This is a genomic window from Bordetella sp. 2513F2 (assembly GCF_054642735.1).
Genome location: NZ_CM137755.1, coordinates 1,111,724 through 1,333,494 on the forward strand (window position 1 = coordinate 1,111,724; position 221,771 = coordinate 1,333,494).

Consider the following 221,771-nt stretch of genomic DNA (forward strand, 5'->3'; position numbering starts at 1 on the left):
GCAAGCAAGCGCGGGCTGGCGATGATCCATCCCTACGACGACGAGGCGGTGATGGCGGGGCAGGGGACGGTGGCGCTGGAAATGCTGGAAGACCAGCCCGACCTCGACGCCATGGTCGTGGCGATCGGGGGCGGCGGGCTGATCTCGGGCATGGCCATCGCGGCCAAGGCGCTCAAGCCCGGCATCGAGATCATCGGCGTACAGACCGAGCGCTTTCCTTCCATGTATGCGGCCATGCACGGCCAGCCCATGGCGAGCGGGCAGTACACCATTGCCGAAGGCATCGCGGTCAAGTCGCCCGGCACGCTCACCGAGCAGGTGGTGCGGCGCCTGGTCCGGCGCATCGAGCTGGTGAGCGAGGCCGACATCGAGCACGCCATCGTGGTGCTGCTGGAGATCGAGAAGACCGTGGTCGAAGGCGCCGGCGCCGCGGGCCTGGCAGCGCTGCTGCATGCGCGATCCCAGGGCCGCGACGATTTCCGGGGCAAGCGGCTGGGCCTGGTGCTCACCGGCGGCAACATCGATCCGCTGATGCTGGGCGAGCTGATCGAACGCGGCATGGTGCGCGCCGGCCGGCTGGCGCGCATCCGCGTGGACCTGCGCGACCTGCCCGGCGCGCTGGCGCATGCCACCAAGCTCATTGCCGATGCCCATGCCAACATCACCGAGGTGCATCACCAGCGCGCGTTCACCTCCCTGCCGGTGCGCAACGTCGAGGTGGACTTCGTGCTGCAGACCCGCGGCCCGGAGCACATCGAGGAAGTCATCCGGGCCTTGAACGCGGCGGGCTTTGCCGCCAGCAACCACGATCACTAGCTGGCCCGCGCCAGCCGGGGCTCAGGCGCAGGCCAGCGCCTTCAGCCGGTATAGCCGTTCGCGGTGCAGGGTGGCCGCCAGCGGTTCCGCCTCGCGTCCCAGGGCCAGGTAGTCTGCGGATACCGCCTCCACCGCCGGGCGCAGCGTGCCGGCATCCCGCTCCCACCATTGCGCCAGCAACCTGTCGGGCGTGAGCGCGTCCAGGCCCTGGCGGCGCAGCTCGGAACGGTTGAAGTCCTTCAGGTTCCAGGTGGCCACCTGGACCACCGGCGGCAGCTGGCGGCCGCAGCGGGCGCGCCGCGCCAGGCCGGCCGCGATCACGTGGAAGTCCTTCGGGTCGCTGTAGCGCAGCACGGCCTCATAGGCCTGCGTGTCGCGTTCGCATGCCTGCGGGAAGCGCGCGTTCATCTCGTCCCACTGCGCCTGCAGCACGTCCTGCGGAATGGCCCACAGCCGGCCGGCGTTGCGTCGCCATTCCTCTCCGATGCGCTCCGTCCAGACCGGCAGGAACACGCCGCCTTCGGCCAGGCGCAGCATCAGCCGGCGCACGATCCCCGACATCAGGACGCATGCGTCGAGCACCACGTACGGCTGGGTATCTTCAGGGGCAGGCACGGGAGAAACAGGGAAATCGACCGGCCGACACTGTAGCAGGCGCGGGACGCGGACGTCTCAAGGTAACAAGACGTAGCCTCGGATCGGCAGGTTTCGCCCCGGTCTCATAGATTGTTTCATATGCTGGGGGAAACCGCGTTGTGCCGGGCGCCGCGTTCAAGTTAGCGTTCAAACGCGACTGGCGCTCAACCTTCATACGATACCGGCAGTGCATGACACCTGTATGAACGCCAGCAGGTGTCCGATGCCCACAAGTGCCATGCCAGCCGGCCTGGGAGTAACAACGCGTGGACATCCCCAGCCTCATCCAGAACCGACTCATAGTCGCGCACACGCCCATGGAGGGCGTGCTGGGCTTCAAGCAGATGACCGGCCATGAAGGGCTGTCGCAGTTGTTCGAGTACGAAGTCGAGCTGGTCGCGCCCAGCTTCAGCCTGGACCTCAAGTCGCTGCTGGGCAAGCCTCTCACGCTGGAAATCGCCACGCTCGGAGGGGGGCGCCATCTCAGCGGCCACATCGTGCGCTGCATACTGGTGGGCCGCGAGAGCGCCACGTCGCGCCACTATGTGTACCGCGCCACGGTGCGTCCGTGGCTCTGGTACCTGACGCAGACTTCCGACAACAAGATATTCCAGCGCAAGTCGGTGCCGGACGTGATCAAGGAGGTCCTGTCCGACTACGGATTCCCCTACGAGATGAAGCTGACCGGCTCGTATCGCCAGTGGGAATATTGCGTGCAATACCAGGAAACCGATTTCGCCTTCATCAGCCGCCTGATGGAGCACGAGGGCATCTACTATTACTTCCGCCACGACAAGGGGCAGCACACCCTGGTCATGACGGACGACATCGCCTCGCACGGCGAGATGCCCGGCTATGCCGCCATTCCGTACTACGGGCCCGACCGCGTCACGCGGCCGCGCGAGGAATATATCTCCGCCTGGGAAATCGGCGCCCAGATCACGCCCGACGGCTACGCCACCACCGACTACGACTTCACCAAGCCCGGGGCCGGCCTGGACGCGGTATCGCGGCGCACCGGCGGCTCCGAGATCGGCAATCTCGAGGTATTCGAATGGCAGGGCGGCTTCCAGGAGCCGGAACACGGCGAGCAGTACGCGCGTATCCGTCTCGAGGAACTGCAGAGCGTGCAGGAGCGGGTCGTGGGCATGAGCAACGCCCGCGGGCTGGCGCCGGGCTACACCTTCACACTGCGCAATCACCCGCGCAAGGCCGAGAACCGCGAGTATCTCGTGGTGGGCGTCAACTACCGCATGAGCGTGAGCGGCTATGCCTCCGATTCGGGCACCGAAGACCTGTTCGAGGAATCCTTCTTCGCGCTGCCCTCCAGCATCCAGTACCGGGCGCCGCGCGTCACGCCCATACCGCGCACCCACGGGCCGCAGACTGCCCGCGTGGTCGGCCCGGCCGGCAAGGAGCTCTGGACCGACAAGTACGGGCGCATCAAGGTGCAGTTCCACTGGGACCGCTACGGCCAGCGCAACGAGAGCAGCTCATGCTGGGTGCGTGTCTCCAGCCCGTGGGCCGGCGGAGGCTTCGGCGGCCTGCAGCTGCCCCGCGTCAACGACGAGGTGGTGGTGGACTTCATCGGGGGCTGCCCCGACCGCCCCATCGTGCTCGGCCGCGTCTACAACGCCAACAACATGCCGCCGGTGGAGCTGCCCGGCAAGGCCACGCAGAGCGGTTTCCGCAGCCAGTCGGTGTACGGCGACCCGACCATGTGCAACATGATGATCTTCGAAGACCAGCTCGGCTGCGAGCGGGTGCACATGCGCGCGCAGAAAGACATGTGCGACGAAGTCGTGAACGACCACAGCCATCTGGTGGGGAACGACTACACGCTGCAGGTCTGCGGGCATTACAGCATCAAGGCGAAGTCGCTCAGCGTCGAGGTCGCCGAAACGACCGATCTCACCCACAACGGGCAGACCACGGTCAACATGAAGGCGTACCAGCGCACGATCGAGGGGCCCGTCATCACCAACACCACGGGGGACGTCAACGCCAGCACCAAAGGCGTATTGACCGCCTTTCACGAAGGCGACAAATCGATAACCGACAAGGGCAATGTCTCTCATTCGCTAGAAGGAAACTACGGCTCGATCCAGCATGGCGACTTCAAGAAGATCATCTACGGCAACGTAGGATGAGCCGTCATGGCTTCCGCCTGAAAGGCGCGCGTTCCCGGAACACCGGCATGGGCAGTCCGCATGAGCACATCTGATCTGGAGAAACTCACCGAGGAGTTGCAGGGGCTGCAGGGGCCGCCAGGCCCCGACGGGCCGGACAACCCCACGGTCGAGCAGGCCACCACGCTGGCTGCGAACCATGGCGTGAACCTTTCCGAGCCGGAAACGGAATCGCTGGCCAACCTGGTGTCGGCCTTCAAGGGCAGCAAGGGCGGGCAGTTCTTCGGGCTCGTCACCGGCAACATGGATCCGCCCGTGGGGCCGGACCTGGCCGCACAAGCCTTGGCCGCCAACATCAACGCGGCCGCCAATGGCACGCTCATCGCGCCCGGGCTGGAGTTCAAGCAGAAGCTCACTGCCACCGTGCACGACACGGTCAACCTCGATTTCAAGAGCTCCTACTTCAAGACCACGAAAGGCGAGACCACGTACGAGCACAAGGGCAATGTGTACATCGACGCGACCGATGTGCGCCTGACTGCCTCCAACATCAGGATTTACGCCTGGGAGGAAAGGAATACGGTCTCGGATCGCAAGGAATCCTACCGGTATATCAGCAACATCGGCGTAGGCTCGGCTTCCGGCTTGTTTACGTCGGGTTCGAACAACAACGCGACGGCCGTGGGCGGGGATTTCTCGTTCCTCAACATGAGCATAGGGGGCCTGCGGCTGGGCTTCGCGGGGGTCATGTCCCACTACGGCGATGTCCGCAAGGGCAAGAAGCTGCTGGAAATCGACAGCACCAAGTCCAAGTGGGACAAGGGAGCAAATATTTTCCTCACCGCTGCCATGGCATACATAATCATCTGAGTCCGCTTCATGTCTCCTCCCAAGGTTCCTCCCGGTTCTGATGCCGCCAAGGCAGCAGCCGAAGTCGGCCAGTACATTGCAGCCCAGGGTTCAGGCCTGGAATTGCCGGCGCTGGAAAGCTATGCGAAGGCACGCATGGAGGCCTATGGGGTGGACCCAGTGACCTCGGCAGCCTCGGCACGCACGGTCACGGTGATGGCCGAGCGCGATCCCGGGAATACGCGCCTGCTTGCCGAAAGCATCGTGGCAAAGACGGTATCTGACCCAGCCACCATCGGAGAGCGCATCCAGGACAATGTCAGGCGGCAGGTGGCGGAGCGCGGCGGCCTTGCCAGCATCGGCAAGAGCCAGCAAAAGGCCCTGGCCTACGACGAGGCCGAGGACGCCCTGCGGCGGGCAGGCGTGACGGATACGCAGTCATATGCCGATCTGCGGACGCGCGTGCATGAGTACATCGACGCTGGCGCCAGCCCGGACGTCGCGGCTTCGGCGGCGGCCGCGCCCGCCCTGGCGCAGGCCGGACCCCAGGCAGACTCCTTGTCGATCTTCGGATACCTGGTGATGCTGGTGCATGGCGATGTCAAGTATGTCTTCAAGAACACGGAGAGGCTCGACGTTGTCGGCAGTGTCATCCATACACACATGAAGAGCACGAAATACGACATGAGCGACTACAACTTCCATGTCAAGTGCGACACCATACAGACCACGTCGACCAACGAGTTCCTGAATGTCCGGCCGCACTTCGGCTATGGCATAGGCAACTATCCCGGCGAGTACAAATCCATCGCCACCTCGTCGGTCAGCGCATATCTCCTGGCAGGGAAAGCCGGCATGCAGTGGCTCACGTATGGGCTTTACAGCCTTTCCGGAACGAAGCAGCGTGTGTACCTCGCGGGAATAGACAACGATGTCGTCATGTACAACCGGGGGATCAAGATTACCAATGGCGACGCCGCTGATCAGCGAAAGACCGTCCTCACGATCGAGAAGATCGGGAAAGGCATAGAGCGCGCCATAACGAGGATGTTCAAGTAATGACGCTCCCCTTCAATGTCTTGCCTGGTTCCGATGCGGCCAGCGCGGTCGAAGCGGTTCGACAGCTGGATTTGCGGTCCGATATGCTGGACCAGCAGCTCGCTCCCATCCTGCAGCGCTACAACGTCGACCCGGTCACCACGGCGGCCGTGGGGGAAACGGCACGGCGGATAACGGCCAACAATCCGAATATTGCATTGCAGCCGCTGGCAGAAAGCCTGGTCGGCACGGCGGTCGCGGATCCCCGCGTGGCCGGCAACAACGCACGCCAGGCCGTGCTGGCCGGCGGGAGCGATCTCAGCCGGCCCGAGCAGGAGCAACTGGCCATCCAGGCTGCGGGCATCGAAGCGGAGAAGGCGGGCGCGGACAAGGCCGTGGCAGAGGCCAAGGCCAGGGAGGCGTTGAGCCAGGGAGCGAGCCCCGAGATGGCCGCACAATCGGCTGCGGCGGCTGCGGCGTCGGCTGCCGTGGCGAACAATCCCAGCGCATCGGGGCTGGAGATATTCGGCTATCTGAAGGCCATGGTCCAGGGCGTGGTGATCGAGACCAACCTGAGCAATGAGCGGCACGAGGTAACCGGGAACACCGACTGGATAATCAGGGGCGCGTTCGTCCAGAATACGGCTCAGACCCTGGAGATCAACTGCAATGAATACCATGCGCAGGCGCAGCACGATATCAGCCGGCGGAGTTTCGCGGCCAACATCTATCTGCTGGGCTACTACATGACTTCGCCCGACCCATGGACGATAACCGGGTTGTCGGTCTCGTTTTCGGGCGCCACGACTGCAGGCTATGCGAAGATCCTGTCTCCGGGCTTGATCAAGACGATGAAGATCAAGAAGGATCTCTACCTGTCCGGCATCACGGTCGGGGAAGCAAAGGATACCTTCCACCGCACCCATAAAGTGATCGACAAGGCGCTGGTCACGGTACGGCTGAAGAACAAGCTGCTCTACCTGGGAGGAAATCCCTCCATGGGCAGCATTCCTTCCAAGCTCAAAGGCATCCCGGCCAAGCTCACCAGCATCGTCACGCGCAAGCCATGAAGATCATCAAGCCCCTGCGGTTGACGGTCATGCCGCGGCCCTATCGCTGGCGCGGGCAGTCATACCTTTCAGTTGCCGTGGCAGCGCTGGTGAAGCAGGAAGCCGACGGCATACGCATCCAGGCAGAGCACACCCTGATGAACGAGGTGCTGCCGGAGCTCGACGCTGACGAAGTGCTCGACTTCGTCATGCCGAAGCCGCATCCCGAATACCTGGTGAGCGGCCATGCCTACACCAACCATCAGCAGGACAAGACCCGCTGCATGGTCAGCGTGCGCGTGGGAGACAAGCGCAAGGATTGTCTGGTGTTCGGGGACCGCTACTGGATCGGCGACCGGATCTCCACGCCGGAGCCGTTCGTTGCCAAGCCCCTGACCTGGAGCAACTCCTTTGGCGGCTCCATGGTGGCCGAGAATCCCCTCGGTACCGGCCTGGACGAGATCGAGGCGAACGGTACGACTGCAGTCCGGCTGCCCAACTTGGAATCACCTACGGAGCGTATACACACACGCGGACAGTGGGTGGCACCCTGCAATTTCGGGCAGGTCCGGATCGACTGGGCGCCTCGCCTGGCCAGATTGGGTTCCTGCGACGAGAAGTGGGTCAATACCGTGGGAGCGGGGTTCTTCGATGATCTGCAATGGTCGGCCTTCAACGCTGCGCCGGAAGACCAGGTCTGGCATGACCGCGACGCGCTTGCCATGGACGAGCCTTTCGAATTCTGGAACATGCATCCGGAACTGCATTGCTGGGCCGGCACGTTGCCGGCCCTGCGGGCGCGCTGCTTCGTCAAACGCAAGGATGCCGATGAACTGGACGAGGTGCCGCTGCGTCCGACCACGGTGTGGTTCCTGCCTCATCGCGTCAGCTACATACTGATCTTTCATGGGCATGTGCCCATCGTCGAGGACGATGCCATCGACATCAATGCCGTCATGGCAGCAATGGAGCATGCCGGCCAGCCGCGCTCCCTGGACCACTATACGCAGATCTACGCGAGGCGGACGAGCTTCGACACGGCAGCGATGGATACGCTGCGTGACGCCGACCTGATGCCCGCGGATATTCTTGCTCCCTGGCTGGAACAGGTTTCGCTGGAAAAGCGGGCCCTGATGTCCAAGCTGACGGACAGGCTGCGGCGCGATACGGGCGCCTATCCCCCGGGCGGTTTCGTGGGGCCGGTCAGGCCCGTGACGCTGGCCGACCTGCCTGAAATGGCCGAGCAGTACCAGAAGATGCACGGGGAAGCCATGGAGCGTCAGGAGCGGGAGCGGCAGAGGGTGCTCGAAGAGACTCAGCGTGATATTGAACGGGCGGGGTCCGAGCGGGATGCCGAACTATTGCGCACCGTCGCCGGCGCCCTCTTGCCCCAACCCGGGGCGACAACCCTGCCTCAGAGCGGCCCTCCGAACCTGGACGCAATATTCGAATCCGTCCGGACTTCGCAGTCCCGGCAGGCATTGCGCGCGGCGTTTTCCGGAGACGAGGCCGCAGGCCGTACGTCCCGCGAGTTCTACGACCACGGCAAGCAGTCTTTGAAGCATATATATCTGTATTCCGTCCACTACCAGCAGGGGGTAGCCCGGGTCGGCCCTCACCGGGCGCAGCAGATCAGGCAGCAGGTCCTGAAGAAGTATCGTCTCGGCAAGAAGCTGTCCGACATGGACCTCACCGGCGCCGACCTGTCGGGCCTGGACCTTTCCGGCGCGGATTTTTCCCGTACCTGGCTTGAAAAAGCCGACTTCACCGGCTCGAACCTCGCGGACGCAAAGTTCGAGGAAACGGTACTGGCGCGTGCCACGTTTGTTGATAGCGTGCTCGACGGCGCGATATTCACACGGTCCAATATCAGCGAGGCCACCTTTCATAACGTTTCCTTCGGCGGTGCACGTTTCGATGAGGTGATCTGCGAAACGCGAAGTGTGTTCGAGTCCTGCACCTTCGAGTCCGGGGTGATGGCGGGCTTCATCATGAAGCATGTGGAATGGCGCCATTGCGCGATGCGCGACATGGAACTGCAGGACATCACTTTCGAGGACGCCGACTTCTCCGGTCTGGCCATTGACGCCTCGCGCCTCGACAAGGTGAGTTTCGAACGTTCGCGCCTCGACAACCTGCACATCGCGAACAGTGTGATCGGCGCCTGCGCTGCGCTCGAGACGGCGTTCCTCGGATGGCGCCTGACCGGGTCGCTGGTTGGTAAATGCGTCTTCATGGAAGACGTCGTCTTTGTTGATTGCGCACTGTGCGACAACCATTTCCGGCAGACCTTGTTTCGCGAAATCCGTTTCGAGAATGCCAGTTTCCAGGGGTCGACGTTCGAGCAGTGTGACTTCTCGCAGGCCTGCCTCACCGGATGCGACCTGCGTCGGATCGAAACGCCGCAATCGCTGTTCGTGAGGGCGAATCTCGACATGGCGGACCTGTCCGGAAGCAACCTGATGCAGGGGAACTTCCAGAAGGCAAGCTTCGTGGGCGCCAATCTCTCCGGTTGCAATCTTTTCCGGGCCGACATGTCCGAGACCTTGCTGGACGGCTCGACGCGCACGGGTGGCGCCTATGTGCGCCGTACTCGCCTGGCTCCCTATCGCCAGGGGCCACGGCTGGGCAATCTGGGGGATCGCGCATGAGCAAGAAGGCCTACGTTCTGGAGAATGCACATACGCTGGAGCGGCTTGGGAACCTCGATCTGCGCGGTGAGGCATTTGATCAGGACACGCTCACCGGCCTTATATTCGACCGGACCGATTTTTCAGGAGCCCGATTCCACAACTGCATCATGCATGAATGCGTGTTTGTGGACTGCACTTTTGTGGGAACGGCATTCACAGGGTCGGATCTGGCCCACAGTGATTTCTCGTCATGCAAACTCGACCGGGCGGTCTTTGATGATTGCGACCTGTCGGAAACCAGCTTTGGCGAATCCAGTCTGGCTGGCACTGTGATACGCACATGCCGGCTCGAGAACATTGGCATTTCGAACTGCGATGCCACAGACGCCGTATTGAGGGGCCTCGTGCTGCGCGACGCTGATGTGTTGGGCACGTCCCTGAAGCGTGCCGATTTCACCGGTACGGATCTGTCCAAGTCGATCTTTCACGAGTTGGACTTGCGCAGCACGATTTTCACTCGGGCGACGATGCGGGACATGGCGCTGTCGGCCTGCGACTTGTCGGGCCAGGATTTCTCGGGCCAGGACTTGTCGGGCACCCAGTTCAACGAGGCGGTGCTCAAGCAGGTGGGGTTTGCGGAGTGCCGGCTCGCAATGTGCAATTTCAGCGATGCGCAGATCGCGGCCGTCACTTTCGTGAAGGCCGATTTGCGCAACAGCCTGTTCATCAACGCCTCGGTCGAGAATGTGCTGTTCAATGGCGCGATGCTGAAGCAAAGCCTCTGGAACGGGGCGTCGGTGGGTGGCAGCGACTTCAGCGGCGCCGACCTGGCGATGAGCGTCTTCAACCGCACCGCCTTTGAGCGGTGCCGCTTTCGCGGCAGCGGCCTGCAGTTTGCCGATTTCTCGTATGCCGGACTCGAGAAGTGCGATTTCGAGGGCGTGGCCCTCAGCGGTACCCGGTTCCACCGGGCCGTTGTCGACTCGGACGAGATCAAGCGTCGTCCCGGCGCCATCGAGCGCGACGACGAACTGTTCGAAGCCGAATTGTGGAGTGCTTGAGTTTTTCAGGAGAACATCATGCCATTCTGGGGGTGCATGGGTAGTGGACGCAGCATCGGGCTGGGGCCCTACATAACCGGTGTGTCGAAGAACGACATGCTCAGCTGCATGAAATTGCCGACCACCAACATCTTCATTCAGAACAAGCCAGCCCATAATATTTTCTCGGTCGCGCCGCTGACCATCGACCTGCCCTCCGGCATTCTTGGCGTGGCGACGGGCACATTGTTCATGTTGGGTGCCACCATTGCGCTGTTCTCATTCACAGTGATTGCGTGCGGTGGATTCGTGATTCGCTGGCTTTGCCTGGCCTTGCAGAATTTCTGGAATACCCTGGGCATGTACCTGAAGATGGACCAGAAGAAGGTGCTCGTCCTTGCTGCTTGAGCCCGGGGAGGGCTGCGCGCTGTTGCGGAGGTGCCGACGGTGATCTATTACCGGCTTGCGACGGTGTTCGGCTATCTATTGATGGGCATGGCGGCGGTGTCTTTTGTCGTCTACCTGGCGCTGCTCGTCGGGATCGCCAGCTATATGGGAGACGGGATTCCATTCAAGGTCACGGCGGGATGTTTCGTCGGAGGCGTCCTGTTGTTCCAGACCCGCTCATTGATCGTCGATTTTCTTGCGGAGAGGGTAGCCAAACACGGCCTGCACACCAGCGGTCGAGTCGTGGCCCTGGAACACTGCGGAGAGCTCGACATGGATGAGAAGGGCTTTGGAGATTGGTACCAGCTCATTGTGCACGTCGCGCCGGTTCCCGGCATGGCAAGAGGGCGAGACGCCTATATCGAACAACTTTTCAAGAAAAGCGCCGCAGCGTGGTTGGCCGTAGGGGCAACGGTGCCCATCAGATACGCGCCCGAGCTTGAGCTGGCGATGGTGGAACACGCCGATGCCTATCCGCGCTTGCATAGCGGGCCGCAGTTCGGGTGGCGGCGCAATCGGGAATGACGTCTCTGCGAAGGCGCAAGGGTGCTCACTGCATCGACGACGATGCCTACGCCAGCCTCAAATAGCGCCGGAAAAGAATGGGCCCGGTCGTGCCGGGCCCCATTCTCCTTGTTGTCATTCCCCTGGCGCTAGGCGGCCTTCTTTTCTTCGTCGGCCCGGTTCAACCGGCCCAGCACATTCTGGTACAGACGCACGGCATAGACCGCATCGAGCGAGGCGCGCTCGTTGGCGGCTTTCGTGGCCGATTCGGTTTCCTTGGCGGCGCTGTGGCGCAGCGCGCCGCCAAGAAGCGCAGCCTTGACGATTTCCAACGCAACTTCCTGGTTCGTCGGCGCCGTGCTGCGGGTCGTTTTGAGTGCCATGCGTAAGCTCCCTTCTCAAGAGTGACGGTGGAGCAAAGCCTAGCATGCCGAGAGCGCATCCTGCGTGAATATCCCACGGGCAGAATGCAAAGCAAGGGAAATTCCCAGGCGGGTTACGGCATGGGCGCAGAGCGGGCTGCTATCCTGGGTTGTGCCGCCAGGCTGTCTGTCATCTTTCTGCATCGAGGAGGCTGTATCCATGGCTACGATCCGTCCACGTGTCATCGTTTTCGTCACGGCAATGCTCTGTTCCACGCTGGCCCAGGCCCAGTTGCTGGATTCGGTCAAGGGAGCGCTGGGTGGCGGTGCGTCCGCCCAGGCCGGCGGCGCTGCCGCGGGGCCGGGCGCCGTGCCTGCGTTGAACTCGGTGGGCACCGGCAACATCGCCGGCGTGGTGGAGTACTGCGCGAAGAACAACTACCTGGGTGGCGATGCCGGCACAGTCAAGGACAAGCTCCTGGGCCGGCTGGGCGGCCCGAGCCAGGCGCAGTCGGACAGCGGCTACCGCGAAGGGGCCAGCGGGGTGCTGGGCGGCAACAGCGGCACCAAGCTCGATTTCCGTGGCGGCGGCCTGAAGGCCCAACTCACCGAGAAGGTCTGCGACCAGGTGCTCGACTACGCCAAGTCCTCGCTGTAGCGGCGGCAAGGGGCTTCTGCGCGGGGTCCGTACTTCCCGATGATTCTAAAGATTCGTCAGGAAATGGCGTTTTGATGCCCGGCGGATACGTTTTTGTGGCTTGAAAGCCCCATCGGGCATTATCTGATTTCATTTGGATGCTTATTCGTGCCGTGCCGTCTGTAGACTGAAAGTGTCGTGGTTACCCTTGTAAAGACCATGAAAATCCTGAACGACGTTACTTTCATACAAACTCTGCGCCCACGCGTCATCGAGCTGGAATACGGCATTTTCCGCGGCTATGTGGATATCCTGGAGCGCCGGCCCGGCGCAGCGGCCAGCAAAGTCCGCTATTGTCAGAATGTCTGCATGTCCCGCGACCTGGCCGAGCGCCAGGCGCTGGAACTGGCCACGCACCTGAATCTTTCCGCCCGCGGGGCCGGGGCATATTCCCGCTTGCTGTGCGACAGCCTGAGCGACACCTTCGCAGGCCGCAGCGAACTGGATTCGGTGCCGTCCAGCCTGCTGCGGCGTGATACCGCCACGACCCCGGTGGTGCGGCGGCATCTGCGTGTGGTCGCCTGAGGGCGGCCGGGGAAACACATGTTTCCCGCGGTCAGTTGATGTCCCTGGCGTGCCCGGGGGCATAGGGCGTCGCAGCCGTCGAATGGGACGGCAGGCGCGCGCCGACCTGCCCGACCTTGGTGCAAAGTCAAAGTTCGGATTTCAGGGTGTCGAAGGCCTCGCGCAGGAACTGGGCTGCCGGCTTTCGCTGGCCGGTCTGTTCCCGCCATGCCTGAAGCGCGACTCTCATCGCACCGATGGACACCATCGCCACCATCCGTAGCGCCGAGCGGCGCTCGGGCTGCCGCCAGACCTCGCATAGTGCCTTGAAGAGCACCTGCTCCTGTTCCGCGTAGTACGCCTGCTTGCGCACAAGCAGCGACTCGCTCGACAGCACGAGATTGTCGATGGCGGTCATCTGTTCCGTCGTGTTGCTCGCGATGTGCTTCACCATGACGTCGCGAACGGCCTCGAGCGGCGGTACGTCGGGGGACGTCTTCAGCAGATCTGCAATCAGGCTGGCTGAACCGGCCTCCATCCAGAACAGGATGATGTCGTCCTTCGACTTGAAGTACGAAAAAAAACTGCGGCGCGAGATCCCGGCTTCCGCCGCGATGGCGTCCAGCGTCGTGCTCTCGTAACCCTTGGTAAGGAACAGGCGCTGGCCGACCTCGGCGATGCGTTGCTGGGTCTCGCGGCGCTTGCGTTCCCGCAGGCCTGCTGTGGGCGCGATGCCCATATGGGGAAGCATTTCCGACATTTTCGAACAGCGATTGCTGACCTTGCATCAAGTGCAGCAATTTGAGTACTAAGTGCGATTATTCGTGCACCTAGCTTACCTTCTTTCACCTGCACGGCAAAGCGCGGGGTCGACCTGCGGCTTGCTGCCGACAGCCGCGGGCAACCGGATCTCGACGCCAAAGCCGCGGCCGTCGAGGCCGGCACCGCAGCGCAACCGTCCGCCATGCGAGGCGACCACCCGTTCGACCAGCGACAGTCCCATGCCGATGCCTTGCGTGCGATGACCGTTGGCGGCGCGGTAGAACCGCTCGAACACCCTTTCTCTCTCTCCATCCGGAATGCCCGGACCATCGTCGGCAACGACCAGGGTTGCCATCCGCGCGTGCCCCTCGCCCTCGACGCGGGTCTCCAGTCGCACGCGCGTGCCGGGCCCTCCGTGACGCAGGGCGTTGTCGAGCAGGTTGCGGACCACGATTCCGAGGTCGTCGAAGTCGCCGCGCACCAGCGCATGCCCGCCTTCGACTTCGATCGACTGGCCGCCACGCAGCGCGAGCAGCGCGAACTCGTCGACCACCATACCAGTCACCAACGCCAGATCGACGTCCCCCGCGCGGATGACGGCTCCCGCAGCATCCACCCGTGCAGCGTCGAGCAATTGCTGCGCCAGCCGCGAGGTGCGCTCGATCCCGGCAATGAGGTAATCGAGCGCCTCGCGTGCCTCCTCGCGGTCGCCCGCGTGCTGCAGCACCTGAGCCTGGGCCAGCAGCGCTGCCAGCGGCGTGCGCAATTCATGCGCTGCCTCGCCGAGGAACTCGCGCTCGTGCTGCAACGCCTGCGCCAGCCGCGCCATCAACTGGTTGAACGAGCGCACCAGCGGCGTGAACTCATCCGGCAACCCGCGTTCCGGCAACGGCCGCAGGTCCAGCGGCGCGCGTGTAGCGAGCGACTCGCTGACCCGCAGCACCGGCCGCAGCGACCAATGGATCACCAGCCAGATCGCGATGCCGATGCCGACTAGGAGCGACACTGCCGTGCCGAGGCTCGCGCCAAGCCAACGCCGCAGTTCCGCCCGCAGGGCGGCCTGCGGCACGCCGACTTGCACCTGCACGCGCCCGTCCGCATCGCTGAGCGCGAATACACGCCAGGGTGCGCCGGCGATGCTCGCGTCCGAGAAGCCGTCCGCGAAGTCCGGTGCCATCGCATGCGGTGGTGCCGGTCGCGACGACATCAGCCGTCGCCCGGTGCCGTGCTCCCAGACCTGGAAACCGAGCGCGGCGAACTTGCCGCTCGTCGGCGATGTCTCACCGCCGAGCGCGAACTGGCGCTGCTGGCCCGCGGTGGTGATGTCCGCCGGCAGCGAATACAGAATCTGTTCGGCGACATTGCGCAACATGCCGTTGGCCTCTCCACCTTGTCGCGCTGTCATGTCCAGGTACTGGATCGTGAACCAGCTGCTCCAGGCGGCGAGCAGCACCGCGGCCAGCGCCACCAACAGCCGCGTGCGTAGCGCGCGCATTCAGTCCTCGTCCCCGATGCGGTAACCGAAGCCGATCTCAGTCACGATTATTCCGTCGCCGAGCTTGCGCCGCAGTTGGTGCACGTAGACCGCAACGGTGTTGCTGCCGATCTCCGTGTCGTCGCCGTAGAGCCGATCCTGCAACTGGTCGCGGCTGAGCGCCCGGCCGCGCGACTCGAACAGCGCCTGCAGGATGCGGAACTCGTTCGCGCTGAGACCGACGCGCTTGCCGCCACGGGTCACGATCCGCGCGCCCGGATCGATCTCGACGTCACGCCTGCGCAGCACGGGCGTCACCGCGCCGCGGCTGCGGCGCAGCACTGCACGCAGCCGCGCCAGCATCTCGTCGCGCTGGAACGGCTTGACGATGTAGTCGTCGGCTCCGGCGTCGAGCCCGCGGACACGATCGCTCAGTTGGTCGCGCGCAGTGATGATCAGTACTGGCGTCGGGTCGTAGCGGCCGCGCATCGTCGCCAGCACCTCCAGTCCGGAGCCACCCGGAAGCCCGAGGTCGAGCAGCACCGCGACGAAGGCGTGGTCGACTAATGCCACCTGCGCGGATCCCGCGTTCTCGCAATGGACGACGCCCCAGCCTTCCTGGCCCAGCGCGGCGGTCAGCGCGCGACCGAGCATGTGGTCGTCTTCGACGAGGAGGATCACATCCATGGCTCGGCAGGCGAAAAGGAAAGTTATCGCGATGTTCCAGTACCGGCATTAATACCGGATTAAGCCCGGTACACAAGGCCCTCTCCAGCCGTCGCAACCGTTGATCGCCATCGCGCGCTGCGGCCACGCCTGCGCGCCGGTCACCTTAAATCCAACTTAATCGCCTCCGCAAACACTGCAGCCTGCCACTCCTAACGCGCCGATTCATGCGCCCAGCCGACTTTCCTTCTCTCCGCGAGGCACAGATCATGACCAACGAGACAGTCTCCGATGTCCCCTCCCGGCCCGGCCGCAATGGCGTTGCCACCTCGGAGTCCATCACGCGCCCTATGTCCTACCGCTGGCGAGCCTGCGTCGCCACCTTTGGTGCGCTGTTCTTCTCCGCATGCGCCGTGGGCGGTGCGATAGGGCAGGGCCAGCCCAAGCCGGATTGGAGCCTGGACGACATTCCCCCCCAGGACGGGCGCATCTTTGTGGTCACGGGCGGAACGAGCGGCATCGGATATGAGAGCGCGAAGGCCCTGGCGGCCGCAGGCGCGCACGTCGTGATCGCGTCGCGCAGCAGTCCGGAGCGGGGCGAAGAAGTGCTCGCCAGCATCCGGCAGGAAACGCCAGACGCACAAGTGCAGTACGAGAGGTTCGACCTCGCCGATCTCGCTTCGGTCCGCGCGTTGGCCCAACGCCTCGACGCGACGCTGCCCCGCCTCGACGGGCTGATCAACAATGCGGGGATCATGGAACCGCCGGAGCGAGGCACGTCGAAGGACGGTGTCGAGATGCAATTCGCCGTCAACTACCTGGGTCACTTCGTCCTGACCAAAGAATTGCTCCCGTTGTTGCAGGAGTCGGATTCGCCGCGTGTCGTCACCCTGTCCAGCATCGCCGCGCGCCTGGGCGCGGCGATTCACTTCGACGATCTCCAGTTCGAACGGGACTACGATCCTGGCGACGCCTATCAGCAGTCGAAGCTGGCCTGCCTGATGTTTGCCCTCGAACTGCAGCGCCGCAGCGATGCCGCCGGCTGGGGCATCCAGAGCATCGCGTCCCACCCGGGGGTTTCCCGCACCAACCTGCAGGTCAACAACGGTTTTGTCCGCCGCAACCTGGGGAGATTCATCCTGCAGCCGGCCGCGCGCGGCGCGCTGCCGACGTTGTATGCCGCGACCGCGCCCGACGCGCGCGGCGGAAGCTACTACGGGCCAACCGGCGTGATGGAACTGCGGGGACCGCTCGGTTTCGCGCGCGTGCCCGGCGCCGCAATGGATACCGAGGCAGCCGCCCGCCTGTGGGCCATCAGCGAAGAACTCAGCGGCACACGCTATCCGGCTGGCGTCACCGATTGAGTATCACTCTCCGCCCTCTTGCGACATCCCCCAAGCCAGGATCCCTTCCCCATGAGAGCCACGAGACCGATACCGCGTCGTTCCCGCCTGCTGCAGACTCTGTTCAACCTGCGCCGCGAAGAGGTCGGGCCGGTGTTGATCGCGGCGCTGTTCTTCTTCTGCGTGCTGACTGCGCTGATGCTGTTGCGGCCTGCACGTGACGCGCTGGGCATGGAGCGCGGCATCGAGAGCATCCGTTGGCTGTTCATCGGCACCGCGGTGGTGACGCTGGCCGTGAACCCGTTGTTCGGTTGGCTGGTCAGTCGCCTGCAGAGGCTGCAGTTCATCGGTGCAACGTACGGATTTTTCGTCGCCAGCCTTGCCGGCTTCTGGGCATTGTTGATGTTCGCCCCAGAGGCCATCGGCGCGCGTAGCGGCCAGGTGTTCTACGTCTGGTTCAGCGTGTTCAACCTGTTCGTGACCATGGTGTTCTGGGCGCTGCTGGCAGATCGCTTCACCAGCGAACAGGGAAAGCGCTTCTTCGCCTTGATCTCGGTGGGCGGCACCCTAGGTGCGATCTTCGGACCCTGGCTTACGTCGCAGTTGGCCGGACCGCTGGGCACACCCAACCTGCTCCTGGTCGCGGGCGGGTTCCTGCTGATTGCGTTGGCCGCTGCCTGGCTGCTCGTGTGCGTGGCGCCGGACCGGCCCGGCCCTGAGGCGCCGGACGCCGCGGCCGGATCCGCAAGTGAGACCGAGCCCATCGGCGGGAGTGCCTGGGCGGGTTTGCGCGCGGTTTTCCGCTCGCGCTATCTGGCCGGCATCGCAGGCTACATCCTGCTGATGACCGTGCTCGCGACGTTCATCTACTTCACTCGCCTGCAGATGGTTGCAGCGGTGTCGGCCAGCCTGGATGCGCGCGCGGCGATCTTTGGCAGTATCGACATGTGGACGCAGGTCGCGGTGCTGGTCCTGCAACTCACCCTGACCGGGAAGCTCATCCAGCGTTTCGGCCTCGGCGTGGCGCTGGCGATCCTGCCGGTCGCGACTGCGCTCGGCTTCATCGGGCTCGCGATCTACGGCTCGTTCGTGGTGCTGATCCTGCTTGACGCCGCCAACCGCGCCGTACAACGCGGCATCACCCGGCCGTCCCGTGAAGCGCTGTTCACCGTGGTCACCCGCGAGGAGAAGTACAAGGCCAAGGCCTTCGTCGACACCTTCATGTATCGCACTGGCGATGTCATCGGTGCCCAGACCGAAGGTGCGCTCGGGCGGCTCGGGCTGGCGATGGGTGGACTGGTCAGCGTGGTCGTCCCGCTGGCGCTGGTCTGGGCCGCACTGGGCATCTGGCTGGGACGCACGCAGGCCCAACGCATGGCGCCGCCATCGGCGGGCGCCACGCCAGCTGCCTCCGACAGCGCACACGACAGCCTTGGCAAACCGAATAGGCCGCGCGCGGCCTCCCATGATGCACATCTCCAACCAACCGTGAGGACGGAAACATGATCGACGTACTGCAAATGAAGAGCACGGGTGTGACGCGTGCCGGATGGCGAAGCCGTCTAGCCGCCTGCGGCGTGCTGTTGAGCTGCGCATTCACCGTGGGAAACGCTCTGGCGCAGAGCGCGCCCAAACCCGATTGGAGCGTGGCCGATATGCCTGCCCAGACGGGGCGCATCTTCCTGGTCACCGGCGGGACCAGCGGCATGGGGTTCGAGGACGCCAAGGCACTGGCTGCTGCGGGCGCCGGGGTGGTGATCGCCGCCCGCAACCCCCAGCGGGGCCAGGAAGCGATCGATCGGATAAAGCAGGAAGTACCTGACGCCAAGGTGCAGTTCGAACGCGTCGATCTTGCCGATCTATCCTCGGTTCGCGCGCTCGGCCAACGTCTCGGCAGCACGTTGCCCAGGCTCGATGGCCTGATCAACAACGCGGCAATCATGGCTCCGCCGGAGCGCGGTACGTCCGCCGATGGCTTCGAGATGCAGTTCGCCACGAACTATCTCGGCCACTTCGTCCTGACCGCCGAGCTGTTGCCGCTGTTGCGCAAGAGCGATTCTCCTCGCGTCGTCACCCTGTCCAGCATCGCCGTCCATCGAGGACGCATCAACTTCGACGACCTGCAGTCCGCGCAGGCTTACGCGCCGATGGCCACTTATGCCCAGTCGAAACTGGCGGGCCTGATGTTCGCGTTCGAACTGCAACGGCGCAGCGATGCCGCAGGCTGGAGCATCCGGAGCCTGGCTGCACATCCCGGCGTCGCGGTAACCGAACTGGTTGCGCGCGGCCCCGGCCTGGACAGCGCACAGGGGCGTCAGTGGTCCGCCATGCGCGAGCACCTCCAGACCGCGGCCCAGGGCGCCGTGCCTACCTTGTATGCCGCCACCGCACCCGAAGCGCGAGGCGGGGCCTACTACGGACCGACTGGCCCGAACGAGATGGGGGGACCGCTTGGCCTCGCGACCGTTCCCCCGCCGGCCACCGATGCCGCGGCCGCTGCCCGCCTGTGGGCGATCACCGAAGAGATCACCGGCACGCGGTTCCCCGCGGGCAACCGTTGATCGCCAACGAGCCGATCCATCATCCGTTTACTGGGTCCCGCCGCACCCGGGAAGCTCCATGAGTCGATCCGAAATGCCTACAGCATCGCGCCGCCCACGCATGTGGGAGATCCTGTTCAACCTGCGCCGCGAAGAGATCGGGCCGGTGCTGATCGCAGCGTTGTCCATTTTCTTCATACTGACTGCGCTGATGCTGCTGCGGCCGGCGCGCGACGCCTTGGGACTGGAGCGCGGGATCGAGAACGTGCGTTCGCTGATCGTCGCGACCGCGGTGGTGACGTTGGCGATGAACCCGATCTTCGGCTGGATGGTCAGCCGCCTGAAACGAGTGCAGTTCATTGGCGCGACCTACGGCTTCCTCGTGCTGAGCCTGGTCGGCTTCTGGGGCCTGCTGACCTTCGCGCCGGGCGCGGTGAGGCAGGCCACCAGCCAGGTGTTCTACGTCTGGTTCAACGTTTTCAACTTATTTGCAACGATGGTGTTCTGGGCACTGCTGGCCGACCGCTTCACCAGCGACCAGGGCAAGCGCTTCTTCTCGTTGATCTCGGTGGGCGGCACCCTCGGCGCGATTTTCGGACCCTGGCTCACGTCGCAACTGGCCCAATCGCTGGGCACTTCCAGCCTGCTGCTGGTGGCCGGCGGCTTTCTGCTCCTGGGCATGCTCGCCGCCTGGCTGCTGCTGTGGATGGCGCCCGACCGTGCGGTCGGCACCGGCATCGCACCGGCGTCGCGTACAGACGAGATGGGGCGCATCGGCGGCAGCGCCTGGTCCGGCATCCGCGCGGTGTTCCGGTCTCGCTACCTGGGCGGCGTCGCCGGCTATGTGATGCTGACGGCAGTGATGGTGACTTTCGCCTACTTCACCCGTCTGCAGATGGTTGCAGCGATCGCCGACAACCTCGACACGCGAGCTGCAATCCTGGGCAAGATCGACATGTGGACGTATGTCGCGGTGCTGGCGCTGCAGCTCACCCTGGTCGGGCGGATCATCCGACGCTTCGGCCTGGGCATCACGCTGGCGATGCTGCCCGTGACCACCGCCTTCGGCTTCCTCGGGCTGGCGATCTACGGTTCCTTCCTGGGGCTGGTGCTGCTGGAGGTCGGTACTCGCGCGGTGCAGCGCGGCATCAGCCAGCCGGCGCGCGAGGCGCTTTCTACCGTGGTCGACCGTGAGGCCAAGTACAAGGCCAAGGCCTTCATCGACACCTTCGTCTATCGCGTCGGCGACGTGATCGGTGCGCAGGCCGAGGGAGCACTGGGTCGGCTCGGACTGGCAATGGGCGGCCTGACCGGCATGGTGCTGCCTCTGGCAGTGGTTTGGGTGGTGCTCGCCCTGTGGTTGGGGCGCGCGCAGGCCCGACGCTCGGCACGGCTGCCGTCGAGCGCCGCGGCTGCGGGCCAGGCTCGCCAGTATCCCGGAACGCTTCAGGCGCCTGGCACCCTGCTTGGCGCTCCGGCGCATAGGCCGATCCCATGACCCGGTGCGCGCTCGAACCAGCCGTATTGGGCTGCGGAATTCGTGCCCGGAAGAAAAGTTGTACCTGTTCAAAGCTGTCATTGAAAAACTGCATTTAGTGCATTAGTATTAGCACTAAGTGCAATATGAAATATACTTAGTGCAAATTAAACTTATCCGCAGGGCAACCATCATGGCTAACTGGACAGCTTCCGACATTCCTGCTCAAAACGGCCGTACCGCGGTCGTCACCGGAACAGGCGGACTTGGGTTCGAAGACGCATTGGCGCTGGCCCGTGCCGGTGCGCACGTCATCCTTGCAGGCCGAAGTCCATTGAAAGGAGCGGCCGCTGTCGATCGAATTCGCCAAAGTGCTCCTGGCGCGGCGGTCAGATTCGCGGCGTTGGACCTCGCCAGCCTCGATTCCATCCAGGCATTCGGCGAACGGCTGCGCTCCTCCATCGGTAGCCTGGATCTGCTGATCAACAATGCGGGTGTGATGATGCCACCGGAACGCCGGGTGACTGCCAGCGGATTCGAGTTGCAGCTCGGTACCAACTACCTGGGCCACTTCGCATTGACCACCCAGCTGCTGCCGCTGCTGCGCAAGGGCAATCAGCCGCGCGTCATCTCCCTCTCGAGCTTGGCTGCTCGAGACGGCGCCATCGAGTTCGACAATTTGCAGTCCGAGCACAGCTACAAACCGATGGTCGCCTATAGCCAATCGAAACTGGCCTGCCTGCTGTTCGCCCTCGAACTGCAGCGCCGCAGCGATGCGGCTGGCTGGGGCATCCAGAGCATCGCTGCTCATCCAGGCATTTCGCGTACCGATCTGTTGCCCAACGGTGCCGGCGCGTGGAGCATTCAGGGCATGGCTCGCCGCTACCTGTGGTTCCTGTTCCAGCCGGCTGCACAGGGGGCATTGCCGACGCTCTACGCCGCGACCTCGCCGCAGGCGCAAGGCGGTGCCTACTACGGTCCAGACAAGTTCAGCGAAGCCCGCGGCTACCCCACCGTCGCCAGGATTCCTCCGCAGGCACTGGATGCGGGCACCGCCGCAAGGTTGTGGATCGAATCGGAACGGCTGACTGGCGTGCGCTTTCCCGTGGATAGGGCACGGGACTCCAACGTCGCCGCCATCCGGAAAATGAATCCCCGTTGATCCTCTGACCTGTTTTCACCCGATGACTTCATTGAAGCCGGCGCATCGCGACGACTCTTCACGAACCATGAGGTCAATTGTTTACCTTACGACTTATGCGGAAAGCTCATGGATCTAGACCCGGTGGGTACAGTCATGGCGTGGATCAGCGCTTACGGCCTCATAGGCCTCTTCGCCGTGGCCCTGACGGAGCGCTTCGTGCCCTTGGTGCCTTCATACGGGCTGCTCCTGGCAGTCGGCATCGCTGCGGCGGACGGCTCGTGGTCGCTGCCGGTCGCATTCCTCGCGACTACCGCCGGCAGTGTTTTCGGCTGCGCCGCCTGCTTTTACGCAGTCAGGCGACTGGACGACGCGCGCTCCCTGCGTTTCCTCAACAGGACAGGCCAAATCTTCGGCATGTCCGCCGATCGCATCGGGCGCTGGATCGCCTCCTTCCGTCGAAATCAGACTGTGTTGGCTTTCTCGCTCCAGCTCGTACCGACCGCCAGGCTCTTCGCCCCGGCTTTTGCGGGCCTGCTTCGCGGAAGATCGCGAAGCTTCCTGGCCGCTTCGGCCACCGGCATTGCGATTTGGAATGGCCTGTTCATCGGCATCGGATACCAGGCTTCGCGCTCGATCGAGGCGGCGAACACGACGATCCTATCCCTGGCAGCTCTCAGCAGCCTAGTTGCTGTGGAAGCAGCCTTGCTCTGGGTCGTACGACGGTTTCGCGCACGCCGGGGGAAGGCGAGTCTGGTGGCGCCTCGCGGCGGTACTCAACCGGCAGCGTCGACCTTCCCGCGCAGACTGTGTTCGGAATCGATTCCCATGACGCGCCAGCGTATGCCTGAGGCGCTTGGCTTCTTCCATGCGTGGATCGAGGACCCTCTACGCGTTGCCGCCATCGTGCCGTCAGGACGCGCGCTGGCCAAGCTCATCACCTCCGAAATCTCATGCGACACCGGGCCGGTCATCGAGCTGGGGCCGGGCACCGGCGCGTTTACGCGCGCCCTTATCGCCCGCGGCGCCATTCAGGAGGACCTCGCGCTGATCGAGTTCGGGCCCGAGTTTGCCGCCGTGCTCCAGTGCCACTATCCGCAAGCGCGAACGCTCTGCATGGACGCCGCCCGATTGCGGACGGTCGATCTCTTTGACGGAAGGTTGGCTGGCGCTGTCGTCAGCGGACTGCCGCTCCTGTCGATGCCGCCGCGCAAGGTGTTCGCGATCCTGAGCGGTGCGTTCCGCAAGATGCGAGCGGACGGTGCCCTCTACCAGTTCACCTATGGTCCAAGTTGCCCGGTTCCGCGCAGATTGCTGGATCGTCTCGGACTGCAGGCGGAACGGATAGGCGGAACGCTCGCCAACCTTCCCCCCGCGGCAGTCTATCGGCTCCGCCGGAATATTCCCGAAACGCTTCTCTACGCAACGCGCGAACCGGCGCACCAGACCTTTCGTCAGGCTGCCTTTCCAATGGCGGCAGGAGACGGCACGCCCGCTGCTGACGCCCGGCGATGTGTGCAGCTTTCGCCCGATGACGCCGTGATGGTGCCCGAGACCGGAATCGAACCGGTACGCCTTGCGGCGAGGGATTTTAAGTCCCTTGTGTCTACCAATTCCACCACTCGGGCCTGACGCAATCCAGCGTGCGGGGCGAACGGCCCATGCCGGCACCGCCGGCGGCATGTGCCGGAAGCCGGCAACTATACCATCGCCTTCGGCGCCGTCCGGATCGCGCGCTACAGGCCCAGATCCGACAGCCCGGGATGATCGTCGGGCCGGCGTCCGAGGGGCCAACGGAACTTGCGGTCGGCTTCGCGGATGGGCAGGTCGTTGATGCTGGCATGGCGCCGCGCCATGCGCCCGTCGGCTGCGAATTCCCAGTTCTCGTTGCCGTACGAGCGGAACCAGTTGCCCGCGTCGTCGTGCCATTCGTAGGCGAAGCGCACGGCGATGCGGTTGCCGTCGTGGGCCCAGATTTCCTTGATCAGTCGATAGTCCAGCTCCCGGGCCCATTTGCGGGCCAGGAAGGCACGCACCTCGTCCCTGCCGTGGATGAATTCGGCGCGGTTGCGCCATTGCGTGTCGGGGGTGTAGGCCAGCGATACCCTGTCGGGGTCGCGGCTGTTCCAGGCATCCTCGGCCTGGCGCACCTTCTGGATGGCGGTTTCGCGGCTGTAGGGCGGCAGGGGCGGGCGGACATCGGCGTCGGCAGACATGGCGAAGATCCTGGGCGGGCTGGGGGAAGGCGATAGCCTGGTGGCGGAAGCGGTGGGATTCGAACCCACGAAGGGCGCAAACCCTTGCCGGTTTTCAAGACCGGTGCCTTCAACCGCTCGGCCACGCTTCCGTTTCGGGATTCCCTCGAAGGGCAGCATAATAATCCACTTTAGACCCTATCGGAGACGAGTGATGCGCGCAATCGAGATATCCAAGCCGGGCGGTCCGGAGGTGCTGGTGCCGGTGGAGCGCCCCATGCCCGAACCCGGTCCGGGCGAGGTGCTCATCAAGGTCGCTGCAGCCGGCGTCAACCGTCCGGATGTGTTCCAGCGCAAGGGCAACTATCCCGCGCCGCCTGGCGCCTCGGACCTGCCGGGCCTCGAGGTGGCAGGCGAAATCGTGGGCGGCGATGCCGCGGCGGGCGGCCTGGCCGTGGGCGACAAGGTCTGCGCGCTGATGGCCGGAGGCGGCTACGCCGAATACGCCGTGGCGCCGGCCGAACAATGCATGCCCATCCCCAAAGGGCTCACCGACATCGAGGCCGCGGGCCTGCCCGAAACCTACTTCACCGTCTGGAGCAATGTGTTCGACCGGGGCCGGCTGGCCGACGGCGAGGCGCTCCTGGTGCACGGCGGTGCCAGCGGCATCGGCACCACGGCCATCCAGATCGCCCGCGCCATGGGCCACCGGGTGTACGCCACGGTGGGAAGCGACGAGCGGGTGCGGGCCGTCGAGGCGCTGGGCGCCACCAAGGGCATCAACTACAAGACGCAGGACTTCGTGAAGGAAGTGCTCGAGGCAACCGGCGGAACCGGCGTCGACGTGATCCTGGACATGGTGGCCGGCGACTATATCGAGCGCGACATCAAGTGCCTGGCCGACGACGGCCGCATCGTGATCATTGCGCTGCTGGGCGGGCCCAAGGGAACTGCCGACTGCAACCACATCATGCGCCGTCGCCTCACCATCACGGGGTCCACGCTGCGCCCGCGACCCGTGGCGTTCAAGGGGGCCATCGCGCGGGCCCTGAAGGCGCAGGTGTGGCCGCTGCTGGAACAGGGCGCCATCAAGCCGGTGGTGCATGCCACCTTTCCGCTGGAACAGGCATCCGCCGCGCACGCCATGATGGAGGCGGGCGAGAACATCGGCAAGATCATCCTGACCGTATAACGGCACCCCTGGGCGCGCGGGGCGGGCGCAACGCCCGCCAACAGGATACAATCTTGGGTTTGACCGGGCTTTGCGCCCGGCATCCTCGAACCGATCCGACCCGCGCCATGACCACTGTAGAAACCCGCGCCCGCCTCGTGCTGGGCAACTGGAAGATGCACGGCAGCCTGGCTGAGAATGCCGCGCTGCTCGACGCACTGCGCAAGGCCGACGCGGCCGCGCACTGCGAGTTCGGCGTCTGCGTGCCGTTTCCCTACCTCGCGCAGGCCGAGCAGGCGCTGGCCGGCAGCCGAATTTCCTGGGGTGCGCAGGACGTCAGCGCACACGAGAAGGGCGCCTACACCGGCGAGGTCTCGGCCGGCATGCTGCGCGAATTCGGCTGCCGGTGGGCCCTGGCCGGGCACTCCGAGCGCCGCTCGCTGCACGGGGAGTCCGACCAGGTCGTGGCCGACAAGGCTGCCGCCGCCCTCGAGGCCGGGCTTGTGCCGGTGGTCTGCGTGGGCGAATCCCTGGCCGAACGCGAAGCCGGGGAAACCCTGGCCGTGATCCGCCGCCAGCTGGCGCCGGTGCTGGCGCTGGGTGCCCAAGCCGTGGCTGGCATGGTGCTGGCCTACGAGCCCGTGTGGGCCATCGGCACCGGCCGCACCGCCACGCCCGAGCAGGCCCAGGAAGTGCACGGCGCCATCCGCGCGGCCCTGCAGGAGCTGGGCGCCGGACAGGTGCGCGTGCTCTACGGCGGCAGCGTCAAGGCCGCCAATGCGGCCAGCCTGTTTGCCATGCCCGACATCGATGGCGCCCTCGTGGGCGGCGCGTCGTTGGTGGCCGAAGAATTCCTGCGCATCGCCGCAGTCTAGTTTCCGATCCGGAGTTTCCTTCAATGTCATTCATCACTGTCCTGTTGATCGTCCAGGTTCTTTCGGCCCTGGCGATCATCGTGCTGGTCCTGCTGCAGCAAGGCAAAGGCGCCGACATGGGTTCCGCCTTCGGCACGGGGTCGGCCGGCAGCCTGTTCGGCGCTTCCGGCGCCGCCAATTTCCTGTCCCGTTCCACCAAGTGGGCGGCCGTCGTGTTCTTCGTCGCCACGGCGGGCCTGGCCTACCTGACCCACCGCAGCACCGGTGGCGGTGGCGTGGATTCCGGCGTCATGCAGGATTACCAGGATCGCTCCGTGCCGCAGCTTCCCGGCAGCAGCGCGCCGTCCGGAAATGCGGTGCCTTCGGTGCCGGCCGCTCCGGATGCCTCGGTGCCCCAGGCGCCTGCGGCTCCTGCCGCACCGACTCCTGCCGCGCCGGCAACGCCCGCGGAAGAACCCAAGCCTGCCGCCCCGGCAGCGCCCGCCGACGAACCCAAGCCTGCAGAGCCGGCGCAGCCGGCGGCCCCCGCTGCCACGCCTGCCCCCGCAGACGACGCAGGCGCCAAGCCGGCCCAGTAAATCCGGTGTGGTTCCAGAAGGCGAAGCCGTTGCTTCGCCTTTTTGTTTTTCATGCACCGTGCGGCGCTGCCATCCGCCGCCTTTCCGGTTTGGATCCGGAAAAAATACATGCTAGAATGCTCAGCTTTCCAGCTATCTGATAGTCTTGGAAAGCGGCTGCGGAAACGCAGCAGGAATCTAGCCGTCGTGGTGGAATTGGTAGACACGCTATCTTGAGGGGGTAGTGGCGAAAGCTGTGCGAGTTCGAGTCTCGCCGACGGCACCATACAACTCCGGGCCCGGCCTGGAATGAACTCCGGGCCCAGCCTGGAATGCCAAGTGGCCCGTGATCTTGCCGAGACACGGGCTTTTTTGCGTCTGGGGCTGGGGCCTGCCGGACTGGCGACGCGGTATGCTAGGCGTCAGTCCTTCTCTTCGGCACCATGACTGACTCCACTCCCACCCATTCCTCCCCTGCCAACGCCAGCCCTGCCTCGCCGGATCCCGTCGCGCCCGCCGGTTTCGTTCCTTGGCAGCCCAGCAGCCCCTTCATGTCGAACCTTGCCAGCCTTGGCCGGTTCTATCGGCGCGAGGCCGACGACGGGCTGGCGCTGCGGGTGGATGAGGCGCATACCAACATGCACCGGATCGCGCATGGCGGGTTGCTCGCCACGCTGGCCGATACCGCGCTGGGATTTCGCATCGCGAAGCTGGCCAATGCCTCCATCGTCACCGTGCAGATGTCCGTGGAATACCTGGATCCGGTCAGGCCCGGCGACTGGCTCGAGGCGCGGGTGCAGATAGACAAGCAGGGGCGCCGCCTGATCTACGCCACCTGTCTGTTGCAGGTGGGGGAGCGCACGGTGCTCAAGGCCAATGCCGTGTTCGCCGTGCGCGCTGCGCAGGTTCCGGCTTCCGACGGCTAGGGTTGACGTGCGGTCACGCCGGCCCGTGCTGCCGCGGCCAGCACGGTCACTCGATCAACCAACAGGAGGCCCGTCCATGAGCCCATCGCTGCCTACCGTATACCTGCCGGACGGAACCGCCGTGCCTGCCCTGGGGCAGGGCACCTGGTTCATGGGAGAACGGCCCGACATGGCCGAAGCCGAGATACGGGCGTTGCAACTCGGCCTGGATCTGGGCATGAGCCTGATCGATACGGCAGAGATGTATGCCGACGGAGGCGCGGAGTCCATCGTGGGGCGTGCCGTGGCGGGCCGCAGGGACGAGGTGTTCCTGGTTTCCAAGGTCTATCCCTATCGCGCCGGGCGCAGCAGTGCCGTTGCCGCCTGCGAGGCCAGCCTGCGCCGGCTGGCGACGGACCGGCTCGATCTTTACTTGCTGCACTGGCCCGGCAGCGTGCCGCTGGCCGAGACCATCGAGGCCATGACGCGCCTGCAGCGCGACGGCAAGATCCTGCGGTGGGGCGTATCCAACTTCGACACCGATCTGCTCGACGATCTGGTGGCGCTCGATGGCGGCGAGGCCTGTGCCGTCAACCAGGTGCTCTATCACCTGGCGTCGCGCGGCATCGAGTACAGCCTGTTGCCGCGCATGCGCGAGCTGGGCATGCCGGCAATGGCCTATTGCCCCCTGGCCCAGGGAGGCCAGCTGGACGGCAGGCTGCTGTCGCACCCCGTGCTCCAGCAGGTGGCCGGACGCCATGGCGCCACGCCGGCCCAGGTGGCCCTGGCATGGACGCTGCGCGGGACAAACGTGATCGCGATTCCCAAGGCGGTGTCCCCGGCGCACGTGCGCGACAACGCGGCTGCCGGGGCCATCGTGCTCCAGGCGGAAGACCTTGCCGCGCTGGACGCCGCCTTTCCGCCGCCCCGGCGCAAGCTGCCGCTGGATGTCGTGTGAGCCGGGCTGCAGCGTGTACGGCCCTAGCCCAGTTTTCCCAGCAGCGCGATCAGCCTTTCCCTTTCTTCCTGCGTCAGGCCCGCGCTGATGCGCCGGTCGTGCTCGCGTACTGCCCGGGTGATGGCGGCCAGCGCCCGCCGGCCGCTTGCGGTGGCGGCCAGGGCATAGGCGCGCCGGTCGTGCTCCGCGTCCCGACGCTGCACGTATCCCATTTCCTGCAACTGGTCCACGAGCTGCACGGCGCCCGAGCGGGCGATGCCCAGGATGCGGGCAAGATCCGTGAGCTTCAATCCGGGATTGGCGGCGATCAAGGTCAGGGCTGAGTAGCGCTGTGGCGTGATGTCCCAGCTTGCCAGCGCTTCGAGGAAATCCTCGTAGATGCGGATCTGGGCCCGGCGGATGGCATAGCCGACCAGTTCGTCCAGCGCTCCGTAGTCGATGCCGGAGACATGGGGATCGAAGCGTTCGCCACGCGCGGCGGGCCGGCGGGGCCTCAGAGGGGTGTGGGGCATGGCAGGGCAGGAGACTCGGGAAGCCAACACTAACGCAGTACAAACAGGGACGCTACTGGTTCCGGGTAAACCCCTGTGCAGGCGCCGCAGCTATTTTGTTATGTTGCATAACAAAAGAAAAGGAGGAGTCATGCACGTGACGATTGCCGGTGCGGGCATCGGCGGGCTGGCGCTGGCGCTCATGCTGCATCAGCGCGGCATTGCCTGCCGCGTCTACGAAAGCGCCCAGGCGCTTCGGCCGCTGGGTGTGGGCATCAATCTGCTGCCGCACGCCGTCAACGAGCTCGACCAGATCGGGTTGCTGGAGCCGCTTGCCGCGATGGGAGTGGCCACGTCGGCGCTGCACTACTACAACAAGTTCGGCCAGCCCATATGGCAGGAACCGCGCGGTTTGGCGGCCGGCTATCCGGTGCCGCAATTCTCCGTGCACCGGGGCGAATTCCAGATGCTGCTCGCGCGCATGGTGCGCGAGCGCCTGGGAGACGATGCGCTGGTCACCGGCATGGCGCTGGAGGAAGCCGGGCCGCCGGGCGGCGAGGCAGTGGCGCATCTGCGCAGTCGCGCAGACGGCACCCTCCATACGGTCCGCTCCGACGTGCTGGTAGGGGCCGACGGCATCCACTCGGCATTGCGCCGGCAATGGCATCCCGCCGGAGACGAGCCGCGCTTCTCGGGTCGCATGCTGTGGCGGGCGGTGACCGAGGCGCCTCCGTATCTCGACGGCAGCACCATGTTCATGGCCGGGCACCAGGACCAGAAGTTCGTGTGCTATCCGATTTCGGAGAGCGTGCGGCGCCAGGGGCGTTCACTGATCAACTGGATCGCCGAGCTGGCAGTGCCCGGGGCTCACCTGCCCGCCACCGACTGGAACCGGCGCGTCGACAAGTCGGTGTTTGCCCATCGCTTCGCCGGCTGGCGCTGGGACTGGATCGATGTCCCGGCCATCATCGACGGCGCCCAGGCCATCTACGAGTTCCCGCTGGTGGACCGAGATCCGCTGCCGCGCTGGACGCGTGGCCGCATGACGCTGCTCGGGGATGCCGCCCATCCGATGTATCCCATCGGGTCCAACGGCTCGGCCCAGGCGATCCTGGATGCGCGCTGCCTGGCCGACTGCCTGCAGCAGGCCGTGCGATCGCGGGGGCCGCGGGCCGTCGAGACCGCGCTGCTCGAGTATGAGGCCGAGCGCCTGCCCCGCACCGCCGGCATCGTGCTGCGCAACCGGCTCAATGGCCCGGAACAGGTGATGCAGATGGCCGAGGAGCGCGCGCCGGAAGGTTTTGTCGATATCCACGACGTGATCCCGCGCCAGGAGCTCGAAGCCGTGTCGCTGCGCTACAAGCAGCTCGCGGGCTTCGATCCGCAGGCGTTGCGCCATGCCGGCGGGGGCTCGCCATGACCGGCGCAGCGCTGCCTGCCGGGATGCCGCCTGCGCTGGAGTTCGTGGCGGCAGTCGTGGTGGAGGTCGGGGCGCCCCAGGAAGTGGGCGAGACGCCGCAGGGCTGCAGGCGGATCATTCCGATTCTCGGGGGCGTCGTGGAGGGGCCCGGCCTGCGCGGCACGGTATTGCCCGGCGGAGCGGACTTCCAGCTGATCCGGTCGCCTTCCCATACCGAGATCCAGGCCCGTTACGTGATCGAGACGCCGCAAGGCGAGCGCGTGTATGTGGAGAACACCGGCATACGCACCGGCAGCCCGGAGGATATCCAGCGCCTGATGCGCGGCGAGGCGGTGGATCCGGCGCGCATCTATTTCCGCACCTATCCGCGCTTCGAGACAGCCGCGCCCGCGCTGGACTGGCTGAACCGGCATCTGTTCGTGGGCACCGGCGCACGCCACCCGGACCGCGTGGAGCTGCGCTTCTATCGGATTTGCTGAAACCGGCGCCGTGCGCCGCATCACCAGAACGTAAAACGAGGAGACAATCATGAGATCGCGACTGAGCCGGCTGCTGGGCGGCCTGCTGCTGTGCATGCCGTTGCTGGCCGCCGCCGGGCAGTATCCCAACGGCGCGGTACGGCTGAACGTGGGTTTCCCGCCCGGAACCGGACCCGACATCGTGGCGCGCACGCTGGCACAGCACCTGGGCCCCCGCCTGGGAGCAAGCGTGGTGGTGGAGAACAAGGTAGGCGCGGGCGGGCAGATCGCCGCCCAGGCGGTAGCGCGCAGCCCCGCGGATGGTCAGACCCTGTTGCTGGGGGAAGTGGGATCCATCAGCATATCGCCGGCAACCTATCGCAACCTCAACTACGATCCGTCGCGGGATTTCGCACCGATTTCCGAAGTGGTACGGGCCGATTTCGTGCTCGTCGTGCCGGCCGGGGCGGGCTCCCGGGACCTTGCCGGATTCATTGCACAGGCCAGGAACGCCCCCGACCGTCCCAATTTCGCCACCTTCGGCGCAGGCACGCCGGGGCATTTCGGCGCGGAACTGTTCGCCCGGGAGGCGGGGATCCGTATCGAGCCGATCCACTACCGTTCCACCGGAGACGCCGTGTCGGCGCTCGTGTCGGGCAGCGTGCAGGCGGCATTCGTCACCACCGCGCTGGCGGTGCCGCAGGTGCAGGCGGGCGCATTGCGCGCCTTGGCGATTACCGGGGCGCAGCGTTCGCCAGCCCTGCCGGACGTTCCGACATTCGGTGAAAGCGGGCTGCCTGCCGTCGATTTCGGTGCCTGGTTCGCGCTGTTCGCCCCTGCCGGCACGCCGCCGGCCGTGCTCGACCGGCTCCAGGCCGAGAGCGCGGCGGCGTTGCAGCAGCCCGACGCCGCACGCGCCCTTGCCGGTGCGGGGTTCGTGGTGGTGGGCTCCGGGCGTCAGGCGCTGGCTGGCCTGCTGGGGAGCGAGGCGAAGCGGTGGGAGGAAGTGGTCCGGGCCACGGGATTTCGCGCGGATTGATCCCGGGCATGGGGATTGCGGCAGCAGCCCCGCAGCGGGAGGCCCGCTGCGGCCGGCGCGCCGGGGTTTCCGGCCGGTGCGCAGGGCGCCGTACCATTCAGGGGAGACTCATGAGCTACGATCCCGACGCCGTTGCCGACCGAACCTGCGTGCGCTTTACCATGCACTTTCCCGATGGCCCCCGCCAGGCCGCCATCAGCGCCAAGGCGTTGGTGGAGTATTACGGGGCGGACATGAACGAAGCCAGCCTGATCGACAGTTACCGGGCCAATTTCCGCACAATTCATGCTGTAGCGCAACAATTGGGGGCCCGCACGCTGGACAACGGCATCCTCGTCACGGAGGCGGACCTGGCCCATGCCGGCGACGAGGCGAGGCTGCAGGAGGCGGGCGACGCGCCGGCTTCCTCCGGGTGAGGCAGGTTTTACGCCAGACTGCAGCATTTACGCAGCGGCGGCGCCACGGCGGCCATGGTAGGTGACTCGGGCGATGCTAAAGTAATCGGATGTCTGCATCCGCAGAGGCCTGCCGGATCGCCGACATGTATTGCCGGCCCGCCATGGAGATGCCACAGATGACCGCGTCCCGACAGCGCGCGGAACGCGCACACAGTCTGCTCGCCGACTATCGCTACCAGTTGCTGGTCGAAGCAGTGATGGACTACGCCATCTATCTGCTCGACGCGGACGGCTACGTCAGCAGCTGGAATGCGGGGGCGCAACGCTTCAAGGGCTACACCGCCGACGAGATCATCGGCCGGCATTTCTCGCTGTTCTACACGCCCGAAGACCGCGATGCAGGCATGCCGCGGCGGGCGCTCGAAACCGCCCGCCGCGAGGGCCGCTTCGAGGCGGAAGGCTGGCGCGTGCGCAAGGACGGCTCCCGCTTCTGGAGCAGCGTGGTCATCGATCCGGTCCGCGACGATACCGGCGAGATCATCGGCTATGCCAAGATCACGCGCGACATCACCGACAAGAAGCAGGCCCAGGAAGACGTGCAGCGCGCCCGCGATGCACTGAATCACGCCCAGAAGATGGAGGCCATCGGCCACCTCACGGGCGGGGTGGCACATGATTTCAACAACCTTCTTACCGTGATCCAGGGGTCGGTCGAACTGCTGCGCCGGCCGGGCCTGCCGGAAGAGCGCCGCCGGCGCTACATCGATGCCATCGCCGAAACGACGGAACGCGCCGCGCACCTGACGCGTCAACTGTTGGCGTATGCGCGACGCCAGCCCTTGCAGCCGCGCAACTTCGATGCGCGGGCCTGTGTCGAATCCATGCGTACCCTGATGGATACCACGGTGGGCAGCGCGGCCGACGTCCGCTACCACTACCATCCCGGGCCTTGCGCGGTCTATGCCGATCCCCAGCAGTTCGAAACCGCATTGCTCAATATCGTGATCAACGCCCGCGATGCCATGAGCAGGGAGGGCAACATCACCATTTCGGTGGCCCGCGTGCCGAGGCGGCCGGCGATCCGGCAGCGCCCGGCGGTCGAAGAGCCCCATGTGGCCGTGTCCGTGCGTGATGAGGGCAGCGGTATTCCACCCGAACTGATGGAGCGCATCTTCGAGCCCTTCTTTTCCACCAAGGCGGTCAACCAGGGCACGGGTCTGGGCCTGAGCCAGGTGATCGGGTTCACGGGCCAGTCCGGTGGCGACGTGGAGGTGCGCAGCGAGGTCGGCATAGGATCCACGTTCACCATCTACCTGCCCGAAGTCCCGCTTCCGGCGCAGCTTGAGGTGGTGGAGCCGGGCTTGTCCCGCCCCGGCGCCGAATCGCCCGCGCGGCGCACGGTCTTGCTGGTGGAAGACAACACGGCCGTCGGGGAAGTGGTGCGCAATCTCCTGCAGGATCTCGGCCAGGAAGCCATCTGGGTCACCGACGGCGTCAGCGCGCTGCAGGTGCTCGAAGAAGACCAGCACGGGATAGACCTGGTCATTTCCGACGTGGTCATGGCCGGCATGAGTGGAATGGAGCTCGCCCAGCAGATCCGTGCGCGCTGGCCGTCGCTGCGGGTCGTGATCGCCAGCGGCTACAGTCATGTGCTGGCACAGCACGGCAGCCATGGCTTCGAACTGCTGCAGAAACCTTACTCGGTGGACCTGCTCAAGCAGGTGCTGGCGGGCGGGCAGCATCCCCACGGCACGTAGGCGGCCGCTCAGAACAGCCCGTACATCGCGGCCTTGAAGAGGCCGGACAGCGCCAGCACGCAGGCTACGCCCGCCGCCCATAGCAGTACCAGCCAGCCCGCCCGCTGCAGCCGCAATCGCGTGCGCTGCCGCATCAGTGATGCCCCAGGTATACCGGCCGCCCGATCCGCAGCCATCGTGCCTCGCGCAGGGCAAGGCAACTCGCCGGCCCCATGGTCAGGGCAGGAAAGACAATATGGAAGGGACTCGTGGATCCAAACTCGATCCGGGCAGGCAGCTGTGCGTTCATGGGTCCGCCGGACAAAGGCGCTCTGCTCAGCAAGGCCCATGCCTCAGGTGGCCGCCCTGGCCCCGGCCGCCGCGGTGCGCAGGCCATGGGCTTTTTACGTCGCCGTGCAGCTTTTACGTCCCTGGGGGCCGGGCGAGGCTGCGCGCCTGGCATGCCGGTCCGCGGGCACGAGGCTTGCGACCGCTGCAGCGGCCGGCCGTCATTGCATCGGCGTGCCGCCAACACAGTGCGCTACCGCACGCAAGGAGGATTCCATGGAAATGAAGGTTTTGACGCTTACGCTGCTTACCGCGGGTACGCTGGCCTGCTCGGCGGGCGCAGTGGCCCAGTCCCAGACGCCGGCTGCCGATCCCGCCTCTCCGCAGGCGCCGGCTGCCGAGCCCGCCGCCCCGCAGACGCAGGATGCCGGGGAAAGCCAGCTGGACGGCGATGACGAAGACTTCCTGGAAAACGCCGCGCAGTCCGGCCATACGGAGGTCGAAGGCAGCAAGCTGGCCCAGACCAAGGCCAAGTCGCCCGATGTGAAAAGCTTCGCGGAGCGCATGATCCAGGACCACACCAAGGTGGCCGAGGAACTGGCTGCCCTGGCGAAGGAGAAGGGTTATACCCCGCCGGCCGAACCCTCGCTGATGCAGAAGGCCAAGCTGAAGACGCTGGGCCTGACCGATGACGGCTTCGACAAGATGTACGCAAGCCAGATCGGCGTATCCGCGCACGAGGATGCCGTGGAACTCTTCCGCAATGCTTCGGAAAAGGCCAAGGATCCCGACATCAAGGCTTTCGCCGCCAAGACGCTCCCCGCGCTCGAGGAGCATCTCGAGATGGCGCGGGCTTTGCAGCAAAAGGTCGGCGCCGATTGACGCCCGCGTTCAGGAGTGCACGCACATGACAGGACAGCGCAAATTCCCCCTGCCCAAGGCCGGGCCGCCCACGGCAGAAGTGCACAGCGAACGGCCGGACTGCGGCGCCGGGGAAGGGCAGGCCAATACCGACCCGCGCTCGAATTCCGGCTACCCGGCCGGCGGAGCCCGATCTGAGGGGGGCCGCGACCCTTACGGCCGCGAATCGTCCCCGGAGTGCGAGGATCCGGGTGAAAGCCGCCGGCGGGCCGAAAAGCAGGCCAACGGATGAATCAGGCCGGAATCTAGGCCTGGTCGTCCCGGGGGCCTTGCTTTTTCTCCAGTATGCCCGGGGTGTCGTCGCGCGGCTTCAACGTATGGCCCGGGTCGTCCTTCTGCGGCGCCGGGTTGCCGTCGAACTGGGTGGCCCGGGTGCCGGGGGCCGGGGGCTCTGCCCGGCGGTCCTCCGGCGTCGGTGGGTGCTCCCGGTTCCCGTGCGTATCGGCAGCGACGTCGGACTGGGACGTAGCGGCCGGATGGTCCGGCCGGATGCCAGGTGATTTCGATGCGGTCATGTGCCAGCTCCTTTGAAGTTCGTACCGCAAGGGTTCGCAACCGGCGTGCCCGGCGGCGCTGCACTCCCGGCGCGGGCGTGCCTGCGGGGGAACGGGGCGGATGGCCTGCACACCAAGAGAGCCGGCATGCCTGTTGCACGTAGTTCCACTCAGTCGCGTTCGCGTCCGGCGCGCAGCGCCATTGAGGTGCTGCCCGAACAGAAGCCGGTGCGCCTGGAGGAATGCCGGCGGTGCGGCCTCTGGCACGGAGCGACGCAGGCCGTGCCGGGCGAGGGCAGCCGGCATGCGTCCATCATGCTGCTGGGCGAGCAGCCGGGAGATCGCGAGGACCGCAGCGGTCAGCCGTTCGTGGGGCCGGCCGGCGCGCTGCTGGACCGGGCGCTCCAGGACGCCGGCGTGGTACGTACCGACGTCTATGTCACGAATGCGGTGAAGCATTTCAAATGGCAATTGCGCGGCAAACGCAGGATGCACAAGACACCGGCGCAGCGCGAAGTGATGGCGTGCCGCTACTGGCTCGAGCAGGAGCTCGAGGAGATCGATCCGGCAGTCGTCGTGGCGCTGGGCGCCACGGCGCTCAGGGCAATCCTGCCGCGTGCGCGACTCAAGCTCACGGACGTGCTGGGCGGTGTGATCGAAGAGGGGGCGCTTGCCGTCGTTCCCACGTATCATCCGTCCTACGCGCTGCGCGCCCCCGATGGCGATGCCCGCGAGCAGGCTTATCTTGCCATCGTCCACGCGCTGCGCCGCGCCGGAGAGCACCTCGAGGCGCGGCGTCACTGAACGCAGCGGCCGCGTTGCCGAAATGAACGGTTTCCGCTGCTTGCCGGCTGCCACCGCTGCGCCTTGCCGCCCTGGCGCGGCTTGGTTATCTTAGGGCACCATGATGCCGGCCGACCTGCCCGATCGTTCATTTGCTCGCACCCTCACCGGGCAGGAGCCTTTCTTCATCGTCTGGAACCGCGGTTCGGGGCGGCGCGAAGCCGAGGTCGTCAGCGGCACCATCGACCGCGTGCTGACGCAAGCCGGCCGCCGCTACGAATTGCTGGCAGTCGACGACGGCCGTACCTTGCCGGCCACGGCCCAGCGGGCGCTTCAATCGGCCCGAAGCGAGGGAGGAGTCGTGGTTGCCTGCGGCGGCGACGGCACCCTCAGCGCCGTCGCCCGTGCGGTGCTGGGCAGCGGCGTGCCGTTCGGCATCCTGCCCCAGGGCACGTTCAATTATTTCGGCCGTGCCTACGGCATCTCGCAGGATACCGAAACGGCGGCGCGCTGCCTGGTCCACGCCCGCGTGCAGCCCGTCCAGGTCGGGATGCTGAACGGGCAGGCATTCCTGGTGAACGCCAGCCTGGGGCTGTATCCCCAGCTGCTGGAAGACCGGGAAGCCTACAAGCGGCGTTATGGCCGCACCCGGCTGGTCGCACTGTGGTCCAGCATGGTCACCCTGCTGCGCGTGCATCGGCGGCTGGCCATCCAGCTCGAACTCGAGGGCCATACCCGGCTGATCCGCACGCCCACGCTGGTGGTAGGCAACAATGCATTGCAGCTGCGGCAGATCGGCATCGCCGAGGTCGACGAGCTGGCACAAGGGAGGCTGGTCGCCATGACGGTGCGGCCCGTCGGCGTGCTGGCCAGTTACGGCCTGCTGCTGCGCGGTCTGATCAGCCGGCTGGGCGATGCCGAGAACGTCGTCAGCTTCGGTTTCGAGCGCATGACCGTGCGGCTGGGCCGCCATCGGCGCAGCATCAAGGTCGCGATGGACGGTGAAGTGTGCTGGATGCATGGCCCCCTGGAGTTCGCTGTCGGGCCGGAACCGTTGCCACTGCTGGTGCCCGTTGCGGCGGACGACGCAGAGGCGGGGGCATGAGACGTCCTGTATCCTCCCCCTGCGGCCACGCCGGGATTCCGAGTGGCGCGATGGCGTGCTGCGCCCAGAGGAGGCCATGACCTGCGTCCTGCACATTTCGGATACGCACTTCGGCACGGAGGTGGAGCCCGTGGTGGAGGCCTTGCGGGCGCTGTGCGCGAACCTGCGCCCGGATCTCGTGCTGCTGGGCGGCGACATCACGCAGCGCGCCCGTCGCGGTCAGTTCGCCGCCGCGCGGCGCTTCGTCGAGTCGCTGGACCGTCCGCTGCTCGCCGTGCCTGGCAACCACGACATACCGCTCTACAATCTTTTTGCCCGGCTGTTCGATCCGTACGGGGCCTATCGGCGCGCGCTGGGCCCCGTGCTGGAGCCCGCCTACGAAGATCCCACGCTCCTGGCCATCGGGGTGAACACCACGCGCCCGCTGCGGCGAGTGGACGGCGAACTCTCGGCCGGCCAGGTCCGCCGCGTGGTCCAGCGCCTGAAGGCCGCGCGTCCGGAGCAGTTGCGCATCGTGCTGCTGCACCATCCCGTCCGGGCCATCGAGGAATCCGACAGGTCCAATCTGGTCATGGGGCGCGAGGAAGCCGTGTCGGCCTGGCTGGAGGCCGGCGTGGACCTGGTCCTGGGCGGGCACATACACCTGCCGTACGTGGTGCCGCTGCGGGCGCGTCAGGATCATGCCGGCCACAGCGGCTGGGCGGTGCAGGCGGGTACGGCGGTGTCGCGTCGTGTGCGCGGCGCGGAGCCCAATTCGGTCAACGTGATCCGGCACGAGAGCGCTGCGGGCGTGCACCGCTGCGAGGTCGCCCGCTGGGATTACGACGGCGGGGCGTTTGCCTGCGTCGATGCTGCGCCGCTGCAATGGCGGCGCTAAACCCCGGCGTCGCCGTCACGCCGTTACCCTGGATGATTTGTATTAATGGATGTCTACGCTGTCTGGGTCGCCACCCACCCCTTGCTGATATTCCTGCTGCTGCCTGCCATGTCGGCCGCCGGAGCGCTTCTGGTCTGGCAATTGGTCGGCGGTCTGCCGGCCGGACGGCGCCGCACCCTGTTCTACGGTGGAACGGCCCTGGCGGCAGTGTTGTTGTTCGCCCTGCTTGCGGTGGCGGTGCATCGGCAAGGAGGCCTGGTCGCTTTCGACGTGGCGCTGTCCCGGCAATTGGGGCTGTCGATGGAGCCTGCCCTGCTTTGGGCGCTGTCCTGGTTCACGTACCTGGGAGACCGCAATTTCCTCATAGGCATAGCCGCCTTCATGACCCTGGCCCTGCTGTGGAACCGGCAATGGGTGCTGGCGGCGGGCTGTGCGGCAGCCACCGCAGGCGGCGGCGCCTTCAATTGGCTGTTCAAGCATGTGTTCCAGCGGGTGCGCCCCGACTACCAGCACACGTATTCGACGGCCGACGGCTGGAGCTTTCCCAGCGGTCATGCGTCTGCCGCCATGGCCGTCTACGGCATGGCCTGCTACCTGCTGTTGCGCGCCTTGCCGGCGCGCTGGCGGCCATTCTGCCTCGCCGCGGCAGCAGCCCTGATCATGGCCATAGGCGTCAGCCGTGTGCTGCTGCAGGTCCATTACGCCAGCGATGTGGTCGCGGGCTTTGCCATCAGTTCGGCGTGGCTGGCGCTGTGCGTGGCAGCGACCGAGCAGCGCCTGCGCCGTTTCAGGGCCGAATGAGCCGCATCAGCTCCGCCGTGGCGTCCGCGTGCGCCGCATCGTGCGCGGCGTGCAGGTAGGTGCCTCCGGCAAGCGCCACGGCGGCGCGCAGCCGCCCCGCCTGGGTGGCATCCAGGGGGCTCGCGTCCAGCACCAGCTTGCCGGCCAGGTCCGCGGTGACCGCGCCGTCGCTGTAGCGTTCCAGGACGCGGTCCACTTCATGTTCGTCGGGCAGCGCCAGCACCACGACATCGGATTCCCGCAAGGCTTCCGCCGGATCGGCGGCCAGCGTGGCGCAGCCCCGGAAGGGCTCGCAACGGCCGGCCGCCCGGTCGTACACAGTGAGGAGGACATCAGGCCATGCCGAAACCAGGCGCCGCGCAAGCGCTGCGCCGGCTTCGCCCAGGCCCATGACGCCGATGCGCAGGTTCATGGCCGCGGCACCGACCAGGTGCTGACCACGTGGGCTACCGGTTCGGCCTGCCCTTCGGGGTAGAGCAGCACTTCGCCGGCGCTGAGGCGGCCCGTCTTGAGCAGCCGCGCCTCGGCCACCACGGCGCCCGCCGGGCTCTTGCGCAGGAAATTGATCGTGAGGCTGGCCGTCACGGCTTCCGGCTGCCCGGTGGCGCCGACGATGGCGGCGTACAGGGCCAGGTCGGCCAGGCCCATCAGCATGGGCCCCGCCACGATGCCGCCCAGACGCTGGTGCGCTTCGCGGGCGGGCAGGATGGCCCGTGCCGTGCCCGGGCCGATATCCTGGATTTCCACGCCCAGCACCTGGGCGAATGGGTGCTTTTCCTGCAGCAGCAGCAGGAAGTCGGCCACGGAGATCCGGGCGCCGGCAGAGGGCAGGGCAGTCATGGGCGTTGCTCCAGGGCGTCGCAATAGGCATCGAGCAGCGGCTCGGGCTGCTGCCCCAGCGACTTCAGGCGATGAGTATGAAAGAGCAGCAGCAGACCCATGAGATAGGTGAAGACCTGCACCTGTTCGCTGCGCGCGGCGGCGTCATGCATGCCGCGCCCCAGGCGCAATCCGGCGCCGAGCTGGTCGACGCAGGTCTGCAGCAAGGCATTGAGGCGTTCGTCCGTCTCGCGGCCCAGGCCGCGCGGGCCCACCCCCCGGTACAGATACATGCCCAGCGAGAAGGCGTCCGGCCGCACGGCGTAATAGTCGAAGAAAGCCCGCACCACGCGGCGTGCCGCGCTGCCGGCTGCGCCGGCGTGCAACGCCTGCTCCAGCCGGGTGCGCAATTCTTCCAGGGAGGCCTCCAGCAATGCTGCGTAAAGTGCCTCCTTGCCTGCGAACCAGGGATAGATGGCTCCCGTGGTGCAGCCTGCTTCCTTGGCGATCGCGCGCATGCTGGCCTGGTCCAGGCCGTCGCGGGCGAACACGCGCTGCGCGGCTTCCAGGATGAGCTGGCGCCGCAGGGCCACAAGCTGGTTCTGGCGCGGTGTTGACGTGCTGCTCGGGGGCATGGGCGCTTCCTGGCGGACATGACGACGCCATTATTTAATAACACTGTTATTTGTGTAAAGCTCTGTCAAGCCCAGGTGGTGCGAACGTCGGGCGGTCTAATGGCGTCCCCGTTTTTTGGCTACTCCGCCGCCCAACATTGCCCAATGTTGCGGGTTTCCAACAAGAGGGCGCCAAAGCGTCGTTTTTGTGGCCGTCGACGTAGCCAGTGCCCCGGAATTTTGATGCAATAGCGTCAACTTCCCTTCGCGGAGTTAGGGGGGCGGCAGGTCAGGTTCCACTGAGATGCTGCTCTTGTCACTCAAATCAACGGAGATTTCTTAAATGAAAAAGACTCTGCTCGCTGCCGCCCTGCTCGCCGGTTTCGCCGGTGCTGCCCAGGCAGAAACCTCGGTGACCCTGTACGGCATCATCGATACCGGTATCGGCTACAACAACCTGGACATCCCGGGCGTTAATGGCGGCGCTGGCTACGACCACAGCCGTATCGGCATGATCAACGGTGTGCAGAGCGGCTCGCGCTGGGGCCTGCGTGGCACCGAAGATCTGGGTGGCGGCCTGCGTGCCGTGTTCCAACTGGAAAGCGGCTTCGACTCGGGCACCGGTAATTCCGCCCAGGGTGGCCGTCTGTTCGGTCGTCAGGCCACCATCGGTCTGGCCAGCGACAGCTGGGGTCAACTGGACTTCGGTCGTCAAACCAACATCGCCTCGAAGTTCTTCGGCTCGATCGATCCGTTCGGCGCCGGCTTTGCCCAGGCCAACATCGGTCACGGCCTGAGCGCTGCCAACACCAACCGCTACGACAACATGGTCCTGTACCAAACCCCGTCGTTCGGTGGCTTCCAGGTTGGCGCTGGCTACTCGTTCAACGTGAACGGTTCGGGTAACTTCGAAACCGCCGACAACACCCGCGCCATCACCGCCGGTGTTCGCTACGCCAACGGCCCGCTGAACGTCGCCCTGTCGTTCGACCAGCTGAACGGCAACAACAGCGTTGACGACGACGCCACCCCCCGCATGTACGCCATCGGCGCTTCCTACGACTTCGAAGTCGTGAAGCTGGCCCTGGCCTACGCCCGCACCGAAGACGGCTGGTTCGCTGGTCAAGGTCCTGGTGCTCCCACCGGCGGCGTGACTGACGGCGCCGGCGTGGCGTTCGACACCTCCTACCCCACCTACAGCTTCGCTGACGGCTTCCGTGCAAACTCGTACATGGTCGGCCTGAGCGCCCCGATCGGCGGCGCCACCAACCTGTTCGGTTCGTGGCAGATGATCGATCCCAAGAACGACAGGCTGACCGGCGGCGACGAAACGTCGAATGTGTTCAGCCTGGGCGCCACCTACGACCTGTCCAAGCGTACCAACCTGTACGCCTACGGCTCGTATGCCAAGAACGCCCTGTTCATCGACGACGCCAAGAGCACGGCCGTCGGCGTGGGTATCCGCCACCGCTTCTGATCGCTCTCCGGGGCTCAAGCCCTGGGCGATTTGCCAGCGTACGGGCAGGCTTCGGCCTGCCCCACAAAAAAGCCACCCTCCGGGGTGGCTTTTTGCATGGGGATACTGTTTTTCGAGTGCTTGGGTTCAGCCGGGAGTAACCCCGCGAATGCTACAATCTGATAGTTTGCGCATTTGACGGACGTCCTGAATGAATCTGCAACAGTACTTTCCCGTCCTGCTGTTCATCGTGGTGGCAACCCTCATCGGTTTCGCCCTGATCACGGCAGGTTCCTTCCTGGGGCCGCGGCGGCCTTATTCCGAGAAGCTTTCGCCCTACGAGTGCGGTTTCGAGGCCTTCGAGGATGCCCGCATGAAGTTCGACGTGCGCTATTACCTCGTCGCCATCCTGTTCATCCTGTTCGACCTGGAAATCGCCTTCTTGTTCCCCTGGGCCATCGCGCACGGAACGGTGGGCCTGGTGGGCTTCTGGACTGTCATGGTGTTCCTGGCCGTGCTTACGGTGGGCTTCATCTACGAATGGAAAAAGGGCGCGCTCGACTGGGAGTGATGGCAATCACGCTTTCCCGGGCACGCCAGCAGAGACGAATATGGCTATAGACGGCATTCTCAAGCAAGGTTTCATCACCACCAGCGCCGACAAGTTCATCAATTGGGCCAAGACCGGCTCGATGTGGCCCATGACCTTCGGTCTGGCCTGTTGCGCTGTCGAGATGATGCACGCCGGCGCGGCGCGCTACGACCTCGACCAGTTCGGCATCATTTTCCGGCCCAGCCCCCGCCAGTCCGACCTGATGATCGTGGCCGGCACGCTGTGCAACAAGATGGCGCCGGCATTGCGCCGGGTCTACGACCAGATGCCCGAGCCGCGCTGGGTGGTGTCCATGGGCTCCTGTGCCAACGGCGGCGGGTATTACCACTACTCGTATTCCGTGGTGCGGGGCTGCGATCGCATCGTGCCTGTCGACGTCTATGTGCCGGGGTGCCCGCCCACGGCCGAGGCGCTGGTTTACGGCTTGCTGCAGATGCAGAACAAGATCCGCCTGACCAACACGATTGCGCGCTGACCTCCTCCGCAACGGTGGCGCGCTACGGCGTCGCCCCGCGTGTGGCGAGGCAGTGTTTCGGTTTACCTAAGCGTACAAGATGATGACCAGGCTCGAAACCCTGAAAACCCATTTGCAGGCCGCCTTTGGCCAGGAAGCCGCGCTCACCGAGGCGCTCGGCGAGCTCACCCTGGAGGTGCCCGCAGAGCAGTGGTTCTCCACATGCAACAAGCTGCGTACCGACGCCGGTCTGCGCTTCGAAAGCTGCATCGACCTGTGCGGCGTCGACTACCTCACCTGGGGCAACGGGACCCGTCCGGAGTCCGACAGCAAGGCGCCCGGCCCGCAGCGCGGCCGTTATGCCGTGGTGGTGCACCTGCTGTCCATCGAGCACAACTGGCGCCTGCGTGTGCGCACCTGGGCGCCTGACGACGAGTTCCCGATCGTGGCCTCCCTGGTCGAATGCTGGCCCGGCGTCAACTGGTACGAGCGCGAAGCCTTCGACCTGTTCGGCATCGTCTTCGAAGGCCATCCCGACCTGCGCCGCATCCTCACCGACTACGGCTTCATCGGTCATCCGTTCCGCAAGGATTTCCCGCTCTCCGGCACGGTGGAGATGCGCTACGACCCCGACCAGCAGCGCGTGATCTACCAGCCGGTCACCATCGATCCGCGCGAGATCACGCCGCGCGTCGTGCGCGAAGACTCCTACGGCATGGGGCGTTGAATCATGGCAGAAATCAAGAACTACACCCTGAACTTCGGTCCCCAGCACCCGGCCGCGCACGGCGTGCTGCGCCTGGTGCTCGAACTCGACGGCGAGGTCATCCAGCGCGCCGATCCGCATATCGGCCTGCTGCATCGCGCCACCGAGAAGCTGGCGGAGCACAAGACGTACATCCAGGCGCTGCCCTACATGGACCGTCTCGACTACGTGTCCATGATGTGCAACGAGCACGCCTACGTGATGGCGATCGAGAAGCTGCTGGGTATCGAGGCGCCGCTGCGCGCCCAGTACATCCGCGTGATGTTCGACGAGATCACCCGCATCCTGAACCACCTGATGTCGCTCGGGTCGCACGCGCTCGACGTGGGCGCGATGGCCGTGTTCCTGTATGCCTTCCGCGAGCGCGAAGACCTCATGGACTGCTACGAGGCGGTCTCGGGGGCGCGCATGCACGCGGCCTACTATCGTCCCGGCGGCGTGTACCGCGACCTGCCCGACACCATGCCGCAGTTCCAGGGCAGCACGAAGTACCGCAGCGAGAAGGAAATCAAGGCCATCAACGAGGCCCGTTCCGGCTCGCTGCTGGACTTCATCGAGGACTTCACCAACCGCTTCCCCGCCTGCGTCGACGAATACGAGACCCTGCTCACCGACAACCGCATCTGGAAACAGCGGCTGGTGGGGATCGGCGTCGTGGATCCCGACCGTGCCAAGGCGCTGGGCTTCACCGGCCCCATGCTGCGCGGCTCCGGCGTGGCCTGGGACCTGCGCAAGACCCAGCCCTACGAAGTCTACGACCTGCTGGATTTCGACATCCCGGTCGGCGTCAACGGCGACTGCTACGACCGCTACCTGGTGCGCGTGGCGGAGCTGCGCGAGAGCAACCGCATCATCCGCCAGTGCGTCGAATGGCTGCGCAACAATCCCGGCCCGGTGATGATCGACAACCACAAGGTTGCTCCGCCCCAGCGCACCGCCATGAAGACCAACATGGAAGAGCTGATCCACCACTTCAAGCTCTACACCGAGGGTTTCCACGTGCCGCCGGGCGAGGCCTATGCCAGCGTCGAGCATCCCAAGGGCGAGTTCGGCATCTACCTGGTTTCCGATGGCGCGAACAAGCCCTACCGCCTGAAGATCCGGGCTCCCGGCTTCCCGCACCTGCAATCGCTCGACGAGATGGCCCGCGGCCACATGATCGCCGATGCCGTCACCATCATCGGCACGCAGGACATCGTGTTCGGCGAGATCGACCGCTGATGTCCGCCCGCTCCAAGTACCGCGCGCCCGTTTAAACCGGATTCAAATCATGCTGCTTTCCGAACAGGCCTACCAGAAAATCGACCGGGAACTCGCCAAGTTCCCGGCCGACCAGCGGCAGTCGGCCATCATGGCCTCGCTTGCCATCGCGCAAGAAGAGAAGGGCTGGCTGCCGGCCGAAATCATCGAAGACGTGGCGAACTACATCGGCGTGCCGCCGATCGCCGTCCAGGAGGTTGCCACCTTCTACAACATGTTCGACGTTGCCCCGGTGGGCAAGCACAAGATCGCCGTCTGCACCAATCTGCCCTGTGCCTTGCGCGACGGCGAGCGTGCCGGCGACTACCTCAAGCGCAAGCTGGGCGTCGGGTATCGCGAGACCACCCCCGACGGGCAGTTCACCCTGATCGAAGGCGAGTGCATGGGCGCCTGCGGCGACGCCCCGGTGGTCATCGTCAACAACAAGCACATGTGCGTGCGCATGACGGAACAGAAACTGGACGCGCTGGTGGATACGCTGAAGGCGCAAGGAGAGTCGGCATGAACGCGCCCGACCTGTACAAGCAGCTGGCCCAAGGGCTGGATCCCGACCCGCTGAACGACCCGTCCAATTCCATGTGCCTGCATGGCCGGCACATCTCGCCGCAGATCATGGACGGGGTCGACGGCCACAACTGGCGCCTGCAGGACTACGTCAAGCGCGGCGGCTACGAGGCGCTGCGCAAGATCCTCACCACGGGCATGAAGCCCGAGGACGTGATCGCCGAGGTCAAGGCCTCGGGCCTGCGCGGCCGCGGCGGCGCAGGTTTCCCCACCGGGCTGAAGTGGAGCTTCATGCCGCGCACGTTCCCGGGCCAGAAGTACCTGGTGTGCAACTCCGATGAAGGCGAGCCCGGCACGTTCAAGGATCGCGACATCCTGCGCTTCAATCCGCACATCGTGATCGAGGGCATGGCGATTGCCGCCTATGCCATGGGCATCAGCGTGGGCTACAACTACATCCACGGCGAGATCTTCGAGGTGTACGAGCGTTTCGAGGAAGCGCTGGAGGAGGCCCGCGCGGCCGGCTTCCTGGGCGACCGGATCCTGGGTTCCGAGTTCAGCTTCCAGCTGCATGCCTTCCACGGCTACGGCGCGTACATCTGCGGCGAGGAAACCGCGCTGCTGGAATCGCTCGAGGGCAAGAAGGGCCAGCCGCGCTTCAAGCCGCCGTTCCCGGCCAGCTTCGGTCTGTACGGCAAGCCCACCACCATCAACAACACCGAGACCTTCGCGGCGGTGCCCTGGATCATCCGCAACGGCGGCCAGGCCTATCTCGAGGTGGGCAAGCCCAACAACGGTGGCACCAAGCTGTTCTCGATCTCGGGCGACGTCGAGCGTCCGGGCAACTACGAGATCCCGCTGGGCACGCCGTTCTCCACGCTGCTCGAGCTGGCAGGCGGCATGCGCGGCGGGAAGAAGCTCAAGGCGGTGATCCCGGGCGGCTCCAGCGCGCCGGTGCTGCCGGCCGACATCATGATGGACTGCACCATGGACTACGACGCCATCGCCAAGGCGGGCTCCATGCTGGGTTCGGGCGCGGTCATCGTCATGGACGAGACGCGCTGCATGGTGAAGTCGCTGCTGCGCCTCTCGTACTTCTATTTCGAGGAAAGCTGCGGCCAGTGCACCCCGTGCCGCGAAGGCACCGGCTGGCTGTACCGCATGGTGCATCGCATCGAACATGGCAAGGGCCGCCCCGAGGACCTCGAGCTGCTCGACAGCGTCGCCGGCAACATCATGGGGCGCACCATCTGCGCCCTGGGCGACGCGGCCGCCATGCCGGTGCGCAGCTTCATCAAGCATTTTCGCGACGAATTCGCGCACCACATCGAGCACAAGTCGTGTGTGGTCCCGCACTATCTGTAGGTTTCAGGAACAGCAATGGTTGAACTAACCGTCGACGGCAACAAGGTCGAAGTGCCCGAAGGCAGCATGGTGATGCATGCGGCCCAGAAGATCGGGCTCTACGTGCCGCATTTCTGCTACCACAAGAAGCTGTCCATCGCGGCCAATTGCCGCATGTGCCTGGTCGAGGTCGAGAAGGCGCCCAAGGCGCTGCCGGCCTGCGCCACGCCCGTCACCAACGGCATGGTGGTCCACACCTGCTCCGAGAAGGCCAAGGCCGCCCAGAAGTCGGTGATGGAATTCCTGCTGATCAACCACCCCCTCGATTGCCCGATCTGTGATCAGGGCGGCGAGTGCCAGCTGCAGGATCTCGCCGTCGGCTACGGCGGTTCGTCCTCGCGCTACCAGGAAGAGAAGCGTGTCGTGTTCCACAAGGATCTCGGCCCGCTGGTGTCTGCAGAGGAAATGACGCGCTGCATCCATTGCACCCGCTGCGTGCGCTTCGGCCAGGAAATCGCGGGCGTCATGGAGCTCGGCATGCTGGGCCGCGGCGAGCACTCCGAGATCACTTCCTTCGTGGGCCGCGCCGTCGAGTCCGAGCTGTCGGGCAACATGATCGACATCTGCCCCGTGGGCGCGCTCACCTCCAAGCCGTTCCGCTACAGCGCCCGCACCTGGGAACTCGCCCGCCGCCGTTCCATCAGCCCGCACGACAGCCTGGGCGCGAACCTGGTGGTGCAGGTCAAGAACGACCGCGTGATGCGCGTGGTGCCGTTCGAGAACGAAGCCCTCAACGAGTGCTGGATCAGCGACCGCGACCGCTTCTCGTACGAGGGCCTGGACTCTCCCGACCGCCTCGCCGCTCCGATGATCAAGGGCGCCGACGGCCAATGGCAGGAAGCCTCGTGGGCCGATGCCCTGCAGGCCGTGGCCCAGGGGCTCTCGCGCGTGCGCGACAGCTTCGGCGCCGCGCAGATCGGCGCGCTGGCGGCCGAGTACGCCACCACCGAGGAGTTCGCGCTGCTGGGCCGGCTGGTACGTGCCCTCGGTTCGGAGAACATCGATTTCCGCCTGCGCCAGACCGATCCCGCCTTCGATGCGGCGCTCACCGGTGCGCCCTGGCTGGGCCTGCCCGTGGCTGACCTCGACCAGCTCGACCGCGTGCTGGTCGTGGGCTCGTTCCTGCGCAAGGATCATCCCCTGATGGCCCAGCGGCTGCGCCAGGCTGCCAAGCGCGGCACGCAGGTGCTGCTGGTCGACAGCGTGGCCGACGATCCCCTGATGCCGGTCACCGCCCGCATCACCGTGGCGCCGTCGGGCCTGCCCGCGGCGCTGGCCGAAGTGGCCGTGGCGCTGGCCCAGGCCAAGGAGCAGGCGGTGCCCGCCGAGTTCGCCTCGGTGACGCCGGGCGAGAGCGCCAGGCTGATCGCCGCCAGCCTGGCTTCCGGCGCCAATTCCGCCGTGCTGCTGGGCAACATGGCCGTGTCCTCGCCCCAGGCTTCCACGCTTGCCGCCAATGCCAGCCTGCTGGCGGAGCTGGCCGGTGCGCGCTTCGGCTTCCTCACCGCCGGCGGCAACACCGTGGGCGGATACCTGGCCGGCGCCACGCCCGGGCAGGGCGGCAAGACGGCGGCGGCCATGCTGGCCGAGCCGCTGAAGGCCTACATCGTGCTGCACGCCGAGCCCGCGCTCGACACCGACGACGCGCCGCAGGCGCTGGCTGCCCTGCGCGGCGCCCAGTTCGCCGTGGCCCTCACGCCGTATCGTTCGGCGGCCCAGGACTGGGCCGACGTGATGCTGCCGGTGGCCCCGTTCACCGAGACGTCCGGCACCTTCGTCAATGCGCAGGGCCTGGCCCAGAGCTTCAAGGGCACGGTGGCCCCCTACGGCCAGACCCGCCCTGCATGGAAGGTGCTGCGCGTGCTGGGCAATGTGCTGCAACTGCCCGGTTTCGACGACGAAACCTCCGAGTCCGTGCGCGATGCCGCGCTGGCCGGCGGCATCGAGTCGCGCCTGTCGAACCGCATCCAGGCCAAGCCGGGCCTGGGCATCGCGGCGCAGGGCCTCGAGCGCGTCACCGAGGTGCCGATTTACCGCTCCGACGCCATCGTGCGGCGTTCCGAGCCGCTGCAGGCCGCGCCGGCTTCCCGTCTGCCTGCGGCCCGCATGAACGGCCGCACCCTGGCGCAGCTGGGCCTGACGGCCGGCGTACAGGTGCGCGTGGCGACGGCGACCGGTGCGGTCCAGCTCGAGACGGTGCAGGACGATGCGGTGGCCGACCGGGCGGTGCGCATCGCCGCCGCCTTCGAACAGACAGCTGCCCTGGGCGGCGCATTTGGTGAAATCAGCGTGGAGCGTGCCTGATGGAATGGCTCAATGTTCTTGAAAGCCACGGGCAGGCTCTGCTGGGCCCGACGGCCTGGCTGGTGGTATGGACCATCGTCAAGATCCTCGTGATCGCCGTGCCCATCATTCTCTGCGTGGCCTATCTCACGTATTGGGAACGCAAGATGATCGGCTGGATGCACGTGCGCCTGGGCCCGACCCGGGTGGGCTTCAGGGGGCTGCTGCAGCCCTTTGCCGACGTGTTCAAGCTGCTCACCAAGGAAGTGGTGGTTCCGTCGCAGGCCAACAAGGTCCTCTTCGTGGTGGCGCCCGTCGTCACGCTGATGCCCGCGCTGGCCGCCTGGGCGGTGGTGCCCTTCGGCCCCGATGTGGTGCTGGCCAACGTGAATGCCGGCCTGCTCTACGTGATGGCGATCACCTCCATCGGGGTCTACGGCGTCATCGTGGCCGGCTGGGCCTCGAACTCCAAGTATGCGTTCCTCGGCGCGCTGCGCGCCTCGGCGCAGATGGTGTCCTACGAGCTGGCCATCGGTTTCGTGCTCGTCACGGTGCTGCTGGTTTCGGGCAGCCTGAACATGTCCGAGATCGTGCAGGGCCAGGCGCGCGGCTGGTTCGCAGACCACGGCCTGACGTTCCTTTCCTGGAACTGGCTGCCGCTGCTGCCGCTGTTCGTCATCTACGTGATCTCCGCGGTGGCCGAAACCAACCGGCATCCCTTCGACGTGGTCGAGGGGGAATCCGAGATCGTGGCAGGCCACATGGTGGAATACTCGGGCATGGCCTTCGCCCTGTTCTTCCTGGGCGAATACGCCAACATGATCCTGCTGTCCTGCATGGCCTCGATCATGTTCCTGGGCGGATGGATGCCGCCGATCGACATCGCGCCGCTGACCTGGATCCCCGGCTGGATCTGGCTTGGCATCAAGACATTCTTCGTGGTTTCGCTGTTCGTATGGTTCCGCGCGTCGTTCCCGCGTTACCGCTACGACCAGATCATGCGCCTGGGCTGGAAGATTTTCATCCCGCTGACCGGCGTCTGGCTGGTGGTGGTGGCGATCTGGATGCAGACGCCCTGGAACATTTGGCGCTGACGGCGCCGGGGTTGAGGCAGGATATGGAAGCGATCAAGGATTTTTTCGGCAGTCTGCTGCTGAGCGAGCTCATCAAGGGCATGCGCCTGACGGGCAAGTATTTTTTCAAGCGCAAGGTCACCCTGCGCTATCCGATGGAGAAGACGCCGACCTCGCCGCGGTTCCGGGGCCTGCATGCATTGCGCCGCTATCCCAACGGGGAAGAGCGCTGCATTGCCTGCAAGCTCTGTGAAGCGGTGTGTCCGGCGCTGGCGATCACGATCGAGTCCGACGTGCGTGACGACGGCACCCGCCGCACCACGCGCTACGACATCGACCTGACCAAGTGCATCTTCTGCGGCTTCTGTGAGGAAAGCTGCCCCGTGGATTCCATCGTGGAGACCCACATCCACGAATACCACGGCGAGAAGCGCGGCGACCTGTACTTCACCAAAGACATGCTGCTGGCCGTGGGCGACCGCTACGAGGCGGAAATCGCCCAGCGCCGCGCCGCCGACGCGCCTTATCGTTGATCGCCGGGATAGCTCCATGACCTTTACTTCTGTCCTGTTCTACATATTGGCCATCGTCCTGGTGGTGGCCGCCTTCCGCGTGATCACGGCACGCAGCCCGGTCACGGCCGTGCTGCACCTCATCCTGGCCTTCGGCAACGCGGCCATGCTGTGGATGCTGCTGGGCGCCGAGTTCCTGGCGCTGCTGCTGGTGCTGGTCTACGTGGGCGCCGTGATGGTGCTGTTCCTCTTCGTGGTCATGATGCTCGACATCCGCGTCGACCACCTGCGCCGCGGGCTCAAGACCTACCTGCCGCTGGGCCTGGTGATCGGCGGCATCCTGGTTCTGGAGATGTCGTTCGTGCTCGGCTCCACGTGGGGCGATGCCGGCCCGCAGGCCGCCGCGGCGAGCGACTACAACAACGCCCGGGCGCTGGGCGAGGCCATGTACACGCAGTACGTGTATGCCGTGGAAGTGGGCGCCGCGCTGCTGCTCGTGGGCATGATCGCCGCCATCGCGCTGACCCTGCGCGGCCATCGCCGCGACGTCAAGTACAACGACGCCTCGGCCGCCGTGCGCGTGCGCGCCAAGGACCGCTTCCGCATGGTCAAGATGCAGTCCCAGCGCGAGCGGGCGCCCGCGCAGGCCGAGGCCGCGCCGGCCGCCGAGCAAGGAGAAAAACAATGACGCTGACGCTGTCCCACTACCTGATCCTGGGGGCGATCCTCTTCGCCATCGGCATCTTCGGCATCTTCCTCAATCGCCGCAACCTGATCATCCTGCTGATGTCCATCGAGCTCGTGCTGCTGGCCGTCAACATGAACTTCGTGGCGTTCTCGAGCTGGTCGGGCGACACCGCGGGCCAGGTCTTCGTGTTCTTCATCCTGACCGTGGCCGCGGCCGAGGCCGCCATCGGCCTGGCCATCCTGGTGCTGCTGTTCCGTAACCTGAACACGATCAACGTTGACGAACTCGATCGCCTGAAGGGCTGACGGGGTATTGGAAGAAAATGTCTAGCTCACCCAATCTCTACCTGCTGATCGCGCTGGCGCCGCTGGCCGGCGCGATCCTCGCCGGCCTGTTCGGTACGGGCTTCCTGGGCCGGCCCATCGGCCGCCGCGGGGCCCATGCCATCACCATCCTGGGCGTGCTGATCTCGGCGATCGGCTCGGTGATCGTCCTGATCGACGTGCTCGGCGGACTCCGGTTCGACGGCCCGGTCTACACCTGGAGCCTGATCGGGCAGACCAAGCTCGAGATCGGCTTCCTGATCGATCCGCTGTCGGCGATGATGATGGTGGTGGTCACCTCGGTTTCGCTGATGGTGCACATCTACACCATCGGCTACATGGCCGACGATCCCGGCTACCAGCGCTTCTTCGCCTACATCTCGCTGTTCACGTTCTCCATGCTCATGCTGGTGATGTCGAACAACATGGTGCAGCTGTTCTTCGGCTGGGAGGCGGTGGGCCTGGTGTCTTACCTGTTGATCGGCTTCTGGTACACGCGCCCCACGGCCATCTTCGCCAACATGAAGGCGTTCCTGATCAACCGGGTCGGCGACTTCGGCTTCGTGCTGGGCATCGGCCTGCTGTTCGCCTATGCCGGCAGCATGCACTATGGCGACGTCTTCTCGCAGGCCGGCAAGCTGGCCGCCCTGACGCTGCCCGGCACCGACTGGATGCTGCTCACGGTGGCCTGCATCTGCCTGTTCATCGGCGCCATGGGCAAGTCGGCCCAGGTTCCGCTGCATGCCTGGCTGCCCGACTCCATGGAAGGCCCCACGCCGATCTCGGCGCTGATCCACGCCGCCACCATGGTGACGGCCGGCATCTTCATGGTGGCCCGCTTCTCGCCGCTGTTCGAGCTCTCCGACACCGCGCTGTCGTTCATCATCGTGATCGGCGCCATCGGCGCGCTGTTCCTGGGCATCCTGGGCATCATCCAGAACGACATCAAGCGCGTGGTGGCGTATTCCACGCTGTCGCAGCTCGGCTACATGACCGTGGCGCTGGGCGCCTCGGCCTACTCGGTGGCCATCTTCCACCTCATGACGCACGCGTTCTTCAAGGCGCTGCTGTTCCTGGGCGCGGGCTCGGTGATCATCGGCATGCACCACGACCAGGACATCCGCAACATGGGCGGGCTGCGCAAGTACATGCCCATCACCTGGATCACCTTCCTGCTGGGCACGCTGGCCCTGGTGGGCACGCCGTTCTTCTCCGGCTTCTACTCGAAGGAGAACATCATCGAGGCGGCGGGCCTGGCCGACGTATGGGGCGCCAATTTCGCCTATTACGCCACCCTGATCGGCGTGTTCGTCACCTCGCTGTACTCGTTCCGCGTGTACTTCCTGGTCTTCCACGGCAAGGAACGCTTCGATACCAGCGGCCACGCGCATGGCCATGACGACCACGGTCACGACGACCATGGCCACGGCCACCACGGCGGCACGCCGCACGAATCGCCCTGGGTGGTGACGCTGCCGCTGCTGCTGCTGGCCATCCCCTCGGTGGTGATCGGCGCGTGGGTCGTCGAGCCCATGCTGTTCGGCAAGTTCTTCGAGGGCGTGATCACGGTGCTGCCGCAGCATCCGGCCATGCACGAGCTGTCCGGGGAGTGGCACGGCTGGGTGGCCTACGGCCTGCATGCCTTCCAGACCCTGCCGTTCTGGCTGGTGGTGGCAGGCGCGGTGATCGCCTGGTATTGCTACCTGATCAACCCGAAAGTGCCGGCGGCGATCCAGTCCAGCCTGTCCGGCATCAACCGGCTGCTCGAGAACAAGTACTACGTGGACTGGGTGAACGAGCAGATCATCGCGCGCGGTGCGCGCTGCCTGGGCCGCGGCCTGTGGCAGACGGGTGACCGCGGCCTGATCGACGGCGTGCTGGTCAATGGCAGCGCCCGTGTGGTGGGTTGGGTGGCAGCCGTCAGCCGCCACCTCCAATCCGGCTTCATCTATCACTACGCATTCGCAATGATCGTCGGCATCATGGCGCTGGTGACTTTCTTCGTGCTGATTCCCCAATGATGGCAAGCGAGATGGCATCCAACAACTTTCCCTGGCTCACGCTTGCGATCTTCGTTCCGATCGTGTTCGGCCTGCTGGTGCTGGCCGTGGGCCGTGACGAGCGCCCCGGCCTGACGCGGGGCCTGTCGCTGATCGGCGCGATACTCGGGTTCCTCGTGACGATCCCGCTCTACACCGGGTTCGACAACACGACGGCGGCCATGCAGTTCGTCGAGCAGACGCCCTGGATCGACGCCTTCAACGTGAACTACCACCTGGGCGTGGACGGCATCTCGCTGTGGTTCGTCCTGCTCACGGCCTTCATCACCATCATCGTGGTGCTGGCCGGCTGGGAGGTCATCACCAGCCGCGTGGCGCAATACATGGCGGCCTTCCTGATCCTCTCCGGCCTCATGGTGGGCGTGTTCGCGGCACTCGACGGCCTGCTGTTCTACGTGTTCTTCGAAGCCACGCTGATCCCGATGTACATCATCGTGGGCGTGTGGGGCGGCCCGAACCGGGTCTATGCGGCCTTCAAGTTCTTCCTGTACACGCTGATGGGTTCGCTGCTCACGCTGGTGGCGTTCGTCTACCTGTGGCATGCCTCCGGCGGCTCGTTCGACATCCTCACCTGGCACCAGACCAAGCTGGGCTACACCCCGCAGCTGCTGATCTTCCTGGCGCTGCTGGCGGCCTTCGCGGTGAAGGTGCCGATGTGGCCGGTGCACACCTGGCTGCCGGATGCCCACGTCGAGGCGCCCACCGGCGGCTCGGTGGTGCTGGCGGCCATCATGCTGAAGCTCGGCGCGTACGGCTTCCTGCGCTTCTCGCTGCCCATCACGCCCGATGCCTCGCACAGCCTGGCCGGCCTGATCATCACGCTGTCGCTCATCGCGGTGATCTACATCGGCCTGGTCGCCATCGTGCAGGAAGACATGAAGAAGCTGGTTGCCTATTCGTCCGTGGCGCACATGGGCTTCGTCACCCTGGGCTTCTTCATCTTCAATACGGCCGGCGTGGAAGGCGCCATCGTGCAGATGATCTCGCACGGTTTCGTGTCGGGCGCGATGTTCCTGTGCATCGGCGTGCTCTACGACCGCATGCATTCGCGGCGCATCGCCGACTACGGCGGCGTCATCAACGTGATGCCGCGCTTCGTCACGTTCTTCGTGCTGTTCTCCATGGCCAACAGCGGCCTGCCGGCCACCAGCGGGTTCGTGGGCGAGTTCATGGTGATCATGGGCGCGGTCGAGCACAACTTCTGGGTGGGCCTGCTGGCCGCCACGGCCCTGATCCTGGGCGCGGCCTACTCCCTCTGGATGGTCAAGCGCGTGGCCTTCGGCGACATCGCCAACGACCACGTGCGCGAGCTGACCGACATCAACCGTCGCGAGTTCCTGATACTCGGTGTCATGGCGATCGCCGTGTTGTACATGGGGATCTATCCGAAACCCTTCACCGACGTCATGCACGTCTCGGTCGAGGCCCTGCTGCAACACGTTGCCGTCTCGAAACTGTAAGACTAGACAATGATGCAATCCCACATCGACTTCGTCCTGGCACTGCCCGAGATCCTGCTGCTGGTCCTGGGCCTGGCCATCCTGCTCATCGACGTCATGAGCAGCCATCCCGAGCGCAAGACCACCTACGTCCTGACGCTGGCGACGCTCGCGCTGCTCACTGTCGTGTCGCTGGTGCAGTGGAACGAAGGCTTGCAGGGCGAGGCTTTCGGTGGCCTGTATGTCGCCGACTCGCTGTCGCACCTGCTGAAGATCGTTTCCTACATCTCCGTCGCAGTCACGCTCGTCTACGGCCGGGCCTACGCCCAGGCGCGCGACATGCTGCGCGGCGGCGAACTCTACGTGCTCACGCTGTTCGCGCTGCTGGGCCAGATGGTGATGGTCTCTTCCGGCAGCCTGCTGTCGGTGTACCTCGGCCTGGAACTGATGTCGCTGGCGCTGTATGCCCTCATCGCGCTGCGGCGCGACGACGTGGTGGCGACCGAGGCGGCCATGAAGTACTTCGTGCTGGGTTCGCTGGCCTCGGGCTTCCTGCTGTACGGCATGTCCATGGTGTACGGCGCAACCGGCCACCTCGACCTCGGCGAGATCGCCCGGGTGGTGCAGGCCGGCGAGGCCGAGCGCATGGCGCTGGTCTTCGGCGTGGTGTTCCTGGTGGCCGGCCTGGCGTTCAAGCTGGGCGCCGTGCCGTTCCACATGTGGGTTCCCGACGTCTACCAGGGCTCGCCCACGGCCGTGACGCTGATCCTGGGCGGCGCGCCCAAGGTGGCGGTTTTCGGCATCACGCTGCGGCTGCTGGTCGACGGCCTGCATGGCATCGCGGTCGACTGGCAGCCCATGCTGATGATCCTCGCGGTGCTGTCGCTGGTCATCGGCAACCTGACGGCGATCGTGCAGACCAACTTCAAGCGCATGCTGGCGTATTCGACCATTTCGCACATGGGCTTCGTGCTGCTGGGGCTGATGTGCGGCGTGGTCGACGGCAACCCGGCGGCCGCGGCGCAGGCCTACGGCGCGTCGCTGTTCTACATGGTCACCTATGTGCTGACCACGCTGGCGAGCTTCGGCATCGTGCTGCTGCTGTCGCGCCAGGGTTTCGAATGCGACCAGATCGACGACCTCAAGGGTCTGAACCGCCGCAGCCCCTGGCATGCCGCCATCGTGCTGCTCCTGATGTTCTCGCTGGCCGGCATCCCGCCGCTGGTGGGCTTCCATGCCAAGCTGGGCGTGCTCCAGGCCCTGGTCGAGGCGGGCCACATCACGGTCGCCGTCATCGCCGTGGTGCTGTCGCTGATCGGCGCCTTCTACTACCTGCGCGTGGTCAAGGTCATGTACTTCGACGAACCGGCGGCCGATGCGCCGCCCGTGGCGCCCGGAAGGGGGCAGTGCGGCGTGCTGTCGGTCAATGGCGCGCTGATCCTGCTGCTGGGCATCCTGCCCGGCGGCCTGATGGCGCTGTGCGTGCAGGCCATCCAGACCTCGCTCGGCCAGTAGGCCGGGCCGGATGCGGCAGAGGAGATGAACCAGACGCTGGCGATATGGCTGCTGATCGCGCTGGCCCTGGCCAGCGCCAACCTGCCGTTCCTCACTGAGCGGGTATTCGCCGTCGTGCCGTGGAAGCGGCAGGGCGAGCCCGCCGTCAAGCCGTTCTGGCTCAGGCTGCTCGAATTGCTGGTGTACTACCTGGTCGTCGGCGCATTGGGCTTTGCGGTGGAGTCTGCGCTGGGCAACCGCTTCAGCCAGGCCTGGGAGTTCTACGCCATCACCGCCTGCCTCTACCTGGTGCTGGCCTATCCGGGCTTCGTCTACCGTTACCTGTTCCGGCGGCGGGCCCGCGAGCTGCCCTGAGACGCTGAAGCACCGGCTCGCGCAAAGCGGACCGGCGCCGCATCCCTCACTTCATCATTGCAGGGCCTCGGCCGGGCCGAAGAACTCGTGGCGCGTCCGGGATTCCGGTATGCCCAGCTCGTTCAAGGCCCGCTTGATGAAGGCCATGAACGGCTTGGGGCCCAGGAAGTACACATCGGGATCCTGTCCATGCGGCAGCCACTGGCGCAGCTGTTCCAGTGCCGGGCGGCCGATGGCGTCGGCGGGATGGGCATCGCCCTCGGCCTGTTCATGGACCACATAGGCCCGGAATCGCGGAAAGCGCTGGCGCCATGCGTCCAGCAGCGTGCCGAAACCCTGCACCTGCGCGTTGCGCGCATAGTGCACGAACGTGACGCTCCGCGTGGAGCCGGCCAGTGCGGCCTCGGCCATGGCCAGCGTGGGCGTGATGCCCACGCCGCCGCTGATCAGCACCAGCGGCCGGTCACCGTCCTCGAGCGTGAATTCGCCCGCCGGCGGGAATAGGGCCAATGTGCTGCCTTCGGACACGCGGTCGTGCAGGAAGCCGGATGCCAGCCCGCCGGGCTCGCGCTTCACGCTGATGCGGTAGCTGCGTCCGTTGGGGGCGGCGGACAGCGAGTAATTGCGGCGCACCTCCTGGCCATCGATGTCCAGGCTCAGGCCGATGTACTGGCCGGGGACGAAGTCCAGTACCGGCTGGCCGTCGAGTGGCTCCAGGTAGAGGGAAACGATCTCCGCGCTTTCGGGGACCTTGCGGGCGACGCGGAACTGGCGGGCGCCGCGCCAGCCGCCGGGCGCGTTGGCCAGCGTGTCGTAGACGTCGCGCTCGGCGCCCATCAGCATGTCGGCCAGTTGCTGGTAAGCGGCGCCCCAGGCGGCAAGGACCTCGTCGGTGGCGATCTCGCGGCCCAGCACTTCGTGGATGGCCTGCAGCAGGCAGGTCCCCACGATGGGGTAGTGCTCCGGCAGGACCTGCAGCGCCACGTGCTTGTTGACGATCTGGGCGGCCAGCGGGCCCAGCGCTTCCAGCCTGTCGATATTGCGGGCATACATGAGTACGCCGTTGGCCAGTGCGCGAGGCTGGGCGCCGCTGGCCTGGTGGGCCTGGTTGAACAGCGGGCGCACCTCCGGATATTGCCCCAGCATCAGCTTGTAGAAGTGGGTCGTCAGCGCTTCGCCGCCCGTTTCGAGCAGCGGAATGGTGGCTTTGATGATCGCGCGTTGACTGTCGGTAAGCATGGTTGAGGCTCCTGTTGATGTACGCACACCGTTTCATGCAAACAGCGTGCCAGGCGGCCAGCGTAGGGCGGCGCGCTATATTCATGTCATAAAGACATTTTGTTCTGACTCTCTTTCTCCGTGAACCAAGTCATTTCCACATCGAAGCCAGCCTTGCTGGACGCACTCACGCCGCTCATTGCCGACCTGGCCGATGATTTGCCGGCCGAGGTGCGCTACGACCGCCTGCTGTCCGTGCTGCGCCGGTTGCTGCCCTGCGATGCAGTCGCGCTGCTGCGCCTGGAAGGCCAGGCGCTGGTGCCGCTGTCGGCGTACGGCCTCAGTCCCGATGCGCTGGGTCGGCGCTACCGCGTGGATGCTCACCCCAGGCTGCAGGCGATCCTGGAAGCGCCGGGGGCGCTGCGGTTTCCCCCCGATTGCGAACTGCCGGATCCGTACGACGGGCTGGTGCAGACGGCGAGCGGCCACCTGGAAGTGCACGACTGCATGGGCTGCACGCTGCGGCTCAGCGACAGGGCCTGGGGGGTGCTCACGCTCGATGCGCTGGAAGCGGGGCGCTTCTCGCCGGCCGACCTCCAGACATTGGAGACGTTCTCCAGCATGGCTGCCGCCACGGTGGCCGCGGCAGCCCGTTTCGAAGCCCTGTCGCGCACGGCCGAGGGCGAGCGGCGCAAGGCCGAGGCGTTCCGCCTGGCGCAGTCGCCCGAGCGCCGGACCCTGGTCGGACAGAGTCCCGCGCTGAAGCAGCTGATTTCGGAGATCGACCTGGTCGCGCCCAGCGATCTCACGGTGCTGGTTGCGGGCGAAACCGGGGTGGGCAAGGAACTGGTTGCCCGCATGCTGCACGCCCGCTCCTTGCGCAGCGACAAGCCTCTGGTCAGCGTCAATTGCGCGGCGTTGCCCGAGCACCTGGTGGAAAGCGAACTCTTCGGGCACGTGCGGGGCGCTTTTTCGGGCGCCGTCGCCGATCGCATGGGCAAGTTCGAGATGGCTGGCGGCGGAACCCTGTTCCTCGACGAGATCGGCGAATTGCCGCTGGGCGTGCAGGCCAAGCTGTTGCGGGTGCTGCAGGACGGGCAGTTGCAGCGGGTCGGGTCCGACCGCGAGCATCGCGCCGACGTGCGCCTGATCGCCGCCACCAACCGCGACCTGGCGGAGGAGGTCCGTGCCGGCCGCTTCCGGGCCGACCTCTATCACCGCCTCAGCGTGTTTCCGTTGCGCGTGCCGCCGTTGCGCGAACGCGGCCGCGACGTACTGCTGCTGGCCGGCGCCTTCATCGAAGAGAACCGCCGGCGCATGGGCCTGCGCGGCCTGCGGCTGGCGGGCCCGGCGCAGGCCGCCCTGCTGGCGCATGCCTGGCCGGGCAACGTACGCGAGCTCGAATACCTCATCGCGCGGGCCACGCTCAAGGCCAGGGGACGGCATCCGGCAGGTGAGCGGCTGGGCATCGTCACCCTGGAACCCCAGGACCTGGAGCTCCAGCCGGCATCCACGGCGGTTGCCCAGCCGGCCGGCGCCGTGGTGCAGGGCGCCGGCCGCGTTCCGCTGCCGGTGAACCTGCGCAACGCGGTGGACGCCTACCAGCGACAGCTCATCGAACACGCACTGGACGCGCATGCCGGCAACGTGGCGGCCAGCGCACGCAGCCTGGGCCTGGATCGCGCCAATCTCGTCAGGCTCGCCGGACGGCTCGGGGTAGCGATCCCTCGCAGGGCCGGATAAGCGCCGGGCCGGCATCGCGCGCGTGCCGCGCTCGCGGCACGCGCACCCACAGAAACAACATCCAGGCAGTATCCGCAGCGCTGCTCAGCTTCCTGTAAGTTATTAAAAGACATAATCCGACTAGAAATAAGAATTCTTTTCATTCATTAGCGTTCTGACCATCACTGGAGAAGCCATCTTGAGCGCGCAAGAGTCGTATTCCGTCCGCAGCCTGGCAGGTTCGCTGGCCACCGCATTCGCCGTGCCGGCCATGGCGCTGGCGCCCCAGGCCATGGCGCAGGGTTCCAACGCCGCGCCGCTGCTGTCGCCGGTGCAGGTGCAGGGAGAGGGCATCTCGTCATACGAGGCGCCCGAAGCAGACTCGCCGAAGTTCACGGCGCCGCTGCTGGATACGCCGAAGTCGGTGCAGGTCATTCCGCAGGCGGTGATCCAGGACACGGCCGCCACGTCCCTCCAGGACGTGCTGCGCAACTCGCCGGGCATCACCTTCGGCGCAGGCGAGGGGGGCAATGCGGGCGGGGACATCCCCATCATCCGAGGCCAGAACTCGGCGGGCAGCATTTTCATCGACGGGGTGCGTGATCCCGGCATGCGCGTGCGCGATACCTACAACATCGAGCAGGTGGAGATCATCAAGGGGCCCGACTCGGTGTATGCGGGCCGCGGCGGGGCGGGCGGCAGCATCAACCTGGTCACCAAGCGGCCGAAGGCCGAGGACGCCATCGAGGCCACCGCCCAGATCGGCACCGACAGCAACTACCGCGGCACGGTGGACGGCAACTGGCTGCTGAGTGGTACGGTAGGTTTCCGGCTGAACGTGATGGGAGCCAAGGGCGATGTACCGGGGCGCGACGATGCCGTGGACTTCAGCCGCTGGGGCGTGGCGCCCACCCTGACGCTGGGGCTGGGCACGCCCACGCGCATCACGCTGGGCTTCGAGCACTACCAGGACGACAGCATGCCGGACTACTCGATTCCGTACGATCCGGAATCGGGCCAGCCCGTCACCGAGACCCGCGGCGTGAGCCGCAAGACTTTCTACGGCCTCGAAGACCGCGACTTCCAGGACCAGCGCGACGACACCGTGTTCGTGGACTTCCAGCACGACATGAGCAGCGCGCTGAAGCTGCGCAACGTGACGCGCTACAGCCGCTCGCTGCTCGACTATGCGGTCACCAACCCCGACGACAGCCGCGGCAACGTGGTCAATGGCTGGGTCTATCGTTCGCTGAAGGCGCGTTACGACGTCACCAAGACGTTCAGCAACACCACGGACCTCTCGGGCAAGTTCAATACCGGCAGCCTGGAGCACGCATTCGACGTGGGCCTGGAATACAGCAACATCCAGCGCACCTATGACGGCTACAACGAAGTGCCGGCGCCGGCGGGCAGCACGTGCACAGCGCTTTCGGCATGGTGCACGCCGCTGTGGGACGCCGACCCCGGCACGCCGTATCCGGGCCGCCTGGAGCGCCGCGGCCAGCCGACCCGCTACAACACCGACACGCTGGGCGTGTACGCCTTCGACACCATCAAGTTCACCGAGCAATGGCAGGGCAGCTTTGGCGTGCGCATGGACAAGTACGACACCAGGAGCCGCACCTACGACGGCGTGAGCGCCGATCGCCAGGACACGCTGTTCAACTATCAGCTGGGCCTGGCCTACAAGCCGCTGCCCAACGGCACCCTATATGCCACGTTCGGCACTTCGTCCACGCCTTCGGCCCTGTCGACGGCCGGCGACGCCGTGAGCGGCACGCCGGGCCGGGGCGGCTCGCCGGCCACCAAGGACCTGGCTCCGGAAAAGAGCCGCTCCATCGAGCTCGGGACCAAATGGCAACTGCTCGACGACAATCTCACGCTGACTGCGGCCGTGTTCCAGGACATACGCAAGAACACCTCGGTGGCCGTGTCGGCCACGGAATACGAGCAGGTGGGTGAATCCAAGGTGCGCGGCTTCGAACTGGGCTTCTCTGGCAACATCACGCCCAGGTGGAACGTATACGGCGGCTACACCTTCATGGACAGCGAGCTGGTGGAAGGCGCCTACAACAGCGGGGCGGTCGGGGAAGATCTGCCCAATACGCCGCGCAACGCGTTCAGCCTGTGGAGCACCTACAAGGTGCTGCCCCAGCTCACGGTGGGCGGCGGCGCCTATTACGTCGACAAGGTCTTCGGCAACGCCGATTCCACCTACAACGACAACGGCACCCCCAAGGCGCGCTGGGTGCCGTCGTACTGGCGCTTCGACGCGATGGCCGCGTACACGTTCAACAAGCATCTCGCGGCCCAGCTCAACGTCGTCAACCTGTTCGACAAGACGTACTACACCAAGGCCTATGGCAGCCACTATGCGGCCTTGGGCACCGGCCGCGCCGCCATGCTGACCCTGAAGGTCAGCTACTGACGCGGCATCCCGCAGGCGCGAAGGCGCCGGGCGCCACGGTGTCCGGCGCCTTGCTGCATCGGCAGCTCAGCCCTCGAACCAGTTGAGCACGGCGTCCAGGCCCGATACGTTGAGCGCGTACGGCGCCTGGCGCCGTACGATGGGCTTGGCGTGATATGCCACGGCGTAGTCGGCCAGCGCCAGCATCCGGAGGTCGTTGGCGCCGTCGCCGAGCGCGATGATCTGGCTGCGCCCGGCGCCGTGGCGTTCGGCGAATTCGCGCAGGTGGCGGGCCTTGGCGTCGCCGTCCAGGATGTCGCCGAGCACGCGCCCGGTGAGCTTGCCTTCGGCGTCGATTTCCAGCGTATTGGCGTGCGCGCTGTCGAGCCCGAGGCGCCCGCGCAGCCGCTCGGTGAAGTAGGTGAAGCCGCCCGATACCAGCAGGGTCTTGATGCCCGCTGCGCGCGCGCTGGACAGCAGGTTCTCGGCGCCGGGATTCAGGCGCAGCTTCTCGGCATAGACGTGCTCGAGCGCCGTGGCCGGCACGCCCTCGAGGAGGCCGACGCGGCGGCGCAGGCTTTCGGCGAAATCCTTGATCTCGCCGCGCATGGCCGCCTCGGTGATGGCCGCGACCTGCGCTCCGCGGCCGGCGTATGCCGCGATCTCGTCGATGCACTCGATATTGATCAGCGTGGAGTCCATGTCCATCGCAAGCACCCGGCAGTCTGCGAGGCGCCGGCCTGCCGGCACGAAGGCCGCATCCACCGCGTGCGCCTCGCTCCAGTCGCGCACTTCGTCGCGGGTCTGCGCATCGGCCTGCACGTCGAGCAGGCGGGCGGCCGTGGTGCTCAGGCGGACGATGCCTTGCGCGCTGGCCAGGGCGGCCAGCTGCTCGGCATGGTCGACGCCCAGCGCCGGAGATTGGATGACGAGATGATAGGTGCTCATGTTGGCCTTGCGCCGCGTGTGGGCAGGAGGGTTATCGGAGGGCGCGCAGGATGGTCCGGACCGCTTCGACGCGGCCGGGCACCTGCGGCGCCTTGATCTCGGCGCGCAGCCTGTCCTGGCCGGCCAGTCTGAGGTGGCGCTGCTTCTGCACCAGCTCGATGATGCGTACCGGGTCCACGGTGGTCTTGGGGCCGAACTGCAGCATGGCCTGGGTCTCGCTGGCGTCGATCTTGACGATGCCCAGCGGCTGCGCGGCCAGGCGCAGGCGGTGGGTGTCCAGCAGGGTCCTGGCGGCGTCCGGCAGCTTGCCGAAGCGGTCTATCAGTTCTTCCTGGATCTGGATGAGATCGTCCTCGTCCTGGGCGTGCGAAAGCCGCTTGTAGATCGAGAGGCGGCCATGGACGTCGGCGCAGTAGTCGGCAGGCAGCAGCGCGGGAGCGTGGAGATTGACCTCGCAGGCCAGGTTGAACGGCGCGTCCAGGTCGGGCTCCTCGCCGGCCTTCAACGCCCGCACCGCCTCGTTGAGCATCTCGTTGTACATGGAGAAGCCCACTTCCTGGATGTTGCCCGATTGCGAATCGCCCAGGATCTCGCCGGTGCCGCGGATCTCCAGGTCATGCATGGCCAGGTAGAAGCCGGAGCCCAGTTCTTCCATGGCCTGGATGGCTTCCAGCCGCTTCCTGGCGTTGGCCGTGATGGCGTCCTCGCCCGGCGTGAGCAGATAGGCGTAGGCCTGGTGGTGCGAGCGGCCCACGCGGCCGCGCAGCTGATGCAGCTGCGCCAGGCCGAAGCGGTCGGCCCGGTGGATGACGATGGTGTTGGCCGAGGGCACGTCGATGCCGGTCTCGATGATGGTCGTGCACAGCAGCACGTTGTAGCGTTGCTGGTAGAAGTCTTTCATGACCTGCTCGAGCTCGCGTTCCGGCATCTGGCCGTGCGCCACGCCGATGCGCGCCTCGGGCACCAGCTCCTCGAGCCGGGCGCGCCGGTTGTGGATGGTCTCCACCTCGTTGTGCAGGAAGTAGGCCTGTCCGCCGCGCTTGAGTTCGCGCAGCAGCGCCTCGCGCAGGGTGCTGCCGTCTTCGCGGCGCACGAAGGTCTTGATGGCCAGGCGCTTCTGCGGCGCCGTGGCGATGACGGAAAAGTCGCGTATGCCCTCCAGCGACATGCCCAGCGTGCGCGGAATGGGCGTGGCGGTGAGCGTGAGCACGTCCACCTCGGCGCGCAGCGCCTTCAGGGCCTCCTTCTGGCGCACGCCGAAGCGGTGTTCCTCGTCGATGATGACCAGGCCCAGCCGCTTGAACTTCACGTCCTTCGACAGGATCTTGTGCGTGCCGATCACCACGTCGACGCGGCCGTCGTTGATGCCTTCGATGGCGCTCGCCACTTCCTTGGAGGACCGGAAGCGCGACAGTTCCACCACGCGTACCGGCCAGTCGGCGAACCGGTCGGAGAAGGTCTGCGCGTGCTGTTCGGCAAGCAGGGTGGTGGGGCACAGCAGGGCCACCTGCTTGCCGTTGGCCACCGCGAGAAAGGCCGCGCGCAGCGCCACTTCGGTCTTGCCGAAGCCCACGTCGCCGCATACCAGGCGGTCCATGGGGCGGCCGGACGTCATGTCCATGATCACGGCCTGGATGGCGGCAGCCTGGTCGGGGGTTTCCTCGAAGCCGAAGCCTTCGGCGAAGGCCTCATAGTCGGCCAGGGGCAGCTTGAAGGCGTAGCCTTCGCGCGCGGCGCGCTGCGCATAGAGCGCCAGCAGCTCGGCCGCGGTGTCGCGCACCTGCCTGGCCGCCTTGCGGCGCGCCTTGTCCCATTGGCCCGTGCCCAGCTGGTGCAGCGGGGCGGCCTCGGGATCGGCGCCGCTGTAGCGCGCAATCACGTGCAGCTGCGATACGGGCACGTACAGCGTGCTGCCGTTGGCGTATTCGAGATGCAGGAATTCCATCTCGCCTTCGCCCATGTCCATGTTCACCAGGCCGTGATAGCGGCCGATGCCATGCTGTGCGTGGACCACCGGATCGCCCGCCCGCAGCTCGGCCAGGTCGCGCACCATGGCCTCGACGTTGCTGGTGCGTTCCTGCGCGCGGCGGCCGCGCCGGCCGGTGCCGGCGTGGCCGGGATAGAGGTCGTTCTCGGTGAGGAACACCAGTCCGGCCGAGGGCACGGCAAAGCCCGCCGTCAGCGGGGCGGCCGTCAGGCCGAAATGCGCGGACGCATCAAGGAAGGCCTGGATCGAATCGGTCTGCGTGTCGGGGGCGGCGTCCATCTCGGACAGCATCTGGGCCAGCGTCTCGCGCCGTCCGGCGGAATCCGCGCACAGCAGGACCCGCCCCTGGTGCCGCGCCAGCAGGGCGCGCAGGCGGCTGATCGGATCCTCTGCGCGGCGCGCCACGCTGACGTCGGGCACCGGAGTGAAGTCCGGATGGGCCTGGCCGTCGGTGAGCGCCAGCCGCGCGAAACCATGGAAGCGCGCATGCAGCGCCTCATGGTCGAGGAACAGCGTCTCGGGCGGCAGCGCCGGGCGCTCACGGTCGCTCTTGAGGAACTGGTAGCGGCCGGCAGTATCCTGGGCGAAGCGCTGCACGGCTTCGTCGATATCGCCGAGCGACACCGTCAGCGTGCCGGGCGCCAGGTAGTCGAACAGCGTGGCCGTCTGGTCGAAGAACAGCGGCAGGTAGTATTCGACGCCGGAGAACGCGATGCCGTTGCCGATGTCGCGGTATGGCAGGGCGCGCGAAGGGTCGCCCTCGAACACCTCGCGAAAGCGCGCGCGGAAGCGGTTGCGCGCTTCTTCGTCCATGGGGAACTCGCGTCCCGGCAGCAGCTGCACTTCGCGTACGGGATAGAGGCTGCGCTGGGTGTCGACGTCGAAGCTGCGTATCGACTCGATCTCGTCGTCGAACAGGTCGATGCGGTAGGGCACGACTGAGCCCATGGGGAACAGGTCGATGAGCCCGCCGCGCAGGCAGAATTCCCCGGGCGCGGTGACCTGGGTGACGTGGCTGTAGTTGGCCAGCACCAGTTGTGCGCGCAGCGCGTTTTCGTCGAGCTTGTCTTTCTGGCGGAACGAGAACGTGTAGGCCGCCAGGAAAGACGGCGGCGCCAGCCGGTACAGCGCCGTAGTGACCGGGACGGTCAGGACGTCGACCTCCTGCTGCATCAGCGCATGCAGCGTGCGCAGGCGCTCGGAGATCAGGTCCTGGTGCGGCGAGAAGGCGTCGTAGGGCAGGGTCTCCCAGTCCGGCAGCTGGCGCACTCTCAGTTCCGGCGCGAACAGCGCGATTTCCGCAGCGAGGCGCTGGGCTTCGAGCGGCGCTGCCGTGAAGACGACCACAGGCCGGGCGGCCCGGCGGGCAAGGTCGGCGAGCAGCCAGGCGTCGCCCGACCCGGGCGGCCGTGGCTGCGCATAGCGCTGGCCGGGCTTGAGGGCAGACAGGGTGGCGGCGGTCGAGGGCAGCGCGGCGGCCGGGGCGAGGGAGGGCGTGGATTCGGGCATCTGGGCGAAGATTATAAAATCACCGGCAATATGTCCGACTCGCTCATCGCCATCGTCCCCGCTGCCGGCATCGGCGCCCGTGCCGTCCGCTCGGGCGAGGCGGCGCTGCCCAAGCAATACCGGCCGCTGGGCGGCCTGCCCATGCTGCGGCGCTCGGTCCAGGCCTTGCTGGCCGACCCCCGCATCCGCGAGGTGCGCGTGGCCGTGGCGCCCGGCGATGGCTGGGCCGAGGCTGCGCTGCGCGGGCTGCCCCGCACGGTCTGGCGTGCGTGCGGCGGCGCCACGCGCGCCGCAACCGTGGCCGCGGCGCTGGCCGACAGCGGCGCCGGGGAGCGTGATTGGGTGCTGGTGCACGATGCCGCGCGCCCGGGCCTGCCGGCGGATGCCCTTGCCCGGCTGATCGATGCCTGTCTCGACGATCCGGTGGGTGGGCTGCTGGCCCTGCCGGTGGCCGACACGGTCAAGGCGGGCTCGACCCGTGTCGCGCGCACCGTCGATCGCGAGGGCCTCTGGCTGGCCCAGACGCCGCAGATGTTCCGCGCCGGCCCGCTGGGCGACGCCCTGGCGGCGGCAGCCGCGTGCGGACTGGCCGCCACTGACGAGGCCAGCGCCATGGAGGCTGCCGGCCATGCGCCGCGGCTGGTGGAGGGGGCGGTGCGCAATTTCAAGGTAACGTGGCCCGACGATTTCGAACTGATGGAAAAATGGCTATGAAGATTCCCTTCCGCGTCGGCCAGGGCTTCGACGTGCACGCGCTCGTCGAGGGCCGTCCGCTCATCATCGGCGGCGTCACCATCCCGCATACGCATGGCCTGCAGGGCCATTCCGATGCCGATGTGCTGCTGCATGCCGTCACCGACGCGCTGCTGGGGGCTGCCGCACTGGGCGACATCGGCCGCCATTTCCCGGATACGGATCCGCAGTACCGCGGCGCCGACAGCCGCCTGCTGCTGCGCGCGGCCATGGAGAAGGTGCGCGCGGCAGGCTGGGCGCCGGTGAACCTGGACGCCACCATCCACGCGCAGGCGCCCAAGATCGGCCCGCATGCGGCCGCCATGGTGGCGAACCTTGCTGCGGACCTCGAACTGGACGCCGGCTGCATCAACATCAAGGCCAAGACCAACGAGAACCTGGGCTTCCTGGGGCGGCGCGAGGGCATCGCAGCCACCGTGGTGGTGCTGGTCGCGGCCGCCTGACGTGGCGGGCGCGGCGCAAGCCGTGCCGCACCTCCCGGCCGGAAAAGAATGAAGCCCCGCGGCGCGGACGCCGGGGGCTTCGGTGCGGCGAGGGGGGCATCGCCGCCTTGGGAGAGAACGTTTACTTGCCCTGGGCGGCCAGCGCCTGGGCAGCGGCGTTGACCACCGCCGCGATGCGGCCGGCGTCGCGCAGCTGCTCGGTGCTCAGGCCATCCTTCTTCAGGTTTTCGTAGTGCGACTGCACGCAGAAGTGGCACTTGCCGATGATGGATGCGGCCAGAGCGAACAGTTCGAAGCGCTTCTTGTCCACGCCGCCGTGGGTGGCGTAGGCGTTCATGCGCAGCTGGGCCGGCAGGCTCTTGAGCTGGGCGTCGCCAGTCATCTCGACGTACGGATACCAGACGTTGTTCATGCCCATCAGCGAAGCGGCGGTCAGGGCAGCATTGGCGTCGGTTTCCGACAGGGCGCCCTTGAACGCCTCGACCAGCATCGGGCTGCGCGCCGCATACGCCGCGGCCAGGGCCGTACCCAGCGCGTCTTCCTGCGCCAGGGTGGAGCGGGCGATGACGGCGTCCAGATTCAGGCGGATGTCCTTGGCCCAATCCGGCAGCTGATCCTTAATTGAAGTCAGGAATTCCATAGTTTTTACCTATATTCTGGCCCAGAGAAAGCCCGGACGAGCCGGGCCGAGTCGCGTATTACAGCGTGGCGCCGCCCACCGAGCGGTTGCACGGGCAGAGCTCATCGGTTTGCAGACCGTCGAGCAGGCGCAGCACTTCTTCGGGGTTGCGGCCGACGTTCAGGTTGTTCACCGACACGTGCTGGATGACGTTGTCGGGATCGACGATGAAGGTGGCGCGCAGGGCAACGCCGGCGCCCTTTTCACGCACGCCGAGCTGGTCGACCAGCGAACCGGTGGTGTCGGCGAACTGGTAGTGGCCCAGCTTGTTGAGGTCGGGATGCTCGCGGCGCCAGGCCAGCTTCACGAACTCGTTGTCGACCGAACCGCCCATCAGCACGGCGTCGCGGTCTTCGAAATCCTTGGCCAGCTTGTTGAAGCCGACGATCTCGGTGGGGCACACGAAGGTGAAGTCCTTCGGGTAGAAGTAGATCACTTTCCACTTGCCGGGGAACGAGCTTTCGGTGATGTCTTCGAACGCCGAAACGCCGTTCTCTTCGTGCTGATTGAAGCCGGGCTTGACGCCGGTGACCTTGAAGGGCTCGAGTTTTTCGCCAACAGTTTTCATGTGTACTCCCAGTGAGTGTGTTGGTGGAGATTCAGGCGAGTGCCTAAGGATGCTAATTTTACGCTATTGATCGTCGATGTCTAATTGATAATTTCTAAATTTGGCTTTGGGCAGCTCTATGCGGGCCACCAAGCCGCCGCCATCGCGCGGCTGCATCCTGAGCGAGCCGCCGACGTGCTTGAGCAGGCGCTCGACGATCGCCAGGCCCAGTCCGGCGCCGCTCACGCCGGTGCGGGCGGCGTCGCCCCGGGAAAAGGGGCGCAGCAGGCGGTCGACTTCTTCGGGCGCAATGCCGGGTCCGCGGTCGCACACCTCGATGGCCAGGATGCTGCCCTCGGATTGCACGGTCATGACCAGGTGGGCCAGCCCGTCGGTGGAACGCCCGTAGCGCCGCGCGTTCTCGATCAGGTTGCTGACGATGCGCTTCAGGTCCAGTGCGGTGATGCGGGCCCTGAGGCCGGGCTCGATGGCGGCTTCCAGCTCGCCGCCCAGGCTGGCAGTGTGGGTGCGTTCGCGTTCGTAGAGTTCGGTGAGCACGGCGGAGATGTCGGTGGCCTGCTGCGGCAGGGTCCCGGCGGGCCGCGCATATTCCATGAGCTGCCCGATGCTGTGGTCGATCTGGGCGAGGTCGTCGTCGATTGCCTGGCGCGCGTCTTCCGAGACGCCGCTCATCTCGATCTCCAGGCGCATGCGCGCCAACGGCGTGCGCAGGTCGTGCGAGATGCCCGCCAGCATCAATTCCCGGTCGGCGTCGGCCTGGCGGAGGTCCTTGGCCATGCGGTTGAACGAGGCGTTGAGGTCGCGGATCTCGAGCGGCCCCTGTTCGGGCAGCGGCGCCGGCGTCTCGCCGCGCGACAGTACCTGGGCGGCGCGGGCGAGCCGCGACAGCGGGCGGTTCACGAACCCTACGCTGACCGCCGCGCCCACCAGCGACAGCAGCAGCGCGGTGGCGCCCCAGCCCAGCCATTCGATGCCGCCGGTCAGGCCGATCTGCTCGCGCTCGAACACCAGCCAGTAGAGGTCCTGGTCGATCTGGAAACTGACCCAGAATCCCGGCACCTGGTTCACGCCCCAGGCGATCTGCGTCTCGGGTCCGAAGCGGGTGCGGATGTGCTGCGCCACGCGCTGCCAGTAGTCGTCGTCCGGCAGCGGTTCGGTGAAGTCGGTGAGTTCGCGCGGATAGACCTGGATGCCTTCGTTGGTGGCGAGGTCCAGCAGCAGCTTGCTGCGCTCCTCGGCATGCGAGTAGATCAGCGCCGTGCGCGTGATGTTGACGGCCGTGATGACCCGTTGCGCCATCTGGTTGGCGCGCGGGCCGAGCTCCATGCTGAAGAACACCTGCAGCCACGCGCCCAGGCTCACCAGCATGAGCGCGGCAAGCAGCAGGAAGGTGCGGCCGAAGAGCCCCAGGCGCAGGCGCGGGGTCAGGCTCTTGAGGAAACGACGCAGGCGTGGCACGTAGGTACGCTGATGCCAGGACCTGGCGTAAGAGTTAGGGCCAATCGACACGCGGCGTCGCCTTGCATGCGCGCACGCGTGCGCCGGGGGAGCGCACACGCCGCTGTGCCGCGGTGTGCAGACTGCTCAGGGGAGTGCTGCGGCGCCTGCGCTTCGCGCCCGGGTGCCCAACGGTATGCGCAGACATGCGGGACCTCGCTGCGTCTGTGCAGGCTCGTCAGCTGCCGCCGTCCGGGACGAACACATAGCCCAGGCCCCAGACGGTCTGGATGAAGACGGGCTTGGACGGGTTGGGTTCGATCAGCTTGCGCAGACGCGAGATCTGCACGTCGAGGCTGCGATCGAAGGCTTCGTATTCGCGCCCGCGCGCCAGTTCCATGAGCTTGTCGCGGGACAGCGGGATCTTGGGATGGCGCGCGAACACCTTCAGCACCGAGAATTCGCCGGTGGTGATGGGCACCTGTTCACCGTTGCGGGTGAGCGTGCGCGTGGAAAGGTTCAGCACATAGGGGCCGAACGCGATGGATTCGTTCTCCTGGCTGGGAGCCCCGGGATGCTCTTCGGTGCCGCGCCGGCGCAGGATGGCGTTGATGCGTGCCAGCAGCTCGCGCGGGTTGAACGGCTTGGAAAGGTAATCGTCGGCGCCCATCTCCAGGCCCACGATGCGGTCGATTTCCTCGGCCTTGGCCGTGAGCATGATGATGGGGGTGTTGTCGTGGCCCCCCCGCAGACGGCGGCAGATCGAAAGGCCGTCTTCGCCGGGCAGCATGAGGTCGAGCACGAGCAGGTCGAAGTGCTCGCGTTGCCATAGCTTGCCCATTTCCTTGGCGTCTTCCGCGACGAAGACGTTGAACCCTTGTTCCGACAGATAGCGCCGCAACAGATCGCGCAGCCGGGGATCGTCATCGACGACCAGGATCTTGCGGATGGGGGTGGTGTTTTGCGTGTTCATGGCCGGAAATGTAACAGCGACGGGAAGCAGCGGCTAGTGGGCGCTCACAAGATATTACACATTGCGCGCAACGGTTGGAATCGCGCTTCCGCCCCTCGGGAAGGCCCCCCGATTTCGTACAATCGCCCCCTATGAACCGGAATCTGCTCGCCTTCGAAACCTCGTCGCCGAGGTGCGGTGTCGCCCTGCTGCGCGAGGCGGGCGCGGCGCCCCGCATCACCCTGCGCGAGCACGACGGCGCCCAGGAGCATGCCGAACGCCTGCTGCCCATGGCCCGGGCGCTGCTGGACGACGCCGGCTTGCGGCCGGCCGATGTGCACGCCGTGGCCTTCGGGCAGGGCCCGGGCGGTTTCACGGGGCTGCGCGTGGCCTGCGGCGTGGCGCAGGGCGTGGCCCTCGGCCTGGGCGTGCCCGTGGTGCCGGTGGTGTCGCACCTGGCGGTGGCCGAGGCCGCGCAGCCCGCCGAGGGCGATGCCGTGCTGGTTGCGCTGGATGCGCGCATGGAGGAAGTCTACCTGGCGGCGTATGCGCGCGGCAGCAGCGGCGCGTGGCAGACATTGCAGTCGCCGCTGCTCGTGCCCGCGGCCGAGGTGCTGCCCTGGTCCGGCTCCCGGCTTGCCGCCTGGCGCGCGGCCGCCGGCCGTCCGCTGGATCTGCTGCTGGCCGGCGATGCCTGGGACGCCTATCCGGCACTCGCCGGGGCGCAGGAACATCGCCGGGCGGTGCAGGCCGTCCGGCCCGGCGCCGCGGCGGTCGCGCAACTGGCCTGGCAGGCCTGGCAGCGCGGCGAGACCGTGGATCCGGCATCGGCTGCTCCTCTCTATGTACGCGACAAGGTCGCCTACACCACGGCCGAGCGCCAGCTCGGGCAGGGCGGCAACCCGCGCGCCGGCAGCACGCTGGTGCGTCCGGTGCTGGCGCCCATGACGCCGGCCGACCTGGACCAGGTGGCGGCGCTCGAGGCCGACGTCCAGGCGTTTCCCTGGACCCGCGGCAATTTTGCGGACGCGCTGGCCGCAGGCTATCCGGCCTGCGTGCTGCGCCTGGACGGCCGCGTGGTCGGGTTCTGCGTACTGATGGCGGCGCCCGACGTGGCCCATGTGCTGGTGCTGGCGGTGGCGCGCGCGCACCAGCGCCAGGGGCTGGGCCGGCAGCTGCTCGACTGGTGCGAGCGGCAGGCCGCCGGGCGCGGCAGCGGCGGGCTGCTGCTCGAGGTGCGGCCTTCCAATACGACGGCGCTGCGGTTCTACGAGCGCCTGGGTTTCCTGCGTGCCGGCGTGCGGCGCGGCTACTACCCCGCGGGGGCAGGGCAGCGCGAGGATGCGCTGGTGATGCAGAAGCCCCTTGTTCCGGGAGCCCCGGCTTGAACGCCGTCCGGCATGGCGTGCCGCAGGCGCCGCGGCCCAATCCGCTGCAGCGCCTCTGGCTGCGGGAAATCGGCATCGAAAAGACCTGGCTGCAAGGGGCAGAGACCGCGCCGATGCCGGTGGCCGCTCCCCCGGCGTCTGTCGGCGCTTCCGGGCCGGGGCCAGGGCCGGCAACGGTCCGACCGGAGGTGGACGTGTCCACCCGCGGAGCGCCGCCGGCCGCGCCCGTCGCGCCGCCCCCCGGGCCAGCGGCCGCGCCGCGTGATCGCGGGCCAGCCCGGACGCCTGCGCCGGCGTCCGTGTCGGACGACGCCGGCCCGGACGCGGCCGAGCGGTTGGCCGCCATCGGCCGGGCCGACCTGCCGGAATTGCGCGCCATGGTCGAAACATGCACCGCCTGCGGGCTGTGCAAGGGCAGGCGCAATGCCGTGTTCGGCATGGGGGCCGAACCGTCGGCGGTGCGCTGGATGGTGGTGGGCGAGGCGCCGGGCGCAGAGGAAGACCGCCAGGGGCTGCCCTTCGTCGGTCGTTCCGGGCAGTTGCTCGACGCGATGCTCGCCTCCGTGGGGATGAGCCGGGAGCGCGATGTCTATATAGCCAACGTGATCAAGTGCCGCCCGCCGGGCAATCGCAACCCCACGCCCGAGGAGATCGCGGCCTGCGGTCCGTACCTGATGCGGCAGATCTCCCTGCTGCAGCCCGAGCGCATCCTGGTGCTGGGGCGGTTCGCGGCGCAGACTCTGCTGGGCACCGATGCCACCATCGGCAGCCTGCGCGGCCGCGCCCATGCGGTGGAGATCGACGGGCGCCGGATTCCCATCGTGGTGAGCTACCACCCTGCCTACCTGCTGCGCAGTCCTTTCGAGAAGGCGCGCAGCTGGCAGGATCTCCGGCTCGCCGCCAGCCTCTGACCCATCCCGAAGGAGCCTCCCATGCCCGTCTCGCCGCCCGCCGCGCTCGTGGGCTCGGCCGCCCACCCCTGGCGCCTGCTCGTCGTCAACGGCAATACCACCGAGACGCTCACCGAGGCGTTGAGGTCGCAGGCGCAGGCGTACTTCGGCGAGGCCGCCCGCATCCGGGCAGTCAGCGCCCGTTTCGGTCCGGCCTACATCGCCAGCCGGGCGGAGGCCGCGGTAGCCGCGCATGCCGTGCTTGAGACGGTGGACGCAGAGATCGCAGCCGCACCGCAGCCGTACGAGGCCTGCCTGATCGCCTGCTTCGGCGAGCCGGGCATCGACGCCGTGCGCGAACGCCATGCTGCGATGCCGGTGGCAGGCATGGCCGAGGCGGCCGTGCTCGGCGCACTGCAGCTGGGCGAGCGCTATGCCATCGTCACCGTGGGCGCGCGCTGGCCTGGCATGCTGCGCGACTACCTGCGCCGGCTGGGCCTGGCGTCGCGCTGCGCCGGCGTGCATGCCTTGCCGGGCCAGGCGCTCGAGTACGCGACGCATGAACCGCGGGCCGTGGCCGAGGTGGGCAAGGGGCTGGAGCGGGCGGCGGCCGAGGGCGCCGACGTGATCATCGTCGCGGGCGCGGCGCTGGCCGGATGCGTCGAGCTCCTGCCCGCGCTGCCGCCGGTTCCGGTCGTGGATTCATACCGGATGGCCCTGGGCCAGCTGGCTGCGCTTGCGGCCCTGGGGCGCGAGCGGGCGGCGGTCGGCCGCAACGCCCGCGCCTGAACCGGCCGGGCGCCTGCCACACGGCCGCCGCCGGCCGCTCTAGTGGTCGGGATGCAGCGCCTTGCCGTGGCCTTCCTGGCCGATCTGCTGCCGCAGGTCGGGATCGGCCTTCAGGTTGCGGTTGCTCCAGCGCATGAACAGCATCATCAGCACCGTGACCAGCAGGCCGAAGATCACGATCACGACGTTGATGGGCAGTTCCAGCCACAGCAGCACGGTGTAGATCGCCACCATGAGCAGGATGTTGAGCTGTTCGTTGAAGTTCTGCACGGCGATGGAGTGGCCGGCCGACAGCAGGACATGCCCCCGGTGCTGCAGCAGCGCATTCATGGGCACCACGAAGAAACCCGCGAGGCCGCCCGTGACGAGCAGCAGCAGATAGACGCTCCATGGCGAGTGCACCAGCGGCATCAGCATCACGACCAGGCCCATCGCCGCGCCGACCGGCAGGACCGACAGCGCGTTGCGCAGCGGGATGCGGCCGGCCAGGGCCGAGCCCACCACGGTGCCTACCGCCGCCACGCCCATCAGCATCGAGGCCTGGTCGAGCCGGTAGCCCAGGTGGCTGCGGCCCCACTCGATCACGATGAGCTGCAGCGTGGCGCCCGCACCCCAGAACAGCGTGGTGACCGCCAGGGAGATCTGCCCCAGCTTGTCGTGCCACAGCACGCGGACGTATCCCGCGAAGGTGCGGGTGAGCTTGATGGGATTCTTCTGCTGCGGCGGATAACGCACGTGGGTGGGCGGAATGAGCAGGTTGCACACCGCCGCCAGCAGGTACACGAAGGCGATCGCCAGGATGGCGGCCTCGGCCGGGGTGTGCACCAGCTTGCCCAGGGCCGGGTGGTGCAGCAGTGCCTGCGACACCTGCGGCGATATCAGCATGCCGCCTAGTACGGTGCCCACGATGATGGACAGCACCGTCAGCCCTTCGATCCAGCTGTTGCCCTTGACCAGCAGGTCGGGCGGCAGCATCTCCGTGACGATGCCATATTTGGCCGGGGAGTAGGCGGCAGCGCCCACGCCCACCAGGCCGTAGGCGGCGCACACCAGGTAGGTCTGGTATTGGGGCGGGACATCCAGGCTGGCGTAGCCGAACATCAGCAGGCAGCCGCATACCTTGAGGGCGTTGGTGACGAACATGACGCGGCCCTTCGGGTACGAATCGGCAAAGGCGCCCACGAACGCGGCCAGCACCACATAGGCCAGCGCGAACGACCATTTCATGGCGGGCGCCATCCAGTCCGGTCCGCTCAACTCCAGGATGAGGGCGATCGCGGCAATGAACAGCGCGTTGTCCGCCATCGAGGAAAAGGCCTGCGCGGCCATGACCAGATAGAACCCGCGTTTCAAAAGAATGTCCCCGCTGTGCGCCGATCGGGCCGGCGGCGTCGAAGTGATACGGCTTTTATGAAAAGTGTCAGCGAGTATAGCGTCCGCCGGGGGGCGAGCCAGGGCGGCGTCCCTGCGGGGCGCCGGGCGCAGTGGGCTGGGGTATCATACGAGCCGTATCCGGCCGGCCCTCCAGGGCCGGTTTCGCAATCTGCGCGGCAGGTCCGTTCAACGCTTCGTTAACCCCCTCCGTCATCGTACCGTGCGCCTTACCCAGCTCAAACTCGCCGGCTTCAAGTCCTTCGTCGATCCCACGGTGATCCCCGTGCCCAGCCAGCTGGTCGGCGTGGTGGGGCCGAACGGCTGCGGCAAGTCGAACATCATCGACGCGGTGCGCTGGGTGCTGGGCGAGGCCAAGGCCTCCGAGCTGCGCGGCGAATCCATGCAGGACGTGATCTTCAACGGCTCGGGCAACCGCAAGCCCGCCGCCCGGGCCTCGGTGGAGATGGTGTTCGACAACAGCGAAGGCCGTGCCGCCGGACAGTGGAGCAGCTACGCCGAGATCTCCGTGCGCCGCGTGCTCACGCGGGACGGCACCAGCAGCTACTACATCAACAACCAGCAGGTACGCCGGCGCGACATCCACGACATCTTCCTGGGCACCGGCCTGGGCGCACGCGGCTACGCCATCATCGGCCAGGGCATGATCAACCGGCTGATCGAGGCCCGGCCCGAGGAGCTCCGCGTGTTCCTGGAAGAGGCCGCCGGTGTGTCGCGCTATAAGGAACGCCGCCGCGAAACCGAGAACCGGCTGTCGGACACCCGCGAGAACCTCACCCGCGTCGAGGACATCCTGCGCGAACTGGGCAGCCAGCTCGAAAAGCTCGAGGCCCAGGCCGAGGTGGCGCGCCAATACCGCGAGCTCGAGGCCGACGGCGAGAAGAAGCAGCATGCGCTGTGGCTGCTGAAGGAAACGGGCGCACGCGAGGAGCGCCAGCGCAAGAGCCAGGAAATGGCCCAGGCGCAGAACGACCTGGAGGCAGCCATTGCGGGCCTGCGCAGCGGCGAAGCGGCGCTGGAGTCGCGGCGCCAGGCGCACTACCAGGCAAGCGACGCGGTGCATGCCGCCCAGGGGCAGCTGTACGAGGCCAATGCGCAGGTCAGCCGCCTGGAGGCCGAGATCCGCCACGTCGTCGATTCGCGCAACCGCCTGCAGGCGCGCCGCGAGCAGCTGCTCGCCCAGATCGCCGAATGGGACAGCCAGCAGCAGCATTGCACCGAACAGCTGGCGCTGGCCGATGAGGATCTCGCCGCCGGCGCCGCCCGGACCGAAGAGGCGCGTGCCCGGGCCGAGGAGGCGCAGGCCGGGCTTCCGGCGATCGAAAGCCGGGTGCGCGAGGCGGCCGCTGCGCGTGATGAAATGCGCGGCGCGCTGGCACGGGTGGAGCAGAACCTGGCGCTGGCCGCCCAGACCCAGCGCGACGCCGATCGCCAGCTGCAGGCGCTGGAGCAGCGTCGCGAGCGGCTGCAGCAGGAGCTGCGCGAGCTCGATGCGCCCGACCCGGCCAGGCTGGAGCAGCTGGCCGGCGACCGCTACGCAGCCGAGGAGCAGCTCGAGGCGGCCCAGGCCGAACTCGCCACGCTCGAGGCCCGCGTGCCCGAGGCGGATGCCGAGCGCAGCCAGGCCCAGGCCGCCGCCCAGCAGGATGCCCAGAACCTGGCGCGGCTCGAAGCCCGGCTCGCGGCGCTGGTCAAGCTGCAGGAAGACGTGCAGAAACAGGGTGCGCTCGAGCCCTGGCTGGCCAAGCACGAACTGGCCGGGCTGTCGCGGCTGTGGCAGAAGCTGCATGTGGAGCCTGGCTGGGAAACGGCGCTGGAAGCGGTGCTGCGCGAGCGCATGGCGGCGCTGGAGGTGCGCAACCTCGACTGGGCGCGCGCTTTCGCCGACGACGCACCGCCGTCGCGGCTGGCTTTCTACCAGCTGCCGCCGGCAGCCCCTGCGCCGGGCGCGCCGGCCGGCCTCACGCCATTGGCGAGCCTGCTGCGCGTCACCGATCCCGACCTGCGCGCGCTGCTCAATGACTGGCTGCGCGGCATCTATACCGCAACCGACCTGGCCCAGGCGCTGGCCGGGCGCGGCACGCTGCCCGAAGGCGCATGCTGCGTCGTCAAGGCGGGCCACGTGGTCGATGCGCACAGCGTACGCTTCTACGCGCCGGATTCCGAGCAGGCCGGCCTGCTCGGCAGGCAGCAGGAAATCGAGAACCTGCAGCGCGAGATCAAGGCGCAGCAGCTCATCGCCGACCAGGCCCGCGCCGCCGTGGCCCGGGCCGAGGCCGCATGGCAACAGGTCACCCAGGCCATCACGCCGGCCCGCCAGCGCGTGGCCGAGCTGACCCGTCGCCTGCACGACATCCAGCTGGAGCATTCGCGCCTGCAGCAGCAGGCCGAGCAGTCCGGCGAGCGCGCCGCCCGCCTGAACCAGGACCTGGAAGAGCTGGCAGCCCACGAAGAAGACCTGCGCGCCACGCGCGAAGAGGCCGAGGCCCGTTTCGAAACGCTGGACGCGGAACTCGCCGAGCATCAGTCGCGCTTCTCGGATGCCGAGATCGACGGCGAGGGGCTGGCGGCGCAGGCCGAGGCCGCACGCACCCGTCTGCGCGAACTCGAGCGCGCCGCGCAGGAGGCCGAGTTCGCCGAACGCGGCGTGCAGGCGCGCATCACGGAATTGCAGCGCAACCGCCAGCTGGCCATCGACCAGAGCGAGCGCGCGCGGGCGGAGCTGGAGCATCTCGAGGGCGAGCTGGCCGAGTTCGACGCCTCGGCATCCCAGGCGGGGCTGCAGGAGGCGCTGGAACTGCGCGCCGAGCGCGAAGAGGCGCTGACGCGGGCCCGCCAGGAGCTCGACAACCTGTCGGCATTGCTGCGCGAGGCCGACGAGCAGCGCCTCGTGCAGGAGCGCGCGCTCGAACCCCTGCGCGCGCGCATCACCGAGCTGCAGCTGCAGGAGCAGGCGGCGCGCCTGGCCGAAGAGCAGTTCACCGAGCAGTTGGACGCGCGCGAGGTCGATCGCGAGGCCCTGGCCCGCGAGCTGGCCGACATGCCCGAGCAATGGCGGCGGGCCGCTTGGCTGCAGTCCGAGGTGAGCCGCATCTCGCGCCAGATCGACGGACTGGGGCCGGTGAACCTGGCCGCCCTGGACGAGCTGAATACGGCGCGCGAGCGCAAGACCTTCCTCGACTCCCAGCAGCAGGACCTCCTCACCGCCATGGAAACGCTCGAGGACGCGATCCGCAAGATCGATCGCGAGACGCGCGAGCTGCTGCAGGAAACGTTCGACACCGTCAACGGCCATTTCGGCGAGCTCTTCCCCCGGCTGTTCGGCGGCGGCGAGGCCCGGCTCACCATGACGGGCGACGAGATCCTCGACGCGGGCGTGCAGGTCATGGCGCAGCCTCCCGGCAAGCGCAACAGCACCATCCACCTGTTGTCCGGCGGCGAGAAGGCCCTGACCGCCACCGCGCTGGTGTTTGCGCTGTTCAAGCTGAATCCGGCGCCGTTCTGCCTGCTGGACGAGGTGGACGCGCCGCTGGATGACGCCAACACCGAGCGCTATGCCAACCTGGTCAGCGCCATGAGCGAGCAGACCCAGTTCCTTTTCATCTCGCACAATAAAATCGCCATGCAGATGGCCAAGCAGCTGGTGGGCGTTACCATGCAGGAACAAGGCGTTTCGCGTATCGTGGCCGTGGATATCGATTCGGCCGTGCAGATGGCCGCCGAAGCGGCATAACCCGGAATTCGAAGGGCGCCGCCCGGCGGCGTGGAAAGAACACATGAGTGATTTGCAGATCGGGCTGATCGCCCTGGGCGTGCTGCTGATATTGGCTGTGCTGGGCTTCAACTGGTGGCAGGATCGCCGCGTGCGGCGCCGCATGCAGGCCCATTTCCCGGGCAGCGACCAGGATCCGCTGCTGGGGTCCGAAGAAGCCAGGCCGCCTGCAGGCTCGCGCCGCGAGCCCGGGATGGGCATGTCCGGCGCTGCGGAACCCGGTACGGCTGCAGAAGGCGACGACCCGCAGGAACCCGATCCGGCTTGCGAAGTCGTGATCGAAGTCAGCTTCTCCGAGCCGGTGCGCGGGTCGGATCTGGTGCCGGTGCTCCAGGGGCTGCGCCAGGTGGGCCGCAAGCCGCTGCGCCTGTTCGCCTCCACCGACCAGCAGCGCCATCGCGCCCGCATCATCACCCATGAGTCGTACGCTTCGGTGCAGCTCGCCGTGCTGCTGGCCAACCGCAGCGGCCCCCTGACGGCCATCGAGTGGTCGCAGGCCTGGGCCCGTGCCCAGGACCTCGCCGACCGCTTCGACGGCAGCATCGAAGGCCCGGATCAGCAGGCCGTGCTGGAGCAGGCCGCGAAGCTCGACGATACCTGTGCCGCGCTGGATACCCAGGTGGGCCTGACCCTGCTGTTGTCCACCCCGCGTCCTGTGTCCGAGGTCACGGGCCTGGCGCGCGAGCTGGGATTCGCGCCCGACGGCCCGCGCCTGGCATGGCTGGCCGATTCCGGCGTGGTGCGTTTCACGCTGTCGCGGGCCGACGGCGCACCGTTCGACGGCGGCAGCGTCGACCGTCTCTACATGCTGCTCGACGTGCCCTGCAGCCCTGCCGACCCGCGCGCCTTCGGGCGCATGGTCGACGTGGGCCGCGACCTGGCGGCCCGCCTGGGCGCGCACCTGGTGGACGACCAGGGCAAGCCCCTGGCCGAAGGCACCGAGGCCATCATCGACGAACGGCTGCAAGTGCTGTTCCAGCAGCTCGAGCAGGCCGGTTTGCCGGCGGGCGGGGAGCGCGCCCAGCGGGTGTTCGCGTGAGCGGCCCCAAGTCCGGCACGCCCGACGTGGCGGCACGCGCCGCCGCCCTGCGTTCCGAGATCGAGCAGCACAACGTCCGCTACTACGTACACGACCAGCCGACGATCTCCGACGCCGAATACGATGCGCTCATGCGCGAGCTGCTGGAGATCGAGGCCGCGCATCCCGAGCTCGTGACGCCGGAGTCGCCCACCCAGCGGGTCGGCGCGGCGCCGTCCACGCAGTTCGGCGCCGTGCGCCATGCGGTGCCCATGCTCTCGCTGGGCAATGCCTTCGACGACGAAGACGTGGCGGCCTTCGACCGCCGCGTCGCCGACACGCTGCGCGGCGCCGGGCTGCTGGCGCAGGACGTCCAGCCCGACTACTTCTGCGAGCTCAAGCTCGACGGCCTGGCCATCAGCCTGCGCTACGAGGACGGCCACCTGGTGCAGGCGGCCACCCGCGGCGACGGCCAGACCGGCGAAGACGTCACGGCCAACGTCCGTACCATCCGCTCCATTCCCCTCAAGCTCCAGGGGGAGGCGCCGAAGGTGCTGGAAGTGCGCGGCGAGGTGCTGATGAACCGGGCCGATTTCGAGCGCCTGAACCGCAGCCAGGCCGCGCGCGGCGAGAAGGTCTTCGTGAATCCGCGCAACGCCGCCGCCGGCAGCCTGCGCCAGCTCGACCCGCACATCACGGCGCGGCGGCCGCTGCGCTTCTTTGCCTACAGCTGGGGCGAGGTGCATGGCCTGCCGGGGCAGACGCGCTACGACGAGCCCGCGCCGGGGGTGCGCAGCCCGTCCACGCTGCCGTGCGACACCCACAGCGCCATGCTGGACTGGCTGGCCGCGCTCGGCCTGCCCGTGAACATGCGCTACAACCGCAAGGCCGTGGGCGCGGCAGGGCTGCTGGAGGTGTATGCCGACGTGGGCCGGCTGCGCACCGGCCTGCCCTACGACATCGACGGCGTGGTCTACAAGGTGGATTCGCTGCCGGCCCAGCGCGTGCTGGGCTTCGTGGCCCGGGCGCCGCGCTTCGCGCTGGCGCACAAGTTCCCGGCCGAGGAGGCCACCACCGTTCTGCAGGACATCGAAGTGCAGGTGGGCCGCACCGGCGCGATCACGCCCGTGGCCCGCCTGGCGCCCGTATTCGTCGGCGGCGTCACGGTCACCAATGCCACCCTGCACAACGAGGACGAGATCCGGCGCAAGGACGTGCGCATCGGCGATACGGTGATCGTGCGCCGCGCCGGCGACGTGATCCCCGAAGTGGTGGGCCCGGTACTCGAGCAGCGGCCGCCCGACGCGCGGGAATTCGTCATGGTCAGCGCCTGCCCGGTCTGCGGTTCGGCCATCGAGCGTCCCGAGGACGAGGCCGTGGCGCGCTGCACGGGGGGCCTGTTCTGCGCGGCCCAGCGCAAGCAGACGCTGCTGCACGCAGCGGGGCGCAAGGCGCTGGACATCGAGGGCCTGGGTGAGAAGCTGGTCGACCAGCTGGTCGACAGCGGGCGGGTGAAGTCCCTGGCCGACCTGTATAGCCTCGACGCGTTCGAGCTGGCGGCGCTGGACCGCATGGGCAGGAAATCTGCCGAGAACCTGGTGCAGGCCATCGACAAGGCGCGTTCGCCGGCGCTAGGCCGCCTGCTGTTCGCGCTCGGGATCCGGCACGTGGGCGAGACCACCGCCCGCGACGTGGCACGCCACTTCGGCAGCATGGACCGGATCATGGACGCCGACGAGGATGCGCTGCTGGGCGTGCCTGACGTCGGGCCCGTGGTGGCGGGCTCGATACGCCGCTTCTTCGCCGAGCCGCACAATCGCGAGATCGTCCGGCAGCTGGCGGAGCAGGGCGTGCATCCCGTGGCGGAGGCGCCGCTCCAGAGCGGCAACCTGACGGGCAAGACTTTCGTGCTCACCGGCACCATGCCCAACTGGACCCGCGACGAGGCCACGCGCCGGATACTGGCGGCCGGCGGCAAGGTCAGCGGCTCGGTGTCGCGCAAGACCGCCTACGTGGTGGCCGGCGAGGACGCCGGCAGCAAGCTGGCCAAGGCCCAGGAGCTGGGCGTGGCCATCCTGGACGAGGATGGCCTGAAGGCCCTGCTGGGCGAAGGCTGAGCCCCACGGCCCGGCCCGGGCGCAGCATAGACAAAAGGCCCCGGCATGCCACATGCCGGGGCCTTGGCATTGCGCGGTCCGGCCTGCCGGACCGCGTGCCGTATCCCGCGACTACTGGATCTTGGCCTGCTCGCGCAGTTCCTTCTGGTAGTTGCCCAGCGTCTGCTGGCGCAGCATTTCCTCGACCTGGGGGCGGACCTGGTCGAGCGGCGGGAATTCCACCGCACGGGTATCGTCGACCATGATCACGTGCCAGCCGAACTGGGTCTGCACCGGCTTGTCGACCAGCTGGCCCTTCTTCAGCTTGGAAACCGCCTCGGCGAAAGGCGCCACGTAGTTGGAGGGCGGGGCCCACCCGAGATCGCCGCCGCGCTCGGCGCTGCCGGGATCCTGGGAGTTCTTCTTGGCCAGGTCGTCGAACCTGCCGGCGTCGCGCTTGACCTGGGCGAGCAGGTCGTTGGCGGTTTTTTCATCCTTGACGAGGATGTGGCGCACCTTGTATTCCATCTCGCCGGACTGGGCCTGCTTGAGCTTGTCGTACTCGGCCTGCACCTGCGCGTCGGTGACGGGGTGCTTCTGCAGGTAGTCGGCCATGAGGGCGCGCACCAGGATGCCCTGGCGGGCCAGCTCGATCTCGGTCTGCACGGCTTCCTGCTTGGCGATGCCGGATTTCTCGGCGGCCTGCACGAACACCTGGCGATTGATCATCTCTTCCTTGACCTGTTCGCGCAATTGCGGCGAGTCGGTCGCACCCTGGCTCACCAGCAGCTTGACGAACTCGTCCAGGCTCTTCTGGGTGATGGGCTTGCCATTCACGGTGGCCGCGTTCTGCGCGAAGGCGGGCACGGCGATGGCGCACGCGGCGGCCAGCATGACGATGCGTTTCATGTATGTCCTTTGTGGGAGTTATCGGGAAGTCGGGGTCCGCGCATCCAGCGCCAGGGCATGGATGGGGTGGGGGATGAGATCGCGCAGCCGATCATACACCAGGCGATGTCGCGCGACGGGCGACAGGCCGGCGAAGCAGGCGGCCTCGATGCGTACGCGGTAATGGCCGGCGCCGCCCTGCGCGCCGGCATGCCCGGCATGCAGGTGGGATTCGTCTTGGATCTCCAGGGCGGTGGGCTCAAGGGCGGCCAGGCGTGCGCGGATGAGGGCGATGCGGTCGGTGGGTTCCGTCATGGGTGGCGTGTGGCAGTGGACGCGTCAGCGCTTGGTGTCGTCGGCATCAGGGGTGTCGGGCGACTGCATGTGCCGGCCCAGCCAGAGGGACTGGACGATCACGAAGGCGATCAGCAGGCCCATGAGGCCGAAGACCTTGAAGTTGACCCACTGCGATTCGCTGAAATGGCCCGAGAACGCGACATACAGGTTCACGGCGCCGGCCCCGAGGAAGAACAGCGCCCAGCTCAGATTGAGCTTCTCCCATACCGCATCGGGCAGCTGAATCTGCTGCCCGAGCAGGCGGCGGATCAGGTTGCGGCCCAGCAGGCGCGAAACCAGCAGGGCGCCGCCGAACAGCCAGTACAGCACCGTGGGCTTCCATTTGATGAACACGTCGCTGTGCAGCCAGAGCGTGGCGCCGCCGAAGATCACGATGACGCCCAGGTTGATCCAGTGCATGGTCTCGATGGCCTTGCGCGTGAGCCTGAGCCACAGGATCTGGGCCACGGAGGCCGTGATGGCCACCGCGGTGGCGGCATAGATGTCGGCGTAGCGGTAGGCGACGAAGAACAGGATCAGGGGGAAGAGGTCGAACAGGAACTTCTTCATGCCGGATCCTGGGGCTCGAACTTCAGGGACAGCGAGTTGATGCAGTAGCGCAGCCCGGTGGGCTCGGGGCCGTCGGGGAATACATGGCCCAGGTGCGCATCGCAGATGTTGCACAGCACTTCCGTGCGGACCATGCCGTGGCTGGTGTCGCGTTCTTCGCGCACGCGCTCCGGGTCTATGGGCTCGAAGTAGCTGGGCCAGCCGCAGCCGGCGTCGAACTTCGTGTCGGAGGCGAACAGCGGCGTGCCGCAGCCCACGCAGCGATAGATGCCGGGGGTGAAGGTGTTCCAGTAGCGGCCGGTGAAGGCGCGTTCGGTGCCTTTTTCGCGCGCAACGGCATACTCCTGCGGCGTGAGCACGGCACGCCACTCGGCTTCGGTCTTGCGTACTTTTTCCATGGTCTACCTTGGAGGCCCGGGGTGAAAAAAGGTTCGGGCATAATCCTCCGGCACCATGTTAATCGAGTTTGGCTGGGCCTTCCGGCGCCAGGGCCGGGTAAGCCCTTACAGACGCGGGCGCGCGTGGTCCGGTAAAAACTTCGCCATTAACAAACGCGTTTGATCAGATGCGGCGGCCCTGGGCGGCAGGGTCTGCGCGCACACCATGTGATACTGTTTTAACCCTATAATTATTTTTTCTGTATAACTTTAATCAGGCTCCTCCCGCCCCGTTCCGGGGCACACAAAAGAGCCCAACAGGAGACAACACATGATGCCCAAGCATTTCGGCCTGTCCGCGGTCGCCGCCGCGCTTGTCCTGAGCCTGCCCATGGCGGCCGGCGCGCAGGTGAAGGTCGGCGTCACCGTCGCTTCCACCGGCCCTGCCGCCTCGCTCGGCATTCCCGAGCGCAACACGGTGGCGCTGCTGCCCAGGGAAGTGGCCGGGCAGAAGGTGGAATGGATCGTGCTCGACGACGCCACCGACACCACGCAGGCCGTGCGCAACGCCCGCAAGCTGGCGTCGGAAGACAAGGTCGACGTGCTGGTCGGCACCTCGGTGACGCCGGGTTCGCTGGCCATGGTCGACGTCGCCGCCGAGGCGAAGCTGCCCATGATCAGCGTGGCCGCCAGCGCCAAGATCGTCGAGCCGGTCGACGAGAAGCGCCGGTGGGTGTTCAAGACGCCGCAGAACGATGCGCTGATGGCCAGCGCGCTGGCCGATGCCATGGTGAAGGCCAAGGTCAAGACGCTGGGTTTCATCGGCTTCGCCGACGCCTACGGGGACGGCTGGCTGGCGGTGATGCAGGAAGCCGCCAAGGCCAAGGGCATTCAGATCGTGGCCGTGGAGAAATATGGCCGCACCGACACCAGCGTGACGGGCCAGGTGCTCAAGCTGGTCGGCGCCCGGCCCGACGCCATCCTGATCGCGGGCGCCGGCACGCCGTCCGCCCTGCCGCAGAAGGAGCTCAAGGCGCGCAACTACGGCGGCCTCATCTACCAGACCCACGGCGCCGCCAACAACGACGTGCTGCGCGTCTGCGGCAAGGACTGCGACGGCATGCTGCTGCCCGCCGGCCCGCTGCTGGTGGCCGCCCAGCTGCCGGACGACAACCCGGTCAAGCAATCCGCCCTGGCCTATTCCACCGCCTACGAGAAGGTCCATGGCGCCGGCTCCACCAACACCTTCGGCGGCCATATGTGGGATGCCGGGCAGCTCATCATCCATGCCGTGCCCGAGGCCCTCAAGTCGGGTGCCAAGCCCGGCACGCCCGAGTTCCGCGCGGCGCTGCGCGATGCCATCGAAGGCGTGAAGAACCTTGCCGTCTCGCAGGGCGTGTTCAATATGAGTCCCACCGACCACGCCGGCTTCGACGAACGTTCGCGCGTGATGGTCAAGGTCGAGAACGGCAAGTGGGTCTACCAGCCCGGACTGTAGGCGTGCCCGCCGCGGCAGGCGGCCTGCTGTCCTGCTGCGCCCCGATGGCGTAGCATCGCGTTTCCCGTCGTACCTCGCACCGGCCTGAGGGCCGGTGCTTCATATCCGCAGTACCCAGAGGGGGCCGGCACACCCCCGTTACACACAAGGTCGTTCATCGATGGATTCGACAATTGCGCTGATCCTGCTGCAGGACGGCATCGTCAACGGCGCGATCTACGCGCTGCTCGGCATGGCGCTGGTATTGGTCTTCGCCGTGACGCGCGTCATCTTCATACCCCAGGGGGAATTCGTCGCCTTCGGCGCCCTGACGCTGGCCATGCTGGTGGACGGCCGGGTGCCGGGCACGGTGTACCTGCTGCCCCTGCTGGGCGGCGTGGTGACATTGATGGCGCTGGTGCGCGCCGCCCGCACCGGGGCCTGGGGCGGCCTTCCCAGGGTGCTGCTGGCCTGCGTGGTGCTGCCGCTGGCCCTGCTGTGGCTCACGACCTCCTACGCCGGCCCCGATACCTCGCTGTGGGTCGACATGCTGCTCACGCTGGCGCTGGTGGTGCCGATGGGGCCGATGGTGTATCGCATCGTGTACCAGCCGCTGGCCGAGGCCACCGTGCTGGTGCTGCTGATCGTGTCGGTGGCCGTGCACTTCGCGCTGATGGGCCTGGCGCTCGTGTTCTTCGGCGCCGAGGGCTGGCGCACCCCCGCCTTCGTTGCCGGGCAGGTGGACCTGGGGTTCGGCGCGTGGTCGGCCCAGAGCCTGTTCGTCGTCGGCACGTGCGCGCTGCTGATCGTGGCGCTGTGGCTGTTCTTCGGCAAGACGCTGTACGGCCGCGCCCTGCGCGCCACGGCCGTGAACCGGCGCGGCGCGCGGCTGGTGGGCATCAGCACCTCGATGTCGGGCAGCCTGACCTTCACGCTGGCGGCGGCCATCGGCGTGGTCTCCGGCATGCTGATCGCGCCCATCACCACGGTGTACTACGACACGGGCTTCCTGATCGGCCTGAAGGGCTTCGTGGGCGCGATCATCGGCGGCCTGGCGAGCTATCCGGTCGCGGCCGCGGGCGCGCTGCTGGTCGGCGTGCTGGAAGCCTTCTCCTCGTTCTGGGCCAGCGCCTACAAGGAAGTCATCGTCTTCACGCTCATCATCCCCGTGCTGATCTGGCGCTCGTTCGGCAGCCGCCACGCGGACGAAGAGGAATAAGCAACATGAATCGCATCCTGCTGATCGCCCTGGTGGCCGTGCTGGCGGTCCTGCCCCTGGTGCCCGCCACTCCCGAATTCTGGATCACCCAGCTCAATTACATCGGGCTGGCGGGCCTGGTCGCCCTGGGGCTGGTGCTGCTCACCGGCGTGGGCGGCCTCACCTCCTTCGGCCAGGCGGCCTTCGTGGGGCTGGGGGCCTACACGACCGCGCTGCTCACCACGCGCTACGGCGTCTCGCCCTGGCTGACGCTGTTCGCGGGCCTGGCCATCACCGCCCTGGTGGCCTTCCTGCTGGGCCTGATCACGCTGCGGCTGTCGGGCCACTTCCTGCCGCTGGGCACCATCGCCTGGGGCCTGTCGCTGTTCTACCTGTTCGGCAACATGGACTTCCTGGGCAAGCACGACGGCATCGCCGGCATCGAGCCCATACGCGTCTTCGGCTACTCGCTGGCCAGCGGCCGGCACATATTCTTCCTGATCTGGATCTGCGTGCTGCTGGCGCTGTGGGCCACCCACAACCTGCTGGACTCGCGTCCCGGCCGGGCCATCCGCGCGCTCAAGAGCGGCGCCGGCATGGCCGAGTCCATGGGCGTGAACACGGCGTCGTACAAGATCATCATCTTCGTGTGGGCCGCCCTGCTTGCCTGCCTGTCGGGCTGGCTCTACGCCCACATGCAGCGCGCGGTCAGCCCCAGCCCGTTCGGCCTGAACTACGGCATCGAGTACCTGTTCATGGCGGTGGTCGGCGGTGCCGGCCACGTATGGGGAGCGCTGCTGGGTTCGGCGGTGATCCTCACGCTCAAGGACCAGATCCAGAACCTGCTGCCGGCCGTGCTCGACACGGACGCCAACTTCGAGCTCATCGTCTTCGGGGTGCTGATGATCCTGGTGCTGCAGTACGCCAGCAACGGCCTCTGGCCCATCGTGTCGGGATGGTGGGGCAGGCTGAGCGGCACCGCCGGCTCGCGTCGCCGGCGGCCCGCGCCGCCCGAGGCGCCGCTGCTTGCGCCCCGCCCGCGGCCGCAGCCGGGCCAGACCGTGCTCGAAGTGGATGCCATACGCAAGCAGTTCGGCGGCCTGGTCGCCGTCAACGACGTGTCGTTCCAGGTGCGCGCCGGCGAGATCATGGGCCTGATCGGCCCCAACGGGGCAGGCAAGAGCACCACCTTCAATCTCATCAGCGGCGTGCTGCCCGCCACGCGCGGCCAGGTGCGTTTTCTGGGCGAGCGTATCGACGGCCGCACGGCGCGCGAGATCGCCCGGCGCGGGGTGGGCAGGACTTTCCAGCACGTGCAGTTGCTGCCCACCATGACCGTGCTCGAGAACGTGGCTCTGGGCGCGCACCTGCGCTGCGAGGTAGGCGTGCTGGCCAGTGCGCTGCGCACCGACCGCCAGCGCGAGGCGCAGCTCCTGCACGAGGCCGCACGCCAGCTGCAGCGCGTGGGGCTGGGAGACTATCTCTACGAACAGGCCGGCAACCTGGCCCTGGGCCAGCAGCGCATCCTGGAGATCGCGCGGGCGCTGTGCAGCGACCCGCTGCTGCTGCTGCTCGACGAGCCGGCGGCCGGGCTGCGCTACAAGGAGAAGCAGGAACTGGCGCAGGTGCTGGACCAGCTGCGCAGCGAAGGCATGAGCATCTTGCTGGTGGAGCACGACATGGATTTTGTGATGCGCCTGACCAACCATCTGGTCGTGATGGATTTCGGCACCAAGCTGGCCGAAGGTGCGCCCGCCGAGGTGCAGCGCAACCCTGCGGTGCTGGAAGCCTACCTGGGCGGCATCGACGACGACCTGCCCGGGCAGGCCACGCCCGCCGCCGCTGGAGGTGCGCAATGAGCCAGGCTCCCATACTCCAGGTCGAGGGCCTGTCGGCCCGCTACGGCAAGGTCGGGGCGCTGAGCAACGCCGTGCTGTCGGTGCCGGCCGGCAGCATCGTCACCGTGATCGGCGCGAACGGCGCCGGCAAGTCCACCATGCTCAATGCCGTGATGGGCTCCCTGCCGCAAACAGGCCATGCCTCGGGCCGCATCTGCTATGCCGGCAACGACGTCGCCGGCTGGCCGGTGGAGCGGCGGGTGGGGGCGGGCATGTCGCTGGTGCCCGAGCGCCGCGAGCTGTTTTCCAGCATGTCCGTCGAAGACAACCTGCTGCTTGGCGGTTTCCGGCGCTATCGTGCCCGCGAGAGCGGCTGGCGCGACACGCTGCAGGAGGTCTACGAGCTGTTCCCGCGCCTGCGCGAGCGGCGCGGCCAGCAGGCCGGCACGCTGTCGGGCGGCGAGCGCCAGATGCTGGCCGTGGGCCGGGCGCTGATGGCCAAGCCCCGGCTGCTGATGCTGGACGAGCCCAGCCTGGGGCTGGCGCCGCGCATCGTGCGCGAGATCTTCCACATCATCGCGCGCCTGCGCGAAACCGGCGTGGCCATCCTGCTCGTCGAGCAGAATGCCCGCGCGGCGCTGCAGGTGGCCGACCATGGCTACGTGCTCGAAACCGGCGAGATCATCCTGCATGGCCCGGCCGGTGAACTGGCGGGCAATCCGCGCGTGATGGAGAGCTACCTGGGGCTGGGCCGGGCGGCCTGAGCCTCGCAGCCCGGGCGGGCGGGGCTGCTGCCGTCCCGCCCCGATCCCGGCTCAGCGCCTGCCGGTGGCCCGGGCGTATTCCATGTACAGGCGGCGCGCCCGCTGGGCCATGGGGCCGTGTTCGAGTTCGCGCGACTCGACGCGGTTGACGTGCACGACCTTGCCGTAGTTGCCGGTAGAGAAGACCTCATCGGCGCCTTCCACGTCGGCGCGGGTCAGGGTGCGCTCCTCGACCGTGACGCCGTCTTCGCGCAGCAGCGCCAGCACGCGCCGGCGCGTGATGCCGTTGAGGAAGGTGCCGTTGTCGGCGGGCGTGGCCACCACGCCGTCCTTGGCGATCCACAGGTTGCTGGTGGCGAACTCGGCCACGTTGCCGTCGCCGTCGAGCATGATGGCGTTGTCGTAGCCGCGGGCAGCGGCGTCGCGGATGGCGCGCTGGCCGTTCGGGTACAGGCAGGACGCCTTGGCATCGGTGGGGGCCATGCTGGCCCAGGCCCGGGCATAGGGCGAGAAGCAGGCCGAGAAGCCCTGGCTGCCCGGCATGGGCACCTTGAAGACGTGCAGCACGAACTGCGTCTTGTCGGCATCGGGCAGCAGGAAGCCGTCGGCGCAGAAGAACATGGGCTTGATGTAGAGCTCCGAGCCGGGCGGGAACTTGGCCACGGCTTCCAGGCATAGCGCCTGAATGGCTTCCCAGCCCATCGCGGGCTTCATCAGCATTTTCTCGGCCGAGCGCACCACGCGCTGGCAATGCAGGTCCAGGTCGGGGGTGAGGCCGTCGAAGGCGCGGGCGCCGTCGAATACCATGCTGGCCATCCAGAAGGCGTGATCGGCCGGGCCCAGCAGTTTCGGGTTTTCGGTGGTCCAGCGGCCATCGTGCCAGTAAAGCGCGTCCATGTTTCTGTTTCCTCGTATGTCGCGGCGCCGGCCGCGGCCGGCGTCCCGCAGAGGATACTCCTACAAGGCCGCCTGCACACGTTCGGCGACGTCTCCCGGCACCCATTTGCGCCAGACCCCGCCGTACGTGCGCAGGAAATGGCGGGCTGCATCCTCGGGCTCGGCGCCCTCGTTCTCCAGCCAGCCCAGGGTGCCGTCGATGGCATCCCGCGGGATCGACAGCGCGCCGAAGAAGGCCTGGAGGGCAGGCGCCTGGCGGGCGAACTCCGCGTTCAGGCCCGTGACCACCGGATTGGGCTTGAACGCCGTGGCAACCGGGTTCGGGCACTTGGGATCCGTGATGCAGGTGTAGGCCTGCTGGTCGAAAGGCGGGAATTCGAGCTCGACCAGGTCCAGCGCCCCGACCAGCGCCGTGGGCGTCCAGTAGTAGAAGACGATGTCGCGCTTGCGCTTGTAGGCTGACATGATCGCCGCCTTCTGGGCGGCGCCCGAGCCGGGCGCGAACAGGGTGTAGTCGTCCTGGAGGCCGAGCGCGCGCACCAGGTTGTCATTGAGGGTTCCGCAGGCCCAGCCCGCCGGGCATCCGTAGATCCGCCCCTTGCCCGGATCTTCCGGGTCGGCGAAGACCTGCCTGTAGCGTGCCAGGTCCGCGGCCCGCCGCAGGTCGGGATGCCGCTCGGCGGTGTAGCGCGGGATGTACCAGCCTTCGCCGGCATCGTACACATGCCCCACGCCCAGCACCTTGCCGGACGCCAGCGCCTTGTTCCATGCGTTTTCGATCTGGCCCGGCCAGACTTCCGGCGTGACGTCGACGTCGCCGCGCTGCAGGGCGGCCAGCATGGCGAGGGTTTCGCCCGCCTCGACGGATGTCTTGCAACCGTAGCCGTGTTCCAGGATGAAGCGCTCGATGCCGGCCAGCACCAGATTGGATTCCCAGTTGATGCCGCTGAAACGCACGGGGCGGTCGACTTCGCATTGCGCTGCGGCCTGGGCCGGCGCCGCCCAGGACAGGACGGCGGCTGCGGCCAACATCGCCAGGAACGTCAGGGGGTGTCGCGTCGTGCGCATGGCGGATCTCCTGCTGGCACCGTGGGGGCGGATGCGTCCATTGTACGAATCCCTGCCCGGGCGGTCACGCCGCCACCCTTCGTGCGCGACGCGCCGCCCGGGCTACCCGGCAGCGCGGCGGCGCTGCAGCAGCGCACCGAGCTCGCCCACGATGCCTCGCCGGAAGGCCATCACGCAGACCACGAAGATCAGGCCGATGACGATGGTGACCGACTCGCCCAGCCGCATGAACCACTCCATGCCGGTGAGCGTGGCGAGCGCGTGCCCGAAATCGCCCACCTTGTTCTCGAGCAGCACCACGATGAAGGCCCCCAGCACCGGGCCGGTGAGCGTGCCCAGCCCACCGATCAGCGTCATGAGGATCACCAGCCCGGACATCTGCCAGGTGGCGTCCGACAGCGTGGCCGACACGAACACCAGCGTCTTGGTGGCGCCGGCCAGCCCGGCCAATGCCGCCGACAGCACGAAGGCGAGCAGCTTGAAGCGGTCGACGTCGTAGCCCAGCGACAGGGCGCGCGGCTCGTTCTCGCGCAACGCCTTCAACACCTGCCCGAACGGCGAATGCACCGTGCGCCAGATGATGAAGTAGCCGATGGCGAATATCGCCATCACCAGGTAGTACAGGTTCAGGTCGTCGCGCAGGTCCAGCACGCCGAAGAGCGTGCCGCGCGGCACGCTCTGCAGGCCGTCCTCGCCGCCGGTGAAGGGTGCCTGCAGGAAGAAGAAGAAGACCATCTGCGCCAGGGCCAGGGTGATCATGGCGAAATAGATGCCGCTGCGGCGGATGGCCAGCCCGCCCATCACCAGGCCCAGCAACGCAGCCACGCCCACGCCGAAGAGTATGCCCAGCTCGGTGGGCCAGCCCCAGGCCTTGAGGGCGTGCCCCGCGGCGTACGCAGCGCTGCCCAGGAACGCGGCATGCCCGAACGAAAGCAGGCCGGTGTAGCCCAGCAGCAGGTTGAAGGCGCAGGCGAACAGCGCGTAGCACAGGATCTTCATGACGAAGATCGGATAGACGCCGAGGTAGGGCAGGACGGCCACGACGGCGGCGGCGAGCACGTAGGCGAGCAATTGACGGTTCATTTCTCTCTTCCGAACAGCCCGGCGGGGCGCAGCAGCAGCACGATGGCCATGATGATGAACACGACGGTATTGGAAGCCTCCGGCCAGAAGACCTTGGTCAGGCCCTCGATGATGCCCAGGCCCAGCCCCGTGACGATGGCGCCCATGATGGAGCCCATGCCGCCGATCACGACCACTGCGAACACCACGATGATGAGGTTCGAGCCCATCAGCGGCGAGATCTGCAGCACCGGGGCGGCCAGCACGCCGGCGAAGCCCGCCAGGGCGACGCCGAAGCCGTAGGTCAGCATTACCATGCGCGGCACGTTGACGCCGAAGGCCTCCACCAGGCGGGGATTCTCGGTGGCCGCCCGCAGCAGCGCGCCCAGCCGGGTGCGCTCGATCACGAACCAGGTCGCCAGGCACACGGAGATGGAGGCCACCACCACCCAGGCGCGGTAGTTGGGCAGGACCATGAAGCCCAGGTTGGTTGCGCCGCGCAGCGCGTCCGGCGTGGGGTAGGGCTGGCCGGAAACGCCGTAGAAGCTGCGGAACAGGCCTTCGATCAGCAGCGTGAGGCCGAAGGTGAGCAGCAGCCCGTAGAGGTGGTCGAGCTTGTACAGGTGGCGCAGCAGCAGGCGTTCGATCAGGATGCCGAACAGGCCGACCACGATCGGAGCGAGCACCAGCATGACCCAGTAGTTCAGGCCCAGGTAGCTCAGCCCCATCCATGCCACGAAGGCCCCCAGCATGTACAGCGCGCCGTGGGCGAAATTGATCACGTTGAGCAGCCCGAATATCACCGCCAGGCCGAGCGACAGCATGGCGTAGAACGAGCCGTTGACCAGCCCCAGCAGGAGCTGCCCGAGCAGCGCCTGCAGAGGAATGCCGAAGATCTGAATCATTTCGCGGGTTTCCAGCTTGCGGACAGGACGAACCGGCGTGGCGCGCCGGCGCGCCACGCCGGTTGCCGGGAAGCCTACTTCTGCACCAGCTTGCAGGTGGACTCGGACGGCTTGGTGTAGACCTCGTCGCCCGGCAGCGTGGCAACCACCTTGTAGTAGTCCCAGGCGCCCTTGGACTCCTGCGGCGTCTTGACCTGCATCAGGTACATGTCATGGACCATGCGGCCGTCCTGCCGCACGTAGCCGCCCTTGGCGTAGAAGTCGTTCACCTTGTTCGACTTCATCCACTTCATGATGGTGTCGGCGTCGTCGGTGCCGGACAGCTTCACGCCCTGCAGGTAGAACGACACGGACGAGTAGTCGGCGGCCTGCAGCGAGGACGGCTTGCGCTTCACCTTGGCCTCGAACTTCTGGCTCCAGGCGCGTGCTTCGTCGCTCTGGTCCCAGTACCAGCTGTCGGTGAGGTACAGGCCCTTGGTGGCATCCAGGCCCAGCGAGTGGATGTCGTTGATGAAGATCAGCAGGCCGGCCATCTTCATGGTGCCGGTGATGCCGAACTCGTTGGCCGCCTTGATGGCGTTGATGGTGTCGCCGCCGGCGTTGGCCAGGCCGAGGATCTGGGCGCCCGAGGCCTGGGCCTGCAGCAGGAACGACGAGAAGTCGGATGCTGCCAGCGGTGCGCGGACCTGGCCCTTGACTTCGCCGCCCGAGGCCTTGACCACGTTGGCGGTGTCGCGCTCCAGCGCATGGCCGAAGGCGTAGTCGGCCGTGAGGAAGAACCAGCTCTTGCCGCCGTCCTTCACCACGGCCGAACCGGTGCCGCGGGCCAGCGCCACGGTGTCGTAGGCGTAGTGCACGGTGTAGGGCGTGCACTGGGCGTTGGTGAGGTCGGAGGCGCCTGCGCCGATGGCGATGAACGGGCGCTTCTTCTCTGCGGCGACGGCGGCCATCGCCAGGCTGGTGGCGGAGTTGGTGCCGCCGATGAGGACGTCCAGCTTCTGCTGGTCGAACCACTCGCGGGCGCGCGCCGAGGCGATGTCCGCCTTGTTCTGGTGGTCGGCGGTCAGCAGCTCGATCTTCTTGCCGTTGATCTCGCCGCCTGCATCGGCGATGGCCATGCGGATGGCCTCCACGCCGGCAGGGCCGTCGATGTCGGAATAGACGCCCGACATGTCGGTGATGAAACCGACGCGGATGACATCGTCGGAGATGCCTTGGGCCTGGGCGGGTAGCCCGGCGAAACCCAGGCCGGCGACGGCCAGTGCAGCAGTGATGGTGTGCAACTTCATGGGATGGCTCCTCTCTTCCCTTGTTTGTGGTGCCGGCGCGCCGGCGCGGATGAGGTTCTCTGGGGTCCGGGTCAGACGCCCAGCAGTTCGTGCAGCGTGTCCTGCTTGTGCTGGAGTTCGGCCGCATCGAAGTGTTCGACGATCTGGCCGTGCTCCATGACGTAGAAGCGGTCGGCAAGCGGCGCGGCGAAGCGGAAGTTCTGCTCGACCATGACGATGGTGTAGCCCCGGCCCTTGAGGGCGGTGATCATGCGCGCCAGCGCCTGCACGATCACGGGCGCCAGGCCTTCGGAGATCTCGTCGAGCAGCAGCAGGTTGGCGCCGGTGCGCAGGATGCGGGCCACCGCCAGCATCTGCTGCTCGCCTCCCGACAGCCGGGTGCCCGGCGAGCCGCGCCGTTCGTGGAGATTGGGAAACATCTCGTAGATCTCGGCCAGCGACATGCCGCCGCCCAGCGCGCCTACCGGCGGCGGCAGCAGCAGGTTCTCTTCGCAGGACAGGCTGGCGAAGATGCCGCGTTCCTCCGGGCAATAGCCCACGCCCAGGTGGGCGATGCGGTAGGTGGGGAGGTCGATGGCCTCGGTGCCGTGTATGCGGACCGAGCCGGTGCGGGCGCCCGTGAGCCCCAGGATGGCCCGCAGCGTGGTGGTGCGCCCGGCGCCGTTGCGGCCCAGCAGCGTGACGACTTCGCCGGGCGCCACGTGGAGGTCCACGCCGTGCAGGATGTGGGATTCGCCGTACCAGGCCTGCAGGCCCGATATTTCAAGCGCTGGCGCGGTCATGGCGATACCTCCCCGTTGGCGCTGCGCGCAGGCTCCCCGGAGGGGAGTCCGCACTGGAGGCGGCTCTGGCTGCTCATGCGTGTGCTCCTTGCAGTTCGCCTTCGGTGGTGCCCATGTAGGCCTGCATCACCGCGGGATGGCGGGACACCTCCGCGTAGGGACCTTCGGCGAGCACGGCGCCACGGGCCAGCACGGTGATGGTGTCGGCGATGGACGAGACCACGTTCATGTTGTGTTCGACCATGAGTATGGTGCGGCCGGCGCTCACGCGCTTGATCAGCTGGGTGACGCGGGCCACGTCTTCGTGGCCCATGCCCTGGGTGGGCTCGTCCAGCAGCATCAGCTCGGGTTCCATGGCCAGCGTGGTGGCGATCTCCAGGGCGCGCTTGCGTCCGTACGGCAGGTTGACGGTGACCTCGTCGGCGTAGGGAGCCAGGTCGACCTGCTCGAGCAGGTCCATGGCGGGGCGGTTCAGCGCCTGCAGCGGGCGTTCGCTCTTCCAGAAGTGGAACGACAGGCCCGTCTTGCGCTGCAGCCCGATGCGCACGTTCTCCAGCACCGTGAGGTGCGGGAACACCGCAGAGATCTGGAACGAGCGGATGATGCCGCGCCGTGCCACCTGCACCGGCCGTTCGCGCGTGATGTCGACGCCGTTGAACCAGATGCTGCCCGACGTGGGGGCCAGGAACTTGGTGAGGAGGTTGAAGCAGGTTGTCTTGCCGGCCCCGTTGGGGCCGATCAGGGCGTGGATCTGGCCGCGCCTGACGCGCAAGTCGACCCCATTGACCGCAACGAACCCGCGGAATTCCTTCGTGAGACGCTTCGTCTCGAGGATTGTCTCGTCCATGTCGCCGCACCAGCGTCGTTGTTATGTAGTTGCGGCGAGTATGCGCAGCCCCTCCCCAAAATGCCATGAGGGTTTTTCATAGGAGGCGGCGACTGCCGGCCTGCATTGTCGGCACGCCGACAATTCGCCGGCAACGAAACCGTGACCGGACGTGTCAGCCGTGCGGACACGGGAAGACAGCGGCCAGCACGGATGGCGGCCCCGCGGCGGGCTGCGGGGCTGTCAGGCCGGCGTCTTGGCCTTGTATTCGCACAGGTCTGCGATGCCGCATTGCGGGCACTTGGGCTTGCGCGCCACGCAGATGTAGCGGCCGTGGAGGATGAGCCAGTGGTGCGCGTCCTGCACATATTCGCGGGGCACGGATTTCTCCAGCTTGCGCTCGACTTCGACCACGTTCTTGCCCGGCGCGATGCCCGTGCGGTTGGCCACGCGGAAGATGTGGGTGTCCACCGCGATGGTGGGCTCGCCGAATGCCGTGTTGAGCACCACGTTGGCGGTCTTGCGGCCTACGCCGGGCAGCGCTTCCAGCGCCTCGCGGTCGCGCGGCACCTCGCCGCCATGGCGCTCCAGCAGCAGGCGGCACGTGGCGATGGCGTTCCTGGCCTTGGTGCGGTAGAGGCCGATGGTCTTGATGTAGTCGGCCAGGCCTTCCTCGCCCAGGGCCAGCAGGGCTTCCGGCGTCCCATATTGCGGAAAGAACCTGCGCGTGGCCAGGTTCACCGATTTGTCGGTGGCCTGGGCCGACAGCAGCACGGCGATCAGCAGCTGGAAGGGCGTTTCGTATTCGAGCTCGGTGGTCGGGGCCGGGTTGGCGGCCTGCAGGCGGGCGAAGATCTCGCGGCGTTTGGCGGCGTTCATGGGCGTTGGGCGCGGCGCGCGCGGGCCCGGGCCAGCGCGGCCTCGATGGCGCTGCGCTTGCGGTCCGCGTCGTCGGTGTCGGAAGGCGGGACCGGCGCGGCAGGGGCCTGCGCGCCGGCATCGTCGGGTTCGGCCATCAGGCGGGCCTGCTGCCGCGGTTCGCGCGCCAGGCGCGCCTGGCGTGCCTGATGCCGTGACCGGGCGGCGCGGGCATCGTCGGCCGTCCAGGAGCGGCCGGCCGCCACCATCGTGATGCAGTCGACGGGGCAGGGGGGCACGCACAGGTCGCAGCCCGTGCACAGGTCGGGCAGCACGGTATGCATGCGCTTGTTGGCGCCGACGATGGCGTCGACCGGACAGGCGCGGATGCACAGGGTGCAGCCGATGCAGTGCGCCTCGTCGATCACGGCCACCGTGAGCGGACCGGGTTCGCCGCGCTCGCGGTCGAGCGGCAGGACGGGCGTGCCGAGCAGCTGCGCCAGCTGGGTCACGCCCGCCTCGCCGCCGGGCGGGCAGCGGTTGATGCGTGCCTCGCCTGCGGCGATGGCCTGGGCATAGGGCCGGCAGCCGTCGTAGCCGCACTTGGTGCACTGCGTCTGCGGCAGCAGCGCGTCGATGCGGTCGACGAGGGAGGGACAGGACGGCATGAGCAAAGCGGGATGGCGGCGCCTGGGTGCGCCGCGCCTTGTGGCGTGTGGGCCGGGCCTGCGGTGCTAGGCCTGGCGGATGAACTCGGCGATTTTAGGGCAGATCGTCTGGCGCCAGCGCCGGCCGGAGAAAATGCCGTAGTGCCCGCAGCCCTGCGCGGTGTAGTGCTGCTTGCGCGAGGGCGGCAGCCCGGAGCACAGATCAATCGCGGCGCGGGTCTGGCCCTGCCCCGAGATGTCGTCGAGCTCGCCTTCGATGGTCAGCAGCGCGGTCCGGCGTATGGCGGCCGGGCGCACCGGCACGCCGCCGATTTCCCAGGTGCCGTTGGGCAGGCGGAATTCCTGGAACACGATGCGGATGGTGTCGAGGTAGAACTCGGCCGGCATGTCGAGCACCGCGTTGTATTCATCGTAGAAGCGGCGGTGCGCCTCGGCGTCGTCCTGGTCGCCGCGCAGCAGGTCCAGGTAGAACTCGTAGTGCGACTTCAGGTGCCGGTCGGGGTTCATGGCGATGAAGCCGGCATGCTGCAGGAAACCGGGGTACACCCGCCGGCCGGCGCCGCGGTGCGGGGCGGGAACGGTATGGATCAGCTGGCTCTCGAACCACGCGTAGGGCTTGGTGGTGGCCAGGCCGTTCACCTGCGTGGGAGACTGGCGCGGGTCGATGGGGCCGCCCATCATCACCATGCTGCGCGGTTGCGCCGGGTCGTCGGCGTCGGCCATCAGGGCGATCGCGGCCAGCACCGGTACGGTGGGCTGGCATACGGAGATCACGTGCAGGTCCGGGCCCAGGTGGCGGATGAAATCCTGCACGTACCGCACGTAGTCGTCGAGGTGGAAAGGGCCTGCACTCACCGGCACCATCCGCGCGTCGACCCAGTCGGTGACGTAGACGTCGTGGGCCGGCAGCAGGGCTCGCACCGTATCGCGCAGCAGGGTGGCATGGTGGCCGGACAGCGGCGCCACGACCAGCACCCGCGGATCGCGGCGCGCCGGCGAGGCGGCCGGCAACTCCCGCCGGAAGTGCAGCAGCCGGCAGAAAGGCCGGGCCAGTTCGCATTCTTCCCTGACCGGCACTGCCTTGCCGCCGATCTCGGTGCTGTCGAGCTGCCATGCCGGCTTCTGATAGTCCTTGCCCAGCCGGTGCGCCAGGGCCAGCCCGGCCGCCATCTGCCGCGACATCGGCGTATACGCCAGCGGACTGCAGGGATGGGAAAACCACTCGGATCCGGCTTCGGTGAACGCGGCCAGCGGGCGCAGGATCGACCGCTGCCATTCATGCAGGTGATACAGCATCTGGGGTTCTCTTTGCGGCGCAGCGCTTATGGTGTGGGGTGCTAAGAATATTGCGGATTTGTCTAGGGCGCGCCGGCGAGTGGGGCGATTCCGTTGTGAAAAACCAACTGAGAGCCGCTGCGTCCCTGCACCGGCCTGGCCTGCTACCAGTAGTTCTCGACCGCGAGGTTGCCGGGTATGCCCCGCCTTCCGGGGGCGAAGCCGCGCTCGCCCAGTAGCTTGCGGGCCTCCGACAGCATCTCGGGGTTGCCGCAGAGCATGACGCGCGCGCGCTCGGGATCGAGCGGCAGGCCGGCCAGGCGCTCCAGGCCGCCATCGGCGATGAGCGCCGTGATGCGGGCCTGGGGCATGCCCGGCAGCGCTTCGCGGGTGGCGATGGGCAGGTAGGTCAGCTTGCGCGGATCCTGCTCGAAATAGGGCGCCAGCTCGGGCCGGCGCTGCCAGCCGAGTATCTCGTCGCGGTAGGCCAGCTCGGCCGCGGTACGTACGCCGTGCACCAGGACGATGCGGTCGAACGTGCGCCACGCGGCCGGATCGCGCAGGATGGAAAGGTAGGCAGACAGGCCGGTGCCGGTGGCCAGCAGCCAGAGGTCGCCATCGGCAGGGAAGCGGTCCAGGGTGAGAAAGCCGAATGGCGTCTTCTGCACGTACAGGGCGTCGCCCGGGGCCAGCTGCGCCATGCGCGGGCTGAACAGGCCCTCGGGGACCACGATGGAATAGAACTCCAGCTCCGGTTCCTGCGGCGCCGACACCATGGAATAGGCGCGCCACAGCGTGGGTGGCGCATCGGGCGCGTCGGCCTGCGGCAGCCCCACCCGGGCGAACTGCCCCGGCTGGAACACGAAGGCCGGATCGCGCGTGACGCGCACCGAGAACAGCTTCCCCGGGACCCAGGTCCTGACGTCGGTTATGGTCTCGCGCGTGTATTTGGACGTATCGGTCATCGGCAGGGCGCCGCCGGGCCCGTGCGGCCGGGGCCGGCCGGAAGGATCATTTCTCGAGGTGCTGGAGCTTGTCGGCCACGCCGTTCCACTCGTCGGCGTCGGGCAGCGGCTTCTTGGCGCGGCTTATGCTGGGGAATTCGGCGGAGAGCTCGGCGTTGAGGGCGATGAACTGCAGCTGGTCCTGGGGCACGTCTTCCTCGGCGTAGATGGCGTTGGCCGGGCATTCCGGGATGCAGACCGCGCAGTCGATGCACTCGTCGGGATCGATGACCAGGAAATTCGGGCCCTCACGGAAACAATCCACGGGGCAGACGTCCACGCAATCGGTGTACTTGCATTTGATACAGTTTTCGGTGACGACGTGGGTCATACGGAACTCCGGGTACGGATATGCGGGCCTGGGTTGGGCTACAGGCTTGGGCTACAGGCCAATTGCATGATTTTACCCAATGCGGCCCGCCGGGACGAGGATAACCCCGGGCGCTGCGGGGTGGCGGCGGCGGGCTCCGGTCCTCCGCGGCTGCGGCCTGTGCTATGGTTTGCCGAAACGAACCGCGCGATCATGATCATCACTTCGCTGCTCGACACCGACCTGTACAAGTTCACCATGATGCAGGTGGTGCTGCATCACTTCCCGGCTGCCCAGGTCGAATACCGCTACAAGTGCCGTACGCCGGGCGTGAACCTGCGCCCCTACCTCGACGAGATACGCGAGGAAGTGCGCGCGCTGTGCCAGTTGCGCTTCACCGACGAAGAACTCGATTACCTGCGCGGACTGCGCTTCATCAAGAGCGACTTCGTCGACTTCCTCGGCCTGTTCCACCTGCCCGAGCGCTGCATCGACATCGGCGAGGGCGAGCAGCCCGGCGAGATCTCGATCACGGTCAAGGGGCCGTGGCTGCACACCATCCTCTTCGAGATCCCGGTGCTGGCCATCGTCAACGAGGTCTATTTCCGCAATACCCGCAAGAACCCCGACTGGGAAGAGGGCCGCAAGCGCCTGCAGTCGAAGATGCACCTGGTGCTCGACGACCCGGCGCTGGCGGATTTCCGGGTGGCCGAATACGGCACGCGCCGCCGGTTTTCCAAGGTCTGGCACGACGAGGTCGTCGCCACCATGAAGGCCCAGATGGGCGTGCATTTCGCCGGCACCAGCAACGTGCTGCTGGCGATGCGCCACGGCGTGCTGCCGCTGGGCACCATGGCGCACGAATACCTGCAGGCCTGCCAGGCCCTGGGGCCGCGCCTGCGCGATTCGCAGGTGTACGCGCTCGAGGTGTGGGCCAAGGAATACCGCGGCGATCTCGGCATCGCATTGTCCGACGTCTACGGCATGGATGCCTTCCTGCGCGACTTCGACATGTACTTCTGCAAGCTGTTCGACGGGGCGCGCCACGATTCGGGCGACCCCTTCGTCTGGGGCGAGCGCATGCTGGAGCACTATCGCAAGAACCGCACCGACCCGCGCGCCAAGACGCTGGTGTTCTCCGATTCGCTGACTTTCCCGAAGGCCATCGAGCTGGCGCGCCGCTTCGCCGGCCGCTGCAAGGTCTCGTTCGGCATCGGCACCAATCTCACCAATGACCTCGGCCACGAGCCGCTGCAGATCGTCATGAAGATGGTCCGCTGCAACGGGCAGCCCGTGGCCAAGGTGTCCGATTCGCCCGAAAAGACCATGTGCGACGATCCGGCCTACCTGGCCTATCTGCGCCAGGTCTTCGAGCTGCCGCCCGCCTGAGGCGGCACCCTGTCATCCCACCAACCCATCCTTAGTAGGGGAACTTCATGAGCAGCATCAAGCGCTTCAACGTGGAAAAGCGCCTGTCCGACATGGCGGTGTACAACGGCGTGGCCTACCTGGCCGGCCAGGTGCCCGATGACCCCACGCTCGACATCACGGGCCAGACCGCGCAGGTGCTGGCCACCATCGACCGCCTGCTGGCCGAGGCCGGCACCGACAAGTCGAAGATCCTCATGGCCCAGATCTTCGTGGCCAACATGAAGGAGTTCGATGGCATGAACAAGGCCTGGGACGCATGGGTGGCCGACGGCAACGCCCCGCCGCGCGCCACGGTGGAGGCACGCCTTGCCAATCCCGACTACAAGGTCGAGATCGTCGTCACCGCTGCGCTGAGCTGAGCGCCGGCGCCCGCATTGCGCGGCCAGAGCCCGCGACGACCCGTGTGGTCGCGCGGGTTTTTTTGCTTCCGGGCTGGCGTGCCGTGCAGGCACGCCCCTAGACCGACCGGGTGAGGCCTCCATCGACCCGGATGTTCTGCCCGGTGATGTAGGCGGCTCCCTCCGAGGCCAGGAAGGCGATGGTGGCGGCGATCTCCTCGCTGGTTCCGTAGCGCTTCAGCGGCACGCTCTCGCGGCGTTCTTCCCGGGCGGGCAGGCTGTCGATCCAGCCGGGCAGGACGTTGTTCATGCGGATGTTGTCGCGGGCGTAGGTGTCGGCGAACAGCTTGGTGAACGACGCGAGGCCGGCCCGGAATACCGCCGAGGTGGGGAACATGTCGCTGGGCTCGAACGCCCAGGCGGACGAGATGTTGATGATCGTGCCCGCCTGTTGCCGCTGCATGGCGGGAACCACCAGGCGGGTGGGCCTGACGACGTTCAGCAGGTAGGTGTCCAGGCCGCGGTGCCAGTCGTCGTCGGAGATTTCGAGGATGGGCGCGCGTGGGCCGTGGCCGGCGCTGTTCACGAGCACGTCGATGCGGCCCCAGCGGGCGAGGACGAGGTCGACGAGCCGGCCGAGATCCTCGTTGGACTGGTTCGATCCGGTAACGCCGATCCCGCCCAGCTGCGCGGCCAATGCCTCGCCCTTGCCAGAAGAGGAGAGGATGGCGAGCCGGAATCCGTCTGCGGCGAGCCGCCGGGCGGCGGCAGCGCCCATGCCGCTGCCGCCTGCGATGACGATGGCCACTTTTTCTGTAGTCATGCTGGAAACCCCTGTCGTCGAAAAACAAGCAGTAAGGAAAATGCCATGGTGGAGGCCCGTCCGCGATGCCTAGACGCCGGCCAGCAGCGTGGCCGCCAGCAGGCCGCCCAGCTCCTCGCAGCGCGCCAGCGCTTCGGCCGCCACGCGCTTGGGAGCCAGGATCTGCTCGGGCGTCTGCGCGCCGCTGCGCACGATGAGCGGCGGCGCGGCAGGCCGCAGGCGCCAGCCGGTGCAGATGCGCTCGACCTGGCGGGCCGCGCCCGCGCCATCGGTGCCCGCGCTGACGGCCGTCGCATAGGGGCGGCCGGCGATGCGTTCCAGCGCGGGGTAATAGGTGCGGTCGAAGAACGCCTTCATTTCGCCGCTGAGGCTGCCCAGGTTCTCGGGCGCGCAGAACAGGTAGCCATCGGCGGCCAGCACGTCGGCGGCGCCGGCCCGCAGGGCCGGCCGCGATACCAGCGTCAGCCCGGCGTCGGCCTCCAGCTCGCGCGCCGCCAGGCGGGCGCCGCGCGCCAGCGCCCGGGCCATGGCCCGGGCGGCGCCGGTGCGGCTGTGCCAGACGATCAGGAGCTGTTTCATCCCAGTCGCGCCAGCGTGTCCTGGCGATAGTAGGTCCGCAACAGCGCATACCACTGCGGCAGGGCCTGCGCCAGCGGCGTCGGGTCGACGAAGAACTGCTCGGAACTGACGGCGAAGAACTCGGCCTCGTCGGTGGCGGCGTAGGGATCCAGCGGCAGCTGGGCATACCATGGGTCCGCTTCCGGGCTTTCCGGATCGACATCGGGCGGGATGGCGTCCTCCACGGCCTGCAGTGCGGCGGTATAGCGATCCAGGCTGTCTGCCAGCACCTGGCGCCAGCGGTGGGGCTGCAGCTCCGGATGCGCCGACAGGGGCGGCATGCCGTCTGCCACGCCCGCCTGGAGATCCAGTTTGTGGGCGAATTCATGGATCACCACGTTGAAGGCGCCGCCTTCGGAGGGCTCCTCGGCCCAGGACAGGATCACCGGTCCGCCGTCCCACGCCTCGCCGGCGGCTTCCTCGACGTATTCGTGCACCACCCCGATCTCGTCCATGCGGGTGCGCCGCGCGGCAAAGCCCTCGGGGTAGACGATGATCTCGTCCCAGCCCTCGTACAGCTTCGGATCCAGGTGGAGGATGGGCAGTGCGGCCTGCGCCGCGATCGACAGGCGCATGAAGTCGTCCAGCGCCAGGCCCCGGGCGCCATTGAGGTTCTTGCTGGCCAGCAGCCATGCGCAGCGCGCCAGGAGGGCGGTGCGCTCGGCTTCGGCAAGCGGAGCCAGGAACGGATGGGCGGACAGGACGCGCCGCCACAGATCGGGCGATATGCGGGACTGCATCTCGGCCACTTCGGCGGCGCTGGCCCCCTGGCCCCGTAGCCATCTCAACATGGTGCGCAAGCTTCCTCGATGAGGGTGAACGTTGGTGTAGAGTGTAGGGCCTGTCGACAGCCGCAGGTCCTGCATCCGGCAAGCCGGGATCGGGCCGGCCACGCCAGGGAGCCGCCCTGGATGTCGGCGGGCCACAGGGATAATATTCTTCGAACACCGGCTGGTCGCACGATGTCTGCCCCCCACGATCCTGCAATGTCCTCGCCGTTCGGTCCAGCCTGGCGGCAGGCCGCAACCGCAGGCCTCGACGAGGCGGCGGCGCAGCGCATCGCGCAGGCTGCCGCATGGGCCGAGCCCCGTTTCGAGGGGCAGCTCGCGCTCACCGGGGAACCCCTGGCCAGCCATGCCGCCGGCGTGGTCCGCCTGCTGGCCGACCTGCACTCCGACCTGCCCACCCGGGTGGCCGCGCTGCTGGCCTCGCTGCCGCACGACCCGCATGCCCTCCCTCCGCCGCTGCGCAACGATCCCGTCGCCCAGGAGTTCGGCGCCGAGGTCGCGCGGCTGGTGCAGGGCGCCCGTGCGCTGCTGCGCCTGGGGGTGGTGGCCCGCGAAGCCAGCGACAGCGCCGCCGACACCGGCTCGCAGAAGGAAATGCAGCGCAAGATGCTGCTCGCCATGGCCGCCGACCTGCGCATCGTGCTGATGCGCCTGGCTTCACGCCTGCAGACCCTGCGCTGGCATGCGGAAAGCAAGCAGCCCTGCCTGCCGGGCTTCGCCCAGGAAACCCTGGACCTGTACACGCCCCTGGCCAACCGGCTGGGCATCTGGCAGATCAAGTGGGAAATGGAAGACCTGGCCTTCCGCTTCCTCGAACCTGACCGCTACAAGCAGATCGCGCGCCTGCTGGAGGAGAAGCGCGTCGAGCGCGAGGCCTTCATCGAGCGCGCCATCGAACGCCTGCAGTCGGCGCTCGCGGCGGCGGGCATCCGCGCCGAGGTCAGCGGCCGGCCCAAGCACATCTACAGCATCTGGAACAAGATGCGCCTCAAGGGCCTGGATTTCTCGCAGCTCTACGACGTGCGGGCGCTGCGGGTCATCGTCGAGGACGTGCGCGCCTGCTACAACGCCCTGGGACTGGTGCACCAGATGTGGACGCCCGTGGCGGACGAGTTCGACGACTACATCTCGCGGCCCAAGCCCAATGGCTATCGCTCCCTGCACACGGTGGTGGCCGACGACGACGGCCGGCCTTTCGAAGTGCAGATACGCACGCGCGAAATGCACCAGTTCGCCGAGTACGGCATGGCGGCCCACTGGCGCTACAAGGAGTCGGGAGCCAGGGGCGGCCAGGTTGCGGCCGCCAGCGACTACGATCGCCAGCTCGCCTGGATGCGCCAGCTGCTGGCCTGGAACACCGACCTCCAGGCAGGCGCCGCGCCGGTCGCGCAGGCGCCGGACGACCAGCGCATCTACGTGCTCACGCCGCAGGCGCGGGTGATCGAACTGCCGGTCGGCGCCACGCCGGTCGATTTCGCCTATCACCTGCACACCGACCTCGGGCACCGTTGCCGGGGCGCTCGCGTCGACGGCCAGATGGTGCCGCTGAATACGCGGCTGTCCACCGGCCAGACGGTGGAGATCATCGCCGCCAAGGCGGGCGGCCCCTCGCGCGACTGGCTGAATCCGCAGCTGGGCTACCTGGCCAGTCCGAGGGCCCGTTCCAAGGTGCGCATGTGGTTCAACGCCATCGAGCTGCAGCAGCGCATCACGCAGGGGCAGGCACTGGTCGAGAAAGAGCTGCAGCGGCTCGGCAAGACGGCCGTCAACCTCGAGCAGCTGGCCCAGAGCCTGGGCTTCGCGCGCGCCGACGACCTCTACGTGGCCGCGGCCAAGGAAGAGTTCAGCCTGCGGCACATCGACGCCGTGTTCCAGCAGCCGGCGCCCGCGGCGGAGGCCGAGCCCAAGGTGCTGCGCCATGCGCGCGCCGACAGTGCCGAGGCCACCGGCAAGAGCGGGGTGCTGGTGGTGGGAGTGGGGTCGCTGCTCACGCAGCTGGCGCGCTGCTGCCGTCCTGCGCCGCCCGATGCCATCGGCGGCTTCGTCACCCGGGGGCGCGGCGTTTCCATCCACCGCACCGACTGCCCCAGCTTCGGGGCGCTGGCCGCGCGCGAACCCGAGCGCGTCATCGAGGTGGCCTGGGGCCATACCGCCGAGACCTACTATCCGGTGGACGTCAGCGTGCGCGCGCACGACCGTCCGGGTCTGCTGCGCGACCTGTCCGAGGTCTTTGCACGGCTGCGGCTCAACGTGGTGGGCGTCAACACGCAGAGCCGGCAATCGCTCGCCCACATGGTGTTCACCGTGGAGGTCCGCGGCGGCGAGTCGCTGCACAAGGCCCTGGACGCTCTTTCCGACGTGCCGGGCGTCACCGAGGCCAGGCGCCGCTGACGGCGCGGCCTTGGCCCGGGCGGCGCGCCGGCAGCGAACCCATGGCCACGGCCCCCCGGGCTGACCCCGAGGCGCGCGGCCGCGCCGGGCGATACACTTCTGTCTTTGGTCCGAGATCATGCCCATGAACGCCCGCACCTGGCTGGAAACGCTGGTTGGCTTCGACACCACCAGCCGCAATTCGAACCTGGCCCTGATCGAAACCGTCCGCGACTGGCTCAAGGGCCAGGGCATCGAGGCGTGGCTGGTGCACAATCCCGAGCGCACCAAGGCCAACCTCTTCGCCACGCTGCCCGCCCACGATGGCGGCGAGCAGGGCGGCATCGTGCTGTCCGGCCATACCGACGTGGTGCCGGTCGACGGCCAGACCTGGACCACCGACCCGTTCAGGCTGGTGGAAAAGGACGGCCTGCTGTATGGCCGGGGCAGCGCCGACATGAAGGGCTTCATCGCGGCTTCGCTGGCCATGGTTCCGGAATTCCTGGCCATGCCGCGCAGGAAACCCCTGCACCTGGCCTATTCGTACGACGAGGAAATCGGTTGCGTGGGCGCGCCGTACATGCTGGCCGACCTGCGTGACCGCGGCATCCTGCCCGAGGGGTGCGTGGTGGGCGAGCCCACCGGCATGCAGGTCGTGGTGGCCCACAAGGGCATCAACCTGTTCCGTTGCCGCGTGCACGGCAAGGCGGCCCACTCGTCGCTCACGCCGCGCGGGTGCAACGCCATCGAGTACGCCGCCCGCCTGATCTGCCGCATCCGCGACCTGGCCGACACGCTCAAGGCCAAGGGCCCGTACGACGAGCACTTCGACGTGCCGTTCTCCACCGTCACCACCAACCAGATCCAGGGCGGCATCGCCGTCAATACCATCCCGGCGCTTTGCGAATTCGCGTACGAATTCCGCAACCTGCCGGGCGTGGCCGCCTCCGACATCCAGGACGACATCGAGCGCTACGTGCAGCAGGAGCTCCTGCCGCGCATGCAGGCCGAATACGCCGATGCGCGCATCGAGATCGAGACCGGCGCGGCCGCGCCCGCCCTGGAGGCTTCCGAGCAGGCCGCCATCACGGCGCTGGTGCGGGCCCTCACCCAGGACCGCGGGGTGCGCAAGGTGGCCTACGGCACCGAGGCCGGGCTGTTCCAGGGCATGGGCATCCCCACGGTGGTGTGCGGCCCGGGCCACATCGAGCAGGCCCACAAGCCCGACGAATACGTGGCGCTGGAGCAGCTCGACAGCTGCGAGCGCTTCCTGCGGCGGCTGGGCGAGTCGCTGTAGTCCGGTCGCGGCTGGGGCGCACGGCGGCGCTCGGGTAAAATGGCCGGCTGCACAACCGGTGCGGCGCCAGGGCCCGACAGCTGCCTCCACCCTGCAGGCCGTCGCCGCCGCACCCCGGAGAAACTGGTGAAACCTTACGACCTCCCCGACGCCCAGGGCCATTTCGGCCCGTATGGCGGCGTGTTCGTGGCGGAAACGCTGATGCACGCGCTCGACGAGCTGCGCACGGCCTACGACCGCTGCCGCGTCGATCCCGCTTTCATCGCGGCCTATCACGACGAGCTCAAGCATTTCGTGGGCCGGCCCAGCCCGGTCTACCATGCCCGCCGCTGGTCCGAGGAGCTGGGCGGTGCGCAGATCTGGTTCAAGCGCGAAGACCTCAATCACACCGGTGCGCACAAGATCAACAACTGCATCGGCCAGGCGCTGCTGGCCAGACACATGGGCAAGCCGCGCGTGATCGCCGAAACCGGCGCCGGCCAGCATGGCGTGGCCAGCGCCACCGTGGCGGCGCGCTACGGCATGGAGTGCGTGGTCTACATGGGCAGCGAAGACGTGCGCCGCCAGGCCTCCAATGTCTACCGCATGAAGCTGCTGGGCGCCACCGTGGTGCCGGTGGATTCCGGGTCGCGCACCCTGAAGGACGCCCTCAACGAAGCCATGCGCGACTGGGTCGCCAATATCGAGAACACCTTCTACATCATCGGCACCGTGGCCGGCCCCGATCCCTATCCCCGCATGGTGCGCGACTTCCAGACCGTGATCGGCAAGGAGTGCATCGAGCAGATGGCCGAATCCGCGGGGCGCCAGCCCGACTACGTGGTCGCGGCCGTGGGCGGCGGCTCCAACGCCATGGGCATCTTCCATCCCTACGTGCCCTACGAATCGGTCCAGCTGATCGGCGTCGAGGCCGCGGGCGAGGGCATGGATTCCGGCCGCCACGCCGCCTCGCTGGCCGCGGGCAGCGTGGGCGTGCTGCACGGCAACCGCACCTACGTGATGCAGGACGCCGACGGCCAGGTCCAGGAAACCCACTCGGTCTCGGCCGGGCTCGACTATCCCGGCGTGGGGCCCGAACATGCTTGGCTCAAGGACAGCGGCCGTGCCCGGTATGTGGGCATCACCGACGACGAGGCGCTGGCGGCGTTCCACGATTGCTGCCGCATCGAGGGCATCATGCCGGCGCTCGAATCGGCCCACGCCATCGCGCAGGCCGTGAAGATGGCCCCCGACCTGCCCAGGGACCAGATCATCCTGGTGAGCCTGTCGGGCCGCGGCGACAAGGACATGCACACCGTGGCCGAGCGCTCGGGCATCACGTTCTAGACTCCATGACGACTTCCTCCAATCGTATCGACGCCGCCTTTGCGCGGGCGCGCGAGGCCGGCCGCGGCGCGGCCCTGATCCCCTATATCGCGGCAGGCGACCCTTCCCCGCAGGCCACGGTGCCGCTGATGCATGCGCTGGTGCAGGCCGGCGCCGACATCATTGAACTGGGCGTGCCGTTCTCCGACCCCATGGCCGACGGCCCGGTCATCCAGCGTGCCGCCGAGCGCGCCATTGCGCAAGGCGTGGGCCTGGGGCGGGTGCTGGACCTGGTCGCCGAATTCCGGCGCGGCGATGCCGCCACGCCCGTGGTGCTCATGGGCTATGCCAACCCGATCGAGCGCATGGGGCAGCAGGCCTTCGCCGATCGTGCCCGCGGGGCCGGGGTCGACGGCGTGCTGGTCGTCGACTATCCGCCCGAGGAGATCACCGGATTCGCCGCCATGCTCGAGGCGGGCGGCATTGCGCCGATCTTCCTGCTCGCGCCCACCTCCACCGATGCGCGCATCCGCGCGGTGGCCCAGGTGGCGCGCGGCTACGTGTACTACGTGTCCATCAAGGGCGTCACCGGCTCGAGCACCCTGGATACCGACGACGTGGCGGCCCGGCTTGCCGTCATCCGCCGCCACGTGCAGATCCCGGTCGGCGTGGGTTTCGGCATCCGCGACGCCGACAGCGCCGTGCGCATCGCCCGGCATGCCGACGCCGTGGTGATCGGCAGCAAACTCATCGAAACCATCGAGCGCGCGGTAGCCGACGCGCCGGCCGAAGCCCGCACCCAAGCCGCCGTGGCCGCTGCGGGAACATGGCTGGGAAGCATCCGCGCCGCGCTCGACGGCAATTCCGAGAAATCCATCGCGCCCGCCGCCTGAGCGGCGCCGCGCCCTGTACTAGGGACGACAAAAACATGAGCTGGATCGAAAAACTCCTTCCGCCCCGCATCAACAAGACCAGCGAAAGCGGTCCCCGCCGCGTGCCCGAGGGGCTGTGGGTGAAGTGCCCGTCGTGCGAGTCGGTGCTCTACAGCGAAGACCTGGCCGCCAATCTGCACGTGTGCCCCAAGTGCGACCACCACATGCGCATCGGCGCCCGGGCGCGCATCGATTCGCTGCTCGATCTCGAGGGCCGCGTCGAGATCGGCCAGACCACGCGCTCGGTCGACACCCTGAAGTTCAAGGACACCCGCAAGTATCCCGAGCGCATCCAGGAAGCCATCAAGCAGACCGGCGAAACCGATGCGCTGATCGTGATGAGCGGCTCCATCCGCAGCGTCCCCGCGGTGCTGGCCTGCTTCGAGTTCGAGTTCATGGGCGGCTCCATGGGTTCGGTGGTGGGCGAGCGCTTCGCGCGCGGCGTGCAGGCCGCCCTCGACAACCGCACCCCCTTCGTGTGCGTCGCCGCTTCCGGCGGGGCGCGCATGCAGGAAAGCCTGCTGTCGCTCATGCAGATGGCCAAGACCACCGCCATGCTGACGCGGCTGGCGCAGGCCAAGCTGCCGTTCATCAGCGTGCTCACCGACCCCACCATGGGCGGGGTGTCGGCCAGCTTCGCCTTCATGGGCGACGTGGTCATTGCCGAGCCCAAGGCCCTGATCGGCTTTGCCGGGCCGCGGGTCATCGAGCAGACCGTCCGCGAGAAACTGCCGGAGGGCTTCCAGCGGGCCGAGTTCCTGCTGCAGAAGGGCGCCATCGACATGGTGGTCGACCGCCGCCACCTGCGCGAGGAGATCGCCCGCCTGCTGGCGCTGCTCACCAATCAGCCGGCCGACGTGGTCGTGGCTGCCTGAGGCGGGCGCGGCGCGGCTGCGCGATCTTTCCACCGGTGCAAAGATCGCGCGCGATTGCTTCGCCGCATGTCTGATTTACCTGGAATTGTTGCTGATTTCCTACAATCCGCACGCGGGCGCGTGTGCGTTTTCTGCTATTTTGATCGCGTTCTTATCAGAATTTCCGGTTTGGAGTTTCCATGTATAGCCTCAATAAGAAGCGCTTGCTCGTCACGGTAGCCGGCCTGGCCCTCGCCGGTGCTGCCGCCACTGCCCAGGCACAGACCCAGGGCGGCATCGGCCTGAACTACGGCAAGGGCGATCATTACCAGCGCGTGGAGCTGCATTACGAGACCCCGGCACTCTGGAGCTACCAGTTCGGGGGCAACTGGGGCCGCGTGGATCTCACCGCCGAACTCGGCGGCGCCTATTGGTGGGCCGATGGCTCGCGCTGGCGCAGCAACGCCTGGCAGCTCAATGCCATCCCCATGTTCCGCTGGTGGACCGGCGAGCGCTTCTATATCGAGGCAGGCATCGGCGCCACGCTGTTCAACCACACCACCTTCGCCGACAAGCAGATCAGCACGGCCTACCAGTTCGGCGACCACGTCGGCCTGGGCTTCCTGCTCGACAGGAACAACCGCGTCGGCCTGCGCTACTCGCATTTCTCCAACGCCAGCATCAAGAAGCCGAATCCCGGCCTGGACGTCGTCCAGCTCACCTACACCTACCAGTTCTGACGCAGCGGCCGGGCATCCGGCCTCATCCGCCTGCGCCCACCGCCTTGTACACGGTCACCAGCGCGGTCTGCAGGCGGGCATCGCTCTGCACCAGTTCTTCCTGCGCCTGCCGCCAGGCCTGCTCGGCCCGCAGCGGCGCGATTGCGTCCGTCAGGCCGTTGCGAGCCCGCGCCTGCGCCAGTTCCCATTGTTGCCGGGCAGCGGCGTATCGGCTGCGCAGCGCCTGGTTGCGCAGCCGTTCGGCGGCATAGCCGTTCAAGGCATCGTCCACTTCCTGCCACGCGGCCAGCACGCTGCGCTGCCATTCGGCGGCGGCCTGCTGCTGCTGCAACTCGCGCAGCGCCACGGTGGCGCGGCGGCGGCCGCGGTCGAAGAGCGGCAGGCTCAGCACCGGGCCGAGCTGCCAGTTGCGCGATCCCCATTCGCCGAATTCGCCCGACGCGATGGATTGGAAGCCGGCGCCGGCGCCCAGCGCGATGCGTGGATAGAGGTCGGCGATCGCGACGCCGATCTCGGCGGTGGCCCCATGCAGGCGCGCCTCGGCGGCCCGGACGTCGGGCCGGCGGCGCACGCGGTCGGCCGGCAGACCCAGCGAGAGGTCGGGCAGCATGGTGGCGGCAGTGTCGTCGAGCGCCACGTCCGGCGGTGCCAGCAGCAGGTTCAACTGCCCGGGGGCGTCGCCGGTGAGCAGCCCGATCTGGTTCATGAGCGCGGCGCGGCGGGCCTGAAGCGCCGCCTGCCGGGCCTGGAGACCGGACTGCCGGCCCTGCTGGGCGAGCGGTGGATCCTGGTTCGACAGCCCATGCGCGGCGCGGGCCTGCAGCAGGCTTGCAATGTCGTCGGCCAGGGCGGTTTCCCGCGCCAGCAGCGCCTCCTGGCGCTGCACCTGGCGCAGCTCGAAATAGGCCCGGGCCAGTTCGCTGGACAGCGTGAGGCGGGCATCGTCCAGGCTGGCGCCGGCGGCCTCGATGCTCGCGTCGGCCGCTTCCACCGAGCGCCGTACCCGGCCCCACAGGTCCAGTTCCCAGCTGACGTCGAAGCCGGCCTGGTACAGGTCGAACGGGTCGCTCAGCAGTTCCACCAGCGCAGGGGCCTGGGCGCCGCCGATGGCGTTGACCAGCCGTGTCTCGGCGGCGTTCTCGCTTTGGCGCTGGCGCGTGGCCTGGGCGTTGAGGTCGGCCTGCGGCAGGACCTGCGAAGCGGCGATGCGGCGTTGCGCCCGGCTCTGGGCAAAGCGCAGCGCGGCGGTGCGCAGGTCGGGGCTGGCCTGCAGCGCCCGTTGCTGCAGGGCGTCGAGCGTGGGATCGCGGAACACCGTCCACCACTGCGCAGGCAGCGTGTCGGTGCGCGGTTCCAGCGAACCGGCGAGCTCGGGCGCGCTGCCCGGGCGCGATTGCCAGTCGGCGGGCGCATCGGCCTGCGGCGGTTCGAAGTCGGGGCCGACGCTGGCGCAGCCCGCCAGTCCGGCAAGCAGGGCGATGAGGAGGCGGGCGCGCGAGGGTAGGGGCTGCAGGCGCATGGGATATCCCGGTCAGGCGAGTCGGTTGCGGAACAGCCACGATGCCAGCGGCAAGGTGATGGCTGCGATGCAGATGAATGGTATGAAGTCGTGCCACACCTGGGCCAGCGTGGCGCCTTCCAGGTAGACGCGGCGCACCAGGTCGATGGCAAAGCGCAGCGGGTTGGCGTAGGTTGCGATCTGGAACCCTTCGGGCATGTTCCGGACCGGCGTGGCCAGGCCGGAAAGCAGCACCAGGGGAATCAGCAGCACGAAGGTGTAGAGCATGGCCTGGTGCATGTTGTCGGACAGCGCCGAGATCGACAGGCCGGTTCCCACCACCGCCAGGGTGAAGAGCAGCAGGCCCAGGGTGAGCGCGTACACGTTGCCGGCCATGGGCACGCCGAACCAGTAGCGCGCGATCAGCACCACGATCAGCGACTGGCCCAGGCCGATGGCGATGGCGGGCAGCGCCTTGCCGATCATGATCTGCCCGGGCGTGGCCGGCGTCACCAGCAGCTGGTCGAAGGTGCCCTGTTCGCGTTCGCGCGCCACCGACAGGGCGGCGAGCATCATCACCTGGATCATGCTGAGCGAGGCGATCAGGCCCGGCATGATGTTCCAGCGCGTCTCCAGGTTGGGGTTGTACCAGGCGCGGCTCTGCACCGTGACGGGCGGCGGGCCCGCGCCGGGCAGGCCGGCGTTGAAGCTGGCCACCACCGACTGGATCTGGGCGGCGGCATTGCTGGCGGTGGTGGAGTTGCGCCCGTCCAGTATCACCTGCAGCGCGGCAGGCTCGCCGGCCGCCAGGCGGCGCTCGAAATCGGCGGCGAAATGCAGCACCACCAGGGCCGAGCCGGAGTCGACCACGTCGGCGATCTGCGAGGGCGCCTGCAGGGTGGCCACGCGCTGGAATGCGCCGGTGCCGTCCAGCCGCGCCAGCAGGCGCGACGATTGCTCGCTGCGGCTCTGGTCCAGCACGGCGTACGGCACGTTGGTCAGGTCGAAGGTGGCGCCGTAGCCGAACAGCAGGCTCTGGAGGATCACGGGCACGATCAGGATCACCCGGTTGGCCGGATCCTTGACCACCGCCAGGAATTCCTTGCGGCACAGATTGGCGAGCTGGTGGAGGTAGTCGAGCATGTCGGTGCGCCGTGGTCAGTCCAGCCGTTTGCGCGTCACGGCGCGCGCCAGCGCCAGCAGCGCCACGGCGTAGGCCAGCAGGATGCCGCAGTCCTTCAGCACCAGCGGCCAGTAGGTGTCCGCCAGGAAGAGGGTCTTGACCAGCTCCATGAAGTACGTGGCTGGCAGCAGGTGCCCCACCATGCGCACCACGGCCGGCACGTTGCGCAGGTCGAACACGAAGCCGGACAGCATCATGGCGGGGAGGAAACTGGCGAGGATGGCGATCTGGCTCGCCAGGAACTGGTTGCGCGTGAACGCGGAGATCAGCAGGCCGATCCCCAGCGACACCACCATGTAGATCGTGCTGGCTGCCAGCAGCACCAGCAGCGAGCCGTGGAACGGCACGCCGAAGAGCCAGCGCGCCGTCGCCAGGCACATGGCCAGGCCGGCCAGGCCCACCAGGAAGTAGGGCACGATCTTGGCCAGCAGCACTTCGGTAGGCCGCACGGGCGTGACGAACAGCGCCTCCAGCGTGCCGCGCTCCCATTCCCTGGCCATCACGAGTGCCGTGAGGAAGGTGCCCACCAGCGTCATGATGAGCACGATCAGGCCGGGCACCAGGTACCAGGTGCTGTTGTTGGCGCTGTTGAACCACATCCGGTCGACCACGACCACGCCGTTGCCGGCGCCCGTCTCGCCGCGCCGGTCGGCCTGTTTCTGTGCCCAGAGACCCACCGTGCCTTCCACATAGCCCCGGATCGCCGCCGCGCGTATGGGGTCGCCACCCTGCAGCAGCAGCTGCAGCCGCCCGCTACCGCCGGCCAGCTGGCGGGAGAAGTCGGCGGGCAGGTGGAGCAGGGCGTCGGCCTCGTGCGCGTCCATGGCCTGGCGCGCCTCGGCCAGGGAGCGCACCACGGTGGCGGAGAAATAGCGCGAGCCTTCCAGGCCGGCGACCATGTCGCGGGCGGCGGGCGCGCCGTCTTCCAGCGCCACCACGACCCGCGCGTCGCGCACGTCCAGCGACAGCCCATAGCCGAAGATCAGGATCAGCGCGATGGGCAGGCCCACGCCGATCAGCAGGTTGCTGCGGTCGCGCAGCAACTGGCGGAATTCCTTGCGGATCAGCGCGAGCAGGCGGCGCCAGAATCCTCCCGACTGAACGGCGTCAGGCGCCATGGCCGGCCTCCTGGCCTGTGCTGCGGGCTGTCCGGCCCTGCTGGACTATGCCGATGAACGCCTGCTCCATGTCGAGGCGGCGCCCGGGGGTTTCGCCCGCCTGGCGACGGATTTCCTGCGGCGTGCCCAGTGCCAGCAGCTTGCCCGCGTCCTGGATCACGATGCGGTCGCAGTATTCGGCCTCTTCCATAAAATGCGTGGTGATCACGACCGTCGTGCCGCCGCCGGCGAGGGCGGTGATGCGGCGCCAGAACGCGCGACGGGCCAGCGGATCGGCGCCGCTGGTGGGCTCGTCGAGGAACAGGATCTCGGGCTCGTGCAGCAGGCCCACCGCCATCGCCAGCCGCTGCTTGACGCCGCCGGGCAGCTGGCCGGCGGGCTGGGCCTCGTGGCCGCGCAGGTCGAACTGGCGCAGCACGGCCTGCATGCGCGCCTGCAGCCGGGCGCCGCGCAACCCATAGGCGCTGCCGAAGAAGCGCAGATTCTCGCGCACCGACAGATTGCCGTAGAGCGCAAATTTCTGCGATACGTAGCCGATGCGCCGGCGTGCCTGCGCCCGCGCCTTGCGCAGGTCCATGCCGGCCACGCGCGCCTGGCCGCCGCTGGCCGGCAGCAGTCCGCACAGCATGCGGAAGGTCGTGGTCTTGCCCGCGCCGTTGGGGCCGAGCAGGCCGAAGATCTCGCCGCGGCGCACGCTGAACGTGGTGCGGTCGACCGCCACGAAGTCGCCGAAGCGCCGGACCAGGTCGGTGACCTCGATCACCGGCGCGTCGTCCTGCGCGTCTTTGGTTGCCGGCGTGCCGGCCTCCAGCCCGGCGGCATCGGGCGCGGCGTCGTCGCTGCGGGCGCGCAGCAGCACCATGAAGCCATCCTCCAGCCGGCTTTCCACGGCCTGCGCAGCGCCGGCGAGCCGGACCAGCGCCGGCTCCTGCGCGTCGGGCCGCGCGATGAGGTGCACGCGTCCGCCGCGCGGCACGGCATCGATCACCGCGGCGTCGTCGTCCAGCAGCCGGGCCTGCAGCCGGCGCGCCGGTTCGCCTGCCGGCGGGTCGGCGTCGTAGCAAAGGCCGTCGGCGTGCCTGCGGATATCCTGCGGCGTGCCGCCGGCCAGCATGCGGCCCTCGTGCAGCACGTAGACGCGCGCGCAGCGCTCTGCCTCGTCCATGTACGACGTGGAGAGCAGGACGGTGAGCCGTTCGTCGTCGACCAGCTGCTGCACGATGTCCCACAGCTCGCGGCGCGACAGCGGGTCGACGCCGACCGTGGGCTCGTCGAGCAGCAGCAGTTCGGGCGAGCGCACCAGCGTGCAGGCCAGGCCGAGCTTCTGTTTCATGCCGCCGGAGAGCTTGCCTGCCGGGCGCGCCGTGAACGCGGCCAGGTCGGTCATGTGGAGCAGGCGCGCGAAGCGCTCGCGGCGCGCGCCGGCCGGCACGGCATGCAGGTCGGCGTAGAGGTCGAGGTTTTCCTGCACGCTGAGGTCTTCGTACAGGCCGAAGCGCTGGGGCATGTAGCTGATGCGATCCTGCACGGCCTGTGGCTGGCTGGTCACGTCCAGGCCCAGAACCTGCAGTCGGCCTTCCTGCGGCCGCATCAATCCCGCCACCAGCCGCAGGAAGGTGGTCTTGCCCGCACCGTCGGGGCCCACCAGCGCCGTGAGCGTGCCCGGCGGGACATCCAGCGTGATGTCGTGCAGCGCCTGGATCGTGCGCCGCGTTTCGCGCTCGACGAACGACCTGCCGATGCCGCGTGCCAGCACGACCGGCGCGTCGCTCTCACCTGCTACGGCCTCGGCCTGTGCTCGGGCAGCGGGATTCATGGGCCGTCCCGGCCGGCGTCCGGCGCAGCATCGAGGGCCATGCGCACGGTGGCGGGCATGCCCAGCCGCAGCGTGTCCTGCGGATCGTCGACCAGGATGCGGATTTCGTAGACGAGGTCGGTGCGGAGCGCTTCGGTCTGGACCGATTTCGGCGTGAACTCCGCCACCGACGAAATGAAGCCCACGCGGCCGGCGATGGGCTGGTCCGGTGCGCTGTCGGTGTAGACGCGGGCCGCCATGCCGGGGCGCACATGGCCCAGCCGGGGCTCGCTCACGTAGGCGCGGACCCATTTGGGATCGGTCAGCGCGAGGGTGTAGGCCGGCCGCTGGGGCGAGGCCATGTCGCCGGGTTCGAGCAGCCGGGAGCGCACCACCGCGGCCTGGGGCGCGCGCAGCTCCGCCTGTGCGATGCGGTGCCGCAGCAGGGCCTGTTCCGCCTGTGCGGCCTGCAACTGCGCCTGGGCGCGCGCGAGGTCCTCGGCGCGCGGGCCGGCCACGGCCAGCTTCAGCGCCTGCTGGCGGGCCTCCAGTTGGGCCTGGGCCACCCGGAGCTGGGCGCGGGCGTCGTCCAGGTCCTGCGCGCCGACCGCGCGGCCCCCGGTGCTGGCGGCCGTGGCCTGCAGGCGCTTCAAGGCCAGGCGGGCCCGCTCGAGCTCGGCCTGCGCGGCGCCGGCCTGGGCGCGGGCCTGGGCGATCTCTTCGGGCCGGCTGCCGTTGCGCAAGGCCAGCAGCGCCTGCTCCTGGGCCGCGGCCTGGGCATCGGCCCGGGCCAGCTGCAGCGCCAGGGTGCGCGTATCCAGGAGGGCCAGCACCTGGCCGGCGGAAACGCGGTCGCCTTCCTCGACCCGCATCTCGGCCACGCGCTCGCTGCCCTCGAAGGCCAGCGATACCTGGCGGATGTCGACATTGCCATAGAGGACCAGTTCGCCATCCGTTGCGCCGGGTCGCAGGCTGCGCCAGGCATAGAAGCCGGCGACGGCGACGAGTGCGACGAGAACCAGTGCCAGCAGGCGTTTTCGGGTCATAGGTGGCGTCCCTGAGTGGTGTCGCAAAAGTATAATTGAAATTTCGATTTCAATTATACTGGGCGTCATCACGTCTGCCATCGCCGTCACCCATGAATTCCGCCCGTCTCCGCAACTCCCGCCAACCGGCCAGCCGCCAGCGCCGCGCCGACGGCAACAGCACGCGGGCCGGCATCGTCGAGGCGGCGGGCCGGCTGTACGCCGAACGCGGCTATGCCGGCACCACCAGCAAGGCCATCTGCGAGCGGGCTGGCGTGAACCTGGCAGCCATCAATTACCATTTCGGCAGCCGCGACGGCATGTACCTGGCTGTGCTCCAGGCGGTGCACGAGCGCATCCTCAGCCTGGACTTCGTGCGCGGCCTGGCCGGCGATGCGCGCGAGCCGGCCGAGAAGCTCAGGGCGTTCCTGCACGCGCTCGTGGTGAACATACTCGATGGCGGGAACTGGGCCATCCGGGTGTGGGCGCGGGAGGTGCTGGCGCCTTCGCCGCTGCTGCCGCGCGTCATGCGCGAGAACACGCAGCCCAAGTTCGACGTCCTGTCGGGCATCCTGGCAGACATCACCGGCGTGCCCCCGCACGATGCGCGCATGACCCAGCTGGTGCTGAGCGTGCTGTCGCCCTGCCTGGTGCTGCTGCTGGCGGGGCGCGACCAGGACACGCCCATCCAGGCGCTGTATGCCGCCGACCCGGCCAGGCTGGCCGATGCGCTATGGGCCTTTGCCATGGCCGGCCTGCGCGACGCGGCCTCGGCCTGACGCAGCGCAGCGCCCGCGCGGCGCAAAAAAAAACGCCGGGCTTGCACCCGGCGGTTTGTTCGTCCATGCAGGCCTGCTCCGGGTGTCAGCCACCCGGGGCAGCGGTTCAGTGACGGGTTTCCACTTGCTGCAACGGTGCGCTGGATACCGGCGTCACCGGCTTGCGTTCCCGGCCCAGGCGCTGGGGCGTGCTGCTGGAGGCGATCCGCGACTGGGTCTGCGCATGGCGCTCCGGATCGGTTTCCACCCAGGTGAGCCCGGCGGCACGCAGCACCGCTTGCAGGTCCTGGGCGGGCTCGGCGCGCTGCGGCGCGGCCGCGGGGGCCGGGGCAGGCGCGGCGGCCGGGGCAGCAACGGCAGGCGCCGGCGCTGCAGCTTCGGCAGGGGCCGCGGCCACCGGCTCGGGCGCCGGTTCGGCGGCGGGCTCGGCACGTACCGTGGGTTCGGCAGCCGGCGCGGGCGGCTCGTCCGCGGCCGTCTCGGGTGCCGGCTCGGCGGCTTGCGCCGTCACCGGCACGGGCTCGGTCGCCACGGGTTGCGGTTCGGAAGGGGCGGCCAGGGTTTCGGCGCCTGCGATCGTCTCGGCATCCGCCGACGGTTCGGCGGCCGCTACGGGTTCCGGTTCGACGTCGGAAGCAACGGCTGCGGCCTGGACGGTTTCGGCCTGGTCCGCGGCCTCGGGTTGGATAGCCGCTACGTCCGTTGCTGCGATGTCGGCAGCGGCTGCCTCCAGCGGGGCGTCCTGCGGCACGGCGGGTGCTTCTCCGGAAACGGCGTCGTCGGCGCCGTCCAGGGGTTCGATCCCCTCGGCACCGGCCATCGCGGCCGCCTCGTCGCCATTGCGGCGGCCACGGCGGCTGCGGCGACGGCGACGCTTGCGCTCGGGGTCGGCGCCGGCTTCGCCAGCATCCATGGCGCCGGCATCGGCGGCTTCCAAGGTCTCCGGGACGGAGGCTTCGGTTTCCGGCTGCGCTGCCAGCGGCGCGGCTGCGGCGGCAGCCGCGGCCGTGACCGGAGCCGCTACCTGGCCTTCCTGCTCGGCCGGCACGGCGGCCGTTTCCTCGCGGCGGCCGCGGCCGCGGCGGTTGCGGTTGCGATTGCGGCTGGCGGTGGCGGCCTCCTCGGGGTTCTCCAGGGCGGCCACGGGACGTTCCGCCTGGACGGCGGTGTCGCGCTCGGCGCGGGCCGGGCGTTCCGCACGCTCCTCGGGGCGGCGGCCGTTGCGGCGGCCGGTATCGGCCTCGCCGGCTTCGCCGCGACGGCCCCGGCGCTCGGAGCCGTGGCGTTCGCCGCGGCGCTCCTGGCCGTCATGGGCGCGACGCCCGCGGCCGGCCGGGCGGCGCGGCTCTTCGGGCTGGGGCTCGGCGGCGGGGGCGCTGGCGCCGGCGCCGCCGGTGAGCCAGTTGGTCAGGCGCTTGAACCAGCCGCCCACGGTGGCAGGGGCCGGGGCCGGGGCAGGCGCGGCCGCCGGAGCGGAGATCGGTGCGGGTTGGGCCGGCGTGATGCCCTTGACCAGCGCTTCCGGCTTGGCCTTGGCTTCCTGTTCGCGCGGCGACCAGACCACGTCGGCGGCCGGCGCCTCGACCAGTTCGAAGCTGGTCTTGGTCTCCTCGAGGCGCGGATCATCATGGCGCAGCCGTTCGAGGTGGTGGTGCGGGGTCTCGAGGTGCTTGTTGGGGATGAGCACCAGGTTCACTTTCAGGCGGGCTTCCATCTTGGCGATGTCGGCGCGCTTCTCGTTGAGCAGGAAGGTGGCCACCTCGACCGGCACCTGCGCATGCACCGCCGCGGTGTTTTCCTTCATGGCCTCTTCCTGCAGCAGGCGCAGCACGTGCAGGGCGCTGGACTCGGCGTCGCGGATCACGCCGGTGCCGTTGCAGCGCGGGCAGGTGATGTGCGAGCCCTCGTTCAGGGCGGGGCGCAGGCGCTGGCGCGACAGTTCCATCAGGCCGAAGCGGGAGATCTTGCCCATCTGCACCCGGGCGCGGTCGAAATGGAGGGCGTCCCGCAGGCGCTGTTCGACGGCGCGCTGGTTCTTGGACTCTTCCATGTCGATGAAGTCGATCACGATCAGTCCGCCGAGGTCGCGCAGGCGCAGCTGGCGGGCCACTTCCTCGGCCGCCTCCAGGTTGGTGCGCAGCGCGGTTTCCTCGATGTCGGCACCCCGGGTCGAGCGGGCCGAGTTGACGTCGACGGCGACCAGCGCCTCGGTGTGGTCGATGACCACGGCGCCGCCCGAGGGCAGCTGCACGGTGCGCGAATAGGCCGTCTCGATCTGGTGTTCGATCTGGAAGCGCGAGAACAGCGGGATGTCGTCGCGGTAGCGCTTGACGCGCTGCACGTTGTCGGGCATCACCACGCTCATGAACGCGGTGGCCTGGTCGGCGATTTCGTCGGTGTCGATGAGGATCTCGCCGATCTCGGGCGAGAAATAATCACGGATGGCCCGGATGACCAGGCTGGATTCGAGGTAGATCAGGATGGGCGCGGCGTTCTCGCGCGCGGCGCTGTCGATCGCGGTCCAGAGCTGCATCAGGTAGGACATGTCCCATTGCAGTTCCTCGACGCTGCGGCCGATGCCGGCCGTGCGGGCGATGATGCTCATGCCCTGGGGCACCTCGAGCTGGTCCATCGTCTCGCGCAGTTCCTGGCGGTCTTCGCCTTCCACCCGGCGCGACACGCCGCCGCCCCGGGGATTGTTGGGCATGAGCACGAGGTAGCGGCCGGCCAGCGAGATGAACGTGGTGAGGGCGGCGCCCTTGTTGCCGCGCTCTTCCTTCTCGACCTGGACGATGAGTTCCTGGCCTTCGCGCAGGGCGTCCTGGATGCGCGCGGTGCGCACGTCGACGCCTTCCTTGAAGTAGCTGCGCGCGACTTCCTTGAAGGGCAGGAAGCCGTGGCGGTCTTCGCCGTAGTTGACGAAGCAGGCTTCCAGGCCGGGTTCGATGCGGGTGATGACGCCCTTGTAGATGTTGCCCTTGCGCTGTTCGCGCCCGGCAGTCTCGATGTCGAGGTCGATCAGTTTCTGACCGTCGACGATTGCAACGCGCAGTTCTTCCTGGTGCGTTGCGTTGAACAGCATGCGCTTCATGAGTGCGATTCTCCGTAGTCAGGACGCGCCGATCGATATCGGCGCGTGACCTCCGGGTCACTCGGTCTGCGGCTGAAGCGGCAAGAGGGGTGCGGACCGTACCCGGGCTGTGCCCGGGCGTATCCGCCGCGGGTCAGGCGGGCACATCGTGCCCTGATAGGGCACGGGGTTCTTTCAGCAGGGGGGTCAGGTTCACTGAACGTGGTTGACGGAAGGGTTGCTGGGAACGTCAGATGCGTCCGGCTCGAGGCCGGCGCGCACCTGGTGCTTCATCTAAATCTAAACGCGACGATTCTTGCAGTGCTTCAGAGCCGCTTGCGGCTTGCAACGAACCTGGCAGGAAGGCGGGCAATGCGTGCCACACCACCATCCGACAGGGCGTGTGTGCGCCGGCGACCGGGAGACCCCGGAGCTGAACGAGCAGGCAGTACAATGGCGGCCCACGCGCTCGACGGAGACGCGTCTTCATGCATCTCTACGCCAGGCGGCTGGTTCAGCCCCTCAAGGCTGTCCCGATTATATGTTGCTTTCCGCAATGCGCAAAGAAACTTCCTCGCCTGCCGTACCGCCCGCCGCCCGCCTGGTCGAGGTGGGGGAAGAGCACGCCGGCCAGAGGCTCGACAACTTCCTCCTGCGACTGTGCAAGGGGGTGCCCAAGAGCCACATCTACAAGGCCATCCGGGGCGGCCAGGTGCGGGTGAACAAGGGACGGGTCCAGGCCGACTACCGCGTGGCATCGGGCGATACCGTGCGCGTGCCGCCGCTGCGGCTGCCCGACCCCGGCGCGCCGCGTCCGGTGCCCGCCGCGGAATTTCCGGTGGTGCACGAGGACGAGGCGCTGCTGGTGATCGACAAGCCCGCCGGCGTTGCGGTGCACGGCGGCAGCGGCGTGTCTTTCGGCGTGATCGAGCAGTTGCGCGCCGCCCGGCCCGAGGCCCGCTTCCTGGAGCTGGTGCACCGCCTCGACCGCGACACCTCCGGCCTGCTCATGGTGGCCAAGAAGCGCAGCGCGCTCCTGGCCCTGCACGCCATGCTGCGCGAGGGCGGGGGACGCAAGCACTACTATGCCCTGGTGGAGGGAGACTGGGTGAACGACCGGCAGCACATCCGGCTGCCGCTCACCAAGTGGACCACCGCTTCGGGCGAGCGCCGGGTGCGCGTGGACCGCGAGAACGGCCAGGCGGCGCACACCATCGTCACATTGCAGCGGCGCTACGGCAGCTACAGTCTGCTCGATGCGGAACTGCGCACCGGCCGCACCCATCAGATCCGGGTGCACCTGGCGGCCAGCGGCTTTCCCATCGTCGGCGACGACAAATACGGGACGGATGAGGTGCGGCAGCGCTTCGCCCGGCAGGGGTTCGGCCGCATGTTCCTGCATGCGCACCGGCTCAGCCTGCCGCATCCCCTGACCGGCGAACTTCTGCAGCTGGAGGCGGCGCTGCCCGCGGCGTGCCGCGAACTACTGGATCGACTGGAGGGGGCGTGACCAAGACGTATTCGCTGGTGGTGTTCGACTGGGACGGCACCCTGATGGACTCCACCCACAGCATCGTGGCGGCCATCCAGGGAGCCTGCCGCGACCTCGAACTGCCGGTGCCCTCGGCCTCGGCGGCCAGCTGGGTGATCGGCCTGTCGCTCGAGAGCGCGCTGCGCCGCGCGGTGCCCGAACTCACCCAGGCCATGGTGCCCCGCTTTCTCGAGCGCTACCGCATCCACTACCTGTTGCGCGATCCCGAACTGCGCCTGTTCGACGGCGCGCCGCAATTGCTGCAGGATCTCGCCGCACGCAATGTGCGCATGGCCGTGGCCACCGGCAAGAGCCGGGTAGGCCTGGACCGGGCCCTGGCGGCCACCGGCCTGCGCCAGACGTTCGCGGCCACGCGCACCGCCGACGAAACCTTCAGCAAGCCGCACCCGGCCATGCTGCACGAGCTGATGGAGGAACTCGGCGTGGCGCCGGAGGATGTGATCATGGTGGGCGACACGTCGCACGACCTGCAGATGGCGGCCAATGCCGGCGTGCACGGATTGGGCGTAACCTATGGGGCCCACACCCCGGCCGAGCTGCTGGGTTGCGAGCCCCAGGGGCTGGTCGACAGCGTGGCCGCGCTGTCGGGCTGGTTGCTCGAGCGCACCGGCGCCTGATACGCGGCCGGGAACGTTCGCCTCCGGCCGTGGTCACAACGGCTTCAGGCGCACCGTGCGGCATCCGGGCGGCGCGCCGCCCGTCCGCCGTCGCTGTGCGTCCGGCGGGCCGTCCCAGGCGGAGACATCCATGTTCCTACGCAAGCCCGACGCCATTCCCCCATCCGAAATCACGCCGGAACCCGTCTGGCGCTCCCGTCGCCAGTGGCTGGCCGGCGCCGCGGCCCTGGCCGCAGGCGGGCTGGGCGGCGGATGGCCCGGCCCGGCGGTGGCCGGCGCGGCTTCCGGCGAGGCGCTGCCCGGCCGGCGCGATCCCCGCTACGCCATCATGGACAAGCCCACGTCGTTCGAGGACATCACCTCCTACAACAATTACTACGAATTCGGGCTCGACAAGTCGGACCCGGCCGAGCATGCCGGCCGGCTGGTTACCGAACCCTGGACGCTGCGGGTCGAAGGAGAGGCCGGCAAGCCGCGCACCTTCGACATCGACGCGCTGCGCAAGCTGGCCCCCATGGAAGAGCGCGTCTACCGGCTGCGCTGCGTGGAGGGCTGGTCCATGGTCATCCCCTGGGTGGGCTATCCGCTTGCCGCGCTGCTCGAGCAGGTGGCGCCCACCGGCAATGCCAAGTACGTGGAATTCGTCACGGTGGTGCAGCGCGAGTCCATGCCCGGAGTGCGCGCCGGCGTGCTCGACTGGCCCTATGTCGAGGCGCTGCGCATCGACGAGGCCATGCATCCGCTGACCCTGCTGGTGTTCGGCCTGTACGGCAAGCTGCTGCCCAACCAGAACGGGGCGCCGCTGCGCCTGGCCGTGCCCTGGAAGTACGGGTTCAAGTCGGCCAAGTCGCTGGTGGCGATACGGCTGGTCGAACAGCAGCCCGTCAGTTCCTGGATGCGGGCCGCGCCGCAGGAGTACGGCTTCTATGCCAACGTCAATCCCGACGTGCCCCATCCGCGCTGGAGCCAGGCCACCGAACGGCGCATCGGCGAGGACGGGCTGTTCACGCCCAAGCGCAAGACCCTCATGTTCAACGGCTATGCCGAACAGGTTGCCTCGCTGTACGCCGGCATGGACCTGAAGGCCAATTACTGAGGCCGCAGGCCTGAAGGGAGTCGCGCGTGGATGTTCCCGTCAAGCCGGCCTTGCGGCCGGGGCTGAGCGCCCGCTCGGTCGATCGGCTCAAGCCGTGGCTGTTCCTGCTGGGCCTGCTGCCCTTCGCCCGCTGGGTGTGGCTGGGCATGCAGGGCGGCCTCACGGCCAATCCCGTGGAGTTCCTGACCCGTTCCTCGGGAACCTGGACCCTCGTATGCCTGCTGGTCACGCTGGCCATCACGCCGCTGCGCCGGCTCACCGGCCAGCCGGCGCTGGTGCGGCTGCGCCGCATGTGCGGCCTGTACGCTTTCTTCTATGGCGCCCTGCATTTCATGGCCTGGGTCTGGTGGGATCGCGGCCTGGACCCGTCGTCCATGCTGGGCGACGTGGTCGAACGGCCCTTCATCACGGCAGGCTTCGCCGCCTTCGTGCTCATGGCGGCGCTGGCGGCCACGTCCACCCAGGCGGCCATGCGCAGGCTGGGCAAGCGCTGGCAGACCCTGCACCGCAGCGTGTATGCCATAGGCCTGCTGGCCATCCTGCATTTCTGGTGGCACAAGGCGGGCAAGAATGACCTCCAGGAACCCCTGTTGTACGGCGCCGTGCTGGCCGTGCTGCTGGGCTGGCGGCTGGCGGCGCGCTGGAGGCGGCCTGCCGCCGGGACAGGACGCTAGGGCATGGCCAGCATGATGGCCGCCGTCTCGGCGTCGGGTTCGCCGTCGTGCCGGGCCGGCCGGTAGTGCATCTGGAAGGCCGCCAGCACGTTGCGCGTGGCCCGGTCCAGCGTGCCGTGCTGCGGGCATTCGTAGCCCAGGCGCTGCAGTTGCCGCTGGTACCACGCCACGTCGGGCAGGGGCCCGGCCTGCAGGCGCGCCAGGTGCGCGGCCGCGCCGGCCTCGTCGTACCAGCGTCCGATGCCGGCCTGCGCCAGTTCGCGCCACGGGAACAGCGGGCCCGGATCCAGCTTGCGCTGCGGCGCCACATCGCTGTGGCCCACGATGTTCTCCGGCGCGATGTCGTGGCGGCGGATGATGTCCTGCAGCAACTGGATCAGCACGCGGCGTTGCGCGGGCGTGTAGGGATGCCACAGGCGCGTGCCGTCCGGGCCTGCCGTCCAGCCCGGGTTGACCACTTCGATGCCGATGGAGGTGGCATTCAGCGAGGGCTGGCCCTGCCACGCGCTGACGCCGGCGTGCCACGCGCTGCGCTCCTCGGGGACCAGCCGGTACACGCGCGGTTCGGATGCGTCGGTGACGAGGTAGTGCGAGCTGACTTCTCCGCGGGACAGCAGGGCCAGCGAACGCGCGGATTCGGCCGAGGTGTAATGCAGCACCACCTGGCGTACCCGGCTGCTCTGGCTGAGCGCCTCCACCGAGGTGTCGATGCGCAGGCCCGGGCCGCCGGCGCATGCGGCCAGCATGGCGGCCAGGGCGGAGACGGCGGCAATCCGGAGGGGGCGCATCGGCGGGATCATCGGGCCAGGAACAGGAAGAGCGTGGGCTTGCGATCCAGGTCCGGCGCCGGCTCGCGCTGCCATTGCGCCACGGTGAGGGTGCGCACCCACTCATCGTCGGTGGTCAGGGCCCGCGCCACGCACAGCCGGGTGTCGGGCCGCAGGGCGCCCAGCAGCGACTTGAACATGGCGGCGTTGCGGTAGGGCGTCTCGATGAAGAGCTGGGTCTGGTCGTGGCGTGCGGACTGCTGTTCCCAGGCCTGCAGCTGGCGGGCGCGGTCGGCCGGATCCACCGGGGCGTAGCCGTGGAAGGCGAAACGCTGGCCGTCCAGGCCGCTGGCCATCAGGCCGAGCAGCAGGGAGGAAGGCCCCACCCAGGGGCGTACGGCGATGCCGGCGCGATGCGCCCGCGCCACCACCGCGGCGCCGGGGTCGGCCACCGCCGGGCAGCCGGCCTCGGAGACCAGGCCGATCTCGGCGCCGGCGCGTACCGGCGCCAGCCATGCGTCGATGAGCGCCGTGTCGGTGTCGCGCGCCAGCGTATGGATGGCGATCTCCTGCAGCGGGCGCACGGTGCCGATGAGCTTGAGGAAGGCGCGCGCCGTCTTGGCATTCTCGGCGATGTAGGTGTCCAGGCGCCCCGCCAGGGCCCGCACTTCCGCGGGCAGCCAGCGCTCGGCCGGCGCCTCGCCCAGGCCCACCGGGATCAGGTGCAGCGCGCCGCTCATCGGGACGCCCCGTGCGGCTGGAGGGGGTCCAGGCCGAAGCCGGCCAGCATGTCGGTCAGGGTGATGAGCGGCAGGCCGATGATGGCGGTGGGGTCGTCGCTCCGGATCTCCTGCATCAGTGCGATGCCCAGCCCCTCGGCCTTGGCGCTGCCGGCGGTGTCATAGGGAGTCTCGGCGCGCAGGTAGGTCTCGATGGCCTGCGGCGTGAGCACGCGGAAGGTGCAACGCGTGACGACGTCGGCGGAAACCGTGCGCCTGCCGTCCGTGACGGCCAGCGCGCTGTGGAACTCCACCGCTCGTCCGGACAGCATGCGCAATTGCTCGGCGGCACGTTCGTGGCTGCCGGGCTTGCCGATGGGCAGGCCGTCCACGGTGGCAACCTGGTCGGAGCCGATGACCACGCAGCCGGGATGGCTGGCCGCCACGGCCGCGGCTTTCTCCGCGGAAAGGCGCAGGGCCAGGGCCGCCGGCGCCTCGCCGGGGCGGGGCGTCTCGTCGATTTCCGGGGAAACCGCCGTGAAGGGCAGGCGCAGCCGGGACAGCAGTTCGCGGCGATACGGGGAGCTGGATGCGAGGATCAGGCGAGGCAGGGAATCAGTCATGCAATATTTGACCACGTGGCGTAAGTCACGGTATTATCTAACGTTTTGCGAGATTTTTTCTGGCACTGGTTCTGCTTGCAGTGGAAGCTAGGCTTGGAGGCGGGCCGGGGGCAAACCTCGAGGATAAGCCTCGGAGCACGAGACCTCGGAGCATGAGACCTCGAAGCACGAGATTCAACGGCCAGACTCAACGGCCAGACTCAACGGCCGTGCCAGGGAAGCCTGGTTGCGGCGGCTTGGCTACAAGGCGGTATTCCCGGCCGGGAGGTGCGTGATGAGCGAACAGCGGAAGGGCGGCCAGCGCGATAAGCGCGTGGAGCCCGGGCGCGATGTCGACGTGTTCGAGCTGGCCCGCCACGGCCGGGAGTTGCAGGGTAGCATTGCGCTGGTCCGGTTGTCCCGCCTCGTCGATGGCCTGCCCGAGCAGTCGGGCATGGCCGAGTGGGCGGTGCAGGGCGAGATCGGGCGCGGCACGGGCCGCACGGGCGTGATCGGCGGGCAGTCGCTGCTGCGGTTGCGCGTGAAGGCCGACCTGCAGCTGGTCTGCCAGCGCTGCAATGCGCTTTTCACCTATCCGGTGGATGCCGAGAACGTTCTGCAGCTGGTCGAGTCGGAGGAAGAACTCGACGACGATCTCGGCGTGCTGCAAGACGAAAGTCTCGCGGAAGAGGATTTCGAGGGTGTGGCGGACTACCCGGACAAAGTCGTGGGTTCGCGGCATTTCGACCTGCTGGCCCAGGTCGAGGACGAGCTGATACTGAGCGTCCCCTATGTGCCCCGGCATGAAGTCTGTCCGGGAGTTCAGGCCAGCAATGCCGGCGAGGCTCCGCAAGAGCCGGCGTTCGAGCGGCCGTCGCCGTTTGCGGTGCTCGAGCAATTGAAGCGGAAAGATTGAGGTCAACATCGGGGCGCATCGCGTACAATGCGCCCCGTTTCTAGGAGTCATCATGGCTGTTCAACAAAACAAGAAGTCCCCGTCCAAGCGCGGCATGCACCGCTCGCACGACTTTCTGGTCAACCCGTCCACGGCCATCGAGCCCAACACCGGCGAAGTGCACCTGCGCCACCACATCACGCCCAACGGCTTCTACCGCGGCCGCAAAGTCCTCAAGACCAAGGCCGACGAATAAAGCCGCGTTTGCCATCCGTAACCCGGACCGTCTCGGCAGCTCGCTGACCTGGCACCCGTGATACGTATCGCCATAGACTGCATGGGCGGCGACGTCGGCCTGCCCGTCACGATCCCGGCCGCGGTCGAATTCGCTCAGCAGCATCCGGATACCCGGCTGCTGCTGGTCGGTTTGCCCGATGCCATCGAAACGGCCCTGGCCCAGCAGCGCTCGGTGCCGCGGGATCGTCTCGAGATCGTGCCGGCCTCCGAGGTCGTCCTCATGGACGACCCCGTCGAGGTCGCGCTGCGCCGTAAAAAGGATTCGTCCATGCGACTGGCCGCCCAGGCCGTCAAGGACGGCCGTGCCGACGCCTGCGTGTCGGCCGGCAACACCGGCGCCTGGATGGCCATTTCGCGCTACGTGCTCAAGACGCTGGACGGCATCGACCGTCCTGCGATCGCCACGTCCATACCCAACCAGGCCGGTCGCGCCACGACGGTGCTCGACCTGGGCGCCAACGTGGACTGCACGGCCGAGCACCTGCTGCAGTTCGCCATCATGGGCACCGCGCTGGCGCAGGCCCTGGATCACCGCGATACCCCGCTGGTCGGCCTGCTGAACATCGGCGAGGAAGTCATCAAGGGCAACGAGGTGGTCAAGGAAGCGGCCGAACTGCTGCGCGCCAGCCCGCTGAATTTCTACGGCAACGTCGAAGGCAACGACATCTTCAAGGGCACGGTCGACGTGGTCGTATGCGATGGCTTCGTGGGCAACGCGGTGCTCAAGTCCGTCGAGGGCTTGGCCAAGATGCTGTCCAGCCTGATCCGCGAGGAATTCAAGCGCAACTTCATCACGCTGCTGGCCGGCGCCGTGGCCACGCCCGTGCTCAACCGGCTGCGCCGGCGGGTCGACAACCGCCGCTACAACGGCGCGGCGCTGCTGGGCCTGCGCGGCGTGGTGATCAAGAGCCATGGCTCGGCCGACGCCTACGCCTACGGCTTCGCGCTGCAGCGCGCCCGCGAGGCCGTGGCGAGTAAACTGCTGGATCGCACGGCCCAGGCCGTGGCGCAGATCACGAAACGCGTGCAATCGGGCGAGGCTGCGGCTGCGCCCAGTGCGGCCGGGGACACCGCCTGATGAACATACCCATGACTTACTCCGCGATCGCCGGTACGGGCGGCTTCCTGCCCGAGCGCGTCGTGTCCAATGACGAGCTTGCGGCCGAACTGGCCACGCGCGACATCGCCACGTCCGATGCCTGGATCGTCGAGCGCACCGGCATCCGTCAGCGCCACCTGGCCGAACGCGGCGTCACCACCAGCCAGCTGGCCACCGAGGCTGCGCGCCGTGCGCTGGCTGACGCCGGTGTGCAGGCGGCCGAGGTCGACCTGATCATCGTCGCCACGTCCACGCCCGACTACGTCTTCCCCAGCACGGCCTGCCTGGTGCAGGCCAATCTGGGCGCGGCTGGCGGCGCGGCCTTCGACGTGCAGGCGGTGTGCAGCGGCTTTGTCTATGCGCTGAGCACGGCCGATGCCTTCATTCGCGCCGGCCGAGCGCGCTGCGCAGTGGTGATCGGCGCCGAAGTGTTCTCGCGCATCCTCGACTGGAACGACCGCAGCACCTGCGTGCTGTTCGGCGATGGCGCCGGCGCCGTGGTGCTGAAGGCCGCCGCCGAGCCCGGCATCCTGGCCGCGCAGCTGCATGCCGACGGCAGTCTCACCAAGATCCTCTGCGCTGCCGGCAACGTGGCCTATGGCAACGTCACGGGCGATCCCTTCCTGCGCATGGACGGGCAGGCCGTGTTCAAGCAGGCGGTCACGGTGCTCGATCGCTCCGCGCGCGCCACCTGCGCCGAGGCCGGCCTGCAGGTTGCCGAGGTCGACTGGCTGGTGCCGCACCAGGCCAACGTGCGCATCCTGAATTTCCTGGCCCGCAAGCTCGACGTGCCGACCGATCGGGTGGTCGTCACGGTCGACAGCCACGCCAATACCTCCGCAGCCAGCGTGCCGCTGGCCCTGGACGTCGCCCGGCGCGACGGCCGCATCCGCCCGGGGCAGCACGTGCTGATGCAGGGCGTGGGCGGCGGTTTCACCTGGGGCTCCGTGCTCGCCCGCATGTAGGGTCGCGTTCCGCCACAGCGTCGCGTGTCCTGTGGCCGGGCCGCCCCCTCGCCCTCATCGCCAACGCAACATCGTACGACCATCATGAAAATCGCGTTCGTCTTTCCCGGTCAGGGCTCGCAGTCGGTCGGCATGCTCGACGCCTGGGCCGGCAATGCCGCCGTCTCCGACGTGGTGTCGCGCGCCGGCGCCGCGCTGGGCCAGGACCTCGGTGCGCTGATCGCCCAAGGCCCTGCCGAACAGCTGAACCTCACCACCAACACCCAGCCCGCCATGCTCACGGCCGGCGCGGCCTGCTTTGCCGCCTGGCGCGCCGCGGGCGGCCCCATGCCGGCGCTCGTCGCGGGGCACAGCCTGGGCGAGTACACGGCCCTGGTGGCCGCCGGCGTGCTGGCCCTCGAAGACGCCGTGCGCCTGGTCCGGGTGCGTGCCGACGCCATGCAGGCTGCCGTGCCGGTGGGGGCGGGCGCCATGGCTGCAGTGCTGGGCCTGGACGACGATGCCGTGCGTGCCGCCTGCGCCCAGGCCGCCCAGGGCGAGGTGGTGGAGGCAGTCAATTTCAATGCCCCGGCGCAGGTGGTGATCGCCGGCCACAGGGCCGCGGTGGAGCGCGCCTGCGAAGCCGCCAAGGCGGCCGGCGCCAAGCGCGCGCTGCTGCTGCCGGTTTCGGCGCCGTTCCACTCCAGCCTGCTGCGGCCCGCTGCCGAGGTGCTGTCCCGTGCGCTGGCCGACGTGACGCTGCAGGCGCCTGCCATGCCGGTGATCAATAACGTGGACGTGGCCCAGCCCGTGGAGCCCTCGGCCATCCGCGACGCGCTGGTGCGCCAGGCGTGGAACCCGGTGCGCTGGGTCGAGACGCTGCGGGCCATGAAAGAGCAGGGCATCACCCATGTCGTCGAGTGCGGTCCCGGCAAGGTGCTCACCGGCCTGACCAAGCGCATCGACGGCGAACTCACCGGCTTGGCCATCACCGACCCGGCGTCGCTCGAGGCGGCGCTGGCCGCGGTCGGCAACAACTGAAACAGCGGAGGCCCGAATGGATAGGATTTCGAACGAGCTCGAAGGCAAGACCGCCCTGGTCACGGGCGCCACGCGCGGCATCGGCAAGGCCATCGCCCAGGAACTGGCCCAGCGTGGCGCCGCCGTGGTGGGCACTGCCACGTCCGAGGCGGGCGCGCAGTCGATCACGGAGGCGCTGGCGCCGCTGGGCGGCCGCGGCGTGGCTCTGGACGTCACCGACGCCGCAGCCTGCGAAGCGCTGATCGAGGCCCTGGGCAAGGAAGGCGGCGGCCCGCACATCCTCGTGAACAATGCCGGCATCACCCGCGACACGCTGGCGATGCGCATGAAGGACGAAGACTGGGCCGCTGTGATCGACACCAACCTGGCGGCGGTATTCCGCCTCTCGCGCGCGGTGATGCGCGGAATGATGAAGGCCCGCTGGGGACGCATCATCAACGTGACCTCGGTGGTCGGGGCCAGCGGCAACGCGGGCCAGGCCAACTACGCCGCCGCCAAGGCCGGCGTGGCCGGCATGTCGCGCGCGCTGGCGCGCGAACTGGGCAGCCGGGGGATCACCGTCAATTGCGTCGCGCCGGGGTTCATCGACACCGACATGACGCGCGCCCTGGGCGAGAACCAGACCACGGCGCTGCTGCAGCAGATCCCGCTGGGCCGCCTCGGCGCTCCGGAGGATGTCGCCCACGCAGTGGCCTTTCTGGCCGGACCCCAGGCGGGTTACATTACGGGTACGACCTTGCACGTCAACGGCGGGATGTACATGCAATGAACACGGAAAGCGCGCGGCGGCCCCCCGGGGCGCGCCGCGCGCTTCCATCGAGCGTCGCGCGCAGACATCCATGCCGCACAAGGCATGCTGGCGCGGGGCGATTTTTTGTCACGGCCCGGCGTTGGCATTCCCTCGCGCTTGGCTATAATTCGCGGGATTTTTCCCAATTGGAGATCTGCATGGAAAGCATCGAACAGCGCGTCAAGAAGATCGTCGCTGAACAACTTGGCGTCAACGAAGCCGAGATCAAGAACGAGTCCTCCTTCCTTGACGACCTCGGTGCCGATTCGCTCGACATGGTCGAACTGGTCATGGCGCTCGAAGATGAGTTCGAAACCGAGATCCCCGACGAAGAGGCCGAAAAGATCACGACCGTGCAGCAAGCGATCGATTACATCAACTCGCACGGTAAGCAGTAAGTCCAGCCTGTTTTCTCCCGCGCCCGAAGCTGTTTCGAGGCCACCGGGAACCGGGGCGGTTTCAAGAGCTTGCCGCGCGGCTCGCGCGCAGAGGGCATGCCGCCCCTGTGCGTCGAATCCGGGCCAGGCATCTTGATAACCGCCTTTGTTTTGTCTGTTTGAGGAGTCATCCGTGAAGCGACGAGTCGTCATCACCGGGCTGGGCATCGTATCCCCCGTGGGCAACGATATCTCCACCGCCTGGGACAATATCGTCAACGGACGTTCGGGCATCGGGCGCATCACGCGCTTCGATCCTTCCGCGCTCACCACGCACATTGCCGGCGAAGTCAAGGATTTCGACGTCACCCAGTACGTGCCGGCCAAGGAAGCCCGCCAGATGGATACGTTCATCCATTACGGCGTCGCCGCGGGCATGCAGGCCTGGCGCGACAGCGGCCTGGAAGTCACCGAAGCCAACGCCGATCGCATCGGCGTCATCGTGGGCTCGGGTATCGGCGGTCTGCCGCGCATCGAAGAAACCCAGACCGAGATGCTGGCCAAGGGGCCGCGCCGGATCTCGCCGTTCTTCGTGCCGGCATCGCTGATCAACCTGATCTCCGGCCAGCTCTCCATCATCTACGGGATGAAGGGTCCGAGCTATGCCGTCGTGTCGGCCTGCACCACGGGCCTGCACAGCATCGGCGATGCAGCGCGCCTGATCGAGTACGGCGATGCCGACGTCATGCTGGCCGGCGGCGCCGAGTCCACCGTGTCGCCCCTGGGTATAGGCGGCTTTGCCGCCATGCGCGCGCTGTCCACCCGCAACGACGATCCCGCCACGGCATCGCGCCCCTGGGACCGCGACCGCGACGGCTTCGTGCTGGGCGAGGGCGCCGGCGTGCTGGTGCTCGAAGAGTACGAACACGCCAAGCGCCGCGGCGCCCGCATCTATGGCGAATTCGCCGGCTATGGCATGAGCTCCGATGCGCACCACATCACCGCGCCCGATCGCGACGGCCCCCGCCGCGGGATCCTGAACGCGCTGCGCAACGGCGGCATCGCGGCCGAAGAGGTCGACTACGTCAACGCGCACGGCACGTCCACGCCGCTGGGCGACAAAAACGAGTCCGAGGCGCTGAAGCTGGCGTTCGGCGACCATGCCCGCAAGCTGGTGATCAACTCCACCAAGTCCATGACGGGCCACCTGCTGGGTGCGGCCGGCGGCATCGAAGCCGTGTTCACCACGCTGGCCGTCTACAACCAGGTGTCGCCGCCGACCATCAACATCTTCAACCAGGATCCCGAGTGCGACCTGGATTATTGCGCCAACGAGGCGCGGCAGATGAAGATCCGGGTGGGCCTCTCCAACTCGTTCGGATTCGGCGGCACCAACGGTTCCATGGCCGTCCGTCGGGTCTGAGTTGAGCCACCGCGACCCTTACCGTTCCCCGTCCCTGCGGGTGCCCCTGACCAGGCCGGCTGGCTTGCACCTGGTCGCCGTGGCGCATGCCGCTGCGGCCGCCGCATGCCTGGCCGCAGCGGTCGCTTGGCAGGGCGGCAGCACGGCAGCGGCCCTGGGCGCCGCTGCGGGGCTCTGCCTGGCAGGCGTGGCCGCGCGGCGGCGTCTGCCGCTACCGGTGGGGGCGGTGGCTGCGCATCCGGATCCGGCACGCTGGCAGGTCCTGACCGACCAGGGCTGGCAGCGCGCGGTCCTGCGCCACGCCGGCAGGGGGGGCGGCAGCCTGTCCCTGCGCCTGGATGGCGCGGCCGGCGCCAGCCTGGACCTCACGGTATGGCGCAGCACCCTGCGGCCGGCAGCCTGGCGGCGCCTCTGCGTGCTGGCCTGCTGCGGCCGGGTGGCCGGAGGGGCGTCATGAGCGAGCGCGACGTCGACGCCGAACTTGTTGCGCGCGTACAACGCGGCGACAAAAAAGCCTTCGACCTGCTGGTTCTCAAGTACCAGCGCAAGATCCTGCGCCTGCTGGCGCGCATGATCCGCGATCCCGCCGAGATCGAGGACGTGGCCCAGGAGGCATTCATCAAGGCCTATCGGGCGCTGCCGCAGTTCCGCGGCGACAGCGCGTTCTACACTTGGCTCTATCGCATCGCCATCAATACCGCCCGCAACTGGATGGCCTCCTCCAGCCGCCGTCCCAGCGCGCCCAATGCGATCGAGACCGAAGACGGTGAAACTTTTAACGAAACGGACAACCTAACCGACATAAGCACGCCGGAATCCATGGCCGCCAGCCGCGAGATCGCCGTCACGGTGAACGCCGCCATCGAGGAGTTGCCCGAAGAGTTGCGCACCGCCATCGTCCTGCGTGAAATCGAAGGTATGAGTTACGAAGACATCGCCCAGAGCATGGATTGCCCGATCGGTACGGTGCGTTCCCGCATTTTTCGTGCGCGTGAAGCCATCGCCAATCGGCTGCGTCCGCTGCTGGACACCGATGCCGAGCGTCGCTGGTAAGGAGTGGCAGTCATGCAAACCGCAGCCAAGTCGGTCGCGATCCCCGAAGCCCTCCGGGAGGAATCCTGGGAGGCGTCCATTTCAGCCTGGATGGACGGCGAGGCGGCCGACGATTTTTTGCCCGAGCTTGCGTCCCCCCACGGACGACAGGCCTGGGACACCTATCACCTGATCGGCGACGTCCTGCGCAACACGGACCTGGCGCTCAGCCCCAGTCCCGATTTCCAGGCTCGCCTGGCGAAGGCCCTGGAGGCCGAGCTGCCCATCGTTGCGCCGGTTGCCGCACGTCGCCGCTCCGCCCTCAGGCTGAGCCTGTCGGGGCTGGCCGTGGTGGCCGCAGTGGCCACCGTGGTCTGGGTGGCGCAGCCCTACCTTCACGGCTCGGGCGGTGAAGCCCAGGTGCTGGCCGACGCCAGCGGCCCGGCCCCCGACGACACCGGCCTGGGCGACTATCTCGAGGCGCATCGCCAGATGGCGGGCCCGAGCGCGATCCGGCAGGTCTCCTTCGACACCGGGATGGGCCGTTGATGGCGGCGTTGCAGTACCGTCGCTGGCCCGTGCTGGGCCGCGTCGCGCGGCGCCACGGTCACGGCGGCTTGGCGTTCATGATGCTGGCCGCCATGCTGGCCCTGCATGCCGGCGTGCAGGCGCAGCCGTCCTCCGCGCCTGCGGATCCCCTGCAGCTGCTGGGCCGCATCCAGCAGGCGGCCCGCCAGCAGGACTACGCCGGCGTGTTCATGTACCAGCAGGGCGAGCTCATGCAGTCGTCCCGGGTGGTGCACGTGATCGACGGCACCGGCGAGCGCGAGCGCCTCGAGATCCTCGACGGCCAGCCCCGCGAATACCTGCGCCACAATGGCGACGTCCAGTGCCTGTTGCCGGAGCGCAAGACGGTGCTGCTGGAGCAGCGCCGCGGAGACCGCTTCCCGGGGCTGCTGCTCGGCGATCCCGCCGACCTGGCGCGCTACTACGAGGTGCGCGCCAGCAGCAAGCTGCATCGCGTGGCCGACCGCCAGTGCCGCGTGCTCACCATAGAGCCGCGCGATGCCCTGCGCTACGGCTACCGGCTCTGTGCCGACGTCGAAACCAACCTGCTGCTCAAGGCCCAGACGCTGGACGATACCCGGGCCGTGGTGGAGCAGGTGGCCTTCACGTCCATCCGCATGGGCAATGACGTCGATCCCGCCGAGCTCAGTTCGCGCTGGAGCACGCGCGGCTGGAAGGTCCACGAACACGACATGAAGCCCGTCGACCTCGCTGCGGCCGGCTGGCGGATCCCGGCGCCCGCCGGATTCGTTACCATGATGCAGTTGGCCCGTCCCATGGGGCCGGCCACCGTCAGCCAACTCGTGCTGTCCGACGGGCTGGCGGCGATCTCCGTCTTTATCGAGCCCTACGACGCGCGGCGGCACAACCATCCCCCCGAGGGGCTGGCGCGGCGCGGCGCGGTCAATATCTACGGGACGCGAATCGCCGACTTCTGGCTGACGGCGCTGGGCGAAGTGCCCGCGGCCACGCTGGAACAGTTGGCCGATTCGATCGAATACGTCCCCGCCCCCTGACGACGGCGCCGCCTGCGGGCGCGCCGATGTTTTTCCGGAGTGGTTCATGCAAGCATTTTCCATGTCGAGTTCCGTAGCGCGCCGGCTGGCTCCCGCCCTGGTGGCCGGCGTCATGGCGCTGGGCGCCGCCGCCCCTGCCGTCCAGGCCCAGAGTGCTGCCGGCGTGGTTCTGCCCGACTTCACCGGGGTGGTCCAGAAGGCCGATCCGGCGGTGGTGAACATCCGCACCACGGCCACCGTGCCGGTGCGCGGGGCGATGCCGCGCGGCTCCGATCCCTATGAGCTGTTCCGCTGGTTCTTCGGCCCGGATTTCCAGCCGCCGCTACCCGGGCAGCGCCAGCAGCCCCAGCAGCCGGCCCAGCCCGAAGAGCGCACCGTGCCGCGCGGCGTGGGCTCGGGATTCTTCATCTCCGAAGACGGCTACATCCTCACCAACACCCACGTCATCAGCGACGCGACCGACATCTACGTCACCCTCACCGACGGCCGGGAGTTCAAGGCCAAGGTCATCGGCTCGGACGAGCGCACCGACGTGGCCCTCATCAAGATCGACGCCAAGGGCATGACGGCCCTGCCTGCGGGCGATCCCAAGCAGCTCAAGAAGGGCCAGTGGGTGCTGGCCATCGGGTCGCCCTTCGGGCTGGATTCGACGGTAACTTCCGGCATCGTCAGCGCCATCGGGCGCGACACCGGCGAATACCTGCCCTTCATCCAGACCGACGTGGCCGTCAATCCCGGCAATTCGGGCGGGCCGCTGATCAACCTGCAGGGCGAGGTGGTCGGGATCAACTCGCAGATCATCTCGCGCAGCGGCGGCTTCATGGGCATTTCGCTGGCGATCCCGATCGACGAAGCCATGCGCGTGGTCGAACAGCTGCGCGCCACCGGCAAGGTCACGCGCGGCCTGATCGGCGTGCAGATCGGCGAGGTCGGCAAGGACGTGGCCGAGGCGATCGGCCTCCCGCGGGCCGAAGGGGCGCTGGTCAGCAGCATCCAGGCCGACGGCCCGGCCGATTCGGCCGGCGTGCTGCCCGGCGACGTCATCATGTCGTTCAACGGCGAGCGCATCCGCCGCTGGTCCGACCTGCCGCGCATCGTCGGCGAGACCAAGCCCGGCACCCGTGCGCCCATGGAGGTCTGGCGCAAGGGCCGCACCGTCAAGCTCTCGGTCACGGTGGCCGAGATGCCCAACGAGCCCGTTTCCAATGCCGGCCAGGCCGAGCCCAAGGCGTCGCCCTCGGCCGACAACCTGCTGGGCCTGGGCGTGGTCGACGTGCCGGCCGCCATGCAGCGCAGCCTGCGCATCAAGGGCGGGGTGCTGGTGCAGGTGGCCGAGGGCCCGGCAGCCCGGGCCGGCCTTCAGGAGGGCGACATCGTGCTGGTGGTCAACGAGACCGACGTCACGGGGGCGGACCAGTTCGCCCGCCTGGTTTCGGGCCTGGAAAAAGGCAAGACCGTAGGCCTGCTGGTGCGTCGTGGCGACCAGACGCAGTGGGTGGCGGTATCCCTGACCAAATAGTGCCCAAGACCGGCTAAAATGCCTGGTTGCCGCAATGAGGGGGCGCATGGCGCCCCCTCATTTTTGGCCAGCGCCCGCAGCCGGCAGGGCTTGCCCGCGGCGCTGCGGGCGTGCCGCCCGGGCCGGCGCGCCGTGTCCCTCTCTTCGTTTCCACTATGCAGCACATCCGCAACTTTTCCATCATCGCCCACATCGATCACGGCAAGTCGACCCTGGCAGACCGCCTGATCCAGCGGTGCGGCGGGCTGGCCGACCGCGAGATGTCCGCCCAGGTGCTCGACTCGATGGATATCGAGCGCGAGCGCGGGATCACCATCAAGGCCCAGACGGCCGCCCTGCAATACAAGGCGCAGGACGGCAAGGTGTACAACCTCAACCTCATCGATACCCCGGGCCACGTCGATTTCTCCTACGAGGTCAGCCGTTCGCTTTCCGCCTGCGAGGGTGCGCTGCTGGTCGTGGACGCCTCGCAGGGCGTCGAGGCCCAGACGGTGGCCAACTGCTATACCGCCATCGAGCTGGGCGTGGAGGTCCTGCCGGTACTCAACAAGATGGACCTGCCCCAGGCCGATCCGGAGGGCGCGCGCCAGGAAGTCGAGGACGTGATCGGCATCGACGCCTCGGCCGCCGTGCTGGCCAGCGCCAAGACGGGCATGGGCATCGACGACATCCTCGAGACCATCGTGGCGCGCGTGCCTCCGCCCCAGGGCGATCCGGCCCAGCCGCTGCAGGCGCTCATCATCGATTCGTGGTTCGACAACTATGTGGGCGTGGTCATGCTGGTGCGCATCGTCAACGGCGTGCTCAAGCCCAAGGACAAGATCCTGCTCATGGCCTCGGGCACCACGCACCTGTGCGAGCAGACGGGCGTCTTCACGCCCAAGTCGCAGCCGCGCCCGCACCTGTCGGCGGGCGAAGTGGGGTTCGTGATCGCCGGCATCAAGGAGCTGGCCTCGGCCAAGGTGGGCGACACCGTCACCCTGGCCAGCCAGCCGGCGGCGCAGCCGCTGCCCGGGTTCAAGGAGGTGAAGCCGCAGGTGTTCGCCGGCCTCTATCCCGTGGAAAGCTCCGAATACGACCAGCTGCGCGACTCCCTCGAGAAGCTCAAGCTCAACGATGCCGCGCTCATGTTCGAGCCCGAGGTGTCGCAGGCGCTGGGCTTCGGCTTCCGGTGCGGCTTCCTGGGCCTGCTGCACATGGAGATCGTGCAGGAGCGCCTCGAGCGCGAATTCGACATGGACATCATCACCACCGCGCCATCGGTGGTGTACGAGGTCGAGCAGCGCGACGGCTCGGTGATGTCGGTGGAGAGCCCCTCGCGCATGCCCGAGGTGGGCAAGATCGCCGACATCCGCGAGCCCATCGTCAGGATCACGCTGTTCATGCCGCAGGAGTACGTCGGCCCCGTCATGACGCTCTGCAACCAGAAGCGCGGGGTGCAGACCAACATGAGCTACCACGGCCGCCAGGTGCACCTCAGCTACGAGATGCCCCTGGCCGAGATCGTGCTCGACTTCTTCGACAAGCTCAAGTCGGTGTCGCGCGGCTACGCCTCCATGGACTACGAGTTCCTGGAGTACCGCTCGGCCGACGTGGTCAAGGTGGACCTGCTCATCAACGGCGACCGGGTCGACGCGCTGGCCATGATCGTGCACCGCTCGAACGCGCGCTACCGCGCGCGCGAGGTGGTTTCCAAGATGCGCGAGCTGATCCCCCGCCAGATGTACGACGTGGCCATCCAGGCGGCCATCGGCGCCGAAGTCATCGCCCGCGAGAACGTCAAGGCGCTGCGCAAGAACGTGCTGGCCAAGTGCTACGGCGGCGACATCACCCGCAAGAAGAAGCTGCTCGAGAAGCAGAAGGCCGGCAAGAAACGCATGAAGCAGGTGGGCAGCGTGGAGATCCCGCAGGAAGCCTTCCTTGCCATCCTGCAAGTCGACGACAAATAACCTGGAACGGTGACATCGCTCATGAGTTGGAACTTTGCCCTGATACTGTTCGTGCTGCTGGTGGTCACCGGCGTCATCTGGGTGCTGGACCTGGCCATATTCCGCAAGCGGCGCGAAGCGCGTACGGGGCAGGGCGAAGGCGCGGCGCGCACGCCGTGGTGGATCGAGTACGCGGTCAGCTTCTTTCCGGTGATCCTGTTCGTGTTCCTGCTGCGTTCCTTCGTGGTCGAGCCCTTCCGCATTCCGTCGGGCTCGATGCTGCCCACGCTGCAGTCGGGCGACCTCATCCTGGTGAGCAAGTTCAGCTACGGCGTGCGGCTGCCCATCGTCGACGCCAAGATCCTCGACACCGGCTCGCCGGAGCGCGGCGACGTGGTGGTGTTCCGCTACCCCGTGGACACCGATGTGGACTACATCAAGCGCATCGTGGGCCTGCCCGGCGACGAAGTCGCCTACCTGGACAAGAAACTCTACGTGAACGGGCAACTGGTGCCGCATACGCGCGACGGCGACTACTTCGAGCCCGACCGGGTCTCGTACATTGCCCGCTACGACGAGAAATTGGGTGATGTTAGCCACAAGATACTGCTAGATGAGGGAAGATCGCAGGATTTCGGCCCCATCTGGAAGTTTCCCCACATCCAGAACTGCCAGTATCTGCGCAATGGAGTACGCTGCAAGGTGCCGGAAGGCCATTATTTCGCCATGGGCGACAACCGCGACAACAGCGCGGACAGCCGCTACTGGGGCTTCGTTCCGGACGCTAATATCGTAGGAAAGGCTTTCCTCATCTGGATGAACTTCAGCGACCTGACCCGGATCGGCCGCTTCCACTGACCGTCATGTCCCCCGCCACCCTGGAAACCCGCCTCGATCACCGCTTCGGTGATCCGGCATTGCTCGAGCAGGCGCTCACGCACCGCAGCCATGGCGCCCGGCATAACGAGCGCCTGGAGTTCCTGGGAGACTCGGTATTGAACTTCGTGGTCGCCGCCATGCTGTACGAACGCTACGGCAAGCTCGACGAAGGCGACCTCTCCCGCCTGCGCGCCAACCTGGTGAAGCAGGCTTCGCTGGCGGAGATCGCCCAGCGCCTGGAGCTGTCGCAATACCTGCGCCTGGGCGAGGGCGAGCTCAAGAGCGGCGGGTTCCGCCGGCCCTCCATCCTGGCCGACGCGGTGGAAGCCATTTTCGGCGCCGTCTACCTCGATGGCGGCTTCGAGGCGGCGCGCAAGGTCATCGTCAGGCTGTACCAGCCGGTCATGGCCAGCGTCGACCCCAAGACGCTGGGCAAGGACGCCAAGACGCTGCTGCAGGAATTCCTGCAGGGCCGCAAGTTGCCGCTGCCGCTGTATACCGTGGTGGCAACCCACGGCGCGGCACACAGCCAGCAGTTCGAAGTCGAGTGCGCCATTCCGGCGTTCGAGATCAAGGTGGTCGCGCCCGGCGCCAGCCGCCGCGCGGCCGAGCAATCCGCCGCCAAGCTGGCCCTGGAAGCCGCCCTGGCCGTCAGTCCGCCGGCGCGCGCAGCGCGCAAGTCCGGCCGGGCCCGCAAGACGGCGCAACTGTCGCTGCCCGTGGCAGTGGCGCAAGAGGTCAAATGAGCGCAACAACTCCGTACCGGGCCGGCTTCGTGGCCGTCGTCGGACGCCCCAACGTGGGCAAGTCCACCCTGACGAACGCCCTGATCGGCACCAAGATATCCATCGTCTCGCGCAAGGCCCAGACGACGCGCCACCGCATCCATGGCGTGCTGACGCGCGAGCACGAGCAGTTCGTCTTCGTCGACACGCCGGGCTTCCAGACGCGCCACGGCGGCGCCATGAACCGCATGATGAACCGCGTGGTCACCCAGGCCCTGGCCGACGTGGACGTGGTCGTGCATGTGGTCGAGGCCGGCAAATGGACCGACGCCGATGCGCGGCTGCTGCCGCTGCTGCCGGACCCGGCCCGCACCATCCTGGTGGTCAGCAAGATCGACGCGCTCAAGCAGCGCGACATGCTGTTCCCCTTCGTGGCCCGGCTCATGGAGCAGTACGCCTACGGCGCGGTGGTGCCGGTCAGCGCGCAGAAGTCGCAGCAGCTCGATCAGCTGCTCGACGAGATCGCGGCGCGCCTGCCCGAGGGCGAGCCCATGTTCGAGGAAGATACGCTCACCGACCGCCCCATGCGCTTCATTGCCGCGGAACTGGTGCGCGAGAAGATCTTCCGGCTGGTCGGCGACGAGCTTCCGTATGGCTGCACCGTGGTGATCGAGCAGTGGGAGGAAACCGACACGCTGGCGCGCATCGCGGCCTGCGTGGTGGTCGAGCGCGAAAGCCATCGCCCCATCCTGCTGGGCGCGGGCGGCGAGCACATGAAGCGCATTGCCACCGAGGCGCGCCAGGACATCGCCAAGCTGCTCGACAAGACCGTGCATCTCGAGGTGTACATCAAGGTGCGCAAGGGCTGGTCAGACCGCGAAAGCGCGCTGCGCGACCTGGGCTATGAGTAGACGGGCGCAACGCGTCCACGACACCCCCGCTTATATGCTGCACGCCACGGCCTGGCGCGAGACGTCCCTGGTGGTGCAGGCGTTCGCGCGCGAACACGGCTGCGTGGCCCTGGTTGCCAAGGGCGCCAAGCGGCCCTATTCCACCCTGCGGCCCGTGCTTTCGGCTTTCCAGCCGCTGAGCATGTCCTGGAGCGGGGCGGGCGAGGTCAAGACGCTGATCCGCGCCGAGGTGGCAGGCGTGCGCCCGCTGTCGGGCGCCGCGCTGATGTCGGCCTGGTACATGAACGAACTGCTGCTGCGCCTGCTGCCCCGCGAGGATGCCCATCCCGTGCTGTTCGACGCCTACGATACCGCGCTGGCGCAGTTGTCGGCCGGCACGCGCGCCGCCGGCGCGCTGCGCCGCTTCGAGTGGGTATTGCTGCGCGAAACCGGCTATGGCCTGGACGAGGCCGAGCCCGACTTCAACGATCCGGCCATCGAACCCGGCCTGCGCCGCGACCTGCGCGAGCGCCTGGAAGCGAACCTGGCCGGCCGGCCGCTGTCGACGCGGCGCGTGCTGCTGGACCTGCAGCGCTATTGAGTGCACGCGGCCATGGCTTTCACGCTCAAACAGGTCGAGACCTTCCGCACGGTCTACGAAACCGAAAGCGTCACGGCCGCGGCCCGACGGCTCGACGTATCGCCGGCGACGGTCAGCGCCACGCTTGCGGCACTGGAGGCCGGCATCGAGATGCGGCTGTTCGAGCGCGTGCGCCAACGCATGCAGCGCACGCCCGAGGCAACGCTGCTGTATGAGGAGATCCGCCGGCTGAATGTGGGCCTGGAGAGCCTGGGCCGCAAGATCCGTGCGATACGTGGCGCGGCGCAGCCGCGCCTGCGGGTGGGCAGCATCCACGCCTACAGCGGCATCGTGGTCAGCGAGGCCATCGCGCGTTTTCGCACCCGCTATCCGGACACGCCGCTGTACCTGCAGATCCGCGATTCCAACACCTTGCGCGACATGGTGGTGTCGGGAGAGCTGGACCTCGCCGCCGTGGCCGACGAGTCGGAACTCGAGGGATTGCGCGGGCACAGGCTGGCGAGCCTGCAGGCGGTGGCCGTATTTCCGAGGGGGCATCCGCTGGAGCGCATGGACAGCGTGGCCCTGGCCCAGCTTGCCGAGACGGACGTGATCGTCCTCAACAGCGAGGACGCGGCACGAAAGCGCCTCGATGCGCTGCTGCGGGACGCCGGCCTGACCCTGCACGCGGCAATCGAGACGCCTTATTCCAGCACGGTCTGCCAGCTGGCGCTTGCAGGGCACGGCGTCGGCATTGCGAACCCGGCCACCGCGGTCGGCATGGCCGCCATGGGGCTGGCTTTCCGTCCGCTGGCGGTGCCGGTGCACTTCGAGTGCCACATGATCCTGCACGGCGGCCGCCCGTTGTCCGAAGCGGGCAGGTTCTGGGCAACCTGTCTGCGCGGCGCGCTGGCGCCGCTGGTCGAGCGCTTCGGCGTCTGAAGCGGCCCGGCCCTCAACCCCGGCGGCCGTCCGAGGTAAGCATCAGCACGACCGAGGATTCGGCGTCGACCACCCCGGCATGCTTGAGCTGGGCGACTGCCGCCAGGGCGGAAGCCGAGGACAGCTCCGTGGCCACGCCCACGCCCAGCAGTCGTTCCTGCGCCGCGGACGCGGCCGTGTCCGCTACGTCGATCGGCATGCCGGACGAGCGCGCCAGGGCTGCAAGCGATTGCAGCGTGCTGGTGCTTCCGGCGATGGAGTACTGCCGGGTGGCGCCGTCCCACTGGCCGCGCGCATCGCCGCCGGCGCGCGCCCGCTTCAGCCGGGCGTAGGGTTCCACGGCATGCAGGCGCGGCAGGCGGTCGATGCGGCCGGCGTCGCGCAGGTACTGCCACCCGAGCAGGATGCCCCACAGCAGGTCGCCTCTTGCGGTCGGCACCAGGATGTCGGTGGGCAGGCCAGCCGTGTCGAGGATCTCCTCGGCGATGGGCTTGTAGCCTTCGACACCGTAGGCATGCGTGCCGACCGGCGGATTGAGGTAGTTCGTGCCCGCGAAGGCGCCTTCCTCGCGGCATAGCCGCGCCACGTGGGGCCAGCGTGCCAGGCTGTCCTCGAACTCCGTGAGCCGGGCGCCGAAACGGGCCATGGCCGAACGCTGCAGCGGTGGGCAGTTGTGCAGGATGGCGATGTCGGCTTGCAGCCCGGCAGCGGCACAATAGGCGGCCAGCGATACGCCGGCGTTGCCGCTGGACGCCGCGGCCACCCGCTCCGCCCCCGCCAGCCGGGCCCGCGAGACCAACTGCGCGGCCATGCGGTCCTTGTGGCTGCCCGTGGGGTTGGCTCCCTCGCACTTCAGCCACAGCTGGCCCACGCCCTCCGCCCGCGCCAGCGCGGGGGCAGCAAGGCAGGGGGTGGCGCCTTCGCCCAGGGTGACGGGGTCGAGCACGGGCAGCGGCATGCGCGCCTCGTCTGTGTCCTGGTACAGGCATTCCAGCGAGGCGGGATGTCCCTGGGCCAGGCAGTGCGGGCATCCTTCGGGGTAGTCTCCCGGCGGGAGGACGGACTGGCAGCGTATGCAGCGCAGCCCGGACAGCTTGGGGTTCATCAGCATGGTTCAGTACAGGGTGGCGAGTGAATCCAGAGGGAGGGCGGGCGCCACCTGCAGCAGGCAGTCGCCATGGTCGCTGCGCGCGATGGGGCGCAGGCACAGCACGGTGCCGGATTGCGGGCTGGCCAGCACCCGGGGCGGCACGTCGGGGCAGGCGGGCTCGATCAGCCGGCCGATCTCATCGCCTGCCGCCACCGTCTGCCCCAGCTCCACCGCCGGCACGAAGACGCCTGCGGCATGCGCGCGCAGCGTGGCCGCGGGAGCGTCGAGGTCGTGGAGCGCAGGCTCTGCGCCCCGGCCTTCCCATCGCCCGAGCAGGCCCAGTTCGGCCAGGCAGCCGAGCAATCCGTCGCGGCAGCGCCGGACCAGCGCTTCGCGGGTCTGCGCCCCGCCGCCGATCTCGGCGCTCAGGCGCAATACGCCATGGCGGCTTGCCGCCGCCGGCATGGACCCGGCTTCGGTCGAACGGAAGAACACGCAGTGGGGCAGGCCGAAGGCGCGTGCCAGCGCGGGCAGGCGCTCGTCATGCGCGTCGTTGCCGTAGCGCGTGATGACCGACGAGGGCAGGTAGTGCAGCGAGGCGCCGCCGCTGTGCACGTCGATCATCGCGTCGAGCCGGGGCAGCAGGCGGGCTTCCAGCGCGGCGGCCAGGCTTTCGGTATAGCCTCGGGCCGGCGCGCCCAGGAAGGCACGGTTGAGGTTGCCGCCGTCGGATGGCGAGAAACGGGTGCCCGCGAGGGAGGCCTCGGCGTTGGCCGCGGGCAGCAGGTAGACCGTTCCGCGCTGCAGGATGCCGGGAAGCGTGTGCCACAGATCCAGGATGGCCGCCTGGCCTTCCCACTCATCGCCGTGCACGCCGGCCAGCAGCGCGACCGCCGGCCCGGGCCCGGCGTCGATGCGCAGCACCGGCACGCTGATGCGCCGGTATGCGGAAGTATTGGTGGCGGCGGCGCAGGAAAAGTCTTCGCGGGTGAGCGTGGCCATGCGGGATTCCCGGATGTCAGTCCAGCGTGGTGCCGGAGGATTTGATGATGCGTTCCCACTTGGGCAGTTCCTTCGTGACCTGGGCATGCACGGCTTCGGGCCCGCCACCCAGCGGCTCCTGGGAACGGCTGCGCAATTCCCTGCGCACGTTCTCCGAGGACAGGGCTGCGTTCAGCGCGGCGTTCAGGCGGGCGACCGCGTCCGCGGGCGTGCCGGCCGGCGCAATCAGGGCGCTCCATGCCGACTGCTCGTAGTCCGGGTAGCCCTGTTCGGCTACCGTGGACACATCCGGATTCGACGCGGCGCGCTGCCGGGTGGTGACGGCCAGCGCCCGCAGCCTGCCGTCCTTCAGGTTGCCTATCAACGGAGGAAGGTTTTCCATCATGGCGTCGACGTGTCCGCCCAGCAGGTCGGACAGCTGGGCGGATGTCGCCTTGTACGGGATCTGGCGCACGGCCGCACCGGTCTGGGCAATGAACAGCTTCACGCCGACTTCGCTGGTGGTTCCCGGGTCGGCGGACGTCATGGTGAGGCTGTCCGGGCGGGCCTTGGCCGCCTCGATGAAGCTGCGCAGGTCTTTCCAGGGCGCTGTCGCGTTCACCACGATCACATTCGGCGTTTCTGCCACCAGGCCGACGGGGACCACATCCTTGTCCAGGTCATAGAGCTGCTGCTTGAAGAGATAGCGGTGCAGCACCAGCGTGCCGACGTGGGCATAGCCGATGGTGTAGCCGTCCGGCCGGGCCCGCACGACGGCCTGGGTACCGATGCGCCCGCCTGCGCCCACGCGGTTCTCGATCACCACGGGCTGGCCCAGTTCGCGGCTCATCTGCTGGCCGACCAGCCGCGCGGTGATGTCGGCGTTGCCGCCGGCGGCCGCGGGCACGATCAGGGTGATCGGGCGTTCGGGGAATGCGGCCATCGCAGGAGGGGCGGCCAGCAGCAGGGAAAGCAGGGCGAGGCGGGTAGTGCGTTTCATGACGGCTCCCTAGGCATGGTGTGCCGTCATTGTGGGCTCAGGCAGGCGCAGACATATTCGGATTTCTGATATGGATGTGCGAAAGGATCTAATACTGGCGGACGGATCGTGGCCGGTTGGCCCGCCAACAAACACTTGCTTTATTTACCACCGGTGAGGGCGGCCGTCGCGGTCGTACCGGTCGGAGTAGTCCCGGTCGTGGTGGCGGTGATGGTGGTGGTCACGGTCATAGACGATGCAGCCGCTGAGCAGGAACGAGGCTGCGAGGCTGGCGAATAGAAGTTTTGTCATTGCTTTCCATGCTCCTGTGTTGCTGGCGGGACGGGCGTGCCGGGGAGGCCCCCGACACGATCTGCATGGTCCAGTCTACCCAGGCGCCCCGGGGCAGGTCGTACACAGGCATGAGGCTTGGTCACCATATTTTTCAGCGCCGGGCAGGCCGGGCGGGCGGCGGCTGGCAAAAAAAACGGGCTTGCCGAAGCAAGCCCGTGCAGCCCGTGGAGAGGAGGCTGCTTATTCGCGGTCGCCGCCGAAGATGCCCAGCAGCATCAACAGGTTCGAGAAGACGTTGTACACGTCCAGGTAGATGGCCAGCGTGGCGGACACGTAGTTGGTTTCGCCGCCGTTGACCACGCGCTGCAGGTCGACCAGCATGAAGGCCGAGAAGATCACGATGGCCAGCACCGAGACGGTGAGCATGAGGGCGGGCATCTGCAGGAAGATGTTGGCCAGCGCGGCCACCAGGATGACCACGGCGCCGGTGAAGAGCCATTTCTGCATGCCGGAGAGGTCGCGCTTGATGGTGCTGGCCAGCGTGGCCATGGTGCCGAACACCACGGCGGTGCCGCCGAAGGCCGTCATGACGAGCTGCGCGCCATTGCCCATGCCCAGCACGAAGCCCAGCAGCCGCGAAAGCATCACGCCCATGAAGAAGGTGAAGCCCAGCAGCAGCATCACGCCCAGCGAGTTGTTCTTGTTCTTCTCGATGGCGAACATCAGGCCGAACGCGCCCACCAGGAACACGATGGCCGTGAGGCCGGGGCTGCCGGCCATGACCTGGTTGATGCCCGAGTACAGGCCCACTGCGGCGCCCAGCACCGTGGGAACCAGGGACAGGGCGAGCAGCCAGTAGGTGTTGCGCAATACCTTGTTCCGGACGACTTCGCCCGGCACGCCGGCGTAGGCGCCAGTGCGGTTGAAGGGAGAAGGAGTTTGGTTCATGACGGTTCCTCGATACGGCAATGAAAAAGGTTGCCCAGTAGGCTTAGAGCGACAGCATACCTGACAGTTCCCTGAAAAATCCACTGGGCGCAACCCGGACAGGGCGCCCCGGATTTCAGCCCGGGCGCACGCGCTGCAGCGCCCGCGCCACCAGCGCCGGCAATTCGTCGTCCAGCCGGGCCTGCATCTGCGCCACGGCATCCTGCAGCGCAGCCTGCACCGCGCGTTCGATCTCGGCCTGGAGCGCCGCACGCAGCACTGCCTCGCGCGGCGAGGCGTCGGGCGCGGCAGGCTCCGGCCCGAGGGTGCCGCCCGGGGCGTAGCCGGGTTCGTCGGCCCGCGCGTCGAGCCGGGGTACGTCCGCTGCCGGCGCGCGGCCCGGACCGGGGACGATCTCGCGCAGCACCGGGGCATGGGGATCGTCGGGCCGCAGCGTGGGCTCGGCGCGCTGCGTGAGCGTGGGGATGGCGTGGAAGTCGTCGGGGCGGGGCATGGAAATTCCCAGAAGAGGCGCAGCGGCACGAGGCCGTTCAGGCGCCGCGGGCGTTGCCCAGGTCGTGGCTCTGCAGGCTGTGGCCTGCACTCTGGTAGCTGCGCCAGCGCTGGCGTGCGGCCTGACGGTCGGCGGGGTCGTCGGAGACGATCTCGAGCACCCGCGCATAGCCATCATAGTTCGGCGGGCATTCGTCATCCAGGTTGAGCAGCCAGGCGTCGTCGGGCGGCAGGCCGGACGACAGGGCGCGCGCCGGGTCGCCGGCGGTCAGCAGCACGGGCGTTGCGTCGGCCAGCGGATCCGTGACCGACACATGGGGGACGAAGGAGGTGTCGTCGAATGCCCACAGCATGCGGTCGAAGGCGCTCAGGCGGGCGCCGTCGCGGCAATAGACCACCAGGCGCCGCCCTGCCAGATAGCGCTTGCGCGCCGTCTGGCAGGCCGCCCGCAGGCGGTCGGCGGCGCCGAAGGCGAAGTCGATGCGCGTCATGCCGCCGGGTTCAGGCGCGGTCCAGCAGGTACTGGGTCAGCAGGGGCACGGGCCGGCCGGTGGCGCCCTTGTCCTTGCCGCCGCGCCAGGCCGTGCCGGCGATGTCGAGGTGGGCCCACGGATAGGCCTTGGCGAAGCGCGACAGGAAGCAGGCCGCGGTGACGCTGCCGGCCGGCGGGCCGCCGATATTGGCCATGTCGGCGAAATTCGACTTGAGCTGCTCCTGGTAGGCGTCGTCCATCGGCATGCGCCAGGCCGGGTCCAGCGCCTGGCGACCCGCCGCCAGCAGGGCCTCGGCCAGCGCGTCGTCTTTCGAGAACAGGCCGCTGTTGACGTGCCCGAGGGCGACCACGCAGGCGCCGGTGAGCGTGGCGATGTCGATCACCGCCGAGGGCTTGAAGCGTTCCGCGTAGGTGAGGGCGTCGCAGAGGATCAGGCGGCCCTCGGCGTCGGTGTTGAGGATCTCGATGGTCTGGCCCGACATGCTGGTGACCACGTCGCCCGGCTTGTTGGCCTTGCCGCTGGGCATGTTCTCGCAGGACGCGATGAGGCCCACCACTTCGAAGGGCAGGTCAAGTTCGGCCAGGGCGCGGAACGTGCCGAACACGCTGGCCGCGCCGCACATGTCGTATTTCATCTCGTCCATGGTGGCGGCCGGCTTGATCGAGATGCCGCCGGAATCGAACGTGATGCCCTTGCCCACCAGCACCACCGGCCCGCCCTCGGCGGCCTTGGCCTTGCGGGGCGCCTTGGAGCCGGGGTGGCGCAGCACGATGAAGCGCGGGGGCTCGTCGGAGCCGCGGGCCACCGACAGGAAGGCGCCCATGCCGAGCGCCTCGATCTGCTTGCGGTCGAGGACCTCGACCTTGATGGCCTTGAAGTCGCGCGCCAGCTTGCGGGCAGCCTCGCCCAGATAGGTGGGCGTGCAGACGTTGCCGGGCAGGTTGCCCAGGGTGCGCGCGAGCTCCATGCCGTTGGCGATGGCGCCGCCTTCGCGCAGGCCCTGCTGGGCCTGCGCGGCATCGGCCCGGTCGACCACCTGCGCGATCTTCTTCAGCTTGGGCCGGGCATTGCGGTCGGGTCTGCCGAACGTGGCGTCGTAGTGGTAGGCGGCCTGGCCGGCAGCGATGGCGGCGCTGCGGGCGCGCGCGCGCAGGCTGGTGCCGGCGATGTCGATGGCGGCCAGGGTGGACACGCCCTCGGCGAGCTGGGCAGCCACGCAGGCCGCGGCGAAGGCCTGTTCTGCCATGGCGTGGGTGCGCGCGGAATAGTCTTCCTGCTTGCCCAGGCCTACCAGCACCACGCGCTGGGCCGTCACGCCGGGCAGGTTGCGCAGCACCAGCGTGCTGCCCGGGCGCGCGCGGAACTCCTGCTTGACGACGGTGCGCACGCCGCCATTGCAGGCGCGGTCGATGACGTCTGCCGCGGGGCTCAACACGCCGTCGGCATAGATGCCCACCGCAAGCGCCGCGGTCTTGATCTGGTGCAGGGAGGCGGTGATCTGTGTGCTAAATTCCATGAGGGGTTTTCCCGAGTGCGTCGTCAGTAGCGGATCGATTATCCCGCATATTTTCACATGTCTCTATTCAAACGGTCGGTCGTAGGCGAGATCACGAGCCACGCTGGCGTCGTGTTTTCCACCTTGGTCGTCGTGTGGCTCAGCGTGCTGCTGGTGCGCCTGCTGGGCGAAGCGGCCGGCGGCTCGATCGGCGCCGACGTGGTGCTGGGCCTTGCGGCATTCTCCACCATCACCGCGCTGCCCACCGTATTGGCGGTGTCGCTGTTCATCGCGGTGCTCACCACCATCACCCGGAACTACCGCGAATCCGAGATGGTCGTGTGGTTCGCCAGCGGGCTGTCGCTTGCCGACTGGCTGCGGCCGGTGCTGCGCGTGGCGGTGCCCGTGGCCGCCATGGTGGCCGTGCTGACGCTGGCGGCTTCGCCGTGGGCCTACCGCCAGATCGGCGAGTATCGCGAGCGCTTCGAGCAGCGCTCCGATCTCTCCAAGGTCACGGCGGGCCAGTTCGCGGAGTCGAATGACGGCGAGCGCGTGTTCTTTGCCGAAGATCCCGTGCGCCAGGGCGACGAGCTGGGCGTGGTGTTCGCGCGTGCGCTGGATCCCGAATGGCACAGCGTGCTTACCGCGCGCAGCGCGCACAGCGAGACCCTGCCCAACGGCGACCGCTTCCTGGTGCTGAGCGAAGGCCATCGCTACGACCTGAAGCTGGGTACGCCCGAGATCCGCCTGGTGAATTTCGAGCGCTATGGCGTGCGGCTGGAGAGCCGTGACGGCGACCCGATGGCCGAGGCGCGCGCCGCGGCCGAGCGCTCCAGCAAGGCGCGTCCCACCCTGCAGCTGATGCGCGACAACACCGACAGCGCATGGTCGCAGATCATGTGGCGCATCGCCCTGCCGATCGCCACGCTCAACCTGGCCCTGCTGGCCATTCCGCTGGGGGCGGTGAACCCGCGTCTGGGCCGTTCGGGCGACCTGCTCATCGCCGGCCTCATCGCCTTGCTCTACATGAACCTCATCAACCTGTCGCGGGCCTGGATCGGCGACGGCAAGGTCAGCTTCGGGGTGGGGGTCTGGGCCGTGCATGCGCTGGTGGCCGCGCTGTTCGCCTGGCTGATGTACCGCCGCCTGCGCGTCAAGGCGCCGCGCGACGCGGGCTGACCGGGATGGGGCGCCTGCCCCGGGCCCGCGCGGCGGGTCAGGGCAGGCGGGCCAGGCAGTTTCAGGGCAGGTACTGCATCCGGCCGCTGCGGCCGGACAGCAGGGCGGCGTTGCGCGCCACCGATCGCCTCAGGAAATCCCACAGCACGCTCACGCGCTTGAGCCGGTGCAGGTCTTCGTGGCAGTACATCCAGAAGCTGCGGGTGATCGCCACCTCGTCGGGCAGCACGGGCTGCAGGCGCTCGTCCTGGGCCGCGATGAAGCAGGGCAGGATGGCCAGCGAGCGGCCCTGCAGGGCGGCGTGGTATTGCGCGATGACGCTGGTGCTGCGCAGCACCACGCGGCTGTCGGGCAGCAGGTCTTCGAGGTAGCGCAGCCCATCGCTGAATACCAGCTCGTCCACGTAGCCGATGAAGCTGTGCCGGGCGAGGTCGGCTCGGCCCTGGATCGGAGGATGCGCCGCCAGGTATCCGGGCGTGCCGTAGAGCCGCAGGGTGTAGTCGCACAGCTTGCTGCAGACATAAGGGCCGCGCTGCGGCCGGTCCAGCGTGATGGCCAGGTCGGCTTCGCGCTTGGACAGGCTCACGAAGCGCGGGACGGGCAGGATGTCGAGCGTGACGTGCGGATAGCGGCACTGGAAATCGGCAGCCAGCGGCGTGAGCACGTAGCTGCCGAATCCTTCCGTGGCGCCGATGCGCAGGTGGCCCGACGGCGCCTGGCCCACGCCCGAGAGCGCTTCGCGCGCCGATTGCAGCGCGCTTTCCATCTGTTCCGCATGCACGAACAGCCGCTGGCCGTCGTCGGTGAGCAGGAAGCCGGCGCCGCGCGATTTTTCGAACAGCAGCGTGCCGAGCTCGGCTTCCAGGGCGCGGATGCGGCGCGAGACGGTGGTGTGCTCGACGCCCAGGCGCCGGGCTGCGGCGCTGGCGCGCTGCGTGCGCGCCACTTCCAGGAAGTAGCGCAGGGTATCCCAATCGACCATGTGGCGGACCTCGGGGGGGCGGACCCGGTGGGGTGTGCATCCATGCACAACGAATGTGCGTAGATTGCTGTTGCTGGGGGATTTTCACACATCTACACTGGGTGTGGACTCCGCCCGAGCGGGGCCGGCATAACCACAATCACACCGGAGACAAACCCATGAAACTGCAAGCACGCGGCCGTGCCGCGAGTCTGTGCCTGGGCGCGCTGTTCTGGATGGGAGGGCAGGCCGGCGCGGCCGAGCCCCCGCCGGTCAGGATCGGCGTGCTCACCGACATGTCCGGCACCTATGCCGCCATGGGCGGCGCGGGCTCGGTGGCGGCGGCCCGCATGGCCATCGACGACTGCCTGGCCGCCGAATGCAAGGGCATGCGCATCGACCTGGTGTCGGCCGACAACCAGAACAAGGCCGACGTGGGGGCGGCGCGGGCGCGCGAATGGTTCGACCGCGACGGCGTGACCGCCATCGCCGATCTCACCAATTCGGCGGTGGCGCTGGCCGTGCAGGGCATCGCCCGCGAAAAGAACCGGGTGGCGCTGTTCTCCGGCCCGGCCACGACCGCGCTCACCAACAAGGACTGCTCGCCGCTGGGTTTCCACTGGATGTTCGATACCTATTCGCAATCGGCCGGCGGCGCCAAGGCCACGGTCCGCGAGGGCGGCAAGTCGTGGTACTTCGTCACGGTGGACTACGCCTTCGGGCATTCGCTCGAGGCCGATACGGCCAAGGCCGTGCAGGCGCTGGGCGGCACGGTCGCCGGCAGTGTGCGGCATCCGCTGAATGCGCCGGACTTCGCCTCGTATCTGCTGCAGGCGCAGAGCTCGGGCGCACAGGTGGTGGCGCTGGCCAATGGCGGGCAGGATACGGTGAACGCGGTCAAGCAGGCACGCGAGTTCGGCATCGTGGCCGGCGGCCAGCGCCTGGTGTCCCTGCTGATCTTCCTGTCGGACCTGCGGGCGCTGGGCCTGGAGAACGCCCAGGGCCTGTCGTACGTGGACGGGTTCTACTGGGACTACGACGACGCCACGCGGGCCTGGTCGGCGCGTTTCGAGCAGGCCTTCCGCGGGCTGAAGCCCACCATGACCCAGGCCGGCGTGTATTCGAGCGTGTTGCACTACCTGCGCGCCGTCGCGGCCACGGGGTCGACCGACGGCAAGGTCGTGGCCGACAAGATGCGCGAGCTGCCGATCCGCGATCCGATCATGCGCAACGCCTCCATACGGCCCGACGGGCGCGTCGTCCACGACATGTACCTGTACGAGGTCAAGAAGCCCGCCGAATCCAGGGGCGACTGGGACTACTCCAGGCTGGTGGCCACCATTCCGGCCGCGGAGGCTTTCCAGCCGCTGGCGGAGTCTTCCTGCCCGCTGGTGCGCAAATGAGTTCCGGGCGCTGAAGCCGCCCGCATGCCGGATTCCCCACGACACGAGAGAGGAGCAACATCATGAGCAACGTACCCCGCCTGCCGCTGCTGATCGGCGGCGAACTGGTGCAGTCCCGCACCACCCAATGGCGCGACGTCATCAACCCGGCAACCCAGGAGGTGGTGGCCCAGGTGCCGTTCGCCACGCGCGAGGAGCTCGACCGGGCCGTGGCCAATGCCAGGGAAGCCTTCCAGGGCTGGCGCAACACGGGCCAGGGCACGCGCATGCGCGTGATGCTGAAGCTGCAGCAGCTCATACGCGAGCGCACGGCAGAGCTTGCCGAGCTGATCACGCGCGAGCATGGCAAGACGCTGCCCGATGCCGAGGGCGAGGTGGGCCGCGGCCTGGAGGTGGTGGAGCACGCCTGCGCCATCGCCAGCCTGCAGCTCGGCGAATATGCCGAGAACGCCGCGTCCGGCATCGACGTGTACACGCTGGTCCAGCCGCTGGGCGTGTGCGCCGGCATCACCGCGTTCAATTTCCCGGTGATGCTGCCGTGCTTCATGTTCCCCATCGCCGTGTCCTGCGGCAATACCTTCGTGCTCAAGCCGTCCGAGCAGGATCCCAGCTCCACGCTGTTGCTGGCACAGCTGGCGCTGGAAGCCGGCCTGCCCCCGGGGGTGCTCAATGTCGTCCATGGCGGGCCCGACATCGCCAACGGCCTGTGCGAGCATCCGGACATCAAGGCCGTGTCCTTCATCGGGTCCACGCGCGTGGGCACCGAGATCTACCACCGCGCATCCCAGGCAGGCAAGCGCTGCCAGGCCATGATGGGGGCCAAGAACCATTGCGTCATTCTGCCCGACGCCGATCCCGAGGTGGCGCTCAACCAGCTGGTGGGCGCCGCCTTCGGCGCGGCAGGGCAGCGCTGCATGGCCACCTCGGTGGCGGTGCTGGTGGGCGAGGCGCGCAACTGGCTGCCCGACTTCATCGAACGGGCCCGCAAGCTCAAGGTGAACGTGGGCACGGACCGGCAGGCCGACCTCGGCCCGTTGGTGTCGGTGAATGCGCGCAAGCGCGTCGAGGAGCTGATCCAGAAAGGCGTGGAAGAGGGGGCGCGGCTGGCGCTGGACGGCCGCGGGATCTCGGTGCCGGGCTACGAGCAAGGCAATTTCGTGGGGCCCACGGTGTTCGACGGGGTGACCGAAGACATGGCGATCTATCGGGAAGAGATCTTCGGCCCGGTGTTGTGCGTGGCGGGTGTGGACACCCTGGCGCAGGCCGTCGCGTTCGTGAACCGCAATCCCAACGGCAACGGGGTGGCGCTGTTCACCCAGGACGGCGGCGCCGCGCGTTATTTCCAGAACAACATCGACGTGGGCCAGGTGGGCATCAACATCCCGATCCCGGTGCCGGTGGCCTGGTTCAGCTTCACCGGCTCGCGGGGTTCCAAGCTTGGCGACCTGGGGCCCAACGGCAAGCAGGCCGTGCAGTTCTGGACCCAGACCAAGACGGTGACGGCACGCTGGTCGGCCCATAGCCGCGACATCGACGCCAATTTCAGCGCACGCTGAGCCCTGCCTGTTCCCATGAAAACAAAATTTGTTTTCATGGGAACAATTTGCTATGCTGGCCAGACCGATCAGCACTGCTGGCCGCCATGAGCACTGCCATTCCGCAATACGCCAACCCGCACGATCGCCAGGCGCTGGCCAGGATGGTCATGGCCCTGCTCGATCACTGGAAGCTGCCCACCGAAGACCAGGCGGCGTTGCTGGGCCTGGCCGAAAGCAGCCGCGCCACGCTGGGCCGCTATCGCCGGGGCGAGGCCCCCATAGGCGGCAGCCGCGACCAATACGAACGGGTCGGCCATCTGCTGGGCATACACAAGAGCCTGCGCCTGCTGTTTCCCCAGAATCGCGAACTGGCCTACGGCTGGATGACCACCCGCAACAAGGCCTTCGGCAACCGCACCCCGGTCGAGCTCATCAAGGAATGGGGCTGGACCGGCCTGCTTACCGTCCGCGGCTATCTCGATCGCGCCCGCGGCGTGTAGGGCGGGTGAGCAATCCCGGCACCTCCCGGCAGGCATCGCACCGGCTCTTTGCGGCCGGGCTGTTCGACCAGCTCGGCGTGGTCAACATGCACGACAACGTGGCGCGCAACATCGTCTCGATCCGGCTTTCCCAGGATCTCTTCGACGACCTCTCCGACAACCCCGCCGACTGGCGCCTGGCCCAGCAGGTCGAGGATGCCGTGAAGCCGCCGCCCTATACGGACCACCTGCCCGTCATCAACCGGCCTTTCGAAGAGGCGGAGTGGTACAGCGTGATCCAGTGGCCGTTCGCGCACTGGCAGGCCAGCCGCTTTTCCGCCGGGTCCCATGGCGTGTGGTACGGCTCCGAGTCGATCGAAACCACGGTCTACGAGACGGTGCACCACTGGTACCACGGCCTGCTGGGCGACGCGGGCTTCCAGGGCGAAGCCGTGGTGGCCGAGCGCCGGGTGTACGAGGTGGCATGCGACGCCATGCTCCTGGATTTCCGCCAGGTCACGGCCGCCTATCCGGACCTGCTGCATCCCACCGACTACACGCTGGCCCAGGCGGTAGGCGCACGCATCCGCCACGAAGGCCATCCGGGCCTGCTCATCCAGTCGGCACGCCGGCCGCAAGGCGAGAACGTGGCGGTCTTCACGCCGGCGGTGCTGTCGAACCCGCGCCACCAGTGTTTCCTGACGTACCGGCTCGAGGGCGGCAAGGTGGCGGTGGAGCGGGAGCCCGGCCAGGTCTGGATGGCGATCGAACCCTGAACCCAGGCGGATCCGGGCCTGCCCATTCCCGCCGGAACAAGCTTATTCATAAAGGTAATATAAACAAGGTTCTATATTACCTATAATTGGTCCCTATCTTCAGGGGCATCCATGAACCTCCAGCAATTCCGTTTCGTGCGTGAAACCATCCGGCGCGATTTCAACCTCACCGAAGCCGCCCGCATGCTCTACACCTCGCAGCCCGGGGTGTCCAAGGCCATCATCGAGTTCGAGGACGAGCTGGGCATCAAGATCTTCGAGCGGCATGGCAAGCGCATCAAGGGCCTCACGAAGCCGGGCCTGGCGGTGTCGCAGGTGATAGACCGCATCATGCGCGAGGTGGACAACCTGAAGAAGGTCAGCGACGAGTTCGCCCGGCGCGACGAAGGCGGCCTGGTGATCGCCTGCACCCACACCCAGGCCCGCTACCTGCTGCCGCGCGTGATCCCGGCGTTCCGCCGCCAGTTTCCCAAGGTGCGGCTGTCGCTTGCCGAAGGCAGCCCCGCGCAACTGGCCGAGATGGTGCTGCACGAACAGGCCGACCTGGCGCTTGCCACCGAATCGCTGGCGCTGACCCCCGGGCTGGCCACGCTGCCCGTCTACACCTGGGAGCACACGGTGGTGGTGCGGCCCGACCACCCGTTTGCCGAGCTCACGTCCAGCGAAGGCCGCCAACTGAGCCTGGAGCAGCTGGCCGCGCATCCCATCGTGACCTACGACCGGGCCTTCACCGGCCGCACCACCATCGACGAAGTCTTTGCCAGCCAGGGCGTGCACCCCGACATCGTGCTCGAAGCCATCGATGCCGACGTCATCAAGACCTATGTGGACGTCGGCATGGGCATAGGCATCATCGCCGGCGTGGCCTACGATCCGCGCCGCGATACCAATCTCATCGGCCTGCCCGTGGGGCACCTGTTCGGCACGCACACCACGCGCGTCGGCCTGAAATCCGGCGTGTTCCTGCGCGACTACGTCTATACCTTCCTGGAAATGCTCGGCCCCGAGCTCACGCGCGACGCCGTGGCGCAGGCGGTGCAGGGCGCCGCCTGAGCGCCGGGCCGGCATGGCCCCTGGCCATGCCCCATCGGCGCGCCTTTCGACACGGCTGGGCGGCCCGGCCCGCTCCATCTCCCTATTTCACCGGCCTGCATGAGCGCCGGTTCCTGCACGTCTCCCGCACGCTCATGCCGCTCCTGCCGTGCCGCCTGCCTGCGGCTATCCCGCGGCATAGGTCCATAAAATAATTAAATGAGAAACGATCTCATTTGAATTGAGCAATTCAATGGGAATCATTATCATTAACTCGTTCTCAACGACCTTGCGAGGGAATCATGGCGACAGGACTCAGTGCAGTGATCGTCGGCGCCGACCGGCTGGGCAATATCCCGGATCTCCTGAAGGACCACAACATTTCGATCACGCACCACATCAGCGGACGTGATCCTTCCCACCAGAAGAAGACGCTGCAGCTGCCCTCGGGCACGCAACTGGTGATCCTGCTCACCGATTTCCTGGGCCACAACGTCATGAAGACGTTCCGCCATGCCGCGCAGCGCGGCGGCATCCGGGTGGTGGCTTGTCGGCGGTCGGTGTGCAGCATGCAGCAGGCGCTGCAGCAATGCGGGTTCTGCGCCACGCACTGACGCAAGCAACGGCAGTGCGCCCCGCGGGGCTACTGGATGTCGTTGGCGGCGGCCAGCGAGGTGGCGGCCAGGCGGCGGGCGCCGTTGTAGCGCTTGGCCCAGTAGGCCAGGCTCATGCTTTCGATGCGGACCACGCCGCCCGAGCTGGGCGAGTGCACGAAGCGGTCGTCGCCCATGTAGATGCCGACGTGTGAGTAGCGCCGGCCCAGCGTATTGAAGAACACGAGATCGCCGGGCTGCAGCGCATCGCGATCGACCTTCACGCCCATCTCGGCAATCTGGGCAGCGCTGCGCGGCAGGCGCAGGCCCAGCGATTTTTCCATCACGAAGTTCACCAGCCCGCTGCAGTCGAAGCCGGTATCGGGCGAGTTGCCGCCCCAGCGGTACTTCACGCCCAGGTAGTTCTGCGCCAGCAATGCTGCCTCGGCATTGGCGCTGGCCTCTGCGGATGCCGTGCCTGCGGGGCCGTAGGCGGGCGCGCGGTGGCGCAGCAGGGCGCCGATGGGATCGTCTTCGGCGTGGAAGCGGGCTGTGGCCGTGGCATCGGGCCCGCGGGCAGCGCATCCGCCCAGTGCCAGCGCCACACCCACCGTGGCGGCCACGCAGCACCGGCGCACGGATGCGCAGGATAGAGCGAGGGCGGCCGGGTGGGGGCGGCTGGGCGGCATGGGCTACGGGGAGCGGGCGGCGCAGACGCCGCCAGGCGAGTTGTTGGGATTGATTTGCGCCTGATTCTATCAAAGCGTAGCCGGATGTCGATTAGGGTTTTTCAGCACGCGCGCAAGGTCGTTCCGCCATGTTGCTGTCTTGTTGGTATGCTGCTCTGGCTGGATGCCGGGCGCTTCCGCTGCAAAGACAAGACGAGGAGACAACATGCAGAAGCTCAAGGATTTCCACGACCGTTCGCTGCGCGACAGGGAAGCATTCTGGGGCGAGCAGGCGAGTCGCATTCACTGGGAGGTGCCGTATCGCCAGGTGCTGGACGCCTCGCGCCTGCCGTTCGCCCGCTGGTTCGTGGGCGGCCAGACCAACCTCTGCTACAACGCGGTCGACCGCTGGCTGCCGCAGTACGGCGACCGGCCGGCGCTGGTGTGGGTCTCCACTGAAGTCGACCAGGAGCGCAGCTATACCTGGCGGCAGCTCCACGACGAGGTCAATGCGGTTGCCGCCATGCTGCGCGAGCAGGGCGTGGGGCCAGGCGACCGGGTCCTGATCTACATGCCGATGGTGCCGGAGGCGGTGTTCACCATGCTGGCTTGCGCCCGCATCAGCGCCGTCCACTCGGTGGTATTCGGCGGTTTTGCTTCTGTGAACCTGGCCCAGCGCATCGATGACGCCGCGCCGAAGGTGCTGGTGTGCACCGATGGCGGCTCGCGCGCCGGCCGCGTGCTGGCCTACAAGCCGTTGGTGGACCAGGCGCTGGGGCTGTGCCGCACGCCGCCGGCCTCCGTGGTCGTGCTGGATCGCGGCCTGGCGCCGTTCGAATTCCAGCCGGGCCGCGACCACGACTACGCCACGCTGCGTGCCCGCTATCAGGCAGCCGAAGTGCCCGTGCAGTGGCGCGAAGCATCCGAGCCCAGCTACGTGCTGTACACCTCCGGCACCACGGGCAGGCCCAAGGGTGTCCAGCGCGACACCGGCGGCTATGCCGTGGCCCTGGCGGCCTCGATGGAATACCTGTTCGACGGCAAGCCGGGCGACGTCTTCTTCTGCACCAGCGACATCGGCTGGGTGGTGGGGCATTCCTACATCGTCTACGGCCCGCTGATCGGCGGGCAGACCACCATCCTGTACGAGGGCACGCCCGTCCGGCCCGATGGCGCGATCCTCTGGCAGCTGGTCGAGCGGTTCGGCGTCAATACCCTGTTCTCGGCGCCCACCGCCATGCGCGTGCTCAAGCGCCAGGATCCCGCGCTGCTGCGCAGGCACGATCTCGGCACCCTGCGCGCGCTGTATCTCGCGGGCGAGCCGCTGGACGAGCCGACCGCGCAATGGATCGCAGAGGGGCTGGGCAAGCCGGTCATCGACAACTACTGGCAGACCGAGTCGGGCTGGCCCATTCTTTCCGCGCAGCCCGGCGTGGAGCGCGTACCCACGCGCCATGGCAGCCCCTCCTTCCCGGTCTACGGCTTCGACGTGCGCATCGTCAGCGAAACCACCGGCGAGGATCTCGGCCCCGGCCGCAAAGGCGTGGTGGCCATCGAGCCGCCGCTGCCGCCGGGCGCCATGTCCACCATCTGGGGCGACGACGAGCGCTTCGTGCAGACCTATTTCACGGCCATCCCCGGCCGGCGGGCGTATTCCACCTTCGACTGGGGCCGCGTGGACGAGGATGGCTATTGGTACATCCTGGGCCGCACCGACGACGTGATCAACGTGGCCGGGCACAGGCTGGGCACGCGGGAGATCGAGGAATCGATCAGCAGCCATGCCGCCGTGGCCGAGTGCGCGGTAGTGGGCGTGGCCGACCCGCTCAAGGGGCAGGTGGCGCTGGCTTTCGTGGCGTTGAAGCAGCCCGCGCAAGCCGAACGGCCCGACGACGCCCGCGCCCTCGAAGGCGATATCATGCGGCTGGTGGAAGAGCAGCTGGGCGCGGTGGCGCGTCCGGCCCGCGTGCGCTTCATCGGCAGCCTGCCCAAGACGCGCTCGGGCAAGGTGTTGCGGCGTGCCATTGCGGCCGTGTGCGAAGGCCGCGACCCCGGCGATCTCACCACCATCGAAGATCCCTCCGCCCTCGAACAGATCAAGGAATCGCTGCAATGAAGAGCAAACCCGTGCTGACCGCCGACGACGTGAAAAAGATGCTGGCGGCTGCCGAAGCGCATGCGCTGGCGCATCGCTGGGCGGTCACCATCGCCATCGCCGACGACGGCGGCCACCTGCTGGGCATGCTGCGCCTGGATGACGCGGCGCCGGTGTCCGCGCACATCGGTCCCGCCAAGGCCCGCACGGCCGCGCTCGGCCGGCGCGAAACCCGCATCTACGAAGAGATCATCAACAACGGCCGCTACGCCTTCCTGTCGGCGCCGCTGATCGACGGCATGCTCGAGGGCGGCCTGCCGATCGTGGTCGACGGCGAAGTCGTGGGCGGCATCGGCGTCTCGGGCGTCAAGTCCTCCGAGGATGCCGAGATCGCCAGGGCCGGCCTGGCCGCGTTGGGCCTGTGACCCGCCCGCTGCCGCCGGAGTCCCTGGCGCCCCCGGCGGCAGCGTCCGGCGGCGTGCTCAACCCCGGGGTGGCCCGCCGCGAAGTGTGGGCCTGGGCGATGTACGACTTCGCCAACTCGGGCTACACCACCGTCATTCTCACGACGGTGTTCAGCACTTATTTCGTCAGCGTGGTCGGGGGACGCGCCCATTGGGCCACGCTGGCCTGGACGGCGGCGCTTTCGCTGTCGTACCTGCTCATCATGCTCACCATGCCCACCCTGGGAGCCCGCGCCGATGCGCGCGCCGGCAAGCGGCGCCTGCTCTACGCCAGTACGTTGGGCTGCGTGGCCGGCACGCTGCTGCTCAGCCAGGCGGGTCCGGGCGAAGTCTGGCTGGCGCTGGTAGCGGTAGCGCTTTCGAACTACTGCTACGGCGTGGGGGAGTCGGTGGTGGCCGCCTTCCTGCCCGAGCTGGCCCGGCCCCACGCTCTGGGCCGGGTGTCCGGCTGGGGCTGGAGCTTCGGCTACTGCGGGGGCATGCTCACGCTGGGCCTGTCCCTGGCCGTGGTGATGCTGGCCGAAGGCCGGGGCTTGGGCGCCGCGCAGTATGTGCCGTGGGTGGTCACGCTCACCGCCGCGATGTTCGCGCTGGCGGCGCTGCCGTCGTTCCTGCTGCTGCGCGAGCGGGCCCGTCCGCACGCCATGGCGCTGGGCCCGGTCGGGATGCTCGGCCGCCTGGCGCGCGCCTGGCGGGACACCGGCGCCCATTATCCGGAGTTCCGCCGGCTGCTGATGTGCGGTGCCTGCTACCAGGCCGGCATTTCCGTGGTCGTGACCCTGGCGGCGGTCTATGCCGACCAGGTCATGGGCTTCGGCATGGCGCAGATCATGCTGATGGTGTTCACCGTGAACATCGGCGCGGCGGTCGGCGCCTTCAGCTTCGGCCACCTGCAGGACCGCATCGGCCACAAGCCGGCCCTGGCCCTCACGCTGGCGGGCTGGATCGCGATGGTGCTGGTGGCCTATGCGGCGGTCACCGTGGCCGTGTTCTGGGTTGCCGCGGTGCTCGCCGGGCTCTGCATGGGCACCAGCCAGAGCGCCGGCAGGGCCATGACCGGCGCGCTGGCGCCGCCCGACCGCCTGGCGGAGTTCTATGCGCTCTGGACCTTCGCGGTGCAGCTGGCTGCCGTGGTGGGGCCGCTCACCTATGGCGTGGTCACCTGGGCCACCGTGGGCAACCACCGGCTGGCCATACTCGTCACCGGCCTGTTCTTCGTGGGCGGCCTGCTGCTGCTGGCGCGTGTCGACATGCGGCGCGGCCTGGCGCGGCGCGCTGCCGCTGCTGCGGCAGGGCAGGGCGGCTGAGCGGCGCGCCGGGCGCTGCTATGCTTGCAGCTGGCGCGCCGCAGGCGCATTGCGGCGCTGCGCAAGCCGACCGTAGTAAGGTACCCCGTAGTAAGGTGCCCCGTAGTAAGGTGCCCGTAAGAGCGCAGCGATAGGGTTGAGCCCGCAACGCCGTGCCCGCCGGCCGGTCCACGCTACGGCTGCATCAGAACATCACCGACTGGAGACAACACCATGTCCAACGCCATCGAATCCGTCATGGTGGAAACCCGCGTGTTTCCCCCGCCCGAGAACGCCGTCCAGGGGGCGGCCATCGCGGGTCTGGATGCCTATCGCGCCCTATGCCGGGAGGCCGACCAGGACCCGCAGGCCTTCTGGGGGCGCCTGGCCCGCGAGCACCTGGAATGGACCAAGCCCTTTTCGCAGGTGCTTGACGAATCCGACGCGCCGTTCTATCGCTGGTTCGGCGACGGCGAGCTGAACGTTTCGGCCAACTGCCTGGACGCGCAGGTGGCCAGGGGCAACGCCGACAAGACCGCCATCATCTTCGAGTCCGACGACGGCAAGGTCGACCGCATCAGCTACGCGCAGCTGCTGGCCCGCGTGTGCCGCTTCGCCAACGGCCTCAGGTCGCTGGGCTACAAGAAGGGCGATCGCGCCATCATCTACATGCCCATGTCGATCGAGGCCGTGGTGGCCATGCAGGCCTGCGTTCGGCTGGGCATCACCCATTCCGTGGTGTTCGGCGGCTTTTCGGCCAAGAGCCTGCAGGAGCGCATCGTCGACGTGGGCGCTACGCTGGTCATCACGGCCGACGAGCAGGTGCGCGGCGGCAAGACCATCCCGCTCAAGCCCGCGGTGGAAGACGCCTTTGCCATGGGCGGCTGCGAGGCCGTGCAGAAGGTGGTCGTGTACCGCCGCACCGGCGGCGAGGTGGCCTGGAACGAAGGCCGCGATGTCTGGATGCACGACATCGAGGCAGGCCAGCCCGACACCTGCGAGCCCGTGCCGGTCAACGCCGAGCATCCGCTCTTCATCCTCTATACCTCCGGTTCCACCGGCAAGCCCAAGGGCGTGCAGCATGCTTCGGCCGGCTATCTGCTGTGGGCGCTGCTCACGGTCAAGTGGACCTTCGACGCACGTCCCGATGATGTCTATTGGTGCACCGCCGACGTGGGCTGGATCACCGGGCATACCTACATCGCCTATGGCCCGCTGGCCGCGGGCCTGACCCAGGTGGTGTTCGAGGGCGTGCCCACCTATCCGGATTCCGGCCGCTTCTGGGACATGATCGCCCGCCACAAGGTCTCGGTGTTCTACACCGCGCCCACGGCCATCCGTTCGCTGATCAAGGCGTCCGAGGCCCATCCCCAGACCCATCCGCAGCATTACGCGCTCGACTCGCTGCGCATCATCGGCACGGTGGGCGAGCCCATCAATCCCGAGGCCTGGATCTGGTATCACAAGAACGTGGGGCGCGAGCGCTGTCCCATCGTCGACACCTGGTGGCAGACCGAAACCGGCGGCCACATGATCACCCCGCTGCCGGGCGCCACGCCGCTGAAGCCGGGTTCGTGCACGCTGCCGCTGCCCGGCATCGCCGCGGCCATCGTCGACGAGACGGGCGCCGATGTCGAGGCCGGCAATGGCGGCTTCCTGGTCATCAAGCGCCCCTGGCCCGCCATGATCCGCACGGTCTGGGGCGATCCCGAACGCTTCAAGAAGAGCTACTTTCCCCCCGAGATGCGGGGCTACTACCTCGCCGGGGACGGGGCCCAGCGCGATGCCGACGGCTATTTCTGGATCATGGGCCGCATCGACGACGTGCTGAACGTCTCGGGCCACCGCCTGGGCACGATGGAGGTCGAGTCGGCCCTGGTGGCGCATGAGCTGGTGGCCGAAGCCGCCGTGGTGGGGCGCCCCGACGACACCACCGGCGAGGCCGTGGTGGCCTTCGTGGTGCTGAAGGGCGCGCGCCCGGAGGGCGAGCAGGCCCAGGCCATCGCCAAGCAGCTGCGCGACTGGGTGGCCAAGGAGATCGGGCCGATCGCCAAGCCCAAGGACATCCGCTTCGGGGACAACCTGCCCAAGACCCGCTCCGGCAAGATCATGCGGCGCCTGCTGCGCGTGGTGGCCAAGGGCGAAGAAGTCACCCAGGACGTCTCCACGCTGGAGAATCCCGCAATCCTCGAGCAATTGTCGAAGTCGCTCTGATCCGCGCATAATGGCGCCTGTCGCGGGCCGGCCTCCATGCCGGCCCGCATGCGTTGGTCCGGGCCGGGCAGCGGGGCTGCCTGCGAGGCAGGCGGGCCATGTCGTTTCAGCCGTCAGGGAGTGCCGTTGACCCGCCCCGAATCCGACCGCGCCGGCCTGGTCCTCATGCTCGTGACCATCCTGGTCTGGGCCGGCAGCTGGATCGTCATGAAACTCATCGTGCCGTACATCGGCCCGTTCGATTTCGTGGCGGTGCGCTATGTCAGCGGCGGGCTGGTGCTGTTCGCGCTGGCCGTCGTGTTGCGCCGTCCGCTCAGCATGCCGCCATGGCGTCTTACGCTGCTGGTGGGCCTGACCCAGACGGCAGGGTTCCAGGCCTGCGTGCAGAGCGCCCTGGTCGAGGGCGCGGTGGGCAAGGTTTCGCTCACCACCTACACCATGCCGTTCTGGGTGGTCCTGTTTGCCTGGGGCCTGCTCGGGGAACGTCCCGGCGCCCGCCACTGGGCCGGCATCGCGCTGGCCGCGCTGGGCCTGCTGTGCTTTCTCGCGCCCTGGAACGGCCTGGGCGATGCGCTGCCCATGGTGCTGGGCGCGGGCAGCGGGCTTTGCTGGGGCCTGGGCACGGTATTGGCCAAGCGCATGTTCGACCGGCATGCGCCCGACATTCTCGTATTCACCGCGTGGCAGATGCTGCTGGGCGGGCTCGTCATGGTGCCGGTGGCCCTGGCCGTGCCGCAGATCGCGTCCCGGTGGGGCTGGCAGCTATGGCTGGGCATGGCCTACATCGTGATCGTGGCCACGGCGCTCGGCTGGCTGCTGTGGCTGGCCGTGGTGCGGCGCGTGCCGGCTTCCGTCGCGGGGCTGTCGGGCTTGGGCGTGCCGGTGGTGGCGGTGCTGCTGGCCTGGCTCGTGCTGCACGAGCAGCCGACGGCCACGGACGCCCTGGCGATGGCGCTGATACTCACGGGGCTGTACGTGATTTCCCGCGCGCCGGTGCCGGTGCGCCCGGTCGAGCGGGCGCCGGCGTCAGCACGCTGATTCTCTTTTTGCATACAGGAGCAGGCATGATCGATTTGCGCAGCGATACCGTTACCCGCCCCACGCCCGCCATGCTGCAGGCCATGACGCAGGCGCCGGTGGGGGACGACGTCATGGGCGACGACCCCACGGTGCAGCGGCTGCAGGCCGCCGTGGCCGAGCGCGCCGGCAAGGAGGCGGGCCTGTTCTTCCCGTCGGGCACGCAGAGCAACCTGGCGGCGCTGATGGCCCACTGCGGCCGTGGCGACGAATACCTGGTGGGGCAGCAGGCGCACACCTACAAGTACGAAGGCGGGGGCGCCGCGGTGCTGGCCAGCATCCAGCCCCAGCCCATCGAGCATGCGGCCGACGGAACGTTGCCGCTGGAAAAACTTGCCGCGGCCATCAAGCCCGTGGATCCGCATTTCGCGCGCACGTGCCTGCTGGCGCTGGAGAACACCTTCCACGGCAAGGTGATCCCGGTGGCCTACGTGGAGCAGGCCACGGCGCTGGCGCGCCAGCACGGCCTGGCCACGCACCTGGATGGCGCACGCGTGTTCAACGCGGCCGTCGCCAGCGGGCAGCCGGTGGCCGCGCTGTGCGCGCCGTTCGACACGGTGTCGATCTGCTTCTCCAAGGGCCTGGGTGCGCCGGTGGGTTCGGTGCTCGTCGGCAGCCGCGCCCTGATCGAGCAGGCGCTGCGCTGGCGCAAGGTCCTGGGCGGCGGCATGCGGCAGTCGGGCGTGCTGGCGGCGGCCTGCCTGCACGCGCTCGAGCATCACGTGGACCGCCTGGCGCAGGACCATGCCAATGCCGCCGAGCTGGCGCAGGGCCTGGCCGGCGTGGACGGGATCAGCCTGCTGGGTCAGGACACCAACATGGTGTTCGTGGGCATCCCCGAGGCGCACCGCGTGGGGCTCGCGCAGTCGCTCAAGGAACAGGGGATCCTGATCCGCGGCGCCTACGGCGGGCCGGAGCGCCTGGTGGTGCACCTGGACGTCGGCGAGCCCGACATCCGGCGCGTCGTGGCGGCGTTCAAGGCCTATTTCGCCCGGGCCTGAGCCAGATCCGCCGGCCGTCAGGCCTGCCGATGCGCGGCGGCGCTGTCGGCCGGCGCGTCCTCGCGCCGGGTCATGCCGTAGTCGCGCAGCACCTGGGCCACGCGCAGGCGATAGTCGCTGAATACGCCGGCCCGTCCCGCGCGCTGCGCTTCGCGGTGCATCTCGAGGTTGCGCCAGGCCTGCACGGCGGCTTCATCGCGCCAGAACGACAGCGACAGCAGCTTGCCCGGCGTGCTCAGGCTCTCGAAGCGCTCCACCGAGATGAAGCCGTCGATGCGCCGCAGCGATTCCACCAGTCCCGCCGCAATGGCCAGGTATTCGGCGCGCCGGCCCGGCTGGAATTCCACTTCGAATATCACGGCGATCATGTCGGTCCTCGTTCGGGTCGGGTGGCGGGCATGGGGTAGTGTTCTGCCGCCAGTATGCGCGCATCCGGTCGGCACGTTTCGACAGCTGCCGAAACGTGCATGTGGCGCCTCAGCGCGCTGCCTGCGGGTTGGCGGGCGAGGCCAGCAGGGCCGCATAGCCGGCACGGGCATCGGGCCAGCGCGGCGCGTAGCCGCTGGCGCGCAGGCGGGCGTTGCTGAGCCGCTTGCTTCCCACGCCGGAAGGCGGCGGGCCATCGGGCGGGGGAGGCGCGCCCACGAGCGCGGCGAGATGCGCGTAGAGCTCGTGCAGGGGCAGCGGCGTGTCGTCGCAGCCGAGGTAGAGCGGCTGCGGTTCGGGCAACGCCAGCAAGTGCACGATGGCGTCCGCCGCATCGTCGATGTGCATGCGATTGGCCCAGTGCGGGGGATGGCGCGGTGCGCGGGCGCGGCCGGCGCGCAGGCGTTCGACGAGCTGCAGCCTTCCGGGGCCATACAGGCCGGCGAGCCGCAGCACCACGGCCGGCACGCCCTGCACGCGGCACGCCTCGTGCAGCCGTTGTTCCGCCTGGCGCAGCACGGCGCCGTTGAAGCCGGGCGGGTCGAGCTCGGTGCGTTCGTCCACCCAGGCCCCATGGTGCTCGCCATAGACGGCCGAGGACGAGACGAACAGCACCCGCCGCAGCGTGGCGGTGCCGGCCGCCGACAGCGTGCGCTGCAAGCCGTGCAGGAATATCGCCTGGTAGGCATCCTGCGAGCGCGCATCCGGCGCGGGCAGGTACACCAGCTGGGTGATGTCCGGCGGCAGCCCGGTCAGCGGGCCGCGGCCGGCCAGGTCGGCCTGCAGCCAATGCATGCCGGGCGGGCCGCCAGCCTGGGGCGGCCCGCGGCGCAGGCCCCATACCTGCGCGCCGCGCGCCAGCAGGCGCTGCGCGACGCGCAGTCCGAGGTCGCCGCAGCCGGCCAGCAGTACGCGTTCGCTCATGGAAAAGGGGCACGCCCGGCGCGGCGGCTGCCGCGCCGGCGGATCACATGCCGCTGTAGACCGGGCCTTCGCCGCCCTGGGGCGCCACCCACACGATGTTCTGCGTGGGATCCTTGATGTCGCAGGTCTTGCAGTGCACGCAGTTCTGGGCGTTGATCTGCAGGCGGTCGGCGCCGTGGTCGTCCTTGATGAACTCGTACACGCCCGCCGGGCAGTAGCGCGACTCCGGTCCGCCGTACTGCGCCAGGTTGACGGACACCGGCACGGACGCATCCTTGAGCGTGAGGTGTACCGGCTGGTTCTCCTCATGGTTGGTGTTGGAGATGAACACCGAGCTCAGCTTGTCGAAGGTGAGCTTGCCGTCGGGCTTGGGATAGTCGATGCGCGCGCACTGCGAGGCGGGCTGCAGGCAGGCATGGTCGGGCTTGGTGCGGTGGATGGTCCAGGGGATGTTGCCCTTGAGCAGCCATTGCTCCACGCCCGTCATCACGGTGGCGACGGTGCGGCCCTTCTTGAACCACTGCTTGAAGTTGCGCGCCTTGTTCAGTTCCGCATGCAGCCACGATTGCTCGAAGGCGGCGGGGTAGGCCGAGAGTTCGTCCTGGCGGCGATCTGCCGCCAGCGCCTCGAACGCCGCTTCGGCGGCCAGCTTGCCGGTCTTGATGGCAGCGTGGCTGCCCTTGATGCGCGAAGCGTTGAGGAAACCGGCCTCACAGCCCATCATGGCCCCGCCCGGGAACACCAGCTTGGGCAGCGACAGCAGGCCGCCGGCGGTGATGGCGCGCGCGCCGTAGGCGATGCGCTTGCCCCCTTCGAACGTGCCCCGGATGGCGGGGTGGGTCTTGTAGCGCTGGAATTCGTCGAAGGGCGACAGCCAGGGGTTGGCGTAGTCCAGGCCGATCACCATGCCGACCGCAACGAGGTTGTTGTCGAGGTGATAGAGGAACGATCCGCCGTAGGTATCCGCATCCAGCGGCCAGCCGGCCGTATGCACCACCAGGCCGGGCCGCGACTGGGCGGGATCCACTTCCCACAGCTCCTTCAGGCCGATGCCGTAGCTCTGCGGGTCGCGGCCGTCGGCCAGCCTGTAGCGCTCGATCAGCTGCCGGCCGAGCTGGCCGCGCGAGCCTTCGCCGAACAAGGTGTAGCGGGCCAGCAGCTCCATGCCGGGCTGGTAGTGGTCGGTGCGGGAGCCGTCGCGGGCCACGCCCACGTCGCCGGTGGCCACGCCGCGCACCGCGCCGTTCTCGTCGTAGAGGACCTCGACCGCGGCGAACCCGGGGAAGATGTCCACGCCCAGGGCTTCAGCCTGTTCGCCCAGCCACTTCACGACGTCGCCCAGGCGCACGATGTAGTTGCCGTGGTTCTTGAAACAGTCGGGCAGCAGCCAGTCGGGCGTGCGGCGCGCGCCGGTGCGGGAAAGGAACAGGAACTGGTCCTGCGTGACGGCCACGTTGAGCGGGGCGCCCTTGTCTTTCCAGTCGGGTATGAGCTCGGTGAGCGCCAGCGGATCCATGACGGCGCCCGACAGAATATGCGCGCCCAGTTCCGCGCCCTTCTCGAGCACACAGACGCTGACTTCGTGGTTTCTTTCGGCGGCAAGTTGCTTGAGACGGATAGCCGCAGACAGGCCGGCAGGCCCGCCGCCCACTACCACCACGTCATATTCCATCGACTCGCGTTCAGACATTATGGAGTTCCCCCTCTATTGGCCTTGATCTGGCAGGAAGTATTATCGGCGATTGTATTGCAGCCGGGCATGTCGCCCCGGCATGGCTGAAATTCATCAGGAGCGTGATACGTGGACCTCGAGTCCCAATCGGCGCGGACGCTGGCCGTCGGCGACTGCCACCATATCGACCTGCCCCTGCGCTGGGGCGATTCGGATGCGCTGGATCATCTGAACAACACGGTGTATTTCCGCCTCATGGAAGAGGCGCGCATGCAGATCCTGTACGGCGCCGGCCTGCGGCTGCCGGCCGACAACGGCCCCATCCTGGCGCACGCCTCATGCGACTTCATCAGGCCCATCACTTATCCCGCCAGCGTCCGCGTCACGCACCGCGTGACGCGGATCGGCCGCTCCAGCCTGGAGTGCGAGCTGGTGCTGGAGAACCCGGGCGAAGCCCCCGGCGCCTATGCGCGCGGCCGCAACGTGCTGGTGTGGATGGATTACCTGGAGAACCGGTCGGCGCCGTGGCCCGCCGACGTGCTGGCTGCCCTGGCGCGGCAGTTCCGGCCGGCCGGCTGAGCGTCGGCTGGTTGCGGCTGCGGCGTGCCGCTACAATCGCGCAAAACGCCGGCGGCGCCTGGCGTGGCGGCCCGGGCCGCGGGACGATTCGATCTCGATAAAAGGAGTTGGAGCGATGGACAAGGTTTATGCAAGCGCCGCCGAGGCGCTGGCCGGCGTCGTCGAAGACGGCCAGATGATCGCCGTCGGCGGCTTCGGCCTGTGCGGCATCCCCGAAGCCCTGATCGCCGCGCTGCGCGATTCGGGCGTGAAGAATCTCACCTGCGTCAGCAACAACGCGGGCGTCGACGGCTTCGGGCTGGGCCAGCTGCTTGCCACCCGCCAGATCCGCAAGATGATCGCTTCCTATGTGGGGGAGAACAAGGAATTCGAGCGCCAGTTCCTGTCGGGAGAGCTCGAGCTGGAATTCACGCCCCAGGGCACGCTGGCCGAGAAGCTGCGCGCCGGCGGCGCCGGCATCCCGGCCTTCTTCACCCGCACCGGCGTCGGTACGCTGGTGGCCGAAGGCAAGGAGATCCGCGAATTCGACGGCCACCAGTACGTGATGGAGCGTGCGCTGGTGCCCGACGTGTCGCTGGTCAAGGCGCACATCGCCGACCGCAGCGGCAATCTCGTTTTCCGCAAGACTGCCCGCAACTTCAATCCCAACGTCGCCATGGCGGGCAGGATCACGGTGGTGGAAGTGGAGCAGATCGTCGAGACGGGCGCGCTGGACCCCGACCAGGTCCATCTGCCGGGCATCTATGTGCACCGGATCGTGCTCAATGCCCATCCTGAAAAACGCATCGAACAACGCACCACGCGTTCGGCCTGAGGAGACGACGACATGGCATGGACCCGCGATGAAATGGCCGCGCGCGCCGCGCGCGAGCTGCAAGACGGCTTCTACGTGAACCTGGGCATCGGCCTGCCCACGCTGGTGGCCAACCACGTCCCCAAGGGCGTCGAGGTATGGCTGCAGTCCGAGAACGGGCTGCTGGGCATCGGCCCGTTTCCCACCGATGACGAAGTCGATCCCGACCTCATCAACGCCGGCAAGCAGACCGTCACCACGCTGCCCGGCTCGTCGATCTTCTCCTCGGCGGATTCGTTCGCGATGATCCGCGGCGGCAAGATCAACCTCGCCATCCTGGGCGCGATGCAGGTGTCCGAAAAGGGCGATCTGGCCAACTGGATGATCCCGGGCAAGATGGTCAAGGGCATGGGTGGCGCCATGGACCTGGTGGCCGGCGTCGGCCGCGTCGTGGTGCTGATGGAGCACGTGGCCAAGAAGAAGGACGGCACCGAGGACATCAAGCTGCTGCCCGAATGCTCGCTGCCGCTTACCGGCGTGGGCGTGGTCGATCTGATCATCACCGACCTGGGCGTGATGGAAGTCACCGACGACGGCCTGAAACTCATCGAGCTGGCGCCAGGCGTCAGTGTCGAGGAGATCCAGGGCAAGACCGGCGTGCCGCTGGATACGAGCAGCGTGGCCGCCTGAACCTGCACGTCCATGCCCTGTGACGAGTCCGGCAGGCGTGGCTGCCGATACGGCCAGTCCGACTGGCCGTATCTCCTTATGTACCCTCAACGCAGAGATCGGGCATCGTCGCCCGTCCGGCTGAACTCCGCAGCCAATAGAGTGATCAGCCGAGCTGACGAATGCACCTTGAATTTCTTGCGGATGCTGCGTAGATGGTGATCTACGGTGGAGAAAGAGCGATTGAGTTGGCGTGCTATCTCCTTGTAGCTCATGCCCGTGGCTGCCAAGTGGGCCAGGCGCAATTCTGCAGGGGTTAATGTCGAAAGCGAGCCCGTCTGTGCCGCTCTTTTGGGCTCGTGCCCCTCGGCGGGTGTACTTGCATCGGCCAGGCGTTTGGCGGCGAGGAGAACGGGATTGAACACTTCGTTCACCACGGTGGTAAGGCGGATGCAATGGTCCGTGGGCGGCCTCTGATGTTGATCCAGCCAATGCGCGCAGATCATGCCGGTGGCAATTCCACCCTCGCGCAGGGCCATGCCCAGCTTGACCGCGACGGGCGGAACGTGGCCGAACTCTGTCTTGGCACACGCCACGCTGTTGACCGGCAAGTCGGTGAAGGCCACGGCTTGCCTGGCCAGTAGGATGCGACGCATCGAGGCGTCCGCGATTTCGAAGCGAGCGCCTTTGAGCGACGGCACCTGTTTGTCGGGATGCAGGCTTTCGAAGCGAGGTGAATAGTAGACGCGCCGGCTGTCGCAAGGCCCGGCCGTGATGCGGTCCGCGGACATTTCCGCCAGCAGCCATTCTGTGCCGAACTGCCAGCAGGCCTTGACGTCGTCCAGCCGGATAAGCAGATGTGCCGCCAGGTCGCGCGCCCGTGCCCACTGGATGCTGCGCTTGTCATCGAGCAACTGGTGCCGCAATTGGCGTTGCGCGATCAGGACTGCTTCATCATTCAATTTCGGCCACCATCGAGAAAGTACATCCAAAGATCTGCAATATGCGTGCCAGCATAGGACGCGCCACGCAGCCCAGGAACTGCTTGCGGGGTTTCGAACATGGGGCGCATCGCGCACCGATGAGGAGCGTCGTGCACCGTTCGAACGCATGGGGCCGCCGCCCGTGGTCGGGTGGGGCCCGATTCCAATTGCTGGCGTTGACAAAAGATACAAATTCGTGAAAACCGCGAATAGTCGCGATTCTCAAGATTCTCCCGTGTGTCCACCATGCGGATGGACGCTCCGACAGTAGCGACGGTTCACGGTTTGAACGGAGCGGCGAGCATAGGGAGAAGAAATGCCGGTTCAGCCGAAATCGGTCGATGTGGTCATCGTCGGTGGGGGAATCACAGGATGCGCGACAGCCTATTACTTATCAAAACTCAAGTTGTCGGTTGCGCTGGTCGAGCGCGGGACGGTCGCCAACGAGCAGTCCAGTCGCGCATGGGGGTTCATCCGAAAGCAGGGGCGTCATGCGGCGGAGATCCCACTGGCAGCTCGCGCCGCCCAGATGTGGCCGGGATTGTCGGCTGAACTGGGCGCGGACCTGGAGTTCGTCAGCAATGGCATCCTGACGCCCGCGTTGAACGAAGCGGATGAGATCCGCATAGCAGACGGCGCGCGGCAAGCGGCGCACTGGGGCCTGTCTACCAAGTTGCTCAGCGCCCGCGAAGTCAGCGAGCTGATGCCCCAGTTGACGGGCGCGTGGCGCGGCGCGCTGTATACGCCCGATGATGCGCACGGCGAGCCGAAGAAGGTCACGCAGGCGTACGCCGCCGCAGCAGCACGGGCCGGGGTGCATCTGCTTGAGCACGTCGGCGTGAAATCAATAGAAGTGAGCAATGGTGCGGTGAGTGGCGTCGAGACGACGCAGGGTTTCATTGCCGCCAAGGCGGTGCTCTGCGCAGCCGGGGTCGGCAGCGCGGCATTGATGAAGCCTTTCGGTCTCAATCTACCTATACATGGTGTCCGTCTCACGGTCCTGGAGACGCAGGAAGTCCCTGCCTTTACCAACATTGCGGTCTGGGCTCCCAATGTCTCGTTCCGGCCGACCGGGCGGGGGACGTTCTATGTCGGCAGCGGCTATCGCGCCAAGTCGGGAGACCTCGACGTAACCGTGGACGCGATCCGCCACTTCGTGAAGTTCCTGCCGCAGCTGCGCGAGAATCCGGGGGCATTGAACATTCGGATGGGCTGGCCGTTGCTGAAGTCCCTGCGTGGCGGCGTCGCCTCGGACGCACAGCCGGAGCCGGCGTACAACCCCCGTATTGCTGCCTATAACCTGGGCCAGTTCCGCAAGGTGTTTCCTCACCTGGGTGAGGTCCAACCCAAGCGCATCTGGGCCGGCCGTATCGATGCGACGCCCGACATGATTCCGATTATCGACAGGGTGCCCGGTGTCGAGGGCCTGCATTTGGCGGCCGGCTACAGCGGTCACGGCTTCGCGTTGGGACCCGTTTCCGGCGCGATGCTTGCGGACATCATCGCCAAGGGCGGGACGGACCTGGATATCCACCCGTTTCGTATTTCACGGTTCGAAGATGGCGATGCAAAACCGTCGAAGCATGCGCTCTGAGCGGTTCAAACCATATTGGACATGCAGGCTAGGGGAAAAGAATGAATCATCAAGATGAACAGCGAGCGGTACCCGACGTGCGCCGCAGACAGTTGATGGGTTGGCTGGGCGCCGCCGTCCTGGCGACCCACGCCGGCGTCTCCCGGGCCGCCACATGGCCCGCACGGCCCATCCGCCTGATCGTCGGTTGGCCCCCCGGAGGCGGCACCGATGCCGTCGCGCGCATCGTCGCACAACAACTGGAGCCCATGTTGGGCCAGAGCATTGTCGTCGAGAACCGGGGAGGCGCCAACGGCAGGATAGGCATCAATGCCGTGCGTCAAGCCGCCGCCGATGGCTACACCTTCCTGTTCCAGGCGGATCTCGAGTTGCCTGCGGCCAACCTGGACCAGGCCCTGACCGAGAAGTATGCGTCCTTCGATCCGCTCGCTGGCCTGGTGCCGGTGGGGGGCATCGGACGAGGCCCCTATCTGCTGGTGGCGGGGATGAGTACGCCGGTGAAGGATCTCGCGAGCCTGATTGCATATGCCAAGCAGAACCCGCGCAAGTTGAACTACGGCTCTTTCGGTGCCGGCTCCATCAACCAGTCCATGACCGAGCTGCTGAACCTAAGAGAAGGCATCGAGACCGTGGAGATCCCTTACCAGGGTGCAGGGCCCTTGCTCATGGCCCTCGTGGGCGGACAGGTAGACTTCGCTTTCGTTACACCTTCGTCGGCTCTCCCGCTGGTGCGGGATGGCAGACTGCGCGGTATTGCCGTGCTGTCGGATCAGCGTTTGCCCGACGTCGAGGTGCCAACCATGGCGGAGCTGGGGCTGCAGGATTTCAACGGTGGCTCGTTGTATGGGGTGCTGGCGCCCCCTGCCACGCCGGCTCCAATCATCGACAGGCTTGCGCAGGCCTTGCATCAGTTGTCCGCCAAGCTGGAGTTGGCGGCTGCTTTCAACAAAATCTCGATCTTCCCGGTCGATCTGCAGCCGGAGCGCATGCAGAGCGTGTTGGCGCAGAACCTCCATACGCGGCGCCAGCTCGGCGCCAAGCTGGGTATCGAATTGCAATGAGGTCAGGCCGATGCCGCCGTGCCGTGGGGCTGCCTGGCCGTCTCCGCCCTGCGTGTCAGGAATCGAGAAAACGATGAGCTTTCACTATCAAGAAAACAGCACCGACGTTCTGCCTTCCACCCGGCCGACGCTGCGTGGCGTCCGCCATGCGATCTCCACGGGGCATTATCTGGCCACTGCGGTGGGCTTCGCGATACTGGAGGCTGGGGGCAACGCCATCGATGCGGGTTGTGCCGCCGGCATGGCACTGGGCGTGGTCGAAGCGGATATCGTCAATTTCGCCGGCGTGGCGCCCATCATCATCCGGAAGGCGGACGGAACGGTCGAAACGCTGGCAGGGCTGGGCCATTGGCCGGCCAGCTTCCCGCCAGACCTTTTCATGCGTGAACATGGTGGTGAAATTCCGCCGGGCGTCCTCGGCACGGTAGTGCCGGCGGCGCCGCATGCCTGGCTGACAGCCCTGGAGCGGCATGGCACGATGTCTTTCGCAGAAGTCGCCGCAGGAGCCATCCAGCTGGCGCGCGATGGTTTCGCGGTTCATCAGGGATTGGCGAAGAGCTGTCGCATACAGGCCGACGAATACCGGCGGTGGCCGCAGAATGCTCAGTTGTTCGTGCCCGGTGGGCAACCCCTCCAATTGGGCGCGCGCTTCGTGCAAGCCGACCTCGCCGCGACCATTCAGTATATGGCCGACGAAGAGCGTGCGCGTGGGGGCAGCAGGCAGGACGGGCTGAGGGCAGCGCGCGATGCGTTCTATCGGGGCGACATCGCGCGCACCATCGCGGACTTCATGCAACGGGAAGGCGGATATCTCAGTTACGAAGACCTGGCCCACTATCACACGCCTGTCGAGGCCCCCGTGGTGGGACGGTGGCGCGATCAGGAGTTGTACACCTGCGGCGCATGGTGTCAGGGCCCCACGCTGACCACGGCGTTGTTGATACTGGAGCAGCGGGGAATCGAAGGCTTGAGCCACAATTCGGCGGATTATCTGCATCGCCTGCTGGAAGCCTTGAAACTGGCATTTTCAGACCGGGAGCACTTCTATGGCGACCCGAATTTTGTCGATGTGCCGCTCGACTATCTCATGTCAGCGTCGCGCATCGCCGAGCGGGCAGCGCTAATCCTGGACGAGTCCGCCATCCCGGGTATGCCGGCGCCAGATCTGGGTGCCTATCACGCCATGGAGAGCAGTCGGGGCAAACTGCCGGACGTGGAAAAAGACACGTCGTACGCGTGTGTGGTGGATCGTTGGGGTAACGCCTTCAGCGCTACGCCCTCGGACGCGTCATGGGGCTCGCCGGTTGTGCCGGGGCTCGGCATCGTGCCGTCGATTCGGGGCGTGCAGAGCCGGACGGACCCGGCGCATCCGTCCGGGATCGCCCCGGGCAAACGGCCGCGGCTGACGCCCAGTCCGGCGTTGATGGTGGGCAAGGATGGAGGAGTCATGCCCTTCGGGACGCCCGGCGGCGACGTGCAGATCCAAGCGATGCTGCAGGTACTCTTGAACATCCATCATTTTGGGATGGACGAGCAGGCGGCGATCGAGGCGCCGCGCGTCGCGACGTACAGTTTCCCGTCTTCGTTCTACCCGTTCGAATATTTCCCGGGGCAGATCGCCGCCGAAACCCGCCTCGACCCTGGTACCGTAGCCGAGCTTTCGCGGCGTGGCCATGACGTCAAGGCCTGGCCCGCCTGGTCGGGCCTGGCAGGCAGCGTTGAGCTTGTACGCAGCCACCCCGGCACGGGCCTGCTGGCCGCGGCAGCCGACCCCCGACGATCGGGTTACGCAATGGCGATCTGAGTGGCAGCGGCCACCGCAAGTAGGCCGGCCGCCGGCTTGGCCGGATCCCCGAAGCCCCGCCGGGCGCATGTCCGGCGGGGCTTCGCGTTTCCCGCGGACTTCAGGCGCAGGCGCGCCGCATGCCGATATGGGGTATGCCGTCCTCGATGTAGGGCGCCGTGACCGGCACAAACCCATGGCCCGCATAGTAGGCCTGCAGCCGGGCCTGCGCGGACAGGTAGACGGGCAGGCCGGGCCAGTGGCGGCGCACGTGGTCCAGGGCCTGGCGCATCAGCTCGTGCCCCAGGCCCACGCCACGGACCTGCGGTGCCGTGATGACGCGTCCGATGATGACCTCGCCTCCGTGCAGCGCCGGGTCCAGCAGCCGCGCGCAGGCTACCAGCCGGCCGTCGGGGTCGTGCGCCATGAGGTGCCGCGTCTCGCCCTGCAGGTCCTTCCCGTCGGGGTCCAGGTAGGGACACTGCTGTTCCATGATGAACACTTCCGCGCGCAGGCGCAGCAGTGCATACAGGTCGGCGAGGCGCAGTTCCGCATGATGGACGCAGGACCAGACAGGCATGGGGGACTCCGGGACGGATAAGCGCGCATGGTAGCGCAGGGGCGCGGCTATTTGGGGAATACCCTTGGTATGAAAATTTATTTTCTCTAATAAAATATTTGTGTAAACAAGTTTTCATAGCCGCCATTCCCCCTTTCCATGACCAAGGCCGTTCCCACGATTGCGGACCGGATCGCCCGGGCGTTGCCCGCGTTGAGCCGCACCCAGCACAAGATGGCGGAATACGTGCTGGCGCACCAGTTCAGGGTGGCCACCATGACGATCGACGAGTTCGCGGCTGCCACCGGCGTGTCGGTGGCTACGGCGAACCGGTTCGCCCGGGCGCTGGACCTGCCGGGCTACCCCCATTTCCGGGCCGAGCTGGCGCGGGGCTTCGAGGCGGCGCTGGAGCCGGTCGAGAAGCTGCGCACCGAACTGGCCCATTCGGCCAGCGCCGTGCAGGTATTCGCGGCCACGCTGGAGGAAGACATCCGCAACGCGCAGCGCACGCTGCAGTCGCTGGATGCGCAGGCCTGTGAACGGGCCGTCGCGCTCACCCTGGAGGCCGAGCGCGTGTTCATCCTCGGCTTCGGCGCCAGCGGTTTCCTGGCCGGCCTGCTGCAGCGGGGCCTGTGCATGCATCTGCGCACGGTCGAGTCGCTGGCCGGCCCCGGCGGGGTGTCGCACGCGGCCCGGCAGATGGCGCGCATGACGCCGCGCGACCTGGTGATTGCCATCGGCTTTCCGCGCTATCTCGCCGACACGGTCACGCTGGCGCGCGCCGCGCAGCAGGCGGGCGTGCCGGTGCTGGTCCTTACCGACATGCCGACATCGCCGCTGGCTCCCTGGGCCACCGTGGCCCTGTATGCCCACAGCGCGCGGCGTCTCTCGCCGAATGCCGAGACCGCGGCGCTGGGGCTGGTGGAGGCGCTGTCGGCCGCCGTGGCCTACCGGGCCAAGGATTCGATCGAAGCCGCCGCGGGCGTGACCCAGTCCGTCATGCCGTGGCTCATCCATGGTGTAGCAGGAGCAGAAAAAAGATGATTCAACCCGTCATCGCCATCCACGGCGGGGCCGGTGCGATGTCGCGCGCAGCGATGTCGCCCGAGAAAGAGCAGGAATACCTGTCCGCGCTTAACGGCATCCTGGCCGCGGGCCAGGCCGTGCTGGCGCGCGGCGGCAGCGCCCTGGACGCCGTCACCGAGGCCGTGCGCCTGCTCGAGGACTGCCCCCTGTTCAACGCCGGCCACGGGGCCGTGTTCACCAGCGCCGGCACGCACGAACTGGACGCCTCCATCATGGACGGCGCCACGTTGCGCTCGGGCGCCATCGCCAACGTCGACTGCGTGCGCAATCCGGTGCTGGCGGCCCGCAAGGTCATGGAGGAAAGCAAGCACGTGTTCTTCGTGGGCGAGGGCGCCGAAGCCTTCGCGCGCGAGCATGGCCTCGAGATCGTCGATCCCGCGTATTTCTCCACCGAGGCCCGCCGCGAACAGCTGCTGCGCGTGCAGCGCGAGACGCCCGAGGCGGCCGTGCTGGACCACGACGGCCAGGCCATGGTGGCGCACGCCCAGCCGGCGCCGGCCGAGCCGCTGGACGCCGACAAGAAGTTCGGCACGGTGGGCGCCGTGGCCGTGGACGCCCACGGCAACCTGGCCGCGGCCACCTCCACCGGCGGCATCACCAACAAGCAGCTCGGCCGCGTGGGCGACGCCCCGTTGATCGGCGCGGGCTGCTACGCCAGCAACCGCACCTGTGCGGTGTCCACCACCGGCACCGGCGAGATGTTCATCCGCATGGTCGCCGCCTACGACGTGGCCGCGCAGATGGAGTACTGCGGCACCCCGCTGGCCGAGGCCGCGCGGCGCGTGATCGACGAAAAGCTGCCGACCATCGGCGGCAAGGGCGGCCTGATCGCCGTCGACGCACAGGGCAACGTGGCCCTGCCGTTCAATACCGAAGGCATGTACCGGGGCTATGCCCGCGTGGGCCACGCCCCGGTTGTCGCCATCTACGAGCGCGTCGGCGACTGAGCGACGCGTCCATTGCAAGCAAGTATCAGGAATCGAACGAATATGGTTGATCGCGCTCCGTCCGCGGCCATGGCCGAGAATCGCGTGGTACAGGTCGAAGACCTGACGGTGCGTTTCGTCACATCGGAGCGCACGGTCGAAGCCGTGCGCAACTTGTCCTTTCACGTTGACCGAGGCGAGACACTCGCCATTGTCGGGGAATCCGGTTCCGGCAAGTCCGTGACCTCGTTGTCGCTGATGCGGCTGGTCGAGCACGGTGGCGGACGCATTGCTCAGGGCCGCATGGCACTGCGACGGCGCAACGGCTCGATCATCGAGCTGGCCAGTGCCCCGCAGCAGGCCATGCGCAGCGTGCGCGGCGCCGACATGGCCATGATCTTCCAGGAGCCCATGACCTCGCTGAACCCGGTGTTCACGGCGGGCGACCAGATCGCCGAATCGATACGCGAGCACCAGGGCATGGATCGCGCGGCCGCGCGCGCCGAGGCGCTACGCATGCTGGAGCTGGTGCGCATCCCGGAGGCGCGCCAGGTGCTGGACCGCTATCCCCACCAGCTTTCGGGCGGCATGCGCCAGCGCGTGATGATCGCCATGGCGCTTTCGTGCAAGCCTTCGTTGCTCATTGCCGACGAGCCCACCACCGCGCTCGACGTGACCATCCAGGCGCAGATCCTGCAGCTCATACGCCAGTTGCAGGAAGAGATGGACATGGGCGTGATCTTCATCACGCACGACATGGGCGTGGTGGCCGAGGTGGCCGACCGGGTGCTGGTGATGTACCGCGGCGACAAGGTCGAGGAAGGCCCGTCCGACACCATCTTCGGGCAGCCGCAGCATCCTTATACGCGCGCGCTCTTGTCTGCTGTGCCACGCCTAGGCGCCATGCAGGGCACCGAGCTCCCGGCCAAGTTCCCGTTGCTGCGCGTGGACGACGGCACGGGCCAGCCCGAGGCCGTGGTGCCGCAGGATACCGTGCCGGCCGATGCCCGGCCCATCCTGCGCGTCAGGGACCTCGTCACGCGATTCGACGTGCGCAGCGGCTTTTTCGGCAAGGTGAGGCGGCGGGTCCATGCAGTCGAGCATGTCAGCTTCGACCTTTATCCGGGCGAGACCCTGGCACTCGTGGGTGAATCCGGTTGCGGCAAGTCGACCACCGGCCGCTCCCTGCTGCGCCTGGTCGAAAGCCAAGGTGGCGCCATCGAGTTTGGCGGCCAGAACATCCGCGACCTGCCCGCCAGCACGCTGCAGGGGCTGCGGCGCAACGTCCAGTTCATCTTCCAGGACCCCTTCGCGTCGCTGGACCCGCGCGTCACCGTCGGTTTCTCCATCATGGAGCCGCTTCTGGTGCATGGCATCGCCAAGGGTCAGGAGGCCCGCAAGCGCGTTGCCTGGTTGCTGGAGAAGGTAGGGCTGCCGGCGGACCATGCAGACCGCTATCCGCACGAGTTCTCGGGAGGTCAGCGCCAGCGCATCGCGATCGCGCGCGCTCTGGCGCTCAATCCCAAGGTGGTGGTGGCCGACGAATCCGTGTCGGCCCTGGATGTGTCGATCCAGGCCCAGATCGTCAATCTGATGCTGGACCTGCAGCGCGAACTGGGCGTGGCCTTCCTGTTCATCTCGCATGACATGGCAGTAGTGGAGCGAGTCAGCCACCGTGTGGCGGTGATGTACCTGGGCCAGATCGTGGAGATCGGCCCGCGCCGTGCCATTTTCGAGAACCCCCAGCACCCGTATACCCGCAAGTTGATGGCCGCAGTGCCGATCGCCGACCCGCAGCGCCGCCATCTGAAGCGCGAACTGCTGTCCGACGAGATTCCCAGCCCGATCCGGGCCGTAGGCGATGAGCCGGTGGTCGAGCCGCTGGTCGAGGTAGCGCCGCGGCATTTCGTCGCCCGCCATTGCGTCGGCGGCGCCTATTGAGCAACACGCAGTCTGTTCACACCCCCAAGGAGCCTCTACATGAATAAACGATTCGATTCGCTGATGCAGCGAAAAACCCTGGCGACGGGCTTGCTGGCGCTGTCGGCCATGGCGTTCGGCAGCGCCGCGTTTGCCGCCAAGGACGTCGTCCTGGCCCTCAGCTCGCAGGCCGAGACGCTGGACCCTTACAACACTAACACCACCCTCACGACAGCGGTGACCAAGTCCTTCTACGAAGGGCTGTTCGAGTTCGACAAGGACCTGAAGATCCAGCCGGTGCTGGCCGAAAGCTACGAAGTCACGCCCGATGGCCTGACCTACACCTTCAAGCTGCGGCAGGGCGTGAAGTTCCATGATGGCACGGACTTCAATGCGGAGGCCGTCAAGGCCAACCTGGACCGCGTGCTGGATCGCGACAACCACCTCGCGCGCTACAACCAGTTCAACCGCATCGAGAAGATCGAGGTGGTCGACGCCCATACCGTACGCATCACGCTCAAGGAGCCGTTCGCTCCCTTCATCAACTCCCTGGCCCACGCGTCGGCCGCCATCATCTCGCCGACGGCGCTGAAGAAGTACGGCAAGGAGATCGCCTTCAATCCGGTGGGCACGGGCCCCTTCGTGTTCGACGGCTGGAAGCAGACGGATTACGTCAAGGGCAAGAAGTTCGACGGTTACTGGAAAAAGGGCTATCCGAAGGTTGATACGATCACCTGGAAACCTGTGCTCGAGAACAGCACTCGCGCTGCCATGCTGCAGACGGGCGAGGCCGATTTCGCCTATACGCTGCCCTACGAACAGGCCGAGCTGCTGAAAAAGAGCGACAAGCTCGACGTGCTGACGGGCGATTCCATCATTACCCGCTACATCAGCTTCAACGTCCAGCACAAGCCCTTCGACAACGTGAAGGTGCGCCAAGCCATCAACTACGCTATCAACCGCGAGGCGCTGGCCAAGGTTGCGTTCTCCGGCTACGCGTTCCCGGCCCAGGGCATCGTGCCGCAGGGCGTGAAGTATGCCTATAAGATGGATCCGTGGCCGTATGATCCGGCCAAGGCCAAACAGTTGCTGGCCGAGGCGGGCTACCCGAACGGCTTCGAATCGGTGCTGTGGGGCGGCTACAGCAACACCACGACGCAGAAGGTGCTGCAGTTCGTGCAGCAGCAGCTGCGCCAGGTCGGCATCAAGGTTTCGGTGCAGGCACTGGAGGTCGGTCAGCGCACCGAGATGGTTCAGTCCGCGCCGGATCCTGCCACCGCGCCGGTGCGCATGTACTACGCTGGCTGGTCGTCGTCCACCGGCGAGGCCGATTGGGCCCTGCGTCCGCTGCTGGCTTCGGAATCCTTCCCGCCCAGGCTGAACAACACCGCCTACTACAAGAACGACCTGGTCGACGGCAATATCGCCAAGGCGCTGCGTTCGGTGGACGAGGCGGAGAAAGAGCAACTGTACAAGGGAGCCCAGGAGCAGATCTGGAAGGATGCCCCGTGGGCAGCCCTGGTCACCGAGAAGATGCTGTATGCCCGCAGCAAGAAGCTCGACGGCGTCTATGTGATGCCTGACGGAAACATCAATTCCGGCGAGATTTCGGTCTCCGAGTAAACGTCCGTCCAAACGGCCGCCCAGCGGCCGATTTACCGGCCGGGACACGTGCCGGCCCGAACCGGGCACGTGTCCCGCCGATCAGGTTGCAATATGCTGAATTACTTCCTCAAGCGGTTGGCCGGCCTGGCCCCCACGCTCGTGATCGTGGCGGTCCTGGTGTTCCTCTTCGTGCACATGCTGCCCGGCGATCCGGCGCGGCTGGCCGCCGGCCAGGACGCCGACCTCGAAACGGTCGAGCTGGTGCGCAAGGAACTGGGCCTTGACAAGCCTTTGCCCGAGCAGTTCGTCCGGTTTTTCTCCAACATCGTGCAGGGCGATCTGGGGACGTCCATCCGCACGCGCCGGCCGGTGTCGGTGGAGATCGCGGAGCGTTTCATGCCCACGCTGCTGCTCACGCTCACCAGCATGGTGTGGTCGGTGATCTTTGGCATGGTCATCGGCATCGTCTCGGCGGTGTACCGCAACCGCTGGCCCGATCGCCTGGGCATGACGCTGGCCGTATCCGGCATTTCGTTTCCTGCCTTCGCGCTGGGGATGCTGCTGATGCAGGTCTTTTCCGTGGAGCTGGGGTGGCTGCCCACGGTGGGCGCGAGCACGTGGCAACACTACATCCTTCCCTCCATCACGCTGGGGGCCACGGTGGCTGCAGTGATGGCGCGCTTTACGCGCGCCTCCTTCGTCGACGTGATCCAGGAGGATTTCGTGCGCACTGCGCGCGCCAAGGGCCTGCGCGAAAAGGTGGTGATCATCAAGCACTGCCTGCGCAATGCGCTGATTCCCGTAGTCACCATGATGGGCCTGCAATTCGGCTTCCTGTTGGGCGGCTCCATCGTGGTCGAGGCAGTCTTCAACTGGCCTGGCCTGGGGCGTCTGCTGGTCGATTCGGTCAACATGCGCGACTACCCGGTGATCCAGTCTCTGGTGCTGCTGTTCTCGCTCGAGTTCATCGTGATCAACCTGATCGTCGACGTGCTCTACGGTTTCATCAATCCCACCATACGCTACAAGTGAGGCGGCCATGACGCAGACAACCGCCGCTAAGGCAGATACCTCGGTCCCGGGTGCAAGCGCTTCCGGAGTGCGCACTCCGTGGGGCGAATTCTGGCGTAAGTTCCGCAAGCACAAGGTCGGCATGGCCGCCCTGGTGTTCGTGGCGCTGCTCGTTCTCGTGGCGCTGCTGGCGCCCTGGCTGGTGCCGTACGACCCCGAGAACTTCTTCGACTACGACATGATCAATACCGGGCCGTCGGCGGCCCACTGGTTCGGCGTGGATCCGCTGGGCCGCGACATCTTCAGCCGCATCCTGGCGGGCACCCGGATCTCGCTTGCTGCCGGCTTCCTCTCCGTGCTGCTGGGCGGCCTGGTGGGCACGGCCCTGGGCCTGCTGGCCGGCTACTACGAGGGATGGTGGGACCGCATCACCATGCGGATCTCCGACGTGCTGTTCGCATTTCCCGGCATACTCCTCGCGCTGGGCGTGGTCGCCATCCTGGGCAGCAGCATGACGAACGTGGTGGTCGCCGTGTCGGTGTTCAGCGTGCCGGCGTTCGCCCGCCTTGTCCGAGGCAACACCCTGGCGCTCAAGCACCTCACCTACATCGAGGCCACCCGCAGCATCGGCGCTTCCGACTGGACCATCATCGTGCGCCACATTCTGCCGGGCACGATTTCCTCCATCGTGGTGTATTTCACGATGCGGGTGGGCACCTCCATCATTACGGCGGCCAGCCTGTCTTTCCTCGGCATGGGGGCGCAACCGCCCACCCCCGAGTGGGGCGCCATGCTGAACGAGGCGCGCGCCGACATGATCAATGCGCCCCACGTGGCCCTGTTTCCCAGCCTCGCCATTTTCCTTACGGTGCTTGCATTCAACCTGCTGGGCGACGGGTTGCGCGATGCGCTGGATCCCAAGATCGACCGCAAGTGACGCCAGCCATGGACCAGACAAGCCCCGCACAGCCGCGTGTCGGCATGCTGCCTTCGGGCGTCCGCGACACGATCTGCGATGTCCCGGGCGTCACGGTGGGCCACTGCACGCTGGCCGACGGTCCGCTGCAGACGGGCGTGACCGTGGTGCGCCCGCACGCGGGTGATCCCTATCGCGACAAGGTGCCCGCTGCCGCCACGATCCTGAACGGCTTTGGCAAGAGCACCGGTCTCGTGCAGGTCGACGAGCTGGGCGTGCTGGAGACGCCGATCGCGCTGACCAATACCTTCGGCGTAGGCACCGTCGCCAATGCCCAGATACGCCAGGCGGTGGCTGCCAATCCGGAGATCGGCCGGGATTGGCCCACAGTCAATCCGCTGGTGTTCGAGTGCAACGACGGCTATCTCAACGACATCCAGGCGCTGGCGGTGCAGGAATCGCACTATCTGCAGGCCCACGCCGCCGCTGCCTCCGATTTCGAGCAAGGCTCGGTGGGCGCGGGCCGCGGCATGTCGAGCTTTTCGCTCAAGGGCGGCATAGGTTCGGCCTCGCGCATTGCCGAGGTCCATCCCGGTCAGCGTCACCTGGTGGGCGTGCTGGCGCTGTCGAACTTCGGCCGACTGCCGCGCCTGACCGTGGCTGGGCGTCCGTTCGGCCGGGTGCTGGCTGAACGGATGGATCGCGGCCAGTCGGACCCCGTCGAGGCGCCCGAGAAAGGCTCCATCATCCTGCTGGTGGCGACCGATGCTCCGCTGGACGCGCGCCAGTTGCGCCGCCTGTCGCTGCGCGCCGGTGCGGGTCTGGCATGCACGGGGTCGGTGTTCGGGCATGGCAGCGGCGATATCGCGCTGGCGTTCTCCACGGCGTACACGGTGCCACACCTGGCCGAGCGAGGCATGCCACAGATAGCGCTGTTGCACGAGACCAGGCTGGATCCGCTGTTCGAGGCTGCTGCCGAGGCGGCGGAGCAGGCCATCGTGTCGGCCATGTGGCATGCCCAGGCTGTCACGGGTCGCGACGGCCATACGCGCCGCGCGATTGCGGAGTTGGCACCCGAGTGGCGGCGCTGGCTGGCCGACACTCAACTCTGATACGGAAGCGGCTTCCGGCTGCCTTGTTCATCTTGAAGATCCTGATTTCCACCGACATCGAAGGCGTGGCCGGCGTATTCCACGCAGAGCAGGTCCGGCCGGGCAACGGCGAGTACGAGCGCGCGCGGGCGTGGATGACGGCCGAAGCCAATGCGGCCATCCAGGGCGCCTACGCCGGCGGCGCCACCGAAGTGATCGTGAACGATTCGCACGGGGGGTTCCGCAACCTGCTGCCCGACCGCCTGGACGAGCGCGCCCGGGTGGTGCTGGGTAAGCCGCGCTACCTGGGCATGATGGGCGGGCTGGAGGAGGGCTGCGACGCGGTCTTCATGATCGGCTACCACTGCCGTTCGCAGGGGCGCGGGGTGCTGGCCCATACCATCAACAGCTTCGCCTTCGCGCGGGTCTGGATCAACGGCATGGAGCTGGGCGAAGCGGGGCTCTACGGCGCGCTGGCGGGCGAGCGCGGCGTGCCCGTGCTGCTGGCCAGCGGCGACGATGCCTTCATCGCCGAGACCTCGCCGCTGTTTCCGCACGCGCGCTGGGTGCAGACCAAGGTGGCGCACGGCCAGGGCAGCGGCGTGTCGCTCGCGCCGGCCGCCGCGCAGCGGGCGATCGCCGAGGCGGCGCAGGCCGCGGTGCGCGAGGCTGGCAAGGCGGTTCCCCTGCGCATCGCCGGCCCGATAGAATGCCGGCTGCAGACCCAGGGGCCGGCGCTGGCCGACCTCTTCTGCATGTGGCCGACGCTGGAGCGCCTGGATGGCGTCACGCTGCGCTTCACCACCGACACCATGGAGGCGGCGGTGCGCACGCTCAACAGCCTGTCGGCCATGTCCACCATGCTGCGCTGAAGGAAAGCCATGCCCCGGAAACCCGCGTCCGTCATCCCCTACCGCATCTCCCTCCTGCGCGAGGCCATGCGCCGCCGCGGCCTGGATGCCTGCATCGTGCCGTCGGCCGATCCGCACCTGTCCGAGTATCTGCCGGCGCGCTGGCAGGGCAGGGCGTGGCTCTCGGGATTCACGGGCTCGGTCGGAACCCTGGTGGTGACCGACGGCTTTGCCGGCCTGTGGGTCGACAGCCGTTATTGGGAGCAGGCGCAGGCCCAGCTGGCGGGCACCGGCATTACGCTGATGAAGCTGGGCGCGCCCTCGCAGCCGGGCCATGTGGAGTGGCTGGCCGAGCGCCTGCCGTCCGGTGCCACGGTGGGGGTGGACGCCCAGGTGCTGGGGCTGGCGGCGTTCCGCAGCCTGTCGGGAGCGCTGGCCGCGGCAGACATCAGGCTGGACATCCTGGCCGATCCGCTGGGCGACATCTGGGCCGACCGGCCCGGGCTGCCGCAGGCGCCGGTCTATGAGCACCTGGCGCCGCAGGCCTGCGAGCCCCGCAGCCGGCGCCTGGCGCGGGTGCGCGAGGCCATGCGGGCGCGCGGGGCCGACGTCCACCTGGTGTCCACCCTGGACGACATCGCATGGATCTTCAATCTGCGCGGCGCCGACGTGGAATACAACCCGGTATTCCTGGCGCACGCCCTGATCGCCCACGACAGCGCCACCCTGTTCGTGGGCGAAGGCAAGATATCGGCTGAGCTGCGCGCCGTGCTGGCCGCCGACGGCGTGGACGTGGCGCCCTATGAACAGGCCGCCGAGGCCCTGGGTTCGCTGCAGCGCGACCAGGTCCTGCTGATCGACCCCGCGCGCGTGACCTGCGGCGTGTTCCACCTGATGGATCCGGCCGTGCCGCGGGTCGAGGCCATCAATCCTTCCACGCTGTTCAAGTCGCGCAAGAGCGATGCCGAACTGGCGCATGTGCGCGCCGCGATGGAGCAGGACGGGGCCGCGCTGGCCGAATTCTTCGCCTGGTTCGAGGAGGCGCTGGGCCGCGAGGCCATCACTGAACTGACCGTGGACGAGCGCATCACCGCTGCGCGCGCCCGCCGTCCAGGCTATGTGTGCCCCAGCTTCGCCACCATTGCCGGCTTCAACGCCAACGGCGCCATGCCGCACTACCGCGCCACGCCCGAGTCGCACGCGGTCATCGAAGGCGACGGCCTGCTGCTGATCGACTCCGGCGGACAGTACCTGGGCGGCACTACCGACATCACGCGGGTGGTGGCGGTGGGCACGCCCAGCGCCGACCAGAAAGTGGATTTCACGCTGGTGCTCAAGGGCATGATCGCCCTGTCGCGGGCGAGCTTCCCGCGCGGCATCTCGTCGCCCATGCTCGATGCGATCGCCCGGGCCCCGATCTGGGCGGGCGGGGCCGACTACGGCCATGGCACGGGGCATGGGGTGGGGTATTTCCTCAATGTGCACGAGGGGCCGCAGGTGATTTCGTACCGCGCCGCGCCTGCCCCGCATACCGCGATGGAGCCCGGCATGATCACCTCGAACGAGCCCGGCGTCTATCGTCCCGGCCGCTGGGGCGTGCGCATCGAGAACCTGGTGGCCAGCCGCCCCTGGCTCGACGGCGAACTGGGCGAATTCCTGGGGTTCGAGACGCTCACCCTCTGCCCGATCGACACGCGCTGCATCGACGTGTCGCTCCTGCGGCCCGACGAGATCGCCTGGCTCGACGACTATCACCGGACCGTGCGCGAGCGCGTGGCCCCGCTGGTGCAGGGCGCGGCGCTGGCCTGGCTGGAGCGCCGCACCGCGCCGCTCTGAGGCCGCGTGCCGGCGTGTCCGCCGGCACGCCGGGCCGCCGGATTGCAGCCAAATATTACCGAAACGGCGCTAGGGGGAAACCCCTGCAAGCGCCTTCGGCCGGCTATAATCCAAATTTCCCGCATGCACCTGCTCGTCCCAGGTGCTCATCACGATGACCAAATACGTCTTTGTCACCGGCGGCGTCGTCTCTTCCCTGGGCAAGGGGATCGCCGCTGCGTCCCTGGCCGCCATCCTCGAGTCGCGCGGCCTGCAGGTCACCCTGCTCAAGCTGGATCCCTACATCAACGTCGACCCGGGCACCATGAGCCCGTTCCAGCATGGCGAGGTGTTCGTCACCGAAGACGGTGCCGAAACCGACCTCGACCTTGGCCACTACGAACGCTTCATCTCGGCCAAGATGCGCAAGGTGAACAACTTCACCACCGGCCAGATCTACGAGTCGGTCCTGCGCAAGGAGCGCCGGGGCGATTACCTCGGCAAGACGGTGCAGGTCATCCCGCACATCACCAACGAGATCCAGGACTTCGTCGCCCGGGGCGCCGATGCCGCCTGGAACGGGCACACCGACGTGGCCATCGTCGAGATCGGCGGCACGGTGGGCGACATCGAGTCGCTGCCCTTCCTCGAGGCCGCGCGCCAGATGAGCCTGCGCCTGGGCCGCAACAATGCAGCCTTCGTGCATCTCACCCTGGTGCCCTACATTGCCTCGGCGGGCGAACTCAAGACCAAGCCCACCCAGCACTCGGTGCAGAAGCTGCGCGAGATCGGCATCTATCCCAACGTGCTGCTGTGCCGGGCCGATCGGCGCATCCCCGACGACGAGCGCGCCAAGATCTCGATGTTCTCCAACGTGCCGCTGGATGCCGTCATCTCGGTCTGGGACGTGGATTCCATCTACAAGATTCCCGCCATGCTGCACCAGCAGGGCGTGGACAACATCGTCTGCGAGGCGCTGGGCCTCACGCCGCCGCCGGCCGACCTGGCCATGTGGGACAACCTGGTCGATGCGCTGGAGCATCCCCAGGAAGAAGTCACCATCGGCATGGTGGGCAAGTACGTCGACCTCACCGAATCGTACAAGTCGCTCAGCGAGGCGCTGGTGCACGCGGGGATCCACACCCGCTCCAAGGTCCGGATCGAGTACATCGATTCCGAAGACATCGAGACCCGCGGCACCGACCAGCTCAGGCACCTCGATGCCATCCTGGTGCCCGGTGGCTTCGGCAAGCGCGGCACCGAAGGCAAGATCGCCGCCATACGCTATGCGCGCGAGAACGGCGTGCCGTACCTGGGCATCTGCCTGGGCATGCAGCTGGCCGTGATCGAGTTCGCCCGGCACGTGGCCGGCCTGGGCGGCGCCAACAGCACCGAGTTCGACCCCTCCGCCCCGCATCCCGTGGTGGCCTTGATCACCGAATGGATGGACCGCGAAGGCAGGCTCGAGCAGCGCAGCGAAAGCTCCGACCTGGGCGGCACCATGCGCAAGGGCTCGCAGCGCTGCCCCATCAAGCCGGGCACGCGCGCCCAGAGCATCTACGGCGACGAGGTCAATGAGCGCCACCGCCATCGCTACGAGGTCAACAACGTCTACGTGCCGCGCCTCGAGGAGGCCGGCATGGTGATCAGCGCGCGCACGCCTACCGAGAACCTGCCCGAGATGATGGAGCTGCCCGACCACCCCTGGTTCGTCGGCGTGCAGTTCCACCCCGAGTTCACGTCCACGCCGCGCGACGGCCATCCGCTGTTCTCCAGCTACATCCGGGCGGCCCTGGCGCACAAGGCGCAGCGCAAGGAGGCATGATGCAAGCCTGCGGATTCGACATCGGCCTGGACCGTCCCTTCTTCCTGATTGCCGGTCCGTGCGTCATCGAGTCGCGCGAGATGGCCCTCGAAACCGCCGGCCGGCTCAAGGAGATCACGTCCGACCTGGGCATCCCCTTCATCTACAAGAGCTCGTTCGACAAGGCCAACCGCAGCTCGGGCAAGTCGTTCCGCGGGCTGGGCATGGACGAAGGCCTGAAGATACTGGCCGACGTCCGGGCGCAGGTGGGGGTGCCTGTGCTCACCGACGTGCACGACATCCCGCAGGTCGAGCCCGTGGCGGCCGTGGTCGACATGCTGCAGACGCCGGCCTTCCTCTGCCGCCAGACCGACTTCATCCGCGCCTGCGCCGCCACGCTCAAGCCCGTGAACATCAAGAAGGGGCAGTTCCTCGCGCCGCACGACATGGTGCAGGTCGTCGCGAAGGCGCGCGAGGCCGCCGTGGAGGCGGGCGGCGACGGCGGCAACATCCTGGTGTGCGAACGCGGCGCTTCTTTCGGATACAACAATCTGGTGTCCGACATGCGCTCGCTGGCTATCATGCGGGAAACCGGCTGCCCGGTGGTGTTCGACGCCACCCATTCCGTGCAACTGCCCGGCGGGCAAGGCTCCTCGTCGGGCGGACAGCGCGAGTTCGTGCCGGTCCTGGCCCGCGCCGCCGTGGCGGTGGGCGTGTCCGGCCTGTTCATGGAAACCCATCCGGATCCGGCGCGCGCGCTCTCCGACGGGCCCAATGCCGTGCCGTTGCAGCACATGGGCGAGCTGCTCGCCTCGCTGGTGGAGCTCGACCGCATCACCAAGCGCAACGGTTTTCTCGAAACCCGATTTGCCTGAGGAATAGCATGAGCGCCTACATCATCGCCGATGTCCACGTGACCAAGCCCGCGCAGTACGAAGACTACAAGCGCCTGTCCACGCTGGCGATGCGCGCCTACGACGCCAAGGTGCTGGTCCGGGGCGGCGAGGTCCGCCACCTGGAAGGCCGCGAGCCCGGCCGCACCGTGCTGCTGGAATTCCCCTCCATGGCCGCAGCGCAGGCGTTCTACGATTCCTGGCAGTACCGGCGTGCCCGCAATGCACGCGAGGGCGCCGCCGTCATGAATATGTTCATCGTTCAGGGAAGCTAAGTATGAGTGCTATCGTCGACATCATCGGCCGCGAGATCCTCGATTCGCGCGGCAACCCCACCGTCGAGTGCGACGTGCTGCTCGAGTCGGGCGCCATGGGGCGCGCGGCGGTTCCGTCGGGCGCCTCCACCGGCGCGCGCGAAGCCATCGAGCTGCGCGACGGCGACAAGGGCCGCTATCTCGGCAAGGGCGTGCTGCGGGCCGTCGAGAATCTCAACACCGATATCTCCGAGGCGCTGATGGGCCTGGATGCCCAGGAGCAGACCTTCGTCGACCGCACGCTGATCGAGCTCGACGGCACCGAAACCAAGGAACGCCTGGGCGCCAACGCGATCCTGGCCGCCAGCATGGCCGTGGCCCGCGCCGCCGCCGACGAATCCGGCCTCTCGCTGTACCGCTACTTCGGCGGCAGCGGCCCCATGAGCATGCCCGTGCCCATGATGAACGTGATCAACGGCGGCGCGCATGCCAACAACACGCTCGACCTCCAGGAGTTCATGATCCTGCCGGTGGGCGCCGGCAGCTTCCGCGAGGCGCTGCGCTGGGGCGCGGAAGTGTTCCACATGCTCAAGAAGCTGATCCACGGCCAGGGCATGTCCACGGCGGTGGGTGACGAGGGCGGCTTCGCGCCCAACGTGGCCAACCACGAGGCTGCCATCCAGCTCATCCTGAAGGCCATCACCGAGGCCGGCTACGAGCCGGGTTCGCAGATCGCGCTGGGCCTGGACTGCGCCAGCTCGGAGTTCTTCCGCGACGGCAAGTACACCCTGGCGGGCGAGGGCGGCGTGTCGCTCTCCTCGCAGGAGTTCGCCAACCTGCTGGCCACCTGGTGCGACAAGTACCCCATCATCAGCATCGAAGACGGCATGGCCGAGAACGATTGGGATGGCTGGAAGCTGCTCACCGAACAGCTGGGCAAGAAGGTGCAGCTGGTGGGCGACGACCTGTTCGTCACCAACACCAAGATCCTGCGCGAAGGCATCCAGAAGGGCGTGGCCAACTCCATCCTGATCAAGATCAACCAGATCGGCACGCTCACCGAGACCTTCGCCGCCATCGAGATGGCCAAGCGCGCCGGCTACACTGCCGTGGTGTCGCACCGCTCGGGCGAAACCGAAGACTCCACCATCGCCGACATCGCCGTGGCCACCAACGCCATGCAGATCAAGACGGGCTCGCTTTCGCGCTCCGACCGCATGGCCAAGTACAACCAGCTGCTGCGCATCGAGGAAGAGCTGGCCGAGGTGGCCTCCTACCCCGGCCTGGAAGCGTTCTACAACCTGCGCTGATGGCTGCCGCCACGGCGCCGGCCGGCGCCGTGGCCACATCGGCCGCGCCTCTGCTGAAGGTTCCCGTTCATGCGTCTGCTGCTGGTGGTGCTGCTCGCGCTGCTCGGCCTGATCCAGTACCCGCTGTGGCTGGGCAAGGGCGGGTGGCTCAAGGTATGGGACCTGCAGTCGCAGGTGGCGCAGCAGCGCGAGACCAACGACGGCCTGCGTGCGCGCAACAGCGCGTTGCGGGCCGAGGTCGGCGACCTCGCCACCGGCGTGGAAGCGCTCGAGGAGCGCGCCCGCGGTGAACTGGGCATGATGCGCGAGGGCGAGGTTTTCGTGCACATCCTGCCGCCCGGCGTGGCCATTCCGCCGCCGCCGGCGCCCGCAGATACACCGGCGGCCCGGCGCTAGCCTGCCCGCGGCCGCGCGCGGCCGGCATGCGCATGGCGCCCGTTCAGCATCCTGCCCCACGGCTTACACCGGCGTTGCCTTCGTCGGGCCACAGCACGGGATGCGACTGCATGTCCATGGTGAGATCCAGCCGCAGCGGCAGCATGCCGGCGGCCAGCGCATCGCGGCTGCACCCTGGCCACGCGCTGGCCCAGGCCGCGGCGCGCAGCAGCAGTGCCGTGGGCGGCGCCAGCGGCTCGACCAGATAGCGCAGGCGCAGCCGCAGCAGGTTGGCTTCGTGCAGGGACAGGCCCGAACGCGGGCCGCGTCCGCCGGGCCAGCCGCGCGCCAGGTGGCGGGCGTGCTGTTCGGCCTGGCGATCGTTGCGGATCGCGGGCAGGCCGGAAGCCCCCTGGATCTGCAGCCCCGGTTGGCTGAAATCGGCATAGGCTGCCGCGTCGGGCGACAGCACCTGGATGTGCCAGGCGGGCATGCCGCTGCGCAGCGCCGCGCGCGCCAGGGCCGCCTGCAGGCGCTGACGCGCCGTATGGTCGGGCGCCGCATAGCGCGGCAGCAGGGCCGTTTCGAAGGCAGCCGCCATGGCTCGGGGGTGGGCGTGGGCCGTGGCGCCGGCGCGTGCGGCTTCGAGCAGCGCCACGTAGGCCAGCTGGCGCATGAGCTGCCAATGGCAGGCCTCGATCAGCACCAGCCCGGCCAGCATCACGGCAGCCAGCCCGGCTGCCGCCTCGACCAGCGCGCTGCCGTGCATGCGGCACCGGTGCCACGTCGGGGGCGTGGCGGGAAGGGCGTGGGGCGGCAGGGAGGGGCGCATGGCCCGCCAGTATCCGGGCCGCGCCTGGCGCAGTCGATTGTGGGATGTACGCCTTGCCGGCGCTCAGTGCACCGTGGGAGGATCCTGCCCCGGCATGGGCGGGCTGGACGAGAACAGCCCGGCGCAATCCACCGGGTCGAACACGTAGGGCCGGCCGCAGAAATCGCAGCTCACTTCCACCTTGCCCTGTTCTGCCAGGATGTCGCGCACTTCGGCTTCCCCCAAAGAGCGCAGCATGCCGGCCACGCGCTCGCGCGTGCAGGGGCAGAACCAGCGCACCGGCACCGGTTCGAAGGCGGTCAGCGTCTCTTCCCAATACAGGCGGTGGATCAGCGTGTCGGTGTCCGCCTGCAGCAGCTCATCGTGCGACAGCGTGCTGGCCAGGTGCACCGCGCGGCCCCAGGTGTCGGCCTCTTCGGCGCCCTGCGTGGTGCCGCCCTGGTCGGGCAGGCGCTGCAGCAGCAGGCCGGCTGCCTGGCCCGCGTCTGCCGCCAGCCAGAGCCGGGTGTCGAGCTGTTCGGAGGCCTTCATGTAGTGCTGCAGCGCGTCGGCCACCGTTTCGCCTTCCAGCGGCACGATGCCCTGGTATGCCTGCTGGCCAGGCACCTTGCGCTTGGGATCCAGCACCACCATGAAGCGGCCCTGGCCGCGGGCATTCAGCAGGCTCTGCATGGTGCCGTCCTCGGGCACAGAATGGCCCTCGCGTATCTTCACCGTGGCGCGCAGGCTGAGATCGGAGCGGCACTCCACCACCAGGAGCGCAATGGGTCCGTCGCCCTGGATCTGCAGCAGCAGCGAGCCGTCGAACTTGATGTTGGAGGCCAGCAGGGTGGACGCGGCCGTGAGCTCCCCGAGCAGGCGCAGCACGGCCGGCGGGTACTGATGATGGGTCTGGGCCTGCGCCCAGGTATCCTGCAGACGCACCGCCTGCACCCGCACGCTGCGGTCCTCGAAGAGATATTTCTTGAGCAAATCGGTCATGCGAGCATCTTAGCCGATTGCCCGCGCGGCCGCCGCGGCTGTGCGGCTCAGGCCAGGCGCTTGAGCACCCTGCGGTAGTGCGCGCCGCGGGATACGTAATTCCGGGTATTGGCATGCATGCCGGCGATCTCTTCGTCGCTGAGGGTGCGGACCACCTTGCCGATGCCGATGATCAGCGAGTTGTCGGGGATGATGCGGCCCTCGGGGATGATGGCGCCCGCGCCCACCAGGCAGTTGCGTCCCACCACCGCGTTGTTGAGCACGATGGCCTGCATGCCGACGAGGGCGCCCGCGCGCACGGTACAGCCATGCAGCATGGCCTGGTGGCCGATGGTGACGTCGGCTTCCACGGTGAGCGGACAGCCTTCGTCGACGTGCAGCACGCTGGATTCCTGGATGTTGCTGCCGCGTTGCACCAGGATGCGGGCGTTGTCGCCGCGTATGGCCACGTGCGACCAGATGCTGACGCCGGCTTCCAGGACCACGTTGCCGATGATGTCGGCGCTTTCGGCCACATAGGCGGTCGGGTCGATCTGCGGCGCCAGGTCGTCGAGCTGGTAGATGGGCATGCGGGTCTCCTTCTTGTGCCGGCGCAGGCCCCTAGGCGCCTTGCGGGGCGGCCGGATCCTGGCCGGCGGCGCGTTCCTGCTCCTGCCGGCGCAGCACCGATCGCTGCACCTTGCCCGTGGTGGTCATCGGCAGTTCATCGACGTACTCGATTTCCTTGGGATACTCGTAGGGGGCGAGGCGGTCGCGCACGTGCTCCTGCAGCGACTGGGTGATTTCTTCCTGCGGCCGCGCGGCGTATTCGGGCGTGAGCACCACATAGGCCTTCACCAATGCGCCGCGTTCCGGGTCGGGCTTGGGCACCACGGCCGCATTCATCACGGCAGGGTGGCCCACCAGGCAGTTCTCGATTTCGCCCGGGCCGATGCGATAACCGGCCGACTTGAACACGTCGTCGGCACGACCGGCATACCAGAGGTAGCCGTCTTCGTCGGCCCGCGCCAGGTCGCCGGTCCGGCACCAGTCGCCGGTGAACTTGGCCTGCGTGGCAGCCTCGTTGCGCCAGTAGCCCAGGAACATCACGGGATCGGGATGCCCGGCGATGTCGTAGCGGTGCACCGCTACCTCGCCCACCTCGCCGGGGGGCATTTCCTGGCCGGCCTCGTCGATGACGGCAACCCGGTGGCCGGGGTAGGGCCGGCCCATGCTGCCGGCGCGGGCAGGCCAGCGCTTGCTGCTGTTGCCCACCACATAATTCATCTCGGTCTGGCCGAACATCTCGTTGGGCGTGATGCCCAGCGCCGATTCGCACCACGCGAACACCGTCTCGCCCACGCTTTCGCCGGCGCTCATCATGGCGCGCAGCGCCAGGCGGTAGCGCTCGCGTGGTTGCGGCACGGCCTTCATCATCATCTTGAGCGCGGTAGGGAACAGAAAGGTGTTGGTGACCTGGTAGCGCTCCATCAGCTCGAAGGCGCGTTCCGGCGAGAAGCGCCCGCGCGTGCCGACGATGGGATGGCCGAAGTACAGGGTGGGCAGCAGCGCGTCCATCATGCCGCCGGTCCAGGCCCAGTCGGCCGGAGACCAGAACACGTCGCCGGGCCGGGGGAACCAGTCCTGGGAGGCCACGAAGCCGGGAAGATTGCCGATCAGCGCGCTGTGCGGCAGCAGCGCGCCCTTCGGGGCGCCGGTGGTGCCCGAGGTATAGAGCAGGATGGCGGGATCGGAGGCCCGCGTGGGCACGGGCTTGAACTCGGAAGGCTGGCGCGCCAGCAGGCTGCGCCAGGGCAGCACGCGTTCGTCGGCGAAGCCTATGCCGATGATCTGGTTCAGGTTGGGGCAGTTGTCGCTGATGGCCAGGAGGTTGGCGCTGGAGGCGTAGTCGACGATGGCCACGCGCGCGTCGGCGTCGCGCAGGCGCGTCTCGAGCGCCTCGGGTCCGAACAATGGGGACAGCGGCAGCACCACCGCTCCCACGCTGTAGATCGCCATCTGGGCGACCACGGTTTCGGGGCGTTGTCCCAGTACCACACCTACCCGGTCGCCCGGCTCGACGCCCATCTTGATCAGGCCGTTGGCGAGCTGGTTGGCCCCTTCGGCCAGCCGCGCGTAGGTCCAGACTTCCCGATTGCCCGCCTCGTCTTCGTAGTAGATGGCGATGCGCCGCGCATCCGGCGTGCTGGAAGCCCATCGGTGGCAGCAGGCTTCCGCGATATTGAACTGGTTGGGTACCAGCCAGCGGAAAGTTTGGTAGAGCGCCTGGTATTGGTCGTTCATGGCCCTATATCGTGAGCGCGTTGCAACGAGGGCATGCAGACGGCTGTCGCCCGGCGCCCCAGGCGCAAGCATGACCTAGAGGGCCGTGAACTGCAACATTCCCGTGTTGCTAACGGGGACGTATAAGGGTTATCACGGATGCTGCTTGCCCGAGCGCCGCAGCGCCGAAGGCAGCGCCGGCAGCGCGATGGCGCGGCGCGGACGGGCCGGCTTTTCGCGCACCTCGCGGTGCGCCAGCATGCCGGCCCAGTCCAGCAGCTGCAACTGGCCGTCCTGCGTTTCCGCCAGGGCCGACAGGCTTTCCACCCAGTCGCCGTCGTTGCAGTAGAGGATGCCCTCGATGTCGCGCAGCTCGGGCTTGTGGATGTGGCCGCAGACCACGCCGTCCAGTCCGCGGCGGCGCGCCTCGCCGGCCAGCGCATGCTCGAAGTCGGTGATGAAGGCCACCGCGTTCTTCACCTTGTGCTTGAGATACTGCGACAGGGACCAGTAGTGCAGCCCCATGCGATGGCGCAGCCGGTTGAAATGATGATTGGTCCAGAGCGCCAGCTGGTAGAGCGAGTCGCCCAGGTGCGCCAGCCACTTGCTGTGCTGGATCACGCCGTCGAACTGGTCGCCGTGCACCACCAGCAGCTTCAGGCCCTTGGCGGTGGTGTGCACGTCCTCGTCGAGGATCTCGATGTCGCCGAAGGCATGCCCGGCGAACTCGCGCGCGAATTCGTCGTGGTTGCCCGGGATGAACACCACCCGCGTGCCATTGCGCGCCTTGCGCAGGATGCGCTGGATCACGTCGTTGTGGGCGCGCGGCCAGTGCCAGTGCTTGCGCAGCTGCCAGCCGTCGACGATGTCGCCGACCAGATACAGCGTGTCGGCGTCGTTGCGGTCGAGGAAATCCAGCAGGAATTCCGCCTTGCACCCGGCTGTTCCGAGATGGATGTCGGACAGCCACAAGGTGCGCCAGCGTACGGGCTGAGTGTTGTTCACGAAGGCTCCCATTGCCGGATCGTCTCGAGTAGCAATGAGACCAGCCCGCGATGACGTCGGTATGACGTTGCGGTGACGGTGTTGTGACGCCGTGTCCTGTGGCGGCGCTCAGGCAGGCCGGCGGGGCGGTGCGGTGCGCAGCCGCGTGCCGAGCAGGCGGTCGTGCAGGAACTGGCCTTCGCGGTCGACCCAGGTCCAGAGGAAGGCGGCGAACGGGGCTGCGACGATGAACATGTCCACGGAACGCCATCCGGTGAGGCTGGAGGCCAGCCAGACCAGCGCCGCCGCGGCCAGCACGAGGGGCCAGGTCAGCAGGTAGCGCAGGATGCGGCGTGCCAGCCGGGGCGGCCTGCCGTCGCGGTCGACCAGCTGGATGTTCCAGGTCTTCATGGGCAGCGTCTGGCCGCGCGGCCCCCAGCACAGCACGAAGTACGCGCCGATGGCCAGGAACAGCCATGCCTGGCGGGCGTGGCGCAGCGTGAGCGCGTGGCGGCTCTGGGTAAGCGTGTCGAACAGGTAGCCGGCCAGGAACACCACGCCGAAGAGCAGCACGCCCTCGTACATCATGCAGGCGAACCGGCGCAGCCGGCTTGGGGTGGGAGTGGGGTCCGGAAGGTTCATGGGCGCGTATTATCCCGCATCCCCGGACTGGCCATGGGCAAAAAAAACCCGCCGGTTAGGGCGGGTCTTAAAAGGGGCTGTGCAGCCCCCAAGGGGAAAATCGTTCAGGCGGCGTGGGCGGTCTTGTTGCCCGTCTTGCCTGCCAGGTTCTTCACGGACTGGGCCAGCTTGCGCAGTAGGCCTGCCAGGGCGCGGATCGGATGCGGGCGGAACTGTTCTTCCATGGCCTGCAGCATCAGTTGGCGCTCGAGTTCGTCGGTGAGACGGATAGGATTGTTCTTGGGGATCATGACAGCCTCCGCGGCTTGCACGTCAATTCGTTCAGGGTTAACCCGAATTATAGGGTTAACCCTCAATCTGTGCAAGCGCTTGGTGCGAGGCGCGCGATCCTGGTGCTGATGATGCCCCAAATCAGCGCTCTTGTGGCGGAAGAATGCGCTGCGGTGGGGAATTTCTGCGGCGCATTTACAACGTGGCAGCCGTACGCCTCCCGGGGCGGCGTGGTAATGCGGCGCGGGGCGTGCAGGTCAGTCGCGGTAGCTGCTGGCAACCAGCTCGAAGCCGAACAGCCGGCAGTCGAGCGCACCGTTGTGCACCGGGATGCGCCGCATGGGCTTGAGGCGCATGCGCTGGGGCAGGGTGAGGTCGCTGGAAATGACATGGACCTGCCAGCCCGCGAAGCGGCGCTTCAGGCAGGCGGACCAGTCGCGCCAGAGCGTATCGTCGGTATCTTCCAGCCGTTCGCCGTAGGGCGGATTGGTGACGATCCAGCCATGGTCGGCCGGGGCCTCGACGTCGCGGGCGTCGCCCACCTCGAAGCGGATGGTGTCGGCCGTGAGCCAGGCCCGCTCCGCATTGGCGCGCGCATGCTCGATGGCGCGAGGATCGAGGTCATAGCCCACCAGCGGCGTCTCCAGCTGGGGCAGGATGCGGGCGCGCGCCTCGTCCTTGATGGCGCGCCAGAGATGGGCGTCGTGGTCGCGCAGCCGTTCGAAGCCGAAGGGCCGGGCGATGCCGGCCGGCACGCCCAGGGCGATCCAGGCGGCTTCGATCAGGATGGTGCCGCTGCCGCAGAACGGATCGAGCAGCGCGGCGGCAGGGTCCCAGCCCGCCAGGGCCAGCAGCCCGGAGGCGAGGTTCTCCCGCAACGGCGCCTCTCCCTTGTCCAGGCGCCATCCGCGCTTGAACAGCGACTCGCCGGAGGTATCGAGGTATAGCGTCGCGGTCATGCCCGACAGGAACAGGTGCACCCGCGCATCGGGCCGCACGGTATCGATGTCGGGCCTGGCCCCCTCGCGGTCGCGCAGGCGGTCGCAGATGCCGTCCTTGACCCGCAGGTTGCAGTACTGAAGGCTCTTCACCGGGCTCTTGATGGCCGAGGTGTCGACGCGCAGCGTGCGCTCGGGCCCGAACCAGCGCTCCCAGGGGGTGGCATAGGCCAGTTCCAGGAGTTGGTCTTCGTGCGTGAGCTCGGCCTGGGCCACCTGCACCAGGATGCGGGTGGCCAGCCGGGAGTACAGGTTGGCGCGCAGCACGCCCTGCCAGTCTGCCGAGAAGCTGCATCCGGCGCGCCCCGGGCGGGCATCGTCGAAACCCAGGGCCTGGAATTCGGCGGCCAGGGCTTCCTCGAGGCCCGGCGGGCAGGGGGCGAACACCGCGTTGCGCTCGTTGCGCGCAGGCTGGTGGCGCGGCGCAACGGCGGCCGGCTCGGGATGGGGCTCTGGGGCCGGGGCAGGCGGCTGCTGGAGCCGCTGGGCCTTTTCGCGCACGCGTTCCTGCTGTGCCACCAGGCGTGCGCGGGCGCCGCTGCGCTTGCGGCGGGACTGCGCGTCGGGGTCGGGTTCGGCGCGGCGCGCGATTGTCAGGGTCTTGCGCGGACGGCCGGTATCATCGGTGGACATGCGGGGCGAGCCTAGAAAAACGGATCAGAACGGTTTGACGACGACCAAGACCACCACGACCGCCAGGAGCAGCACGGAGATTTCGTTGAACCAGCGGTAGAACGTGTGCGGGCGCGTGTTGCGGCCTTGTTCGAACTTGCGCAGCATCACGCCGCAGGCGTGATGGTAGCCCACGGCAAGCACCACGAAGAGCAGCTTGGCATGCATCCAGCCGTTGCCCGGCCCCACGCCGATGCCGTAGCCCGCATACAGCCATACGCCCAGCAGGATGGCGGGGGCGGCGAGCAGCGTGGTGAAGCGATACAGGCGCCGCGCCATGCCCAGCAGACAGGCTTGCACGTTGGCATCGGCCTGCTGGGCCAGGTTCACATAGATGCGCGGCAGGTAGAAGAGCCCCGCGAACCAGGCAGCGATGAATACGATATGGAAAGCCTTGACCCAAAGCATGGCGCACCGTGTCGGAATGAAAAACGCCCCCATTGTACGGGGGCGTCCGGCGGGCTGCGGCCCGGGCCAAAGCATCAGATCACGTAGAGGTCCACGTACTCGTGCACCGGCATGGCTTCCAGGCGCTGCTGGTCGAGCGATACGTCGAGGATGCGGTTCTGCTGCCGCACGGGGAACATGCGCGCCAAGTTGGTGCGGAACTTGGCCTCGAGCAGCGGAATCCCGTCGGCGCGGCGGCGCTTGTGGCCGATCGGGTATTCGCACACGATCTCGTCGAGCTGCGTGCCGTCGTTGAATTCCACGGTGAGGGCGTTGGCGATCGAGCGCTTGTCGGGATCATGGTAGTCGCGCGTGAAGGCGGGATCCTCGACGCAGACGATCTTGTCGCGCAATGCGTCGATGCGCGGGTCTGCCGCCACGGCGTCCTCGTAGTCGGCCGCCGTCAGCCGGCCGAAGAGCACGGGCACCGCCACCATGTACTGGATGCAGTGGTCGCGGTCGGCCGGGTTGTTGAGCGGGCCCTTCTTGTCGATGATGCGGATGCAGGCCTCGTGCGTGCGGATGGTGATCTTCCTGATGTCTTCGGGGCTCTTGCCGCGCGCGGCGAGCTGCTCGTGGATCTGCATGGCGCATTCCACCGCGGTCTGCGAATGGAATTCCGCCGGGAACGAGATCTTGAACAGCACGTTCTCCATCACGTAGCTGCCGTAGGGGCGCTGGAACTTGAAGGGCTGGCCCTTGAAGAGCACGTCGTAGAAGCCCCAGGTCTTGGCGCTGAGCACCGAGGGATAGCCCATCTCGCCCGTGCGGGCAATGAGCGCCAGCCGCACCGCGCGGCTCGTGGCGTCGCCGGCGGCCCAGCTCTTGCGGCTGCCGGTGTTGGGCGCGTGGCGATAGGTGCGCAGGCTCTGGCCGTCGACCCACGCCAGCGAAACGGCGTTGATGACTTCCTCGCGCGACAGGCCCAGCATCTGCGCGACCACGGCCGTGGAGGCCACCTTGACCAGCACCACGTGGTCCAGGCCGACCTTGTTGAACGAGTTCTCCAGCGCGATGCAGCCCTGGATCTCGTGGGCCTTGATCATGCCGGTGAGCACGTCGCGCATGGTGAGCGGCGGCTTGCCGGCCGCGACCGCGTTGCGCGACAGCCAGTCGGCGGTGGCCAGGATGCCGCCGAGGTTGTCGGAGGGATGGCCCCACTCGGCCGCCAGCCAGGTGTCGTTGAAGTCCAGCCAGCGGATCATGGTCCCGATGTTGAAGGCGGCCTGCACGGGATCCAGCTGGAACTGCGTGCCGGGCACCTTGGCGCCGTGAGGCACGATGGTGCCGGGCACGATGGGCCCGAGCAGCTTGCGGCATGCCGGATACTCGAGCGCCTCCAGGCCGCAGCCCAGGGTGTCGATCAGGCAGTTGCGCGCCGTTTCGTAGGCCAGCGGGCTCTTGACCTCGTAGTCGAGCACATAGTTGGCGATGTCGACCAGCACCTGGTCGGGGTCCGGGCGGACATTGGAGATAGGGGCGGACATGTTTCGCGTTCCTGGATTATTTGCGCTTGTCGATGGGCACGAACTTCTGGTCTTCCGGACCGACGTAGTTGGCGGTGGGCCGGATGATCTTGTTGTCGACGCGCTGTTCGATGATGTGGGCCGACCAGCCCGCGGTGCGGGCGATCACGAACAGGGGCGTGAACATGGCGGTGGGCACGCCCATCATGTGATAGCTCACGGCCGAGAACCAGTCGAGGTTGGGGAACATCTTCTTGATGTCCCACATGACGGTTTCCAGCCGCTCGGCGATGTCGTACATCTTGGTGCTGCCGGCCTGCTTCGAGAGCTTGCGCGCCACGTCCTTGATGACCTTGTTGCGCGGGTCGGAGATGGTGTAGACGGGATGCCCGAAGCCGATGATGACTTCCTTGTTCTCGACGCGGCGGCGGATGTCGGCTTCGGCCTCGTCGGGCGAGTCGTAGCGCTTCTGCACCTCGAAGGCCACCTCGTTGGCGCCGCCGTGCTTGGGGCCGCGCAGCGCGCCGATGGCGCCGGCGATGGCCGAGTACATGTCCGATCCGGTGCCCGCGATGACGCGGCCGGTGAAGGTGGACGCGTTGAACTCGTGCTCGGCATACAGGATCAGCGAGGTGTGCATGGCGCGCACCCAGTCGTCGGAGGGTCTGCGGCCGTGCAGCAGGTGCAGGAAGTGCCCGCCGATGCTTTCGTCGTCGGTCTGCACGTCGATGACGCGGCCGTTGTGGCTGTAGTGGTACCAGTAGAGCAGGGCGGAGCCGAGGCTGGCCATCAGGCGGTCGGCGATGTCGCGCGCGCCCGGGATGTTGTGGTCGTCCTTCTCGGGCAGCAGGCAGCCGAGCACGGACACGGCGGTGCGCATGACGTCCATGGGGTGGCTGCCGGGGGGCAGGCACTCGAGGGCGTTCTGCAGTTCAGCGGGCAGGCCGCGCAGGGCGCGCAGCTTTTCCTTGTAGGCCTTGAGCTCGGCCTTGGTGGGCAGCTTGCCGTGCACCAGCAGGTGGGCGATTTCCTCGAACTCGGCCGTGCCGGCGAAGTCCAGGATGTCATAGCCGCGGTAGTGCAGGTCGTTGCCGGTGCGGCCGACCGTGCACAGCGCGGTGTTGCCGGCGACCACGCCGGACAGGGCCACGGATTTCTTGGGCTTGAAGCCGGTCTGCTCCGCGGCTTGCGCTGGGGCGGGGGCCGGGGCGGCGGTTTTTTTGCGGGCCGTAGTCATGTCTCTGCTCTCCTTGGGTGATTCTCGTGTCAACAGGCCATGGGAACTGCTATTTGCTCTTGCCCTGCTGGAACAGGGAATCGAGCTGCGCTTCGAATGCGTGATAGCCGATGCGGTCGTAGAGCTCGTCGCGCGTCTGCATCATGTCGAGCACGTTCTTCTGGTGGCCGTCGCGGCGGATGGCGGCGTAGACGGCCTCGGCAGCCTTGTTCATGGCGCGGAATGCCGACAGCGGATACAGCACCATGCCGACGCCGGCGCCGCGCAGCTCGTCGACCGTGAACAGCGGCGTCTTGCCGAATTCGGTGATGTTGGCCAGCACCGGCACGTTCACGGCCCGGGTGAAGCGTTCGTAGGTGGGCAGGTCGTAGGCGGCTTCGGCGAAGATGGCATCGGCGCCGGCCTCGACGCAGGCCAGCGCACGCTCGATGGCCGCGTCCACGCCATGCGAGGCGATGGCGTCGGTGCGGGCGATGAGGTAGAAGTCGGAGTCGGTGCGCGCATCGGCCGCCGCCTTGACGCGGTCGGCCATTTCCCCGGTGGAGACCACTTCCTTGCCCGGGCGATGGCCGCAGCGCTTGGCCCCGACCTGATCCTCGATGTGGCAGGCCGCTGCGCCGAACTTGATCAGGCTCTTGACGGTGCGGGCGATGTTGAAGGCCGAAGGGCCGAAGCCGGTATCGATGTCGACCAGCAGGGGCAGGTCGCAGACGTCGGTGATGCGGCGCACGTCGACGAGCACGTCGTCGAGCGTGTTGATGCCCAGGTCGGGCAGGCCCAGCGAGCCGGCAGCCACCCCGCCGCCGGACAGATAGATGGCGCGATAGCCGGCGCGCCGGGCAAGCAGCGCATGGTTGGCGTTGATGGCGCCGATGATCTGCAGCGGCGATTCTTCAGCCAGCGCACGGCGAAAGAGGGCGCCGGGAGATTCGGGTCTGGACATGGGGCGGTCTCCGTGTTCCTGGCGGCACCTGGGCGCCGCCACATGGTGTGTTCTGGTGGCGCAGGGTCTGGCGCCAGGTTCGCAGGCCATACCCTAGGCCGGTCCGGGATATAAATCTGTCCCCTTCGCGACAATCGGGGAAAGAGACAGACCAATGCCCCGGGGCGGGCGGCGTGTTGCCGCGCCGTTGCAAATCGGGCCCGCATCCGCGGGCCCGATCCGGTTGCCGAATTACTTCAGCAGGTCCTTCACGCCGTCGCGCTCTTCGAGCAGTTCCTTCAGCGTGAGGTCCATGCGCTCGCGCGAGAAGGTGTCGATTTCCAGGTCCTTGACGAGGGTGTATTCGCCGTTGGCGGTGGTGACCGGGAAGCCGTAGACGATGCCCTCGGGGATGCCGTAGGAGCCATCCGAGGGGATCCCCATGGTGACCCACTTGCCGTTGCTGCCGAGCACCCAGTCGCGCACGTGGTCGATGGCGGCATTGGCCGCGGAGGCGGCCGAGGACAGGCCCCGGGCCTCGATGATGGCGGCGCCGCGCTTGCCCACGGTGGGGATGAAGACGTCGCGGTTCCAGGCCTGGTCGTTGATGATCTCGTCGATCTTCTGGCCCTGGACCGTGGTGAAGCGGGTATCGGGATACATCGTGGGCGAGTGGTTGCCCCAGACGATCAGGTTCTCGATGTCGGCCACGGCCTTGCCCGACTTGGCGGCAAGCTGCGACAGGGCGCGGTTGTGGTCGAGGCGCAGCATGGCAGTGAAGTTCTTGGCGGGCAGGTCCGGCGCCGACTTCATGGCGATGTAGGCGTTGGTGTTGGCGGGGTTGCCCACGACCAGCACCTTGACGTTGCGGCTGGCCACTTCGTTCAGGGCCTTGCCCTGCGCCGTGAAGATCTGCGCATTGGCGCTGAGCAGGTCCTTGCGCTCCATGCCGGGGCCGCGCGGACGGGCGCCCACCAGCAGCGCCACGTCGACGTCCTTGAACGCGGTGCGGGGATCGCTGTGGGCGGTCATGCCGGCCAGCAGCGGGAAGGCGCAGTCTTCCAGCTCCATCATCACGCCCTTCAGGGCCTTCTGCGCTTTTTCGTCGGGGATCTCAAGCAGTTGCAGGATGACCGGCTGGTCCTTGCCGAGCATTTCGCCGGAAGCGATGCGGAACAGCAGGGCGTAACCAATCTGGCCGGCGGCGCCGGTGACGGCGACTCGCATGGCGGGCTTAGACATGAACGTTCTCCGTGATAGAGGTGGACGAGAGAAAAATCGCGTCCAACAGTGTAATCGCTGGACCCGCGCAGCGCGGTGCGCGCCGCCGGTTCCGACAGCCCCGCATGCTAGAGGGAATCCCGATGAGCGTCAACGCATCTTATATCTTATATAAGACATAAGACGTTGGACAGCCCGCGCGGGCTTGTGCGACAATGTTCCGCTTGTCCGCGCATGCCGAGCCCGCGCCGCTTACGGCGCCGCGCGGCATGCCAGCCAACCCGAATTGCATACCGATCCATGGCAGATTCCCGGCCCGACAGTCCTGCGCGTCCCGCCCGAACGGCGGGCGAGGGGGCTGCTTTCAGTCCGCTGTATCGCCAGATCAAGGCGTTGCTGGTGCAGAGCCTGGACCGCGGCGAATGGAAGCCCGGCGAACTGATCCCCAGCGAGATCGATCTGGCCGCCCGCTTCCAGGTCAGCCAGGGCACGGTGCGCAAGGCGGTCGACGAACTGGCCGCCGAACACATGCTCATCCGGCGCCAGGGCAAGGGCACCTTCGTTGCCACGCACCACGAGGCGCGCGTGCGCTATCGCTTCCTGCGGCTGGCGCCCGACGAGGAGGGCGAGGGCGGCCGCGCCGCCAGCCGCATCCTCGAATGCCGCCGCCAGCGCGCCTCCGCCGAGATCGCCCGCCTGCTGGAGTTGCGCACCGGCGAGGCGGTGGTCTCCATCCGCCGCCTGCTGTCCATGAACAACGTGCCCACGGTGGTCGACGACATCTGGCTGCCCGGCAATGTATTCCGGGGCCTCACGTTCGAGCTGCTCTCCGCCAACAAGGCGCCGCTCTACGGGCTGTTCGAGTCCGAATTCGGCGTCAGCATGGTGCGCGCCGATGAAAAGCTGCGTGCCGTGGCTGCCAGCGCCGAGATCGCCGGCCTGCTCGACGTGGCCGCCGGCACGCCGCTGCTGCAGGTCGACCGGATCTCCTATACCTACGGCGATCGGCCCATGGAGGTGCGGCGTGGCCTGTACCTTACCGATCGATACCACTACCGCAATAGTTTGAATTGAAGGGCTTTTTTCCTACGATTTGATACCAAGCCGATCTCTGGGCGAAAATAGCGCGTTTGCCTGCAAGGGCAACGGCGCCTTTGCCATAACGATTCCCTAGTTCCGAAACACCGAGGCCGTCATGTCCGACTCAGCTGCTAAGCCGCGTCCGCAGTTTCGCAATATCAGCGTTGCGCAAATCCTCAGCTATCGCCTGCCGCTGGCGGGCAAGCTGTCCATCCTGCATCGCGTCAGCGGTGCGCTGCTGTTCCTCTGTCTCCCGCTGGTCATCCTGCCGCTCTTCGCGGCCAGCGTGACCTCGCCCGAGAGCTATGCGCAGGTGGCCCAGTATGCGGCCAATCCGCTGGTCAAGCTGGTGCTGCTGGCCCTGATCTGGGGCTACCTGCATCACTTCTGTGCCGGTATCCGCTACCTCCTGCTGGACCTGCACATCGGCGTGGACAAGGTGTCCGCCCAGAAGAGCGCAGGCGTGGTCTTCGGCGTCAGCCTGGCCCTGACGCTGGTGTTCGCACTCAAACTGTTCGGAGTTCTGTAAATGGCCGCGAGCAACAACATCGGACCCAAGCGCCTCGTCGTGGGCGCGCACTACGGCGTCGTGGACTTCATCGCTCAGCGCATCACTGCCATCATCCTGGCGGTCTATACGCTGGTCCTCATCGTCGGCGTGTTCCTCATGCCGGCCTTCACCTACGAAAACTGGAAGGCGCTGTTCACGTTCCACGTGCTGGCGCTGCCGCTCGGCCAGGTCCTGGCCACCCTTGCCTTCTTTGCGCTGGCCTGGCATGCCTGGATCGGCGTGCGCGACATCTGGATGGACTACGTCAAGCCGGTGGGCGTGCGCCTGCTCCTGCAGGTCCTGACCATCCTGTGGCTGGTCGGTTCGGTCGTCTACTTCGCGCAAATCCTCTGGAGAATCTAAGCCGTGGTCGCTGTCATGAATTCCTTGCCGCGCCGCCAGTTTGATGTGGTGGTCGTGGGCGCCGGCGGAGCCGGCATGCGTTGCTCGCTGCAGCTGGCCCAGGCGGGCCTGTCCGTCGCGGTCCTGTCCAAAGTGTTCCCCACCCGCTCGCACACCGTGGCCGCCCAGGGCGGCGTGAGCGCGTCGCTGGGCAACATGAGCGAAGACAACTGGTACTGGCACATGTACGACACCGTCAAGGGATCGGACTGGCTGGGCGACCAGGATGCCATCGAGTTCATGTGCCGCGAGGCCCCGAGCGCCGTGTACGAGATGGAGCATTTCGGCATGCCGTTCGACCGCAATCCCGACGGCACCATCTACCAGCGTCCGTTCGGCGGACACACCGCGAATTTCGGCGAGAAGCCGGTGCAGCGCGCCTGTGCCGCCGCCGACCGCACCGGCCACGCGCTGCTGCACACGCTCTACCAGCGCAACGTCGCGTCGCGCACCCAGTTCTTCGTCGAGTGGATGGCGCTGGATCTCCTGCGCAACGACGCCGGCGACGTGGTGGGCGTCACCGCCCTGGAAATGGAAACGGGCGAAATCTACATCCTCGAAGCCAAGACCACCGTGCTGGCCACGGGCGGCGCCGGCCGCATCTGGGCCGCGTCCACCAACGCCTTCATCAATACCGGCGACGGCCTGGGCATGGCGGCGCGCGCCGGCATTCCCCTGCAGGACATGGAATTCTGGCAGTTCCACCCCACCGGCGTGGCCGGTGCGGGCGTGCTGATCACCGAAGGCGTGCGCGGCGAGGGCGGCATCCTGCTCAACAAGGATGGCGAACGCTTCATGGAGCGCTACGCGCCCACCCTGAAAGACCTGGCCCCGCGCGACTTCGTGTCGCGCTCCATGGACCAGGAGATCAAGGAAGGCCGCGGCTGCGGTCCCGACGGCAGCTACGTGGTGCTCAAGCTCGACCACCTGGGCGCCGACGTGATCAACAAGCGCCTGCCCTCGATCCGCGAAATCGCCATCAAGTTCGGCAACGTCGACCCGATCAAGGAACCGATCCCGGTGGTGCCCACCATCCACTACCAGATGGGCGGCATTCCCACCAACTACCACGGCCAGGTCATCTCCTACACCAACGGCGAGACCAAGATCGTCAACGGCCTGTATGCGGTGGGCGAATGCGCTGCCGTGTCGGTGCACGGCGCCAACCGCCTGGGCACGAACTCGCTGCTCGACCTGATCGTGTTCGGGCGCGCCACGGGCAACCACATCGTGGCTGCGCATCCCGAGCGCCAGCGGTCGCACCAGCCCGTGCCCAAGGAGTCGCTCGATTTCTCGCTCGGCCGCATCAACGACCTCGAGGCGCGCACGTCGGGCGAGAAGCCCCAGGACGTCGGCAACGGCATCCGCACGTCGATGCAGCGCCACTGCGGCGTGTTCCGCACGCTGCAGCTTCTCAACGAAGGGGTGGGGCAGATCGACGAGCTCGCCGAGCAGGCCAAGCACATCTACTTCAAGGACAAGTCCAAGGTGTTCAACACCGCGCGCGTCGAGGCGCTGGAGATCGCCAACATGGTCGAGGTGGCCCGCGCCACGATCAAGTCGGCGGCCAACCGCACCGAAAGCCGCGGCGCCCATGCCCTGGACGACCATCCGACCCGCGACGACGAGAACTGGCTCAAGCACACGCTGTGGTACTCCGAGGATGGACGCCTCGAATACCGCCCCGTGCAGATGAAGCCCCTGACCGTCGAGTCCTTCCCGCCCAAGGCGCGTACTTTCTAAGCAGGATCTCGGAATGAGCACCAAGCGTATCGTCAAGTTCGAAATCTACCGCTACGATCCTGACAAGGACGAGCGTCCGTACATGCAGAAGCTGGAAGTCGAACTCCAGCCCACCGACAAGATGCTGCTTGATGCGCTGGTGCGCATCAAGAACGATGTCGATGACAGCCTGGCCATCCGCCGCTCGTGCCGCGAAGGCGTGTGCGGTTCCGATGCCATGAACATCAACGGCAAGAACGGCCTGTCGTGCACCACCAACCTGCGCGACCTGAAAGAGCCCATCGTGCTGCGGCCGCTGCCTGGCCTGCCGGTGATCCGCGACCTGATCGTGGACATGACGCACTTCTTCAACCAGTATCACTCGATCCGGCCCTACCTGATCAACGATGCCCCGCCGCCCGAGCGCGAGCGTCTGCAGACGCCCGAGGCCCGCGAGGAGCTCGACGGCCTGTACGAGTGCATCCTTTGTGCGTGCTGCTCCACGTCCTGCCCGTCGTTCTGGTGGAATCCCGACAAGTTCGTGGGCCCGGCCGGGCTGCTGCAGGCCTACCGCTTCATCGCCGACAGCCGCGACGAAGCCACGGCCTCGCGCCTGGACAACCTCGAGGATCCCTACCGCCTGTTCCGCTGCCATACGATCATGAATTGCGTCGACGTCTGTCCCAAGGGGCTGAACCCGACCAAGGCGATCGGCAAGATCAAGGAACTGATGGTTCGCCGGACGGTCTAGTTGGATACAGCCAGCGAGGTGGTCTCATGAGCAGCCTGACTGAATTGCAGAGGGCGCGGTTGCGCTGGAGGGCGCGCCGCGGCCTGCTCGAGAACGACCTCATCATTACGCGGTACCTGGACGCTTACGAGCAACAGCTTACCGATGAAGACGTGGCCGCGCTGACGCAGCTTTTCGAGCTGGGAGACAACGATTTGCTCGATCTGCTGCTGGCGCGCAAGGAGCCCGAAGGCGAGCTGGACACGCCGAGGTTGCGCGCCATCATAGGCCGCATGCGAGAGATCTGATTATCTAGAGGAAACAGCGATGAACCTGTCTGACAAGAAAGTCACGCTATCCATTTCGGATGGCAGCGCCCCGATCGAACTGCCCGTCTACAAGGGTACGGTGGGTCCCGATGTGATCGACATCCGCAAGCTGTACGGCCAGACGGGGATGTTCACGTACGACCCCGGATTCCTGTCGACGGCAGCCACCGCGTCGGGCATCACGTACATCGACGGCGACCAGGGTCAACTGCTGTATCGCGGCTATCCCATCGAGCAGCTGGCCGTCAATTGCGACTTCCTCGACATCTGCTACCTGATCCTGAACGGCGAACTGCCCGACGGTGCGCAGAAGGCCGATTTCGATTCGCAGGTGACCCACCACACGATGGTGAACGAGCAGCTGCATTTCTTCCTGCGCGGCTTCCGCCGCGACGCGCACCCCATGGCCGTCCTCACCGGCCTGGTGGGCGCGCTGTCGGCGTTCTACCACGACTCCACCGACATCACCAACGCCCAGCATCGCCACATTTCGGCCATCCGCCTGATCGCCAAGATGCCGACGCTGGTGGCCATGGCGTACAAGTATTCGCAGGGCCAGCCCTTCATCTATCCGCAGAACGACCTGTCGTACACCGGCAACTTCCTGCGCATGATGTTCGCCACGCCGTGCGAAGAGTACAAGGTCAATGAAGTGGTGGAGCGTGCGCTGGACCGCATCTTCATCCTCCACGCCGATCACGAGCAGAACGCCTCCACCTCCACCGTGCGCCTGTGCGGTTCGTCCGGCACCAACCCGTTCGCCGCCATCGCGGCAGGCGTGGCGTGCCTGTGGGGCCCGGCCCACGGCGGCGCCAACGAGGCCTGCCTGCAGATGCTCGAAGACCTGCAGGCCAATGGCGGCGTGGCCAAAGTCGGCGAGTTCATGGAGAAGGTCAAGGACAAGAACTCGGGCGTGCGCCTGATGGGCTTCGGCCACCGCGTCTACAAGAACTACGACCCGCGCGCCAAGCTGATGCAGGAGACCTGCAAGGAAGTGCTGGGCGCCCTGGGCCTGGAGAACGATCCGCTCTTCAAGCTGGCCATGGAGCTCGAGCGCATCGCCCTGGAAGACGACTACTTCGTGCAGCGCAAGCTGTACCCGAACGTGGACTTCTACTCGGGCATCGTGCAGCGCGCCATCGGCATCCCGACCTCGCTGTTCACCGCCATCTTCGCGCTGGCCCGCACCGTGGGCTGGATCGCCCAGTGGAACGAAATGCTGTCCGACCCCGACTACAAGATCGGCCGTCCGCGCCAGCTGTACACCGGCTCGGTGGTCCGCGACGTGCCCACCCAGCGCTGAGCGCGCTCCCTGCTCGCCAGAGAAAACCGCCCTTCGGGGCGGTTTTGTTTTGCTTGTTCGTGCGGATCGGCGTCCTAACTGCCCATGCCCCGCGCCATCAGGGCGGCGAACAGCGGCAGCAGGATGAACAGGTGGGCCTCGATCATGACCCAGCGGCGCGCGCGGCGCACCTGGACATCGTCCGGCGCATAGGCGGGCTGGTTCACGGCGTGCCGTTGCCAGCGCAGGAACATCGTGGTGGGAACGATGGAGCAGAGGGCGATGACGACGAAGAGCCCGATCTTGGCGTGAAACCATGGATTGCCCATGTAGAAGGCTGCGCCCTTGGCGCCGAGCGTGAGGCGCAGCGCGCCGGTGGCCAGCACGCCGAGCGCGCTGAGCAGATAGAGGCGGTCATACACAGCCAGGCGCCGGATGGCCGCGCTTCCCAGGCCGGGCCGCAGCAGCACCGCCTCGGCGGTGAGCACCACGACGAGCACGAAGATGGCAAGGTAGTGGAACCAGGCGAGCAGGGCGTCCAGCAGCATGGGGTCTCCCAGGGGTGGCATGCGGAGGTGCTCCCGTTTTTACCACTACCAGGAAACGCGCGGTATGACGATTGACGCGATGGCACGCCATGGCGCGGGGTGCCGCAGGCCCGGCCGGCCCGGCCGGGTGGGCCAAAGGCAACGGGCGCCCCGTGGGGCGCCCGCTTCGATGCGGCAGGATGCCTCGGGCGCTCAGCCCTGCAGCGTTGCCGTTTCCTGCTGCGCATCCACGACCGCCAGCGCCGTCATGTTGACGATGCGGCGCACGGTGGCGCTGGTGGTGAGGATGTGCACCGGGCGCGCCGCGCCCAGCAGGATGGGACCCATGGCGATGCCGTTGCTGCCGGTCATCTTGAGCATGTTGTAGGTGATGTTGCCGGTATCCAGGTTGGGCATGACCAGCAGGTTGGCCGGACCCTTCAGCGTGCTGTCGGGATAGGCCAGCATGCGGATCTTCTCGGACAGCGCCGCATCCGCATGCATTTCGCCGTCGACTTCCAGCTGCGGCGCGCGGGCTTGCACCAGCTCGCGGGCCCGGGCCATCTTGCGCGACGACTCGGTGGGCCGGCTGCCGAAATTCGAATGCGACAGCAGGGCGATCTTGGGCACGACGCCGAAACGCAGCATCTCCTCGGCCGCCTGGATCGTGATGTTGGCGATCTCCTCGGCCGTGGGGTTTTCGTTGACGTGCGTGTCCGTCACGAACAGCGTCTGGTCGGGCAGCATCAGCACATTGAGCGCGGCGTAGGTCTGGCCTTCCTTGCGGCCGATGACTTCGTCCACGTACTTGAGCTGGTTGTCGTACTTGCTGGCCACGCCGCACAGCAGCGCGTCGGCGTCGCCGCGGCGCAGCAGCATCGCGCCAATCAGCGTGTTGTGCTTGCGGATCATCGCCTTGGCGATCGCCGGCGTCACGCCCTGGCGTCCCTGCAGCTGGTAGTAGCCGTTCCAGGTTTCGTTGAAGCGGCTGTCGTCCTCGGGGTCGACGATCTCGATGTTCTTGCCCGGCTGCAGGCGCAGGCCGAACTTCTGGATGCGCATCTCGATGACGGACGGGCGGCCGATGAGTATGGGATAGGCCAGCTTTTCGTCGACCACGGTCTGCACGGCGCGCAGCACGCGCTCGTCTTCGCCGTCGGCATACACCACGCGCTTCGGGGTCGCCTGCGCCTGCTGGAACAGCGGCCGCATCAGCTGGCCGGAGTGGTAGACGAAGCCCATGAGCTTCTGGCGATAGGCCTGGATATCCTCGATGGGACGCAGCGCCACGCCGGACTCGGCCGCCGCCTGGGCCACGGCCGGGGCGATCTGCACGATGAGGCGCGGGTCGAAGGGCTTGGGAATGATGTAGTCGGGCCCGAAGCTGAGCTCCTCGCCGGCATAGGCGCGGGCCACTTCGTCGTTCTGCTCGGCCTGTGCCAGTTCGGCGATGGCCTTCACGCAGGCCAGCTTCATCTCTTCGGTGATGCGCGTGGCGCCGGCATCCATGGCGCCGCGGAAGATGAACGGGAAGCACAGGACGTTGTTGACCTGGTTCGGGTAGTCGGACCGGCCGGTGGCGATGATGCAGTCGGGACGCGCGGCCTTGGCCACTTCGGGGCGGATCTCGGGCTCCGGATTGGCCAGGGCGAGGATCAGCGGCTTGTCGGCCATGGTCTTGACCATCTCGGCCGTGAGCACGCCGGCCGTGGAGCAGCCCAGGAACACGTCGGCACCGGCCACCACGTCGGCCAGCGTGCGGGCGTCGGTCTGCTGCGCGTAGCGCTTCTTGTTGGGCTCCATGTTCTCGTCGCGGCCCTCCCAGATCACGCCGCGCGAATCCACCACATAGATGTGCTCGCGCTTGATGCCCAGGTGCACCAGCAGGTCCAGGCAGGCGATGGCGGCGGCGCCGGCGCCAGAGCAGGCCAGCTTGACCTGGCCGATGTCCTTGCCGACCACCTTCAGGCCGTTGAGGATGGCTGCCGAGGAAATGATGGCGGTGCCGTGCTGGTCGTCGTGGAACACCGGGATCTTCATGCGCTCGCGCAGCTTCTTCTCGATGTAGAAGCACTCCGGCGCCTTGATGTCTTCGAGGTTCACGCCGCCCAGCGTGGGCTCCAGCGCGGCAATGATGTCGACCAGCTTGTCAGGGTCGGTTTCTGCCAGCTCGATGTCGAACACGTCGATGCCGGCGAACTTCTTGAACAGGCACCCCTTGCCTTCCATGACGGGCTTGGCGGCCAGCGGGCCGATATTGCCCAGGCCCAGCACCGCGGTGCCGTTGGTGATCACGCCGACGAGGTTGGCGCGCGAGGTGTAGCGCGATGCGGCGTCGGTTCCCTGCTCATGGATGGCCATGCAGGCGGCCGCCACGCCGGGCGAGTAGGCCAGCGAGAGGTCGTCCTGGTTGGCGAGCGTCTTGGTGGGGGTGACCGAGATCTTGCCGGGCGTGGGATAGGCGTGGTAGTCCAGCGCCAGTTTGGTGAGATTTTCGTCCATGATGCAGGGAGCTAACGGTAGGCCAGTAGGCGAGAGCGGGCGTGGATGCCGCCCGGGGGCCGCACGGGCCCCGCTTCGCGTTGAATGGGCCCCGACCGGGCCGCAGACCGGCCGTCAGGATCGGGGGAACCCCGTATTTCAACAGAAAGCCGCACGGTGTGCTTGTTGCGGTGCAGCGTAGACGCTTGTGGAAACGTGCCGCGATGGCGCGAGGGCCGCACGCGTCAGGCTTGCCACGGCGGCGTTTCGCGCGTGCCGCCGGGTGCCAGGCGTTCGCGCAGCGCATCGCGCGCCAGCCGCAGCGTGCCGTCCTGGCTGCAGAGCAGGTCCAGCGCGTGCAGCCTCATCCAGTCGGCGCCGACCTCGAAGAAGTCGCGCAGCCGCGCGCGCGTATCGCTGCGGCCGAAGCCGTTGGTTCCCAGGATGCGGCAGGGCCCGGGCATCCATGCGCGCACCTGCTCGGCGACGGCCCTGACGTAGTCGCTGGCGGCCACCACGGGCAGCGGCGGGCCGGACAGGCAGCGCTCGATCCAGGACGGCTCGCCGGCACCGGGCAGCTGCAGCACACGGGCGCGCTCGGCGTGGCGGGCATCGCGCGCAAGCTCGGAATAGCTGGTCACGCTCCAGACCTCGGCGGCCACGCCGTGCGCCTGCTGCAGGTCGCGGGCGGCCTGCAGCGCTTCGTGCAGCATCGGCCCGGAGGCCAGCAGCCGCACGCGGGCCGTATCGTGCGCGGCATGCACGCGATGCATGCCGCGCACGATGCCTTCACGAGCCGCTTCGTCGGGCAGGTCGGGTTGCGGCAGGTTCTCGTTGGTGACGGTCAGGTAATGGAACTCGTCATGCTGTTCGTGCAGCATGCGCTGCATGCCATGCTCGAGTAGCACGGCCACTTCGTAGGCGTACGCGGGGTCGTAGGCGCGGCAGTTCGGAACCGTGGCGGCCGCGAGATGGCTGGCGCCGTCCTGGTGCTGCAGGCCTTCGCCGCCCAGCGTGGTGCGGCCCGAGGTCGCGCCGATCAGGAAGCCGCGCGTGCGCTGGTCGGCGGCCGCCCAGATCAGGTCGCCCACGCGCTGGAAGCCGAACATGGAGTAATAGATGTAGAAGGGCAGCATGGGCAGGCCATGCGTGGAATAACTGGTGCCGGCCGCCGTCCAGGACGAGATGGCGCCGGCTTCGGTGATGCCCTCTTCGAGGATCTGGCCGTCGCGCGCCTCGCGGTAGTGCAGCACGGAGCCGATGTCTTCCGGCTCGTATTGCTGGCCCTGCGCGGAATAGATGCCGAACTGGCGGAACAGACCCGCCATGCCGAAGGTGCGCGCTTCGTCGGCCACGATGGGCACGATGCGCGGACCCAGCTCCGCCTGCTTCAGCAGGTTCCCGAGCATGCGCACCAGGGCCATGGTCGACGACATCTCCTTGCCGCCGGCCCGCAGCGCGAAATGCGCCCAGGCCTCGGCCGGCGGCGCGGACAGGCGGGGCGCCTGCGCCTGCCGGCGCGGGAGGAATCCGCCGAGCGCCTCGCGCCTCGCACGCAGGTGGCGGATCTCCGCACTGTCGGGAGCCGGCCGGTAGAATTTCAACGCTAGGCAATCGGCATCCGGGATCGGCAGCGCGAAACGGTCGCGGAAGGCCAGCAGGGCTGCGTCGTCGAGCTTCTTCTGCTGGTGCGTGGTCATCCTGCCCTGGCCCGCCGCGCCCATGCCGAAGCCTTTCTTGGTCTGGGCCAGGATGACGGTGGGCTGGCCGCGATGCCGCACGGCGCGGTGGTAGGCCGCGTGGATCTTGATCATGTCGTGGCCGCCGCGATGCAGCCGGTCTATGGCCTCGTCGGACCAGTCGGCCACCAGCGCGGCCAGCGCCGGGTCGCGTCCGAAGAAGTGCGCGCGGTTGTATGCGCCGTCGTTGGCGGCGTAGGTCTGGAACTGGCCGTCCACGGTCCGGGCGAAGGCGCGGGCCAGCGCGCCGGTGGCATCGCGGCGCAGCAGTGCGTCCCAGTCGCTGCCCCACACCACCTTGATGACGTGCCAGCCGGCGCCGGCGTAGAGCGTCTCGAGTTCGTCGATGATGCGCCCGTTGCCGCGCACGGGCCCGTCGAGGCGCTGCAGGTTGCAGTTCACTACGAAGATCAGGTTGTCGAGCTTGTCGCGGGCAGCGAGGGTGAGGGCGGCCACCGACTCGGGCTCGTCCATCTCGCCGTCGCCGAAGATGCCCCAGACCTTGCGGTCCGATGGCGGCAGCAGCGAGCGGTGCTCCAGGTAGC

214 protein-coding genes, 3 tRNA genes and 1 pseudogene (2 of these 218 running past the window's edge) are annotated in these 221,771 nt (G+C 67.6%); 135 read left to right on the forward strand and 83 right to left on the reverse strand.

The annotated features are described in order from the left end of the window. Positions 1-816: the 3' portion of a threonine ammonia-lyase gene (locus tag ACYBYQ_RS05220; protein ID WP_459617456.1), read on the forward strand. Its footprint begins 402 nt before the window's first position; 816 of the gene's 1,218 nt are visible here — the last part of the coding sequence; its start codon lies beyond the left edge, outside the window; it ends in the stop codon at positions 814-816. Positions 817-837: 21 nt separating this feature from the next. Here ACYBYQ_RS05220 and ACYBYQ_RS05225 read toward each other — a convergent pair whose 3' ends face one another. Beyond that, positions 838-1,377, reverse strand: a complete 540-nt coding sequence (locus ACYBYQ_RS05225; RefSeq protein ID WP_459618711.1) for a PIN domain-containing protein — start codon at positions 1,375-1,377, stop codon at positions 838-840. Positions 1,378-1,718: 341 nt separating this feature from the next. Between ACYBYQ_RS05225 and ACYBYQ_RS05230 the strand changes: the two genes are divergently transcribed. The 8 genes from ACYBYQ_RS05230 to ACYBYQ_RS05265 are packed head-to-tail and all read left to right on the forward strand — an operon-like array spanning position 1,719 to position 11,162. Then, positions 1,719-3,602, forward strand: coding sequence for a type VI secretion system Vgr family protein (locus ACYBYQ_RS05230; protein WP_459617458.1), 1,884 nt, complete (start codon positions 1,719-1,721; stop codon positions 3,600-3,602). Positions 3,603-3,662: 60 nt separating this feature from the next. Then, positions 3,663-4,451 (forward strand): hypothetical protein, encoded by a 789-nt coding sequence (locus tag ACYBYQ_RS05235; RefSeq protein ID WP_459617460.1) that lies wholly within the window; start codon positions 3,663-3,665, stop codon positions 4,449-4,451. A 9-nt stretch (positions 4,452-4,460) separates the two neighbouring features. Next, on the forward strand, positions 4,461-5,489 hold the full coding sequence (locus ACYBYQ_RS05240) for a hypothetical protein (protein WP_459617462.1): 1,029 nt from the start codon (positions 4,461-4,463) through the stop codon (positions 5,487-5,489). After that, on the forward strand, positions 5,489-6,538 hold the full coding sequence (locus ACYBYQ_RS05245) for a hypothetical protein (RefSeq protein WP_459617463.1): 1,050 nt from the start codon (positions 5,489-5,491) through the stop codon (positions 6,536-6,538). The genes ACYBYQ_RS05240 and ACYBYQ_RS05245 overlap by 1 nt, the downstream gene beginning before the upstream one ends. Beyond that, positions 6,535-9,168, forward strand: a complete 2,634-nt coding sequence (locus tag ACYBYQ_RS05250) for a DUF2169 family type VI secretion system accessory protein (RefSeq protein WP_459617465.1) — start codon at positions 6,535-6,537, stop codon at positions 9,166-9,168. The genes ACYBYQ_RS05245 and ACYBYQ_RS05250 overlap by 4 nt, the downstream gene beginning before the upstream one ends. Further along, positions 9,165-10,211: a pentapeptide repeat-containing protein gene (locus ACYBYQ_RS05255; protein WP_459617467.1), complete on the forward strand. Its 1,047-nt coding sequence runs from the start codon at positions 9,165-9,167 to the stop codon at positions 10,209-10,211. Before ACYBYQ_RS05250 ends, ACYBYQ_RS05255 begins: the two co-directional genes overlap by 4 nt. Before the next feature lie 18 nt (positions 10,212-10,229). Beyond that, positions 10,230-10,598, forward strand: coding sequence for a PAAR domain-containing protein (locus tag ACYBYQ_RS05260; RefSeq protein WP_459617469.1), 369 nt, complete (start codon positions 10,230-10,232; stop codon positions 10,596-10,598). Between the two features lie 39 nt (positions 10,599-10,637). Continuing rightward, a complete protein-coding gene (locus ACYBYQ_RS05265) occupies positions 10,638-11,162 on the forward strand; it encodes a hypothetical protein (RefSeq protein ID WP_459617471.1) in 525 nt (174 codons plus the stop codon). Between the two features lie 128 nt (positions 11,163-11,290). On the opposite strand, the gene ACYBYQ_RS05270 is transcribed toward ACYBYQ_RS05265, so the two are convergent. Then, positions 11,291-11,524, reverse strand: coding sequence for a hypothetical protein (locus tag ACYBYQ_RS05270; RefSeq protein ID WP_459617473.1), 234 nt, complete (start codon positions 11,522-11,524; stop codon positions 11,291-11,293). A 199-nt stretch (positions 11,525-11,723) separates the two neighbouring features. Here ACYBYQ_RS05270 and ACYBYQ_RS05275 point away from each other — a divergent pair, with 199 nt between their 5' ends. Both ACYBYQ_RS05275 and ACYBYQ_RS05280 read left to right on the forward strand, forming a co-directional pair. After that, positions 11,724-12,161: a DUF2501 domain-containing protein gene (locus tag ACYBYQ_RS05275; protein ID WP_459617475.1), complete on the forward strand. Its 438-nt coding sequence runs from the start codon at positions 11,724-11,726 to the stop codon at positions 12,159-12,161. Positions 12,162-12,359: 198 nt separating this feature from the next. Next, a complete protein-coding gene (locus tag ACYBYQ_RS05280) occupies positions 12,360-12,725 on the forward strand; it encodes a hypothetical protein (RefSeq protein ID WP_459617477.1) in 366 nt (121 codons plus the stop codon). A gap of 127 nt (positions 12,726-12,852) precedes the next feature. Here the strand turns inward: ACYBYQ_RS05280 and ACYBYQ_RS05285 are convergent, their stop codons facing one another. The 3 genes from ACYBYQ_RS05285 to ACYBYQ_RS05295 all read right to left on the reverse strand — a co-directional run bounded on the left by ACYBYQ_RS05285 (position 12,853) and on the right by ACYBYQ_RS05295 (position 15,627). After that, positions 12,853-13,443: a TetR/AcrR family transcriptional regulator gene (locus ACYBYQ_RS05285; protein WP_459617479.1), complete on the reverse strand. Its 591-nt coding sequence runs from the start codon at positions 13,441-13,443 to the stop codon at positions 12,853-12,855. A 96-nt stretch (positions 13,444-13,539) separates the two neighbouring features. Beyond that, positions 13,540-14,961 carry a sensor histidine kinase gene (locus ACYBYQ_RS05290; protein ID WP_459617481.1) on the reverse strand — a complete coding sequence of 474 codons (1,422 nt, stop codon included), beginning with the start codon at positions 14,959-14,961 and terminating at the stop codon, positions 13,540-13,542. Then, complete coding sequence (locus ACYBYQ_RS05295; protein ID WP_459617483.1) at positions 14,962-15,627, reverse strand: response regulator transcription factor; 666 nt, start codon at positions 15,625-15,627, stop codon at positions 14,962-14,964. It abuts the gene before it with no gap. A gap of 248 nt (positions 15,628-15,875) precedes the next feature. Here ACYBYQ_RS05295 and ACYBYQ_RS05300 point away from each other — a divergent pair, with 248 nt between their 5' ends. The 6 genes and pseudogenes from ACYBYQ_RS05300 to ACYBYQ_RS05325 form a co-directional block, all read left to right on the forward strand. Further along, positions 15,876-16,970, forward strand: coding sequence for an oxidoreductase (locus tag ACYBYQ_RS05300; protein WP_459617485.1), 1,095 nt, complete (start codon positions 15,876-15,878; stop codon positions 16,968-16,970). Between the two features lie 51 nt (positions 16,971-17,021). After that, on the forward strand, positions 17,022-18,455 hold the full coding sequence (locus ACYBYQ_RS05305) for an NTP/NDP exchange transporter (protein WP_459617487.1): 1,434 nt from the start codon (positions 17,022-17,024) through the stop codon (positions 18,453-18,455). After that, on the forward strand, positions 18,452-19,510 hold the full coding sequence (locus tag ACYBYQ_RS05310; protein WP_459617489.1) for an SDR family oxidoreductase: 1,059 nt from the start codon (positions 18,452-18,454) through the stop codon (positions 19,508-19,510). Before ACYBYQ_RS05305 ends, ACYBYQ_RS05310 begins: the two co-directional genes overlap by 4 nt. Positions 19,511-19,568: 58 nt before the next feature. After that, the gene (locus ACYBYQ_RS05315; RefSeq protein WP_459617491.1) at positions 19,569-20,987 is read left to right on the forward strand and encodes an NTP/NDP exchange transporter; all 1,419 of its coding nucleotides are present in this window, start codon (positions 19,569-19,571) and stop codon (positions 20,985-20,987) included. Between the two features lie 172 nt (positions 20,988-21,159). Further along, a complete protein-coding gene (locus ACYBYQ_RS05320; protein WP_459617493.1) occupies positions 21,160-22,128 on the forward strand; it encodes an SDR family oxidoreductase in 969 nt (322 codons plus the stop codon). 135 nt (positions 22,129-22,263) lie between these two features. Further along, positions 22,264-22,671 (forward strand): annotated as a pseudogene (locus tag ACYBYQ_RS05325) (DedA family protein); the annotation flags it as partial. Positions 22,672-23,058: 387 nt separating this feature from the next. Here ACYBYQ_RS05325 and ACYBYQ_RS05330 read toward each other — a convergent pair. The 4 genes from ACYBYQ_RS05330 to ACYBYQ_RS05345 form a co-directional block, all read right to left on the reverse strand. Further along, the gene (locus ACYBYQ_RS05330) at positions 23,059-23,550 is read right to left on the reverse strand and encodes a hypothetical protein (protein WP_459617495.1); all 492 of its coding nucleotides are present in this window, start codon (positions 23,548-23,550) and stop codon (positions 23,059-23,061) included. Positions 23,551-23,650: 100 nt separating this feature from the next. Then, positions 23,651-23,735: transfer RNA gene (locus ACYBYQ_RS05335), tRNA-Leu, on the reverse strand. A 108-nt stretch (positions 23,736-23,843) separates the two neighbouring features. Next, on the reverse strand, positions 23,844-24,323 hold the full coding sequence (locus ACYBYQ_RS05340; protein WP_459617497.1) for a nuclear transport factor 2 family protein: 480 nt from the start codon (positions 24,321-24,323) through the stop codon (positions 23,844-23,846). Between the two features lie 41 nt (positions 24,324-24,364). After that, positions 24,365-24,454, reverse strand: a tRNA-Ser gene (locus ACYBYQ_RS05345). Positions 24,455-24,516: 62 nt separating this feature from the next. Here ACYBYQ_RS05345 and ACYBYQ_RS05350 point away from each other — a divergent pair. The 6 genes from ACYBYQ_RS05350 to ACYBYQ_RS05375 all read left to right on the forward strand — a co-directional run bounded on the left by ACYBYQ_RS05350 (position 24,517) and on the right by ACYBYQ_RS05375 (position 28,768). After that, positions 24,517-25,494, forward strand: a complete 978-nt coding sequence (locus tag ACYBYQ_RS05350; RefSeq protein ID WP_459617499.1) for an NAD(P)H-quinone oxidoreductase — start codon at positions 24,517-24,519, stop codon at positions 25,492-25,494. A 107-nt stretch (positions 25,495-25,601) separates the two neighbouring features. Beyond that, positions 25,602-26,348 (forward strand): triose-phosphate isomerase, encoded by a 747-nt coding sequence (tpiA, locus tag ACYBYQ_RS05355; protein ID WP_459617501.1) that lies wholly within the window; start codon positions 25,602-25,604, stop codon positions 26,346-26,348. 23 nt (positions 26,349-26,371) lie between these two features. Continuing rightward, the gene (gene secG / locus ACYBYQ_RS05360; RefSeq protein ID WP_459617503.1) at positions 26,372-26,926 is read left to right on the forward strand and encodes a preprotein translocase subunit SecG; all 555 of its coding nucleotides are present in this window, start codon (positions 26,372-26,374) and stop codon (positions 26,924-26,926) included. A gap of 180 nt (positions 26,927-27,106) precedes the next feature. Next, a tRNA-Leu gene (locus ACYBYQ_RS05365) sits at positions 27,107-27,191 on the forward strand. 265 nt (positions 27,192-27,456) lie between these two features. Then, a complete protein-coding gene (locus tag ACYBYQ_RS05370) occupies positions 27,457-27,831 on the forward strand; it encodes a PaaI family thioesterase (protein WP_459617505.1) in 375 nt (124 codons plus the stop codon). 76 nt (positions 27,832-27,907) lie between these two features. After that, complete coding sequence (locus ACYBYQ_RS05375) at positions 27,908-28,768, forward strand: aldo/keto reductase (protein ID WP_459617507.1); 861 nt, start codon at positions 27,908-27,910, stop codon at positions 28,766-28,768. 23 nt (positions 28,769-28,791) lie between these two features. Here ACYBYQ_RS05375 and ACYBYQ_RS05380 read toward each other — a convergent pair whose 3' ends face one another. After that, the gene (locus tag ACYBYQ_RS05380; RefSeq protein WP_459617509.1) at positions 28,792-29,280 is read right to left on the reverse strand and encodes a MarR family winged helix-turn-helix transcriptional regulator; all 489 of its coding nucleotides are present in this window, start codon (positions 29,278-29,280) and stop codon (positions 28,792-28,794) included. A 130-nt stretch (positions 29,281-29,410) separates the two neighbouring features. Between ACYBYQ_RS05380 and ACYBYQ_RS05385 the strand changes: the two genes are divergently transcribed. The 5 genes from ACYBYQ_RS05385 to ACYBYQ_RS05405 all read left to right on the forward strand — a co-directional run bounded on the left by ACYBYQ_RS05385 (position 29,411) and on the right by ACYBYQ_RS05405 (position 34,331). Then, complete coding sequence (locus ACYBYQ_RS05385; protein ID WP_459617511.1) at positions 29,411-30,679, forward strand: flavin-dependent oxidoreductase; 1,269 nt, start codon at positions 29,411-29,413, stop codon at positions 30,677-30,679. Next, on the forward strand, positions 30,676-31,158 hold the full coding sequence (locus tag ACYBYQ_RS05390; RefSeq protein WP_459617513.1) for a DUF3237 domain-containing protein: 483 nt from the start codon (positions 30,676-30,678) through the stop codon (positions 31,156-31,158). Before ACYBYQ_RS05385 ends, ACYBYQ_RS05390 begins: the two co-directional genes overlap by 4 nt. Positions 31,159-31,207: 49 nt before the next feature. Continuing rightward, the gene (locus ACYBYQ_RS05395) at positions 31,208-32,176 is read left to right on the forward strand and encodes a Bug family tripartite tricarboxylate transporter substrate binding protein (RefSeq protein WP_459617515.1); all 969 of its coding nucleotides are present in this window, start codon (positions 31,208-31,210) and stop codon (positions 32,174-32,176) included. A 110-nt stretch (positions 32,177-32,286) separates the two neighbouring features. After that, complete coding sequence (locus tag ACYBYQ_RS05400; RefSeq protein ID WP_459617517.1) at positions 32,287-32,592, forward strand: MBL fold metallo-hydrolase; 306 nt, start codon at positions 32,287-32,289, stop codon at positions 32,590-32,592. Positions 32,593-32,750: 158 nt separating this feature from the next. Next, positions 32,751-34,331, forward strand: coding sequence for a PAS domain-containing hybrid sensor histidine kinase/response regulator family protein (locus ACYBYQ_RS05405; protein WP_459617519.1), 1,581 nt, complete (start codon positions 32,751-32,753; stop codon positions 34,329-34,331). A gap of 8 nt (positions 34,332-34,339) precedes the next feature. Here ACYBYQ_RS05405 and ACYBYQ_RS05410 read toward each other — a convergent pair whose 3' ends face one another. Together ACYBYQ_RS05410 and ACYBYQ_RS20880 are read right to left on the reverse strand one after the other, a co-directional pair. Beyond that, positions 34,340-34,465 (reverse strand): DUF2474 domain-containing protein, encoded by a 126-nt coding sequence (locus tag ACYBYQ_RS05410; protein ID WP_459617521.1) that lies wholly within the window; start codon positions 34,463-34,465, stop codon positions 34,340-34,342. Beyond that, the gene (locus tag ACYBYQ_RS20880; RefSeq protein ID WP_510677554.1) at positions 34,465-34,773 is read right to left on the reverse strand and encodes a cytochrome ubiquinol oxidase subunit I; all 309 of its coding nucleotides are present in this window, start codon (positions 34,771-34,773) and stop codon (positions 34,465-34,467) included. Before ACYBYQ_RS20880 ends, ACYBYQ_RS05410 begins: the two co-directional genes overlap by 1 nt. Before the next feature lie 101 nt (positions 34,774-34,874). On the opposite strand from ACYBYQ_RS20880, the gene ACYBYQ_RS05415 reads away from it, so the two are divergent. Beyond that, complete coding sequence (locus ACYBYQ_RS05415) at positions 34,875-35,480, forward strand: DUF4142 domain-containing protein (RefSeq protein ID WP_459617523.1); 606 nt, start codon at positions 34,875-34,877, stop codon at positions 35,478-35,480. A 284-nt stretch (positions 35,481-35,764) separates the two neighbouring features. Here ACYBYQ_RS05415 and ACYBYQ_RS05420 read toward each other — a convergent pair whose 3' ends face one another. Continuing rightward, positions 35,765-36,034, reverse strand: a complete 270-nt coding sequence (locus ACYBYQ_RS05420) for a hypothetical protein (protein ID WP_459617525.1) — start codon at positions 36,032-36,034, stop codon at positions 35,765-35,767. 126 nt (positions 36,035-36,160) lie between these two features. Between ACYBYQ_RS05420 and ACYBYQ_RS05425 the strand changes: the two genes are divergently transcribed. From ACYBYQ_RS05425 to ACYBYQ_RS05440, 4 genes are all read left to right on the forward strand, one after another. Then, a complete protein-coding gene (locus tag ACYBYQ_RS05425; RefSeq protein ID WP_459617527.1) occupies positions 36,161-36,817 on the forward strand; it encodes a UdgX family uracil-DNA binding protein in 657 nt (218 codons plus the stop codon). Positions 36,818-36,917: 100 nt separating this feature from the next. Continuing rightward, the gene (locus tag ACYBYQ_RS05430; protein ID WP_459617529.1) at positions 36,918-37,901 is read left to right on the forward strand and encodes a diacylglycerol/lipid kinase family protein; all 984 of its coding nucleotides are present in this window, start codon (positions 36,918-36,920) and stop codon (positions 37,899-37,901) included. Between the two features lie 76 nt (positions 37,902-37,977). Continuing rightward, entirely contained in the window at positions 37,978-38,778 is an 801-nt protein-coding gene (locus ACYBYQ_RS05435) for a metallophosphoesterase family protein (RefSeq protein WP_459617531.1), read from the forward strand. 45 nt (positions 38,779-38,823) lie between these two features. Continuing rightward, entirely contained in the window at positions 38,824-39,579 is a 756-nt protein-coding gene (locus ACYBYQ_RS05440) for a phosphatase PAP2 family protein (protein ID WP_459617533.1), read from the forward strand. Here the strand turns inward: ACYBYQ_RS05440 and ACYBYQ_RS05445 are convergent. Genes ACYBYQ_RS05445 through ACYBYQ_RS05455 form a run of 3 tightly spaced genes read right to left on the reverse strand, consistent with a single transcriptional unit; the run spans position 39,566 to position 41,033 of the window. Then, entirely contained in the window at positions 39,566-39,991 is a 426-nt protein-coding gene (locus ACYBYQ_RS05445; protein WP_459617535.1) for an NAD(P)-binding domain-containing protein, read from the reverse strand. The genes ACYBYQ_RS05440 and ACYBYQ_RS05445 overlap by 14 nt on opposite strands. Further along, positions 39,988-40,419, reverse strand: coding sequence for a PaaI family thioesterase (locus tag ACYBYQ_RS05450; protein ID WP_459617537.1), 432 nt, complete (start codon positions 40,417-40,419; stop codon positions 39,988-39,990). Before ACYBYQ_RS05450 ends, ACYBYQ_RS05445 begins: the two co-directional genes overlap by 4 nt. Continuing rightward, entirely contained in the window at positions 40,416-41,033 is a 618-nt protein-coding gene (locus tag ACYBYQ_RS05455; RefSeq protein ID WP_459617539.1) for a TetR/AcrR family transcriptional regulator, read from the reverse strand. The genes ACYBYQ_RS05450 and ACYBYQ_RS05455 overlap by 4 nt, the downstream gene beginning before the upstream one ends. A gap of 322 nt (positions 41,034-41,355) precedes the next feature. On the opposite strand from ACYBYQ_RS05455, the gene ACYBYQ_RS05460 reads away from it, so the two are divergent. The 16 genes from ACYBYQ_RS05460 (at position 41,356) to ACYBYQ_RS05535 (ending at position 57,716) form a co-directional block, all read left to right on the forward strand. Next, a complete protein-coding gene (locus ACYBYQ_RS05460) occupies positions 41,356-42,489 on the forward strand; it encodes a porin (protein WP_459617541.1) in 1,134 nt (377 codons plus the stop codon). Between the two features lie 190 nt (positions 42,490-42,679). Beyond that, entirely contained in the window at positions 42,680-43,039 is a 360-nt protein-coding gene (locus tag ACYBYQ_RS05465) for an NADH-quinone oxidoreductase subunit A (RefSeq protein ID WP_459617543.1), read from the forward strand. 40 nt (positions 43,040-43,079) lie between these two features. Continuing rightward, positions 43,080-43,556 (forward strand): NuoB/complex I 20 kDa subunit family protein, encoded by a 477-nt coding sequence (locus ACYBYQ_RS05470; RefSeq protein ID WP_459617545.1) that lies wholly within the window; start codon positions 43,080-43,082, stop codon positions 43,554-43,556. Positions 43,557-43,635: 79 nt separating this feature from the next. Next, a complete protein-coding gene (locus tag ACYBYQ_RS05475) occupies positions 43,636-44,262 on the forward strand; it encodes an NADH-quinone oxidoreductase subunit C (RefSeq protein ID WP_459617547.1) in 627 nt (208 codons plus the stop codon). Between the two features lie 3 nt (positions 44,263-44,265). Further along, positions 44,266-45,522 (forward strand): NADH-quinone oxidoreductase subunit D, encoded by a 1,257-nt coding sequence (locus tag ACYBYQ_RS05480; RefSeq protein WP_459617549.1) that lies wholly within the window; start codon positions 44,266-44,268, stop codon positions 45,520-45,522. Between the two features lie 49 nt (positions 45,523-45,571). After that, positions 45,572-46,066, forward strand: a complete 495-nt coding sequence (nuoE, locus tag ACYBYQ_RS05485) for an NADH-quinone oxidoreductase subunit NuoE (RefSeq protein WP_459617551.1) — start codon at positions 45,572-45,574, stop codon at positions 46,064-46,066. Beyond that, positions 46,063-47,430, forward strand: a complete 1,368-nt coding sequence (gene nuoF / locus ACYBYQ_RS05490) for an NADH-quinone oxidoreductase subunit NuoF (protein ID WP_459617553.1) — start codon at positions 46,063-46,065, stop codon at positions 47,428-47,430. The genes nuoE and nuoF overlap by 4 nt, the downstream gene beginning before the upstream one ends. 15 nt (positions 47,431-47,445) lie before the next feature. Next, the gene (gene nuoG / locus ACYBYQ_RS05495; protein ID WP_459617555.1) at positions 47,446-49,773 is read left to right on the forward strand and encodes an NADH-quinone oxidoreductase subunit NuoG; all 2,328 of its coding nucleotides are present in this window, start codon (positions 47,446-47,448) and stop codon (positions 49,771-49,773) included. Then, positions 49,773-50,846, forward strand: coding sequence for an NADH-quinone oxidoreductase subunit NuoH (nuoH, locus tag ACYBYQ_RS05500; RefSeq protein ID WP_459617557.1), 1,074 nt, complete (start codon positions 49,773-49,775; stop codon positions 50,844-50,846). Before nuoG ends, nuoH begins: the two co-directional genes overlap by 1 nt. 23 nt (positions 50,847-50,869) lie before the next feature. Continuing rightward, positions 50,870-51,358, forward strand: coding sequence for an NADH-quinone oxidoreductase subunit NuoI (nuoI, locus tag ACYBYQ_RS05505; RefSeq protein ID WP_459617559.1), 489 nt, complete (start codon positions 50,870-50,872; stop codon positions 51,356-51,358). A 16-nt stretch (positions 51,359-51,374) separates the two neighbouring features. Continuing rightward, on the forward strand, positions 51,375-52,025 hold the full coding sequence (locus tag ACYBYQ_RS05510) for an NADH-quinone oxidoreductase subunit J (protein WP_459617561.1): 651 nt from the start codon (positions 51,375-51,377) through the stop codon (positions 52,023-52,025). Then, the gene (gene nuoK, locus ACYBYQ_RS05515; RefSeq protein ID WP_459617563.1) at positions 52,022-52,330 is read left to right on the forward strand and encodes an NADH-quinone oxidoreductase subunit NuoK; all 309 of its coding nucleotides are present in this window, start codon (positions 52,022-52,024) and stop codon (positions 52,328-52,330) included. Before ACYBYQ_RS05510 ends, nuoK begins: the two co-directional genes overlap by 4 nt. A 17-nt stretch (positions 52,331-52,347) precedes the next feature. After that, the gene (gene nuoL / locus ACYBYQ_RS05520) at positions 52,348-54,369 is read left to right on the forward strand and encodes an NADH-quinone oxidoreductase subunit L (protein ID WP_459617565.1); all 2,022 of its coding nucleotides are present in this window, start codon (positions 52,348-52,350) and stop codon (positions 54,367-54,369) included. Continuing rightward, positions 54,366-55,868, forward strand: coding sequence for an NADH-quinone oxidoreductase subunit M (locus tag ACYBYQ_RS05525; RefSeq protein ID WP_459617567.1), 1,503 nt, complete (start codon positions 54,366-54,368; stop codon positions 55,866-55,868). The genes nuoL and ACYBYQ_RS05525 overlap by 4 nt, the downstream gene beginning before the upstream one ends. 9 nt (positions 55,869-55,877) lie before the next feature. Then, positions 55,878-57,362: an NADH-quinone oxidoreductase subunit NuoN gene (gene nuoN / locus ACYBYQ_RS05530; RefSeq protein ID WP_459617568.1), complete on the forward strand. Its 1,485-nt coding sequence runs from the start codon at positions 55,878-55,880 to the stop codon at positions 57,360-57,362. 24 nt (positions 57,363-57,386) lie between these two features. Next, on the forward strand, positions 57,387-57,716 hold the full coding sequence (locus ACYBYQ_RS05535) for a DUF2818 family protein (RefSeq protein ID WP_459617570.1): 330 nt from the start codon (positions 57,387-57,389) through the stop codon (positions 57,714-57,716). 54 nt (positions 57,717-57,770) lie between these two features. On the opposite strand, the gene hmpA is transcribed toward ACYBYQ_RS05535, so the two are convergent. After that, positions 57,771-58,955, reverse strand: a complete 1,185-nt coding sequence (gene hmpA, locus ACYBYQ_RS05540; protein WP_459617572.1) for an NO-inducible flavohemoprotein — start codon at positions 58,953-58,955, stop codon at positions 57,771-57,773. A gap of 153 nt (positions 58,956-59,108) precedes the next feature. On the opposite strand from hmpA, the gene norR reads away from it, so the two are divergent. Then, positions 59,109-60,677: a nitric oxide reductase transcriptional regulator NorR gene (gene norR, locus ACYBYQ_RS05545; protein WP_459617574.1), complete on the forward strand. Its 1,569-nt coding sequence runs from the start codon at positions 59,109-59,111 to the stop codon at positions 60,675-60,677. Between the two features lie 178 nt (positions 60,678-60,855). Further along, positions 60,856-63,084, forward strand: a complete 2,229-nt coding sequence (locus tag ACYBYQ_RS05550; RefSeq protein ID WP_459617576.1) for a TonB-dependent receptor — start codon at positions 60,856-60,858, stop codon at positions 63,082-63,084. Positions 63,085-63,150: 66 nt separating this feature from the next. Here the strand turns inward: ACYBYQ_RS05550 and serB are convergent, their stop codons facing one another. Continuing rightward, the gene (gene serB / locus ACYBYQ_RS05555) at positions 63,151-64,011 is read right to left on the reverse strand and encodes a phosphoserine phosphatase SerB (protein WP_459617578.1); all 861 of its coding nucleotides are present in this window, start codon (positions 64,009-64,011) and stop codon (positions 63,151-63,153) included. 31 nt (positions 64,012-64,042) lie between these two features. Next, on the reverse strand, positions 64,043-67,507 hold the full coding sequence (gene mfd / locus ACYBYQ_RS05560) for a transcription-repair coupling factor (protein ID WP_459617580.1): 3,465 nt from the start codon (positions 67,505-67,507) through the stop codon (positions 64,043-64,045). Between the two features lie 30 nt (positions 67,508-67,537). Here mfd and ispD point away from each other — a divergent pair, with 30 nt between their 5' ends. Together ispD and ispF are read left to right on the forward strand one after the other, a co-directional pair. Next, complete coding sequence (gene ispD / locus ACYBYQ_RS05565; protein WP_459617581.1) at positions 67,538-68,221, forward strand: 2-C-methyl-D-erythritol 4-phosphate cytidylyltransferase; 684 nt, start codon at positions 67,538-67,540, stop codon at positions 68,219-68,221. Continuing rightward, a complete protein-coding gene (gene ispF, locus ACYBYQ_RS05570; protein ID WP_459617583.1) occupies positions 68,218-68,703 on the forward strand; it encodes a 2-C-methyl-D-erythritol 2,4-cyclodiphosphate synthase in 486 nt (161 codons plus the stop codon). The genes ispD and ispF overlap by 4 nt, the downstream gene beginning before the upstream one ends. Positions 68,704-68,824: 121 nt before the next feature. Here ispF and ACYBYQ_RS05575 read toward each other — a convergent pair whose 3' ends face one another. The 4 genes from ACYBYQ_RS05575 to risA all read right to left on the reverse strand — a co-directional run bounded on the left by ACYBYQ_RS05575 (position 68,825) and on the right by risA (position 72,360). Further along, complete coding sequence (locus ACYBYQ_RS05575; protein ID WP_459617585.1) at positions 68,825-69,343, reverse strand: carboxymuconolactone decarboxylase family protein; 519 nt, start codon at positions 69,341-69,343, stop codon at positions 68,825-68,827. A gap of 58 nt (positions 69,344-69,401) precedes the next feature. Further along, a complete protein-coding gene (locus tag ACYBYQ_RS05580) occupies positions 69,402-69,950 on the reverse strand; it encodes a peroxiredoxin (RefSeq protein WP_459617587.1) in 549 nt (182 codons plus the stop codon). Between the two features lie 63 nt (positions 69,951-70,013). After that, complete coding sequence (gene risS / locus ACYBYQ_RS05585; RefSeq protein ID WP_459617589.1) at positions 70,014-71,408, reverse strand: sensor histidine kinase RisS; 1,395 nt, start codon at positions 71,406-71,408, stop codon at positions 70,014-70,016. Between the two features lie 217 nt (positions 71,409-71,625). Further along, positions 71,626-72,360 (reverse strand): response regulator transcription factor RisA, encoded by a 735-nt coding sequence (gene risA / locus ACYBYQ_RS05590; protein ID WP_015040250.1) that lies wholly within the window; start codon positions 72,358-72,360, stop codon positions 71,626-71,628. Between the two features lie 131 nt (positions 72,361-72,491). Between risA and tsaB the strand changes: the two genes are divergently transcribed. Genes tsaB through ACYBYQ_RS05605 form a run of 3 tightly spaced genes read left to right on the forward strand, consistent with a single transcriptional unit; the run spans position 72,492 to position 75,406 of the window. Beyond that, on the forward strand, positions 72,492-73,727 hold the full coding sequence (gene tsaB, locus ACYBYQ_RS05595; RefSeq protein ID WP_459617591.1) for a tRNA (adenosine(37)-N6)-threonylcarbamoyltransferase complex dimerization subunit type 1 TsaB: 1,236 nt from the start codon (positions 72,492-72,494) through the stop codon (positions 73,725-73,727). Beyond that, the gene (locus ACYBYQ_RS05600; protein WP_459617593.1) at positions 73,724-74,638 is read left to right on the forward strand and encodes a uracil-DNA glycosylase; all 915 of its coding nucleotides are present in this window, start codon (positions 73,724-73,726) and stop codon (positions 74,636-74,638) included. The genes tsaB and ACYBYQ_RS05600 overlap by 4 nt, the downstream gene beginning before the upstream one ends. A gap of 21 nt (positions 74,639-74,659) precedes the next feature. Beyond that, positions 74,660-75,406 carry an aspartate/glutamate racemase family protein gene (locus ACYBYQ_RS05605; protein WP_459617595.1) on the forward strand — a complete coding sequence of 249 codons (747 nt, stop codon included), beginning with the start codon at positions 74,660-74,662 and terminating at the stop codon, positions 75,404-75,406. A gap of 39 nt (positions 75,407-75,445) precedes the next feature. Here the strand turns inward: ACYBYQ_RS05605 and lplT are convergent, their stop codons facing one another. After that, positions 75,446-76,759, reverse strand: coding sequence for a lysophospholipid transporter LplT (gene lplT, locus ACYBYQ_RS05610; protein ID WP_459617597.1), 1,314 nt, complete (start codon positions 76,757-76,759; stop codon positions 75,446-75,448). A gap of 241 nt (positions 76,760-77,000) precedes the next feature. Here lplT and smc point away from each other — a divergent pair, with 241 nt between their 5' ends. Genes smc through ligA form a run of 3 tightly spaced genes read left to right on the forward strand, consistent with a single transcriptional unit; the run spans position 77,001 to position 83,705 of the window. After that, entirely contained in the window at positions 77,001-80,531 is a 3,531-nt protein-coding gene (gene smc / locus ACYBYQ_RS05615) for a chromosome segregation protein SMC (protein WP_459617599.1), read from the forward strand. A gap of 43 nt (positions 80,532-80,574) precedes the next feature. Next, positions 80,575-81,609 (forward strand): cell division protein ZipA C-terminal FtsZ-binding domain-containing protein, encoded by a 1,035-nt coding sequence (locus ACYBYQ_RS05620; RefSeq protein WP_459617601.1) that lies wholly within the window; start codon positions 80,575-80,577, stop codon positions 81,607-81,609. Further along, complete coding sequence (gene ligA, locus ACYBYQ_RS05625) at positions 81,606-83,705, forward strand: NAD-dependent DNA ligase LigA (RefSeq protein ID WP_459617603.1); 2,100 nt, start codon at positions 81,606-81,608, stop codon at positions 83,703-83,705. Before ACYBYQ_RS05620 ends, ligA begins: the two co-directional genes overlap by 4 nt. Before the next feature lie 111 nt (positions 83,706-83,816). On the opposite strand, the gene ACYBYQ_RS05630 is transcribed toward ligA, so the two are convergent. From ACYBYQ_RS05630 to msrB, 4 genes are read right to left on the reverse strand one after another with little or no spacing between them, the layout of a single operon-like run. Continuing rightward, entirely contained in the window at positions 83,817-84,593 is a 777-nt protein-coding gene (locus ACYBYQ_RS05630) for a peptidylprolyl isomerase (protein WP_459617605.1), read from the reverse strand. An 18-nt stretch (positions 84,594-84,611) separates the two neighbouring features. After that, positions 84,612-84,887, reverse strand: coding sequence for a BolA family protein (locus ACYBYQ_RS05635; protein ID WP_459617607.1), 276 nt, complete (start codon positions 84,885-84,887; stop codon positions 84,612-84,614). A gap of 24 nt (positions 84,888-84,911) precedes the next feature. Further along, positions 84,912-85,478, reverse strand: coding sequence for a septation protein A (locus ACYBYQ_RS05640; protein WP_459617609.1), 567 nt, complete (start codon positions 85,476-85,478; stop codon positions 84,912-84,914). Further along, positions 85,475-85,876, reverse strand: coding sequence for a peptide-methionine (R)-S-oxide reductase MsrB (gene msrB / locus ACYBYQ_RS05645; RefSeq protein WP_459617610.1), 402 nt, complete (start codon positions 85,874-85,876; stop codon positions 85,475-85,477). The genes ACYBYQ_RS05640 and msrB overlap by 4 nt, the downstream gene beginning before the upstream one ends. A 313-nt stretch (positions 85,877-86,189) precedes the next feature. On the opposite strand from msrB, the gene ACYBYQ_RS05650 reads away from it, so the two are divergent. The 4 genes from ACYBYQ_RS05650 to ACYBYQ_RS05665 all read left to right on the forward strand — a co-directional run bounded on the left by ACYBYQ_RS05650 (position 86,190) and on the right by ACYBYQ_RS05665 (position 91,132). Beyond that, positions 86,190-87,353 carry an ABC transporter substrate-binding protein gene (locus ACYBYQ_RS05650; RefSeq protein WP_459618712.1) on the forward strand — a complete coding sequence of 388 codons (1,164 nt, stop codon included), beginning with the start codon at positions 86,190-86,192 and terminating at the stop codon, positions 87,351-87,353. Between the two features lie 160 nt (positions 87,354-87,513). Beyond that, on the forward strand, positions 87,514-88,551 hold the full coding sequence (locus tag ACYBYQ_RS05655) for a branched-chain amino acid ABC transporter permease (protein ID WP_459617612.1): 1,038 nt from the start codon (positions 87,514-87,516) through the stop codon (positions 88,549-88,551). A 5-nt stretch (positions 88,552-88,556) separates the two neighbouring features. Next, positions 88,557-90,389 (forward strand): branched-chain amino acid ABC transporter ATP-binding protein/permease, encoded by a 1,833-nt coding sequence (locus ACYBYQ_RS05660; protein WP_459617614.1) that lies wholly within the window; start codon positions 88,557-88,559, stop codon positions 90,387-90,389. Continuing rightward, a complete protein-coding gene (locus ACYBYQ_RS05665; RefSeq protein ID WP_459617616.1) occupies positions 90,386-91,132 on the forward strand; it encodes an ABC transporter ATP-binding protein in 747 nt (248 codons plus the stop codon). Before ACYBYQ_RS05660 ends, ACYBYQ_RS05665 begins: the two co-directional genes overlap by 4 nt. A 51-nt stretch (positions 91,133-91,183) precedes the next feature. Here the strand turns inward: ACYBYQ_RS05665 and ACYBYQ_RS05670 are convergent, their stop codons facing one another. The 12 genes from ACYBYQ_RS05670 to fdxA form a co-directional block, all read right to left on the reverse strand. Further along, on the reverse strand, positions 91,184-92,029 hold the full coding sequence (locus tag ACYBYQ_RS05670) for a branched-chain amino acid aminotransferase (RefSeq protein ID WP_459617618.1): 846 nt from the start codon (positions 92,027-92,029) through the stop codon (positions 91,184-91,186). 60 nt (positions 92,030-92,089) lie between these two features. After that, the gene (locus tag ACYBYQ_RS05675) at positions 92,090-93,097 is read right to left on the reverse strand and encodes an ABC transporter substrate-binding protein (RefSeq protein WP_459617620.1); all 1,008 of its coding nucleotides are present in this window, start codon (positions 93,095-93,097) and stop codon (positions 92,090-92,092) included. Positions 93,098-93,199: 102 nt separating this feature from the next. Next, positions 93,200-94,180, reverse strand: a complete 981-nt coding sequence (locus ACYBYQ_RS05680; RefSeq protein WP_459617622.1) for a branched-chain amino acid ABC transporter permease — start codon at positions 94,178-94,180, stop codon at positions 93,200-93,202. After that, positions 94,177-95,064 carry a branched-chain amino acid ABC transporter permease gene (locus tag ACYBYQ_RS05685; protein WP_459617624.1) on the reverse strand — a complete coding sequence of 296 codons (888 nt, stop codon included), beginning with the start codon at positions 95,062-95,064 and terminating at the stop codon, positions 94,177-94,179. The genes ACYBYQ_RS05680 and ACYBYQ_RS05685 overlap by 4 nt, the downstream gene beginning before the upstream one ends. Positions 95,065-95,138: 74 nt before the next feature. Next, positions 95,139-96,353 (reverse strand): ABC transporter substrate-binding protein, encoded by a 1,215-nt coding sequence (locus ACYBYQ_RS05690; RefSeq protein WP_459617626.1) that lies wholly within the window; start codon positions 96,351-96,353, stop codon positions 95,139-95,141. Positions 96,354-96,424: 71 nt separating this feature from the next. Continuing rightward, positions 96,425-97,135: an ABC transporter ATP-binding protein gene (locus ACYBYQ_RS05695; protein WP_459617628.1), complete on the reverse strand. Its 711-nt coding sequence runs from the start codon at positions 97,133-97,135 to the stop codon at positions 96,425-96,427. A gap of 73 nt (positions 97,136-97,208) precedes the next feature. Then, a complete protein-coding gene (locus ACYBYQ_RS05700; RefSeq protein ID WP_459617630.1) occupies positions 97,209-97,982 on the reverse strand; it encodes an ABC transporter ATP-binding protein in 774 nt (257 codons plus the stop codon). Between the two features lie 222 nt (positions 97,983-98,204). Further along, a complete protein-coding gene (nth, locus tag ACYBYQ_RS05705; protein ID WP_459617632.1) occupies positions 98,205-98,840 on the reverse strand; it encodes an endonuclease III in 636 nt (211 codons plus the stop codon). Continuing rightward, a complete protein-coding gene (gene rsxB / locus ACYBYQ_RS05710; RefSeq protein WP_459617634.1) occupies positions 98,837-99,487 on the reverse strand; it encodes an electron transport complex subunit RsxB in 651 nt (216 codons plus the stop codon). Before rsxB ends, nth begins: the two co-directional genes overlap by 4 nt. Before the next feature lie 66 nt (positions 99,488-99,553). Beyond that, positions 99,554-100,783 (reverse strand): polyhydroxyalkanoate depolymerase, encoded by a 1,230-nt coding sequence (locus ACYBYQ_RS05715; RefSeq protein WP_459617636.1) that lies wholly within the window; start codon positions 100,781-100,783, stop codon positions 99,554-99,556. Between the two features lie 143 nt (positions 100,784-100,926). Next, the gene (locus tag ACYBYQ_RS05720; protein WP_459617638.1) at positions 100,927-101,727 is read right to left on the reverse strand and encodes a ferredoxin--NADP reductase; all 801 of its coding nucleotides are present in this window, start codon (positions 101,725-101,727) and stop codon (positions 100,927-100,929) included. Between the two features lie 46 nt (positions 101,728-101,773). Next, on the reverse strand, positions 101,774-102,097 hold the full coding sequence (fdxA, locus tag ACYBYQ_RS05725) for a ferredoxin FdxA (RefSeq protein ID WP_459617640.1): 324 nt from the start codon (positions 102,095-102,097) through the stop codon (positions 101,774-101,776). A 192-nt stretch (positions 102,098-102,289) separates the two neighbouring features. Here fdxA and pncB point away from each other — a divergent pair, with 192 nt between their 5' ends. Together pncB and ACYBYQ_RS05735 are read left to right on the forward strand one after the other, a co-directional pair. Then, a complete protein-coding gene (gene pncB, locus ACYBYQ_RS05730; protein ID WP_459617642.1) occupies positions 102,290-103,465 on the forward strand; it encodes a nicotinate phosphoribosyltransferase in 1,176 nt (391 codons plus the stop codon). 47 nt (positions 103,466-103,512) lie between these two features. Further along, positions 103,513-103,866, forward strand: a complete 354-nt coding sequence (locus ACYBYQ_RS05735) for a RidA family protein (protein WP_459617644.1) — start codon at positions 103,513-103,515, stop codon at positions 103,864-103,866. 97 nt (positions 103,867-103,963) lie between these two features. Here ACYBYQ_RS05735 and ACYBYQ_RS05740 read toward each other — a convergent pair whose 3' ends face one another. The 3 genes from ACYBYQ_RS05740 to ACYBYQ_RS05750 form a co-directional block, all read right to left on the reverse strand. Beyond that, the gene (locus ACYBYQ_RS05740; RefSeq protein ID WP_459617646.1) at positions 103,964-104,668 is read right to left on the reverse strand and encodes an SDR family oxidoreductase; all 705 of its coding nucleotides are present in this window, start codon (positions 104,666-104,668) and stop codon (positions 103,964-103,966) included. Positions 104,669-104,737: 69 nt separating this feature from the next. Next, positions 104,738-105,247, reverse strand: coding sequence for a flavodoxin family protein (locus ACYBYQ_RS05745; RefSeq protein WP_459617648.1), 510 nt, complete (start codon positions 105,245-105,247; stop codon positions 104,738-104,740). Further along, complete coding sequence (locus tag ACYBYQ_RS05750; protein WP_459617650.1) at positions 105,244-106,077, reverse strand: M90 family metallopeptidase; 834 nt, start codon at positions 106,075-106,077, stop codon at positions 105,244-105,246. The genes ACYBYQ_RS05745 and ACYBYQ_RS05750 overlap by 4 nt, the downstream gene beginning before the upstream one ends. Before the next feature lie 171 nt (positions 106,078-106,248). On the opposite strand from ACYBYQ_RS05750, the gene ACYBYQ_RS05755 reads away from it, so the two are divergent. The 6 genes from ACYBYQ_RS05755 to ACYBYQ_RS05780 all read left to right on the forward strand — a co-directional run bounded on the left by ACYBYQ_RS05755 (position 106,249) and on the right by ACYBYQ_RS05780 (position 113,572). Next, positions 106,249-108,465 carry a RelA/SpoT family protein gene (locus tag ACYBYQ_RS05755; RefSeq protein WP_459617653.1) on the forward strand — a complete coding sequence of 739 codons (2,217 nt, stop codon included), beginning with the start codon at positions 106,249-106,251 and terminating at the stop codon, positions 108,463-108,465. 124 nt (positions 108,466-108,589) lie between these two features. After that, positions 108,590-109,741, forward strand: coding sequence for an acetylornithine deacetylase (gene argE, locus ACYBYQ_RS05760; RefSeq protein ID WP_459617655.1), 1,152 nt, complete (start codon positions 108,590-108,592; stop codon positions 109,739-109,741). Positions 109,742-109,867: 126 nt separating this feature from the next. Continuing rightward, on the forward strand, positions 109,868-111,067 hold the full coding sequence (trpB, locus tag ACYBYQ_RS05765) for a tryptophan synthase subunit beta (RefSeq protein ID WP_459617657.1): 1,200 nt from the start codon (positions 109,868-109,870) through the stop codon (positions 111,065-111,067). A gap of 5 nt (positions 111,068-111,072) precedes the next feature. After that, positions 111,073-111,939, forward strand: coding sequence for a tryptophan synthase subunit alpha (gene trpA / locus ACYBYQ_RS05770; protein ID WP_459617659.1), 867 nt, complete (start codon positions 111,073-111,075; stop codon positions 111,937-111,939). A 35-nt stretch (positions 111,940-111,974) separates the two neighbouring features. Then, a complete protein-coding gene (gene accD, locus ACYBYQ_RS05775; RefSeq protein WP_459617661.1) occupies positions 111,975-112,853 on the forward strand; it encodes an acetyl-CoA carboxylase, carboxyltransferase subunit beta in 879 nt (292 codons plus the stop codon). 179 nt (positions 112,854-113,032) lie between these two features. After that, positions 113,033-113,572: an acyloxyacyl hydrolase gene (locus ACYBYQ_RS05780; RefSeq protein WP_459617663.1), complete on the forward strand. Its 540-nt coding sequence runs from the start codon at positions 113,033-113,035 to the stop codon at positions 113,570-113,572. Positions 113,573-113,594: 22 nt separating this feature from the next. On the opposite strand, the gene ACYBYQ_RS05785 is transcribed toward ACYBYQ_RS05780, so the two are convergent. From ACYBYQ_RS05785 to ACYBYQ_RS05805, 5 genes are read right to left on the reverse strand one after another with little or no spacing between them, the layout of a single operon-like run. Continuing rightward, complete coding sequence (locus ACYBYQ_RS05785; RefSeq protein WP_459617665.1) at positions 113,595-115,091, reverse strand: efflux transporter outer membrane subunit; 1,497 nt, start codon at positions 115,089-115,091, stop codon at positions 113,595-113,597. A gap of 12 nt (positions 115,092-115,103) precedes the next feature. Further along, positions 115,104-116,213: an ABC transporter permease gene (locus ACYBYQ_RS05790; RefSeq protein ID WP_459617667.1), complete on the reverse strand. Its 1,110-nt coding sequence runs from the start codon at positions 116,211-116,213 to the stop codon at positions 115,104-115,106. Positions 116,214-116,228: 15 nt separating this feature from the next. Further along, the gene (locus tag ACYBYQ_RS05795) at positions 116,229-117,371 is read right to left on the reverse strand and encodes an ABC transporter permease (RefSeq protein WP_459617669.1); all 1,143 of its coding nucleotides are present in this window, start codon (positions 117,369-117,371) and stop codon (positions 116,229-116,231) included. Continuing rightward, complete coding sequence (locus tag ACYBYQ_RS05800) at positions 117,361-119,187, reverse strand: ATP-binding cassette domain-containing protein (RefSeq protein WP_459617671.1); 1,827 nt, start codon at positions 119,185-119,187, stop codon at positions 117,361-117,363. Before ACYBYQ_RS05800 ends, ACYBYQ_RS05795 begins: the two co-directional genes overlap by 11 nt. Next, positions 119,184-120,212, reverse strand: a complete 1,029-nt coding sequence (locus ACYBYQ_RS05805; RefSeq protein ID WP_459617673.1) for an HlyD family secretion protein — start codon at positions 120,210-120,212, stop codon at positions 119,184-119,186. Before ACYBYQ_RS05805 ends, ACYBYQ_RS05800 begins: the two co-directional genes overlap by 4 nt. Positions 120,213-120,304: 92 nt before the next feature. Here ACYBYQ_RS05805 and ACYBYQ_RS05810 point away from each other — a divergent pair, with 92 nt between their 5' ends. After that, entirely contained in the window at positions 120,305-120,970 is a 666-nt protein-coding gene (locus ACYBYQ_RS05810; RefSeq protein WP_459617675.1) for a TetR/AcrR family transcriptional regulator, read from the forward strand. Between the two features lie 106 nt (positions 120,971-121,076). Here ACYBYQ_RS05810 and ACYBYQ_RS05815 read toward each other — a convergent pair whose 3' ends face one another. After that, complete coding sequence (locus tag ACYBYQ_RS05815; RefSeq protein ID WP_459617677.1) at positions 121,077-124,061, reverse strand: Rne/Rng family ribonuclease; 2,985 nt, start codon at positions 124,059-124,061, stop codon at positions 121,077-121,079. A gap of 520 nt (positions 124,062-124,581) precedes the next feature. Here ACYBYQ_RS05815 and ACYBYQ_RS05820 point away from each other — a divergent pair. The 4 genes from ACYBYQ_RS05820 (at position 124,582) to msrQ (ending at position 127,979) form a co-directional block, all read left to right on the forward strand. After that, positions 124,582-125,550 (forward strand): RluA family pseudouridine synthase, encoded by a 969-nt coding sequence (locus ACYBYQ_RS05820; RefSeq protein ID WP_459617679.1) that lies wholly within the window; start codon positions 124,582-124,584, stop codon positions 125,548-125,550. A gap of 44 nt (positions 125,551-125,594) precedes the next feature. Continuing rightward, complete coding sequence (locus ACYBYQ_RS05825; protein WP_459618713.1) at positions 125,595-126,209, forward strand: HAD-IA family hydrolase; 615 nt, start codon at positions 125,595-125,597, stop codon at positions 126,207-126,209. A gap of 130 nt (positions 126,210-126,339) precedes the next feature. Continuing rightward, positions 126,340-127,305 (forward strand): protein-methionine-sulfoxide reductase catalytic subunit MsrP, encoded by a 966-nt coding sequence (gene msrP, locus ACYBYQ_RS05830; protein ID WP_459617681.1) that lies wholly within the window; start codon positions 126,340-126,342, stop codon positions 127,303-127,305. A 26-nt stretch (positions 127,306-127,331) separates the two neighbouring features. Then, positions 127,332-127,979: a protein-methionine-sulfoxide reductase heme-binding subunit MsrQ gene (gene msrQ / locus ACYBYQ_RS05835; RefSeq protein WP_459617683.1), complete on the forward strand. Its 648-nt coding sequence runs from the start codon at positions 127,332-127,334 to the stop codon at positions 127,977-127,979. On the opposite strand, the gene ACYBYQ_RS05840 is transcribed toward msrQ, so the two are convergent. From ACYBYQ_RS05840 to ACYBYQ_RS05850, 3 genes are read right to left on the reverse strand one after another with little or no spacing between them, the layout of a single operon-like run. Continuing rightward, positions 127,976-128,767 carry an N-acetylmuramoyl-L-alanine amidase gene (locus ACYBYQ_RS05840; protein ID WP_459617685.1) on the reverse strand — a complete coding sequence of 264 codons (792 nt, stop codon included), beginning with the start codon at positions 128,765-128,767 and terminating at the stop codon, positions 127,976-127,978. The two genes, msrQ and ACYBYQ_RS05840, sit on opposite strands and share 4 nt — an antisense overlap. 8 nt (positions 128,768-128,775) lie before the next feature. After that, entirely contained in the window at positions 128,776-129,486 is a 711-nt protein-coding gene (locus ACYBYQ_RS05845) for an SAM-dependent methyltransferase (protein ID WP_459617687.1), read from the reverse strand. Beyond that, a complete protein-coding gene (locus tag ACYBYQ_RS05850) occupies positions 129,483-130,088 on the reverse strand; it encodes a Maf family nucleotide pyrophosphatase (RefSeq protein ID WP_459617689.1) in 606 nt (201 codons plus the stop codon). Before ACYBYQ_RS05850 ends, ACYBYQ_RS05845 begins: the two co-directional genes overlap by 4 nt. A gap of 274 nt (positions 130,089-130,362) precedes the next feature. On the opposite strand from ACYBYQ_RS05850, the gene ACYBYQ_RS05855 reads away from it, so the two are divergent. The 19 genes from ACYBYQ_RS05855 (at position 130,363) to ACYBYQ_RS05945 (ending at position 147,011) form a co-directional block, all read left to right on the forward strand. Continuing rightward, on the forward strand, positions 130,363-130,983 hold the full coding sequence (locus tag ACYBYQ_RS05855; RefSeq protein WP_459617691.1) for a YceD family protein: 621 nt from the start codon (positions 130,363-130,365) through the stop codon (positions 130,981-130,983). A gap of 52 nt (positions 130,984-131,035) precedes the next feature. Beyond that, positions 131,036-131,218, forward strand: a complete 183-nt coding sequence (gene rpmF, locus ACYBYQ_RS05860; RefSeq protein ID WP_459617693.1) for a 50S ribosomal protein L32 — start codon at positions 131,036-131,038, stop codon at positions 131,216-131,218. A gap of 57 nt (positions 131,219-131,275) precedes the next feature. After that, positions 131,276-132,337: a phosphate acyltransferase PlsX gene (plsX, locus tag ACYBYQ_RS05865; protein WP_459617695.1), complete on the forward strand. Its 1,062-nt coding sequence runs from the start codon at positions 131,276-131,278 to the stop codon at positions 132,335-132,337. Next, positions 132,337-133,323 (forward strand): beta-ketoacyl-ACP synthase III, encoded by a 987-nt coding sequence (locus ACYBYQ_RS05870; protein WP_459617697.1) that lies wholly within the window; start codon positions 132,337-132,339, stop codon positions 133,321-133,323. Before plsX ends, ACYBYQ_RS05870 begins: the two co-directional genes overlap by 1 nt. Before the next feature lie 84 nt (positions 133,324-133,407). Beyond that, a complete protein-coding gene (fabD, locus tag ACYBYQ_RS05875; RefSeq protein ID WP_459617699.1) occupies positions 133,408-134,343 on the forward strand; it encodes an ACP S-malonyltransferase in 936 nt (311 codons plus the stop codon). A gap of 16 nt (positions 134,344-134,359) precedes the next feature. Next, positions 134,360-135,112, forward strand: coding sequence for a 3-oxoacyl-ACP reductase FabG (gene fabG, locus ACYBYQ_RS05880; protein WP_459617701.1), 753 nt, complete (start codon positions 134,360-134,362; stop codon positions 135,110-135,112). A 179-nt stretch (positions 135,113-135,291) separates the two neighbouring features. Further along, complete coding sequence (gene acpP / locus ACYBYQ_RS05885) at positions 135,292-135,531, forward strand: acyl carrier protein (RefSeq protein WP_003813816.1); 240 nt, start codon at positions 135,292-135,294, stop codon at positions 135,529-135,531. 172 nt (positions 135,532-135,703) lie between these two features. After that, positions 135,704-136,933 carry a beta-ketoacyl-ACP synthase II gene (gene fabF, locus ACYBYQ_RS05890; protein ID WP_459617708.1) on the forward strand — a complete coding sequence of 410 codons (1,230 nt, stop codon included), beginning with the start codon at positions 135,704-135,706 and terminating at the stop codon, positions 136,931-136,933. A gap of 64 nt (positions 136,934-136,997) precedes the next feature. Next, on the forward strand, positions 136,998-137,390 hold the full coding sequence (locus ACYBYQ_RS05895; RefSeq protein ID WP_459617710.1) for a hypothetical protein: 393 nt from the start codon (positions 136,998-137,000) through the stop codon (positions 137,388-137,390). After that, complete coding sequence (gene rpoE, locus ACYBYQ_RS05900) at positions 137,387-137,986, forward strand: RNA polymerase sigma factor RpoE (RefSeq protein ID WP_459617712.1); 600 nt, start codon at positions 137,387-137,389, stop codon at positions 137,984-137,986. Before ACYBYQ_RS05895 ends, rpoE begins: the two co-directional genes overlap by 4 nt. Before the next feature lie 12 nt (positions 137,987-137,998). Beyond that, positions 137,999-138,514, forward strand: coding sequence for a sigma-E factor negative regulatory protein (locus ACYBYQ_RS05905; RefSeq protein ID WP_459617714.1), 516 nt, complete (start codon positions 137,999-138,001; stop codon positions 138,512-138,514). After that, a complete protein-coding gene (locus tag ACYBYQ_RS05910) occupies positions 138,514-139,548 on the forward strand; it encodes a MucB/RseB family sigma factor regulatory protein (RefSeq protein WP_459617716.1) in 1,035 nt (344 codons plus the stop codon). The genes ACYBYQ_RS05905 and ACYBYQ_RS05910 overlap by 1 nt, the downstream gene beginning before the upstream one ends. A gap of 46 nt (positions 139,549-139,594) precedes the next feature. Continuing rightward, entirely contained in the window at positions 139,595-141,067 is a 1,473-nt protein-coding gene (locus ACYBYQ_RS05915; RefSeq protein WP_459617717.1) for a DegQ family serine endoprotease, read from the forward strand. Positions 141,068-141,222: 155 nt separating this feature from the next. Then, complete coding sequence (lepA, locus tag ACYBYQ_RS05920) at positions 141,223-143,016, forward strand: translation elongation factor 4 (RefSeq protein WP_459617719.1); 1,794 nt, start codon at positions 141,223-141,225, stop codon at positions 143,014-143,016. A gap of 21 nt (positions 143,017-143,037) precedes the next feature. Continuing rightward, positions 143,038-143,853: a signal peptidase I gene (gene lepB, locus ACYBYQ_RS05925; RefSeq protein ID WP_459617721.1), complete on the forward strand. Its 816-nt coding sequence runs from the start codon at positions 143,038-143,040 to the stop codon at positions 143,851-143,853. Positions 143,854-143,858: 5 nt separating this feature from the next. After that, on the forward strand, positions 143,859-144,620 hold the full coding sequence (rnc, locus tag ACYBYQ_RS05930; RefSeq protein ID WP_459617723.1) for a ribonuclease III: 762 nt from the start codon (positions 143,859-143,861) through the stop codon (positions 144,618-144,620). Next, positions 144,617-145,510, forward strand: coding sequence for a GTPase Era (era, locus tag ACYBYQ_RS05935; protein WP_459617725.1), 894 nt, complete (start codon positions 144,617-144,619; stop codon positions 145,508-145,510). Before rnc ends, era begins: the two co-directional genes overlap by 4 nt. Next, complete coding sequence (gene recO, locus ACYBYQ_RS05940; protein WP_459617727.1) at positions 145,503-146,090, forward strand: DNA repair protein RecO; 588 nt, start codon at positions 145,503-145,505, stop codon at positions 146,088-146,090. Before era ends, recO begins: the two co-directional genes overlap by 8 nt. 12 nt (positions 146,091-146,102) lie before the next feature. Then, positions 146,103-147,011: a LysR family transcriptional regulator gene (locus ACYBYQ_RS05945; RefSeq protein ID WP_459617729.1), complete on the forward strand. Its 909-nt coding sequence runs from the start codon at positions 146,103-146,105 to the stop codon at positions 147,009-147,011. 13 nt (positions 147,012-147,024) lie between these two features. Here ACYBYQ_RS05945 and ACYBYQ_RS05950 read toward each other — a convergent pair whose 3' ends face one another. The 8 genes from ACYBYQ_RS05950 to ACYBYQ_RS05985 all read right to left on the reverse strand — a co-directional run bounded on the left by ACYBYQ_RS05950 (position 147,025) and on the right by ACYBYQ_RS05985 (position 153,805). Further along, entirely contained in the window at positions 147,025-148,122 is a 1,098-nt protein-coding gene (locus ACYBYQ_RS05950; RefSeq protein WP_459617731.1) for a pyridoxal-phosphate dependent enzyme, read from the reverse strand. A 3-nt stretch (positions 148,123-148,125) separates the two neighbouring features. Next, complete coding sequence (locus tag ACYBYQ_RS05955) at positions 148,126-149,103, reverse strand: M14 family metallopeptidase (protein WP_459617733.1); 978 nt, start codon at positions 149,101-149,103, stop codon at positions 148,126-148,128. A gap of 16 nt (positions 149,104-149,119) precedes the next feature. Further along, entirely contained in the window at positions 149,120-150,082 is a 963-nt protein-coding gene (locus ACYBYQ_RS05960) for a Bug family tripartite tricarboxylate transporter substrate binding protein (RefSeq protein WP_459617735.1), read from the reverse strand. 144 nt (positions 150,083-150,226) lie between these two features. After that, entirely contained in the window at positions 150,227-150,373 is a 147-nt protein-coding gene (locus ACYBYQ_RS05965) for a hypothetical protein (protein WP_459617737.1), read from the reverse strand. Between the two features lie 222 nt (positions 150,374-150,595). Beyond that, positions 150,596-151,303 carry a Bax inhibitor-1/YccA family protein gene (locus ACYBYQ_RS05970; protein WP_459617739.1) on the reverse strand — a complete coding sequence of 236 codons (708 nt, stop codon included), beginning with the start codon at positions 151,301-151,303 and terminating at the stop codon, positions 150,596-150,598. Between the two features lie 115 nt (positions 151,304-151,418). Then, entirely contained in the window at positions 151,419-151,796 is a 378-nt protein-coding gene (locus ACYBYQ_RS05975; protein WP_459617741.1) for a hypothetical protein, read from the reverse strand. Between the two features lie 37 nt (positions 151,797-151,833). After that, positions 151,834-152,286, reverse strand: coding sequence for a DNA polymerase III subunit chi (locus ACYBYQ_RS05980; RefSeq protein WP_459617743.1), 453 nt, complete (start codon positions 152,284-152,286; stop codon positions 151,834-151,836). Between the two features lie 10 nt (positions 152,287-152,296). After that, complete coding sequence (locus ACYBYQ_RS05985; RefSeq protein ID WP_459617745.1) at positions 152,297-153,805, reverse strand: leucyl aminopeptidase; 1,509 nt, start codon at positions 153,803-153,805, stop codon at positions 152,297-152,299. A gap of 57 nt (positions 153,806-153,862) precedes the next feature. Here ACYBYQ_RS05985 and lptF point away from each other — a divergent pair, with 57 nt between their 5' ends. Continuing rightward, positions 153,863-154,963 carry an LPS export ABC transporter permease LptF gene (gene lptF, locus ACYBYQ_RS05990; RefSeq protein WP_459617747.1) on the forward strand — a complete coding sequence of 367 codons (1,101 nt, stop codon included), beginning with the start codon at positions 153,863-153,865 and terminating at the stop codon, positions 154,961-154,963. Between the two features lie 61 nt (positions 154,964-155,024). On the opposite strand, the gene ACYBYQ_RS05995 is transcribed toward lptF, so the two are convergent. After that, complete coding sequence (locus ACYBYQ_RS05995) at positions 155,025-155,945, reverse strand: LysR family transcriptional regulator (protein WP_459617749.1); 921 nt, start codon at positions 155,943-155,945, stop codon at positions 155,025-155,027. A gap of 158 nt (positions 155,946-156,103) precedes the next feature. Between ACYBYQ_RS05995 and ACYBYQ_RS06000 the strand changes: the two genes are divergently transcribed. From ACYBYQ_RS06000 to ACYBYQ_RS06025, 6 genes are all read left to right on the forward strand, one after another. After that, positions 156,104-157,327 (forward strand): ABC transporter substrate-binding protein, encoded by a 1,224-nt coding sequence (locus tag ACYBYQ_RS06000; protein WP_459617751.1) that lies wholly within the window; start codon positions 156,104-156,106, stop codon positions 157,325-157,327. A 62-nt stretch (positions 157,328-157,389) separates the two neighbouring features. Then, on the forward strand, positions 157,390-158,883 hold the full coding sequence (locus ACYBYQ_RS06005) for a CoA-acylating methylmalonate-semialdehyde dehydrogenase (RefSeq protein ID WP_459617753.1): 1,494 nt from the start codon (positions 157,390-157,392) through the stop codon (positions 158,881-158,883). An 86-nt stretch (positions 158,884-158,969) separates the two neighbouring features. Beyond that, entirely contained in the window at positions 158,970-159,365 is a 396-nt protein-coding gene (locus ACYBYQ_RS06010) for an antitoxin Xre/MbcA/ParS toxin-binding domain-containing protein (RefSeq protein ID WP_459617755.1), read from the forward strand. A gap of 5 nt (positions 159,366-159,370) precedes the next feature. Further along, positions 159,371-160,120, forward strand: coding sequence for an RES family NAD+ phosphorylase (locus ACYBYQ_RS06015; protein WP_459617757.1), 750 nt, complete (start codon positions 159,371-159,373; stop codon positions 160,118-160,120). A gap of 111 nt (positions 160,121-160,231) precedes the next feature. Then, complete coding sequence (locus tag ACYBYQ_RS06020; protein ID WP_459617759.1) at positions 160,232-161,173, forward strand: CysB family HTH-type transcriptional regulator; 942 nt, start codon at positions 160,232-160,234, stop codon at positions 161,171-161,173. 281 nt (positions 161,174-161,454) lie between these two features. Further along, positions 161,455-161,766: a DUF2325 domain-containing protein gene (locus tag ACYBYQ_RS06025; protein WP_459617761.1), complete on the forward strand. Its 312-nt coding sequence runs from the start codon at positions 161,455-161,457 to the stop codon at positions 161,764-161,766. 29 nt (positions 161,767-161,795) lie between these two features. Here ACYBYQ_RS06025 and ACYBYQ_RS06030 read toward each other — a convergent pair whose 3' ends face one another. After that, entirely contained in the window at positions 161,796-162,434 is a 639-nt protein-coding gene (locus ACYBYQ_RS06030) for a C40 family peptidase (protein WP_459617763.1), read from the reverse strand. 205 nt (positions 162,435-162,639) lie between these two features. Here ACYBYQ_RS06030 and ACYBYQ_RS06035 point away from each other — a divergent pair, with 205 nt between their 5' ends. The 6 genes from ACYBYQ_RS06035 to ltaE all read left to right on the forward strand — a co-directional run bounded on the left by ACYBYQ_RS06035 (position 162,640) and on the right by ltaE (position 170,550). Then, a complete protein-coding gene (locus tag ACYBYQ_RS06035) occupies positions 162,640-164,529 on the forward strand; it encodes a propionate--CoA ligase (RefSeq protein WP_459617765.1) in 1,890 nt (629 codons plus the stop codon). Further along, on the forward strand, positions 164,526-164,933 hold the full coding sequence (locus ACYBYQ_RS06040; RefSeq protein WP_459617767.1) for a heme-binding protein: 408 nt from the start codon (positions 164,526-164,528) through the stop codon (positions 164,931-164,933). The genes ACYBYQ_RS06035 and ACYBYQ_RS06040 overlap by 4 nt, the downstream gene beginning before the upstream one ends. Next, positions 164,930-166,279, forward strand: coding sequence for an MFS transporter (locus ACYBYQ_RS06045; RefSeq protein WP_459617769.1), 1,350 nt, complete (start codon positions 164,930-164,932; stop codon positions 166,277-166,279). Before ACYBYQ_RS06040 ends, ACYBYQ_RS06045 begins: the two co-directional genes overlap by 4 nt. A gap of 213 nt (positions 166,280-166,492) precedes the next feature. Then, the gene (gene acs / locus ACYBYQ_RS06050) at positions 166,493-168,472 is read left to right on the forward strand and encodes an acetate--CoA ligase (RefSeq protein WP_459617771.1); all 1,980 of its coding nucleotides are present in this window, start codon (positions 166,493-166,495) and stop codon (positions 168,470-168,472) included. 126 nt (positions 168,473-168,598) lie between these two features. Further along, on the forward strand, positions 168,599-169,510 hold the full coding sequence (locus ACYBYQ_RS06055; RefSeq protein ID WP_459617773.1) for a DMT family transporter: 912 nt from the start codon (positions 168,599-168,601) through the stop codon (positions 169,508-169,510). Positions 169,511-169,536: 26 nt separating this feature from the next. Continuing rightward, positions 169,537-170,550: a low-specificity L-threonine aldolase gene (gene ltaE, locus ACYBYQ_RS06060; protein ID WP_459617775.1), complete on the forward strand. Its 1,014-nt coding sequence runs from the start codon at positions 169,537-169,539 to the stop codon at positions 170,548-170,550. A gap of 17 nt (positions 170,551-170,567) precedes the next feature. Here the strand turns inward: ltaE and ACYBYQ_RS06065 are convergent, their stop codons facing one another. The 3 genes from ACYBYQ_RS06065 to ACYBYQ_RS06075 form a co-directional block, all read right to left on the reverse strand. Then, a complete protein-coding gene (locus ACYBYQ_RS06065; protein WP_459617777.1) occupies positions 170,568-170,918 on the reverse strand; it encodes an antibiotic biosynthesis monooxygenase family protein in 351 nt (116 codons plus the stop codon). Positions 170,919-171,027: 109 nt separating this feature from the next. Beyond that, positions 171,028-171,900, reverse strand: coding sequence for an NAD-dependent epimerase/dehydratase family protein (locus ACYBYQ_RS06070; protein WP_459617779.1), 873 nt, complete (start codon positions 171,898-171,900; stop codon positions 171,028-171,030). A 43-nt stretch (positions 171,901-171,943) separates the two neighbouring features. Next, complete coding sequence (locus ACYBYQ_RS06075) at positions 171,944-173,590, reverse strand: electron transfer flavoprotein-ubiquinone oxidoreductase (protein ID WP_459617781.1); 1,647 nt, start codon at positions 173,588-173,590, stop codon at positions 171,944-171,946. A gap of 111 nt (positions 173,591-173,701) precedes the next feature. Between ACYBYQ_RS06075 and ACYBYQ_RS06080 the strand changes: the two genes are divergently transcribed. The 3 genes from ACYBYQ_RS06080 to ACYBYQ_RS06090 all read left to right on the forward strand — a co-directional run bounded on the left by ACYBYQ_RS06080 (position 173,702) and on the right by ACYBYQ_RS06090 (position 175,634). Then, positions 173,702-174,151 carry an acyl-CoA thioesterase gene (locus ACYBYQ_RS06080; RefSeq protein WP_459617783.1) on the forward strand — a complete coding sequence of 150 codons (450 nt, stop codon included), beginning with the start codon at positions 173,702-173,704 and terminating at the stop codon, positions 174,149-174,151. A 115-nt stretch (positions 174,152-174,266) separates the two neighbouring features. Further along, positions 174,267-174,965 (forward strand): CoA transferase subunit A, encoded by a 699-nt coding sequence (locus ACYBYQ_RS06085; RefSeq protein ID WP_459617785.1) that lies wholly within the window; start codon positions 174,267-174,269, stop codon positions 174,963-174,965. A 12-nt stretch (positions 174,966-174,977) separates the two neighbouring features. Then, complete coding sequence (locus ACYBYQ_RS06090) at positions 174,978-175,634, forward strand: CoA transferase subunit B (RefSeq protein ID WP_459617787.1); 657 nt, start codon at positions 174,978-174,980, stop codon at positions 175,632-175,634. 86 nt (positions 175,635-175,720) lie between these two features. On the opposite strand, the gene ACYBYQ_RS06095 is transcribed toward ACYBYQ_RS06090, so the two are convergent. Continuing rightward, entirely contained in the window at positions 175,721-176,575 is an 855-nt protein-coding gene (locus ACYBYQ_RS06095; RefSeq protein WP_459617789.1) for a helix-turn-helix transcriptional regulator, read from the reverse strand. Positions 176,576-176,912: 337 nt separating this feature from the next. Here ACYBYQ_RS06095 and ACYBYQ_RS06100 point away from each other — a divergent pair, with 337 nt between their 5' ends. The 3 genes from ACYBYQ_RS06100 to ACYBYQ_RS06110 all read left to right on the forward strand — a co-directional run bounded on the left by ACYBYQ_RS06100 (position 176,913) and on the right by ACYBYQ_RS06110 (position 181,055). Next, positions 176,913-178,190 carry an NAD(P)/FAD-dependent oxidoreductase gene (locus ACYBYQ_RS06100; RefSeq protein ID WP_459617791.1) on the forward strand — a complete coding sequence of 426 codons (1,278 nt, stop codon included), beginning with the start codon at positions 176,913-176,915 and terminating at the stop codon, positions 178,188-178,190. A 41-nt stretch (positions 178,191-178,231) separates the two neighbouring features. Further along, a complete protein-coding gene (locus ACYBYQ_RS06105) occupies positions 178,232-179,251 on the forward strand; it encodes a Bug family tripartite tricarboxylate transporter substrate binding protein (protein WP_459617793.1) in 1,020 nt (339 codons plus the stop codon). Positions 179,252-179,324: 73 nt separating this feature from the next. Continuing rightward, on the forward strand, positions 179,325-181,055 hold the full coding sequence (locus ACYBYQ_RS06110; RefSeq protein WP_459617795.1) for a gamma-glutamyltransferase family protein: 1,731 nt from the start codon (positions 179,325-179,327) through the stop codon (positions 181,053-181,055). Positions 181,056-181,155: 100 nt separating this feature from the next. Here ACYBYQ_RS06110 and ACYBYQ_RS06115 read toward each other — a convergent pair whose 3' ends face one another. Beyond that, the gene (locus ACYBYQ_RS06115; protein WP_459617797.1) at positions 181,156-181,614 is read right to left on the reverse strand and encodes a GNAT family N-acetyltransferase; all 459 of its coding nucleotides are present in this window, start codon (positions 181,612-181,614) and stop codon (positions 181,156-181,158) included. Positions 181,615-181,752: 138 nt separating this feature from the next. Here ACYBYQ_RS06115 and ACYBYQ_RS06120 point away from each other — a divergent pair, with 138 nt between their 5' ends. From ACYBYQ_RS06120 to ftsB, 14 genes are all read left to right on the forward strand, one after another. Then, positions 181,753-182,637 (forward strand): MurR/RpiR family transcriptional regulator, encoded by an 885-nt coding sequence (locus ACYBYQ_RS06120; protein WP_459617799.1) that lies wholly within the window; start codon positions 181,753-181,755, stop codon positions 182,635-182,637. Next, complete coding sequence (locus tag ACYBYQ_RS06125) at positions 182,634-183,626, forward strand: isoaspartyl peptidase/L-asparaginase family protein (protein ID WP_459617801.1); 993 nt, start codon at positions 182,634-182,636, stop codon at positions 183,624-183,626. Before ACYBYQ_RS06120 ends, ACYBYQ_RS06125 begins: the two co-directional genes overlap by 4 nt. Before the next feature lie 42 nt (positions 183,627-183,668). Continuing rightward, a complete protein-coding gene (locus ACYBYQ_RS06130; RefSeq protein WP_459617803.1) occupies positions 183,669-185,546 on the forward strand; it encodes a dipeptide ABC transporter ATP-binding protein in 1,878 nt (625 codons plus the stop codon). Positions 185,547-185,585: 39 nt separating this feature from the next. Continuing rightward, a complete protein-coding gene (gsiB, locus tag ACYBYQ_RS06135; RefSeq protein ID WP_459617805.1) occupies positions 185,586-187,148 on the forward strand; it encodes a glutathione ABC transporter substrate-binding protein GsiB in 1,563 nt (520 codons plus the stop codon). Positions 187,149-187,241: 93 nt separating this feature from the next. Then, complete coding sequence (gene gsiC, locus ACYBYQ_RS06140; RefSeq protein ID WP_459617807.1) at positions 187,242-188,162, forward strand: glutathione ABC transporter permease GsiC; 921 nt, start codon at positions 187,242-187,244, stop codon at positions 188,160-188,162. A 7-nt stretch (positions 188,163-188,169) separates the two neighbouring features. Next, a complete protein-coding gene (gene gsiD, locus ACYBYQ_RS06145) occupies positions 188,170-189,078 on the forward strand; it encodes a glutathione ABC transporter permease GsiD (protein ID WP_459617809.1) in 909 nt (302 codons plus the stop codon). An 8-nt stretch (positions 189,079-189,086) separates the two neighbouring features. Continuing rightward, positions 189,087-190,169: a DmpA family aminopeptidase gene (locus tag ACYBYQ_RS06150; protein WP_459617811.1), complete on the forward strand. Its 1,083-nt coding sequence runs from the start codon at positions 189,087-189,089 to the stop codon at positions 190,167-190,169. Positions 190,170-190,201: 32 nt separating this feature from the next. Then, positions 190,202-191,020 (forward strand): M55 family metallopeptidase, encoded by an 819-nt coding sequence (locus ACYBYQ_RS06155; protein ID WP_459617813.1) that lies wholly within the window; start codon positions 190,202-190,204, stop codon positions 191,018-191,020. A 9-nt stretch (positions 191,021-191,029) separates the two neighbouring features. After that, entirely contained in the window at positions 191,030-192,835 is a 1,806-nt protein-coding gene (locus tag ACYBYQ_RS06160; RefSeq protein WP_459617815.1) for an aminopeptidase P family protein, read from the forward strand. Positions 192,836-192,989: 154 nt separating this feature from the next. Next, a complete protein-coding gene (gene pyrG, locus ACYBYQ_RS06165; protein ID WP_459617817.1) occupies positions 192,990-194,639 on the forward strand; it encodes a CTP synthase in 1,650 nt (549 codons plus the stop codon). Beyond that, a complete protein-coding gene (gene kdsA, locus ACYBYQ_RS06170) occupies positions 194,636-195,493 on the forward strand; it encodes a 3-deoxy-8-phosphooctulonate synthase (protein ID WP_459617819.1) in 858 nt (285 codons plus the stop codon). Before pyrG ends, kdsA begins: the two co-directional genes overlap by 4 nt. A gap of 8 nt (positions 195,494-195,501) precedes the next feature. Continuing rightward, positions 195,502-195,786 (forward strand): DUF1330 domain-containing protein, encoded by a 285-nt coding sequence (locus ACYBYQ_RS06175; protein ID WP_459617821.1) that lies wholly within the window; start codon positions 195,502-195,504, stop codon positions 195,784-195,786. A gap of 2 nt (positions 195,787-195,788) precedes the next feature. Next, entirely contained in the window at positions 195,789-197,075 is a 1,287-nt protein-coding gene (gene eno, locus ACYBYQ_RS06180) for a phosphopyruvate hydratase (RefSeq protein WP_459617823.1), read from the forward strand. 69 nt (positions 197,076-197,144) lie between these two features. Next, a complete protein-coding gene (gene ftsB / locus ACYBYQ_RS06185) occupies positions 197,145-197,471 on the forward strand; it encodes a cell division protein FtsB (RefSeq protein WP_459617825.1) in 327 nt (108 codons plus the stop codon). A gap of 43 nt (positions 197,472-197,514) precedes the next feature. Here the strand turns inward: ftsB and ACYBYQ_RS06190 are convergent, their stop codons facing one another. From ACYBYQ_RS06190 to ACYBYQ_RS06250, 13 genes are all read right to left on the reverse strand, one after another. Further along, positions 197,515-198,282: a TadE/TadG family type IV pilus assembly protein gene (locus ACYBYQ_RS06190; protein ID WP_459617827.1), complete on the reverse strand. Its 768-nt coding sequence runs from the start codon at positions 198,280-198,282 to the stop codon at positions 197,515-197,517. A 63-nt stretch (positions 198,283-198,345) separates the two neighbouring features. After that, positions 198,346-199,263, reverse strand: coding sequence for an Hsp33 family molecular chaperone HslO (hslO, locus tag ACYBYQ_RS06195; protein ID WP_459617829.1), 918 nt, complete (start codon positions 199,261-199,263; stop codon positions 198,346-198,348). A gap of 47 nt (positions 199,264-199,310) precedes the next feature. Continuing rightward, on the reverse strand, positions 199,311-199,832 hold the full coding sequence (locus ACYBYQ_RS06200) for a gamma carbonic anhydrase family protein (protein ID WP_459617831.1): 522 nt from the start codon (positions 199,830-199,832) through the stop codon (positions 199,311-199,313). A 31-nt stretch (positions 199,833-199,863) separates the two neighbouring features. Next, positions 199,864-201,546, reverse strand: coding sequence for an acetate--CoA ligase (locus ACYBYQ_RS06205; protein ID WP_459617833.1), 1,683 nt, complete (start codon positions 201,544-201,546; stop codon positions 199,864-199,866). Between the two features lie 132 nt (positions 201,547-201,678). Continuing rightward, on the reverse strand, positions 201,679-202,542 hold the full coding sequence (locus ACYBYQ_RS06210; protein WP_459617835.1) for a UDP-2,3-diacylglucosamine diphosphatase: 864 nt from the start codon (positions 202,540-202,542) through the stop codon (positions 201,679-201,681). A 96-nt stretch (positions 202,543-202,638) separates the two neighbouring features. After that, complete coding sequence (locus tag ACYBYQ_RS06215; RefSeq protein ID WP_459617837.1) at positions 202,639-203,151, reverse strand: RDD family protein; 513 nt, start codon at positions 203,149-203,151, stop codon at positions 202,639-202,641. Positions 203,152-203,255: 104 nt separating this feature from the next. Then, entirely contained in the window at positions 203,256-203,441 is a 186-nt protein-coding gene (locus ACYBYQ_RS06220) for a hypothetical protein (RefSeq protein WP_459617839.1), read from the reverse strand. Between the two features lie 237 nt (positions 203,442-203,678). Then, on the reverse strand, positions 203,679-205,052 hold the full coding sequence (locus tag ACYBYQ_RS06225; RefSeq protein ID WP_459617841.1) for a THUMP domain-containing class I SAM-dependent RNA methyltransferase: 1,374 nt from the start codon (positions 205,050-205,052) through the stop codon (positions 203,679-203,681). A 24-nt stretch (positions 205,053-205,076) separates the two neighbouring features. Next, positions 205,077-205,499 (reverse strand): CopD family protein, encoded by a 423-nt coding sequence (locus ACYBYQ_RS06230; RefSeq protein WP_459617843.1) that lies wholly within the window; start codon positions 205,497-205,499, stop codon positions 205,077-205,079. A 74-nt stretch (positions 205,500-205,573) separates the two neighbouring features. Beyond that, entirely contained in the window at positions 205,574-207,025 is a 1,452-nt protein-coding gene (locus ACYBYQ_RS06235; RefSeq protein WP_459617845.1) for a bifunctional 2-methylcitrate dehydratase/aconitate hydratase, read from the reverse strand. A gap of 16 nt (positions 207,026-207,041) precedes the next feature. Then, positions 207,042-208,241: a bifunctional 2-methylcitrate synthase/citrate synthase gene (prpC, locus tag ACYBYQ_RS06240; protein WP_459617847.1), complete on the reverse strand. Its 1,200-nt coding sequence runs from the start codon at positions 208,239-208,241 to the stop codon at positions 207,042-207,044. Between the two features lie 49 nt (positions 208,242-208,290). After that, entirely contained in the window at positions 208,291-209,184 is an 894-nt protein-coding gene (prpB, locus tag ACYBYQ_RS06245; protein ID WP_459617849.1) for a methylisocitrate lyase, read from the reverse strand. Between the two features lie 231 nt (positions 209,185-209,415). Beyond that, a complete protein-coding gene (locus tag ACYBYQ_RS06250) occupies positions 209,416-210,405 on the reverse strand; it encodes a malate dehydrogenase (protein ID WP_459617851.1) in 990 nt (329 codons plus the stop codon). A gap of 279 nt (positions 210,406-210,684) precedes the next feature. On the opposite strand from ACYBYQ_RS06250, the gene ACYBYQ_RS06255 reads away from it, so the two are divergent. The 7 genes from ACYBYQ_RS06255 to ACYBYQ_RS06285 all read left to right on the forward strand — a co-directional run bounded on the left by ACYBYQ_RS06255 (position 210,685) and on the right by ACYBYQ_RS06285 (position 216,500). Further along, positions 210,685-211,458 (forward strand): GntR family transcriptional regulator, encoded by a 774-nt coding sequence (locus ACYBYQ_RS06255; RefSeq protein ID WP_459617853.1) that lies wholly within the window; start codon positions 210,685-210,687, stop codon positions 211,456-211,458. A 121-nt stretch (positions 211,459-211,579) separates the two neighbouring features. Next, entirely contained in the window at positions 211,580-211,993 is a 414-nt protein-coding gene (gene sdhC / locus ACYBYQ_RS06260) for a succinate dehydrogenase, cytochrome b556 subunit (RefSeq protein ID WP_459617855.1), read from the forward strand. Beyond that, positions 211,994-212,377: a succinate dehydrogenase, hydrophobic membrane anchor protein gene (sdhD, locus tag ACYBYQ_RS06265; protein ID WP_459617857.1), complete on the forward strand. Its 384-nt coding sequence runs from the start codon at positions 211,994-211,996 to the stop codon at positions 212,375-212,377. It begins immediately after the preceding gene. A gap of 3 nt (positions 212,378-212,380) precedes the next feature. Beyond that, positions 212,381-214,159, forward strand: coding sequence for a succinate dehydrogenase flavoprotein subunit (gene sdhA / locus ACYBYQ_RS06270; protein ID WP_459617859.1), 1,779 nt, complete (start codon positions 212,381-212,383; stop codon positions 214,157-214,159). A gap of 13 nt (positions 214,160-214,172) precedes the next feature. Next, a complete protein-coding gene (locus ACYBYQ_RS06275; protein WP_459617861.1) occupies positions 214,173-214,889 on the forward strand; it encodes a succinate dehydrogenase iron-sulfur subunit in 717 nt (238 codons plus the stop codon). Positions 214,890-214,915: 26 nt separating this feature from the next. After that, positions 214,916-215,176 (forward strand): succinate dehydrogenase assembly factor 2, encoded by a 261-nt coding sequence (locus ACYBYQ_RS06280; protein WP_459617863.1) that lies wholly within the window; start codon positions 214,916-214,918, stop codon positions 215,174-215,176. Positions 215,177-215,195: 19 nt separating this feature from the next. Further along, positions 215,196-216,500, forward strand: coding sequence for a citrate synthase (locus tag ACYBYQ_RS06285; protein WP_459617865.1), 1,305 nt, complete (start codon positions 215,196-215,198; stop codon positions 216,498-216,500). A 74-nt stretch (positions 216,501-216,574) separates the two neighbouring features. On the opposite strand, the gene ACYBYQ_RS06290 is transcribed toward ACYBYQ_RS06285, so the two are convergent. The 3 genes from ACYBYQ_RS06290 to mdeB all read right to left on the reverse strand — a co-directional run. After that, positions 216,575-217,027, reverse strand: a complete 453-nt coding sequence (locus ACYBYQ_RS06290) for a DUF2214 family protein (RefSeq protein ID WP_459618714.1) — start codon at positions 217,025-217,027, stop codon at positions 216,575-216,577. A gap of 192 nt (positions 217,028-217,219) precedes the next feature. Continuing rightward, positions 217,220-219,508: an NADP-dependent malic enzyme gene (locus ACYBYQ_RS06295; RefSeq protein ID WP_459617867.1), complete on the reverse strand. Its 2,289-nt coding sequence runs from the start codon at positions 219,506-219,508 to the stop codon at positions 217,220-217,222. A gap of 224 nt (positions 219,509-219,732) precedes the next feature. Further along, a protein-coding gene (gene mdeB / locus ACYBYQ_RS06300) for an alpha-ketoglutarate dehydrogenase (protein WP_459617869.1) crosses the window boundary here: on the reverse strand, positions 219,733-221,771 show its 3' portion. The gene runs 646 nt beyond the window's last position; the window shows 2,039 of its 2,685 coding nt (coding positions 647-2,685); the start codon falls outside the window, past its right edge; it ends in the stop codon at positions 219,733-219,735.

Excerpts from the sequence above, each read along its gene's own strand:
- ACYBYQ_RS05225 (WP_459618711.1), bottom strand. The coding sequence starts at position 1,377 with ATGTCGGGGATCGTGCGCCGGCTGATGCTGCGCCTGGCCGAAGGCGGC.
- ACYBYQ_RS05235 (WP_459617460.1), top strand. The coding sequence starts at position 3,663 with ATGAGCACATCTGATCTGGAGAAACTCACCGAGGAGTTGCAGGGGCTG.
- ACYBYQ_RS05240 (WP_459617462.1), top strand. The coding sequence starts at position 4,461 with ATGTCTCCTCCCAAGGTTCCTCCCGGTTCTGATGCCGCCAAGGCAGCA.
- ACYBYQ_RS05245 (WP_459617463.1), top strand. The coding sequence starts at position 5,489 with ATGACGCTCCCCTTCAATGTCTTGCCTGGTTCCGATGCGGCCAGCGCG.
- ACYBYQ_RS05250 (WP_459617465.1), top strand. The coding sequence starts at position 6,535 with ATGAAGATCATCAAGCCCCTGCGGTTGACGGTCATGCCGCGGCCCTAT.
- ACYBYQ_RS05255 (WP_459617467.1), top strand. The coding sequence starts at position 9,165 with ATGAGCAAGAAGGCCTACGTTCTGGAGAATGCACATACGCTGGAGCGG.
- ACYBYQ_RS05260 (WP_459617469.1), top strand. The coding sequence starts at position 10,230 with ATGCCATTCTGGGGGTGCATGGGTAGTGGACGCAGCATCGGGCTGGGG.
- ACYBYQ_RS05270 (WP_459617473.1), bottom strand. The coding sequence starts at position 11,524 with ATGGCACTCAAAACGACCCGCAGCACGGCGCCGACGAACCAGGAAGTT.
- ACYBYQ_RS05275 (WP_459617475.1), top strand. The coding sequence starts at position 11,724 with ATGGCTACGATCCGTCCACGTGTCATCGTTTTCGTCACGGCAATGCTC.
- ACYBYQ_RS05280 (WP_459617477.1), top strand. The coding sequence starts at position 12,360 with ATGAAAATCCTGAACGACGTTACTTTCATACAAACTCTGCGCCCACGC.
- ACYBYQ_RS05285 (WP_459617479.1), bottom strand. The coding sequence starts at position 13,443 with ATGGGCATCGCGCCCACAGCAGGCCTGCGGGAACGCAAGCGCCGCGAG.
- ACYBYQ_RS05290 (WP_459617481.1), bottom strand. The coding sequence starts at position 14,961 with ATGCGCGCGCTACGCACGCGGCTGTTGGTGGCGCTGGCCGCGGTGCTG.
- ACYBYQ_RS05295 (WP_459617483.1), bottom strand. The coding sequence starts at position 15,627 with ATGGATGTGATCCTCCTCGTCGAAGACGACCACATGCTCGGTCGCGCG.
- ACYBYQ_RS05300 (WP_459617485.1), top strand. The coding sequence starts at position 15,876 with ATGACCAACGAGACAGTCTCCGATGTCCCCTCCCGGCCCGGCCGCAAT.
- ACYBYQ_RS05305 (WP_459617487.1), top strand. The coding sequence starts at position 17,022 with ATGAGAGCCACGAGACCGATACCGCGTCGTTCCCGCCTGCTGCAGACT.
- ACYBYQ_RS05310 (WP_459617489.1), top strand. The coding sequence starts at position 18,452 with ATGATCGACGTACTGCAAATGAAGAGCACGGGTGTGACGCGTGCCGGA.
- ACYBYQ_RS05315 (WP_459617491.1), top strand. The coding sequence starts at position 19,569 with ATGAGTCGATCCGAAATGCCTACAGCATCGCGCCGCCCACGCATGTGG.
- ACYBYQ_RS05320 (WP_459617493.1), top strand. The coding sequence starts at position 21,160 with ATGGCTAACTGGACAGCTTCCGACATTCCTGCTCAAAACGGCCGTACC.
- ACYBYQ_RS05340 (WP_459617497.1), bottom strand. The coding sequence starts at position 24,323 with ATGTCTGCCGACGCCGATGTCCGCCCGCCCCTGCCGCCCTACAGCCGC.
- ACYBYQ_RS05350 (WP_459617499.1), top strand. The coding sequence starts at position 24,517 with ATGCGCGCAATCGAGATATCCAAGCCGGGCGGTCCGGAGGTGCTGGTG.
- tpiA (WP_459617501.1), top strand. The coding sequence starts at position 25,602 with ATGACCACTGTAGAAACCCGCGCCCGCCTCGTGCTGGGCAACTGGAAG.
- secG (WP_459617503.1), top strand. The coding sequence starts at position 26,372 with ATGTCATTCATCACTGTCCTGTTGATCGTCCAGGTTCTTTCGGCCCTG.
- ACYBYQ_RS05370 (WP_459617505.1), top strand. The coding sequence starts at position 27,457 with ATGTCGAACCTTGCCAGCCTTGGCCGGTTCTATCGGCGCGAGGCCGAC.
- ACYBYQ_RS05375 (WP_459617507.1), top strand. The coding sequence starts at position 27,908 with ATGAGCCCATCGCTGCCTACCGTATACCTGCCGGACGGAACCGCCGTG.
- ACYBYQ_RS05380 (WP_459617509.1), bottom strand. The coding sequence starts at position 29,280 with ATGCCCCACACCCCTCTGAGGCCCCGCCGGCCCGCCGCGCGTGGCGAA.
- ACYBYQ_RS05385 (WP_459617511.1), top strand. The coding sequence starts at position 29,411 with ATGCACGTGACGATTGCCGGTGCGGGCATCGGCGGGCTGGCGCTGGCG.
- ACYBYQ_RS05390 (WP_459617513.1), top strand. The coding sequence starts at position 30,676 with ATGACCGGCGCAGCGCTGCCTGCCGGGATGCCGCCTGCGCTGGAGTTC.
- ACYBYQ_RS05395 (WP_459617515.1), top strand. The coding sequence starts at position 31,208 with ATGAGATCGCGACTGAGCCGGCTGCTGGGCGGCCTGCTGCTGTGCATG.
- ACYBYQ_RS05400 (WP_459617517.1), top strand. The coding sequence starts at position 32,287 with ATGAGCTACGATCCCGACGCCGTTGCCGACCGAACCTGCGTGCGCTTT.
- ACYBYQ_RS05405 (WP_459617519.1), top strand. The coding sequence starts at position 32,751 with ATGACCGCGTCCCGACAGCGCGCGGAACGCGCACACAGTCTGCTCGCC.
- ACYBYQ_RS05410 (WP_459617521.1), bottom strand. The coding sequence starts at position 34,465 with ATGCGGCAGCGCACGCGATTGCGGCTGCAGCGGGCGGGCTGGCTGGTA.
- ACYBYQ_RS20880 (WP_510677554.1), bottom strand. The coding sequence starts at position 34,773 with ATGCCAGGCGCGCAGCCTCGCCCGGCCCCCAGGGACGTAAAAGCTGCA.
- ACYBYQ_RS05415 (WP_459617523.1), top strand. The coding sequence starts at position 34,875 with ATGGAAATGAAGGTTTTGACGCTTACGCTGCTTACCGCGGGTACGCTG.
- ACYBYQ_RS05420 (WP_459617525.1), bottom strand. The coding sequence starts at position 36,034 with ATGACCGCATCGAAATCACCTGGCATCCGGCCGGACCATCCGGCCGCT.
- ACYBYQ_RS05425 (WP_459617527.1), top strand. The coding sequence starts at position 36,161 with ATGCCTGTTGCACGTAGTTCCACTCAGTCGCGTTCGCGTCCGGCGCGC.
- ACYBYQ_RS05430 (WP_459617529.1), top strand. The coding sequence starts at position 36,918 with ATGATGCCGGCCGACCTGCCCGATCGTTCATTTGCTCGCACCCTCACC.
- ACYBYQ_RS05435 (WP_459617531.1), top strand. The coding sequence starts at position 37,978 with ATGACCTGCGTCCTGCACATTTCGGATACGCACTTCGGCACGGAGGTG.
- ACYBYQ_RS05440 (WP_459617533.1), top strand. The coding sequence starts at position 38,824 with ATGGATGTCTACGCTGTCTGGGTCGCCACCCACCCCTTGCTGATATTC.
- ACYBYQ_RS05445 (WP_459617535.1), bottom strand. The coding sequence starts at position 39,991 with ATGAACCTGCGCATCGGCGTCATGGGCCTGGGCGAAGCCGGCGCAGCG.
- ACYBYQ_RS05450 (WP_459617537.1), bottom strand. The coding sequence starts at position 40,419 with ATGACTGCCCTGCCCTCTGCCGGCGCCCGGATCTCCGTGGCCGACTTC.
- ACYBYQ_RS05455 (WP_459617539.1), bottom strand. The coding sequence starts at position 41,033 with ATGCCCCCGAGCAGCACGTCAACACCGCGCCAGAACCAGCTTGTGGCC.
- ACYBYQ_RS05460 (WP_459617541.1), top strand. The coding sequence starts at position 41,356 with ATGAAAAAGACTCTGCTCGCTGCCGCCCTGCTCGCCGGTTTCGCCGGT.
- ACYBYQ_RS05465 (WP_459617543.1), top strand. The coding sequence starts at position 42,680 with ATGAATCTGCAACAGTACTTTCCCGTCCTGCTGTTCATCGTGGTGGCA.
- ACYBYQ_RS05470 (WP_459617545.1), top strand. The coding sequence starts at position 43,080 with ATGGCTATAGACGGCATTCTCAAGCAAGGTTTCATCACCACCAGCGCC.
- ACYBYQ_RS05475 (WP_459617547.1), top strand. The coding sequence starts at position 43,636 with ATGATGACCAGGCTCGAAACCCTGAAAACCCATTTGCAGGCCGCCTTT.
- ACYBYQ_RS05480 (WP_459617549.1), top strand. The coding sequence starts at position 44,266 with ATGGCAGAAATCAAGAACTACACCCTGAACTTCGGTCCCCAGCACCCG.
- nuoE (WP_459617551.1), top strand. The coding sequence starts at position 45,572 with ATGCTGCTTTCCGAACAGGCCTACCAGAAAATCGACCGGGAACTCGCC.
- nuoF (WP_459617553.1), top strand. The coding sequence starts at position 46,063 with ATGAACGCGCCCGACCTGTACAAGCAGCTGGCCCAAGGGCTGGATCCC.
- nuoG (WP_459617555.1), top strand. The coding sequence starts at position 47,446 with ATGGTTGAACTAACCGTCGACGGCAACAAGGTCGAAGTGCCCGAAGGC.
- nuoH (WP_459617557.1), top strand. The coding sequence starts at position 49,773 with ATGGAATGGCTCAATGTTCTTGAAAGCCACGGGCAGGCTCTGCTGGGC.
- nuoI (WP_459617559.1), top strand. The coding sequence starts at position 50,870 with ATGGAAGCGATCAAGGATTTTTTCGGCAGTCTGCTGCTGAGCGAGCTC.
- ACYBYQ_RS05510 (WP_459617561.1), top strand. The coding sequence starts at position 51,375 with ATGACCTTTACTTCTGTCCTGTTCTACATATTGGCCATCGTCCTGGTG.
- nuoK (WP_459617563.1), top strand. The coding sequence starts at position 52,022 with ATGACGCTGACGCTGTCCCACTACCTGATCCTGGGGGCGATCCTCTTC.
- nuoL (WP_459617565.1), top strand. The coding sequence starts at position 52,348 with ATGTCTAGCTCACCCAATCTCTACCTGCTGATCGCGCTGGCGCCGCTG.
- ACYBYQ_RS05525 (WP_459617567.1), top strand. The coding sequence starts at position 54,366 with ATGATGGCAAGCGAGATGGCATCCAACAACTTTCCCTGGCTCACGCTT.
- nuoN (WP_459617568.1), top strand. The coding sequence starts at position 55,878 with ATGATGCAATCCCACATCGACTTCGTCCTGGCACTGCCCGAGATCCTG.
- ACYBYQ_RS05535 (WP_459617570.1), top strand. The coding sequence starts at position 57,387 with ATGAACCAGACGCTGGCGATATGGCTGCTGATCGCGCTGGCCCTGGCC.
- hmpA (WP_459617572.1), bottom strand. The coding sequence starts at position 58,955 with ATGCTTACCGACAGTCAACGCGCGATCATCAAAGCCACCATTCCGCTG.
- serB (WP_459617578.1), bottom strand. The coding sequence starts at position 64,011 with ATGAGCACCTATCATCTCGTCATCCAATCTCCGGCGCTGGGCGTCGAC.
- mfd (WP_459617580.1), bottom strand. The coding sequence starts at position 67,507 with ATGCCCGAATCCACGCCCTCCCTCGCCCCGGCCGCCGCGCTGCCCTCG.
- ispD (WP_459617581.1), top strand. The coding sequence starts at position 67,538 with ATGTCCGACTCGCTCATCGCCATCGTCCCCGCTGCCGGCATCGGCGCC.
- ispF (WP_459617583.1), top strand. The coding sequence starts at position 68,218 with ATGAAGATTCCCTTCCGCGTCGGCCAGGGCTTCGACGTGCACGCGCTC.
- ACYBYQ_RS05575 (WP_459617585.1), bottom strand. The coding sequence starts at position 69,343 with ATGGAATTCCTGACTTCAATTAAGGATCAGCTGCCGGATTGGGCCAAG.
- ACYBYQ_RS05580 (WP_459617587.1), bottom strand. The coding sequence starts at position 69,950 with ATGAAAACTGTTGGCGAAAAACTCGAGCCCTTCAAGGTCACCGGCGTC.
- risA (WP_015040250.1), bottom strand. The coding sequence starts at position 72,360 with ATGAACACGCAAAACACCACCCCCATCCGCAAGATCCTGGTCGTCGAT.
- tsaB (WP_459617591.1), top strand. The coding sequence starts at position 72,492 with ATGAACCGGAATCTGCTCGCCTTCGAAACCTCGTCGCCGAGGTGCGGT.
- ACYBYQ_RS05605 (WP_459617595.1), top strand. The coding sequence starts at position 74,660 with ATGCCCGTCTCGCCGCCCGCCGCGCTCGTGGGCTCGGCCGCCCACCCC.
- ACYBYQ_RS05620 (WP_459617601.1), top strand. The coding sequence starts at position 80,575 with ATGAGTGATTTGCAGATCGGGCTGATCGCCCTGGGCGTGCTGCTGATA.
- ACYBYQ_RS05630 (WP_459617605.1), bottom strand. The coding sequence starts at position 84,593 with ATGAAACGCATCGTCATGCTGGCCGCCGCGTGCGCCATCGCCGTGCCC.
- ACYBYQ_RS05635 (WP_459617607.1), bottom strand. The coding sequence starts at position 84,887 with ATGACGGAACCCACCGACCGCATCGCCCTCATCCGCGCACGCCTGGCC.
- ACYBYQ_RS05640 (WP_459617609.1), bottom strand. The coding sequence starts at position 85,478 with ATGAAGAAGTTCCTGTTCGACCTCTTCCCCCTGATCCTGTTCTTCGTC.
- msrB (WP_459617610.1), bottom strand. The coding sequence starts at position 85,876 with ATGGAAAAAGTACGCAAGACCGAAGCCGAGTGGCGTGCCGTGCTCACG.
- ACYBYQ_RS05650 (WP_459618712.1), top strand. The coding sequence starts at position 86,190 with ATGCCCAAGCATTTCGGCCTGTCCGCGGTCGCCGCCGCGCTTGTCCTG.
- ACYBYQ_RS05655 (WP_459617612.1), top strand. The coding sequence starts at position 87,514 with ATGGATTCGACAATTGCGCTGATCCTGCTGCAGGACGGCATCGTCAAC.
- ACYBYQ_RS05660 (WP_459617614.1), top strand. The coding sequence starts at position 88,557 with ATGAATCGCATCCTGCTGATCGCCCTGGTGGCCGTGCTGGCGGTCCTG.
- ACYBYQ_RS05665 (WP_459617616.1), top strand. The coding sequence starts at position 90,386 with ATGAGCCAGGCTCCCATACTCCAGGTCGAGGGCCTGTCGGCCCGCTAC.
- ACYBYQ_RS05670 (WP_459617618.1), bottom strand. The coding sequence starts at position 92,029 with ATGGACGCGCTTTACTGGCACGATGGCCGCTGGACCACCGAAAACCCG.
- ACYBYQ_RS05675 (WP_459617620.1), bottom strand. The coding sequence starts at position 93,097 with ATGCGCACGACGCGACACCCCCTGACGTTCCTGGCGATGTTGGCCGCA.
- ACYBYQ_RS05680 (WP_459617622.1), bottom strand. The coding sequence starts at position 94,180 with ATGAACCGTCAATTGCTCGCCTACGTGCTCGCCGCCGCCGTCGTGGCC.
- ACYBYQ_RS05685 (WP_459617624.1), bottom strand. The coding sequence starts at position 95,064 with ATGATTCAGATCTTCGGCATTCCTCTGCAGGCGCTGCTCGGGCAGCTC.
- ACYBYQ_RS05690 (WP_459617626.1), bottom strand. The coding sequence starts at position 96,353 with ATGAAGTTGCACACCATCACTGCTGCACTGGCCGTCGCCGGCCTGGGT.
- ACYBYQ_RS05695 (WP_459617628.1), bottom strand. The coding sequence starts at position 97,135 with ATGACCGCGCCAGCGCTTGAAATATCGGGCCTGCAGGCCTGGTACGGC.
- ACYBYQ_RS05700 (WP_459617630.1), bottom strand. The coding sequence starts at position 97,982 with ATGGACGAGACAATCCTCGAGACGAAGCGTCTCACGAAGGAATTCCGC.
- nth (WP_459617632.1), bottom strand. The coding sequence starts at position 98,840 with ATGAACGCCGCCAAACGCCGCGAGATCTTCGCCCGCCTGCAGGCCGCC.
- rsxB (WP_459617634.1), bottom strand. The coding sequence starts at position 99,487 with ATGCCGTCCTGTCCCTCCCTCGTCGACCGCATCGACGCGCTGCTGCCG.
- ACYBYQ_RS05715 (WP_459617636.1), bottom strand. The coding sequence starts at position 100,783 with ATGCTGTATCACCTGCATGAATGGCAGCGGTCGATCCTGCGCCCGCTG.
- ACYBYQ_RS05720 (WP_459617638.1), bottom strand. The coding sequence starts at position 101,727 with ATGACCGATACGTCCAAATACACGCGCGAGACCATAACCGACGTCAGG.
- fdxA (WP_459617640.1), bottom strand. The coding sequence starts at position 102,097 with ATGACCCACGTCGTCACCGAAAACTGTATCAAATGCAAGTACACCGAT.
- pncB (WP_459617642.1), top strand. The coding sequence starts at position 102,290 with ATGATCATCACTTCGCTGCTCGACACCGACCTGTACAAGTTCACCATG.
- ACYBYQ_RS05735 (WP_459617644.1), top strand. The coding sequence starts at position 103,513 with ATGAGCAGCATCAAGCGCTTCAACGTGGAAAAGCGCCTGTCCGACATG.
- ACYBYQ_RS05740 (WP_459617646.1), bottom strand. The coding sequence starts at position 104,668 with ATGACTACAGAAAAAGTGGCCATCGTCATCGCAGGCGGCAGCGGCATG.
- ACYBYQ_RS05745 (WP_459617648.1), bottom strand. The coding sequence starts at position 105,247 with ATGAAACAGCTCCTGATCGTCTGGCACAGCCGCACCGGCGCCGCCCGG.
- ACYBYQ_RS05750 (WP_459617650.1), bottom strand. The coding sequence starts at position 106,077 with ATGTTGAGATGGCTACGGGGCCAGGGGGCCAGCGCCGCCGAAGTGGCC.
- ACYBYQ_RS05755 (WP_459617653.1), top strand. The coding sequence starts at position 106,249 with ATGTCTGCCCCCCACGATCCTGCAATGTCCTCGCCGTTCGGTCCAGCC.
- argE (WP_459617655.1), top strand. The coding sequence starts at position 108,590 with ATGAACGCCCGCACCTGGCTGGAAACGCTGGTTGGCTTCGACACCACC.
- trpA (WP_459617659.1), top strand. The coding sequence starts at position 111,073 with ATGACGACTTCCTCCAATCGTATCGACGCCGCCTTTGCGCGGGCGCGC.
- accD (WP_459617661.1), top strand. The coding sequence starts at position 111,975 with ATGAGCTGGATCGAAAAACTCCTTCCGCCCCGCATCAACAAGACCAGC.
- ACYBYQ_RS05780 (WP_459617663.1), top strand. The coding sequence starts at position 113,033 with ATGTATAGCCTCAATAAGAAGCGCTTGCTCGTCACGGTAGCCGGCCTG.
- ACYBYQ_RS05785 (WP_459617665.1), bottom strand. The coding sequence starts at position 115,091 with ATGCGCCTGCAGCCCCTACCCTCGCGCGCCCGCCTCCTCATCGCCCTG.
- ACYBYQ_RS05790 (WP_459617667.1), bottom strand. The coding sequence starts at position 116,213 with ATGCTCGACTACCTCCACCAGCTCGCCAATCTGTGCCGCAAGGAATTC.
- ACYBYQ_RS05795 (WP_459617669.1), bottom strand. The coding sequence starts at position 117,371 with ATGGCGCCTGACGCCGTTCAGTCGGGAGGATTCTGGCGCCGCCTGCTC.
- ACYBYQ_RS05800 (WP_459617671.1), bottom strand. The coding sequence starts at position 119,187 with ATGAATCCCGCTGCCCGAGCACAGGCCGAGGCCGTAGCAGGTGAGAGC.
- ACYBYQ_RS05805 (WP_459617673.1), bottom strand. The coding sequence starts at position 120,212 with ATGACCCGAAAACGCCTGCTGGCACTGGTTCTCGTCGCACTCGTCGCC.
- ACYBYQ_RS05810 (WP_459617675.1), top strand. The coding sequence starts at position 120,305 with ATGAATTCCGCCCGTCTCCGCAACTCCCGCCAACCGGCCAGCCGCCAG.
- ACYBYQ_RS05815 (WP_459617677.1), bottom strand. The coding sequence starts at position 124,061 with ATGAAGCGCATGCTGTTCAACGCAACGCACCAGGAAGAACTGCGCGTT.
- ACYBYQ_RS05820 (WP_459617679.1), top strand. The coding sequence starts at position 124,582 with ATGTTGCTTTCCGCAATGCGCAAAGAAACTTCCTCGCCTGCCGTACCG.
- ACYBYQ_RS05825 (WP_459618713.1), top strand. The coding sequence starts at position 125,595 with ATGGACTCCACCCACAGCATCGTGGCGGCCATCCAGGGAGCCTGCCGC.
- msrP (WP_459617681.1), top strand. The coding sequence starts at position 126,340 with ATGTTCCTACGCAAGCCCGACGCCATTCCCCCATCCGAAATCACGCCG.
- ACYBYQ_RS05840 (WP_459617685.1), bottom strand. The coding sequence starts at position 128,767 with ATGCGCCCCCTCCGGATTGCCGCCGTCTCCGCCCTGGCCGCCATGCTG.
- ACYBYQ_RS05845 (WP_459617687.1), bottom strand. The coding sequence starts at position 129,486 with ATGAGCGGCGCGCTGCACCTGATCCCGGTGGGCCTGGGCGAGGCGCCG.
- ACYBYQ_RS05850 (WP_459617689.1), bottom strand. The coding sequence starts at position 130,088 with ATGACTGATTCCCTGCCTCGCCTGATCCTCGCATCCAGCTCCCCGTAT.
- ACYBYQ_RS05855 (WP_459617691.1), top strand. The coding sequence starts at position 130,363 with ATGAGCGAACAGCGGAAGGGCGGCCAGCGCGATAAGCGCGTGGAGCCC.
- rpmF (WP_459617693.1), top strand. The coding sequence starts at position 131,036 with ATGGCTGTTCAACAAAACAAGAAGTCCCCGTCCAAGCGCGGCATGCAC.
- ACYBYQ_RS05870 (WP_459617697.1), top strand. The coding sequence starts at position 132,337 with ATGAACATACCCATGACTTACTCCGCGATCGCCGGTACGGGCGGCTTC.
- fabD (WP_459617699.1), top strand. The coding sequence starts at position 133,408 with ATGAAAATCGCGTTCGTCTTTCCCGGTCAGGGCTCGCAGTCGGTCGGC.
- fabG (WP_459617701.1), top strand. The coding sequence starts at position 134,360 with ATGGATAGGATTTCGAACGAGCTCGAAGGCAAGACCGCCCTGGTCACG.
- acpP (WP_003813816.1), top strand. The coding sequence starts at position 135,292 with ATGGAAAGCATCGAACAGCGCGTCAAGAAGATCGTCGCTGAACAACTT.
- rpoE (WP_459617712.1), top strand. The coding sequence starts at position 137,387 with ATGAGCGAGCGCGACGTCGACGCCGAACTTGTTGCGCGCGTACAACGC.
- ACYBYQ_RS05905 (WP_459617714.1), top strand. The coding sequence starts at position 137,999 with ATGCAAACCGCAGCCAAGTCGGTCGCGATCCCCGAAGCCCTCCGGGAG.
- ACYBYQ_RS05910 (WP_459617716.1), top strand. The coding sequence starts at position 138,514 with ATGGCGGCGTTGCAGTACCGTCGCTGGCCCGTGCTGGGCCGCGTCGCG.
- ACYBYQ_RS05915 (WP_459617717.1), top strand. The coding sequence starts at position 139,595 with ATGCAAGCATTTTCCATGTCGAGTTCCGTAGCGCGCCGGCTGGCTCCC.
- lepA (WP_459617719.1), top strand. The coding sequence starts at position 141,223 with ATGCAGCACATCCGCAACTTTTCCATCATCGCCCACATCGATCACGGC.
- lepB (WP_459617721.1), top strand. The coding sequence starts at position 143,038 with ATGAGTTGGAACTTTGCCCTGATACTGTTCGTGCTGCTGGTGGTCACC.
- rnc (WP_459617723.1), top strand. The coding sequence starts at position 143,859 with ATGTCCCCCGCCACCCTGGAAACCCGCCTCGATCACCGCTTCGGTGAT.
- era (WP_459617725.1), top strand. The coding sequence starts at position 144,617 with ATGAGCGCAACAACTCCGTACCGGGCCGGCTTCGTGGCCGTCGTCGGA.
- recO (WP_459617727.1), top strand. The coding sequence starts at position 145,503 with ATGAGTAGACGGGCGCAACGCGTCCACGACACCCCCGCTTATATGCTG.
- ACYBYQ_RS05945 (WP_459617729.1), top strand. The coding sequence starts at position 146,103 with ATGGCTTTCACGCTCAAACAGGTCGAGACCTTCCGCACGGTCTACGAA.
- ACYBYQ_RS05950 (WP_459617731.1), bottom strand. The coding sequence starts at position 148,122 with ATGCTGATGAACCCCAAGCTGTCCGGGCTGCGCTGCATACGCTGCCAG.
- ACYBYQ_RS05955 (WP_459617733.1), bottom strand. The coding sequence starts at position 149,103 with ATGGCCACGCTCACCCGCGAAGACTTTTCCTGCGCCGCCGCCACCAAT.
- ACYBYQ_RS05960 (WP_459617735.1), bottom strand. The coding sequence starts at position 150,082 with ATGAAACGCACTACCCGCCTCGCCCTGCTTTCCCTGCTGCTGGCCGCC.
- ACYBYQ_RS05965 (WP_459617737.1), bottom strand. The coding sequence starts at position 150,373 with ATGACAAAACTTCTATTCGCCAGCCTCGCAGCCTCGTTCCTGCTCAGC.
- ACYBYQ_RS05970 (WP_459617739.1), bottom strand. The coding sequence starts at position 151,303 with ATGAACCAAACTCCTTCTCCCTTCAACCGCACTGGCGCCTACGCCGGC.
- ACYBYQ_RS05975 (WP_459617741.1), bottom strand. The coding sequence starts at position 151,796 with ATGCCCCGCCCCGACGACTTCCACGCCATCCCCACGCTCACGCAGCGC.
- ACYBYQ_RS05980 (WP_459617743.1), bottom strand. The coding sequence starts at position 152,286 with ATGACGCGCATCGACTTCGCCTTCGGCGCCGCCGACCGCCTGCGGGCG.
- ACYBYQ_RS05985 (WP_459617745.1), bottom strand. The coding sequence starts at position 153,805 with ATGGAATTTAGCACACAGATCACCGCCTCCCTGCACCAGATCAAGACC.
- lptF (WP_459617747.1), top strand. The coding sequence starts at position 153,863 with ATGTCTCTATTCAAACGGTCGGTCGTAGGCGAGATCACGAGCCACGCT.
- ACYBYQ_RS05995 (WP_459617749.1), bottom strand. The coding sequence starts at position 155,945 with ATGGTCGATTGGGATACCCTGCGCTACTTCCTGGAAGTGGCGCGCACG.
- ACYBYQ_RS06000 (WP_459617751.1), top strand. The coding sequence starts at position 156,104 with ATGAAACTGCAAGCACGCGGCCGTGCCGCGAGTCTGTGCCTGGGCGCG.
- ACYBYQ_RS06005 (WP_459617753.1), top strand. The coding sequence starts at position 157,390 with ATGAGCAACGTACCCCGCCTGCCGCTGCTGATCGGCGGCGAACTGGTG.
- ACYBYQ_RS06010 (WP_459617755.1), top strand. The coding sequence starts at position 158,970 with ATGAGCACTGCCATTCCGCAATACGCCAACCCGCACGATCGCCAGGCG.
- ACYBYQ_RS06020 (WP_459617759.1), top strand. The coding sequence starts at position 160,232 with ATGAACCTCCAGCAATTCCGTTTCGTGCGTGAAACCATCCGGCGCGAT.
- ACYBYQ_RS06025 (WP_459617761.1), top strand. The coding sequence starts at position 161,455 with ATGGCGACAGGACTCAGTGCAGTGATCGTCGGCGCCGACCGGCTGGGC.
- ACYBYQ_RS06030 (WP_459617763.1), bottom strand. The coding sequence starts at position 162,434 with ATGCCGCCCAGCCGCCCCCACCCGGCCGCCCTCGCTCTATCCTGCGCA.
- ACYBYQ_RS06035 (WP_459617765.1), top strand. The coding sequence starts at position 162,640 with ATGCAGAAGCTCAAGGATTTCCACGACCGTTCGCTGCGCGACAGGGAA.
- ACYBYQ_RS06040 (WP_459617767.1), top strand. The coding sequence starts at position 164,526 with ATGAAGAGCAAACCCGTGCTGACCGCCGACGACGTGAAAAAGATGCTG.
- acs (WP_459617771.1), top strand. The coding sequence starts at position 166,493 with ATGTCCAACGCCATCGAATCCGTCATGGTGGAAACCCGCGTGTTTCCC.
- ltaE (WP_459617775.1), top strand. The coding sequence starts at position 169,537 with ATGATCGATTTGCGCAGCGATACCGTTACCCGCCCCACGCCCGCCATG.
- ACYBYQ_RS06065 (WP_459617777.1), bottom strand. The coding sequence starts at position 170,918 with ATGATCGCCGTGATATTCGAAGTGGAATTCCAGCCGGGCCGGCGCGCC.
- ACYBYQ_RS06070 (WP_459617779.1), bottom strand. The coding sequence starts at position 171,900 with ATGAGCGAACGCGTACTGCTGGCCGGCTGCGGCGACCTCGGACTGCGC.
- ACYBYQ_RS06075 (WP_459617781.1), bottom strand. The coding sequence starts at position 173,590 with ATGTCTGAACGCGAGTCGATGGAATATGACGTGGTGGTAGTGGGCGGC.
- ACYBYQ_RS06085 (WP_459617785.1), top strand. The coding sequence starts at position 174,267 with ATGGACAAGGTTTATGCAAGCGCCGCCGAGGCGCTGGCCGGCGTCGTC.
- ACYBYQ_RS06090 (WP_459617787.1), top strand. The coding sequence starts at position 174,978 with ATGGCATGGACCCGCGATGAAATGGCCGCGCGCGCCGCGCGCGAGCTG.
- ACYBYQ_RS06100 (WP_459617791.1), top strand. The coding sequence starts at position 176,913 with ATGCCGGTTCAGCCGAAATCGGTCGATGTGGTCATCGTCGGTGGGGGA.
- ACYBYQ_RS06105 (WP_459617793.1), top strand. The coding sequence starts at position 178,232 with ATGAATCATCAAGATGAACAGCGAGCGGTACCCGACGTGCGCCGCAGA.
- ACYBYQ_RS06110 (WP_459617795.1), top strand. The coding sequence starts at position 179,325 with ATGAGCTTTCACTATCAAGAAAACAGCACCGACGTTCTGCCTTCCACC.
- ACYBYQ_RS06115 (WP_459617797.1), bottom strand. The coding sequence starts at position 181,614 with ATGCCTGTCTGGTCCTGCGTCCATCATGCGGAACTGCGCCTCGCCGAC.
- ACYBYQ_RS06120 (WP_459617799.1), top strand. The coding sequence starts at position 181,753 with ATGACCAAGGCCGTTCCCACGATTGCGGACCGGATCGCCCGGGCGTTG.
- ACYBYQ_RS06125 (WP_459617801.1), top strand. The coding sequence starts at position 182,634 with ATGATTCAACCCGTCATCGCCATCCACGGCGGGGCCGGTGCGATGTCG.
- ACYBYQ_RS06130 (WP_459617803.1), top strand. The coding sequence starts at position 183,669 with ATGGTTGATCGCGCTCCGTCCGCGGCCATGGCCGAGAATCGCGTGGTA.
- gsiB (WP_459617805.1), top strand. The coding sequence starts at position 185,586 with ATGAATAAACGATTCGATTCGCTGATGCAGCGAAAAACCCTGGCGACG.
- gsiC (WP_459617807.1), top strand. The coding sequence starts at position 187,242 with ATGCTGAATTACTTCCTCAAGCGGTTGGCCGGCCTGGCCCCCACGCTC.
- gsiD (WP_459617809.1), top strand. The coding sequence starts at position 188,170 with ATGACGCAGACAACCGCCGCTAAGGCAGATACCTCGGTCCCGGGTGCA.
- ACYBYQ_RS06150 (WP_459617811.1), top strand. The coding sequence starts at position 189,087 with ATGGACCAGACAAGCCCCGCACAGCCGCGTGTCGGCATGCTGCCTTCG.
- ACYBYQ_RS06160 (WP_459617815.1), top strand. The coding sequence starts at position 191,030 with ATGCCCCGGAAACCCGCGTCCGTCATCCCCTACCGCATCTCCCTCCTG.
- pyrG (WP_459617817.1), top strand. The coding sequence starts at position 192,990 with ATGACCAAATACGTCTTTGTCACCGGCGGCGTCGTCTCTTCCCTGGGC.
- kdsA (WP_459617819.1), top strand. The coding sequence starts at position 194,636 with ATGATGCAAGCCTGCGGATTCGACATCGGCCTGGACCGTCCCTTCTTC.
- ACYBYQ_RS06175 (WP_459617821.1), top strand. The coding sequence starts at position 195,502 with ATGAGCGCCTACATCATCGCCGATGTCCACGTGACCAAGCCCGCGCAG.
- eno (WP_459617823.1), top strand. The coding sequence starts at position 195,789 with ATGAGTGCTATCGTCGACATCATCGGCCGCGAGATCCTCGATTCGCGC.
- ftsB (WP_459617825.1), top strand. The coding sequence starts at position 197,145 with ATGCGTCTGCTGCTGGTGGTGCTGCTCGCGCTGCTCGGCCTGATCCAG.
- ACYBYQ_RS06190 (WP_459617827.1), bottom strand. The coding sequence starts at position 198,282 with ATGCGCCCCTCCCTGCCGCCCCACGCCCTTCCCGCCACGCCCCCGACG.
- hslO (WP_459617829.1), bottom strand. The coding sequence starts at position 199,263 with ATGACCGATTTGCTCAAGAAATATCTCTTCGAGGACCGCAGCGTGCGG.
- ACYBYQ_RS06200 (WP_459617831.1), bottom strand. The coding sequence starts at position 199,832 with ATGCCCATCTACCAGCTCGACGACCTGGCGCCGCAGATCGACCCGACC.
- ACYBYQ_RS06205 (WP_459617833.1), bottom strand. The coding sequence starts at position 201,546 with ATGAACGACCAATACCAGGCGCTCTACCAAACTTTCCGCTGGCTGGTA.
- ACYBYQ_RS06210 (WP_459617835.1), bottom strand. The coding sequence starts at position 202,542 with ATGGGAGCCTTCGTGAACAACACTCAGCCCGTACGCTGGCGCACCTTG.
- ACYBYQ_RS06215 (WP_459617837.1), bottom strand. The coding sequence starts at position 203,151 with ATGAACCTTCCGGACCCCACTCCCACCCCAAGCCGGCTGCGCCGGTTC.
- ACYBYQ_RS06220 (WP_459617839.1), bottom strand. The coding sequence starts at position 203,441 with ATGATCCCCAAGAACAATCCTATCCGTCTCACCGACGAACTCGAGCGC.
- ACYBYQ_RS06225 (WP_459617841.1), bottom strand. The coding sequence starts at position 205,052 with ATGTCCACCGATGATACCGGCCGTCCGCGCAAGACCCTGACAATCGCG.
- ACYBYQ_RS06230 (WP_459617843.1), bottom strand. The coding sequence starts at position 205,499 with ATGCTTTGGGTCAAGGCTTTCCATATCGTATTCATCGCTGCCTGGTTC.
- ACYBYQ_RS06235 (WP_459617845.1), bottom strand. The coding sequence starts at position 207,025 with ATGTCCGCCCCTATCTCCAATGTCCGCCCGGACCCCGACCAGGTGCTG.
- prpC (WP_459617847.1), bottom strand. The coding sequence starts at position 208,241 with ATGACTACGGCCCGCAAAAAAACCGCCGCCCCGGCCCCCGCCCCAGCG.
- prpB (WP_459617849.1), bottom strand. The coding sequence starts at position 209,184 with ATGTCCAGACCCGAATCTCCCGGCGCCCTCTTTCGCCGTGCGCTGGCT.
- ACYBYQ_RS06250 (WP_459617851.1), bottom strand. The coding sequence starts at position 210,405 with ATGTCTAAGCCCGCCATGCGAGTCGCCGTCACCGGCGCCGCCGGCCAG.
- ACYBYQ_RS06255 (WP_459617853.1), top strand. The coding sequence starts at position 210,685 with ATGGCAGATTCCCGGCCCGACAGTCCTGCGCGTCCCGCCCGAACGGCG.
- sdhC (WP_459617855.1), top strand. The coding sequence starts at position 211,580 with ATGTCCGACTCAGCTGCTAAGCCGCGTCCGCAGTTTCGCAATATCAGC.
- sdhD (WP_459617857.1), top strand. The coding sequence starts at position 211,994 with ATGGCCGCGAGCAACAACATCGGACCCAAGCGCCTCGTCGTGGGCGCG.
- ACYBYQ_RS06275 (WP_459617861.1), top strand. The coding sequence starts at position 214,173 with ATGAGCACCAAGCGTATCGTCAAGTTCGAAATCTACCGCTACGATCCT.
- ACYBYQ_RS06280 (WP_459617863.1), top strand. The coding sequence starts at position 214,916 with ATGAGCAGCCTGACTGAATTGCAGAGGGCGCGGTTGCGCTGGAGGGCG.
- ACYBYQ_RS06285 (WP_459617865.1), top strand. The coding sequence starts at position 215,196 with ATGAACCTGTCTGACAAGAAAGTCACGCTATCCATTTCGGATGGCAGC.
- ACYBYQ_RS06290 (WP_459618714.1), bottom strand. The coding sequence starts at position 217,027 with ATGCTGCTGGACGCCCTGCTCGCCTGGTTCCACTACCTTGCCATCTTC.
- ACYBYQ_RS06295 (WP_459617867.1), bottom strand. The coding sequence starts at position 219,508 with ATGGACGAAAATCTCACCAAACTGGCGCTGGACTACCACGCCTATCCC.